This is a genomic window from Pseudomonas sp. GM_Psu_1 (genome assembly GCF_026544185.1).
GTDB classification, from domain to species: Bacteria; Pseudomonadota; Gammaproteobacteria; order Pseudomonadales; family Pseudomonadaceae; genus Chryseomonas; species Chryseomonas oryzihabitans.
On sequence record NZ_JALNUX010000008.1, the window covers coordinates 1 to 215308 of the forward strand.

The following is a 215308-nucleotide window of genomic DNA, read 5'->3' on the forward strand; positions in this document are numbered from 1 at the left end:
GACACCGCCACCGCCAAGCCCGCCCAGGCCGCTGGCCAGCAGGCGCCCGCCCAGACCGAGCGCCTGGATTCCGAGGGCGACGCCCTGGTCCATGATGCCCGCGCCCTGTCCGCCGACGATTCCGACGCCGTGGCCCGCGCCAAGGCCGCGTTGAACGAGCTGGACATCCAGGAAGGCCTGGACGACCTGGAAGGCTCCTCCGCGCGCGTGCACGTCGGCGACAAGCAGATGATCAACGCCCGCGCCGACCTCAACCAGCTCGTGCCCTTCAAGTACGACTGGGCCTGGCAGAAGTATCTGGATGGTTGCGCCAACCACTGGATGCCCCAGGAAGTGAACATGAACGCCGACATCGCGACCTGGAAGAGCGCAGACGGCCTCACCGAGGACGAGCGCCGCATCGTCAAGCGCAACCTCGGCTTCTTCTCCACCGCCGACTCCCTGGTCGCCAACAACCTGGTCCTGGCCGTCTACCGCCTGATCACCAACCCCGAATGCCGCCAGTACATCCTGCGCCAGGCCTTCGAAGAGGCGATCCACACCCACGCCTACCAGTACTGCATCGAATCGCTGGGCATGGATGAAGGCGAGATCTTCAACATGTACCACGAGATCCCGAGCGTCGCGAAAAAGGCGAGCTGGGGCCTGAAGTACACCCGCTCCATCTCCGACCCCGAGTTCAAGACCGGCACCCCGGAGACCGATCGCCAGTTCCTCAAGAACCTGATCGCCTACTACTGCGTGCTGGAAGGCATCTTCTTCTATTGCGGCTTCACCCAGATCCTCTCCATGGGTCGCCGCAACAAGATGACCGGCACCGCCGAGCAGTTCCAGTACATCCTGCGTGACGAGTCCATGCACCTGAACTTCGGCATCGACATGATCAACCAGATCAAGATCGAGAACCCGCAGCTGTGGGATGCCCAGATGAAGGACGAAGCCACCCAGATGATCCTCCAGGGCACCCAGCTGGAGATCGAATACGCCCGCGACACCATGCCCCGCGGCGTGCTGGGCATGAACGCGGCGATGATGGAGGACTACCTCAAGTTCATCGCCAACCGCCGCCTGACCCAGATCGGCCTCAAGGAAGAATACCCGGGCGCCACCAACCCCTTCCCCTGGATGAGCGAGATCATGGACCTGAAGAAGGAGAAGAACTTCTTCGAGACCCGCGTGATCGAGTATCAGACCGGTGGGGCGTTGAGCTGGGATTGATGCTCTGCTAGAACGTATGTAGATTGATCGCTTATAAAGTTCGGATCAACGACATAGACCCCGCCGAGTGCGGGGTTTTTTTAAGGAAAAAATAATGAAAGGAAATGTGCTAGGCGATATCCGGGCCGAAAACGACTCCAAGATGCTTGAATCATCTTTTTGGGAGACCTCAGACTACAAATCATTACTTGAATCGAACGATAGATCCATTGTAGTAGGTCGAAGAGGAACCGGAAAAAGTGCTCTCGTACATATGCTTTCAAAGCATTGGTCTCAAAAGCCTCAAACCCGTGTAATTGTCATATCACCTGAAGAAGAACAAGTAATTGGACTAAGAGACACGTTCGAAATGTTTGGCGAAAGGTATCTCCATATTAAGGCCGGCTGCAAAATGGCATGGCGGTACGGAGTGTACATGGAGATAATAACCGACCTACTAAACCATTATAAATTTAGTAAAAATCTAGACATAGCGGCGGTGAATCATCACATTCAGACGTGGGGCCCCAAACGACAAAGCATATCTACGAAGATACGCAAAAAACTAAAAGAAATATCAGAACTTCCAAACACCCCTCAATCGAGAATAGCTGAACTATCCGACTTATTAGAGCTTGAATTGATCGAAGAGGTTCTTTTAGAAGCCCTTGAAAAATCTAAAATTCAATATGTTGTTTTCGCAGACAAACTAGACGAAGGTTACAGCCCTGACAACTTGGGCGTAGCAATAGTAGATGGATTCATACAGACAGTAATAGACATCAAAAGCAGATTAAAAGAAACGGCGATAGCTTTTGCCTTTGTCCGCGACAACATATATAGATCCATTTCCAAATTAGACCCAGACTTTACCAGAAACATTGAGGGGCAAACTCTACGACTACACTGGGATGAATATAACCTTTTCAACCTAACCTGCAACAGAATTCGCGTAGCATACAACTGCGAAATAGAGAACAACACTAGAGTATGGAATCAATTCACAGCAGCCGGCCTAAAAGGTAAAGAGGGCTTCCGCACTGCTTTAAAGCTTACGCTCTACAGACCCCGAGACATATTAGTTCTCCTTAATGATGCATTTCTCCATGCCAACTCTAAAGATCGAACAGAAATAGTCCTCGAGGACATAGAAGCGACAGCTAAAACCATATCAACAAACAGAATAAATGACTTACACAAAGAGTACGAATCTATTTTTCCGGCTCTAGAAGAGTTCACCGCGGCTTTCGGTGGAAGCCAGTCCGAGCTCACTACCGAACAAGCATTTTCAAGAATAGACTCAGTTCTAGAAAACGATAGATTTGAAAGATCAAAACAGCAAGACATCCTGCTTTTTGAAAGCCCGCTACAAGTAATAAATCGATTGTATAGTGTAGGATTTATCGGCATTTATAACGAAAACTCTGCATCTTTCGTTTTTTGCCATGATGGAAAAGAGCCGGACATAAGCTTTGTAGCAAACTCAAGATTACTAATTCATCCCTGTTACTGGCTTGCTTTAGGAACCTCCCAATCAGAGATAAGTCTAGGCGAAGCTGAAGACATACACGACGAATATGATATAGAAGTCAGCTCTATCTCGACCGAACAGAGAAATCAAAGAATTGGCTCTTTACTTCAAGAACTGATAGATATCCCCGAGGGGCAAGCGGGTGCAAACGATTTTGAAGCATGGTGTTTAAAGGCTATTAAAATCGCCTTTGCAGGCTCGCTATGCAACATTGAAATACACCCAAACAAAAACGGACTACAACAGCGCGACATAATCGGAACCAACCTAGCCGAAACAAAATTTTGGAAAAGAATAATACAGGACTACAAAACAAGACAAGTCATATTCGAGATAAAAAACTTCAAGGAGCTAGGCGCCTCTGAATACAGGCAAGTAAACTCCTATCTCTGCAATGAGTATGGAAATATTGCATTTATCATAACCAGAGACCACAACAACAACCTAACAAAAGACCGAGAGCTGAACTGGGCAAAGGAGCTATACAACACCAACAGAAAAATTGTAATTAAATTATCTTCAAAATTTCTCGAAAAGCATCTAAGAAAGGCCAGAAGCCCTCAGCGTCACGACGCAATAGACAAAGAGCTAAACAGCTTGATAGACACCTATCTAAGACAATACCTCATAAATAAATCGCGCTAAAAGCCATGCCCATTACAGAAGCACCTAGAAGTCTTTAAAACAGATAAACCAATAAAATCCATTATCAGCATTAATTGATTCTGTGAAATCCGTACCACACTGAATATTTAAAAATTTTGCTGCCCAGCTGCTGTTACTCAAGGACGAAACAATGACCCGCTGGACCGACCAACCCGCCACCGACACGGATGCCGTCTTCGACTTCATCCTCGAGTTCTCCGGCACCTTCCTGCGGCGTCATGCTTCGCTGCTGGCCAAGGTGCTGCCGCCGACCCTGGGTTTCGGAATGTTCCTGGCTTATTTTGCCCGTAATCATTTCTATCCCAGCTTCGATCTCTTCCAGTTTTCGTCGCTGTTGCTGGCCGCTGCTTGCCTGGGTTTTCTGACCATAGGCGCCTTCGTTGCCGCACTCTTTCTGCCAGGTGCCTGGGTCTATTACCGCTTCATCAACACGGCGGCGATCAAGGAAGACATCACCTATGCCCTGCCCTATCGCGGCGAAGGGCGCTTTCGCAAGATCATGCTGTTGATGACGCTGGTGTTCTTCGTGCCCTATCTGCTGGCAGGCTTCAGCGATGCGGCCATCCTCTTAGTCGATCCTGAGCTGTTCCTCAGCGTTGCCTTTCTAGCGCCTATCGCCATCACGCTACTGGCAAGCATGGCCATACAGGGGCTGTTCGACTTGCGCCGCTTCAGCTTCCTGAAGTTCGTCTGGGAGGCTTACCTACCGACAATGGTCGTCGGCCTGTTCATCTTCTGGATGCTGGCGCAGGCTTATCCACTGGTTAGCGATTGGCAGCCGCTGCTCAAGTGGAGCGCTCTGGCCATCGCCCCCTTCATCATTGCCTTCGTCACGACCATGACCTCCATGCTGATCATCGCCGGCTGGAAGGCGGCGATGATGTTCTCCCTGTTCTTCGCTCTCTTTCTGGCCGGCTATAGCGGTGTGCTCACCACCCTCCCCGAGACCATGGTCAGGACGCTGGGCCTGGGTAACTACCAGGCCAGGGCCATCGTGCTCGATACCTCCTACTGTGCCAAGGAACAGGCCAGAGTGCTGCCTACCGATGACCAGTGCGTGCTCAAGGAGGTACAGGTGGTCTGGTCGCTGGGGGAGGCCTTCGTGCTGCGGCTGGCGGATGGCAGCACCGCGCGGTTGCCGGCCACGGCGATTCGAACGCTGGTGAAAACCCAGTAACGGGTGGGCCAACTGCCCCAGCCAAAGGTCAGGTTTGAATTAGCGTTATCTGCCCGTCATCATGGCGCGCAATCCTCTGCCTCAAGCCCGCGCCTGCCGTGTCGATAAGACTGCGGTGCGGCTCCGCTTTGGCGGGCGCTCGTCCCAGGCAGGGAGCGTCCTTCTCGTATTCAGACAGGTCCGATTCGCCCATGGCACTCGATGCCCCCACCATGCTGACCCTCACCATCGCCCTGGCGGCTGCCGCGGCGGGCTATCTGGCCATCGAGTGGCGGTCGGTGCGCGATTCGGCGCTGCTGTACTGGAGCACGGGCTTTGCCCTGATTTGCGTGGGTAGCACCCTGGCGCTGTTGCGCAGCCAGGGGCTGCTGCTGGTGGGTATCTGGTTCGCCAATGGGCTGCTGATCTTCGTACATGGACTCTTTCTGCTCGGCGTGGCGCGCTTTACCGGGCGGCGCCTGAATCTGGGCTGGTGGGCCATCGCCGCCCTCTGGCTGGGGTTGCTGCTGCTGCCCAACGAGGCCTGGTGGTCCAAGGTGATGCTGGTGGTGCAGTCGCTGCTGATTGGCGTCCTGGCGATACGGGCGAGCTTGCTGCTGCGCCGGCGCAATGCCGGGGAACGGCAGCTGCGCATGGTGCTGCTGATCCACGGCCTCTTCTACCTGACCAAGATGATTCCGCCGCTCACCCCCGGCACCCTGATCGATCTGGCGGTCTATCGCGGCGCCATCATCCAGATCTCCCTGGTGGAGGGGGTGATGGCGGTGATGCTGATCGCCCTGTCGATGACCGGCACGGTGCGCTATCGCCGCGAGCAGCATATCGAGCGCCTGGCCGGTAGCGATCCCCTGACCGGCCTGCATAACCGCCGGGCGCTGGAAGCCGAGGCACCGCGACTGTTCGGCCAGGCGACACCGGCTCGACCCGGCGCCCTGCTGCTGATCGATCTGGACAACTTCAAGCTGGTGAACGACCTCCATGGCCACGCGGCCGGTGACGGCCTGCTGATCGCCCTGAGCGACCTGCTGCGCACTACCTTGCCCCGCCAGGCGCTGGCCGCCCGGCTGGGAGGTGATGAATTCGTGGTGCTGCTGGGCGAGGCGGCGGATGCGGATGTCGTGCGTTTGGCAGACACTCTGCGCCAGCGCTTCAACCAACTGGCGGCGCAGCGCTTGCGGACGCCCGAGCCCGTCACCCTGAGCATCGGCGCCGTGCTGTTCGATCAACCGCCGGAAAGTCTGGCGGCCCTGCTGGAGCGCGGGGACGGTGCCCTCTACGCCGCCAAGCGCGGCGGGCGGGATGGATTGCGGATGAGCCTGGGATGAGGCCGCGCTAATGGCTTAGGCTTGGGCGATCGCCTGACCGGAGCCACCATGCCCATCGCCCTCGAATCCCCCGATCAACCCGAGGTCATCGCCCTGATCGCCGAACTGGATGCCTATCAGGACGGCCTCTATCCGCCCGAGAGTCGTCATGCCCTGGATCTGACGTCGCTCATGCAGCCGAACGTATTGTTTATGGTCGCCCGCGATGACAGCGGCACTGCCCAGGGCTGTGGGGCCATGGTGCTGCAGGACGGCTATGGCGAGATCAAGCGGATGTATGTGAGCCCCAGGGGTCGCGGGCAAGGGTTGGGCGGTCGCCTGTTGGCGGAGCTAGAGCGTGAAGCGACAGGTCGCGGGTGTGAGCTGGCGCGACTGGAGACGGGGCCTTATCAGCCGGAGGCCTTGAGGCTTTATGAGTCTGCGGGTTACCAGCGGCGTGGTCCTTTTGGGGCGTATCGGGAGGATCCGTTGAGCGTGTTTCTCGAAAAGCAATTACTAGGTCTACCTCAGCAAAATAGTGCGTAATGAAGGCACATATTTTCGGTGAAAAGAGCGAGCCGCCTCATTATCAAAATCACCACCAAAGTTCAAGGCTTATTTCAAAATATGAAAAAGCTGCGCTCGTCTATGCGAAAAAACACCACAGAAAGCTTTATTACTAGTTTCTAGCCTAGCGGGCGATAGGCCACATATGCAGAATGGGTCGTTTCTAATGATTAACACCGCCACTCAACCACTTGGCACATTGCCAGTATAGTTAAAGAACAGACAGTGGTAAGGCATTATCTTGTTGCAATCCTCTAGACAATAACTGTAAAAGGAGCACGACCTGTCCAACAAACTTGAAGGTAGCACGTCTTATGGAAATCTCAGACGCGATAGACTTTGTAAAAAGCAATACCACCTTAATACTAGCAATCGGAAACCTAATCGCACTAAGTGCAGCTTTTGTTTGGATCTGGACAAGAACAGGTACCGGCTATCTACTCAAAGACTACATATGGAAATTTGCAGGAGGAGCGCCTGAATTTACAACAGAAGAATTTAATATTTTAAAAAGGAGAGAAAGAGAAACTGAAAAATTTAAATACGAGACTGGACTGAAAATTGGAAATCTTGAAGAAAGCATAAACTTTGCAAGATGGATAAATAATAACAAAATAACTCTAAGAGAAATAAAGCTAGCTTTTACTTATTTAAATCTAAAAGAAAACGACAATATTCACATTAAAAGCTTAAACTACAAACTTAGGAAATGGCTGTGTGTGACATTCATAGTAGCAGGCTACTTCGCCATCATCCTCTTAGCAACGATAGCAGCGAGTCCCTATGTGATGGCGCACTTTCCTGATTCTCCAAGCTTTTTTGCTTCCAAAAAAGAATTTAAAATTTCAATTTTTGACCAATCCGGTATAACTGCGGAAAAATGTAAAGACGAAACCCTCTTAAAAAATTACAGTAATAAAAAAGAATTTCCTATAGCTCAAACAAATTCGATATGCAAAAGCTTATTTGATCGAGACGGGCAGGAATGGGTAGACAAAAATATAAAAGCTCAAAAAATACTTTCATCCACACTTATTGCTTGGATATTCATTTACTGCTTAGTATCGGCAAGGCTTATAGCGAAGATTTCAGCAGCTCAGAAAATTCTCCGCCGTGTTGGAGAACATACTCCTGAATTGGGATTGCCATTCAGATCAAACTACAGATAAGCCGCTGTAGTTTAGGTCGCAGCAGGGACACCAGGAAGCTTTTCCACGCTACGGGGTGAATTCCGTTAACAGGAATTCCACGAAGCTCCTCACCGTCACCGAGCGCCATCTCGTCTGGGGATAGAGCGCGGTCAGGGGGCGGGTGAGTTCCTGGCCCTGGAAGAGGCGGACCAGATTGCCGGCGGCGACGTCGTCCTGCAGCAGGAAGGCCGGCTGGAGGATGACGCCGAGGCCTTGCAGGGCGGCGAGGCGCAGGGCGGGGCCGTTGCTGAGGTGCAGGCGGCCGGGTGGCAGCGGGCCGAAGGGGGTGCCGGTCTGGGCGCGCCATTGGCTCAGGGCGCGAGGGTCCATGCCGAGGCAGTCGTGGGCTTCCAGATCGGCCAGTCGCTCGGGCGTGCCGCGCTGGGCGAGATAGCCGGGCGCGGCGCAGCACCACATCACATAGGGCGCCAGGGGTCGCGCCACCAGGGAGGAATCGGCCAATTCACCGATGCGGATGGCGATGTCGATACCCTCCTCCACCAGGTCCTGGACGCGGTCGCTCAGCACCAGATCGAGGGTGACCTGGGGCTGCCGCGCCAGATAGTCGCCCAGCCGAGGCGTGAGGCCGTAGGTACCGAAGGACACCGGCGCCGACACACGCAGGATGCCGGCGGGTGCCAGGCGTTGGGTTTCGGCCTGGCGGTCGGTGTCGGCGACCAGGGCGAGGATCTCGCGGCAGCGGGCGTAGTAGCCCTCGCCAAAGGCGGTCAGGCGCTGGCGCCGGGTGGTGCGCACCAGCAGTTGCAAGCCCAGGCGCTTTTCCAGGCTGCGCAGGTGATTGCCGGCCATGGTCGGCGAGATGCCCTGGGCCTGGGCCGCTGCGGCCAGGCTGCCGCGCTCCACCACGGCGACGAACACCTGCATGCTGTCGAGCAGATCCATTCCACACTCCTGCTAAGGAATCCTCGCACTGGGAGGGTGTTTATCTCATCAGGGTGGTGGTTGAGGCTAGTGGCGTGGGTGAGGTGGCGAAGTGTTGGGCTTCGCTGCACTCAGCCAAACCCGTGGAAAAGGCTGCGCCGTTTTCCACCCTACGACCCTGAAGTGGAGAATCGATCATGGATCTGCAACTGCACGACCGTACCGCCCTGGTGACCGGCGCCAGCATGGGTATAGGCACGGGTATCGCCCGCGTCCTGGCTGCCGAAGGCGTTCGACTGGCGATCACCGCGCGGCGGCGGGAGGCTCTGGAGGCCCTGGCAGAGGAGATCGTGGCGGCGGGTCATGCCCGGCCGCTGGTAATCGCAGCGGATATCACCGACGCCGCAGACGTCCAGCGCCTGGCACGGGAAGCCGAGGAAGGGCTGGGTCGGGTGGATATCCTGGTCAATAACGCCGGCGGCACACGACCGCTTTCGATAACGGCGGACGACGCGGCCTGGGACGAAGCCTGGAATCTCAACTTCACCGCGACCCGCCGCCTGACCCAGGCGCTGCTGGGTGGAATGCGCGAAAGACGCTGGGGACGCATCGTCAATTTCAGCGGCAGCATGGAGCCGCGGGACGTGAACGGCGCCGGGGCGGCCAAGGCGGCGATCCAGTTCTGGTCCAAGGGGCTGGCGAGTCAGCTGGCGGCCGAGGGCATCACGGTCAACACCATCGCCCCGGGGCGGATCAATTCCGAGCAGATCCTGCAGCGGCTGCACCCGACGCCCGAAGCGCGCCAAGCCTTTATCGCCCGGCACATTCCCATCGGCTATTTCGGCGAGCCGGAAGACGTGGGCCAGGTGGTGGCCTTTCTCGCCTCACCGCTGGCGCGCTACCTAACCGGTGATGTGATCGCGGTGGACGGCGGGATGCATGCCCATGCCCACTAACACCCTCTAGCGTTTGACGCAGACGAACAGCGCATTGCCCGCCTCGCCGGCCCAGGGTTCGATGCGCTGGTAGTCGTGCTCCAGCACCTGGACCTCGAAGTGTGGCTCCAGCAGGGCCAGCAGTTCGGGGAAGTCCACCGCCACCATGGGGTGTTCGTCCTGCCAGGTCTGCTGCTGGCCGGCGTGACGGCGTTCGATGCGCAGACGGAGTTGCTGGTGCTCGCCCTCGCCCGGGTAGTGCCAGGCGGAAGCGAAGCTGAAGTGGCCGTCGGCCCGCGCGACGCTGTGGCCGACGCTGGAGCCATTGTCGATGCGGCGCTTGTCGACGGCGTTGAAGCAGAACAGGCCGCCCGGGGTCAGGGCCGCCTGGACCCGCGCCAGGCACGCCTGGAGCCGTGCGAGGCTACCGCTGTAATGCAGCGAGTAGAGGAAGCAGGTGATGAGATCGACCGGCTGCTCCAGCTCGAAGGCGCACATGTCCTGGCAGGAGAACTGGGCCTCGGGGCAGCGCAGCGCGGCCTGGGCCAGCATCGGCGGATTGAGGTCCAGCCCGCTGCTCTGGAAGCCGGCATCGAGAAAATGCCGCACATGGGGACCGGTGCCGCAGGCGAGATCCAGGTGACGGCTGCCGCCGTTGCCAAACAGCCGCTGCAGGCGCAGCACCGCCTGGCTCTGGGCCTGGTAGTCGATGTCGGCGCAGAGCAGGTCGTAGTAGGCCGACAGGTCGGTGTAGAGGGCGGTGGCGGACATCGCAGGGGCTCGGGGCTGAAGATGCGGGCGCGCATCTTAGTCGGTTTTCGCGATGATGGACGCCTTATACTGGCGGTTTTCCCGAGAGTCCCTTGACGTGAGCAACAAGAGATACGCCTGCATCGGCCTGAGCAACCCCAAGTCGCCGTCCAACGTCGGGTCCATCATGAGGGCGGCGGGCTGCTACGGGGTGGCCTCGGTGTTCTATACCGGCACCCGCTACGACCGCGCCAAGGATTTCGTCACCGACACCAAGAAGGTCCACCAGGACATCCCGCTGATCAACATCGACGACCTGCGCCGCATCCTGCCGCTGGGTTGCGTGCCGGTGGCGGTGGAGCTGGTGGACGGCGCCCGGCCGCTGCCCGAGTACACCCATCCCGATCGCGCCCTCTACCTTTTCGGCGCCGAGGACGGCTCCCTGAGCCAGGAGTTGCGCGACTGGTGTGAGGACGTGGTGTACATCCCTACCCAGGGCTGCATGAATTTGGCGGCCACGGTCAACGTGGTGCTCTATGACCGCCTGGCGAAGGGTAATAACACCCGCTCCGGTCCGCTTTTTTAACCAAACCCCTGGGTCGGCCGGCGCAAGACCGGATCGAAGGGGTTGATGCGCGCGGCGATAACCCCGGCTTCGCGGCGGAGCAGTTCGATCACCGTGGGCAGGCGCTGGGCGTTGAGGCGTTCGCTGAGGGTGCCCACGCTCAGGGCCGCCACTGCCCGGCCGTTGCGGTCGAGGATGGGCACGGCGAGGCCCGCCATGCCTGCCAGCACCCCGGTGTTGCGCGCGGCGTAGCCCTGCTGGCGGACGTTGTCGATCTCGGCGCGCAGCAGCACCTCGTCGTAATGATGGGCGTCGCGCAGCCGCGGCAGGTTGTAGCGGATCACCTCTTCGCGCTCTTCCTCGGGCAGGAAGGCCAGGATCGCCAAGGCGCCCTGGCCACCGCCCAGGGGCACGCGACCGCCGATGTCGCCGGTGAAGGTGCGGATCGGATAGGGCCCCTCGCTGCGATCCAGGCACATGGCATCGAAGCCGCTGCGTGCCAGCAGGAACAGCGAATCGCCGAGGGACGCCGACAGTCGCAGCAGACTCGGCCGCGCCAGGTCGCGCAGGTTGCCGACCTGGCCGGCGCGAGCCGCCAGGGCGAAGAAGTCCAGGCTCAGGCGGTATCTCTTGCTGCGGGCGCACTGCTCGACCATGCCCTCTTCCACCAGGCCGCGCAGCAGCCGGTGGGTGGTGGGTTGCGACAGGCCCACGCGCTCGGCCAGGCGGGTGACCTTTTCCCCTTCGGGATCCCCCTCGCCCAGGGCGCGCACTACGGCAAATACCCGGCTAATGGCGCCGACGCCTGGCTCAGCTGCCGCTGCCTTTCTTTCAATGGAATCTTCCATCGGCACTACTCCAAAATATTTCACTGAATGAATAAATCCGAAAAAAGAGTTCATTCAGTGAAAAACCTGCTTGTCCTGCATCCTAGGTCGCCCTTACCTTCAGGTCCATAGGGCGATACTCACAATCACCGGACGCCGCCATTCGAGCGAGCGCCAACGTCCAGATCCAGGCTGTCTTTCGCCCTGCCAAAACCTTGCCCACCGTCCCCGTGGGCGCGACCGGAGGAGCATTGCGGCCATGGCTTTCCTGACTCTCGACAATCTCAGCAAGCGCTACGGCGACAGCTACGCGGTGGCCGGTTCGACCCTGGCCATCGAGCGCGGCGAATTCGTCTCCCTGCTCGGCCCCTCCGGCTGCGGCAAGACCACCACCCTGCAGATGATCGCCGGCTTCGTCGAGGTCAGCAGCGGGCGCATCCTGCTCGACGGCCAGGACATCACCCATGCCAAGCCGGCCAGTCGCGGCCTTGGGGTGGTCTTTCAGAGCTATGCGCTGTTCCCGCACATGACGGTGCGCGACAACGTCGCCTTCGGCCTGCGCATGCGCAAGGTGGCGGGCGCGGAACTGGCGCGCCGCGTCGAGGAAGCCCTGGGCCTGGTGCACCTGGGCCAGCACGCCGAGCGCTATCCCCGCGAACTCTCCGGTGGCCAGCGCCAGCGGGTGGCCCTGGCCAGGGCACTGGTGATAGCCCCGCCGGTGCTGCTGCTGGACGAGCCGCTGTCCAACCTGGACGCCCATCTGCGTGAAGAGATGCAGTTCGAGATCCGCCGCATTCAGCGCGAGGTGGGCATCACCACCCTGATGGTGACCCACGACCAGTCCGAGGCGCTGTCCATCAGCGACCGGGTGGTGGTGATGGAGGCCGGGCGCATCACCCAGGTGGACGCGCCCTATCGGCTCTACGAGCATCCGCGCAACAGATTCATCTCCGACTTCGTCGGCAAGGCCAACCTATTGCCGGGCAGCCTGGATGCCCAGGGCCGGCCGCAGATCGCTGCTGGGGGCGCTCTGGCGATCTCGCTGCGGCCGGAAAAGATCGAGCTGCGCCCCGCCGGCGAGGGTCGCCTGCAAGGACGGGTGCTGACCCGCTTCTTCCTTGGCAGCCAGTGGCTGTACCGCCTGGAGACGGCGCTGGGCGAGGTGTCGGTGCTGCGCAGCAACGACGGGCTGCCGCCACTGGACGAGGGCCAGCGCGTCGGGCTGCACTGGGACGACGGTCTGTTGCGCCGTCTGGAAGCCGCGGAGGCTGCCGCATGAGCACCCTGCTGCGCGGCACCGGCCGCGCCTATCTGCTCAGCGCCCCGGCGCTGGTGCTGTTTGCCGGACTGCTGCTGGCGCCCCTGGCGCTAACCCTGGCGCTGTCCTTCAACGTCTTCGACTACGAAACCGGGATCAAGGAAGGCAGCTACACCCTGGCGCACTACCTGAGCCTGCTGGGCGATCCCTATTTCTACGAGATCTTCCTGCGCACCTTCTGGATCAGCGCCCTGGTCACCCTGCTCTGCGTGCTGATCGGGGTACCGGAGGCCATCGTCCTCAGTCGCATGGGCGCGCCCTGGCGCTCGATCTTCCTGATCCTAGTGCTGACGCCGCTGCTGATCTCGGTGGTGGTGCGCGCCTTTGGCTGGAGTCTGCTGCTGGGCGCCGACGGCCTGGTCAACCAGGCCATCGTGGCCCTGGGCGGGCGCCCGCTGAAGCTGCTCTACACCCCCTTCGCGGTAGTCGTCGGCCTGGTCCACGTGATGCTGCCCTTCATGATCATCCCGGTGTGGACCTCGCTGCAGAAACTCGACCCTGCCGCCGAACAGGCCGCGCTGTCCCTGGGCGCCAGTCACCTGACGGTGCTGCGCCGCATCGTGCTGCCCCAGGTGATGCCCGGGGTGCTATCCGGAACGCTGATCGTCTTCGGCCTGGCCGCCAGTTCCTTCGCCATTCCCGGCCTGCTCGGCGGACGCCGGCTGAAGATGGTCGCCACCCTGATCTACGACCAGTACCTGGCCGAACTCAACTGGCCGATGGGCGCCACCCTGGCGGTGGCCCTGCTGCTGCTCAACCTGCTGGTGATGCTGGGCTGGAATCGCCTGGTGGAACGCCGCTACAAACGTGCTCTGGGAGTCTGACCTAATGACCCGCAACGGCCCGCTCGGGCTCGCCTTCCATACCCTGGTGATGGTCTTCATGCTGGCGCCGCTGGTGGTGGTCTGCCTGGTGGCCTTCACCCCGGAGAACACTCTCAGCCTGCCCACCGCCGGCTTCTCGCTGCGCTGGTTCGCCGCCGTCTTCGAGCGAGCGGACTTCCTCACCGCCTTCTACAACAGCCTGCAGCTGGCGGCGCTGTCGGCCACCCTGGCGACGCTGATCGCGGTGCCGGCGGGGCTGGCCATCACCCGCTACCGTTTTCCCGGCCAGGGCTTTCTCAACGGCCTGTTCCTCTCGCCGATCATCATCCCGCACCTGGTGCTGGGCGTGGCCATGCTGCGGCTGTTCGCCCTGCTGGGGGTGAACGGCAGCTTCAGCTGGCTGGTGCTGGCCCACGTGGTGGTGATCACCCCCTATGTGCTGCGCCTGGTGATCGCCGCCGCCATCGGCATCGACCGCAGCGCCGAGCAGGCCGCCGAGAGCCTGGGCGCCAGTCGCACCACGCTGTTCTGCCGCATCACCCTGCCGATGATCCTGCCAGGCGTGGCCGGCGGCTGGCTGCTGGCCTTCATCAACAGTTTCGACGAGGTGACCCTGTCGATCTTCGTCACCTCCCCGGCGACCCAGACCCTGCCGGTGCGGATGTACGTCTACGCCACCGAATCCATCGATCCGATGATGGCGGCGGTGTCGGCCCTGGTGATCGCCCTCACCGCGGCCACCATGATCCTGCTCGACCGCATCTATGGCCTGGATCGCGTGCTGGTGGGCAAACAATGAACAGCCGAGACCCCTCCATGGCACTGCTCAAGCGGGTGGCCGAACGCGACCGCCCGACCCTGGCCTTCACCCTCGACGGCCAGCCGGCCGAGGGCCTGCAGGGCGATACCCTGCTCACCGCCATCCTGACCCAGAGCGATCACCTGCGCGGTAGCGACTTCGGCGGCGAACCCCGTGCCGGTTTCTGCCTGATGGGCGCCTGCCAGGACTGCTGGGTGCGCCTGGCCGACGGCCGCCGGGTGCGCGCCTGCGCCACCTTTCTCGAAGCGGGCCAGCAGGTCAGCCGCGATCCGGGGCGGCCGCTGTGAGCGCCGTCGTGGTGGTGGGCGCCGGACCGGCGGGCATTCGCGCGGCCCAGACCCTGGTCGCCCATGGCCTCGAGCCGGTGCTGCTCGACGAAAGCGCCCGCGGCGGCGGCCAGATCTATCGCCAGCAACCGGGCAATTTCCGGCGGCCGAGCAAGGCGCTGTACGGCTTCGAAGCCGGCAAGGCCCAGGCGCTGCACGGCGCGCTGGAAGCCGTGCAGGCGCAGCTGGACTATCGACCCGACACCCTGGTGTGGAATGCCGAAGCGCGCGCCCTGGATACCCTGAGCCAGGGCCGCTATGTCGATCGCCTGGCCTTCGACCAGGTGATCGTCGCCACCGGCGCCACCGACCGCATCCTGCCGGTGCCGGGCTGGACGCTGCCCGGCGTCTACAGCCTGGGGGCCTCCCAGGTGGCGCTCAAGTTCCAGGGCTGCGCCATCGGCAGCCGCCCGGTGCTGGCCGGTACCGGCCCCTTGCTCTATCTGGTCGCCTATCAATACGCCAAGGCCGGGGCCAAGCCGCTGGCGGTGCTGGACAGCGCGCCCTTCCGCGACCAGGCTGCCGCTACCCCGGCCCTGCTCGGTCAACCGGCCACCTTCGCCAAGGGCCTCTACTACCGCAGCTGGCTGGCACTGCACGGCGTACCCGTGCACCAGGGTGCCGAGCTCCTGGCGGTCGAAGGCGAGCGTCGAGTAGACGCCGTGCGCTGGCGCGCCGCCGATGGTGAGGCGCACCGACTGGAGTGCGACGCCCTGGGCTTCGGCCAGACGCTGCGCAGCGAGACCCAGCTGGCCGACCTGCTGGGCTGCGACTTCGCCTGGAGCGCTCTCAATCGCGCCTGGTTGCCGGTGCGGGATCCGGGTGGGCGCAGCAGTCAGACCGGGGTCTACCTGGCCGGCGACGGCGCCGGTATCCAGGGCGCCGATGCCGCCGAGCTGGCGGGCGAACTGGCGGCCCTGAGTCTGCTGGACGATCGCGGCGTGCCGGTGGACAGGACGCGCATCCAGGCCCTGCAGGCACGCCTGGTGCGCTTCGAGGTGTTTCGCCAGGGCCTGGAGCGGGCCTTTCCCTTCCCCGCGGACTGGGCGGCCAAGGCGCCGGACGAAGTCACGGTCTGTCGCTGCGAACAGGTCAGCGCCGGCGAGATCCGCGCCGCCGTGGCCCAGGGCCATTGGGAAATCAACAGGGTCAAGGCCACCTGCCGGGTCGGCATGGGTCGCTGCCAGGGGCGCATCTGCGGCGCGGCGGCGGCCGAATTGATCGCCTGCGCCAGTGGTCGCCCGCTGGACCAGATCGGCCGGTTGCGCGCCCAGGCGCCGATCAAGCCGCTGCCCTTTGGCGTGGAGCTGGCGCCATGAGTCGGCTGGACGTGGATGTCCTGATCATCGGCGGCGGCATCGTCGGCAGCAGCGCGGCGCTGTTCCTGGCCCAGGGCGGCCAGCGCGTCGCCTTGCTGGAACGCAACTTCTGCGGCGCCCAGGCCAGTGGCGTCAACTACGGCGGGGTACGCCGCCAGGGCCGCCCGCTGGTGCAGTTGCCGCTGTCCAGCCGCGCCCATCAGATCTGGGGTGGTCTGCGGGACCTGCTGGGTACCGATGGCGAATACCTCAGATCCGGCCACCTCAAGCTGGCCCGCAGCGACACCGACTTCGCCTCCCTGCAGGCCTATGCCCAGGCCAGCCAGGGCTTCGACCTCGATCTGCAACTGCTCGACCAGGGCGAATTGCGCCGGCGCTTTCCCTGGGTCGGCGACATCGCCGTGGGCGCCTCCTTCTGCCCGGAGGACGGCCACGCCAATCCGCGCCTGGTCTCCCCGGCCTTCGCCCAGGCGGCTGCCCGCGCCGGCGCCCGCATCCTCGAACGGACCGCCGTGACCGCGGTCGAGCACGACGGCCAGCGCTTCCAGGTCCGCACCGACAGCGGCCTGATCCTGAGCGCGCCCTGGCTGCTCAATTGCGCGGGTGCCTGGGCGGCGGAGCTGGCCGCCCGCTTCGGCGAGCCGGTTCCTCTCACCGCGGCCCATCCGGCCATGCTGGTGACCGAACCGCTGCCGCCGTTCATGACCGCCAGCACCGGCGTAGAAGGCGGCGGCATCTATGCCCGCCAGGTGGCGCGGGGCAATTGCGTGCTGGGCGGCGGGCGCGGTTTCGCCCTCGACGCCGACCGCGCCCGCCCCGGCCAGCTGGCCATCCTCGACATCCTCAGAAACGCCGCCGAACTCTATCCGGCCCTCAGCGGTGCCCAGGCCATCCGTACCTGGAGCGGTGTCGAGGGCTATCTGCCGGATCACCAGCCGGTGCTCGGCCCCAGTCTCACCACCCCCGGCCTGCTGCACGGCTTCGGCTTTGCCGGCGCGGGCTTCCAGATCGGGCCGGCGGCTGGCGAAGCCCTGGCCGAGTGCATCCTGCAGGGCGCCCCCCGGCACAGCCTGCAGGCCTTTTCCGTCGCCCGTTTCCCTTCCCAGCCCAGGAGTTCCCAAACATGCGCCTGACCCCTGCCCTGCTCGTGGCCCTTGCCGGCCTGCCCCTGGCCGCCGTGGCCGAACCGACGCTCTACCTCGGCATGAATGGCGGCACCATGGAGCGCCTCTATGCCGATAGCGTGCTGCCCGCCTTCGAGAAGGCGCACAACGTCAAGGTGGTGATCGTGCCCGGCACCTCGGCGGACATCCTCGCCAAGGTCCAGGCCAGTCCGCAGAAGCCGCCGATCCATGTGATGTTTCTCGACGACGGCATCATGTACCGCGCCATCGGCATGAATCTGTGCAGCCCGCTCAAGCCCAGCGCGGCCCTGGCGCAGATCCCCGAAAAGGCCAAGATCAAGGACCAGGCAGCCGCCGTCAGCCTGGGCGTGACCGGTCTCGCCTACAACAGCCGGCTGTTCAAGGACAAGGGCTGGGCCGCGCCGACCTCCTGGGCGGACCTCGCCGATCCCAAGTACAAGGGCAAGGTGGTGTTCCAGTCGCTGTCCTCGTCCACCTTCGGGCTGCATGGTTTCCTGATGTTCAACCGGCTCAAGGGCGGCACCGAGCAGGACGTCGACCCCGGCTTCAAGGCCTGGTCCACCACCGTCGGCCCCAATGTGCTGGAGTACATCCCCAGCTCGGCCAAGCTCTCGGAGATGGTGCAGACCGACGAGGCGGCGCTGTTCCCGCTGACGCCCACCCAGGTCACCGCGCTCAAGCTCAAGGGCATCCCGGTGGAATACGCCCCGCCTAAGGAAGGCGCCGTGGTGCTCAACGTCGCCGAATGCGTGACCGCCAACAACGACCAGCCCGAGCTGGCCCAGCAACTGGCGGAATACCTGCTGACCCCCGAGGCCCAGGCGCCGGCGCTGGAACTGGGCGACCAGATCCCGTCCAACCCCAACACCCCCACCACCGACAAGACCCGTGGTCAGGTGGAAGCCATGCAGAACTACCTGAAGACCGCCGTGACCATCGACTGGGACGAAGTGAACAAGGTGCGGCCGCAGTGGAACGCCCGCTGGAATCGGCAGGTGGAGCGCTAGTCGCTCGGACAGCGCAAATGCACCGTTAGGTGTCGACCCTGGACAACCCAGCTTCGGGGCGACCCTTCACCCTTGGCGGCTTCCATCAACAGGAGAGCCGCCATGGCCAACCCGCCCATCACCGTTCTGCGCGACACCCAACCCCTGCCCGTGGTCGATGCCTGCAAATGGGAGCGCATCGAAGGCGAGCCCCATACCGTCAACCTCAATGCCTACACCTCCGATGACGGCAGCAAGATCATGGGCACCTGGATCTGCACCCCCGGCAAGTGGCGCGTCGACTACGTGAAGTGGGAGTACTGCCACTTCCAGGAGGGCTACTGCATCATCACCCCCGACGGCCAGGAGCCCATCCACCTGAAAGCCGGCGACATCTTCGTCGTCGAACCCGGCATGAAGGGCACCTGGGAAGTGGTCGAGACGGTGCGCAAGTATTTCGTGTTCGCCTGATCGGGTGAGCCCCCGGCACTGGCGTCGGGGGCCGGCTGTCACCGACCGTCGAAACCGCGGAAGAAGCGCTCGGCGTTGTCGCTCAGGGTTTCCAGGTCGTATCCCCCTTCCTGCACGATCACCGTGGGCAGCCCGAGGGCCTTGATCCTTTCGCCCAGCAGGCCGAATCCCGCCTGACTCACCGCCACCTTGGACTGCGGATCGTTTTCGTAGATGTCGAAGCCGAGGGACAGCACCAGCACGTCCGGCGCCCATTCACGCAGTGCCGTCTCCGCCTGATCCAGCCGGGCGAAGAAGTCCGCCTCGGAGGCGCCGTGAAGCATTGGCAGATTGAGGTTGCAGCCCTCGCCCCGCCCGCTGCCGCGTTCATCGGCGAAACCGGCCACCACCGGATAGAAGTTGGTCGGATCGCCATGGATCGACAGGTAGCAGACGTCATCCCGGTCGTAGAAGATTTCCTGGATGCCCTGGCCGTGGTGCATGTCGGTATCGAGGATGGCGACCCGGGCGAAGCGCGCGCGCAACTCCTGGGCCGCGATGGCGGCGCCATTCAGGTAGCAGAAGCCACCGGCCGCCTCGGCGCGGGCATGGTGCCCGGGTGGACGACAGAGGGCATAGGCGGCTGGCGCGCCGTCCCGTACGCAGCGCGCCGCGGCGACCGCGCTCTGGGCGGAGCCATAGACGGCGGCCCAGGTCTGGGCGCCGATCGGACAACTGCCGTCTGCCAGGTAGCGGGCGGTCTGGCCGAGGATGCCACGCAGCGGGTTGTTCTCGCGGATATAGATGTTCGACATCACCTCGTCACCCCAGTCCTCGGGTACCTGGTGCCAGTCGCGATAGGCATTCTCCAGGTAGGTCACATAGGCCTCGCCGTGCACGGCATGCAGCGGCGCGCGACCGTGATCCGCCGGCTGTTCGAGGGGATAGCCCAGTCGCTCCACCGCGGCCAGCAGGGCGTCGAGGCGGGCCGGTACCTCCTGGGGGGTGCGCATCTGGCCACGGGACAGGTAGCTGCGCGGATGGTGCAGGCGCTGATCGGGATGGAAAAAGGTCTTCATGTCATCTCTCCTGATGGCCCGCGCGGGCCAGCACGGCATTGAACAGGACGTCGGCGCCGCGGCGGACGTCGTCGAAGCTGGCCGATTCGGCCTCGTTGTGGCTCAAGCCGCCGGCACAGGGGATGAAGATCATCGCCGTGGGGCAGTGCTTGGCCAGGTGGATGGCATCGTGACCGGCGCCGCTGATGATGTCGCGGTGGGGATAGCCCAGCGCCTGGACCGCATTGCGCACGGCGGCGACGCAGTCGGTGGCGAAGGGGGTAGCAGGACTCAGCCAGTGCCGCCGGACGCCCAGCGACAAGCCGCGCTCGGCGGCCACGGCGGCCAGGCATTCCCGCGCGGCGGCTTCCAGCGCCGCCAGGGTCTGGTCCTGGGGATGACGCAGGTCCAGGGTGAAGTGCACCTCGCCGGCGATGGTGTTGCGCGAGGAGCGCGCCACGTCCAGTTGCCCCACGGTGACCAGTCCTTCGCCGAAGCGAGATGCGAGACCCTCCAGCGCGGCCAGCATCCGGCCGACGCCGAACAGGGCATCCCGGCGCCGGGCCATGGGGGTGGTCCCGGCGTGGGCCGCGGTGCCCTGGACGCACACGTCGAGCCAGCAGATCGCCTGGCCCCCGGTCACCACGCCCACGGCCAGGCCCTCGTCTTCGAGGACCGGACCCTGTTCGATATGGGCCTCGAAATAGGCGTCGAAGGTCCGCCCCAGTGGCTGGTCGCCGGCATAGCCGGTGCGCTCCAGGCTGGTAGCCACGGAGATGCCATCCCGGTCGCAGGTCGCCAGGGCCTCGGCCAGCGGCAGTTGCCCGGTGAAAACCGCGGAACCCAGCATGGCCGGGGTGAAGCGGGCGCCCTCCTCGTTGGTCCAGACGGCGACTTCCAGGGGGCGGTCGGTCTGGATGTCCGCATCGTTTAGACTGCGCATCACTTCGAGACCGGCCAGCACCCCATAGACGCCATCGAAGCGCCCACCCTTGGGTTGGGTGTCCAGATGACTGCCCATGACCACCGGCGCGGCCTGGTCATCACGGCCCGGACGACGGGCGAACAGGTTGCCGATGCGGTCCACCGTCAGACTGAGACCGGCGGCCGCGCACCACTGGCTGAACAGTGCCCGCCCCTGGCGATCCTCTTCGCTCAGGGCCAGCCGGCTGCTGCCGCCGGCTTCGCCAGGGCCAATCTCGGCCATGGCGGCAAGGCTCTGCCAGAGACGCTCGCCATCGATTCGATACATGGTGGATTCCTTGTGTTCAGGCGGGAGAGACATGGGCGGTCGCTTCCCGACGGCGCGCCAGAGCGGCCACGCACAGCAGCGACAGACCGGCCAGCAGGGAGTAGAAGACCGCCAGTGGCCACCACTCGCCCGTGAAGCGGTGAGCCAGCAAGGTGCCGATCATGGGTGTGAGGCCACCGGCGATGGCGCCACAGATCTGGTAGGCCATTGAGATGGCGGTGTAGCGCACCCGGGTAGCGAAGACGCCACTGACGAAGCCGGCAATCACCGCATAGAAGGACGCCATGCAGGCCGCCGCCAGGGCGATTCCCAGCACGATCAGCGGCGCCGAGCCGGTCTTGACCAGCACGAACATCGGATAGGGCGAGGCCATGGCCAGGGCTGCGATCAACAGCAGGAAACGGGCGCTGCCCAGGCGCTCGGCGGACAGTGCGGCCAGCGGCTGGACCAGGAACTGGATGAGGGCGACGAACAGCAGGCAATCGAGGATCAGCGAGCGCGACAACTCCAGCACCTGGGTGGTGTAGCTGAGCATGAAGGTGTTGGTGAAATAGACCCCGGCGATGCCCAGGGTATTGGCACCGATGCACAGCAGCAACGGACGCCAGGCGCTGCGCAGCACCTCGGCTGCCGGCGCCTTGACCGTTTCCTGGCGCTCCTTCATCTCGGCGAATTCGGGGGATTCATCCACGCCCAGGCGGATGGCCAGCCCGACCACCAGCAGCAGCGCGCTGGCCAGAAACGGCAGGCGCCAGCCCCAGCTGAGCAGGTCCTCTTCCGGCAGGCTGGTGACGCTACGAAAGGCAATGATCGACAGGATCAGGCCGGCCGGGCTGCCCCATTGGGCGAAGGAAGCGAAAAAGGTACGACGGCCCGCAGGTGCATGCTCGCCGGCCATCAGCACGGCGCCGCCCCATTCGCCCCCCACGGCAATGCCCTGCACCACCCGCAACAGGATCAGCAGGATCGGCGCCCAGACGCCAGCCTGGCTATAGGTGGGCAGAATGCCGATGAGCACGGTGACCACGCCCATCATCAGCAGGGTGACGATCAGGGATTTCTTGCGGCCGATGCGGTCGCCGATATGGCCGAAGACCAGGCCACCCAGAGGTCGGGCGAAGAAGCCTACGGCGAAGGTCCCGAAGGCAGCCAGGGTGCTCAGCAAGCGGTCTTCGGAAGGAAAGAACAACTGACCAAAGACCAGCGCGGCGGCCGTGGCGAAGATGTAGTAGTCGTACCACTCAATGGTGGTGCCCACGAAGGCAGCGGCGGCGGCGCGTCTGGGTTGGCGACGAGGAGAGGTGGACGGCATGCAGGGTGCTCCTATCGACTGCCGGAAAGAGAGGCGGCGCGGCGGATGGAAAGGCCGGACGCACGGAGAGCGATGGCAGAGGCGATCAGGGCGACATGGACGCAGCACTCCTGGGGGTATCGTTCTTGTTGGGCAGGAGAGGAAGAAGGATCGAGGACGCTCTAGGGCGCCTTGACGTCGTTATCCCTTGGCGGGCTAAGATTAGTCAATTTTCTAATTCTTATACTTATCTATAAGCATGGCTAATAATCAGGATAAGCCGCTCTCCCCCGCGCCCTTGCCCGAGGGCCGGCGTTTTCTCAACGATCGGCTGGACTGGAATCTCCTGCGCACCTATCTGGTGATCGTCCAGGAAGGCAGCGTGAGTCGTGCGGCCGCACGGCTGCACCTGACTCAGCCAGCCGTGAGCCAGGCCCTCAAGCGGCTGGAGGAACAACTCGATCGCGCGCTGATCATTCGCCGTGGGCCGCGCTTCGCCCTCACCGAGGCCGGCGAAGAGGTGGCCCGGATCGCCAGCGACCTCTATGGCAACGTCTCCCGCCTTGGCGCTGCCTTGGAGCGCTCGACGGAAACCGTGGTGGGCAAGGTGCGGATGCTCACCATCAGCCGCATCCAGTCGCGCTGCTACGACGACTTCCTCGCCGACTTCCACCGTCGCTTTCCACGGGTAGAACTGGAGATCGACGTGATGCGCAGCTCGGACATCATCAGCTCCCTGCTGCAGAAGACCGCGACCCTGGGCCTCGCCCTCTGCCGTATTCCTCAGCCCAAGCTGGAGCAGCGCGTGCTGTTGCAGCAGCGCTACGCCTTCTTCTGCGGACGCCGCCACCCCTTGTTCGGGCGCAGTGGCCTGTCGCTGGCCGATCTGCAGGGCGAAAACTTCGTCAGCTTCACCAGCGACCAGATTGGCGGCAGCCTCTCGCCGCTCACCATCTTTCGCGATCAGCAGGGCTTCACCGGACGTATCGTGGCCTCCTCGCCCAGCCTCGAAGAAATCCGCCGCCTGGTCGGCGCCGGTTACGGCATCGGCTGTCTGCCCCAGCATGTGGTGGCCGACGAGGTGGCCGCCGGCGAACTCTGGCGCCTGCCGCCCAGCGAGGGCGTGGCCGATGTCGACGTGCACCTGCTCTGGCACCGCGAACAGCGCATGACCCAGGCGGAAACCGCACTGCTGGAAGGCTTCCAGCATCTGCTGGCGACCACCGAGGTCGCCGCGCGGCTCTAGGCCTCAGGGCGTGGCATCGCTCGCATAGCAGGCCCAGGCCGGGCGGGTGGCCAGGCGTTCGAGATAGGCCATGATGGCCGGCGCGGCGATGCGCTCCATCGGGGTGCTGCGCCAGCGGTGCAGCGACAGGCCCAGGGCGATGTCGGCCAGGCTGAAGGACTCGCCGGCCACATAGGGACCGTGCTGCGCCAGGTGCGCCTCCAGAATGGCGATGCGCCCGTTCCAGGCGGCGATGCCTTGCGCCAGGCGTTGCGGATCGGGTTCCGGTGGCTGCTGCTTCACCAGCGCCAGATAGGCATAGCTCCAGGCCGGATTGAGTTCGCAGGCCTGCCAGTCGAGCCACTGATCGACCCGCGCCCGGGCGCGCGGAGCGGTGGGATAAAGCGCCTCGCCGCCATGGGCATTGGCCAGGTAGCGCAGGATGCTGTTGGACTCCCAGAGCACGAAGTCGCCGTCCAGCAGGACCGGGATCTGGCCGTTGGGATTCCACTGCAGGTACTCGGCGGATTGCGCCGAGCGAAAGCCGGCGCCCCAGTCCTCGCGCTCGTAGCCCAGGCCCAGTTCATCGAGGCACCAGAGCGCCTTGCGTACGTTGATCGAAGAGACGCGACCAAGAATCTTCAGCATGCCGAGGCGACCTCCCGGGATGGATGGCTGAGATAGGGCTCGATATTGCCGAGCGCGCGCTGCACATAGTCCTCCTTCTCGCCCACCGGTGCCACGTAATGCAGCACCTCGGCCGCCGCGTCGCGGCCCAGCAGCCTGGCGATGGCCCAGGCCGCCAGGTAGCTGGAAGCCAGGCAGCCGCCGGCGGTGGCCAGGTTGCCGCGGGCGAAGAAGGGCTGATTCAGCACCTCGATGCCGGCTTCCTGCACCCAGGGCTTGGTGGTGAGATCGGTGCAGCCGGGTACGCCGTCGAGCAGGCCGAGGCGCGCCAGCAACAGGGTGCCGGAGCACTGGGCGCCGATCAGCTGGCGCCCGGGATCGAGCACTGCCAGCTGTTCCAGCAGCGCGGCGTCTCGCGCCAGTTCCCGGGTACGGCTGCCACTGCCCACCAGCACGGCGGTGCAGTCCGTCAGTTCGTCGAAGCCGGCCTGACGTTCCAGGCGAACACCGTTCATGGAGGTCACGAAAGGCGTGGGCGCCATCAGCGAGACCCGCCAGTCCGGGCGCCTGATGCGATTGAGCAGGCCCAGGGCGATTAGGGAGTCCAGTTCGTTGAAGCCGTCGAAGGTGAGGATGGCGAGGTGCATGGGAGCTACCAAGGGCTTGCTGTCGATCCAAGGATTCTTGGCCGCGACTCTGCCGTTCGACCAGATACAGTGCCGCACCGGGCTGGCCATACAGTCATGCCAATCATCGGCAAACCGCTCTAAGCCGGGCAACGACGACGCTGGAGCACTGGAAGCCATGGCACTTAGCCATTACAGTGACACACCCTGGCCGAGCCACCGGCCGATTTGTCATCGCCCATCGGCCTTACCCCCTTTCGAGATGTCGATGGACAACGAGATTCGTTATGAACAGCACGTCCGGCGGGTGCTGCGCACGCCCCTGCTGGTGCTGCAGCCGCTGATGCTGGCGATGTGGCCGCTGACCCTGTGGTGCAATCCGCTGATCGGCAGTCCCTACAAGGGACGCTATTTCGCGCTGATGCTGCTGTTGCTGGCGATCAGCGCCCTGCTCAGCGTGGCGCGCAGCGCACGCATGATGAGTCTGACCTTTACCGGCAACATCTGGGCATTCGCCCTTGCCTTCCGCATCCAGATCCAGGATGGCGGCGCCGTGGGTCACTACTGGAATCTGCCCGTCGCTCTCATCATCATTCTGGGCACCTGCGGCCTGACCTACCGCCTCTCCCACTACCTCATCACCCTGGCCGGCGCCGGCTTCATCCTCTTCATCGGTCAGGACCGGTTGATACCCAGCGCGATGCCGGAGCAGTTGGTCGGGCTGCTGGTCAGTGTCTCCCTGGCAATCGGCATCGCCTACAACCACGCCAACAGCCAGTGGATGCGACGGACCTTCAGGCTCAAGGAGCGCTATCGGATTCTCGCGGAAACCGATGAACTCACCCGGATCGCCAACCGCCGCAAGCTCCTGCAACAGCTGGACGCGGCGCGGGGCGAGAGCGGACGGGAAGCCAGGCATTTCGTCATGCTCGACATCGACAACTTCAAGGAGATCAACGACCGGCACGGCCATCAGGTGGGCGATGAGGTGCTGGTCGCCACGGCGCGGGAACTCGATCGACTCGATCCGCGGCTGGAGGGCGGTCGCCTGGGCGGCGAGGAATTCGGCCTGCTGGCCCACGGTCTCGACGAGGCGCAGGTCAGCCATCTGCTGGAAACCCTGCGCAAGCGACTGGCGGACGCCGAACCCTTAGGTATCCGCTTCAGCGCCGGGGTGCTGCGCCTCGACCCGCAGGTGTCGCTCAACGAATCTCTGCGCCGAGCGGACGAAGGCCTCTATCAGGCCAAGCGCCAGGGCAAGGATCAGGTGGTCTGGCCGCGCTAAAGGCGCTACTCCAGCTTTTCCACCTTTACTGCGGTGGTGCCGTCGTCGACCATGTCCACCCGCCGGGCAGCGGCGCGGGAGAGATCGATGATGCGGCCGCGGATATAGGGCCCGCGGTCGTTGATCCGCACCACCACGGCGCGATCATTTTCCAGGTTGGTCACCTTGACCCGGGTGCCGAGCGGCAGGGTCTTGTGGGCGGCGACCAGTTCGTTGTTGTTGAAGGTCTCGCCACTGGCGGTTTCCTTGCCGTGGAACTTGCGCGAGTAGAAGGAGGCCTTGCCGCGCTGTTCGAAGCCGGCTTCCTTCTTGACCGGTGCCGCGACGGTCTTGGCGTCCTTTTCCTGGCAGGCGGTGCAGGCAAGTATCAGAAGCAACACGAGGGATCTGGGACGGATGAACACGTTTCACCTTCCTCTTTTTCTTGGTTTTCGGGAAAGCAACGCTCGGGGAGTGGATTCAGCTAGCTCTGAACCCGGGCGCCCCCGGGAGGTTCGCCAGGGATGGCCAGCGGCCATCCTATCTGTGACGAGCCCCTCAAGACCGCCCTAGGGCGCCGGCAGCACGTACCTGAGGATGGCCACGAAATGCAGGGCGCTGCCGGCCATGACGAAGCCGTGCCAGATGCCATGCCAGTGGCGGAAGCGATCGTCGAAGACGAAGAAGAGGATGCCGACGGTATAGAGCACCCCGCCGGCCGCCAGCCAGGCGAAGCCCTCGCCGCCCAGGCGATCCAGCAGTGGTCCCACCGCCACCAGCACGATCCAGCCCATGGTGGCGTAGATCACCAGCGACAGGATGCGCGCCTCCGAACGCGGCTTGAGCTCCTGCGCCATGCCGATCAGCGCCAGCCCCCAGACGATGCCGAACAGCGTCCAGCCCCAGGGACCGCGCAGGGTCACCAGGCAGAACGGCGTGTAGCTGCCGGCGATGAGCAGATAGATCGACAGGTGATCGAGCTTTTGCAGCAGGCGTTTCGCCCGCCCCTTCACGCTGTGGTAGAGGGTCGACACGCTGTAGAGGATCACCAGCGCGACCCCATAGATGGCCACGCTGACGATGCGCCAGGGATCGCCCTGCAGGCTGGCCAGTACCACCAGGGCAATGGCGCCGGCCAGGGCCAGCAGGGCACCGACCAGATGGGTCCAGGCATTGAGACGTTCGCCGTAGTACATGCGTCCTCCGGTGTAGGTCGCAAACGGGGTCAGGGTCTCGCCGAGCCCTCGCGACGGGCAGTGAGGCGCTCGTAGCGGTCGAGCAGCGGCTGGATGGAAATCCCGTGGACCGCGATGCTCAAGGCCACCACCGACAGGGTCAGGTCGACGATGGTCCCGGCCCAGTCGGCCGTGACCTGATGCGTGAGCGCGTAGCACAGATAATACAGGCTACCGATGCCACGGATGCCGAACCAGCCGATCAGCGCACCCTGGTGGCGATCAATGCGGGTGAAGGGCAGCATGCTCGCCACGCCCAGCGGGCGGATCACCACGAACAGCAAGGCGCCCAGCAGCAGCGCGCGGCTGTCCCAATGGGTGATCAGCACCACCCCGAGCAGGGTCACCAGCAGCACCTCGAAGGAGCGCTCCACCAGGCTGCCGAAGGCGAGCATGTCGCCCATCATCACCCCGGCGGCCATGCGCGGCTCCTCGATGTCCTCGGCGTTGGCCACCGTGGCACGCTCCGGCGCTCCGGTGAGGTGACCGATCACCGGTTGCGCCAGTTGCTCGGAAGGCGTTTCCGCATTACCAGAGGTCTGTACCTCGGCCTGGCGCAGGCCCAGGCCGGCGGCGAACACCGCGAGAAAGCCGAAGGCGCCGATCTCGTCGGCCAGCACATAGGACAGGGCGATCAGCGCCAGGGCGAGGAAATCGTTGGGCGAGATGGTGCTGTCGCCATGCCGCGTGCGCAGGAAGATCATCAGCCGCCCGACCCCCTTGCCCATGGCATAGCCCAGCAGCAGGCCCGCCGGTACGCCCCAGACCACATTCTTGAGAAACCACTCCAGGGTCCAGCCCCACTGGAGTTCGCCATGCTGCAGGAGCAGCAGACCGAGCAGCACGAAGGGAAAGGCGGTGCCGTCGTTGAGTCCCGCCTCGCCGGAGAGACCGAAGCGCACCCGGTCGAAATCCTGAGCGTGGTTGACCTGCACCAGCCCGGCCAGCACCGGGTCGGTGGGCGCGAGGATGGCGCCGATCAGCAGGGCCACGCCCCAGGGCAGACCGAGCAGGTAGTGGGCGACCAGGCAGACCCCGGCGATGCTGAAGATCATCACCGGCCCGGCCAGCAGATAGGCGCCATGCCAGGAAGAGCGATGAAAGGACAGGCGCAGCTTGAGGCCGCTGACGAACAGCGAAAAGAGCACCGCCACCTCGGTGAGGTGGCCGATCCAGGTTGCCGATTGCTGGAAGTCGACCTCGGCCAGGCCCAGGCCGATGGGGCTGATGAGCATGCCGAAGGCCAGGCAGACCACCGAGGTGGTGACCGGCAGCCAGCGCAGATAGGCGGAGGTCAGGGCGAGGATCATCAACAGCGATCCCAATACCCCGACCCAGACGAGAAAAGTCATGTGGGTAGCGTGATCCAGAACAGAGAAGGAAGAGCGGGTAGCAGACGTCACCCTTCTGATGGAGACTGCGCCGACGTAGCCACGTGCCCCCTATCTGCCGAATGGCGCGCCTCCGGGTGACCCCGTGGCCCTGGCCGGGGTCCCATGCCCTATAGTCCCAAGGAAAGCCCCTACCCGCATGAGCGATCACCGCCTCCGCAAGCAACGCCGCCTCGAACGCCTGCAGCGCTTCCTCGACTGGGCCGGCCGCACCCATCCCGACTTCGTCGCCAAGCAGCAGCACCAGGAACTCTGGTTCAAACCCTACTCGGGCTATCCCCTGCCGCACCTGGGTCGTATCGCCAAGGCCTTCTGGCTGGGTCTCGACGAAGCCACCGCGGTAGCCGTCGGCAGCGCGCCCGATCCCGACAGCCTGCTGGGCCAGACGCTGCTCAATGCCGGCAAGACCTTCGGCTATCCGGTGGATGTCTTCGGCAGCGAAAAGCTCTTTACCGGCGGCGCGGCGAGCGAATTGCTCGAACCCCACTGGGCGCTGAATCTGGCCGACAGCGCTTCGGCCGAGGCCTTTGCCGCCGCGGTCAGCGAGCGTCTGGGCAATGCCGTGCGCGAGCGGCTCGGCCTCCTGGCGGCGCCCTTCGCCGAAATGGCGGACGAGGATCGCCAGCGGGTGCTGGAGCGGGTGCCCCAGGCGTTGATCCGCCTGGACGACTTTTTGCCGCGGGCGGTGGAGGTGCTCAACGAAACGCGCCACGAATTGAGATTCAACGTGGTGCTGACCCACGAGGACATTCGCCTGGAGATCCCCCGGCGGCTGGCGGCCAACCAGGGCCGACTGCTGAGTGACGCCGATGTCGCCGCGCTAAGGGCCGAAGCCGAGGCGGACCTGCGCGAGCGTTTCGCCGTGCTGGTGGGCGAAGCCGATGCCCTGGACTTCGATCTGCACCAGCTGGGCACGCCGCGCCTGCAGGAGCTGATGCGCCTGGAAGCCGACAAGCTGCGCCGCGCGCTGCGCCACGCCGTGACCCAGCAGCGTGAGAAGATGGCCTTCGCGGTGCTGCTGGAAAACAATCCGCGCTTCGGCCAGTACCACCAGAATTATCCGGCCCGCCGCCTGACCCGCACCTGGACCGCCCTGCTTGGCCCTACCAACAGCGGCAAGACCCACAGGTCCATCGAGGCCATGGCGGCGGTGACCCATGCCATCTACCTCTCGCCGCTGCGCTTGATGGCCCTGGAAAATCAGGAGCGCCTGGAATCCCTTGGCGTACCCTGCTCGCTGGTCACCGGCGAGGAGGAGATCATCCGCCCGGGCGCCACCCACTTCTGCTGCACCGTGGAGGAATTCGCCCGCTTCCGCCGCCAGCAGTGGGAGGTGGTGGTGGTCGACGAGGTGCAGATGCTGGCCGATCCGCAGCGCGGCTGGGCCTGGGTCGATGCCCTGGTCAGCGCCCACACCAAGCGCCTGCTGATGACCGGCCCGGCGCTGATCGAACCCTCGCTGCGCACCCTCTGCGAGCTGTGCGAGGACCGCCTGGAGATCAAGCCCACCAAGCGCCTGTCGCCAGTCACGGTGGCGCGCCACGCCACCACCCTGGAGCGCCTGGAACCGGGTTCGCTGCTGGTGGCCTTCAGCCGCCGGGTGGTGCTGGAACTCAAGGGCCTGCTGGAGATGGCCGGCCGCCGGGTGTCGGTGGTCTATGGCGCCCTCTCGCCGGAGGTGCGGCGGGAACAGGCGCGGCGCTTCCGCGAAGGCGAGACCGAGATCATGGTCGCCACCGATGCCGTGGGCATGGGCCTCAACCTGCCGGCCCATACCCTGTGCTTCTACACCGACGAGAAATTCGACGGGGTGGAGAACCGGCCGTTGCGGGTGCAGGAGGTCAAGCAGATCGGTGGGCGTGCCGGGCGTTTCGGTCATCATGCCGAGGGCGAGATCACCGCGCTGGAGCCCCACGTACTGCGCAACATCAAGCGGCTGTTCCACAGCCCGGACGATCCGGTGGATTTGCACCAGTTCCAGGTGCGACCGAGCCTGGAACACCTGCGCGCGCTGTCCGAGTTCATGGAGGAGCCCAGCCTGCTGCGCACCTGGCTGACCTTCAATCGCAACATCAACTATGGCGACGCCTTCGTCTCGGTACTGCCCGACGAGCTGGCCGAGTGGATCAAGCTGATCGACCTGCCCGGTATCGACTTCCAGCTGCGCTGGATCTTCGCCTGCACGCCGATCCGTGGCGGCCTGGAAGGCCCGGCCAGCAGCCAGGCCCAGCGCTGGCTGCGCAGCGTCGCCCGCGGCGAGCCGGTGGATCTGCCGCGCATCCCCATGGGCACCGATCTCGCCGGACTGGAAAGCGCCCTGCACGTGGTGGAGACCTATCTGCACCTGTCGCGCAGCCTGCCCGAGCTGTTTCCGGCCCTGGAACGCGGCCAGGATCATCGCGACCTGCTCAACGACGCCATCACCCGGGAGTTGTCCCGCCGACGCCGGCCGCGTGGCCAGGAAAAGGGCCAGGGCAAGGGCGGCCGCCGCCAGGGTCGCGGCGAGCGGCGTGGTGGGCGCTTCGGGCGTTAAGCGGATCGGGAGTCGCCGAGGGTCATGCTACCGATCGCGGCCATGGGCCGCTCCTACAGGGAAATGATGCTCCTGTAGGAGCGGCCCATGGCCGCGATAGTCCAAGCCAGAACGGCCGCATCGGCGGACCGCCATGGCCGCGATAAAGAAAGACAGTCGCTCCTACCGGGACGTCCCCAGCGGCGCCCGCGCCTTGAAGCTCCAGGTGAAGAAGAATTCCGCCACCTGCTCACCGCTTTCGTCGGTGCCGACGCTGCGCAGCTCGACCTGCTGCGGCTCGCCGGTCTCCCGGGCGCGCACCAGCGCCGCGGCGATGGCCGCGCCCTGGTCGCAGCGAAAGACGATGGTGCCCACGGCCTTCTTGCTGAAGGTTGCGCTCATGGCCACGACCAGCATGGCGTAGCGGCTGCCGGAACGGCGGATGTGCCGGTCGGCGAGGATGCCGGTGGAAAATTCCGCCGCCATGCCCTCCACCGCCCAGAACATGCTCTTGAAGGGATTCTGGTTCAGCCAGCCATGGGTGACCTGCATCTGGCAGCCGGCATCGTCCAGGTGGCGCAGGCGCAGGCCGGCGATCTTGGCGATGGGCACCTTGGTCCAGACGAAGAGATTGAACAGCAGTCGATTCATGGCGAGCGCATCCGGCAGCCTGGCCGGAGCGCCAGGTGCCCGCAGCTTAGCGCTTCGCCCCGGGCCGCTCCATGGCTGGCGGACGCGGCCCGGTAGACAGTTCGCGACCCCCGGGTCGCGCGGCCGGGGCGCCTCGCCGAAGAGGCGCCCGCGGGCCTTATAGCGGATTGGCGTTGAGTTGCTCGGCGTAGCGCCGGGTCATGAACACCGCGAACAGCAGACCGGCCACCGCCAGGCTGCCGCCCACCAGGCCGACGTAGGGCATGCCGACATGGGTCCCCACCACGCTGCCGAGCAGGGCGCCGCCGCCGATGCCGACGTTGTAGATGCCGGAGAACAGCGCCATGGCGACGTCGGTGGCGTCCTTGGCCAGGGCCAGCACCTTGGATTGCAGCGCCAGGCCGAAACTCATGATGGCGATGCCCCAGATGACGCTCAGACCTTCCAGCATGAAGCTCTTCCAGGCGAACGGCAGCAGCAACAGCAGCGACAGGGCGATGCCGGCGATGGCCGCGATCAGGAAACCATTGGGGAATCTCAGGCTGTAGCGGCTGAACAGCAGCGAGCCGATGACGCCGGAGCCGCCGAACAGCAGCAGCAAGGCGGTGATCTGCATGCCACCCATGCCCGCCACCTCCACGGCAAAGGGCTCGATGTAGCTGTAGCCGGTGAAATGGGCGGTCACCACCAGGGTAGTGAGCAGGTAGATGCACAGCAGCGCCGGGCGCTTGAACAGCACCGGCAGGCTGGCCAGGGAACCGGAATTCTCGCTGGGCAGCAGCGGCAGGTTGCGCGCCAGCCAGAGCACCGTGCCCACCGCCAGCGCCGCGATGGCGACGAAGGTGTAGCGCCAGCCCAGCAATTCACCCAGCACCCGACCCAGCGGGATGCCCAGCACCATGGCCAGGCAGGTGCCGGTGGCCAGCAGGCCGAGCGCCTGGGTCTGCTTGCCGGCCGGGGCGATGCGCACCGCCAGCGAGGCGGTGATCGACCAAAACACCGCATGGGCGAAGGCGATGCCGATGCGGCTGGCCACCAGCACCTCGAAGCTCCAGGCCACCCCGGAGAGGCCGTGGCAGGCGATGAACACGATGAAGACGAACACCAGCAGCCGGCGCCGCTCGATGGAGCGGGTGGCGAGCATCATCGGCAGCGACATCAGGGCCACCACCCAGGCATAGATGGTCAGCATCAAGCCGACCTGCGAGGGGCGCATGTCGAAGCTGCGCCCGATGTCGCTGAGCAGCGCCACCGGAACGAATTCCGTGGTGTTGAAGATGAAGGCGGCCAGGGCCAGGGCGATGACACCGGACCAGCTGGGCTTCCGGGCTTCGGCGGTAGCATCCATGGGGGGTCTTCTACTCCAGAGCGAAAGGGTGGATGGCGACTCTCGGTCAGAAAGCCGACGACAAAAACCCACGAGCAAAGGCCTGGCCCGCCTGCGACGCCGGGTCGCGAGCGAGAAGTCTGCCGTAGGTAGGGATTGGAATTGAATGTAGTAAAAATTCTACGCTGTCGATTCGGACCATCACAACCTCCCGCAGTTGCGCCTGACAGCGGCAATCGCCTGGCCGAAGCGGCCAACCGCCTGATCGGTGGCGCTTTTTTACCCGGGAGCAGCACGCCGATCGCCTGGCGCTGCGACAAAACATCGCGAAACCTTTTGCCTGGACGAAGCTCCGAGCGAAACGCGCCGGACGATTGACCTTACCCCAGGGGCAAGCTCTAGCCTCGGCGTCACCAGCCCAGTCAGGAGCCTCCCCCATGCGTATCGTCCTCTCCTCCACCCTGCTCGCCCTCAGTCTGCTCGCCGGCGGCGTCGCCCAGGCCGCCGAGACCCAGCACCCGGCCCACCAGGACATGCAGAAGAGCATGGAGACCATGCACCAGGGCATGGAAGAAGGCCTCAAGGCCAAGGACCCGGACCTGGCCTTCGCCAAGGGCATGCTGGCCCATCACGAGGGCGCCGTCGACATGGCCCGCTATCAGCTGCAGCACGGCAAGGACCCAGAGATGCGCAAGCTGGCCGAGGACATCATCCAGGCCCAGCAGAAGGAAATCGACCAGCTCAATCGCTGGATCAAGGCCCACGGCAAGTAATGGCGCACCGCATCCGGGACTGGCACAGTGGGACGCCAGTCCCGACGCGGAGTCCACCATGCTGATCGACCATCTGGATCATCTGGTCCTGACCACCATCGACCTCGCCGCCTGCGAGGATTTCTACACCCGGGTGCTGGGTATGCGCCTGGAGACGTTTGGCGCGGGGCGCAAGGCGCTGCGCTATGGCAACCAGAAGATCAATCTGCACGAGCGGGGGCACGAATTCGAACCCAAGGCGCACCTGCCGGTGCCGGGCGCCCTCGACCTCTGCTTCATCGCCCGGGAGCCGCTGGACCAGGTGATCGCCCATCTGCAGCGCGAGGGCTGGCCGATCATCGAAGGCCCGGTGGCTCGCACCGGCGCCACCGGACCGATTCGCTCCGTCTATGTCCGCGATCCCGACCTCAATCTGATCGAGATCGCCGAGTACCCGACCTAGGCTCTGCGCGAAAGGTCGCCGAGCGAAGGTCAGGCGAGGCGAAAAGAAGCCTGAGGAAGCGGAGTTTACGAGTGGTAAATGAGCATTCCGAAGGCGTTTTCAACGACGCATCACCGAGTGCAGGCACTTTTCGTACAGAGCCTAGCGCGGCCGACCGAACACCTGGGTCCAGTAGAGGCTGTGGGTGCTCCGCGGATTCAGGGCATAGGCCGCGCCCATTTCGGTGAATTCCGGATTCATCAGATTGGCGCAGTGGCCCGGACTCGCCAGCCAGCCCTGCATGGCCTGGCTGACCGAACCGGCGCCCGCGGCGATGTTTTCACCGATGCGGGTCCAGCCGTAGCCCTGTTTGCCCACCCGCTCGGCCACGGTGCCGCCGCCGGGGGCGGTATGGGAGAAGTAGTCGCGACCGGCCATGTCCTGGCTGTGGGCCAGGGCGGCATTGGCCAGCGCCGGATTCCAGCGCAGCGGGGTGGTCGCGGCAAAACGGCGGGTGCCGCAGGTGCGCGCCTGGGCCCGGGCGCGATTGACCTCGGCCAGCACCGCCTTGCCAGCGCTCTGCCAGTCGCCCAGGCCGGCGCTCACCACCGGACGCGCCAGCACCAGCTGCCAGCGCGGACCCTGCTGACTCACCCCGATCTGCGCATAGTCGCTGCTGGCCAGCGGCCGGCAATACTGCTGGCGCAGTCCGGCCATGGCCGCCTGGGCGGTGGGGGCGCCCGCCAGCATGATCACCTGCACCGCCGATGCCTGATAACCCGCGGCGCGCAGATCGCCCTGCAGCCGATCGCGACCGGTCAGGCGCACTGCCGCCAGGCGATTGTCGGCGGCGAGCGGCGCCGCGGCGCGGGTACCCGGGCAGCCCTGGGGGGCGGCGCGATAGGCGTTGATCAGACTGACCAGACGCGCCTCCTCGGGCGTCGCGGCGAGGGCGGCCTGGGTCAGCAGGGTCGTGGTCAGCAACAGGGACAAGGCGGGGAAACGGGACATGCGCGAGCGGATCCGGAAAAGACGGAAGCGCTATGTACCCGGCCTGAATCCAGGGCGCAAGCCAGACCGGTGGCCAGCCGAGGAACGGATGGCAGTTTGCTTGCAAGGGTGATTGGAGTAGGCTCGCCGGCTCATTCAACAGGAGTCTCTCCCATGGCCAAAGCCTCTGCCCGCCACATCCTGGTTTCCAGCGAAGCCAAGTGCAACGAACTCAAAGCCGCCATCGAAGGGGGCGCCGATTTCGCCCAGGTGGCCAAGGACAACTCCAGCTGCCCCTCCAGCCGCCAGGGCGGTGACCTGGGCACCTTCCGTCCGGGCCAGATGGTCAAGGAATTCGACACCGTGGTGTTCAGCGCCCCGCTGCACCAAGTCCAGGGTCCGGTTAAGACCCAGTTCGGCTATCACCTGGTGGAAGTCACCAGCCGCGAAGATTGATCGCGCCAGTGCTCCCGCTCGCAGCGGGGGCACCTCCCTTCCCTGCGCCCAACCGGCTATCCTGCAGACCTCCTGTCTCACGAGGATAGTGCCATGTCCCTTCCCCTCGAACGTCACGGTCAGTGCCTGTGCGGCGCCGTCCAGCTGGATTGTCGCCTCGACAGCCTTGCCGTCTCGGCCTGTCATTGCCGGACCTGTCGCCGTTGGAGCGGTGGCCCGCTGCTGGCAGTGGACTGTGCTCAGCCACCAGTGATCGGCGGTGGCGATGCCCTGGCCGTCCATGCCTCGTCCGACTGGGCCGAGCGCGGCTTCTGTCGCCACTGCGGCACCCACCTGTTCTACCGCCTCAAGGCCGAGCCGTACTACGCCATTCCGGTGGGCCTGCTCGAGGGCAGCGACTGGTTGCTGGACAGCGAGATCTTCATCGAGGAAAAGCCGGCTTGGTACTGCTTCGCCAACCAGACCCGCCAGCTGACCGGCGCCGAGGCCATCGCCGAGCACGGCGAACAGGACTAGTCGCCTTCCGGCGTCAGCCATGACCACCGGTCGCCTCGCTGCGGGCGACCTCGGGGTCATGCGCACGCTCGTTATCACGCCAAGGCTCATGCCAGAGCCCCGGCCTCTGCCGCACCCCTGATCCGTTGCGCCCGGTCGCCTGCGGCCTGGGCGCACACCCCTATCAAGCCACCGGCAAACGCGCCGATGCCTGGGTGAGCTCCCTTTCCCAGCCTGCCAGACAAGAGGAACAATCATGGGGTTTCTGCAACGCTTCGGCGCGCGTGCCCGCCAGGGCGGTAGCGGCGTGTTCAGCCTGACCTGCTCCGCTCGCGAACTCGGCGACCGCCTCGGCGGCGTCGCCCTCAAGCCCACCTATATCGCCGGCTTCGTTTCGCCGCACCTGGACCTGAACGCCATCGCCCGGCAGCTGGCGGGGCGCTTTCCCGGCGCATCCATTAGCCTGTGCACCACCTCCGGCGAACTCTGCGGCAGCGAGCAGCGCCTGTATTGCGCCGCCGACGGCGCCTGGGACCGGCTGGTGCTGCAATTCTTCGACGCCTCGGTCATCGCCTCGGCCGAGGTGGTGCACGTGCCGCTGGACAGCGAGGACATCCGCCGTGGCGGACCGCGGCGCAGCATGAAGGAGCGCCTCGCCCGCCTGACCGAGTCGCTCAAGCGCCTGCAGGTGCGCACGCCCATCGATCACCGCGATACCCTGGCCTTCGTGCTGTTCGACGGCCTGTCCGCCTCGGAATCCTTCTTCATGGAGGCGCTGTACGAGTCCGGCCGCTTTCCCTGCCTGTTCGTCGGCGGCTCCGCCGGCGGCAAGGGCGACTTCCGCCAGACGCTGCTGCACGATGGCCGCAAGGCCTATGAAAACCATGCCCAGCTGGTCTTCCTGAAGATGGCCCGGAACACCCGCTTCGGGGTGTTCAAGAGCCAGAATTTCAGCGCCACGCCGCTCAGCCTCAGTGTCCTCACCGCCTCCCTGGAAGAGCGCTACATCAGCCAGGTGGTCGACAGCCGCGGCCAGATCAAGAGCATGGTGGCGGCCCTCTGCGAGGCCCTGAGCTGCGGCGCCGAGCAGCTGGCGCAGCGCCTGGCGGACTATTCCTTCGCCATCCGCGTGGGCGAGGAGCTGTTCGTCCGTTCCATCGCCCGCATCGACTACGAGCGCGAGCGCATCCACCTGTTCTGCGACGTGGCGCCCGGCGAAGAGCTGGTGATGGTCAAGCGCACCTCCCTGGTGGACGCCACCCGCGAGGACTTCGCCCGCTTCCTGCAGGGCAAGAGCGGCACCCCGCTGGTAGGCGTGCTCAACGACTGCATCCTGCGCCGCGCCAACAACGGCGCCGAGCTGCCGCGCATGGGCGAGGTGTTCGGCCAGACGCCGGTGGTGGGCTTTTCCACCTTTGGCGAGATCCTCGGCCTGAACCTCAACCAGACGCTCACCGCGGTGTTCTTTTTCCGTACCCCGGAGGGCGCGCCCTTCCGCGACGACTACGTCGACAACTTCGCCGCCCACTACGGCGAGTTCAAGGCCTTCTTCCTGCGCCGGCAGATCAAGAAGCTGGCCGGTCTGAGCCAGGTGGTGGTCAACCAGATCAACGAATTCAAGCGGCAGAACTTCACGGGTGTGGTGGATGCCCAGGGCCTCGACGACTCCATCCAGGCGGTGTTCGGCGGCCTCGCCGACCTTGGCCAGGTGCTGCGCCAGGCGCACCAGAGTCGCCAGGAGATCGGCGAGCAGTTGCGGCACTACTCCGGCGAATTGCACAGCAGCATGGACGATCTGGCGGGCAATATCCTGCAGCAGGGCGAGGTCACCCGCCAGGCCGACAGCACCGTGCAGCACCTCACCGAACAGGCCGAGGACGTGGTGCGCAGCGCCAACGAGCTGAGCCAGTCGAGTCTGCGCATCCAGTCCATCGTCCAGGTGATCCAGCAGATCGCCGGCCAGACCAACCTGCTGGCGCTCAACGCGGCCATCGAGGCGGCGCGCGCCGGCGAGAGCGGTCGCGGCTTCGCGGTGGTGGCCGACGAGGTGCGCAACCTGGCGGCCATCACCCACAAGAACGCCGCCGAGATCGGCGCCGACATCGACCAGTTGTCGCGCGCCATCAGCGAGGTCGGTGCCCATATCGCCGGCCAGGCCCAGGACGTGGGTTCGCTGCAGGAGCTGCTCGCCGTCCTGCGCGAGTCCGGTCGCCTCACCGCCCAGACCTCCCACCGCACCAAGGACATCGCCGATACCCTGACCGGTCTCACCGCCGCTACCTCGTCCTAAGGCAGGAGGGGACTTACCGTTCGTCGGCACTGACCGGCAAGTCCCGCCCTCTTCCCGCACCGCCGCCCCTCACCAGGAGGGGCGACCGGAGGCCGCCGGCTCACCCTTTGAGTGACCGCAGGGTCACGGCCAGCGCCGTGGCTTGCGGCCCTGTTTTGCCCTCATCGGCGACCCATGAGTCAGCAATAGACGCCCCAAACCCGCTCCCGGCCGCGTCTACGACTTTTGTAGTGACTATACGAAAGCACTACAAAACTGAGTTGACGACGCCCTTGTCTCCTGCAAATCTCTAGCTGCACCGGACGCGAACCCCCTATCCATGCGGGTCGCGCCTGGGCTCCGGGTGACCCTCGGGCCGTCTTGCGTAGTGATGCTCAAGAGGCACTACAAGAGAAGACGACTGAAATGCCGCGCTGCTCGAGGCAGCGTCGCCAGAGGTGACGTCCGGATCCATGCAGGAACGTACGGCGACATGACTCGACAGCTGGGCTGACCTTTCGCCTTCGCGACCGGTATCCGGGTGGCAACCGCCATCCCGCTGCCGGACGTTGGGAAAAGACTGGTACCCAAGCCAACCTCATCGAGAAGGATCGACTCATGTCCGCTTACGAGAACGACGTTCAGGCCATCGCCGCCCTCAAGAACAGCACCGGCAATCACTGGAGCGCCATCAATCCGGAGTACGCAGCGAGGATGCGCCTGCAGAATCGCTTCAGGACCGGTCTCGACATCGCCCGCCACTGCGCGGCCATCATGCGCCGGGACATGGCCGCCTACGACGCCGACAGCAGCGCCTACACCCAGTCGCTGGGCTGCTGGCACGGCTTCATCGGGCAGCAGAAGCTGATCGCCATCAAGAAGCACCTGGGCAGCACGAAAGGCCGCTACCTCTATCTGTCCGGCTGGATGATCGCCGCGCTGCGCTCGGAATTCGGCCCGCTGCCGGACCAGTCCATGCACGAGAAGACCAGCGTGCCGGCGCTGATCGAAGAGCTCTACACCTTTCTGCGCCAGGCCGACGCCCGCGAGCTGGGCATGCTGTTCCGCGAGCTGGACGGCGCCCGCGCCGCCGACGAGAACGCCAAGGCCGCCGCCATCCAGGCCAAGATCGACAACCATGAAACCCATGTGGTGCCGATCATCGCCGACATCGACGCCGGGTTCGGCAACGCCGAGGCCACCTACCTCCTGGCCAAGAAGATGATCGAGGCCGGCGCCTGCTGCATCCAGCTGGAAAACCAGGTCTCCGACGAGAAGCAGTGCGGCCACCAGGACGGCAAGGTCACGGTGCCCCACGAGGACTTCCTGGCCAAGATCAACGCCGTGCGCTACGCCTTCCTCGAACTGGGCGTGGACGAAGGCGTCATCGTCGCCCGCACCGACTCCCTGGGCGCCGGCCTGACCAAGCAGATCGCCGTGAGCAAGCAGCCGGGCGACCTGGGTGACCAGTACAACAGCTTCCTCGACTGCGATGAGGTGGACGCCAGCCAGCTGGGCAACGGCGATGTGCTGATCAGCCGCGGCGGCAAGCTGCTGCGGCCCAAGCGCCTGGCCAGCGGCCTGTTCCAGTTCCGTGCCGGCAGCGGTGTGGATCGCGTGGTGCTGGACTGCATCACCTCGCTGCAGAACGGTGCCGACCTGCTGTGGATCGAGACCGAGAAGCCCCACGTCGGCCAGATCAAGGCCATGGTCGACCGCATCCGCGAGGTCGTGCCCAATGCCAAGCTGGTCTACAACAACAGCCCCTCCTTCAACTGGACCCTGAGCTTCCGCCAGCAGGTGTTCGACGCCCTGCAGGCCGAGGGCAAGGACGTCTCCGCCTACGACCGCGCCAAGCTGATGAGCGTGGACTACGACGACACCGAACTGGGGCGCCTGGCCGATGCGCGGATTCAGAGCTTCCAGCGCGATGCGGCGCGCGAGGCAGGCATCTTCCACCACCTGATCACCCTGCCCACCTACCACACCGCGGCCCTGTCCACCGACAACTTGGCCAAGGGCTACTTCGCCGAGGAAGGCATGCTGGCCTACGTCAAGGGCGTGCAGCGCCAGGAGATCCGCCAGGGCATCGCCTGCGTCAAGCACCAGAACATGGCCGGCTCGGACATGGGCGACGACCACAAGGAATACTTTGCCGGGGAAGCCGCGCTCAAGGCGGCGGGCAAGGACAACACCATGAACCAGTTCCATTGATCACGGCCACTGCGGAGGACACGCTCATGAACCTGAACGACAACCCCAGCCTGGACGATCTCAAGCAACTCTTCGGCCGGCTCAAGGACAAGAACCACAACCACATCCTCTGGGTCTGCGAGAGCGGGGCGGTGCACGTCGACCGCCTGCCCGGCGGCGAGACGCCCGAGCAGTTCGAAGAGCGCCATCCCAGCCTGCGCATCCGCTTCAAGACCTACAACAAGGGCGGCGGCTACGTCGGCAAGTCGGCGGCGGCGGACGACAACTTCATCAGGAGCGTCCACACCGCCCTGCAGGAGCACTGGCGCCTGGCCGGTCGGCAGCAGCAGCCGGCCTATGTGGATCGCTACTACTGAAAGAAAAAGGGCGCGGCGGGTAGCTGATCACCCGCCGCGCCCTGCCCCACCTCTGAGGCGACTCGCCTGATCCTGGATGGCCCTCCCGGATCGAGCGAGTCGCCTCTTCCGTTTACAGCACGAACAGGTCCACGAAGCGATGCACCGGGGTGGCTTCCAATCCTGCTTGATCCTTGCACAGCGCGAAGATCTGGGCGCAGCGACCGGCCGGGAAGCGCGTGGCCAGGTTGCTCTGGAATTTGCGCTCCAGCAGCGGAATGCCCTCTTCGCGACGACGGCGATGGCCGATGGGATATTCCACGGCGATCTTCTCGGTGCTGCTGCCATCGGTGAAGAACACCTGCAGGGCATTGGCGATGGATCTCTTGTCGGCTTCCAGGTATTCGCGGCTGTAGCGCTCGTCCTCGACGATCTCCATCTTCTCGCGCAACTGGTCGATGCGCGGATGCGCCTGGTGGAAGGCGTCCTCGTAGTGCTCGGCGACCAGGTCGCCGAACAGCAGCGGCACGGCGATCATGTACTGCAGGCAGTGGTCGCGGTCGGCGGCGTTGGCCATGGGGCCCTGCTTGGAGATGATGCGAATGGCCGATTCGTGGGTGGTCACCACGATCTTCTCGATCTGGTCGACGCGGTCGCGCACCTGGGGGTGCAGGATCACCGCGGCTTCGGCGGCGGTCTGGGCATGGAATTCCGCCGGGAAGCTGATCTTAAACAACACGTTTTCCATCACGTAGCTGCCGAAGCCCTGGGGAAAGCTGAACTGACGCTGGTCCGCCGGCTTGGTGGCCAGATCCTTGTTGGTGTGGCTGAACAGCACGTCGTAGAAGCCCCACTGGGGCGCGCTGAGCACGCCCGGGATGCCCATCTCCCCACGCAGGGCGATGTCGGCCAGGCGCACCCCGCGGCTCGAGGCATCACCGGCGGCCCAGGACTTGCGGCTGCCGGCATTGGGTGCATGGCGATAGGTGCGCAGCGCCTGGCCATCGACGAAGGCGTGGGACAGCGCCGCCAGCAGTTGCTCGCGGTTGGCGCCCATCAGCTTGGCGCTGACCGCGGTGGAGGCCAGCTTGACCAGGAAGACGTGGTCCAGACCGACGCGGTTGAAGGAGTTCTCCAGGGCGAAGACGCCCTGGATCTCGTGGGCCATGACCATAGCCTCCAGCACCTCGCGCATCGTCAGGGGCGCTTCGCCCTGGGCCACGCGGCGCTGGGAGAGGTGGTCGGCCACCGCCAGGATGGCACCCAGGTTGTCGGAGGGATGGCCCCACTCGGCGGCCAGCCAGGTGTCGTTGTAGTCCAGCCAGCGAATGATGCAGCCGATGTCCCAGGCGGCCTTGACCGGGTCCAGGCGATAGCTGGTGCCCGGCACCCGCGCGCCCTGGGGCACCACGGTGCCCTCCACCTGGGGGCCGAGCAGCTTGGTGCACTCGGGGAAACGCAGGGACAGCAGGCCGCAGCCGAGGGTGTCCATCAGGCAGTTGCGGGCGGTGTCCAGGGCCTCGCGGGAGGTGACCTGGTAGGTCAGCACGTAATCGGCCAGGTCCTGGATGACCTGGTCGTAATCGGGTCGGTTGTTGAGATCGACGTTGGCGCTCATGGAGGTTCCTTTATATAGCGTCTTATCGCGGTCATGGCGGTCTGCCGATGCGGCCGCTGTACGGGGTTAGGTTCATCGCGGCCATGGGCCGCTCCTACAGGACGCTCCCGCCCTTGTAGGAGCGACCCATGGCCGCGATCAAACAATCAACGATTGGCGATGGGGGTGAACGGCCGCTGCTCGACACCGATGTAATCCGCGCTGGGGCGGATGATGCGGTTATCGGCGCGCTGCTCGAAGACGTGGGCGCACCAGCCGGCCGTCCGCGAGCAGACGAAGATCGGGGTGAACAGCGGCGTCGGAATGCCGAGGAAGTGGTAGGCCGAGGCGTGGTAGAAGTCGGCGTTGGGGAACAACCCCTTCTCTTCCTTCATGGTGCGATCGATGGCTTCCGAGACCGGGAACAGCACGCTGTCGCCCACCTCCGCCGCCAGTTGCCGGGCATAGTCCTTGATCACCTCGTTGCGCGGATCGCTGTCGCGGTAGATGGCGTGGCCGAAGCCCATCACCTTTTCCTTGCGTTCGAGCATCTGCTTGAGGCCGGTGACCGCCTCCTCGGGCGAGGCGAAGCGCTCGATCAACGCCATCGCCGCCTCGTTGGCGCCGCCATGCAGCGGGCCGCGCAGGGAGCCGATGGCGCCGGTGACGCAGGAATAGAGATCCGACAGCGTCGAGGCGCAGACCCGGGCGGTAAAGGTGGAGGCGTTGAATTCGTGCTCGGCATAGAGGATCAGCGAGACGTTCATCACCCGGGCATGCAACTCGCTGGGCGCCTTGCCGTGCAACAGGGTGAGGAAGTGGCTGGCGATGTCTGGGGCGTCGCTCGTGCAGTCGATGCGGGTGCCGCTCTGGCTGAAGTGGTGCCAGTAGAGCAGGATCGCCGGAAAGGCGCCGAGCAGGCGATCGGCCACCTGCTGCTGGTCGGCGAAGCTGTGCTCCGGCTCCAGGGTGCCCAGCAGGGAGGCGCCGGTACGCATCACGTCCATGGGGTGGGCGCTGGCGGGGATGCGCTCCAGGCCTTCCTTGAGCGGCTGCGGCAGGTCGCGCAGGGCCGCCAGGCGCTGGCGATAGGCGTCCAGTTGCGCTTGCGTCGGCAGCTCGCCATAGAGCAACAGGTGGGCGACTTCCTCGAAGTCGGCCCCGGCGGCCAACTCACGGATGTCGTAGCCCCGGTAGGTGAGGCCGGCGCCGGTCTTGCCGACGGTGCAAAGCGCGGTCCGGCCGGCGACCTGGCCACGCAGGCCGGCGCCGCCGAGGGTTTTACTGTCTGCCATCGTCTCGCTCCTCTTGGAGTTGTTGTGCGAAAAAGCGGGCGTTCAGGGTGGAGCGTCAGTGTTTCTGTTGTTGGAACAGGCGATCCAGCTGGTCCTCGTAGCGGTGATAGTCGATGCGGTCATAGAGTTCGGCGCGGGTCTGCATGGTGTCGACCACCGCCTGCTGGCTGCCGTCGCGGCGGATCGCCGTATAGACGTTTTCGGCGGCGCGATTGGCCGCGCGGAAGGCCGACAATGGATAGAGCACCAGGCCGACATCGGCCCCGGCCAGTTCTTCGGTGGTGAACAGCGGCGTGGCGCCGAATTCGGTGATGTTGGCCAGGATCGGAACCCCCACCGCCTGGGCGAACTGGCGGTACATGGGCAGCTCGGTAATGGCCTCGGGAAAGATCATGTCGGCGCCGGCCTCGACGCAGGCGCAGGCGCGGTCGATGGCGGCCTGCAGGCCTTCCACCGCCAGGGCGTCGGTGCGCGCCATGATGACGAAGTCCGCATCGGTGCGGGCATCCACCGCGGCCTTGATGCGGTCGACCATCTCCTGCTGGCTGACGATCTCCTTGCCCGGCCGATGACCGCAGCGCTTGGCGCCGACCTGATCCTCGATGTGCATGGCCGCCGCGCCGGCCTTGATCAGGGCACGGGTGGTGCGGGCCACGTTGAAGGCCGAGGCGCCGAAGCCGGTGTCGACGTCCACCAGCAGCGGTAGGTCGCAGACATCGGTGATGCGGCGGACGTCGATCAGCACGTCTTCCAGGCCGCTGATGCCCAGGTCCGGCAGCCCCAGGGAGCCGGCCGCGACCCCGCCGCCGGACAGGTAGATGGCCTGGAAGCCGGCGCGCTTGGCCAGCAGCGCATGATTGGCGTTGAGGGTGCCGACCACCTGCAGCGGGCGTTCGGCGGCGACGGCGGCGCGGAATTTCTGGCCGGGACTGACGGCAGGCATGGCGTTACCTCGACTGAGCTTGGACTAGGGGATGGTGCTGCAGATTGCGTTTGGAAGCGGCGATGTGGCGGCGCATCAGCAGCTCGGCCAGTTCGCCGTCGCCCTCGGCCAGGGCATCGAGGATGCGGTGGTGCTCGGCGAAGGCCTGGCGCGGACGATTGGGGGTGGCCGAGACCTTGAGTCGGTACATGCGCACCAGGTGATAGAGCTCGCCGCAGAGCAGCCGCACCAGCATGCCGTTGCCGCTGGCCTGGATGATGCGGTAGTGGAAGTCGTGGTCGCCTTCCTGCAGGTAGTAGCCGGTGCCGGCCTGGAACGCCGGATCGCGTTCGTGGGTATCCAGCAGCTGGCGCAATTCGTCGATGCCCTGGGGCGTGAGCCGCTCGGCCGCCAGGCGGCAGGCCATGCCTTCGAGGGATTCGCGGATTTCGTAGAGTTCGACCAGTTCGGCAAGGCTCAGGGCGGTGACCCGGGCGCCGGCATGGGGCACCCGCACCACCAGGCGCTGGCCTTCCAGACGATGGATGGCTTCGCGCAGCGGCCCACGGCTGATGCCATAGGTGCGCGCCAGCTCGGGCTCGGAAATCTTGCTGCCCGGCGCCACGTCACCGCGGACGATGGCCTCGCGGATCCGGCGGAACACCTGCTCGGAGAGGGTCCCACTGTCGGTCTCGGGCGCTTCGGCCTGGAGAGGGCTATCGATCATTGTCGACACCTTTTGTGTTTATGGCCTGAATAACTACGCCTGAACGCCTTTCCCGTCAATCTTTGTCGACAATCCAGCTGTGACAGCCTGTATCTCGCTCCGCCAGAGGCGGTTCGCTACACTAGCGCGCCGCCCTCCCTGCCGAACTCGCCATGCCCCTCTGCCACCTGCATCCCCTGCCCTATCACGCCGATCCCACGGCGCGTTTCGCTCTACTGCAGGGCGAGCCCGGCGCGGTGCTGCTGGATTCCGGGCGGCCGGTGGCCGAGCGGGGTCGCTACGACCTCATGGCGGCCTGGCCACTGCAGGTGCTGCAACCCGCTTCCGGCGAGACGGGGGGCGCCTTTTTCGCGCGGACGCGCGCCGCCCTGGCCAGTCTGGGGCGCGCCGACCTGCCTGAAGGCGCGGACCTGCCCTTTGCCGGTGGCCTGCTGGGCTATCTCGGCTACGACTTCGGCCGGCGCTTGGAACGGCTGCCAGACGGCGCCCACGCCGATCTGCAACTGCCCGATAGCCGCCTGGGCCTCTATGCCTGGGCGCTGATCAGCGATCACCAGGCGCGGACCAGCCAGCTGGTCTGCCATCCGGCACTGGACGCAGGGGAACGCCAACGACTGATCGCCCTGTTCGAAGCAGAGGAAACGCCCGAGACCTCTGACTTCAGCCTCACCGCACCCTTCACTGCCGATATAGACCGCGATACCTATCGCCAGCGCATCGAGGCCATCCAGGCCTATATCGCCGCCGGCGATTGCTACCAGGTCAACTTCGCCCAGCGCTTTCGCGCCCCCTTCCAGGGTTCGCCCTGGACCGCCTACCAGGCGCTGCGCGCGGCCTGCCCGACGCCCTTCTCCGGCTATCTGGCGCTGGAGCGCGGCGCCCTGCTCAGCCATTCACCGGAGCGCTTTCTGCGGGTCAGCCGCGGTCAGGTGGAAACCCGCCCGATCAAGGGTACCCGTCCGCGCCGCGCCGATCCGGCCGCCGATGCAGCCGAGGCCAACACCCTGCTGGCCAGCCCCAAGGATCGCGCCGAGAATCTGATGATCGTCGACCTGCTGCGCAACGACCTGGGGCGCAGCTGCCGGATCGGCTCGGTGCGGGTGCCCGAGTTGTTCGCCCTGGAGAGCTATCCCAACGTCCACCACCTGGTCAGCGCCGTCACCGGCGAACTGGCCGCAGGGCTGGACGCCCTGGATCTCCTGGCCGGCAGCTTTCCCGGTGGCTCCATCACCGGGGCGCCGAAGATCCGCGCCATGCAGATCATCGACGAGCTGGAAGAGACCCGCCGCGGTCCCTACTGTGGTTCGCTGCTCTATCTGGACGTGCGCGGCGAGAGCGACAGCTCCATCCTGATCCGCAGCCTGCTCGCCGAAGACGGCGTGCTCAGTTGCTGGGGCGGCGGCGGCATCGTCATGGACTCGCACTGGGCCGACGAATACGCCGAATCCCTGGCCAAGGTGCGAGTGCTGCTGGAGACGCTGGCAGCCCACAGCTGATCCGGCTTTGCTACCATGGCCTCACCCCTTACCCGGCTGGAGTCCGCCATGTCTCTCGATCTCGCCCGCATCAACGCCGACTTCGGCCGCGATCCCGAAAAGCTCGTCGCCTGGGCCCTGGGGCTGGGCAAGAGCGCCATCGTCACCACCAACTTCCGCCCCTTCGAGGCGGTGATCCTGCACCTGGTCAGCCAGGTCAAGCCGGACATCCCGGTGGTCTGGATGGACAGTGGCTACAACACCCCCGCCACCTACCGCTGCGCCGACGAGATCGTGCGCAAGCTGAATCTCAACCTGGTGACCTACCTGCCCAAGCGCTCGCGCGCCCACCGCGAGGCCATCGACGGCCCGGTACCGGGGCTGGACGATCCGCGCCACGCCGCCTTCACCGAAGAGGTCAAGCTGGAACCCTTCGCCCGCGCCCTGCGCGAGACGGCCCCGGAAGTCTGGTTCACCGCCCTGCGTGCCACCGACACCGCGGTGCGCGCCCAGATGGACCCGGTCAGCGTCAACCCGGACGGTCTGATCAAGGTCGCGCCGCTGCTGCACTGGACCTCCAAGGATCTCTACCAGTACCTCACCGCCCACGACCTGCCCAACGAGTTCGACTACTTCGATCCCACCAAGGGTGACGAGAACCGCGAGTGCGGCCTGCACCTCGCCCACTGAGTCCGTGCCTTTCGCGCGCCCGCTCCCGGGCGCGCCCTGCTCCTGCTGATAGCTCGCCCATGACCGCTTCCCGCCCTATCCACTCCCGCAAGGGCGTCTTTGCCGTGGTGCTCGGCAACGCCGTGGAGTTCTTCGACTTCGGCGTCTACGCCACCTTCGCCGTGCTCATCGGCCAGGTGTTCTTTCCCTCGCAGAACGCCTTCGCCAGCCTCATGGCCAGCGTCATCACCTTTGGCGTCGGCTTCGTCGTCCGCCCGCTGGGCGCCATCCTCATCGGCGCCTGGGCCGATCGGGTCGGGCGCAAGCCGGCGATGCTGCTGACCATGGTGCTGATGGCCCTGGGCACCGGCGGCATCGCCGTGCTGCCGGGCTACGAGCAGATCGGCATCGCCGCCCCCATCCTGCTGGTGCTGACGCGGCTGTTGCAGGGCCTGGCCTGGGGTGGCGAAGCCGGCCCGGCCACCACCTACATCCTGGAAGCGGCGCCGCTGCACAAGAGGGGCACCTACGCCTGCTGGCAGGTGGTGGCCCAGGGCCTGGCCGCGGTGGCGGCCGGCCTGATCGGCTATGGCCTGACCCTCTGGCTGACACCGGAGCAACTGCTGGCCTGGGGCTGGCGTCTGCCCTTCCTGCTCGGCCTGGCGATCCTGCCCATCGGTCTCTACATCCGTCGCGGCCTGGTGGATACCCACGTCGGTGAAACCCGGGGCACCGGCGCGGTGCTGGGCGAGGTGCTGGCCACCCAGCGGCGGCCACTGCTGCTGGGACTGCTGATCCTCTCCGGCAGCACCATCACCCAGTATTTCCTCAACTACATGACCACCTTCGCCCTGGTGGAGCTCAAGCTGCCGGCCGGGATCGCCATGCTCGCCACCCTGGTGATGGGCGCGGCCATGGCGGTCTGCTCGATCCTGGGCGGGGTGCTCAGCGATCGCTATGGCCGACGCATCGTGCTGATCCTGCCGCGGCTGCTGTTGCTGGTGTTGCTCTATCCGGCGCTGGAACTCATCACCCAGGCACCCGGCCCGGGCACCTTCCTGCTGACCCTGGCCGTGCTCTCCGGCCTGCACGGCATGAGCGGCGCGGCCCTGATCGTGCTCCTGGTGGAAAGCTTTCCGCAGCGGGTACGGGCCACCGGCTTCTCGGTGGTCTATGCGCTGGGGGTGGCGGCCTTCGGCGGCACCGCCCAGATCGTGGTGACCTGGCTGATCGGCGCCACCGGGGATCGCATGGCGCCGGCCGGCTATCTGCTGGTGGCCAATCTGGTCTGCCTCGGCGCCGCCTGGTTCGCCGCCGAGACCTGCCCGGGGCGTCAGCCGGCGGAACGCTCCGCGGCGTAACCCTCTTCCCGACGGTTCTTGCGCTCCAGGCGGGTGTAGACGATGCCGGTCAGCAGGAGGCCAAACACCAGCACCGCGGCCAGCAGATAGAGACCCGAGGCCAGGGTCCCGGTCGCCGCCTTGAGCGCGCCGATGCCATAGGGGCCGAGATAGCCGCCGAGGTTGCCTACCGAATTGATCAGGGCGATGCCGGCGGCGGCACTGGCCCCGGCGAAGAAGCGTCCGGGCAGGGTCCAGAACAGCGCGGTAAGGGAAAACAGGCAGAAGGCCACGACCGACAGCGCCGCCAGTTGCAGCACGGCGGTGCCGAACCAGGCGCTGCCGGCCATGGCCAGGGCGCCCACGGCATAGAGCACCGCCAGGTGACCGTAGCGATCGCCCAGGCGATCCGAACTGCGCGGCACGATGAGCAGGCCGAGAATGCCGAAGGCATAGGGGATCGCCGAGATGAAGCCGGTGGTGAGATCGCTGCCGCCGAACTGGTGGATCAGCGTCGGCAGCCACAGCCCCAGGCCATAGATGCTCAGGGTCACCGGCAGATAGTAGAGCGCCAGCAGCAGCACCCGGCGGTCCTTGAGCGCATGCAGGGGGTTGCCATGGCGGGTCTGGTCGAAGAGGTGCAGGTCCTTTTCCAGCTCCGTGGCCAGCCAGCGCTTTTCCTCGGCATTCAGCCAGGCGACCTGTTGCGGACCATCCGGCAGCCGGGTCAGGGTCGGCCAGGCCAGCAGCACCGCCGGCGCGCCGATGCAAAGGAACAGCCACTGCCAGCCGTGCAGGCCGAGCGCGCCATCCAGTTGCAGCAGCATGCCCGACAGCGGCCCCGTCACCAGCATGGCGATGGGTTGGGAGAGGATGAACAGCCCCATGATCTTGCCGCGGTGACGCACCGGGAACCACTGGGTGAGGTAGTAGAGCACCCCGGGAAAGAAGCCGGCCTCGGCCACCCCCAGCAGGAAGCGCATGACATAGAAACTGGTGGGACCCTGGACGAAGGCCATGCCCATGGTGATGGCGCCCCAGGTGATCAGGATGCGGGCGAACCAGCGCCGGGCACCGAAGCGCTCCAGCAGCAGATTGCTGGGTACTTCGAAGAGGAAGTAACCGATAAAGAACAGGCCGGCACCGAGGCCGTAGGCGGCGTCGCCGATGCCGACGTCGGCGCCCATGTGCAGCTTGGCGAAGCCCACGGCAGAGCGGTCGATGTAGGCGACCAGATAGAGCAGGACGAGAAAGGGAATCAGCTTGTGCGTGATCCGGCGAATGAGGACGGATTCGGGGTGCATGGCGTTCTCCGACTTGTTGTTTTTGTGCGGTTGAAGCGCAGATCGCCCTAAAGTCTAACGTAATATCATTGAGACGTTAAATAGCCATAAGCCGCCATTAATCGGCACTTAAGGTAAATTTGGTACTATTAAAACAATGTTACGAAGTAGGAAATCTTACCTCTTGCTTTCCGCTGATCCCCATTACAGAGCCGCCTGGCCCACGATAAGATCGGTTATCGCGCTGATGGTGTTATAGTGATGGCACGACGACTTCGGATGCCTTTCGATGAATTACAAGACACCGCTGCCGCGCAAAAGCAGACACGCTCGCATCGTTCATGAGCTCGGTACCCAGATCGTGTCTGGACACTTTCTGCCAGACCAGCGCCTGCCCCCCGAGGCGCAGCTGTGCGAAGAGTACCAAGTGAGCCGCCCTGTCCTGCGTGAGGCTACCCGGGTGCTCGTGGCCAAGGGCCTGGTCAGGTCCAAGCCCAAGGTCGGAACCGTGGTCAAACCACGCAACGAGTGGCATCTGCTCGATCCCGACGTCCTGCATTGGCTGCTGGAGAGCGATTCGCGGCACAGCTTCTACGAGACCCTGGTCAAGGTGCGCAACATCATCGAGCCGGAGGTCGCCGCCATGGCGGCTGCCAATGCCCAGCCCGAAGACGTGAAGGCCATCGAAGACGCCTACGAGCGGATGGAGCAGGCCGTGGACATCGCCAACATGGCCGAACCGGACATGGCCTTTCACCTGTCCATCGCCACGGCCACCCACAACGAATTGCTGACTCACCTCTACAGCATCATGTTGCTGCCGGTGCGGGACTACCTGGAACGCTCCTCGGCGCTGTTCGCCGCCGGCGACAGCCTCAACCTGCTGGTCTCCCGGCACAAGGCTATCCTCACCGCCATCCAGCACCGCGACCCGCTGACCGCTCGCCACGCCGCCATCGCCCAGCTGGCCGGTGTCAATGACATGGTCGCCGAGGCCTTCCGGCCGCAGCCCTTGTCTGAAGGTGAAATTTCGTATGATCATTGAGGGCAAGAACCCACTCGCGGTATGCCCTCATGTCCAGCAGCTACCATGCCTCTACCGTAGAACAACTCGGCCAGCGCCTCGCGGCCGGGCAATTTCCACCCGGTAGCGCCCTCAAGGTAGAGGCGGATCTCTGCCAGGAGCTGGGCGTCAGCCGCACCATCCTGCGCGAAGCGATCAAGACCCTGGCGGCCAAGGGCATGCTGGAAGTCGGCCCCAAGGTCGGTACCCGGGTCCTGCCGCTGAGTCGCTGGAATCTGTTCGATACCCAGGTGGTGGGCTGGCTGGCCACGGGCGGTCTGCCTGCCCATTTCGTCAAGGACTTGCTGGATCTGCGCCACGCCATCGAGCCCGCGGCGGTCCGCTGGGCCTGCGAAAGAGCCACCCCTGAGCAGGTGCAGGCGATCCAGGTCGCCTACCAGCATCTGGAAGCCTCCCTCGAGGGCGGCGACTACAACACCGCCGACCAGCGTTTCCACGAGTGCGTCCTGGCGGCCAGCCACAATCAGTTCATCGAGCAGATGGTGCCCGCCCTGGGCGCCCTGCTGGCGGCCTCCTTTACCCTGTCGTCGGCCGATCCCGCCGAATTGCGACGTACCCTCCCCCTGCACAAGACCCTCGCCGACGGCATCGCCTCGCGCGATGCGGCGCGCGCCGTCTGGGCCTGCATGATGCTGATCGACAGCGCGGCGGTGACCCTGGCGCGCTATACGGACTGACGTTTCGGTCGGCAACCTTGGCGTCGCTGCAGGTTCCCATGCCTGGACTTCCCGTACTGCCACAACAAGAGAGGTGAACGATGGATTGGCAGCTGCTGCTTCCCCAGCGCTTCAAACTGGCCGAGGGCCCCTTCTGGGACCAGGAGACCCAGGCGCTCTACTGGGTGGACATCGCCGGCTTCAAGGCCTGCCGCCTAAGCGGCGAGCACTATCAGGAATGGCAACTGGATCGGCCCTGTTCCGCCTTCGTGCCCACGGTGCGCGGCGACGCCCTGGTGACCCTGCCAGACGGCGTCTTCCGTCTTGACCTAGATTCGCCACCGGACCGTCCCGCCCTGGAACTCTTCTGCGTCGCCGATCCCGATCCGGGCAATCGCGGCAACGAAGCCCGCTGCGATGCCCAGGGGCGACTCTGGCTGGGCACCATGCAGAACAATCTCGATGCCCAGGGTGGCGACGTGGCCATCGACCGCCACTCGGGCGGGCTGTTCCGCATCGATCCGGACGGCAGTGTCAGTCGTCACGCCAGCGATCTCGGCATCGCCAACACCCTGGTGTGGAGCGCGGCGGACAACCACGTCATCAGCGCCGATACCCTCAAGGACACCCTCTATCGCTATCCGCTGGATGCCAATGGCAACCTGGGGACCCCCACCGTCTGGGCCGGCCCCCACGAGCGCGGCTCGCCGGACGGCTCGGCCATCGACAGCGAAGGCTGCGTATGGAATGCGCGCTGGGATGGCAACTGCCTGCTGCGCTTCTCGCCGGAGGGCGAGCTGCTGGAGATCGTCGAACTGCCCGTCCAGCGTCCCACCAGCTGCGTCTTCGGCGGACCGGATCTGCGCACCCTGTACGTCACCAGCGCCGCCGCCGATGGCGCCCTCGACGGCGCCCTGCTCAAGGCCACCGCACCGGTAGCCGGCATGCCCTGCCACAGGTTCGCTGGCTGATTCATCCTACCGACCCAGGCGCCCCTCTGCGGCGCCTTTCCGTTCCAGCCCCTATGTAACAGCTTGGTGACAGAGGTGACGAAAAATCTCGTCACCTTTTCCTTGCACCCGCACCCATCCAATCATAATATCAATGAAGAGCGGTGTCGTCTGACCTCCACGACGGCAGCCCGCCGCCTCGCATTGCCTGGCCACACCAATAAAAACAAGGAGTTCCAGCTATGTTCCGTGTTCCGGGAGTTCGTTCTCTGCTGCGTGCCGCCCTCGCCGCCGGTGCCGTCAGCCTGTCTCTCTCCGCTTTCGCTGCCGATCCGGTCAAGATCGGTTTCCTGGTCAAGCAACCCGAGGAACCCTGGTTCCAGACCGAATGGGCCTTCGCCGAGAAAGCCGCCAAGGACAAGGGCTTCACCCTGCTCAAGATTGCCGTGCCGGATGGCGAGAAGACCCTCGCCGCCATCGACAGCCTGGCCGCCAACGGCGCCAAGGGATTCGTGATCTGCCCGCCCGACGTCTCCCTCGGCCCGGCCATCGTGGCCAAGGCCAAGCTCAACGACCTCAAGGTCATGGCCGTGGACGACCGCTTCGTCGACGCCAAGGGCAAGTTCATGGAAGACGTGCCCTACCTGGGCATGGCCGCCTTCGAGGTCGGCCAGCAGCAGGGCGCCGCCATGGCCGCCGAAGCCGAGAAGCGTGGCTGGAAGTGGGATGACACCTATGCGGTGATCAACACCTACAACGAGCTGGACACCGGCAAGAAGCGCACCGACGGTTCGGTGGAAGCCCTGAAGAAGGCCGGTCTGCCCGCCGATCACATCATCTTCGCGCCGCAGAAGACCCTGGACGTGCCTGGCAGCATGGACTCCACCACCTCCGCGCTGGTCAAGCTGCCCTCGGGCGCCAAGCACCTGATCATCGGCGGCATGAACGACAACACCGTGCTGGGCGGCGTCCGCGCCACCGAAAGCGCCGGATTCAAGGCCGAGCAGGTGATCGGCATCGGCATCAACGGCACCGACGCCATCGGCGAACTGAAGAAACCCAACAGCGGCTTCTTCGGCTCCATGCTGCCCAGCCCCCACGAAGAGGGCTACCAGACCGCCAGCATGATGTACGAGTGGGTCACCACCGGTAAGGAACCACCAAAGTACACCGCGATGGACAAGGTCACCCTCATCACCCGCGCCAATTTCCAGCAAGAGCTGGAAAAGATCGGCCTCTGGAAGTGATGACCCCGGCGGCGCCTCGGCTGGCGCCGCCCTCCTCTTTCGTCTGACAGGAGTGCCCCATGGCAGCCCTGGAACAAACCACCGCCCAGAGCGCCGACAGCCTCGGTTTCGTCGGCATCGGCAAGACCTTTCCCGGCGTCAAGGCGCTCGCCGACATCTCCTTCAACGTGCGTCCCGGCTCGGTGCACGCCCTCATGGGCGAGAACGGTGCCGGCAAGTCGACCCTGCTGAAGATCCTCAGCGGCTACCACGCCCCCACCACCGGCCACCTCAACATCGACGGCCAGGAGCTGGTGTTCAAGAGCACCGCCGAAGCCATCCGCGCCGGCGTCGCCGTGATCCAGCAGGAGCTGCAGCTGGTGCCGGAAATGACTGTCGCCGAAAATCTCTTTCTCGGGCACCTGCCGGCGCGCTACGGCATCGTCAATCGCGGCCACCTGCGCCGCCAGGCCCTGGACCTGCTCAAGGGCCTGGCCGAAGAAATCGACCCCAATACCAAGGTCGGGCGCCTGTCGCTCGGTCAGCGCCAGCTGGTGGAGATCGCCAAGGCGCTCTCCCGGGGCGCCCGCGTCATCGCCTTCGACGAGCCGACCAGCTCGCTGTCCGCCCGCGAGACCGATCGGCTGATGACCATCATCGCCCGGCTGCGCGACGAAGGCCGGGTGGTGCTCTATGTCTCCCACCGCATGGAAGAAGTCTTCCGCATCTGCGACGCGGTGACGGTGTTCAAGGACGGCCGCCACGTGCGCACCATCGAGCGCCTGGCCGACATCACCCCCGACCAGCTGATCACCCTGATGGTCGGCCGCGATCTCGCCGACATCTACGACTACCGCCCGCGCGAGATCGGCGGTGGCTGCCTCAAGGTCGAGGGTCTGCTCGGCCAGGGCCTGCAGCAACCGGTGGGCTTCGAGGTCTGCCAGGGCGAGATCCTCGGCCTGTTCGGCCTGGTCGGTGCCGGTCGCACCGAGCTGTTGCGTCTGCTGGCGGGGCTGGAAAAGCACAAGGCCGGCAGCTTGAGTCTCAAGGGCGCCCCGGTCAGCCTGAAGTCGCCGCGTGACGCCATCGCCGCCGGCATCCTGCTGTGCCCGGAAGATCGCAAGAAGGAAGGCATCGTGCCCCTGGCCAGCGTGGCCGAGAACATCAACATCAGCGCCCGCGCCCACCACGCCAGCCTCGGCTGCCTGATCCAGGGTCGCTGGGAAAAGGCCAACGCCGAAAAGCAGATTCGCGCGCTGAACGTGAAGACGCCCCACGCCGGGCAGAAGATCAAGAATCTCTCCGGCGGCAACCAGCAGAAGGCCATCCTCGGGCGCTGGCTGTCGATGCCCATGCAGGTGCTCTTGCTCGACGAACCCACCCGCGGCATCGACGTGGGCGCCAAGTCGGAGATCTACGCCATCATCCATGACCTCGCCGCCCGCGGCATCGCCGTGGTGGTGGTGTCCAGCGACCTGATGGAAGTCATGGGCGTGGCCGATCGCATCCTGGTGATGAGCGAAGGCGCCATCACCGGCGAGGTGGCCCGCGCCGAGTTCAACGACGAGCGCCTGCTGCAGCTCGCCCTGCCCCGTACCCGGGCCTGATGAAAACAAGAAAAGAGGTCACGTCCATGTCCGCCCAACCCCACAGCCTGACCCCGCCGCGCCGCGGTTTCGACACCCGCCGCTTCCTCGACGACTGGGCCATGATGCTGGCCGCCGTCGTCATCTTCACCCTCTGCGCGCTGTTCGTGCAGAACTTCCTCTCGCCGCTGAACATGCGCGGTCTGGGTCTGGCGATCTCCACCGTGGGCATCGCCGCCTGCACCATGCTGTTCTGCCTGGCCTCCGGCCACTTCGACCTCTCGGTGGGGTCGGTCATCGCCTGTGCCGGGGTGGTCGCCGCGGTGGTGATGCGCGAATTCGACAGCGTCTTTCTCGGCGTCGCCGCCGCCCTGGCCATGGGCCTGGTGGTGGGTCTGATCAACGGCCTGGTGATCGCCAAGCTCAAGATCAACGCCCTGATCACCACGCTGGCGACCATGCAGATCGTGCGCGGCCTGGGCTACATCTTCTCCGACGGCAAGGCCGTGGGCGTCTCCCAGGAGCAGTTCTTCGTGTTCGGCAACGGCCAGCTGTTCGGCCTGCCGGTGCCCATCGTCATCACCCTGCTGTGCATCCTGTTCTTTGGCTGGCTGCTCAACTACACCACCTTCGGCCGCAACACCATGGCCATCGGCGGCAACGAGGAGGCCGCGCTGCTGGCCGGCGTCCACGTCGACCGCACCAAGATCATCATCTTCGCCATGCACGGGGTGATCGGCGCCCTGGCCGGCGTGGTGCTGGCCTCGCGCATGACCTCCGGCCAGCCGATGATCGGCCAGGGCTTCGAACTCACGGTGATCTCCGCCTGCGTGCTGGGCGGGGTTTCCCTGGCCGGCGGCATCGGCATGATCCGCCACGTGATCGCCGGCGTGCTGATCCTGGCGATCATCGAGAACGCCATGAACCTGAAGAACATCGACACCTTCTATCAGTATGTCATCCGCGGAACCATCCTGCTGCTGGCCGTGGTCATCGACCGCTTCAAGCAGCGCTAAACCCAGACTCTGCCCTCCCCCGCGGCGCCAGGCGCGCCGTGCCGGGGACCGCTTTGCCCGTGAAATGCCCGAGGACCAAACAATGACCACGCCCAAACGCCCGCTCCGCTCCGCCCAGTGGTTTGGCAGCAACGACAAGAACGGCTTCATGTACCGCAGCTGGATGAAGAACCAGGGCATCCCGGACCATGAATTCCAGGGCAAGCCCGTCATCGGCATCTGCAACACCTGGTCCGAGCTAACCCCCTGCAACGCCCACTTCCGCAAGATCGCCGAACACGTCAAGCGCGGCATCTACGAAGCCGGCGGCTTCCCGGTGGAATTCCCGGTGTTCTCCAACGGCGAATCCAACCTCAGACCCACCGCCATGCTGACCCGCAACCTGGCCAGCATGGACGTGGAAGAAGCCATTCGCGGCAACCCGGTGGACGCCGTGGTGCTGCTGACCGGCTGCGACAAGACCACGCCGGCGCTGCTGATGGGCGCCGCCAGCTGCGACGTGCCGGCCATCGTCGTCACCGGTGGCCCCATGCTCAACGGCAAGCACCACGGCCGCGACATCGGCGCCGGCACCATCGTCTGGCAGATGCACGAGGCCTACAAGGCGGGTGCCATCGACCTCAACGAATTCCTCTCCGCCGAAGCCGGGATGTCGCGTTCGGCCGGGACCTGCAACACCATGGGCACCGCCTCCACCATGGCCTGCATGGCCGAGGCCCTGGGCACCTCGCTGCCGCACAACGCCGCCATTCCGGCGGTGGATTCGCGGCGCTACGTGCTGGCCCACCTGTCCGGCATGCGCATCGTCGAAATGGTGGAAGAAGACCTGCGGCTGTCGAAGATCCTCACCAAGGAAGCCTTCGAGAACGCCATCCGCGTCAACGCCGCCATCGGCGGTTCCACCAACGCGGTGATCCACCTCAAGGCCATCGCCGGCCGCATCGGCGTGGACCTGGAGCTGGACGACTGGACCCGGGTCGGTCGCGGCACCCCCACCATCGTCGACCTGCAACCGTCCGGACGCTTCCTGATGGAGGAGTTCTATTATTCCGGCGGCCTGCCGGCGGTGATCCGCCGCATGGGTGAAGCCAATCTGCTGCCCCATCCCGAGGCCCTGACCGCCAACGGCAAGACAATCTGGGCGAACTGCGCCGAGGCCCCCATCTACGGCGACGACGAGGTCATCCGCGCCCTGGACAACCCCCTGCGCGCCGATGGCGGCATCTGCGTGCTGCGCGGCAACCTGGCGCCCAAGGGCGCGGTGCTCAAGCCCTCGGCCGCGACCCCGGCGCTCATGCAGCATCGCGGTCGCGCCGTGGTGTTCGAGAACCTCGAAGACTACAAGGCGCGCATCGTCGACCCGGATCTGGACATCGACGAGACCTGCGTGATGGTGCTGAAGAACTGCGGGCCCAAGGGTTACCCGGGCATGGCCGAGGTAGGCAACATGGGCCTGCCGCCCAAGCTGCTGGCCAAGGGCATCACCGACATGGTGCGCATCTCCGACGCCCGCATGAGCGGCACCGCCTACGGCACCGTGGTGCTGCACGTGGCGCCCGAGGCCTCGGCCGGCGGCCCGCTGGCGGTGGTGCGCGAAGGCGACATGATCGAACTGGACTGCGCCTCCGGGCGCCTGCACCTGGATATCCCCGACGAAGAACTGGCCGCGCGTCTGGCCGACTGGCAACCGCCGGCCGATCAGCTGCTGGCCGGCGGTTATCGCCGCCTCTACGTCAACCATGTGCTGCAGGCCGACGAAGGCTGCGACTTCGACTTCCTGGTCGGCTGCCGCGGCGCCGAGGTGCCCCGCCACTCCCATTGATCCGCTTCTACCCCCTCTCCCTTCGGGAGAGGGTTGGGGTGAGGAGGCTTTACCGCCCCTCCTCCGGCTTCCGGGTCGCCTGACCCACCCTTGCACAACAACAAACCGAAAAGGTGGTCGAGATGAAACGCACGTTAGCCCTCACCGGACTTGGACTGTCACTCATGATCAGCACCCTTACCGCCCAGGCGGCCGGCCTCAGCAGCCAGCAGTCGAGCTTTGGCAAGCTGCCCGATGGCACCCCCATCGAGAAGTTCGTCCTGACCAACAGCCACGGCATGCAGGCCACCGTCATCACCTACGGCGGCGTGCTGCAGGCGCTCAAGGTGCCCGACCGCAAGGGCCACAGCGAAGACGTGGTGTTGGGCTTCGATGACGTCCAGGGTTATCTCGACAACCCCACGGTATTCTTTGGCGCCACCATCGGCCGCTTCGGCAACCGCATCGCCGACGGTCGTTTCAGCCTCGACGGCAAGAGCTACCAGATCCCGCAGAACGACAAGACCAACGCCCTGCACGGCGGTCCCCAGGGCTTCAACACCAAGGTGTGGAAGGCCGAGCCGGCCAAGGGCGACGGCTGGGTCGGCGTGACCCTGAGCTATGTGTCTCCCGATGGCGAGATGGGCTTTCCCGGCACCCTGACCACCCAGGTGACCTACCAGCTGGACGAACACAACCAGCTGACCCTCAAGTACCGCGCCACCACCGACAAGCCGACGGTGCTCAACCTGACCAACCACAGCTACTTCAACCTGGCGGGCGCCGGCAGTGGCACCGTGCTCAAGCAGGTGGCGATGCTCAATGCCGACACATACACGCCGGTGACCGCCAAGCTGATTCCCACCGGCGAATTGCCGCCCGTGGCCGGCACGCCCCTGGACTTCCGCAAGCCGACCGCCATCGGCAAGCACATCGCCGACGACAACCAGCAGCTGAAGTACGCCGAACCCAAGCAGGGTGGCTATGACTTCAACTGGGTGCTCAACACCGCGGGCGATCTGCAGAAGGCCGCCGCCGTGGTGACCGATCCGGGCTCCGGCCGCACCCTGACCCTCTACACCACCGAACCGGGCGTGCAGTTCTATACCGGCAACTTCCTGGAGGGGAACATCAAGGGCAAGGCCGGCAAGACCTACGGCCACTGGGGTGCCTTCACCCTGGAAACCCAGCATTACCCGGACGCCCCCAACCAGCCGAACTTCCCCACCACCCGCCTGGATCCCGGCCAGACCTACACCCAGACGACCATCTTCAAGTTCGCCGCCAAGTAAGGCGATTGCCGCTGCACGCAAGGCCGCTCCCAGGAGCGGCCTTCTTCTTTGGGGACTGTGCATGCGGCTTCCCTCACCCCAACCCTCTCCCGGAGGGAGAGGGGGTTGTTCCGGCACGCGCTTGGCTCTTCAGTAGCGTGGAAAACGGCGCAGCCTTTTCCACTGTCCTGCCACCCCCCTTCCACCACCCAATAAAAAACCCGGCGTCTCGCGACGCCGGGTTCTCAACCACTCAGGACCGCGCGATCAGATCGCGGCCTTGGTATTCTCGCCGTTCACCAGGCGCTGGATGCCCAGCGGGTTGGCGTTCTGCAGGGCTTCCGGGAGGAAGGCGTCCGGATAGTTCTGGTAGCACACCGGGCGCAGGAAGCGGTCGATGGCCAGGGTGCCGACCGAGGTGCCACGAGCATCGGAGGTCGCCGGATAGGGACCGCCGTGGACCATGGCGTCACAGACTTCCACACCGGTGGGATAGCCGTTGAGCAACAGGCGCCCGGCTTTCTGCTCCAGCAGGCCGATGATGGCCTCGAAGCGTTGCAGATCGGCCGGCTCGGCCAGCAGGGTGGCGGTCAGCTGGCCATGCAGGCCTTGCAGCGCCTGCTGCAGCTGGGCCTCGTCGGCCACCTCGACCACCACGGTGGTGGGGCCGAAGACTTCTTCCTGCAGCAGTTCGTCGTTTTCCAGCAGCAGGCTCACATCCGCCTTGAACAGCTGCGGACGCGCCTGGTTGCCTTCCTGGCTGGCACCGGCCAGGTGTTTCACGCCGGAATGGGCCAACAGCGCCGCGACGCCCTTTTCGTAGCTCTTCAGGGTGCCCGGATTGAGCATGGTCTGGGGCGCCTGCTCGTTCATGGCACCGGCCAGGCGCTCGAGGAAGGCGCTGAATTCAGGCGAACGCAGGCCGATGACCAGGCCCGGATTGGTGCAGAACTGGCCGCAACCCAGAACCACGGAGGCCGCGAGTTCGCCGGTGATGGCGTCGCCACGGGCCTTGAGCGCCTCGGGCAGGACCACCACCGGGTTGATGCTGGACATCTCGGCGAACACCGGGATCGGCTGCGGACGGGCCGCGGCCATGTCGCACAGGGCGCGACCGCCGCGCAGGGAGCCGGTGAAGCCCACCGCCTGGATGGCCGGGTGCTTGACCAGCTGCTCGCCCACGCCACCGCCATAGATCATGTTGAACACGCCCTTGGGCATGCCGGTCTTCTCGGCAGCGCGAATGATGGCGTCGGCCACGTATTCGGCGGTGACCATGTGGCCGCTGTGGGCCTTGAACACCACCGGGCAACCGGCGGCCAGGGCCGCGGCGGTGTCGCCACCGGCGGTGGAGAAGGCCAGCGGGAAATTGCTGGCGCCGAACACGGCCACCGGCCCCAGGCCAATGCGGTACTGGCGCAGGTCGGGACGCGGCAGCGGCTTGCGCTCGGGCAGCGCGGTGTCGATGCGCACACCGTGGAAGTCACCGCGGCGCAGCACCTTGGCGAACAGACGCATCTGGCCGCTGGTACGGCCGCGCTCACCCTGGATGCGGCCAGCCGGCAGCGCGGTTTCCTGGCAGACCAGCTGGACGAAGTCGTCACCCAGGGCATCCAGTTCGTCGGCGATGGCGTCGAGGAAGGTGGCGCGCTTTTCGGCGCTCAGCTTGCGGTACAGGGGCGCGGCCTGCTCGGCGGCGCGGGCGGCGGCATCGACCTCGGCCGTGGACGCCTGGAAGAATTCGTAGGGCAGCTTCTCGCCGGTCGTGGCGTCGATGCTGTAGACCCGCACCTCGCCCTCGCCGCTACGAGCGCCACCGATGTAGTTCTTGCCTTGGATCTGCATTGTTCTCGACTCCTTATACCTAGGGGTTCAGGGAAGACCACCCGCTACGGGGAGGTCTTCGAAAGGGTGGCACGCTCGGTGTCCGAGCGGCCGGGCCAGCCTGTGCGATACCCACTCTAGCATTCGCATAGTCAGCAGTCATCATACAACCATCAGAGCTGACGGACCTGCCCGGGCTGGAAAGCTGCCGCGCCGGCCTTGACGCCATTGCTCAGCGGCTCGCCGAATTCCGGCACCGCGATCTCGAATCTGTCGCCCGGCTCGACCCGCACCCCATCGGCGAAGGACAGGGTTGCCGTGCCGAAGAAATGTACATGGACATCGCCCGGCCGCAGGAACTGCGCGTACTTGAAGTGGTGATACTCGAGGTTCTCCAGGCTGTGGCACATGTTGTCCTCGCCCGAGAGGAATTCCTTCTCCCAGATCACCTGCTCGCCGCGACGGATCCGGCTGGTGCCCGCCAGATGGCTCGGCAGTTCACCGGTGCGCAAGGCCGGACCGAAGCTGCAGTAGCGTAGTTTGGAATGGGCCAGGTAAAGATAGTTCTTGCGTTCCATCACGTGGTCGGAGAATTCGTTGCCCACCGCATAACCCAGGCGGTAGGGCTTGCCGTCGTCACCGATCACATAGAGACCGGTCAGCTCCGGCTCTTCCCCGGCGTCCTCGGCGAATTCCGGCAGCGGGATGTCGCCGCCCGGACGCACCAGGATGCCGCCGTCGCCCTTGTAGAACCATTCCGGCTGTGCACCGGCGCTCCCCGCCGCAGGCCGACCGCCCTCCACGCCCCATTTGAACATGCGCATGGAGTCGGTCAGCTTGGCCTCTTCCTGGCTGTTCTGCTGGTGCATCTTGTCGCGGGTAGCGGCGCTGCCCAGGTGGGTCAGACCGGTCCCGGTGACCAGGCAGTGCGCGGGATCCTCATGGTCCAGCGGCGGCAGCAGGCGACCGGCCTCGAGCAGCTCGGCATAGGCCGGGCCGGGCTCCAGGCCCAGGGTCTGCACCTGAGATTCCAGGGAAACGCCGGCACGGATGGCCTGCAGCGCCAGGGTCCGGGTGCTGGTCGCGCCGCGGACCTGCTGGACTTCACCGCGCTCGACCACGCCGACGCGGCGCTGGCCCTGTTGGTCTTCGAACTGAATCAGGTGCATGGCATTCTCCTTGTTGGTTATCGCCTGCAGGAGACTTTACTCGGCGCCATGGGGCCTGCCTAATGAGAGCTCCCTATCCCGCGATAACCAACGGTTATTCCCATGCTGCCATCCCTGGGCTCCATCGCCTCCCGTCTGCGCCTGCGGCAACTGCGCCTGCTGATCGCCCTCGACGAGGAAGGCTCGCTGCACAAGGCCGCCGAGCGCATCGCCATTTCCCAGCCCGGCGCCACCAAGGCCCTGCACGAGATCGAAAGCACCCTGGGCGCCACCCTCTTCCTGCGCACCCACCAGGGCCTGCAGCCCAATGACCTGGGCCGCTGCGTGATCCGCTATGCGCGGCTGATCGAAAGCGACCTGGCCCATCTGCGCGAAGAGATGCTCGGTATCCTGCAGGGCGAAGGCGGGCGGCTGGCGGTGGGAGTGATCATGGGCGCCGTGCCTCGGCTGATCGCCGCGGTGTCGCGCCTGGGTGCGGCGCAGCCCCAGCTGGGGATCGAGATCATCGAGGACACCAGCGTGCGCCTGCTCGACCTGCTCGACGCCGGTCGCATCGAAATGGCCATCTGCCGCAGCAGCGTCAGCCGCCGGCCGGATGCCTACGACTGCCTGGAGGTGCGCGAAGAGCGGCTGGAGATCGTCTGCCATCCCCGCCATCCGCTGGCGGAGTCCGAGACGCTGAGCCTGGCCGAGCTGGTCGACAGCCGCTGGATCGTCTATCCGGCCAACCTGCCCATGCGTCTGACCCTGGAACGGGAATTTCGCGCGGCGGAGCTGGAGTTTCCCCGCTATCCGGTGGAAACCTCCTCGACCTTCACTCTGCTCGGCCTGCTGCAGGAAGACGCCAACCAGGTGGCCATGCTGCCCAGCGATATCGCCCAGTTCGGCGAAGGACACGGCCTGCTGCGCCGCCTGCCGGTGGTCCAGCGTACCCGCAACGAACCCTATTCGATCCTGGTCCGCCAGGGCGCGGGATTGTCGGCGGCCGCGCAGCTGCTGCTGGAGCAGTGGCGGTTGGCGGGGTGAGGTAACGCATCGTGGCCATGGCGGTTCGCCGATGCGGCCGCTCCTACGGATGGAAGCACGACGGCTTGTTGCGATTTCGCCGAGGCTGACGTGACTGAACGCCTGCTCGGATAGCCCCCTCTCCCCTCGGGAGAGGGTTGGGGTGAGGGTGTCCCCTTCAGCGCAGTCTCCAGTGGAAAAGGCTACGCCGTTTTCCACGCTACGTGCTGCTGCGGCCGCGATGATTTCAGCGAGAGGAAAACCTCAATACGTCGGCAGCGTCACCCCGTGGAACAGGGTCTCCAGCTCCTGGCGCGACGGTGTCTGCATGGCCTCGGTGAGGACATCGCGGGTCAGGTGCGGCGCGAAGCGGCCGATGAAGTCGCACATGAAGCCGCGCAGAAAGGTGCCGCGGCGCAGGCCGATCTTGGTCACGCTGGCTTCGAAGAGGTGGCTGGCGTCCAGGCAGACCAGGTCGGCATCGGCTTTGTGATCCACCGCCATGTCGGCGACGATGCCCACGCCCAGGCCGAGGCGGACATAGGTCTTGATGACGTCGGCGTCCGCCGCGGTCAGCACCACGTTGGGCTCAAGACCCTGGCGGGCAAAGGCCTCGTCGAGCTTGGAGCGGCCGGTGAAGCCGAAGACGTAGGTCACCAGCGGCTGTTCCGCCAGATGTTCCAGGGTCAGGTGTTCCACCTTAGCCAGGGGGTGACCCTGGGGCACGATGACACAGCGGTTCCAGCGATAGCAGGGCATCATCACCAGATCGTTGAAGCGTTCCAGACCCTCGGTGGCGATGGCGAAGTCGACGGTGCCGTCGGCGGCCATCTCGGCGATCTGGGTCGGCGAGCCCTGGTGCATGTGCAGGGCCACGTCCGGATACTGCTTGATGAATTCGCTGATCACGTCCGGCAGCGCATAGCGCGCCTGGGTGTGGGTGGTGGCGATGGACAGGGTGCCCTTGCGCTCGTTGGAGAACTCCTGGGCGATCTGCTTGATGCTCTCGCACTTGCGCAGGATCTCGCCGGCGGTCTGGATGATGCGTTCGCCGGCCGGGGTCACCCGGGTCAGGTGCTTGCCGCTGCGGGCAAAGACCTCGACCCCCAATTCGTCCTCGAGCAGGCGGATCTGCTTGCTGATGCCAGGCTGCGAGGTATAGAGGCTCTGGGCGGTGGCGGAAACGTTCAGATCGTGGTGGGCGACTTCCCAGATATATCGCAACTGTTGCAGCTTCATGCCGGCTCCTCACTGACCCATGCGCAAGCATATAACAGTAAAGCAGGCCCTAAGGTTTTTCTAGACCGAAATCGAATTAAGTCGCGGAGGAGTAAGACTGACGCTTACGGATCAGCCCTGTCGCAGCGGCACCAGGTACACCGGAATGCGTGCGGTCTGCAGCAGACGGCTGGCGGTACGTCCCAGTGGGGCGACCTGGGCGTCGCCCTGGCTGCGACTGCCGATCACCAGCAGATCCGCGGCGAAGTCCTGGGCCTGCTTGAGAATGGCCGCCGGCGGATCGCCCTGCACCACCCGCACGGCCCGGATCAGACCCGCGGTGGCCGGGATCTCCAGCAGGTCCTCGCGCAGCGACTCGAACACCTGCTGCTCGATGGTCTCCAGCACCAGCTCCAGACCGCCATTGCGCAGGCGATCCAGGGATTCAACATTCGGATGCTGTTGCAGCAGCGTGGAGGCCAGCAGGCCGAGCGGCTCCACCACATGGACGACATACAGCCGGGCCTGATGGATGCGAGCGAGATTCAAGGCATGCTGAAAGACATAGGACGAACACAGGCCCAGGTCCGTGGCATAGAGCAGCGAGCGGATCACGATTCCTCCTGGCCAGATCAGGCGACCTGACCGGTGCAATGCGGGATAGCCCTTTCCAGCGTAGCAGGGGAAAGACATTTGCGCTGCGAAGCACGCGTTAGAGGCCTTTCAGGGTATTTCCTCGGGCTCCCGCGCCGCCGCGGCCTGGATCGCCGCCACCAGGGCCGGCTCGCGCAGGGGCGCCTGTACCGGGCCGAAGAAGTCGCCATCCTCGATCAGGAACAGCGCCGGTAGATGAAAGACCCCATAGCGCTGCACCAGACCGCCACTGCGCTCGGCATCCACCCAGTACAGCCGCTCGACCGGCAGCGCCGCCGTCGGCAGCACCTGGCGCGCCAGGCGGCAGGAGGCGCAACCGGCGCTGGTAAAGATCAGCAGGGAGCGCCCCGGCGCCGCCAGCAGGACGGCATCGGCCGTCCCATCGTCCAATTCCATGCTTTCCTCGTCGCGATCATCGCCAAAGCACGCCTTCGGGCGCGTCGATAGCGTCGTAGCCATTGTGAGCGGGCGGGACAAGCGTTAAGGTGCCCCACCCTCTCCATCGTATTTTGCCTGCACGGGCCCTGACCTGTCGCAGCGCCGTGACCGACGAGTAGCACCATGGCCGCACAGCCCCGCCTTAACGACCTCAACATCGAAGCCAACGAGCCGCTCATCACCCCCGAGCAGCTCAAGCAGGAGATCCCGCTGAGCGATCTCGCCGCCGACACCGTCGCCCAGGGCCGCCAGGTCATCCGCGACATCCTCGACGGCAAGGACCACCGCCTGTTCGTGGTGATCGGCCCCTGCTCCATCCATGACATCAAGGCCGCCCACGAATACGCCGAGCGCCTCAAGGCCCTGGCCGCCCAGGTCAGCGACAGCCTCTATCTGGTCATGCGCGTCTACTTCGAGAAGCCCCGCACCACCGTGGGCTGGAAGGGCCTGATCAACGATCCCTACCTGGACGACTCCTTCAAGATCCAGGACGGCCTGCACATCGGTCGCCAGCTGCTGCTGGACCTGGCGGAAAAGGGCCTGCCCACCGCCACCGAGGCGCTGGACCCCATCTCCCCCCAATACCTGCAGGACCTGATCAGCTGGTCGGCGATCGGTGCCCGCACCACCGAATCCCAGACCCACCGGGAAATGGCGTCGGGCCTCTCATCCGCGGTCGGCTTCAAGAACGGCACCGACGGCAGCCTGACCGTGGCCATCAACGCCCTGCAGTCGGTGTCCAGCCCGCACCGCTTCCTGGGTATCGACCAGCGCGGCCAGGTATCCGTGGTCATGACCAAGGGCAACGCCTATGGCCATGTGGTGCTGCGCGGCGGCAACGGCAAGCCCAACTACGATTCGGTCAGCGTCACCCTGTGCGAGCAGGCGCTGGTCAAGGCCAAGGTCAAGCCGAACATCATGGTCGACTGCAGCCACGCCAACTCCAACAAGGACGCCGCCCTGCAGCCGCTGGTGATGGACAACGTCGCCAACCAGATCGTCGAAGGCAACAACTCCATCGTCGGCCTGATGGTGGAAAGCCACCTGGGCTTTGGCAGCCAGCCGATTCCGGCGGATCTGTCGCAGCTGCAGTATGGCGTCTCGGTGACCGACGCCTGCATCGACTGGGCCATGACCGAGAAGAGCATTCTCGACATGCACCGCAAGCTCAAGGATGTGCTGCCGCGCCGCGCGCGCAGCTGATCCTGCAGCAGATACGAAAACGCCGGGCTCAGCCCGGCGTTTTTCTTGGCGTGGCCATTCAGGCCAGCGGCGTCACCTGGCCACGACGTTCCAGGTAGTGCTCCACATAGGAGCAGGAGGGAATGACGCTGTAGCCGCGGCTCTCGGCGTAGTTCAGCGCGTACTCAGTCAGCCGCGCTGCCAGGCCGCGCCCACGCAGGGCATCGGGGACGAAGGTGCGATAGAAATCCATGGTCTGCTTGCCCAGATCCATGTAGGCGAGATAGGCGCGCTGGCCGTCGACAGAAAGGTGGAATTGATGATTGGCCTCATCGTGTTCCACGTGCAGGGACTCGTTCATGACTACTCCTTGGCGGTTTGGCTCCGCCTTATCCATTGTTATCGATGATACCCGAAGACGAGAACGCACCCTTCCTGTGCGGGACTGAGCCACAGCGCGTCAGACCCCTCCGGAAGAAGCAGGTTCTGACCAGCCGTCGCACCGAGAAGACACACTATATCAGGGCCGCTTGCGCGGGAGCAGGCGCGGCTCAGCGCTTGACAACTTCCGCTCATCCTCTAACGTTTTGAAACGTTCGCGACTTTCAGCCATCCAAGCAGTTGCTGATACCGGGTGCGCAGGGATTCCGGGACGAACACGGGGAGCCGAGAAGGATTTTCCGCAAAAAATCCTTCTTCAACGGGTTCGCTCAGTTTACTTACGACCGGTAATGAGTAGTATGTAGCCGCAATTTTCCACCTGGGAAATTGATCTTAAAACAGGATGTCTACCTCAAGGGGTTTACGATGAACAACGCTCTGAAATTCGCCGCCCTGGCTCTGGCCGCTGCTCTGGCCACTGGTTGCAGCACCGCTAACAAGGAAAGCGAAGCTCGCCTGACCGCTACCGAAGACGCCGCTGCCCGTGCTCAGGCTCGTGCTGACGAAGCCTACCGTCACGCTGACGAGGCCCTGGCCGCCGCTCAGAAAGCTCAGCAGACCGCTGACGAAGCCAACGAGCGCGCCCTGCGTATGCTGGAAAAAGCCAGCCGCAAGTAAGCGCCTCGGCTGGAAAGGCGAGTGGCAACAGTCGCCTTTCCCGGAGCAAACAAAAAGCCCGCCATCTCAGATGGCGGGCTTTTTGTTTGTCTGGCCGGCCGAGCGCGCTCGGCCGGTCGCGATCACAGGGTCTTGGCAGGCGCCTTGGCCACCGCACCCGGCGTCATCCCGGCCGGCAGGTCGGCGATTTCCACTGGCAGGCCGTCCTGGCCCTGGACCACGTCACGCACCGTGTTCCAGTTCACCGCGCTATTGGCCTGCAGCAGGTCGTCACGCTTGATCAGCGCATTGACCACCGCGGCCTGACGGTCGATCTCGGTCGGATCGCCCTTCACGGTCACCGGCTGGTGGGCTTCCAGGTAGAGCTTGCCCTGGCTCACGCCGAACTTGTAGGGCTCGTCGATGATGCGCACCGGCGTGCCCACGGGCAGCATGCCGACCAGTTCGGTCACGTTGAAGTTGTACATGCGGAAGCAGCCATGGCTGACCTGCATGCCGATGCCGAATTTCTTGTCCGAGCCGTGGATGAGATAGCCCGGCAGGGTCAGGCGAATCTTGTAGGGCCCCAGGGGATTGTCCGGACCGGGCGGCACCACCTTGGGCAGCGGATCGCCTTCGGCGGCGTGCTCGGCGCGTACCGACTCCGGCGGATACCAGGACGGATCCTTGATCTTGTCCACCACCTTGGTCACGCCGATGGGCGAACCCCAGCCTTCGCGGCCGATGCCCAGCGGGTAGGTGAACACCGTGTGACCACCCTTGGGGTAGTAGTACATGCGGTATTCGGCGATGTTGATGACGATGCCTTCGCGCGGGCCGGGCGGCAGGATGAAGCGCGTGGGCAGCACGATCTCGGTGCCGGCACCCGGCAGCCAGGCATCGACGCCCGGGTTGGCGGCCACCATCTCGGTGTAGCCCAGATCGTACTTCTGGCCGAGATCGGCAAAGGTGTCTTCGTAGGCGGCCTTGATGACCTGAACCTCGCCGACCACGTCTTCACCGGGTGGCGGCAGCGGCAACTCCAGTGCCTGCGCCGTACCCGCGCTCAACAGACCAAACAGCGAGAGGGAACCGACCAGGGTCGAAACGCGCGCGGGCATGGGATGAATCCTTGCAAGGAGCAAAAAGGTGACGGCGCGAATTGTACACGCCTCGATCGGCGTCCGGCAGGGCCTCAAAAGACCTGTAACGGATTCGGCAAGCCCCGTTTGGCGCCTTGCAGCCGCTGCATGCAGGCCGGACAGAGGGTCTTGAGGCCGAGCGCCCGGCGATTCAGCGGATGCAGGCGGGGACGCGCCGGCAGTAGGGTACCGCACAGCGTCCGGTCGGTCGGCGAGCCCAGCTCCAGCTGCCGGGCGACGATATGGACTCGGCCCTCGCGGCAGGCGAACAGGTCGAGCTGGGCATCGGGCTGGATCAGCTGATAGCCGTGCATGGACCGGGAAAGGCGGGACATCGGGATACTCCAGGGGCGGTTCCGCCGGGCGGTCGATTGGCCGGACCGGCGGGGCGCGCAACCTTAGCGGAAAGCCCCGTCGGGGAAAAGTCCGGCGTTCAGTCGCGCAGCAGCGGCTGCAACTGGGGCCAGGCGTTGTCCAGCAGGCGCTGCTGGGCATTGGCCTGGGGGTGGATGCCATCCGGCTGCATATAGGCCGGATCGCCGCCTACCCCTTCCAGCAGGAAGGGCACCAGGGCCACCTGCTGGGCCTTGGCCACGTCCGTGTAGACCTGGGCGAAGCCATCGGTATAGCGCGGTCCGTAGTTGGGCGGCAGGCGCATGCCCAGCAGCAGGACGCGCGCGCCTCGGGCCTTGGCCTGTTCCACCAGGGCGGTGAGGTTGCGCTCGAACTGCGCCAGCGGCTGGCCGCGCAGGCCGTCGTTGCCGCCCAGCTCGATGGCCACCACGTCGGGTCGATGCTCAGCCAGCAGCCGTGGCAGGCGCGCCAGGCCGCCGGCGGTGGTGTCGCCGCTGATGGAGGCATTCACCACCTGGTAGTCGAGCCGCTGCGCCTGCAGGCGCTGCTCCAGCAGGCGTACCCAGCCCTGCCCTTCGGCGAGGCCGTAGCCGGCGCTGATGCTGTCGCCCACCACCAGCAGGGTGCGCGCCATGGCCAGGGGCGTGAGGGTCAGGCAGAGCAGCGCCAGCAGCCAGGCAATGCCTTGCCGCAAAGGCGCGCTGGACTTCGCCCGCTTTTTTGACTCTAACTCGCCACAGCCGCCCGCATGCGGGCCCTTCGAATACGGCATCGGATACCTCATGAGCGAAGTCATACTGCTGGCACGCGACCTTAGCAAGGTCGTCACGGGCGCGGAAGGCGCGCTGCCGATCCTCCAGGCGCTGGATCTGCAACTGCAGGCCGGCGACAGTTTGGCCATCGTCGGCAGCTCGGGTTCCGGCAAGTCCACCCTGCTCGGCCTCTTGGCCGGTCTCGACCTGCCCAGCGGCGGCGAGGTCCATCTTGCCGGTCAGCGCCTGGATACCCTCGACGAAGACGCCCGTGCCCGCCTGCGCGCCGAACGGGTGGGCTTCGTGTTCCAGTCCTTCCAGCTGCTGGACAGCCTCACGGCGCTGGAGAACGTCATGCTGCCGCTGGAACTGGAGGGCGTGCGCCAGGCCCGCGACCAGGCGGTGGCCCTGCTGGAACGGGTCGGCCTGGGCGAACGACTGCGCCACTATCCCCGGCAGCTCTCCGGCGGCGAGCAGCAGCGGGTCGCCCTGGCGCGCGCCTTCGCGCCGCGCCCGAGCATCCTCTTCGCCGACGAACCCACCGGCAACCTCGACAGCCGTACCGGTGCCCATATCAGCGATCTGCTGTTCGAACTCAATCGTGAGCGCGGCACGACGCTGGTACTGGTGACCCATGACGAGCGCCTGGCCGCGCGCTGCGCCCGCCAACTGCGCCTGGAAGGCGGCCGGCAGGTCGCGGCATGAGGCGTACCGGTCTGCCCTTCGCCCGGCTGTTCGGCCTGGCCTGGCGCCAGAGTCTGAGAGAGCTCCGCGCCGGCGAGATCCGCATGCTCTGCCTGGCGCTGGTGGTGGCCGTGGCCGCCAGCGTCGCCATCGGCTACTTCACCGCCCGCCTGGGCGCGGGCATGGAAAATCGCGCCAGCGAATTCCTCGCCGCCGACCTGGTGCTGCTGGGCAGCGAACCGCCACGTCCGGAACAGGTGGACGCCGGCCTGCAGCGGGGCCTCGAACACAGCCGCTCGCTCAATTTCAGCACCATGGCCGCAGGTGCCGAGGCCCTGCAGCTGGCCAGCGTCAAGGCGGTCCAGGCCAACTTTCCCCTGCGCGGCGAGGTGCGCAGCGCGGCGGCGCCGGACGCGCCCGACCAGCCGGGCGGCGCTCCGGCGCCCGGGGAGGCCTGGGTCGAGCCGCGCCTGCTGCTGGCCCTGGACGCCAAGGTTGGTGATCGCCTGGACATCGGGCGCAAGGCCCTTACCATCACCCGGGTGCTCACCTACGAACCGGATCGGGCGGGTGACTTCTACAGCCTGACGCCGCGGGTGCTGATCAATCTCGACGACGTGGCCGCCACCGGCGTCATCCAGCCCGGCAGTCGGGTGCGCTATCGCGAACTCTGGCGCGGCGAGCCCCAGGCTCTGGCCGCCTATCGCCAGGCGCTCACCCCGGCCCTGGCCGCCAACCAGCGCTTCGAAGGCCCGGGCGATGGCAATCGCCAGCTGGGCAATGCCCTGGAACGTGCCCAGCGCTATCTGGGGCTGGCCAGCCTGGTGGCGGTGGTGCTGGCCGGCGTGGCCGTGGCGCTGTCGGCCAATCGCTTCGCCGCGCGGCGCTTCGACGCCAGCGCCCTGCTGCGCTGCCTGGGTCTGACCCGCCGCGACGCCCTGGTGCTCTATGGCCTGCAACTGGGGTTGCTGGGGCTGGCGGCGAGTCTGCTCGGCGCCCTGCTCGGCTGGCTGGCGCAGCTGGTGCTGTTCGAGCTGCTGCATGGCCTCCTGCCAGCGCGCCTGCCGGCGGTCGGGATTGGCCCGGCGCTGGCCGGCATGGGCACCGGCCTGGTCGCCTTGGTCGGCTTCGCCCTGCCGCCGCTGGCCGCCCTGGGGCGGGTCCCGCCGCTGCGGGTGTTGCGCAGCGATCTGCAGCCCGTCCCCCTGCGCACCTGGCTGGTCTATGGCTGCGCCCTGCTCGCCCTCGGGCTGATCATGTGGCGCCTGTCGCTGGATCTGCGCCTGACCCTGGCGCTGCTGGTGGGTGGCCTGGTCGCGGGACTGCTGTTCGGCAGTCTGCTCTACCTGGCCCTGCGTGGCCTGCGCCGGGCCATGCAGGGTGCGCCCCTGGCCTGGCGGCTGGGTCTGGGTCAGCTGCTCCGGCATCCCCTGGCGGCGGTGGGCCAGACCCTGGCCTTCGGCCTGATCCTGCTGGCCATGAGTCTGGTGGTGCTGCTGCGGGGCGAGCTGCTGGAACGCTGGCAGGCGCAACTGCCGGCCGAGGCGCCCAACCACTTCGCCCTCAATGTGCTGCCGGACGAGCGCCAGGCCTTCGCCGCGGCGGTGGCCGGTCTCTCGCCCCACGCCAGTCCGCTCTATCCCATCGTGCAGGGCCGCCTGGTCAGCGTGAAGGGGCATCCGGCCCAGGAAGGCCTGGAAGACGACTCCCGCGGTGGCCGTGCCACCCGGCGCGATCTCAACCTGACCTGGTCGGCTGGGTTGCCGGACGGCAACCGCCTGGAAGGCGGTCAGTGGTGGGACGCGCTGCCCGCCGGCGACCTGCCCGGGGTGTCCCTGGAAAGCGAGCTGGCGCGCAGCCTCGGCGTCGGCCTGGGCGACACCCTGGGCTTCGTCATCGGCGATCGCCAGATCGAGGCGCGAGTCACCAGCCTGCGGCAGGTCAGCTGGGACAACTTCCAGCCGAACTTCTTCGTGATCTTCGCCCCGGGCGCCCTGCAGGACGTGCCCTTCACCTACCTGGGCAGCTTCTACCTGCCGCCCGGGCACGATCGCGAATTGCTGGCCCTGGCCCGGCAATTCCCGGCGGTGACCCTGTTGCCCATCGACGCCCTGCTCGATCAGCTGCGCAGCATCCTGCGCCAGGTCAGCGTGGCGGTGGAGTTCGTGCTGCTGTTCGTGCTGGCCGCCGGCATCGCCGTGCTGCTGGCCGGCCTGCAGGCGACCCTCGACGAACGCATCCGCCAGGGCGCCCTGCTGCGTGCCCTGGGTGCCCGGCGCGAGTTGCTGCAACGGGCGCGGCGCACCGAATTCATCCTGCTCGGCGGCGCCAGTGGCTTGCTCGCGGCGCTCGGTTGCGAGATCGTCAGCGCCCTGCTCTACCGGCTGGCCTTCGACCTGGACTGGCAACCCCATCCCTGGCTGCTGCTGTTGCCGGTGCTGGGCGCCCTGCTGGTCGGCGCGGCGGGCCTGCTGGGCACGCGGCGGGCCCTCACCGCCAGTCCGTTACTGATCCTGAGAGAAAGCTGATCCATGAGTCGTTACCGTCCGCCGCGCACCGCCGGCACGCCCCTGATCACCGCCGCCGGCGAAGCCCGGTTGCGCGCCGAACTGCACGAACTGTGGAACGTGCGCCGGCCCCAGGTCACCCAGGCGGTGAGCGAGGCGGCCGCGCTGGGCGATCGTTCGGAAAACGCCGAGTACATCTACGGCAAGAAGATGCTGCGGGAGATCGACAGCCGGGTGCGCTTCCTGCGCAAGCGGCTGGAGAATCTCAAGGTGATCCGCGAACGACCGGCCGATCCGACCAAGGTCTATTTCGGCGCCTGGGTCACCCTGGAAGACGACGAGGGCGCGGAAAAGCGCTATCGCATCGTCGGCCCGGACGAACTCGACCTCCGGCAGAATCTCATCAGCATCGACTCGCCCCTGGCGCGGGCGCTGGTCGGCAAGGCGCTGGACGCCGAGGTCCGCCTGCAGACGCCGGCCGGCGAACAGCGCTGGTACATCGTCGAGATCGCCTATCCCGAGGAATGACGGCTAGCGGCGACGGGTGATCACGCCCTGCCGCGCCACGCGGGTCAGTTCCCGCACCAGGGGTTCGAGACCGGCCTGGCCCGGCGACTGCACCACGGCGAAATCGAAGCTGTCGTCGCCGAAGGCGCGCAGCTGTTCGGCCCGGTCGGCGAAGCGGATCTGCAGGGTGCGGCTGTGCGGCCAGCGCTTGGGCCAGCCTTCGAGGTAACGCAACAGGGTGGGCTGGTCGGGACCGCCGAGGAGGATGGCGGGATGACTGGCGAGTTTGCCCTGGGTCAGGGGAGTCAGGCGTAGCGGGAGCGGTAGCATGGACGAAATTCCGCCTCGTAGATCCAGCTGGGCGGTAGTACGAGGCCTGTTCCGTCCAGCGCTTTAGCGGTATTTGGGAGCGCCCCGCAAGTTGCTGTTTAAATCGGCGCGGGATCATCCTAGGGAGGGCTCGACCGCCCTGTCAAGCGGGCTTCAACCGTCCCCGCGACCGTTCTCCCTGGCCCCAGTCGCCGCCACGGCCGGCGCTTCCAGCCGGGCCCGTTCGCGACTGAAGGCCACCCGGTACTTGTTGACGCTGGCCACGTAGTTGACCACCCCGACACCCACCTCCTCGGCAGCGATGCGCTCGACCTGGAAGAACCAGCGATCGCCGTCCAGCCCCTGCTTGCGCGCCTTGGCCCGGAGCGCCTGGACGCGCTCCGGGCCAAGGTTGTAGGCCGCCAGGGTAAAGGCGCGGCGCTCGCGCTCGGCGAGCCGCGGACTGGAGAAGAATTCGCGGCGCAGGCGCGCCAGATAGCGGGTGGCCGCCTTGACGTTGTCCTCGGCGGAATGCAGGTTGCGCACCCCGACGCTACGCGCCGCCCGCGGGGTGATCTGCAGCAGTCCCGCGGCGCGGCCGGCACCGCGGGCATGGGGATCGAGGCCGGATTCCTTGTAGGCCATGGCGGCCAGGGTCAGCCAGTCGAAGTCGTAGGCCTTGGCGTAGCGCTGCAGCAGCGGCCGCACCTGGGCCAGGCGCTTGCGGTCATGGGCCTGCAGTGGATCGCGCACCTGGTAGCGGCGCGCATAGGCCTGGCGAAAGGCCTGGTCGTCGTCGCGCGCCTGGGGTTGCCGGGCGAAGGTCCGGATCCGCTCGGCGAGCTGGTGCGCCGGGGCGCGCAGATACCAGAGCTGCGCCTGGTCATGGGCCACCACCAGCCGATCGGCCACCCGCAGGCGCGGCAGCACCCGCGCCCAGCGATGGGCCAGCCCGGACTCGACGACGCTGAGCGGATAGATGCCGGCCTGGGTCAGCTCCAGGACGTCTTCCACCGCCAGGGTCGGATCGGCCCACTCGACCTGCACCGGCCGCAGCCTGCGCTTCTCCAGCTGGGCGTTGAGCCGGGCCAGGGCCGGACCGGCCGCGCTGCCCTGGGGCAGCACCACCCGCCGCCCGGCCAATTGCTCCAGATGGCGGGGCAGGCGCTGGCCGCGCCCACCCACCACCACCAGACTGGTGGGCGCCGCCACCGACGCGGCGATCAGCGCCGAATGCGGCGGCGGTAGCAGGGTTTCGCCGGGCGCCACCAGATCGCCCTCGCCGCGCTGCAGCGCCGCCAGGAGGTCGTCCTTGGCCTTGGGCACGAAGACCAGGCGCAGCGGCCGGCCCCCGGGCTGGTGCTGCAGGTAGCGGGCGAAGGCCTGCAGGCGCCGATACTCGATGCCGAGCGCCTGGCCGTTCCATTCGCCGGAGCTGTGCCGACTCTGGTTGACCAGGACGCGCAACTCGCCGGCCCGCTCGATGGCGGTCAGGTCACGCGCCGCGACATGGCGTGGTGCTTCGGGTGGCAGGGCACCGAGCCGTGCCTGGGCGGAGCAGGCGAGCAGGCAGCCAACAAGGACCAGGGTGAATCGAAACGGCATCCAGGACTCCTGACCTGGCCGGGACAGCGCCGATAGCACCCGGACTACGGATAGAATGAAGGGACAAAATCTGTGGAAGGTCCGCACCATGCAATTGATCGACATCGGCGTCAACCTCACCCACCCCAGTCTGCTCAAGCAGGTGGACGCGGTGATCGAGCGGGCCCAGGCCGCCGGTGTGATGCAACTGGTGCTGACCGGCACCACCCTCGAAGACAGTGAGAACGCCCTCAATCTCTGCCTGCGCCTGGATGCGGGCGAGGCGCTGTTCAGCACCGCGGGCGTCCATCCCCACGAAGCCTCGACCTGGAACGCGGCCGCCGCCAGGACCCTGCGCGACCTGGCCAGCCAGCCCAAGGTACGGGCCCTGGGCGAATGCGGCCTGGACTTCAATCGCGACTTCACCCCGCGGCCGCAGCAGGAGCGCTGCTTCGAGGAACAGCTGGCCCTGGCCGCCGAATTGCGCCGCCCGGTGTTTCTCCACGAGCGCGACGCCAGCGAGCGCATGCTGGCGATCCTGCGCGACTATCGCGACCACCTGCCGGCCGCCGTGGTGCACTGCTTCACCGGCGAACGCAAGGCGCTCTATGGCTACCTGGATCTCGACCTGCACCTGGGCATTACCGGCTGGATCTGCGACGAGCGCCGCGGCCTGCACCTGCACGAGCTGGTCGGGCAGATCCCGGTCGGTCGGCTGATGCTGGAAACCGATGCCCCCTACCTGCTGCCGCGCACCCTCAGACCCAAGCCGCGCCATGGCCACAACGAACCGGCGTTCCTGCCGGAGATCCTGCGCACCGTGGCGCGCCTGCGCAACGAAACGCCCGAGCAGACCGCCCTGCACACCAGTGCCACCGCCCGCGCCTTCTTCGGGCTGCCGGAGATCGCCGTGCCAGAGCGGATCGAGGAATTCGACTAGGCAGGGTTGCCGTTTCGCTAAAGTCAGACCCGTGCAAGCCGTTAACCTTTGGGCTTATTCCACGGCGTCAGACGTCTTCTCGCAGGGCGTTGACGCCAGTCAAGATCCGGGTCGCGCCGGCCTGCCAGGCTGTGCGGCCCCGCCGACTGGATGCCCCCTATGTTTGCCTGGCTGCGCGATATTTCCCTCAAGTACAAATTCTGGGCGGTCAACGCCGTTGCCTTCGTCACCAGCCTCCTGCTGGTGCTGTTCGCCATGCAATTGGAGGTCTCCGGCCGCGCCGAGCAGCTCAAGGCGGTCAAGGCCGTCGTGGGTGAGGCGGCTGCCAGCCTGAGCGCCCCGACCTTTACCGACATCTTCCTGGCCCGGGCGCCAGAATACGCCCTGGCCGTGGGCGTGCTGATGCTGGTGCTGCTGGTGGCCTCGCAGCTGCTGATCCGCTTCATCCTCGGCAATCTGCAACGCCTCAAGGACACCATGCTGCGGGTGGAGCGCGACGGCGACCTCACCGCCCGGGTCGAGGTGCGCGGGCACGACGAGGTCGGGCAGATGACCCAGGCCTTCAACGCCATGCAGGACAGCTACACCCGCGTCGTCGGTACCGTGGCCGCCAGCGCCGCGCGCCTGGACGAAGGCGCCGGACGCCTGGCCAGCGGCATGCAGGGCGTGCGGGGCGGCATGCAGGATCAGCAGCACGAGACCGACCAGGCGGCCACCGCCATCAACGAGATGAGCGCCACCGTGCAGCAGATCGCCGAGCACGCCGCCGGCACCCGTGACCAGTCCCAGGAAGCCGACCGCCTGGCCGGCGCCGGCCAGCAGGCCGTGGAGCGCGTCAGCCAGTCCATCGCCGACCTCTCCCAGGGCGTGCAGCAGACCGCGGTGATGATCCAGGAGCTGGCCGAAAACAGCGAGCGCATCACCAGCGTGGTCAACGTCATCCACGGTATCGCCGAGCAGACCAACCTGCTGGCGCTCAACGCCGCCATCGAGGCGGCCCGCGCCGGTGAGGCCGGCCGCGGCTTCGCCGTGGTCGCCGACGAGGTGCGCAACCTGGCCAAGCGGGTGCAGGGTTCCACCGACGAGATCACCCGCATGGTCGACGGCCTCCAGGCCGGCACCCGCGATGCCGTGGAATTCATGCGCGAGAGTTCGCTCAAGGCCGATGACTGCGTGGTCCAGGCCGGCGCTGCCGGGCAGGCCCTGGCCGACATCACCGCCGCCGTGACCCTGATGCGCGACAGCAACACCCAGATCGCCGTGGCCGCCGAACAGCAGGCCCAGGTGGCGGAAGAGATGAGCAGGTCGGTGGTAGGCATCCGCGATGTCACGGAAAGGACCATGCTGCTGACGCAGGAGTCGGCCAGCACCAGCACTGAACTGGCCGCCCTCGCAGGAACCCTGAATCAGGCGATTCGCCAGTTGCGCCTATAGCCTCCATAGCGAGAGCGCATTCGCGCGGTTGCCCGACAGGCGGCAAGATGCCCGCACGTTTTTCGGAGAACCGTCATGCGCTCGGTCACCACCCTCACTTCCGCCGTGCTGTTGTTGCTGGGCCTGGGCTGCATCGCCCAGGCGCTCGGCAACCCCCATCCACAACCGCTGATCCTGGCGGCCGTCGTCTGCCTGGTGGCCTTCGCCCTGCAAGAGCCTGACGCCCTCCCCGTGCCTCAGTCGCTGCGCGCCTGACGGCCACGCAGCTGACGTTTCAATAGCTTCAGCGTCCTGGTCAGAGCCGCAGGATCCTGCGGCCGACCGGCATAGCGCTGCGCCTGGAATTCCTGGGAAAAGGCCGAAATCGCTGCGCGCGCCGCCGGCAGCTCGGCCATGGCGCGTCCGGCGAAGCTGCCCGCCGCCTCGCCGCTTCGACGCCTGACGCCTTGCCGCGCCAGCAGCCGCTCGAACTGGTCGAAACGCGTCAACAGGGGATCCCGCGTCCGCTGCCAGGGCTTGAGCACCAGCAGCGCCATCACCCCGAGCACGCCCAACACCACCAGCGCCAGCAGCAGCCCCAGGCGTTGCAGCGAACCCTCGCCGAGCAGCCGCTTGAAGAGTTCGCCCTGGGTATCCTCCTGGTAGTTGAGCACCCAGCGCTGCCAGCCGTAGTTGAGGCGGTCCCAGCCCAGACGCAGGTCATTGAGCCAGGCCAGGTTGCGATAGCGATTGGCGGCGAAGGGATTGTCGGCGAGGAATTCGTTGGCCGCGCCCTGGGCCGCCAGGGCCTCCTGCAGACCCCGCTCGATACGCTCGGGCGCCACCTGGGCGGTAGGGTCGACGCTGACCCAGCCGCGCCCCGGCAGCCAGTATTCCACCCAGGCATGGGCATCGAATTGCTGCACCAGCAGATAGCCGCCCGCGGCATTGAATTCACCGCCCTGGTAGCCCGCCACCACCCGCGCCGGAATGCCCGCCACCCGCAGGGCAAAGGTCATGGCGCCGGCATAGTGGGCGCAGAAGCCGCGATGGTTGTCGAAGAGAAAGGCGTCGATGGCATCGACGCCTGCCGTGGGCGGTTGCAGGGTGTAGACGAAGGGTTGCTGGCGGAAATAGGCCAGGATCGCCTGGGCCAGGGCCTCGGGCGTTGGCGCGCGAGCCTTGAGCCCGGCTACCCAGGCACGGGTGCGCGGCTCGCCGCCACTGGGCAGCTGCAGCGCGCGCCTCTGGCTGGAGGCGGACAGCCGCTCTGGCTCGCGAGTGGCCTGCGGCCAGCTGGATACCCGATAGAGCAGCGCCTGATCCACCGGGCGGCGGCGCTGCAGATGGAAGTCGCTGGCCAGGCGCACGTCGCGCTGATCGCTGCGCGCCACGTCCAGGCCGTAGAGCCAGGGCCGACCGCTCGGCTCCATGACTACCTGGTAGTCCAGTCGGGGGCCGCTCGGCGTCCAGGCCGGTTCCGGACTCCAGGCCGTGTCGGGATCCACCGACCAGCGCGCGCCGTCGAAGCGCTCGTAGGTGGTGGCCCGCCAGTAGAGATCACGCTGCGCCGGCCGGTCGCCGGCGAAACTGACGCGAAACACCCGCTCGGCGGATTGCGAGAGCTGGGCGATCTCCCCCGGCGCCATGCTGTCGCCCAGTCCGGTGCGCGCCTGGTCGCCCGGTTGTGGCAACGACCACAGCGGGCCGATACGGGGAAACACCAGGAACAGCAGCAGCATCAGCGGCACCGCCTGCAGCAGCAGGGTGCCGGCGACTTTCAGCGTCGCCAGCGGCCGACTGGCCAGGGCACTCTGCTGCAGGCCGATCAGCGCCGCCACCAGGGCGGTCACCGGCAGCAGGCTGTAGAGCGCGGCGAGCAGGCCATCCTCGAACAGGTAGGCGATCACCACCGCGAAGAACCCCAGATAGATCACCACCAGGGCATCGCGGCGGCTGTGCATCTCGATCAGCTTGAGGGCGAAGGTCACCAGCAACAGCACGGCGCCGGCATCCAGACCGATGAAGGAGCCACGCGACAGCCAGATGCCGCCCATGGTCAGCAGCAGCAGACCGCCCTTCTCGATCCGCGTCGGCGCCCGCACCCGCATGCGGAACAGCAGCACCCGCCAGCCGGCGCAAAAGGCCCAGAGCAGGCCGACCCAGGGCGGCAGATGGGTGAGGTGCGGCAGGATCACCAGCGCCTGGGCCACCAGCAGCCAGATCAGGGCGATGCGCGGAATGGCTTGCGGCACGGCGGTGTTCATGATGGCCGCCCGAACAGGGCCAGGGCCTGCAGCGCCGCGTCACGCTGGCTTTCGCCGCTGGCCGGCGCCAGCTCCACTCCGGGCACCCTGAGGCCGAAGCGCAGCTGGCGGGCGCTGCAATCCAGCACCGCCTGGCACAGCCAGGACAGCCGCGTTTCGGTGTCGCCATCGAGCACGCTGAAATCCAGCCAGAGTTCGCTGCCGGCCAGAGCGGTGAAGTCCTTGACCAGCAGGCCCTGCCCGCGGGAAAAGGCCTTCCAGTCCAGCCGCCGACGCGAGTCGCCCGGCTGATAGGACCGCAACCCCTGAAAGTCGTCGGCGCCCTGTCCCGTCTGGCGCTGGCCTTCCTCGTTGCCGGCATCCTGGCCGCTGCGCAGCGGCGTCGTGGTCGCCAGTGGCTGCGGATAGACCAGGGCGCGCACGTCCAGGTCCAGCCAGCTCCAGGCGACGAACAGGCCGAGGGGAAAACGGCTCTCCACCCGCAGCCGCCCGGGTCTGAGCCACCCGCGACTCGGCGCCGGGTGGAAGATCTGCAGGGCGACGCTCTCCCCCGCCGGCACGTCGCTGAGCAGCAGCGGCTCGTTACGCCAGCCCAGGGCGATGCCCTGGTGCGCGCGGCGCTCGCTCTCCAGGCGCAGGCGAAAGCCGGCGGCCTCGCCGGCGAACACCGGACTGGCGCCGCCGCCGACCAGTTGCAGACCGGCCAGGTTGCGATAGGTGTGCAGCATGGCCACCAGCGCCAGGGAAAACAGCAGGAAGGTCAGGCCATAGGCCAGGCTGTTCTGGTAGTTGATGCCGGCCAGCAGCATCAGCAGCAGGGCGATGGCGAAGGCGCCCCCCTGGCGGGTGGGCAGGATGAAGATGCGTCGCTGATCGAGGGTGATGCGATTGGCCGGGGGAATCCGCCGCGCCAGCCAGCCGTCTCGATAGCGCTGCCAGGCGCCGCCGGTCACAGCGCCGGGACTTCGCGCAGCAGCCATTGCACCAGGGCGCCGCCGCCATGCCCGGCGGGATCGGCGATGTCGCGCAGGCGATGCCCCGCCACCGCCGGCAGCACCGTCTGGACATCCTCGGGAAGCACATGGTCCCGCCCCGCCAGCAGCGCCCAGGCGCGCGCCGCGGCCAGCAGCGCCAGGCTGCCGCGCGGCGACAGGCCGAGGGCGAAGGACGTCTGGGTGCGGGTGGCCTCCACCAGGCGCAGCACGTAGTCCACCACCGCCTCGCTGGCATGGATGCGCGGCACCTCGGCCTGGATCAGCCGCAACTGGGCATGATCCAGCAGGGGCTCCAGGCGCGGCAATTGCTCGCGCCCGGAACCGCCAAGCAGCAGCGCGCGTTCGGCGGCGCGTCCGGGATAGCCGAGCGACAGGCGCATCAGGAAGCGGTCGAGCTGGGATTCCGGCAGGGCGAAGGTGCCGCCCTGGGAGATGGGATTCTGGGTGGCGATGACAAAGAAGGGATCGGGCAAGGGCCGGGTGGCACCCTCGATGGTCACCTGCCCCTCCTCCATGGCCTCGAGCAGCGCGCTCTGGCTCTTGGGCGTGGCGCGATTGATCTCGTCGGCCAGCAGCAACTCGGCGAACACCGGCCCGGGATGGAAGACGAACTGGCCGCTGTCGCGATCGAACACCGAGGTGCCGAGGATATCGCCGGGCAGGAGGTCGGAGGTGAACTGGATGCGCTGGAAGGACAGTCCCAGCACCCTGGCCAGGGCATGGCTGAGGGTGGTCTTGCCCATGCCGGGCAGGTCCTCGATCAGCAGGTGCCCCCGCGCCAGCAGGCAGGCCAGCGCCAGCCTGACCTGGGTTTCCTTGCCCAACAAAACGCCGTCTACCGCCTTGAGACAGGCGTTCAACCTATCGTGCATGCCCTGAGGTCTCTCGCCTTGCGCCGACATGAGAAGGCGCCGGCCTGCAAGACGAGAATAGCAGCACCTTTTGCCGGCGACCGCCGCCCCGGAGCTTTACCGCTTATTTCAGGGTGGCGAGGATCTCTTCCACGGCGCGGGCCGGATCGGCGGCGCGGGCGATGGGCCGGCCGATCACCAGGTAATCGGAGCCGGCGTCCAGGGCCTCGCGCGGGGTGAGGATGCGGCGCTGGTCATCCAGGGCGCTGCCGGCCGGCCGGATGCCGGGGGTGACCAGTTGCAGCGCCGGTTGCGCAGCCTTGAGCGCGGAGGCCTCCTGAGCCGAGCAGACCAGGCCGTCCAGCCCGGCGCGAGCGGCCAGACCGGCCAGGCGCAGTACCTGCTCCTGGGGATCCACGTCCAGGCCGATGTCCGCCAGGTCCTCGCGCTCCATGCTGGTCAGCACGGTGACACCGATCAGCAGCGGCTTGGGACCCTGGAAGGCCTCCAGAGTCTCGCGACAGGCGGTCATCATGCGCAGGCCGCCCGAGCAGTGGACATTGACCATCCAGACGCCCATCTCCGCCGCGGCCTTGACCGCCATGGCGGTGGTGTTGGGGATGTCGTGGAATTTCAGGTCGAGGAAGACTTCGAAGCCGCGCGTGCGCAGAGCCTCCACCACCCCGGCGGCGCTGGCAGTGAACAGCTCCTTGCCGACCTTGACCCGGCAGGTGGCGGGGTCGAGGCGGTCGGCCAGCGCCAGAGCGGCGGACGACGAGGGGAAATCCAGGGCGACGATGATGGGAGACTGGCAGGCGGACATGGGAGCTCTCGGCAAAACGGCAAAGGCCGGCATTTTCGCAGAAAAGCGCCGCGCCGGCACTTGGCCGTTCTCGTCCGTCAGCTCGGCCTGAGCAGGCGTTCGCGCAGCCAGTTGCCAGCCGGACCCAGCGGCCGTCGCCGTGACCAGACCACGTCCACCGCCACCCATTGCGGCCAGCCCGGTACGGCCAGCTCCACCAGCCGCCCCTGGCCAAAGGTCGTCACCAGCCACAGCGGCAGTTCGGCCCAGCCGAAGCCCTGCACCGCCATGTCCAGCAGCAGCAGGTAGTCGGGCGCCGACCAGCAGCGGCCGCGGGTGTCCGGCAGGCGGCTGACCTGGGGAGAGGCTTCGGTCACGGTGCTCAGGCGCAGCAGCCGATAGGGCGCCAGGTCGGCCGGTGTGACCCGCTCCAGCGCCGCCAGCGGATGATCGACGGCGACATAGAGACCGAAGGTGACCAGACCATCCAGGGTGGCCGCCTCGATGTCCGCCGGATAGGGCGGCTGACCGGCCAGCAGGCCCAGATCCGCGCGTCCCTGCACCAGGCTGAGCACATCTGCGTCCTCGGCGATCAGGCATTCGAACTCGAGATCCGGATAGCGCTGGTCCAGCTCCGTCAGCAGCGCCTCGTAACGGGTGGGCTGATAGGTATCGGAGATCACCAGGGTCAGGCGCGGCTCCACCCCGGCCGCCAGCTGGGTGGCGCGATTGGCCAGGCGGTCGTGGGCCGAGAGCACCGCGCGGGCGTGGTCGAGCAGTTGCTCGCCAGCGGCCGTCAGCAGCGGGTAGCGGCCCTGACGATCGAACAGCGACACCCCCAGGTCGTCCTCCAGCCGGGCGATGCTCTCGCTGATACTGGACTGCCGCTTGCCCAGCACCCGCGCCGCAGCACTGAAGGAGCCGGCCGCGGCCGCCTCGACGAAGGCCTCGAGGGCTTCGGCATTGGGATACATATCGGCTCAGCCTATGGGATCCACTTTGATCTCCCCAGCTTAACCGATGACACTGAGGCCCCGTCCATCGTGGAGTCACCTCATGTCCAGCCTCCTCACCCAGCGTCCCGCCAGTGCCCGCATCCTGCATGCCCTGCTGTTCGAGGGGCTCGCCGTGCTGCTCGCCACCCCGACCCTGGCCTGGCTGCTGGATCGCTCCCTGGGGCACATGGGTCTGCTCACCGCCGCCTTTTCGGCCATCGCCATGCTCTGGAATCTGGTGTTCAACCTGGGCTTCGATCGGCTGCAACAGCGCCTGGGCTTCACCCGTGGCCTGGGTGTCCGCCTGCTGCACGCCCTCGGCTTCGAAGGCGGACTGATCCTGGTGCTGGTGCCGTTGGCCGCCTGGTGGCTGTCCATCAGCCTGTGGCAGGCGCTGCTGCTGGACCTGGGACTGATCCTGTTCTTCCTGCCCTACACCCTGGCCTTCAACTGGCTCTACGACCTGGGTTACGCCGCCTGGCTCAGGCGCACGAATGCGACCTGCCGGGCGCACTGATAGCCTTGTCCGTGGTCGAAGCGATATAGCCACTCAAGGAGAAGACAGATGCCCTGGTATGCCTGGTTGATCCTGCTGGTTGCCATCGGCTCGGTGGTCGGCAGCCTGCTCATGCTCAAGGACACGGCGCGCAAGGTGCCCTTGACCGACGAACAGAAAACCAAGATCCGGCAGCGCAATGCCGAGATGGACGCCAAGGAGGCCCAGGACCACTGATCGCGCGCCTCGGGCGTCCAGGCAGAGCCCTGTCACCCTCTGGGTGGCAGGGCTCTGTAGCATCAGGACTCCAGCGGTGCCTTGGTATTGACGTACTCCGGCACCTCCGCCAGTGGCAGGCTGCGCACCTGCTCACGGGTCGGTCCCTGACGCTTGGGCAGCGGTTCCAGGGATTGCGGCTGACCGCTTTCCAGGGCGCACTCGATGGCCGCCAGCACACGCACGTCGCGCCAGCCCTCCTCCCCGTCCATTTCCGGCTGCCGATCCTGCAGGATGCAATCGGAGAAATAGGCCGTCTCGCCGCCGAAGTGATCCACCACCGGCGCCTTGAATTCTTCGGTCTCTCCGTCCACGGTCAGGCGATAGCCGATGGCGACGCCTTCACCGAAGCCAAAGCACGGCGAGGCCTCGATCTCGCCCTTGCGACCGATCAGCTGGAAACGCTCGGTGTTGGGGCCGCTGAAACTGACGGTAAAGCTCGCCAGCCGTTCTTCAGGAAAGCGCAGGGTCACGGTCACGGCATCCCAGGTGGTGACGTCGCGCCCGGGTGTCCTTATCCCCACGGCACTGACTTCGATGGGCTCGTCAGCAAAGAGCGCCCGCACGGCATTGAGCGGATAGGGCCCCATGTCGGTGACGGGACCGGCCCAGAAGCCGCTCTGGGCGCGGTGGTTGGCCGTGTCGACCGGCTGGGTGAAGGTCGAGGTGAACAGGCGCGGATCGCCGATCTCGCCATTGCGCACCCGCTCGATCATCTCCACCGTGCCCGGCTCGCAGTGCAGTCGATAGGCGATCATCAACTTGGCGCCGGAGCGCGCGGCCGCGGCGTTGATCGCCTGGCATTCTTCCTCGCTGATGGCCATGGGCTTTTCCAGCAGGACATGGATACCGGCCTCCAGCGCCGGTACCGCGAACTCCAGATGGCGGAAGTTCGGCGTGGCCAGGTAGATGGCATCGATCTCGCCCGACGTGAGCAAGCTGGGAAATTCTTCGTAGCTGTAGCTCTTGAGGCCGTACTTGGCGGCCAGATCCCGCGCCTTGATGGGATCGCCGGTGACCAGGGCGGTCATCTCGGAATTGCTGGTCTGGCCGACCCCGGGCATGAAGGCGCCCTGGGAAATCCAGCCACCTGCTACCACTGCATAACGAATCTTGCCTGTTGCGCTGGGCATGGAACGCTCCCGAATCCAGGCAGACGACGTGTCCGCCACCTGAACTGTCGGCAAGCGTTGCGGCCAGGAAGTTCCGGACAGCCGTTCGACGACGGCACGGCGCCCGCGTCAGGCTAGCGGCGAAAGCGCAACTCGACTTCCGCGCCTTCGAAATCGTCGCTGCGATCCCGGCTGATCACCCGCCCGCCCAATTCGAAACGCCCGGGATCGTCCGCCTTGCGAAACAGCTGCGGCAGCAGACCCGCCTCGGCGACGCTGCTGTCGGCCTTGCCTGCGCCTAGGTGACGCGTGCTCACCGCCTGGGGCGTGGCCGCCTCTCCGGGTACGCTGAGATCGAGGGGATGGGCTGCAGCCGGTGCCGGCTTGGGCACGGCGGGCTTCTTGACCTGGCTGTTCTTCGCCAGGTCCTGCTTTTTCGGGGGCGGGGCCGGCAACACGAAGGCCTTGCCGGGCAGTGGATCCAGGCGGAAGGCGCGCAGATCGGCGGCGCTGCCCTGGGGCTCGGCGGCCACCGGCGGCTTCGGTGCCTCTGGCACTGGCGCTGGTGCGGGAGGCGTCTTGGCCGTGGCGGGCGGTGACTCGTTATCGCAGCCCGCCAACAGCAGGGTCACGGCCAGCGCCGTCGTTGCCAGGTATCCACGCATGGGCTCACCACACTCAGGGCATCGCGCCCGGAGTGGAGCACCAGGTGCGACAGGGTCAGTCTCTACAACCGACTCCGCCGCCCCACGGCGGGTTCCAGGCCTGCCGCTAGGCGGCCAGGGTTTCCTGGCAGAGCTGACGGGCGAGCAGGCCCAGGGTCATCAGCGCCCGCTGGGCATCGCGTCCCCAGGGCAGACCGCAATTGAGGCGGATGCAGTGATTGAACTGGTCGGTGTTGCTGAAGATCATGCCGGGCGCGATGCTCACCCCCTGATCCAGGGCACGCTGGTGCAGCAACCGGGTATCCACCCGCACCGGCAAACTGACCCAGAGGATGAAGCCGCCATTGGGCCGGCTCATCTGGGTACCCTCGGGGAAATGCTCCTGGATCGCCAGCTGGAAGGCGGTCATGTTGCGCCGGTATTCCTGGCGGATGGCGCGCAGGTGGCGGTCGTAACCGCCGTTCTCCAGATAGGCCGAGACGCCCATCTGGGTCACGCTGCAGGCGGAATGGGTGGTGAAGGTCTGCAGGCGGCAGATGTCTTCCTGGTAGGGCCCGGCCACCACCCAGCCGATGCGGACGCCCGGCGAGATGGTCTTGGAAAAGCTCGAGCAGTAGATCACCCGCCCCTGCTTGTCGAGGGCCTTGAGCGCCTTGGAACCACTGTCGTAGGTCAGCTCGCCATAGATGTCGTCCTCGACGATGGCGATGTTGCGCTCGGCGGCCAGCCTGAGCAGCTGCTTCTGCCGCGCCTCCGGCATGCTGCCGCCCAGGGGATTGCTCAGGCGGGCGGCCACTACCAGGGCCTTGACCGGCCACTGGCTCGCGGCCAGCTGCAGTGCTTCCACGCTGAGCCCGGTATCCGGATCGCAGGGGATCTCGATCACCTTGAGGCCCAGCACCTCGGCCAGTTGCAGCAGCCCGTAGTAGGACGGCGATTCGGTGGCGATCAGGTCGCCCGGCTTGGTCAGCACCCGCAGCGACATCTGCAGCGCATCCACGCAGCCATGGGTGATCACCACCTCTTCCGGCCCCACCACCACCCCCGCATCGCGCAGGCGAATGGCGACCTGGCGGCGCAGGGGCTCGTAGCCCGGACTGTGCAGGTAGGAAAAGGCCGCGCGGGCCTGGAAACGGGTCACCTTTGAAAGCTGCTGGTGCAGGGCCCGCAGCGGCAGATAGTCGGGCTGGGGTACCGCCATGCCCAGGGGGACCACGCCTTCCCGCCGTGATTCCGCCAGCACCTGGTTGATGATGCCGGCACGGGTCACCAGACTGGGCCGCTCCACCGTGGCGATGTCCGGCGTCGGCGCGGTCAGCGCCGGGGTCTGGTGCACATAGAAGCCCGACTGCGGCCGGGCGCGGATCAGCCCCTGGTCTTCCAGGGTGGCATAGGCCTGCAGGACGCTGGCATGACTGACGCCCAGCTGCTGACTCAGCTTGCGCACCGAAGGCACCCGTTCGCCGGGCTTGTAGACCCCCGTGCGGATGTCGTTCGCCAGTTGCTGGGCGATGCGCTGATAGAGCAACAGATTGGTCATGGCGTCTTCCTGGACGAAAGCGGAACAGTAGCAGGCTACCCTGAAGGTATACCGGTACAGCTAGGCCTGACCTTAACCCTTCCCTTCCCGGGGCGGCAATGTCCAAAAACGACAAGGAACCGGCGCACCCCGCCTTGACGCCAGGGGCTCTGCCAGAGGGCTTGCCGCGCCCATGAAAAAGCCCGCCAAGGGGCGGGCTCTTGCACGGGGGTGGGCCTCAGACGGCCTTTTCCAGCTCGGGGATCAATTCGAACAGGTCACCCACCAGGCCGTAGTCGGCCACCTGGAAGATCGGCGCCTCCTCGTCCTTGTTGATGGCGACGATCACCTTGGAGTCCTTCATGCCCGCCAGGTGCTGGATGGCACCGGAGATGCCCACCGCGATGTAGAGCTGCGGCGCGACGATCTTGCCGGTCTGGCCGACCTGCATGTCGTTGGGCACGAAGCCGGCGTCCACCGCGGCGCGCGAGGCACCCACGGCAGCGCCCAGCTTGTCCGCCAGGGCGTAGAGGATCTTGAAGTTGTCGCCGTTCTGCAGACCGCGACCACCGGAGACCACCACCTTGGCGGCGCCCAGCTCCGGACGGTCGGACTTGGCCAGCTCTTCGCCGACGAAGCTGGAGATGCCGGCGTCCTTTACCAGGCTCACGGCTTCGATGGCAGCGGAACCGCCCTCGGCGGCGACCGGATCGAAACCGGTGGCGCGCACGGTGATCACCTTGATCGGCGCCGTGGAGCGCACGGTGGCGATGGCGTTGCCGGCGTAGATCGGACGCTTGAAGGTGTCGGCGGATTCGACGGCGATGATCTCGGAGATCTGGTCGACGTCGAGCAGTGCGGCGACGCGCGGCAGGAAGTTCTTGCCATTGGTGCTGGCAGCGGCCAGGACGTGGCTGTAGTTGGCGGCCAGCTCGACCACCAGCGGCGCGACGTTTTCCGGCAGCTGGTGAGCGTAGGCGGCGTTGTCGGCCAGGAGCACCTTGCTGACACCGGCGACCTTGGCGGCGGCGTCGGCGACCGGCTGGGCATTCTGGCCGGCGACCAGCACATGGATATCGCCACCGATGGCCTGGGCCGCGGCGACGGTGTTCAGGGTAGCGCCGAAGAGGTTGGCGTTGTCGTGGTCGGCAATGACGAGAATGGCCATCAGATCACCTTCGCTTCGTTCTTGAGTTTTTCGACCAGTTCGGCCACGGACTTGACCTTGATGCCCGCCTGACGACCGGCCGGGGCTTCCACCTTGACCACCTCGTAGGAGGCCTTCACCGCCACGCCGAGGGCGTCCGGGGTCAGGGTTTCCAGCGGCTTCTTCTTGGCCTTCATGATGTTGGGCAGCGAGGCGTAGCGCGGCTCGTTGAGGCGCAGGTCGGTGGTCACCACCGCCGGCAGCTTGAGCGCCACGGTCTGCAGACCGCCATCGATCTCGCGGGTCACGTTGAGGCCGTCACCGGCCTGCTCCACCTTGGAGGCGAAGGTGCCCTGGGCGAAGCCGGTCAGGGCCGCCAGCATCTGGCCGGTCTGGTTGTTGTCGCTGTCGATGGCCTGCTTGCCCAGGATCACCAGCTGGGGCTGTTCCTTGTCCACCACGGCCTTGAGCAGCTTGGCAGTGGTCAGCGACGACAGCTCGGCAGTGCCGGTGTCGATCAGCACGGCGCGATCGGCGCCCAGTGCCAGGGCGGTACGCAGTTGCTCCTGCGCCTGGGCGGGACCCGCGGTCACGACCACGATCTCGCTGGCGATACCCTTTTCCTTCAGGCGCACCGCTTCTTCCACGGCGATCTCGCAGAAGGGGTTCATGGACATCTTGACGTTGGCCAGGTCGACACCGGTCTGGTCGGCCTTGACGCGGACCTTGACGTTGTAGTCCACCACGCGTTTGACAGCTACGAGAACCTTCATGAATCCCTCGATTTATTCTGGTGAATAAACAGGACGCCAAGGCGGCCTTGCGTTGGACACGACCCCTGCCGCTCCAACCTTGTTGCAAATTCTTCTTATGTTGACCTCCACGGCAGCAGGGGTCAACGCGACAGTCCGTCAGGGGCCAGTAACTCCCGAGTCTAACAGGCTTGCAGAAAATTTAAACAAACGTTTGAATGGGTGCCAGGGAGCACGCGGGATATAATGAAGTCTTTTGTTGCACCCCTACATAAATAACCAGATCGTAAGCTTTGCCTGAGGAGAGTGAGCCGTGGAACGCGAATACATGGAATTCGACGTGGTGATCGTCGGGGCCGGCCCCGCGGGCCTGTCCGCGGCCTGTCGTCTCAAGCAGCAGGCGGCCGAGAAAGGCCAGGAGATCAGCGTCTGCGTGGTCGAGAAAGGCTCCGAGGTCGGCGCCCACATTCTCTCCGGTGCGGTCTTCGAACCGCGCGCCCTGGACGAGCTCTTTCCCAACTGGAAGGAACTGGGCGCGCCCCTGAACACCCCGGTCAAGCGCGACGACATCTACCTGCTCAAGGACGAGCGTCAGGCGACCAAGGTACCGAATTTCTTCGTGCCCAAGCCCATGCACAACCAGGGCAACTACATCATCTCCCTGGGCAACCTCTGCCGCTGGCTGGGCCAGCAGGCCGAAGCCCTGGGCGTGGAGATCTATCCGGGCTTTGCCGCCCAGGAGCCGCTGATCGATGAGCACGGCGTGGTGCGCGGCATCATCACCGGCGACCTGGGCGTGGATCGCGAAGGCCAGCCCAAGGAGGGGGTCTACACCCCCGGCATGGAACTGCGCGGCAAGTACACCCTGTTCGCCGAGGGCTGCCGTGGCCATCTGGGCAAGCAGCTGGGCCAGAGATTCAAGCTCGGCGAAGGCGCCGATCCGCAGCACTACGGCATCGGCATCAAGGAGCTGTGGGAGATCGACCCGGCCAAGCACGAGCAGGGCCTGGTGATCCACACCTCCGGCTGGCCGCTGGACAAGGAGAACCCGGGGGGTTCCTTCCTCTATCACCTGGAAGACAATCAGGTGGTGGTCGGGCTGATCGTCGATCTGGCCTACAGCAATCCGCACCTCTCGCCCTATGACGAGTTCCAGCGCTACAAGCACCACCCGGTGGTGGCCCAGTACCTGGAAGGCGGCAAGCGCGTCTCCTACGGCGCCCGCGCCCTGGTCAAGGGCGGCCTTAATTCCCTGCCGAAGATGGTCTTTCCCGGTGGCGCCCTGATCGGCTGCGACCTGGGCACCTTGAACCCGGCCAAGATCAAGGGCAGCCATACCGCCATGAAGTCCGGCATGCTCGCCGCCGACGCCATTGTCGCCGCGCTGGCGGCCGGTCGCGAAGGTGATGAACTTCAGGGCTACGTCGATGGCTTCAAGGGCAGCTGGCTGCAGGAGGAACTCCATGCCAGCCGCAACTTCGGTCCGGCCATGCACAAGTTCGGTCCGCTGCTCGGCCCGGCCTTCGCCTTCGTCGAGCACAACCTGCTGGGGGGCGCCCTGCCCTTCACCCTGCACGATCGGCGCATGGACCACACCTGCCTGAAGAAGGCCGACGAGGCGCCACGCATCAGCTATCCCAAGCCGGATGGCAAGCTGAGCTTCGACAAGCTGTCCTCGGTGTTCCTCTCCAACACCAACCACGAGGAAGACCAGCCGGTTCACCTGAAGCTCAGGGATCCCTCGATTCCCATCGCGCAGAACCTGCCGCTGTATGACGAACCCGCCCAGCGCTACTGCCCGGCCGGCGTCTACGAGGTGGTCCGCGATGGCGGCGAGCCGCGCTTCCAGATCAATGCCCAGAACTGCGTCCACTGCAAGACCTGCGACATCAAGGACCCGGCGCAGAACATCACCTGGGTGGCGCCGGAAGGCAGCGGGGGCCCCAACTACCCCAACATGTAAGCGTAAAAAAGGGCCCCGAGGGGCCCTTTCTTCATTCAGCGGGCGCTACGGGAAAGAAGCTGCCACGGCTCCAGAGACCGAGCCAGGAACGGCCCTCGTGGTCACTCTCCTCGACCCTCTCCATCAGCCGGTAGAACACCGCCCGATTGAGCCGCGCCTCCAGACCGCCACGCACCCGCACATAGGGTGCCGGCTGGTCATCCTGCTCCTCGAAGCGCAATGGATGTTCGGCATCGACGGCGACCCTGTCGCCCACGTTCGTAACCAGATCCAGGGTCTGCTCCTGGCCACTGCCACGCCATTCGACGTCCACGGCCAGAAAGGGTGCGTCTTCCACCTGGATGCCCACGCATTCCACTGGCGTCACCAGTACGAAGCGCTCGGGATCGCGGCGCAGGATGGTGGAAAACAGCCGCACCATGGCCGGTCGGGTGATGGGGGTGCCCTGGTGATACCAGGTGCCGTCCCGGGCGATGCGCATGTCGATGTCGCCGCAGAAGGGCGGATGCCAGAGCTCCACGGGCGGCAGCCGGCCCTCTTCCGCAGCTGGCAACTGCGCCAGCAGGTTGCGCGTCACATCGACCTGGCTCACGTCCTTCTCCTCTAGCGGCTGCCCAACCCCAGCAGGCGTTGAGCGTATTGGTTGAGCGCGGGTCCGAGCAGGTCTTCCGGACGCTCGTCATAGAACGTCAGGAAGCCGCCACGACTGCGGATCCGCGCCGTGTCCACCAGGCGGAAGGTGGCGACCTCCACCAGCATCATCTGCACGACGCTACGATCGCGCCCTACCCGGCCGATGTCGTCCTGGTCTTCCCACTCTTCCCAAGTCCCGATGCGATCGTCCGCACCGGCGAAGCGGGTGTAGAGCACATAGTGGGCCCCAAGCTGGCGGGCCTTGGCCATGGCCTCGTCGAAGCCCTCCGGCTTGTCCGCCCGACGCACCCGGGGGAAATACTCCACGAAGCCCTTGAAGGCCTCTTCCGCCACCACGTTCGGGCGGGCATAGGGATGGCCGAGGGGCACGAAGGCGCCCTGGGCTATGTAGATGTAGGAGTCGGCCTGCAGCCGAAAGTTGTTCAGCCGCTGGGTCTTGCTGTAGTCGAGCAGCCCCGCATCGCGCAGGTGGTACTCGACCCCGGACGCCATGTCGCTGACGTTCATGCAGCCACCCAGAGCGGCCAGCAGCACGGAAATGAACAGAAAACGCAGTGTGACCATGGAAAGCAGACCCCTGTCCGGCGCCAAGTTGCCGTCGATACAAGGGCCTTAGCAGCTTTCGCGCCAGCTTGGGGCGCAGCGGGTAGATCAGCCGCCGATGATCTTCATGACGGTCACGCCCCCCGAGAAGGCCACGTCCTGCTTGTCGCCCAGGGCCTTGACCAGCAGCCGCTGCAACGCCGGCAGCGCCAGGTGCCGCGGCTTGTCCAGCAGATCGCCGACATAGTGGCGGTTGCTCGACGACAGGCAGCCGTGCAGCCAGCCCGTGGACGACAGCCGCAGTCGCGAGCAGGTCCGGCAGAAGGGCACGCTTTCATTGGCGATGACGCCGAAATGCCCGCCCGACTCGACGCGATAGCGCAGCGCGGTGGAGTCCACCGGCGCATCGGCCTGCACATAGGCGTGGCGCGAGCCGATGATCTCCAGCAACTCGGCCAGGGAGACCAACTGGTTGTTGAACGCGACCGGATCCTTCGCCAGGTGGCCCATGCGCATCAGCTCGATGAATCTGAGTTCGAAGCCGCGCTCCAGGCAGTAGTCCAGCAACGGCAGCACCTGATCGAGATTCTGGCCACGCAGGGGCACCATGTTGAGCTTGATCTTGAGACCGGCCGCACGGGCCGCTTCGAGTCCGGCCAGCACCGTGGCCAGATCGCCCCCCCGCGCCAGACGCGGAAAGGCCTCGGCATCGAGGGTATCCAGGGAGACGTTGAGCCGGCGGATGCCGTGGTCGATGAGGAAATCCAGCTTGCGCGGCAGCAGCTGACCATTGGTGGTCAGGCTGATGTCCTTGAGACCGAGCTGGGAAACGCGGGCGAGAAAGGGTTCCAGCCGCGGCGTGACCAGGGGTTCGCCCCCGGTGATGCGCAGCCGTTCGATACCGGCGGCATCGATGAGGTATTCCACGCCCCGTGCCATGGTTTCGGCACTGAGTTCGTCCTGCGCAGCCACGAGCCGCTTGCCGTTGGGCACGCAGTACGTACAGGCATAGTTGCAGGCCGCCGTGAGGCTGATCCGCAAGTTGCGAAACGCCCTACCCTGGCGGTCAACGATCATCTTTGGGGTTACTCCAGTGGGACAAGAGAAAAGGGATGGCGCGGCATCCCTCGCCTCTATCGGACCCTAGGATCGGACAGGCGTTTCGACGTCTCGCTTGCGTCGGTTGCCCATGCGAACGCCGATCTCCATGAGGAACTGGAAGAAGCCTTCCTGATCCTCCAGCACGTCGCGCCAGAACGGCGAATGGTAAAGGGCCACGGCGCCGTGCACCAGCGCCCAGGCAGCACAGTAGTGGAAATAGGGCGGCACGTCCTCGAGCTTGCCTTCGTCGATGCGGCCTTCGATCAGGCTGGTCAGCCGCTGGAAGTTGGAGGTGCGGATGCTGTGCAGCTGCTCGACCAGTTCGGGCACCTGCCGCGTCTTGACCACCTTCTCCTCGAGGCGATCGAACAGGCGGTAGCGCTGCGGATCGCTCATGCGGAATTCGAAATAGGCGCGGGAGAGCGCTTCGCGGTCGCGGGCAACGTTGTCCGACTGGAACAGCTCGGCCAGGTCCCGTTCGTAATCCAGCATCAGCCGCAGATAGATCTCGGCCTTGGAATTGAAGTGCTTGTAGATGGTGCCTTTGCCGATACCGACCGCCTCGGCAATCATCTCGACGGTGACGCTGTCTTCTCCTTCGGAGAGAAACAGCTGCAGGGCGGTATCGAGGATTTCCTGTTCGCGGCGACGGAACTCGCGGACTTTGCGGGATTCTTTCTGCATGGCAGCCCACTTGTTGTTTTGAAAAGGGATAGGGCCTTCGAATCGCCAGTCACCCCTCGGCATACCGGCACTTCGTCACACCTTGGGCGAGCTGCACCGAAAGCATCGGTGAACCGCGCGGGCGCGCCCCTTATTATGCCCCATCACACCCAGATTGTACGGATCGAGTCAATGTCTTCCTGGAAGCACGAATTCCCTCAGGCCTACGCCATGAGATACCTCAACCACGCGGCCGTGGCCCCGTGGCCCAAGCGCGCCGCGCAGGCCGTCACCGAATTCGCCGCCGAAAACTGCCAGTACGGTGCGCGCAACTATCCGACCTGGCTGGTCATGGAACAGCGCCTGCGCGAGCGCCTGACCCGCCTGCTCAATGCGCCGTCCAGCAGCGACATCGCCCTGGTGAAGAATACCTCCGAGGCTCTCTCCTTCGTCGCCTTCGGCCTCGACTGGCAGAGCGGCGACCAGGTGGTGATCAGCGACGAGGAGTTCCCCTCCAACCGGGTGGTCTGGGAAGCCCTGGCGCGCTTTGGCGTCGAGGTGGTGGAAGTCGGCCTGGGTGACACCCCCGAGGCCAATCTGTTGGCCGCCTGCGGTCCGCGCACCCGCCTGATGGCCATCAGCGCCGTGCAGTACGCCAGCGGCCTGCGCCTGGACCTGCCCCAGCTGGGCCAGGGCTGCGACGCCAAGGGCGTGCTGCTGTGCGTCGATGCCATCCAGCAACTGGGCGCCCTGCCCTTCGATGCCCAGGCCTGCAACTGCGCCTTCGCCATGGCCGACGGCCACAAGTGGATGCTCGGCCCGGAAGGCCTGGGGGTGTTCTATTGCCGCGCCGATCTGCGCGAGCAGCTGAAGCTGCACGAATACGGCTGGCACATGCTGGACAACGCCGGCGACTACAGCCAGCGCGAATGGCAACCGGCCAAGACGGCGATGCGCTTCGAGTGCGGCAGCCCGAACATGCTTGGCGCGGTGGCCCTGGAGGCGAGTCTGTCGCTGCTGGAAGATGCCGGCATGGAACAGGTGGGCAAAGACCTGCTGGCACGGATCGAACTGCTCGACAGCCATATCCGCGGTCTCCCCGGTGCCGTCCTGCATTCACCGGTCACTGCCGAGCGCCGCTCGGGCATCCTCACCTTCTCGCTCGAGGGCTGGGACAATCGGCAGCTGTTCGAGCGACTCAAGACCGCCGACGTGGTCTGCGCCCAGCGCGGTCCGGGCATCCGCCTGTCGCCGCATTTCTATACCAGCGAGCACGTGCTGGAGCAGACGCTGGATCTGATCGGGGCGCTGGCACGCTTCTAAGGTAAGGGCCTGAAAGGCCCGAGATAGCCAGTGTCGGGGCAGCGCTATTCCAAAACTGTTTAAAAAACGTCCAATCCCGACTGGACCTTTCCGCGAGCTGGCCAATACTCAAGTGACTGGCCGCGTCGACCCCCGCGGCGCGGGCCAGGGAGGCGGCTCTCCGTCTGGGCGAACCGCTGGTCCGGCCCGGGTATCCCAGGATACCCGGGCCATTTTTTTGCCTACAGGGTGGCGCGGGGAAACAGCCGGCGAAAGTTGGCGGTGGTCTGCTCGGCGAGGGTTTCCAGGGTCACCCCGCGCACGTCGGCCAGGCACTGGGCGACCTCGACCACGAATTGCGGCAGGTTGGCCTTGCCGCGGTGGGGCACCGGCGCCAGATAGGGCGAATCGGTTTCCACCAGCAGGCGATCGGCCGGTACCTGGCGCGCGACGTCGCGCAGATCGGCGGCATTGCGAAAGGTCAGGATGCCGGAAAAGGAGATGTAGAAGCCCAGGTCCAGCGCCGCCTTGGCCGTTGCCCAGTCCTCGGTGAAGCAGTGCAGCACCCCGGCGCCCGGCAGGTCGGCGGCGCCCAGCATGGCCAGGGTGTCGGCGCGCGCCTCGCGGGTATGGATCACCAGCGGCAGCCCCGTGCGCCGCGCCGCCTCGAGGTGCAGGCCGAAGGAGCGCTGCTGGATCTCGGCGGTGTTGGGCTGGTAGTGATAGTCGAGGCCGGTCTCGCCGATGGCGGCGACGCGCGGATGGGCCAGCCGCGCCAGCAGCCAGTCGAGATCGATGGCGCTGCCCTGGGCGGCATCCAGCGGATGGATGCCCACGGCACAGTGGACGTCGGCATAGCGTTCGGCCAGGGCCTGCACCGTGGGGGCATTGCCGGCATCGACGCCGATGCAGAGGAACTGGCTGACACCCCGGGCGCGCGCGGCATCGAGCGCTGCATCCAGGGAGCCGTCATGAAGGGAAAGATCGAGTCGATCCAGGTGACAGTGGGAGTCGACGAAGTGCACGGGAAATAGCCTTGAATCAGCAGCGACGCCCCGCCCCGAGCGGGACGGCGCAGGCATCACATGGTATGGGTGGGACGGTCCGACTTCAGCGAGCCGGCCAGATAGGTTTCGATCTTGTTGCGCGCGGTGTTGTCGCCTTCGTTGAACTGCACGCCGACCCCGGCGGCTCTGTTGCCCTGGGCGCCCTTGGGCGTGATCCAGACCACCTTGCCAGCGACCGGGATCTTGTCCGGCTCGTCCATCAGGTTGAGCAGCATGAAGACCTCGTCGCCGAGCTTGTAGGTCTTGCCGGTCGGGATGAACAGGCCACCGTTGCGGATGAAGGGCATGTAGGCGGCGTAGAGCACTGACTTGTCCTTGATGGTGAGGGACAGGATGCCATTACGGGGGCCCAGGTTCTGCGGCAAACTCATGAGATTCTCTCGACACAGGCAAGACGGACGCGCGGATCGCTAGCGTCCGGGCACCAGACCGGCCCAGCGGATCAACAGCGATTCCAGCAACAATACGCGGTTGAGGTTGGCTTTGCCCAGCACCTTCTGCCGCTCGGCATGCAGCCATTCCTGTAGGGCCAGCACCTCGTGCGGCGCGCTCTTCTCCGCCAGATAACCCAGCACCTTGGCCATGTCCGGCGCAGCCTCGGCATCGGCGCCACCCCACTGCTGGCGCAGGACACCATGGGTCCATTCGCAGAACCAGTCGAGCAGCAGCGGCAGGGGCACGGCATTCCAGCTCTCGGCCAGCTGACTGGGCGCCGCCTGGCGCTTGAGCAGGCGCTTGACCCCCTCCACCACCAGGGCCCGGCGGGCCAGCACGTCCTCGCCATGCAGACGCAGGGCCGCCAGCGGCGAGCCGCCGGCCAGCACCAGCAACTGGGTACGGACCTCCGCCTCGAGGTTCGGCAGACGCTCGCCCAGCCAGGCGAGACTTTCGGCCCGCGAGGGCACCGGACAGGCCTGTTGCACGCAGCGACTGCGCACGGTGGGCAGCAGGCGGCTCGGCTGGTGGCTCACCAGCAGCAGCACGGTAGCGCCCGAGGGCTCTTCCAGGCTCTTGAGCAGGGCGTTGGCGGCATTGAGGTTCATCGCCTCGACCGGCTCCAGCAGGATCAGCTTGCGCCCGCCCAGCTGGGCGGTCTGGGAGACGAAGTCCACCAGGCCGCGGATCTGATCAACGCGAATGGGCTTTTCAGCCTCTTCCGGCTGGATCACGCAGTAATCGGGATGGGTCCCCGCCCTGAGCAGGGCGCAGGCCTTGCACTGGCCGCAGGCGGCAGCGCCCTGGGGCGCCTGGCACAGCAGCAGCGCGGCCAGGCGCTCGGCCAGGTCGCGCTTGCCGATGCCGCGCGGGCCATGCAGCAGATAGGCATGGGGATGCTGTCGCCGGGGCCAGATCCGCGCCCAGAGCTCCTCCTGCCAGGGATAGACGTCAGCCACCTGGCGTCGGCTCCAGGGTGGCGACCAGGGCGCGCAGCTCCGCCTGCACCTCGGCCAGACTGCGCGAGGCATCGATCAGGCGATAGCGCGCCGGCACGGCCTGGGCACGGTCCAGGTAGGTCTGGCGCACCGCCTCGAAGAAGGCGCGCTGCTCCTGTTCGAAACGATCCAGGGCGCCGCGTCGGGCTGCCCGCGCCAGGCCGATCTCCACCGGCAAGTCGAAGACCAGGGTCAGGTCGGGTTGCAGGTCGCCCAGCACGAAGGCTTCCAGGGTGGCGATGCGTTCCACGGGCACACCGCGGCCGCCGCCCTGATAGGCATAGGTCGCATCGACGAAACGATCGCAGAGCACCAGGGCACCGCGCGCCAGGGCGGGCCGGACGACCTGGGCCAGGTGCTGGGCGCGGGCGGCGAACATCAGCAGCAATTCGGTATCCACCGCCATGGGCTCGGCGGCCGGCGCCAGCAGGATCTCGCGGATGCGCTCGGCCAGTGGCGTGCCGCCCGGCTCACGGGTCAGCACCACCTCGCGCCCACCGCTGCCGAGGAGTTCGGCGAGATAGTCGCGGTTGGTGCTCTTGCCCGCGCCCTCGGGGCCTTCGAGGGTGATGAACAGGCCGTTTGCCGTCATGGGGTTTCCTTGCTGTCGGGCGTCTGCGGGGCGGGACTGGAGCGGTAGTCGGAGCGCCGCTTGAGCTGGAAGTCGCGGACCGCCTGGTTGTGCGCCTCCAGGTCCTTGGAAAAGACATGGCTGCCGTCGCCACGGGCGACGAAATACAGGCTGTCGCCGTCCTTGGGATGCAGCGCCGCATGGATGGCCTCGCGACCGGGCATGGCGATCGGCGTCGGCGGTAGTCCCGCGTTGAGATAGGTGTTGTAGGGCGAGGGCTCGCGCAGATCGGCGCGGGTGATGCGGCCGTTGTAACGCTCGCCCATGCCGTAGATCACCGTGGGATCGGTCTGCAGCAGCATGCCGGCCGCCAGGCGACGCACGAAGACCCCGGCGATCTCGTCGCGCTCCTCGGGCACGCCGGTCTCCTTCTCCACCAGCGAAGCCATGATCAGCGCCTGGTAGGCGTCCTTGTAGGGCACCGCGGGATCGCGTGCCTCCCACTCCTGATCGAGCACGGCCTGCAGGCGCTGGTTGGCCTGACGCAACAGATCGGATTCGCGCTGGCCCTTCACATAGCGATAGGTATCGGGAAAAAAACGCCCCTCGGGGTGCTGGCCGTCCAGGCCCAGGCGCTTCATCAGAGCGGCATCGTCCAGCTCGGCGGTGTCATGCTCGAGCTTGGGCTGCCGCGCCAGGGCGGCGCGTACCTGACGGACATTCCAGCCTTCCACCAGGGTGAGGCCGTACTGCACCACGTCGCCCTTGCGCCAGAGGCTGAACAACTGCTCCACCGTCATGCCGGGGGTCAGGCGGTATTCACCGCTGTGCAGCGTCTGCCCGGCCAGATTGAAGCGCCAGTAAAGGCGCAGCCAGAAGGCGCCGTCGAGCACGCCCTGCTCTTCCAGGCGCAGCAGGCTGCCGCCCGGGGTCGCGCCCTTGGGGATCTCGATCAGTTGCTCGCCGTCGACCTTCAGCGGCTGAGTCAGCGCCTGGTGCTGGCGCCAACCGGCCAGGACCAGCAGCAGGCCGCCAGCGGCCAGCAGCGCCGTAAGCAGAGCTCTCGCCTTGCGCATCGGCTATTCCAGAATCTCGTTTATCGAACCTTGCAGTTTACGGGTCACCGGCCCCACGGACCAGTTCGCGGCTGCGTACCGGCGCACGGGCCAGATACCGTACTGGCTGTTGCAGAGGAAAACTTCGTCGGCCGCCAGCAGATCGTCCAGCGCCAGCGGCAGGACCTCGGCCTGGATGCCTTCCCGGGCAGCGACATCGAGCAGCAGACCGCGCAGCACGCCGGCCACGCCACAGCCGTCCAGCGCGGGGGTCAGCAGCCGCCCGGCGCGGACCAGGAACAGATTGCTGAACACGCCCTCGATCGGCCTGCCGTCCTGATCCAGCATCAGGCCTTCGGCATAGCGGGGGTCATTCCACTCCCCCCGCGCCAGGACCTGTTCGAGTCGATTCAGGTGCTTGAGTCCGGCCAGCAACGGCTGGCGGGCCAGGCGGGTGGTGCAGGGATAGAGGTCGATGCCTTCGGTGGCGTGGGCCGCCGGATAGGCCGGGACGGGAGAGCCCAGCAACAGGCGCCGCACCTCGGGCTCGGCGGGCGGGGCATACCCGCGCAGGCCGTCACCGCGGGTGAGCAGCAGCTTGGCGACGCCCTCTCCCAGCAGCGCCGCATAGGCGCGGATCTCCGCGTCCAGCTGAGCGACATCGCAGGGAAGGCGCAGTCGCTGGCAACCGGTGACCAGCCGCTGCAGATGACGGTCCAGCAGACGTGGCTGGCCCCGGCGAACCGCGATGGTCTCGAACAGCCCATCGCCATAGGCCAGACCCCGGTCGCGTTGCAGACCGGGATCCAGCGGTTGGCCATTGAGCCAGTCCTGGATCAAGCGTCGAAGCGCCGGAACACCAGACTGCCGTTGGTGCCACCAAAGCCGAACGAATTGGACAGGGCCACTTCGATGGGCCGCTGCCGCGCCTCGTGGGGCACGAAGTCCAGATCGCAGCCGTCGCTGGGATTGTCCAGATTGATGGTGGGCGGCGCCACCTGATCGCGCAGGGCGAGCACCGTGAAGATGGCCTCCACCGCGCCGGCGGCACCCAGCAGGTGACCGGTCATGGACTTGGTCGAACTCACGCTCAGGCGCTTGGCCTGCTCGCCGAACACCTGCTTCAGGGCCGCCACTTCAGCCAGGTCGCCGGCCGGCGTGGAGGTGCCATGGGCATTGACGTAATCGACCGCTTCCGGCGCGATACCGGCGTCCTTGAGGGTCGCCTTCATGCAGCGCGCGGCACCCGCGCCGTCTTCCGGCGGGGCGGTCATGTGGAAGGCGTCAGCGCTCATCCCGAAACCGATCAGCTCGGCATAAATGCGGGCGCCCCGCGCCTTGGCGTGCTCGTACTCTTCCAGCACCAGGGCACCGGCCCCATCGGACAGCACGAAGCCGTCACGGTCGCGATCCCAGGGACGGCTGGCACGGGTCGGATCGTCATTGCGGGTCGACAGGGCACGCGCCGCGCCGAAGCCGCCCAGACCCAGACCCGAGGTCGCCATCTCCGAACCGCCGGCGACCATGGCATCGGCCTCACCGTAGGCGATGTTGCGCGCCGCCATGCCGATGCAGTGCGTCGCCGTGGTACAGGCGGTGGCGATGGCATAGTTGGGACCCTGCAGACCCAGATGGATCGACAGGAAGCCGGACACCATATTGATGATGGAGCCCGGTACGAAAAAGGGGGAAATACGGCGTGGACCCTGGGCGAGCAGCGACTGGCAATTCGCCTCGATATTGGTCAGTCCACCGATGCCGGAACCCATGGCGACACCCACGCGCTCGCGATTGCCATCGTTGATCTCGAGACCGCTGTCACGCATGGCCTGGAAGCTGGCAGCGAGACCGTATTGGATGAACAGATCCAGCTTGCGGGCTTCCTTCGCGGACAGGTACTGCTCCACGTCGAATCCCTTGACCGATCCGCCGATCCGCGTGCTGAAGGCAGAGACGTCCATATGCTCGATCGGCGCGATACCGCTGCGACCGGCCAGGATGCCTTCCCAGCTGCTCGCCACATCGGCGCCAAGCGGCGATACCATGCCCATACCCGTGATCACGACACGTCTACGCGACACACCCAACTCCTCTTGTCCTTCCGGGGCGGCCACCCCTCTTAAAAAAAGCCGATTCCATCAATCTTGACCTTGGACCTAAAGAAAAGCCGCACGCCCTACAGGACGTGCGGCTTCTTGTGTCCGAAACTGGCGACTACTTATTGCTGATGAGCAACGATGTAGTCGATAGCTTCCTGGACGGTGGTGATCTTCTCAGCCTGCTCGTCCGGGATTTCGGTCTCGAATTCCTCTTCCAGAGCCATCACCAGTTCGACGGTGTCAAGGGAGTCGGCGCCCAGATCCTCGACGAAGGAAGCGCTGTTGGTAACTTCCTCTTCCTTCACGCCGAGCTGCTCAGCGACGATCTTCTTAACGCGTTCTTCGATGGTGCTCATACCGTGTTCTCACTCCTAAAGGAAAAATCCGCACAACGGATTGCGCGTAAGTGTATAGAAAGGGATTTCCGTATTTCAAGCTGACGCGACATCAAGACGTATGCGCGGCCATTGCTGGTCCGACAGTTTACCAGCTTAGCGCAATAGCCGCGCGGGGGTAACGCCGGTCAGCTCATGTACATTCCGCCGTTGACGGGGATCGTGGCGCCGGTCACATAGGCCGCGCCATCGCCCGCCAGGAAGCCAACCACCTTGGCGATCTCGTCGGCCTGGCCGAGGCGACCGGCCGGGATCTGGGTCAGCAGCGCGGTGCGCTGGGCTTCCGGCAGTTCACGGGTCATGTCGGTGTCGATGAAACCCGGAGCCACGGCGTTGACGGTGATGTTGCGCGAACCCACCTCGCGGGCCAGTGCCCGGGTGAAGCCCTCGAGACCGGCCTTGGCGGCGGCATAGTTGGCCTGGCCGGCGTTGCCCATGGCACCCACCACCGAGCCGATGCTGACGATGCGACCCCAGCGGCCCTTGGTCATGCCCTTGAGCACGGCCTTGGACAGGCGGAACAGGCTGTTGAGGTTGGTATCGATCACGTCGAACCACTCATCGTCCTTCATCCGTAGCATCAGGTTGTCGCGGGTGATGCCGGCGTTGTTGACCAGGATCGACGGGGCGCCGAACTGGGTCTGGACCTGCTCGAGGGCGGCCGCGACGGAGGCGTTGTCGGAAACGTTGAGCACCAGGCCGGTGCCTTCGATGCCGTTGGCCTTGAGCGACTCGGCGATGCGCTGGGCGCCCGCCTCGCTGGTCGCGGTACCGATCACGGTGGCGCCCAGCCGGCCCAGTTCCAGGGCGATGGCTTGACCGATACCACGGGTAGCGCCCGTGACCAGGGCGACCTTACCTTGCAGACTCATCTCGTTTTCCTCGATTCAAAAAGCCGCGCGAGCGGCGGCGAAGGCGTCGGGGGTGTCCAGGGCCAGCGTTTCCACGCCCTTGACGCATCTCTTGTTCAGACCGGCCAGCACCTTCCCGGGGCCGCACTCCACCAGGTGGGTGACGCCCTGGGCCGCCAAGTACTGCACGGATTCGACCCAGCGCACCGGGCTGTACAGCTGGGCCAGCAGATCCTGCTGGAGACTGTCCAGGTCGGTGTTGACGCCGGCATTGACGTTCTGCACCACCGGAATCTGCGGCTGGCTCCAAGTGCAGCCACGCACGTCCTCGGCGAAGCGCTCGGCCGCCGGGCGCATCAGTTCGCAGTGGGAGGGCACGCTGACCGGCAGGGCCACGGCGCGCTTGGCGCCCAAGGCCTTGCAGGCCTCGATGGCGCGCTCCACCGCCGCGGCGGCACCGGCGATCACTACCTGACCGGGAGCATTGAAGTTGACTGCGCTGACGACCTCGCCCTGAGCGGCTTCGGCACAGGCGGCCAGCACCTGGGCGTCTTCCAGACCGAGGATGGCGGCCATGCCGCCCTGCCCGGCCGGCACCGCCTGCTGCATCAGCTCACCCCGGCGCGCCACCAGGCGTACCGCCTCGGCGAACGGCAGGCTGCCCGCGGCGACCAGTGCCGAGTATTCGCCCAGGCTGTGCCCGGCGACATAGGCCGGCTTGGCGCCGCCCTCGGCCAGCCACAGACGCCACAGCGCGATGGAGGCGGTCAGGATGGCGGGCTGGGTACGGTCGGTCTGGTTGAGCGACTCCTGCGGGCCCTGCTGGGTCAGCGCCCAGAGGTCGTAGCCGAGGACGGCGGAGGCCTCGGCGAAGGTTTCGCCGATCAGTGCGTGGTGCGTGGCCAGCTCACCCAGCATGCCCAGGGCCTGGGAGCCCTGACCGGGAAAGACGAAAGCGAGAGAGGCAGACATAGGCAGGTCTCTTGTAGGTCCATTGCTGGCGAAACCGCGGTTCCGCCACTGACAGACTGAGATGTCGGTGGCGACCGGTCGGTCACACCGCTTTCAGAGCCGCCAAGTTTAACCGGATCCGCCCGGGGAGATCAGTCTCCACGTCGCGCAGGGCGCGCTCGATGGCCTGAACGAGACCGACTTCGCCTGCCGCGCCATGGCTTTTCACCACCACCGCATTCAGGCCGAGAAAGCTCGCGCCGTTGCGCAGCTCCGGATCCCAGTGGCGGAAACGCCGGGCCAGCCAGGGCTGCAGCAACTGACGCTCGAGCCAGGAGGCCGTGCCGCTGCGCTCGACCAGCAGGCGCAGCAACGCCTCGCCGGACTTGAGCACCGCATTGCCGGTGAAGCCATCGCAGACCACCACGTCCGCGACGGCGGCATAGAGATCGCTGCCCTCGACGAAGCCGATGAAATCGAAGGCCTGACTCTGGGCGAGGCGCCGTGCCGCCTCCTGGATCACCGGCGTGCCCTTGCCCGGTTCGCGCCCGACATTGAGCAGCGCGACCCTTGGCCGCACCAGGCCACGCGCCTGGGCCGCACCCGCCCCCAGATAGGCGAATTGCACCAGCTGTTCGGCAGAGCTGTCGAGATTGGCGCCGAGATCGAGCAGCAGCGTCTGGTGCTCTCCCCGTCCAGGCAACGCCGACATCATCGCGGGTCGATCGATGTCCGGCAGCGTTCCCAGCAGCTGTCGCGCGAGCGCCATCCAGGCCCCGGTATTGCCGGCGCTCAGACAGCCCTGGGCACGCCCCTGTCGGACCGCGTCGAGCGCAGCATGCATGGACGTCCGGGTACGACTGCGCACCACGGCAGCGGGGCGTTCATCGGGCCCGACAAGGGCATCGACGTAGTCGAACTGCAGGCGATTGGCGAGAGAGGCAGGCGGTGACCAGGCCGACAGGGCGTCGCGCTGACCACAGAGGAGAAGATGTAGGGCGGGGAAACGCTCGAGAGCGTCGAATGAAGCAGGAACAATGCAGCGGGGACCGAAGTCCCCGCCCATTGCATCGATCGCGATGACGATTTCGATCGAGGATTACTCGTCGGAACCCTTGTCGATCACTTTGCGACCGCGGTAGAAACCGTCGGGCGACACGTGGTGGCGCAGGTGAACTTCACCGGTGCTCTTTTCCACGGACAGAGCGTTCGCTTCGAGGGCGTCGTGCGAACGACGCATGTCGCGAGCGGAACGGGATTTTTTGTTCTGCTGAACAGCCATGATTTAACTCCTAAACGTTTGGGTCACGCTTCAACTGCGCAAGTACACTGAACGGGTTGGGTCGCTTTTCCTCGTCCGCCGGCTCTTCGGGCGCCTCGAAACCTTCCGGATGCTGGCAATCCCCTTCCGGATGCACAGGGATGATCGGCAGAGCGAGCAACAGCTCTTCTTCGATCAGGCTATGCAGATCCAGCGGATCTTCGCCAACCTCCAGGGCATCGTAACCCTGTGGCAAGGCATCGGCCGACTGCCCCTCCCAGAGCACGGCGAAATCGAATTCGCTGTGGATGGGAAGCACTGCCGGCTCCAGACAACGCTGGCAGATCATCTCGACCGCGGTATCGAGGACACCGTGGATGACGAACTGCCGCTGTTGATCACGCCCGAAGTCGAGGACGACGGCTACCGCGCCTTCGGACTTCACGAGCTGCTCGCCGACACGCCGCATGTTCGCGAGAGGCAGCTCACCCTTGAGGGTTACGCCGCGATCCGCCAATTTGCGAGGATCGACCTGAGGTGGAATTGGCCCATTCAACATAAGCGCGCCATTATAGGGACGGCCTTACGGCTGTCAAAGGAAATTAACCCCGAAGCGACTCCGACCGACCTCTGGTCGATCTCGCCCGAGAACAAACTGATGCCTCTCATTCTACTCGCTTCCAGCTCGCCTTACCGCCGCCAATTGCTGGAAAGACTCCAGCTGCCCTTTGCTCATCGGTCGCCGGACATCGACGAAACGCCACGGCCTGGAGAAAGCCCGAGGGCGCTGGTGGAGCGCCTGGCCCGGGCCAAGGCCGCTGCCCTGGCCGACCAGCCGGAGCCGACCCTGATCATCGGCTCGGATCAGGCGACCGCCATCGACGGCGAGATTCTCGGCAAGCCCCTGACCCATGAGCGAGCCCGGCAGCAACTGGCCCGGGCCAGCGGTCGCACCCTGGTGTTCCATACCGGACTGGCCGTGCTGGACAGCCGCACCGGGGAGTGCCGCAGCGAGGTGGTGGATTTCCAGGTGCGCTTTCGCCCGCTCGAGGCTGCGACCATCGACCGCTACCTGCTTGCGGAACAGCCCTACGATTGCGCCGGCAGCTTCAAGGCCGAGGGCCTGGGCATCGCCTTGTTCGAGGCCATGCAGGGGGACGACCCGACCAGCCTGATCGGCCTCCCCCTCATCCGCCTCGCCGCACTGCTGCGGGAGGCTGGCCTGCAGGTCCCTTGAGACCTGCAGGCTGTCGCCCTAGCGCAGCGCCGGACCCTGCCAGCCCATGTAAAGCGCCAGGCGCTCGGCGACACTGGCGCCCAGGCGCTTGGCGAAACGGTCGAAGGGCGAGTCTTCCTGGGTGTAGTCGACCAGCCGCTCTTCCTTGACCACATCGCGCGCCACATAGCTGGCGCTGCCGAGGCCATCGATCAGCCCCAGGGACAGCGCCTGCTCGCCGGACCAGACCAGCCCGGAGAACAGCTCCGGATGACCCTCGACCTTGAGCCGGTCGCCACGCCCCTTCTTGACGCTGTCGATGAACTGCTGATGGGTGGTATCCAGCACCTGCTGCCAGAATCGGGTCTCTTCGGGCTTCTGCGGCTGGAAGGGATCGAGGAAGGCCTTGTGTTCGCCCGAGGTGTAGACCCGGCGTTCCACGCCCAGCTTTTCCATGGTGCCGACGAAACCGAAGGAAGCCGCCGTCACGCCGATGGAGCCGACCAGGCTGGCCTTGTCGGCATAGATGGCGTCGGCCGCGCTGGCCACATAGTAGGCGCCAGAGGCCCCGAGGTCGGTGATCACCGCATACAGCTTGATATCCGGATGCAGACCGCGCAGGCGCTTGATCTCGTCATAGATGTAGCCGGACTGCACCGGACTGCCGCCCGGACTGTTGATGCGCAGCACCACGCCACGGGTGTTGCTGTCGTCGAAGGCCTTGCGCAGGGCCGTGACCACATTGTCGGCACTGGCCTTCTCGTCGTCGGCGATCACGCCCTTGAGTTCGATGAGCGCGGTATGGGCGCCGGACTCGGTCACCCCACCCTTCTTGCCCAGCGACAGCAGGGGCGTGAACAGCACCAGCATGACGATCAGGTAGGCGAAGGTCAGCAGCTTGAAAAAGATGCCCCAGCGCCGCGCCCGCCGCTGCTCGCGCACGCTGGCGAGCATGGTCTTCTCGATCAGGGCCCAGGTCTTGTCGTCCGCCGGACGCGTACGTCCGCTGTCTTCCTTCCACTCGTCAGCCATGCCCAACCTCACTCCTGACCACAACGTTGTCACCCAGCCATAGCGCCAGGTCCGCGAAAGCTTCGATCACCAGGCGCGGCCCGAAATCCCTCAGCACCTCGGCCGGCTGGGCACCATAGGCCACCCCGACCGCAGCGACCCCGGCGCGACGGGCCATTTCCAGGTCGAACACCGCATCCCCGATCAGCAGGGCGCGCTCCGGCGCCACGCGGCAATGGGCGAGAATCTCCTCGACCATTTGCGGATCGGGCTTGCCGGCGGCCTCGTCGGCGCAACGGGTGATGTCGAAGAACTCGCTCAGGCCATGCTGCTGCAGCGAACGGGCCAGGCCGCGCCGGCTCTTACCCGTCGCCACGGCCAGCTGGTAACCCAGGGCGCGAAAGCGCTGCAGCCCGCTCAGCACCTCGGGAAACAGAGGCGACGCCTGCTGTTCGCGACGGACGAATTCGGCGCTGTAGGCATCGCGAAAGCCCTCGATCTGCGCCGGAGTGACCAGATGCGGATAGAGCGTCTGGATGGCCGCGACCAGCTCCAGGCCGATGATGCCCTTGACGGCCACGTCGCTGCGCGGTGGCAAGCCCAGCTGCTCGGCCGCCACGTGCATCACCTCGACGATCCGGCCGATGGAATCCGCCAGGGTGCCGTCCCAGTCGAAGATCAGCAGCTGGTAATCAGGCATCCAGACGCTCCAGCGTCTGACTCCAGGTGCTGTCGACCGGCGCCTCCAGGCGCAACTCGCCGCCTTCGGGCAGCGGAATAACCAGGCTCGCCGAGTGCAGGAACAGCCGCTTGCCGCCCAGCTCGCGAATCTCCTGGGAGAAGTCTTCGTCGCCGTATTTGGGATCGCCGGCGATGGCGTGCCCGGCGTGGCGGGCATGGACGCGGATCTGGTGGGTACGCCCGGTCACCGGCCGCGCCTCGACCAGGGTGGCGAATTCGCCATAGCGCCGCAGCACGCGGAATTCGGTGAGCGCCTCCTTGCCTTCGTCATTGACCTCGACCATGCGCTCACCGGATCTGAGGGTGTTCTTGAGCAGGGGCGCGCTGATCTTCTTCTTGGCCGCCGGCCAATGGCCGCGCACCAGGGCGTGATAGCGCTTATCGACGCCGTCGCCGCGCAGGGCCTCGTGCAGGAAGCGCAGCATGCTGCGCTTCTTGGCGATCATCAGCAGCCCGGAGGTATCCCGGTCGAGACGATGGACCAGCTCGATGTCGCGGGCGTCGGGACGCAGTTGGCGAAAGACCTCGATGACCCCACCGGACAGGCCACTACCGCCGTGCACGGCGATACCGGCCGGCTTGTTGATGACGATGAGGGCCTTGTCCTCGTGGACGATGGAATCCTCCAGGCGCTCGAGCAGACCCCTGGCCAGGGGTGCAGGTTCGTCGGGCTCGGACAGACGCAGCGGCGGTACGCGGATCTGGTCGCCGGCCTGCAGGCGGTAGTCGGGCTTGATGCGGCCCTTGTTCACCCGCACTTCGCCTTTGCGCAGAATGCGATAGATGAGGGTCTTGGGCGCACCCTTGAGGTGGGTACGCAGGAAGTTGTCGATGCGCTGGCCGGCATAGTCGGCAGGCACGTCGAGCAGTTGAACGCCGGTGCTGGGAGAAGGAGGCTTAGTCATCGGCAGATGATAGCAATTTTCCCTTATTTGAAGCACTTAAAGCTTGCTGCTATAGTCCGGAGGCGGTTATCAGTCCTGTCTGGATGGCACCGCTCGCGAGGCCGTAGATTCCGCCCGCGAATATAGGCTGCAAATGCAATAGTCACTGGACGTCTGGCCGTCCAGCAGAACGCCGACTCTGCCCAAGGGGGTGAGTGGCGATCTGCGATCCGCCTGGTAACCAAGGCAGCGGCACCCAGGGTGCCAGCTGTAAAACGACAACCGCTCCGGACCTTGCGGGCGGCACCTGATTCCTGAAGATTGTGTGCAGGATGGAGATGCACAACCAGCGTATCGCGTAGCCTGACAGTACGCCTGCAGCCCGCTTCGCGCCCAGCTTCGGCCAAGGTGACGATCGCAGGTGGAAGCCTCAAGGCCAACGGCCGATGCTCCAACCGAGCGACACCTGACACGAATCCCGCGACGACCCGGCTGCCCGAGCCTTTCGGCTGTCACGCCCGCACCATGCCTGGTTGATTCCTCCTCCTGTGGAGCTGCAACGGCAGTCGCTCAAGCGCCTGCAGGAGACGTAGTCGCGGCACGCCCCAGGGCCTGCTGCTGGACACGAAGGCCGGCTTTGCCCGGCTTCGATACGACCCCGTGCACCCTTCTCTTGAATCCTGTTGCCACCCTGCGGGCCGAGAGCCCGGAACGTAGTGGTATTACATGAAGAGAATGCTCATCAACGCGACCCAGCCCGAGGAATTGCGGGTTGCCCTGGTCGACGGTCAACGGCTGTTCGACCTGGACATCGAGTCCGGAGCCCGCGAACAGAAAAAGGCCAACATCTACAAAGGCCGCATCACCCGCATCGAACCCAGTCTGGAAGCCGCCTTCGTCGACTTCGGCGCTGATCGCCACGGCTTCCTCCCGCTGAAGGAAATCTCCCGGGAATACTTCAAGAAGAACCCGGAAGGCCGCGTCAACATCAAGGAAGTGCTCTCCGAAGGCCAGGAAGTAGTCGTCCAGGTCGAAAAGGAAGAGCGCGGCAACAAGGGCGCCGCCCTGACCACCTTCATCAGCCTCGCCGGTCGCTACCTGGTGCTGATGCCCAACAATCCCCGTGCCGGCGGCATCTCCCGTCGCATCGAGGGTGAAGAGCGCAACGAACTGCGCGAAGCCCTGAACGGCCTGAACGCCCCGGGCGACATGGGCCTGATCGTGCGCACCGCCGGCCTGGGCCGCAGCACCGAAGAACTGCAGTGGGACCTCGATTACCTGCTGCAACTCTGGTCCGCCATCACCGAAGCCTCGGGTGAGCGCAAGGGCCCCTTCCTGATCTATCAGGAAAGCAACGTCATCATCCGCGCCATCCGCGACTACCTGCGTCAGGACATCGGTGAAGTCCTGGTCGACAGCGTCGAAGCCCAGGAAGAAGCCCTGAGCTTCATCCGTCAGGTGATGCCGCAGTACGCCAGCAAGATCAAGCTCTATCAGGACAGTGTCCCGCTGTTCAATCGCTTCCAGATCGAAAGCCAGATCGAGACCGCCTTCCAGCGTGAAGTGAAGCTGCCGTCCGGCGGCTCCATCGTCATCGATCCCACCGAGGCCCTGGTGTCCATCGACATCAACTCGGCGCGCGCCACCAAGGGTGGCGACATCGAAGAAACCGCCCTGCAGACCAACCTGGAAGCGGCCGAGGAAATCGCCCGTCAGCTGCGTCTGCGCGACATCGGCGGCCTGATCGTCATCGACTTCATCGACATGACCCCGGTCAAGAACCAGCGCGCCGTGGAAGATCGCGTCCGCGAAGCCCTGGAAGCCGACCGCGCCCGCGTGCAGATCGGTCGCATCTCCCGCTTCGGTCTGCTGGAAATGTCCCGCCAGCGCCTGCGCCCTTCCCTGCGCGAAACCAGCGGCATCGTCTGCCCCCGTTGCAACGGCCAGGGCATCATCCGCGACGTGGAATCCCTGTCGCTGGCCATCCTGCGCCTGATCGAGGAAGAAGCCCTCAAGGATCGCACCGCCGAGGTGCGCGCCCACGTACCCATCCAGGTGGCGTCCTTCCTGCTCAACGAGAAGCGCAACAGCATCACCAAGATCGAGCTGCGCACCCGCGTGCGCATCATCATCCTGCCGGACGATCACATCGAGACCCCGCACTTCGAAGTGCAGCGTCTGCGTGACGACAATCCCGAGCTGCTGAACAGCCAGTCCAGCTACGAGATGGCCAACACCGAAGCCGAAGAGGTGCAGCCGGTCAGCTCCACCCGTACCCTGGTGCGCCAGGAAGCGGCCGTGAAGGTGGCGCCTGAGCGCGCACCGGCCCCCACCCCGGTCGCCGCCGAAGTGGTCGCTCCTGCTGCCCCTGCCGCCAAGACCACCGCCGAGCCGAACCTGTTCAAGGGTCTGGTGAAGTCCCTGGTCAGCCTGTTCGCCGGCAAGACCGAAGAGCAGCCCATGGTCGACAAGACCGCTGCCACTCCGGAAGCGCCCAAGAGCAGCGACGAGCAGCGTCGCCAGGACGAGCGCCGCAACGGTCGTCAGCAGAATCGCCGCCGTGAAGGCCGCCGTGACGACGAGCGCAAGCCGCGTGAAGAACGCCAGCCGCGCGCCGATCGTGGCGAACGCAGCGAACGCCCGGCCCGCGAAGAGCGCAAGCCGCGTGAAGAGCGTCAGACCCGTGAAGACCGCCCGGCTCGCGAGGAGCGCCAGCCCCGCGAAGAGCGCGCCAATCGCGAAGAGCGCCAACCGCGCGAAGAACGCCAGCCCCGCGAGGAGCGTCAACCGCGCGAGGAGCGTCAGCCCCGCGAGGAGCGTGCCACTCGCGAAGAGCGCCAGCCGCGTGAAGAGCGTCAGCCCCGCGAAGAGCGTCAACCTCGTGAGGAGCGTCAACCCCGCGAAGAGCGCGTGAGCGCTGAAGAGCGTCCGGCTCGCGAAGAGCGTCAGCCGCGTGAAGAGCGCAAGCCGCGTGAAGAGCGTCAGCCGCGCGAAGAACGCAAGGCCCGCGAAGAGCGCCAGGAAGCGGCCAGCGCCGAAGAGCTGAACGAAGAAGAGGTGCTGGAAGGCAACGAAGAGCTGGAAGAAGGCGAAGAGCGTCCGCGTCGCCGTTCCCGCGGCCAGCGTCGTCGCAGCAACCGTCGCGAGCGTCAGCGTGATGCCAACGGCAACTTCATCGAAGACGAAGAGCAAGGTACTGCAGCCACCGACACCCCTGTCGCGCCGGCCGCGGTCGCCCTGGGTACCGCCGTCGTGGTCAGCGAAAGCGTGACCGCCATTGCCACCCAGGAAGAGGTTCGTGACGTTCGCCAGCAGGAGTCGGCAGCCACCGCCGAAACTCCGGCCGCCACCGAAGCCACCCAGGAGGCTGCAATGGAGCAGCCCGCAGCGGACGCCCCTGCCCAGCCGGAGATCCTCACCCCCCAGGTGAGCCAGCTGCAGGACGAGCGTGCGCCGCACCAGGAAGTCGAGATCACCACTCCGGTGGTCGAGCAGACCGCTCCGGTAACGGCCACCGCGCCCATTCCCGCGGCACCGGTCGAGACCGAAGCTGCGGAATCGGCTGCCGGTCGCGCCTCCAACGATCCGCGTGAGCGCCGTCGTCGCGAGCGCCTGGCACGTGAAGCCGAAGCGGCACGCGCCAAGCAGGCCGAGCAGGACGCTCAGGCCCCTGCCCTGGGTGCCATTGCAGAAACCGAGGAAACCTTCGCCACCGCGGCGGTAGGTACCGTCGAGCCGCAACAGACGCCCGAAGCCCAGCCGGCCCCGATCGCTGAAGAGCTGCCTGCAGCCGAAGCCGAATCGGCGTTGATCGTGGTGGAAGAGCCCGTGGAAATCGTGCCCAGCCCTGCGCAGGAAGAAGCGGCTACCGTCGCCCTGACCGGCGAAGCCGACACCCCTGCAGAGGCTCCCAAGGCCGATGCGGTGAAAGAGGATGAAGCCACCCAGGCCGAACTCGATCGCAAGCTCAAGGAGTCGCGGGAAAATCATCCCGGCTGATCTCCGCCAGCCATGAAAAGGGGCGCCTAGGCGCCCCTTTTTTATGCCTCGAATTCGAGTGGGCATGGCGCACCGAGGGTGACGAGCCGGTCCCGATAGATCGATACAGGCTAGCCCTCTACGCACTGGAGCCCTGCCCGCGATAAAGGCCTGCCTGGTTGGGCTTCGGCGGTGGAGCTGCCGCAACCCAATCTACGGGCCCAGGGAATCGACGTAGGTTGGCGCCGAGCGTAGCGAAGCCCAACACGGGGAGATGGGCTGATTGTTGGGCTTCGCCGGTGGAGTTACCTCAACCCAACCTACGGTGCCCGAGGGAATCGACGTAGGTTGGCGCTGAGCGTGGCGAAGCTCAACAAAGGACAGGATGGCCTGACTGTTGGGCTTCGGCGGTGAAGCTGCCTCAACCCAACCTACGGACCCAAGGGAATCGACGCAGGTTAGCGCTGAGAGTAGCGAAGCCCAACACGGGGAGATGGGCTGATTGTTGGGCTTCGCCGGTGGAGTTGCCTCAACCCAACCTACGGTGCCCGAGGGAATCGACGTAGGTTGGCGCTGAGCGTGGCGAAGCCCAACGTTCGGCCGATACCGGACTGCCGACCTTTGGCGGCGAACCCACACCATTGGGGATGCGCACCCTTTGCCGAAAAATCCCAGGCATAAAAAAACCCAGCCGCTTGGCTGGGTTTTTCGAGCGTATCCCGAAGGATTAACGCTTGGAGTACTGCGGACGCTTACGCGCTTTGCGCAGACCGACTTTCTTACGCTCGACTTCACGGGCGTCACGAGTGACGTAACCGGCTTTGCGCAGGGAGCTGCGGTAGCCTTCGTCATACTCGATCAGCGCACGGGTGATGCCGTGACGGATAGCACCGGCCTGACCGCTCACACCACCGCCAGCGACGGTAACGTAGACGTCGAACTTCTCCAGGGTCTCGGTCAGCTCGAGGGGCTGACGCACGACCATGCGCGCGGTCTCGCGACCGAAGAAGGTGTCCAGAGCGCGATCGTTGATGGAGATCTTGCCAGTGCCCGGACGGAGGAAGACACGAGCGGTGGCAGTCTTACGACGGCCGGTACCGTAATTTTGAGTTGCCGACATGTTGTACTATCCCGATTAAAACTTGAGTTCTTGGGGCTGCTGAGCGGTGTGCGGATGGTTCGCACCCTTGTACACCTTGAGCTTGCGATACATGTCGCGGCCCAGCGGGTTCTTCGGCAGCATACCCTTGACGGCGGTCTCGATGACGCGCTCGGGAGCACGGGCGATCAGCTTTTCGAAGTTGATCGACTTGATGCCACCCGGGAAACCGGAGTGATGGTAGTACATCTTGTCGGTAGTCTTGGCACCGGTCACACGAACCTGCTCGGCGTTGATGACGACGATGTAGTCGCCGGTGTCAACGTGAGGGGTGTATTCGGGCTTGTGCTTGCCACGCAGGCGAGTGGCGATTTCAGTAGCCAGACGACCCAGAGTCTGGCCAGCAGCGTCGACGACGTACCAGTCGCGCTTAACGGTTTCCGGTTTTGCGGTGAAAGTTTTCATTCTCTATGGCCTCAGAGGCCGCCCTGGTAAAAAGACGGCAAATTCTACACAACAGTGCAACCCCAGACAAGTCGGGGGCAGCCGGAAACAGACGCTCTTCGGGGGCTCGGGTCGGCGTCCGCTACGGCGATCTCGGCAGGCTTAGGCATCCCCCGCCAAGAAAGCTGCGGCATGATACCCGTTCACGCCAGAAAAGCAACCGCAAGCTAGAAAGAAAATAGCGCCTGGGTCGCCTCCGAACCCTGGCGACGGGAGGCCAGGTGATCGGCCAGCCGCGTCGGTTCCGGCAGACGGTGACGCCTTACGCAGGCCATGACCAGCGCCGGTGCGCTGGCCAGGCTGACCCGGTGCCCGGGCGAGACGATCAGCGGCTTGACCCGGTCCTTGCTGCGCAGCACCGTGCCGATCACCCCGCCCTCGCGATCGCGCAAGTCGACCCGGCTGCCGCGCGTCTCGGCGAGTTCGCCGTGGTGACCGGTGAGAATCTTCTTGGCCACGCCGATCGTCGGCAGACCGGTGACTACCCCGAGATGGGCGGCGATACCGAGGCGGCGCGGATGGGCGATGCCATGGCCGTCGCAGAACACCAGCTCGGGCGTCTCCGGCAATTCCGCCAGGGCCTGGAGCAGCGCCGGCAATTCGCGAAAGGACAGCAGGCCCGGCACATAGGGCATCACGGTAGGGATGCGGGCGACGGCATGGGCCAGTGGCTGCAGTGTCTCGGCATCCAGCAGGACGGCGACCGCGCGGGTGATCTCGCCACCCTCCTCGAAGCCCACGTCGACCCCGGCGTAACGCCGCGGCGCGCCGAAGTCATCGTGCAAGAGGACCTGGGTGGCCAGTTGCTTCTGCAGGATGCGCGCCTGGGCGGGCGAGCCGTCCCACTCGGCGAAGGGATCGGAATTCACACGTACCTCCCGAAAACCTGGGTCAAAGGATTGATCCTTCAACCCGGGCAGGGTTCACGGCTTGTGCGGACGGGCCAGGTATTCGTGGGACTGCATTTCCAGCAGGCGGCTGAGGGTGCGCTGGAATTCGAACTCCAGGCGGCCACCGGAATAGAGGTCCTTGAGCTCCACTTCGGCCGACAGGATCAGCTTGACCTGGCGATCGTAGAATTCGTCGACCAGGTTGATGAAGCGCCGCGCCATGTCGTCCTTGAGCGCATCCATCTGCTCGACGTTGCTGACCAGCACCGTCTGGAAGATCTTGCCCAGCTCGATGTAGTCGTTCTGGCTGCGCGGACCGTCGCAAAGGGCGCGGAAATCGAACCAGGCGACGTCTTCGCAGGTGCGGCGCGCGCGGATCTCGCGATTCTCGATCATCAGCGGCACGTCTTCGCAGAGGTCGTTGCACTCGACGGTGAGCGAACGGAAGCTCTTGGCCATCGCCGCCTCGACCTCGTCGCTCAGCGGATAGTGAAACAGCTGCGCCTGCTCCAGGGCGCGCAGGCGATAGTCCACGCCGCTGTCGACGTTGACGATCTCGGTGTGCTCCTTGAGCAGCGCGATGGCCGGCAGGAAGCGCGCGCGCTGCAGACCGTCCTTGTAGAGGCCGTCAGGCACGATGTTCGAGGTGGCGACCAGACTGACGCCGTTCTTGAACAGCTCTTCCAGCAGGGTCGCCAGGATCATGGCGTCGGTGATGTCGGAGACGAAGAATTCGTCGAAGCAGATCACCCGCGCCTCGTCGGCGAAACGTCGGGCGATGATGGTCAGCGGATTCTTCTCGCCCTTGAGGGTGCGCAGCTCTTCGTGGACCCGCTTCATGAAGCGGTGGAAGTGGGTGCGCATCTTCTGCTTGAACGGCAGGGCGTCATAGAAGGTATCGACCAGATAGGTCTTGCCGCGCCCTACCCCACCCCAGAAATACAGCCCCTTGACCGGCGTGACCGTCTTGCGCCCGAGCAGCTTGCCGAACAGGCCACCCTTGGACGCGGGCTCGGCGAGCAATTCGTCATAGAGGCGTTGCAGATGGCGGACGGCCTCTTCCTGGGCAGCATCGTAGAAAAACTCCGGGCGCTTGAGGTCGGCCTGGTAACGCTCGAGGGGGGTCATGGCGGCTTCTGGTCGGGTGGGAAAAAAGGGTGGTCACTGTAATGGCGGTCCCTGGCGTTGACAACGCCGGGGACCGCGGGTGCCCTTTAGGCCTCGGCCAATTGCGCGAGTGCGGTGCGCGTCCGCTCGATCAGCGCATCGCGCGCGGCGGGGGAATCGCTGGCGACGCCCTCGGCCACCACCTGATCTGCCAGCAGCAGTTGGAAGCCGTTGCCCTCTCCCGCCACGACACTGGCCGGCGTGGTGACCAGCTGCTTGCTGGTGATGCCGGCGGTCTTGGCCTCAGCGAAGGGGATCGACAGGGCCAGTTCGGTGCCGTCGGCATCGAGCAGGCGGAAGCGGAAGCTGCCGTCGCTCTCGCGGAAGCTGACGAAGCGGGCGGTCTTGCTGGCCTTCTTCTTCGCGCCGCCGGTGGCGACCTGGGTCTTGAGCGAGCGCAGGCCCACGGCTTCGCGCAGCTCGCCGAGGAAGGGCGTGGCATAGCGGCGGGCCTTGGCGGCACCGGCCAGCAGGATGTCTTCCAGATCATCGGGACGGGCGATCAGCGCCGCATAGCGCTCGCGGGCCTCGCCCAGCTCGGCGTCGAGCAGCTCGAACAGCCGGCCCTTGGCCTCGCCCCAGGCCAGGCCGTCCAGCAGGGCCGCGCGGAAGGCCGCGCTCTGCTCGGGGGTGGCGAAGGCCTGGTAGAGGGTGAAGAGGTGGGCGCTGTCGGGATCCTTGGGCTCGCCGGGCAGGCGCGAGTCGGTGACGATGCGGGCGATGGCGTCCTTGAGCTGCTTGGCGCTGCCGAACAACGGGATGGTGTTGTCGTAGCTCTTCGACATCTTGCGACCATCGAGACCGGGCAAGGTGGAGACGCTTTCCTCGATGACCGCCTCGGGCAGGGCGAAGTAGTCGCGCCCATTGCCGAACAGATGGTTGAAGCGCTGACCGATGTCGCGGGCCATCTCCACGTGCTGGATCTGGTCGCGCCCGACCGGCACACGCAGGGCGTTGAACATCAGGATGTCCGCGGCCATCAGCACCGGATAGCTGTAGAGCCCCATGGTGACCCCGGCATCGGGATCCTCGCCCTGCTCCAGGTTGCGGTCGACCGCGGCCTTGTAGGCATGGGCGCGATTGAGCAGGCCCTTGCCGGCGACGCAGGTGAGCAGCCAGGTCAGCTCGGGGATCTCGGGGATGTCGGACTGGCGATAGAAGGTCACCCGCTCCGGATCCAGGCCGCTGGCCAGCCAGGTGGCGGCGATCTCCAGGCGCGAACGCTGGATGCGCGCCGGGTCGTCGCACTTGATCAAGGCATGGTAGTCGGCGAGGAAATAGAAGGAGTCGGCATCGTCGGCCAGGCTGGCGCGGATGGCGGGACGGATGGCCCCGGCATAGTTGCCCAGGTGCGGGGTACCGGTGGTGGTGATGCCAGTGAGGATGCGAGTGGTCATGGAGGCGCTGGAAATCCGAGAGACTAACGAGGGTCAGGCCTGCAGGCGGGGCAGGACCAGATCTTTGAGTTCGACGAGTTTGCCATGGAAGAAATGGCTGCAGTCGGCGACGCGGAGCAATTCGTGCGGCTGTTCGAGCGCCGCGGACCAGGCATAGACCCGCTCGGGGGTCACCACCTCGTCGGCCTCGGGCTGGATCACGGTGAGGCGCGCCCGCTGGGGCAGGCGGCCGTCGACCGCGAAACGCTCCACCGGCGGCGCCAGCATGAACAGCCGTTCCACCGCCACGCCCTCGCCTTCCAGGCGCCCGCCGAGGCAGGCGGCGACGCAGGAGCCGAAGGAGAAGCCGCAGAGGGTCAGGGGCAGGTCGGGATGGCGTTCACGCAACCAGGCCACGGCGGCCGCGGCATCGTCGATCTCGCCTTCGCCACCGGCATGCACGCCGGTGCTGGCACCAACGCCGCGAAAATTGAATCTGAGGGTGGCCTGGCCGGCATCCCGGGCGATGCGCTGCAGGGTGGCGACCACCTTGTTCTGCATGGCGCCGCCATGGAGCGGATGGGGATGACAGAGCAATACCGCGCCGGTGGGGGCATCCGGGCTCTGGTACAGCGCCTCCAGAGTGCCCGCGGGGCCCTCCAGCAGCAGGGGTTGTTCACGGGCTGACACGCTTGACTCCGTGATCCCGGACGAACAGTGCTCATCCAAGGAGTTGATTTTGATAGGGTCGATCCTGCGCGATGCCTGAGTGCGGGGTATGATGACGCCCAGCGAATGGCAGAAGACGCAACCCAGTGTACAGGCTCGCCGGTCTGCCGTTACCGTAAAGCAAAGCCGCTCATAGAGGAAGTTTCGTGGAACAGTCGCTCACTACCTGGTTGTTGCCCCTGGTCGCGCTGCTGATCGGGGTCGGGATAGGTTTTCTGCTGGCACGCCTGGTGCCGGGTGCCGCGCCGAGCCGGGTGCAGCGCCAGCTGGATGATCTGCAGAAGAAGTTCGACGACTACCAGCACGAGGTCACCAGCCACTTCAGCACCACCGCCGGCCTGGTGCGCAAGCTCACCCAGACCTACCAGGACATGCAGTCGCACCTGTCCGAAGGCGCCGAGCGCCTGGCCCAGGACGAACTGACCCGTCAGCACCTGCTGGCCTCGCTGCACAGCGCCGAGCAGCGTTACCCCTCCAGTCGCGAGCGCATCGACGGCCCGACCGAAGCGCCGCGGGACTACGCGCCCAAGGGTGACGGCACCCCCGGCACCCTCGACGAAACCTACGGCGTGAAAAGCCGCGGTTGATCGCCAAGGCCGGGGACTCCCCGGCCTTCTGCTTTCCGGCCTCCGCCCTCTGCACTCAGGGCGCGACGCCCGGCCCTTTTCCGGCCTGTCATGGCATAATCCGCGGTTGCAGTCTTTCGCAGGAGAACGCCATGCCCGCAGCGGCCAGTGGCCTGAGCCTTTACGGCATCAAGGCCTGTGACACCATGAAGAAGGCCCGCCTGTGGCTCGACGAGCACGGCCAGGCCTACCACTTCCATGACTACAAGCAGAGCGGCATCGACCGCGAGCGGCTGGCGGCCTGGTGCGCGGAGCATGGCTGGGACAAGGTGCTCAATCGCGCCGGCACCACCTTCCGCAAGCTCGACGACGCCCAGAAGGCCGACCTCGACACCGCCAGGGCCATCGACCTGATGCTGGCGCAGCCTTCGATGATCAAGCGACCCGTGCTCGATCTCGGCGACCGTACCCTGCTGGGCTTCAAGCCCGAGCTCTATGCCGCGGCCCTGAACTGATCCCGCGGCCACCGCCCCTACTACCGAACATCTCGCACCGACCGGATCGGTGCCTCTGCAAAGGAACAGTCTCATGTCGAATGCCCTCTTCAGTATCGCCTTCGGTGTCGGCACCCAGAATCGCCAGGACGCCTGGCTGGAAGTCTTCTATGCACAGCCCCTGCTGAATCCCCCGGCGGCGCTGGTCGAGGCGGTCGCGCCGCTGCTGGACTACCAGGGCGGCAACCAGGCCATCGCCTTCGCCCCGGCCCAGGCCCGCGGCCTGGCCGAAGCCCTCAAGGGCATCGATGCCGTGCAATCGGCGCTGCTGACCCGCCTGGCGGAAAGCACCAAGCCGCTGGTGGCCACCCTGCTGGCCGAAGACGCCGCGCCCGCCTCCACCCCCGAGGCCTACCTGAAGCTGCACCTGCTGTCCCATCGCCTGGTCAAACCCCACGGCCTGAACCTCAGCGGCATCTTCGCCCTGCTGCCCAACGTGGCCTGGACCAACCAGGGCGCCATCGACCTGGCCGAGCTGCCGGCCGAGCAGCTGGAAGCCCGTCTGCGCGGCAAGCTGCTGGAAGTCTTCTCGGTGGACAAATTCCCCAAGATGACCGACTACGTGGTGCCGGCCGGCGTGCGCATCGCCGATACCGCCCGCGTGCGCCTGGGTGCCTATGTGGGTGAAGGCACCACCGTGATGCACGAAGGCTTTGTCAACTTCAACGCCGGTACCGCCGGCCCCGGCATGATCGAAGGCCGCGTTTCCGCGGGCGTCTTCGTCGGCAAGGGCTCGGACCTGGGCGGCGGCTGCTCCACCATGGGCACCCTGTCTGGCGGCGGCAACATCATCATCAGCGTCGGCGAAGGCTGCCTGATCGGCGCCAACGCCGGCATTGGCATCCCGCTGGGCGATCGCTGCACCGTGGAATCCGGTCTCTATGTGACCGCGGGCACCAAGGTCGCCGTGCTGGATGACCAGAACCAGCTGGTACGGGTAGTCAAGGCGCGCGAGCTGGCCGGTCAGAGCGACCTGCTGCTGCGCCGCAATTCGGAAACCGGCGCGGTCGAGTGCAAGACCAACAAGACCGCCATCGAACTCAACGAAGCGCTGCACGCGCACAACTGAGTCCACAACCGGGCAGCCCGCCTCGCGCGGGCTACCCCGGAGCTGTCGCCATGTCGCTACCCTCCCCCTGGAGAGCCGAATTCCCGGCTTTCACCGCCTTCGCCGCCGACGGCATCACCTACCTCGACAGCGCCGCCACGGCGCAGAAGCCCCAGGTAGTGCTGGATGCCCTGCTGGCCAGCTACAGCCTGGGTGCGGCCAATGTGCACCGGGCCCAGCACTGGGCTGCCGAGCGCGCCACCGCCGCCTACGAAGGCGCCCGGGGGCGGATCGCCGCCTGGCTGGGCGCTGCCGCGCCGCCCGAGGTGGTGCTGACCCGCGGCGCGACCGAGGCGCTCAATCTGCTGGCCTATGGCCTGGAAGACGCCTTCGCAGCCGGGGACGAGATTCTCATCAGTGCCCTGGAGCACCACGCCAACCTGCTGCCCTGGCAGCAGCTGGCCCGGCGTCGCGGCCTCGAACTCAGGGTCATCCCGCTGACTCCGAGCGGTCATCTGGATCTGGCAGCCGCCGAGCGGTTGCTGGGGCCGCGCACCCGCGTGGTCGCGGTCAGCCAACTGTCCAACGTGCTCGGCACCTGGCAGCCGCTGGCGGAACTCGCGGCCCTGATCCGGGCACGCTCGCCGGCCTGGCTGGTGGTGGATGGCGCCCAGGGCGCGGTCCATGGGCGGCATCGCCCGGCCGACTTCGACGCCGATTTCTATGTGTTCTCCGGCCACAAGCTCTATGCCCCGGAGGCCATCGGCGTGCTCTGGGGCAAGGCCGAGTGCCTGGCGCAGCTCAAGCCCTGGCAATTCGGCGGCGAGATGGTGCAGCACACCACCTTCACCGACGCCCGCTTCCACGCCGCGCCCATGGGCTTCGAGGCGGGGACGCCGCCCATAGGCGCGGCCATCGCCCTGGGCGCGGCGGTCGACTGGCTGCAGGGCCAGGACGAGACGCTGATCCGCGGTCACGAGCAGGCCCTGAGCCTGAAGCTGCTGGCCGGGCTGGCTGCCCGCGACGGCGTGCGGGTGCTGGGTGAACCCCAGATCGCCCTGGCCAGCTTCCAGGTCGCGGGCGTGGACGTCGGCGATCTCTCCCATCTGCTGGGCGAACAGGGCATCGCGGTGCGCGCCGGTCAGCACTGCGCCATGCCGCTGTTCCAGACCCTGCAGACCCCCGGTGCGCTGCGGATTTCCCTGGGCCTGTACAACGATGCCGAGGACCTGCAGCGCTTTTTCACCGCCCTGGACAACGCCCTGGAGCTCTTGCGATGAATCTGCTTCCCGATGCGGCGGAAGCCCGCCGCGCCTTTGTCATCGCCAAGGGCTGGGAGGCGCGCTCGCGACTGCTGCTGCAGTGGGCCGAGCGCCTGCCGGCGGTGCTCGAGGAGCGTGACGAAGACCTGGTACAGGGCTGCGAGAGCCGGGTACGCCTGACCCATGAAGCCCAGGGCGAGCGTCATTTCTTTCGTGCCAGCAGCGAATCCCGGGTGCTCAAGGGCTTGCTCGCCGTGGTGCTGGTGCGCGCCAATGGCCTGACCCGCGAAGAGCTGGGCCGCCTCGACATTCACGGCTGGCTGGGCGAACTCGGCCTGGAACGGCAGTTGTCGCAATCGCGCAGCAACGGCCTGAATGCCGTGCTCACGCGGATGCGCGAACTGGCGGCCTAGCCTTCGCCGGCCGCGGGATTGCGCCGCGCGCGGAAGAAGTCGGTCAGCACCTGACCACAGGCCTCGGCCAGCACCCCACCCTCCACCAGCACCCGGTGGTTGAGGAAGTCCTGCTCGAAGAAGCGCCCGCGGCTCTGGGCCATGCCGGCGCGCGGCTCGCTGGCGCCATAGACCAGGCGCTGGATGCGACTGTGGACGATGAGGCCGGCGCACATGCTGCAGGGTTCGAGCGTCACATAGAGCGTCGCGCCAGGCAGCCGGTAGTTGGCCAGCCGCGCGGCGGCGTCGCGAATCGCCTGCATCTCGGCATGGGCGCTGGGATCGTGGGCACCGATGGGGCGATTGAAGCCGCGGCCGATGACCTCGCCGTCGAGCACCACCACGGCGCCGACCGGCACCTCGCCCTGGGCGGCGCCCTGTTCCGCCAGGGCCAGGGCTTCGCGCATGAACAGGTCATCCCGGCTGCGGTCGATGATGGGCAAGGGGCGGAAGCGGGCCATGACTGAACTCTGGACAAAGCGCCATGATACCGCCGTCAGCCCGCGAGACCAGTCGCGGGATCCGCCGCCAAAGATGAACCCTTCGGCAAAAAATGATCGCGATAATGGTTATCAGATAATGCCAATGCGAAAATGGTGCGGTGACTGCTGGCAGTGCGTGAACGGCATCACATTCACAGCCATTCGGTGCTAAAGCTTTAACAGGTCCGCCTCGTTGCGGTCCTATTCAAGAGTTCATCTGAGACAGTCGCATGATTGCTGCACCCTCCGGTCAGTCCCTGCAAAGCTGCGAAAGCGAGCCGATCCGCATTCCAGGCGCCATCCAGGCACACGGCTACCTTATCGCGTTCGATGAGGCGGAAGGGCTGATCAAGCATGCCAGCCGCAACCTCCCCGAGCTGTTCAGCAAGCCCCAGGTCGAGTTGCTGGATCGACCGCTGCAGCAGGTGCTGCCCCTCGAACTGTACGAACAGGTGCGGCAGGCGCTGACCCTGGAGCATCTGGAGGAGGCCAATCCGCTGAGCTGGACGCGTCCGGTCCGCGACATGGACGTGATCCTGCATCGCAATCATGGCCTGGTGTTCCTGGAATTCGAGCCGGACGACCATGGCGGTGTCGAACCCGCCGGGCTGGCCCGTGCCCTGGCCCGCCTGCAACAGGCCCGTACCCTGCCCGAGCTGTGCGAAGGCGCTGTGCGCGAGGTGCGCGCCCTGACCGGCTTCGATCGGGTGGTGGTCTATCGCTTCGATGATGGCGGCGATGGCCAGGTGGTGGCCGAGGATCGGGTCGACGACATCGACAGCTACCTGGGCATGCACTTTCCGGCGAGCGATATCCCCGCCCAGGCCCGGGCGCTCTATCACGAGAACTGGATCCGCAATATTCCCGACGCCCAGTACGAGGCGATCCCGCTGGTACCGGCCTTTCTCCATGGCACCGAGCGCGACCCCATCGATCTGACCCATGCGGTGCTGCGGAGCGTATCGCCCATCCACTGCCAGTACGTGCGCAACCAGGGTCTGCGCGCCTCCATGAGCGTGTCGCTGATCAGCGACGACAAGCTCTGGGGACTGATCAGCTGTGGCCACCGCGAACCCCTGTATCTGCCCTATCGCACGCGGATGGCCTGCCGCTCGGTCGGGGTGCTGGTATCGCTGATGATCCGCGCTCTGGAGAATCGCCAGGTGCAGCGTGAGATCGACGCCCGCGAGGCGCAGTTGGCAGCCCTGATCCAGGGCATGTGCGACAGCCGTGGCGAGGTGCTCAGCGGACTCTGCGAAAGACCCACCGACCTCCTGGAGCTGGTGGATGCCACCGGGGTCGCGGTGTTGGTGGAGGACGAGCTCTGCACCCTGGGAGAGTGCCCCGGCGCGGAGGACATTCGCGTCCTCGCCGCCTGGGTCACGGCCGAGATGGACACTTCGGGCATCTATGCGACTCGCTGCCTGGCCGACGAATTGCCCGACGCCCGCCGTTACAGCGCCAGCGCCAGTGGCGTGCTGGCCCTGACGTTGCCCAAGCCGGTGCGCAACCTGGTGCTCTGGTTCCGCCCCGAGATCGTTACCACGGTGGTCTGGAGCGGTAACCCGGCCAAGCTGGAAGCCACGGTGCCCATGCCGGGTCCAGGGCTCAACTATCCGCATCCGCGGCGTTCCTTCGATGCCTGGAAGGAGCTGGTACGGCTGCGTTCCGAACGCTGGCGCCAGGCCGATCTGTTCGCCGCCAAGGACCTGCGCCGCTCGGCCATCGAGCTGGATCTGGCACGCCAGGTCGAACGCGAGCGGCAGGCGGTGCGTCTACGCGACGAGATCGTGGCGGCGGTCTCCCATGACCTGCGCAGCCCCATCACCATCATCCTGATGAAGGTCGGAATGCTGCAGCGCCAGCTGGAAAAGCTGGCCCCGGGCGATGATCGCCTGCCCGGTTCGCTGGAGGTGATAGAGACCGCGGCCAATCGCATGAATGCCCTGATCAGCGACCTGCTGGACCTGTCCAAGATCGAATCGGATCGCCTGGCGCTGGATCTGAAGCCCGCGCGCCTGGCCGACGTCTGCGCGCAGCCCATCCTGCTGTCGCGCCCGCTGGCGGAGATCAAGAACATCAGTCTGGAATACGCGGCCGATCCGGAGCTCCAGGTCCTGGTGGAAGCCGAACGCATCTTCCAGGTACTGATGAATCTGCTGGGCAATGCCATCAAGTTCACCGCGCCGGGCGGTCTGGTACAGCTCAGCATGCGGCAGGTCGGCAACCTGGCGGAGATCAGCGTGACGGACAACGGTCGCGGCATGAACCAGGCGCAGCAGGCGCGGGTGTTCGAGCGGTTCTGGCATGTCCAGGAAGACAACCCTACCGGTCATGGGCTGGGGTTGTATATCGCCAAGGGCATCGTCGAAGCCCATGGCGGCGAGCTGAGCGTCACCAGCGCCCTGGGCGAAGGCAGTACCTTCCGCTTCACCCTGCCCATCGCGCCCTAGCGTACCCGGACGAGAGAAAAGAAAGCCCCGGTGGCCGACAGCGACGTTGAAACCACCGGGGGAGCGCTGGGCTCGCTGTAATGGACGTTAGCGAAACGCCGCGAATTCCCGCCTTTCGTCGGGCTGCAAGGGTCATTTTCTTCAATACCTCCAGAGGGCATCCCCGCTAGGTTCAGGTCTCCACAACTGTCGAGACCTCGCGATGACCCTGATCCTGTCCATGGCCGCCTTTGCCCTGGTGGCGTCCCTCTCTCCCGGCCCGGTCAATCTGGTGGGCTTCAACACCGGCCTCACCCACGGCTGGCGACCGGCCCTGTGGCATGTCGCCGGGGCCACCCTGGGCTTCGTCGTCCTGCTGCTGGCGGTCGGCCTCGGCCTGCACGAGGTGCTGGCCGCCTGGCCGGCACTGCTCTGGATCCTGCGCGTGGCGGGCGCCCTCTTCCTGCTGTACCTGGCCTGGAAACTGACACGGGCCTCGGGGGACCTGGGCAGCGGCGCAGTGGCGGCCTGCCCGGGCTTTCGCGACGGCGCCCTGCTGCAGTGGCTCAATCCCAAGGCCTGGCTCGCCGCTGCGGCCGGGGTGGCGCTGTTCGTGGGCGAGGATCGCGGCCGCCTGGCGCTGTTCGCCGGCCTCTACCTGGTGATCTGTTTCGCCTCCCTGGCCTGCTGGGCGGTGGCCGGTCAATGGCTGCGTGGCCGCGCCCTGACGCCAGGTCGCCTGCGCCTGCTCAATCGCGCCCTCGCCGCGTTGCTGGTGCTGTGCGCCGCTTCGCTGCTATGGGAGGGCTGACGCGGCGCGATACTGACCGGGGGTGGCCGCCACCAGGCGCTTGAAGGTGCGCTGCAGGTGGGCCTGGTCGGCGAAACCGGTGGCCAGGGCGACCTCGGCCAGCCCCTCGCCCTGACGCAGGCGCTGCCGCGCCAGGCGGATGCGTCGGTCGATCAGATAGGCGTGGGGCGTCAGGCCAAAGCGCCGGCGAAAGCTGCGAATCAGCTGGGTGGGCGAGAGATCCGCCACCTGGCTGAGTTGGTCCAGGCTGACCCCTTCGCCGCAATGGGCATCGAGAAATTCGGCGGCGCGCCTCAGCCGGCGATCCTCGCGCACCGGCGCCGCCGCGACCGGGGTGCGACCCAGGCGGGCCAGCACGGCCTCGAAATACAGCAGCGCCTGGCTCTGGCGCTGCAGGGTGAGAGTGTCGGGATCCACCAGGCAGGCATGCAGGGCTTCCAGGCCGGCATAGAGCTGGCTGTCCCGCGACAGCTGCGCCGCCAGGGGCTGGAAGTCGTCGCGCCCCGGACGCTGCAGCTCGGCCAGCCAGCCAGCATCCACGTGCAGCATGCGATAGCGCCAGGCAGCCTCGCCCTGGGGATTGCAGGCATGGACGTCACCGGGATTCATCAGCACCAGGGTCCCCGCCCCCACCAATTCGCGGGTCCGACCGTTGTGATAGCGACTGCGCCCACCCAGCACGGTGCCGATGGAAAAGGTCTCGTGGGAATGCGGGGCATAGCAGAGCGCGCGGCCGTCCTGGATGGAACGGGCTTCGAGAAAGGGCAGCGCGGGATCGCGCCAGAACTGAGGGACGGCGCCGGTAGCGGTCATGTGGCAGGGATTCCGGGACGACGGACCGGAGCAGTCTAGACGTCGTCCCGGAAGGGGGAAAGTCAGGCGTCAGCGGGTGGCGGCGTCTTCGGCTTCCTCCAGCAGGACGTCGGCGGTGATCAGGTAGTCGGCGTCCGGATGGAGTTCGGCGCCCAGCGCCAGTTGCTGCGCCGCGGCGGCCAGGGTCGGGGCGCCCTGGTAGGTGGCGTTGAGTTCGGCCAGCAGGAGGCCCATGTCCTTGTGCATCAGCGCCGCCGGGAATTGCGGGGCGAAGTCGCCGTCGCGCAGCGCCGCCAGCTTGCGCTGGTGATGGGGCGAGAGCACCGCCAGGTCGCCGAACACCTCGAACAGCACCTCGGCATCCAGGCCGGCGCGGGTGGCATAGGCCAGCGCCTCGGCCAGGGCGGCGAGTCCGGCGCCCATCAGGCCGTTGATGGCCAGCTTGATGGCGGCGCCCTGTCCGGTCGGACCGACGTGGTGCACGGTCTTGCCCAGGGTCTCGAGGATGGGACGGGCGCGCTCCACCGCCTCGGGTTCGCCACCGGCCAGGACCACCAGTTGCGCCTTTTCCGCCTCGGGCGTGCTGCCGGACACCGGGGCCTCGACCACGGCGATACCCCGGGCGCGACCGGCCGCCTCCAGGCGCAGCGCCAGCGCCGGCGAGTTGGTGCTGGTGTTGATCAGCAGGCGACCGCTCTCCAGCCGGGCGAGGACGCCGTCGGGGCCGAGCAGCACCTGTTCGAGGATGGCGTCGTTGGGCAGGGAGACGATCACCACCTCCGCCTGGGGCAAGAGGGTCGCCAGGGGCTCCATGGGCGTGCCGTGGCGCTCGCCGTCCTGCTGGTGCTCGGCATAGGCGCTGACCGCATAGCCGGCCTCGCGCAGGTTGGCGCCCATGCGCTGGGCCATGGCACCGAAGCCGATGAAACCGATCGAGGGATGGGCGGACATGGCGAGACTCCTGGGTAAAGGATGGGTGGTATCTCGACTGCCCCCGACGACGGGGGTTCCGCCGGCTAGATCCCGCTCAACGTCTCGCGAGCTAGAGACAGACAAGGCGCAACGACCTGCGGGAGTAACAGGCGCAGCCTGGCCCGAAGGGTGAGCGCTAGCGAATCAAAGACCTGAGGAAGCGGATCGGACCCGCGCTCGGGTTTACGAGTGGTAAATGAGCATTGCGACAGGGCCGCCTAGGCCGGGCTGGCGACCCAGGGTCTTTTCAACGCAGTTTGGCCGACGCGCAGCAGACGTTGAGTGGGATCTAGATCCCGCTGAACCAGTTGTAGCCCTGGTCCTCCCAATAGCCACCGGGATAGTCGTTGGTCACGAACAGCGCCTGGATGTGCTTGGGATTCTTGAAGCCGAGCTTGGTGGGTACCCGCAGGCGCAGCGGGTAGCCGTAGTCCGGCGGCAGGGCCACCTGGCCGAAGTCCAGCGCCAGCAGGGTCTGGGGATGCAGCGCCGAGGCCATGTCGATGCTGGAGTAGTAGCGATCGGCGCACTTGAAGCCGACGTACTTGGCCGTGGTGTCGGCACCGATGCGTTCGAGGAAGGTGCGCAGCGGCACCCCGCCCCACTGGCCGATGGCGCTCCAGCCTTCGATGCAGATGAAGCGGGTGATGTCGGCGCGCTGCGGCAGGCGGCGCAGGTCTTCCAGGGTCCAGGCCTGCTTATGGGCGACCAGGCCGGAGACCTCCAGGCGATAGTCGCTCAGGTCCACTTCCGGAACGTTGTATTCGGGGTAGAAGGCGTTGAAGGGAAAGGGGTTGGTGATCTGGCTGGCGGCATAGGTCGGCGCCAGGCGCTCGCGGCCGAATAGCCAGGCCTGCACCCGGTCGTTGAAGCGCGACATGGACCAGAGCACCTTGTCGACGCTGTCGCCGTCCTGCAGGTTGCAGCCGCTGAGCATGGCCAGGGCGCCCACCGTCAGGCCCTGCTTGAGCAGCAGGCGTCGTTGCAGATTTTCCACCTGCCGCTGTTGCGCCGGTTCCAGGCGCAGCCGTTCACGCCGACTCATCGTCAACCTCCTCGTGCGCCCGGCCGGTGATCATCGGCGGCAGGGTGCGGGGGACCAGGATGACCAGGGCCAGGTGCACGACGACGAAGGCGCCGATGCCGGCCATGGCGAAGAAATGCACGTAGCGGGCGGTGTCGAAGCCGCCCAGCAGCGCGACCAACCCTTGCAGCTGCACGGGTTTCCAGATGGCCAGTCCGGAGAGCACCACCAGCACCCCGAGGGCGAGCACACCCCAGTAGAGCAGGCGCTGCACGGCGTTGTAGGTGCCCAGCTGGTGGCCAAGCCGCAGACGTGCGGCGGCGATGAAATCGCGGCCGATGGCGCGTGGCGACAGGGGCAGGAAATCGCGCCGGAAGTGGCCGCTGAACAGGCCATAGAGCAGATAGACCAGGCCGTTCACCGCGAGCAGCCAGAACACCGCCAGGTGCCAGGCGATGGCGCCGCCCAGCCAGCCGCCGAGGGTCGACCAGGCGGGAAAGGTGAAGGAGAACAGCGGCGAGGCGTTGTAGATCGCCCAGCCGCTCATGAACATGCAGGGCATCGCCAGGGCGTTGAGCCAGTGGGTGAGGCGCACCGGCCAGCGGTGCACCAGGCGCCGTCGCGAGGTGGTCATGGGGTTCCCCTCCACGGAAAGTTGGACGCGGTCGCCCGGCGACCGCGCTGGGGTTTACATGGGCGGGGTGAAACCGTCCTTGCCTACGGCCACGCCCTTGGCGTGCTTGCCGTCTTCGGCAGGGAACAGCACCACCTTGGCACCCGGCTTGAGCAGGCTGCGGTCGCCCTTCTCGACATAGGCGATGGGCACGTCTTCCGGTACCACCAGCTGCTTCTCACCGCCCTTGTACTGCACGGTCAGGGTGCGGCCGTTGGCCTTCTTGAGTTCGCCCACGGTGCCGTTGGTCATGGTGCCGGTGCTGCCATCGGCATTTTCCCAGCCGTAGTGACCTTCGCCGGAGCCGCGCAGGCTGGCCTCGAACACCGTCACTTCCAGCGCCTTGAGGGTGCCGTCGGGCTGCGGTGTGGCGGCGGAGCCGATGAAGCTGTTGGCCTCGATGCGATCCAGGTTGGCCTTGGATACGGCGCGGTAGCTGGTCTTGTCATCCAGCATCAGGGTCTGGTGGGCGCCATTGCGGGTGGTGAAGGCCAGGGTGTCGCCCTGGACGCTGTCCACCGTGCCGCGCATGGGCTTGACGGTGGGCATGGGCGCGGCCTGGGCCAGCAGGGCACTGCCGGCGAGCAGCAGGGCGAGGGAACCGCGGAGCAGAGTCTGGGTACGCATGGAGCCTCCTAGGATAGGGAATCGCCCCGCCACAGTGCGACGCGTGGGGGGTCAGCAAGATGACCGGCGAATGACAAAAATGTCACCCAGCGCAGCGACCGGAAGCCCTACCATTACGTCATGCACATTCTCCTCATCGAAGACGACCAGAAGACCGGCGAGTACCTGAAGAAGGGCCTCGGCGAATCCGGCTACGCGGTCGACTGGACCCAGCACGGCGCCGACGGCCTGCACCTGGCCCTGGACGGCCGTTACGACCTGATCATCCTCGACGTCATGCTGCCCGGCATCGACGGCTGGCAGATCATGGAGGTGCTGCGCAAGAAGCTCGACGTGCCGGTGCTCTTTCTCACCGCCCGCGATGGCCTGCAGGATCGCATCCGCGGCCTGGAGCTGGGCGCCGACGACTACCTGGTCAAGCCCTTCTCCTTCGTCGAGCTGCTCTTGCGTATCCGCACCCTGCTGCGGCGTGGCGTGGTGCGCGAGCCCGAGCATTTCCACCTCGCCGACCTGCAGCTGGACCTCTTGCGCCGCCGGGTGACCCGCGGCGACGACCTCATCGTGCTGACCAACAAGGAATTCGCCCTGCTGCACCTGCTGCTGCGCCGCGAAGGCGAGGTGCTGTCGCGCACCCTGATCGCCGCCGAGGTCTGGGACATGAATTTCGACAGCGACACCAACGTGGTGGACGTGGCCATCAAGCGGCTGCGCGCCAAGGTCGACAACCCCTACCCGGTCAAACTGATCCATACCGTGCGCGGCATCGGCTATGTCTGCGAGGTCCGCCCTTGAGCGCCCGCTCACCCTCGCTGATCCTCCGTGCCACCCTGGGATTCGCCCTGGTGGCGCTGCTCGCCGTGGGCGGCGCCGGCCTGTTCCTCTACCACAGCCTGGAACGGACGGTGCTGGAGCGCGCCGACTATGCCCTGCTCGGTCGCCTGGCGCATTTTCGCAGCCTGCTCAGCGCCGACCTGTCGCTGGAGACCCTGGGGCGCAGTCCGCAGCTGTTCGCCAACATGCTGGGCAACGAGCAGGACGTCTTTCTCATCGGCGCGCCGGGCGCCAAGCCGGTGATCGCCTCCAATCCGCTGCAGATCGCCCTTCCCGAGCTGGCCGTCATCCCCCAGACCCGACGACCGACCCGGGCCGATCTGCGCGAAGGCCAGCTGGCCGACGGCACCCGCTGGCGCGCGGCGCGGGTCGCGGTGAACACCCCCGAAGGCCCGGTGGAACTGACCGCCGCCCATGTGCTGCGCAACGAGGACACCACCCTGGCCGATTTCCGGCTGGGCCTGATCGGCGCGGTGACCCTGGCCTTCCTGTGTACCGCCGGCCTCGGCTATCTACTGCTGCGGCGCGGCCTGGCACCGCTGCGGCGCATCGCCCGCCATGCCGGCGGCATCACCCCGACTCGTCTGGCCGCGCCCCTGGAGCTGGCCGATGCGCCGCGCGAGTTGCAGCCGCTGGTGGAAAACTACAACGCCATGCTGGCGCGCCTGGCCGACGGCTATGGCCGGCTGGTGCAATTTTCCGCCGACCTCGCCCACGAGATCCGCACCCCGATCAATGCCCTCATGGGCCATACCGAGGTCGCCCTGCGCCAGGTGCGCAGTGCCGAGGACTACCAGGCGCTGCTGGCGTCCAACCTGGAGGAGCTGGAGCGCATCTCGCGGCTGGTGGAAAGCATCCTCTTCCTCGCCCGCGCCGACGACGCCCAGGCGGTGCTGACCCCGCAGCCGTTGCAGCTGGACGAAGAGCTGGCGCGCATCGCCGACTATTTCGAAGGGCCGGCCGACGAGCGCGGCCTGCGGCTGGTGGTATCGGGCGGCGGCGAGGTGGTCGCCGATCCGCTGATGCTGCGCCGCGCCCTGAGCAACCTGGTAGCCAATGCCATCCGCTATGCCGAGCCGGACGGCGAGATCCTCCTGCAGGCGGGCGGCGGGCGCATCCGCGTCAGCAATGCCGGGCCGGCGCTGGCGCCGGAGCACCTGCGTCGGCTATTCGACCGCTTCTACCGCGCCGATCCCTCGCGCCACCAGCCCCATGATTCCAACGGCCTGGGCCTGGCCATCGTCGCCGCCATCATGCGCCTGCACGGCGGCCGCGCCGAGGTCGAGCAGGATGAGCGGGGCATCCATTTCAGCCTGGTCTTCCCGACCCCGGCGGCCTGAAGCGCGACCTATCCCTCAAACCACGCAACCGCCCGTCACCAAAGGACTTTTTCCGCTTGCCCAGGCCGGCTATGAGCTGCATCGACACTCCTACTACTGTACATTCATCTACCTTAGGCAATAAGCAAGGGTGGTAGGCGATGAGCGTGGATGTCGAACTGGTGCTGGCCGGCAAGATCGGTTTTGCGGCGCACCAGAACGCGGTGCCCGTGCTGCGCGAATTGCGCCTCACCCACAGCGGCCAGGAACCCCTGGTCGACGTCAGCCTGACGGTGATCGCCGAGCCGGCCTTCGTGGTCCCGCGCACCTGGCACCTGGAGCGCCTGGACCCCCAGGGCACCCTCTATCTCGACGATCGCGACCTCGAATTCGACGCCGCCCTGCTCGGCAGTCTGCAGGAAAGCCTGGTCGCCCAGCTGACCTTCACGGTGCGTCAGGGCGAAGAGATCCTGCAGACGCGGCGCTATCCGGTCGAGTTGCTGGCCCGCAACCAGTGGGGCGGCGTGGACAGCATGTCGGAACTGGCCGCGGCCTTCGTCATGCCCAACGATCCGGCGGTGGATCGCCTGCTGGGCGCGGCCGCCGAGGTCTTGCGCCGCGCCGGCAAGTCCACGGCGCTGGACGGGTACCAGAGCGGCTCGCGGCGACGCGTCTGGGAGTTGGGTTCGGCCCTGTGGTCGGCGCTCTGTGGTCTGCAGCTGACCTATGCGGTGCCGCCGGCCAGCTTCGAGCGCCAGGGCCAGAAGATCCGCACGCCGGGCGCCATCCTCGACGGCGGCCTGGCCACCTGCCTGGATCTCGCCCTGCTCGCCTGCGCGGCGCTGGAACAGGCCGGTCTCAATCCGCTGCTGGTCATTACCCGCGGCCATGCCTTCGCCGGGGTCTGGCTGCAGCCCCAGGAATTCGCTCAGCTGCTCACCGACGACGCCGAGCCGGTGCGCAAGCGGGTAGCGCTCAAGGACCTGCTGGTCTTCGAGACCACTCAGGCAACCGCCTCGCCACCGCCCTCCTTCAGCCAGGCCATGCAACTGGCCGAGCGGCAGCTGGACGACGAGTCCTTCGTGCTGGCGCTGGACGTTCGTCGTGCCCGCCTGCAACGCATTCGCCCGCTGGCGGTGCCCGGCCAGCCGGCCATCCATGCGGACGGCCTGCTGCTGCCCGGCGAAGCCCTGGAAGAAGCCCCACCGCTGCCGGCCTTCGACGTGGACGTCGAGGCGGCGCCGACCACCCCGGTCGGGCGCCTGGCGCTATGGCAGCGCAAACTGCTCGACCTCACCACCCGCAATCGCCTGCTGCATGTGCCGGACAACGCCCGCAGCGTGCCCCTGCTCTGCCCCGAGCCGGCGGCGCTGGAAGATCTCCTGGCCGAGGGCCGGGCACTGCGTCTGGTGCCGCTGCCAGATCTGGCGGTGAGCGGGCGCGACGCCGTGCTGCACGAAGCCCGCGAGCACGAGAATCTCGACGACGAATACGCCCGCGGCGCCCTGGCCCGCGGCGAGGTGGTCGCGCCCCTGGATGCGACCAAACTGGACGCGGCCCTGGTGGAGCTCTATCGCCGCGCCCGCAGCGATCTCGACGAAGGCGGCGCCAACACCCTCTACCTGGCGCTGGGCTTCCTGCGCTGGAAGAAGGCGGCCGACGATCCCAAGCACTACCGTGCGCCGCTGATCCTGCTGCCGGTGCGTCTGGAGCGACAGAGCGCCGCCAGCGGCATCACCCTGCACCTGTTCGAGGACGAGCCGCGCTTCAACCTGACCCTGCTGGAGCTCCTGCGCCACGACTTCGATCTGGACATTCCGGGTCTCGACGGCCCGCTGCCCGGCGATGGCAACGGCATCGACGTGGATGGCATCTGGACCAGGGTCCGCCGCGCGGTGCGCGACCTGCCCGGCTTCGAGGTCAGCAACGAATTGCTGCTCGGCCAGTTCTCCTTCGCCAAGTACCTGATGTGGAAGGACCTCACCGAGCGCAGCGACCAGCTGATGGAAAGCCCGCTGGTGCGGCACCTGCTGGAGCGCACCACGGAATCCGGCGCCTACCTGAGCGGGGGCAGCTTTCCCCGCGAGCGCGAGCTGGATCGCCAGGTCACCCCGGCCGAACTCTTCACCCCGCTGCCGGCGGATTCTTCGCAACTGGCGGCGGTATTGGCCTCGGCCGGTGGCCAGGACTTCGTGCTGGACGGCCCGCCCGGCACCGGCAAGTCCCAGACCATCGCCAACATGATCGCCCACAACCTGGCGCTCGGTCGGCGGGTGCTGTTCGTCGCCGAGAAGCGCGCGGCCCTGGACGTGGTCTATCGCCGCCTGGAGGCCCAGGGGCTGGGCGAATTCTGCCTGGAGCTGCATTCGAGCAAGGCGTCCAAGGCCGAGGTACTCAAGCAGCTGGAGCGCGCCTGGGATACCCGCGACGGCCTCGACGAAGAGGAATGGCTGGCCGAGGCCGCCGAGGTGGAACGCCTGCGCGATCGCCTCAATGCAGTGGTCGAGCGCCTGCACCGGCGCTGGCCCAATGGCCTGACCCTGCAGCAGAGCATTGGCCGCGTCCTGCGCGACGCCGCCCCCGATACCCCGCGCCTGGCCTGGCCCAATGCCGACGCCCACGACGCCGAGGCCCTGGCCGAGTTGCGCAACGCCGTGCGCCGCCTGGCCCTGCACGCCGAGACCGGCCGCAGCCTGGCGGCGGATTTCGCCCTCTTGCCGGCCCATCCCTGGTCCAACGCCTGGCAGGACGCCCTGGTCGGCGCCGCCGAACGGCTGCGCGACACCCAGCAGGCCCTGCAGCAGGCGCGGCAACGCCTGCGCGACGTCCTTGGCCTGCCGCTGGCGGATCAGGTGGCGCCCCGGCGCCTGCTGGAATTCGCCGAGCTGCTGCAGAACGCCGCCGGCCAGGACCTGGCCTTCGCCTTCGGGCCTGGCGCCGCCGAGCGTCAGCGCCAGCTGGGGCGCGCCCTGGAGTTGCTGCGGGACTACCAGACGCTGGAGCGCGAGCTGTCGGTGCCCTATGCCGCCGAAGCCTGTCGCCGCGTCGCCCTGACCCAGCTGGAAACCGCCTGGGACGCCGCCGGGCAGCGCTTCTGGATCTTCGCCAGCCGCGCCCAGCGCCAGGTCACCCAGGATCTCGCCCGCCAGGGCGAAACCCAGGGCCAGCCCGACGTGGCCGCCGACCTGCCACGCCTGCGGCGCCAGCGCACCCTGCTTACCGAACTGGACGAGTTGACGCCCAGCCTGGCCGCCATCAGCGGCTGGCAAGGCGTCACCAGCGACCTGGAGGCCCTGCTCGCGCGCCGCGCCCTCGCGGAAAGGCTGAGCACGGCGCTGCCGACCCTGGCAGAAACGCCCGAGCAGTTGCTGGCCCTGCGCCAGGCGGCGGCGCGCCGGTTGCAGCATCCCGAGGACCAGCCGGTGGACACTACCCTGGCACCGGCCAGCAGCGCCTTCTCCGCCGCCCTGGAGGCCGCCGAAGCCGCGCGCCAGAGCTTTTCCGACCAGGCAGGACTGCCGGCAGAAACCCCGGCCGCCGAGTTGGTACGCACCGCCGCCGCCCTGTTGCGCCAGCCCGGTCGCCTCAAGGCCTGGTGCGACTGGCAGCGGGTCCGCGAAGAAGCCGACGCCCTCGGCCTTGCGCCGCTGATCACCCGCGCCACGGCCACCTCGGTCGAGGACCTGGCGGCCCTGTTCGAAACCGCCTATGCCCGCTGGTTCGCCGCCACCGCCCTGGACGCCGAGCCGCTGCTGCGCGATTTCGTCCCGGCCGAGCACGAGAGCGATATCCAGGCATATCGCCGGTTGGACGATCGCCTGCAGACCCTCGCCGTGCGCCATATCCGCGCCCTGCTCTGCCACGGCCTGCCGCCGAAGAACGACGCGGCGCGCCAGGGTGGCGGCTTCGCCGTGCTCAAGCACGAATTGCAGAAGCAGCGCCGGCACAAGCCGCTGCGCCAGCTGGCGCTGGAAATGGGCGACGCCCTGGCGCGGCTGGCGCCTTGCATGCTGATGAGTCCGCTGTCCATCGCCCAGTACCTGCCGCCCGATGGCGGCCTGTTCGACTTGGTGATCTTCGACGAAGCCTCGCAGATCGCGCCCTGGGACGCGGTGGGCGCCATCGCCCGCGGCGTGCAGGTGGTGATCGCCGGCGACCCCCGGCAGATGCCGCCGACCCGTTTCTTCGACCGCGCCGCCGGCGAGGACGACACCGCCGAGGACCTGGAGAGCATCCTCGACGAATGCCTGGGCGCCGGCATCTACAGCCACAGCCTCAACTGGCACTACCGCAGTCGCCACGAGAGCCTGATCGCCTTTTCCAACCATCACTACTACGACGGCAAGCTCATCACCTTCCCCGCCCCGGAGATCCGTCCGAGCGCGGTGGAATGGCGGCGGGTGGACGGCGTCTACGCCAAGGGCAAGGGACGGCACAACGCCCTGGAAGCCCAGGCCATGGTCGCCGAGGCGGTCAAGCGCCTGCTCGATCCGGCCTTTGCCGGTCTCAGCCTGGGCATCATCACCCTCAACAGCGAACAGCAGCGCCTGGTCACCGATCTGCTCGACCGCGCGCGCCAGCAGCACCCGGAGATCGAGGCGCACTTCGCCGAAGACCTGGCCGAGCCGGTGGTGGTGAAGAACCTGGAAACGGTGCAGGGCGACGAGCGCGACCTGATCATGCTCGGCATCGGCTTCGGCCCCACCGAGCCGGGCGCCAATACGATGTCGATGAACTTCGGTCCCTTGAACAAGGACGGTGGCTGGCGACGCCTCAACGTCGCCGTGACCCGGGCGCGCCGGGAGATGCTGGTGTTCTCCTCCTTCGATCCGGGGCTGATCGACCTCAATCGCACCAATGCCCGCGCGGTACGGGATCTCAAGCTGTTCCTGGAATTCGCCCAGCGCGGCCCCCAGGCCCTGGCCGCCGCGGTCAAGGGTTCGCTGGGGGGACACGACTCGCCCTTCGAGGAAGCCGTGGCCCAGGCGCTGCAGGCCAAGGGCTGGCAGGTGGTGCCGCAGATCGGCGTGTCGCGTTTCCGCATCGACCTGGGTATCGTCCATCCCGATCGTCCGGGCGATTACCTGGTGGGCATCGAATGCGACGGCGCCACCTACCACAGCGCCGCCACCGCCCGCGACCGCGACAAGACCCGCAGCGCCATCCTCCAGGGCCTCGGCTGGACGCTGCTGCGCGTCTGGTCCACCGAATGGTGGATCGACCGGGTTGGCGCCACCGAGCGGCTGCATGGGGAGATCGAGCGGCTGCTGGAGGAATCGCGAGCGAAAGTCTGAAATGGGCTTCGCTGCGCTCAACCCAACCTACACGGCACTCGATCACACCGAACTGCCCCCTCTCCCCTTGGGAGAGGGTTGGGGTGAGGGTATTCCCGGACATGCCGATGGCCAAAGGTGGCAAGTAGCCAAGGTTGGCCTTAGCTAGGTTGAGGCTACTCCATCGCCGTAGCTCAACAAGCCGCGCTCGATCCTGGCACCGTTGGCGGGGGGGCAACCCTCACCCCAGCCCTCTCCCCGAGGGAGAGGGGGCGGTTGGGTCCGGCGCGGGTGGTAGCTTGTCCCCTGGTGTCGCGCTGCCAGGGTATCCGTAGCGTGGAAAACCGCGCCGCGTTTTCCACTGCCCTTTGCACCTGGGCGTGGATAAGGCTGCGCCGTTATCCACTCTACGCGGCTACCCCCTCTCCTCATGGGAGAGGGCTGGGGTAAGGGTATTCCCGGACATGCCGATGGCCAACGGACTGTTGGGCATCGCTGCGCTCAACCCAACCTACACGGTGCCCGATCACACCGAACTGCCCCCTCTCCCCTTGGGAGAGGGCTGGGGTGAGGGCACTCCCGGACATGCCAATGGCCAATGGACTGTTGGGCTTCGCGGCGCTCAACCCAACCCACCAGGCCCAGCCCTGTAGGTTGGGTTGAGGCGGCCTTATCGCCGAAGCCCAACAAGCCGCGCATGACCTCGGCACCGTTGGGCTTCGCTGCGCTCAACCCAACCTGCGGAGCGCCGTCAGTTACAGGATATTCAGCGGATACTCGGTGATCAGCCGCGTCTCGGCCACGGTGCCGCCGGTGCTCTGGCTGCCGGAATGCCAGGCCTGGCGCAGGCGGAAGCTCAAGTCCTTGGCCGGGCCGTTCTGCAGCACGTACTTGGCTTCCAGATCGGTCTCGTGTTCCTTGTCGCCGTCGCCATAGAGACCGGCATAGGCCGAGTCGGCGGCCAGGTGGGTGCCGTCGATGCCGTTGCCGCGGGTATGGCGGACCATCAGACTCAGGCCGGGCACGCCGTAGCTTTCCATGTTCAGGTCGTAGCGGGCCTGCCAGCTGCGCTCGCCCGGGCCGTTGAAGTCGGAGAACTGCATCGAGTTGCCGAGCAGGATGGAGTCACCGAAGGACCCCGGCACCGGTGCGCCGAAGACCGCATAGTCGAAGGGCTGGTCGCCATGGATACGCTGGTGGATCAGGGTGAAGGTGTGGGCGCCGCTCTGGAAGGCGGCGGCCAGCGAGCCGGCGGTATTGGCGATGCTGCCGGCCTTGGCGCTGCCGGCGTCCAGGGTGCGATAGAGGTTGGCGTCGAAGGTCAGACTCTGCTCGGCGGCCAGCGGCACCACATAGTTGAGGTTGCCGTAGTACTGGTCCCAGACGTCCTCGAAGTGCCCGGCATAGAGCGAGGCGCTGAGGTGATCGCTGAACTTGTAGACGCCCCCGGCATAGCTGGCCGAAGCCGCTTCGACGCCGGCGTAACCGGCGAAGATGCCGCCGTCCGAACCGGTGGTGCGCGGCGCCGTGGCGGCGGTGAAGTGACCGCCTTCAAGCATCAGGTGATCGACCTCCTGGCTCACCAGGCTCCAGCCCCGGGCGGTCTGGGGAAACAGCCAGTTGCCACCCGCCGCCAGCACCGGCGCCGTGGGTTGCTGGTCACCATACTTGAGCACGGTGTTGGAGACGCGCAGCTTGACCGCCGCTCCACCCTTGCTGAATTCGCTGCGCTGGCTGCCGTCGCCGTCCACCGGCATGTTCGGGGTGTTGGCGTGACCATCGCCGCCATCCAGCTTGAGACCCAGATAGCCATAGGCATCCACGCCCACACCCACGGTGCCCTGGGTGAAGCCCGAGGTGTAGTTGAGCAGGAAGGCCTGGGTCCAGCTGCGCGGATCGCGACTGTTGCGCGTTTCAGCGCCATGGCCGTCGCCTTCGTTCTGGCGCAGGTAGTAATAGTTGCGCAGCAGCAGGGTCAGGTCACCGTCTTCGACGAAGCCCTTGGCGTCGGACTGCTGACTGGCCAGGGCGGCGCCGGTGAGGAGCAGGCCGGGCACGCCGAGCAGCCAGGCGCGCTGGCGGGCAAAGGGGGAAAACAGCGATAGCTTCATGGGCGGTTCACTCAAGGGTTGGAATCGTTAGGTCGCGAACGAGTTTGCCAGCTAGCGCCGGTGCATACCACTTCGCTGACCGTCGTCATCGTCCGGTAACCTCCCTGTGCTGCGCTGGCGGTTCGCCCCTTTTCGCCAGAGCGCCGCCATGTCCAGCCCGCCCTTTGCCGTCGATTTCGCCTATCGTCCGCGCCTCGCCGACCTGCGTCCCCTGCTGCCGGCGCAACCCGCCGGTCTGAGAAGCGCCGAGCCGCGCATCACCCCCGCCGCCAGCCTGGCCGACCGCCAGGGTTACCAGGCCGATTTCCTTGGGGACTTCCAGGTCCCCTGGCCCCGTCCGAGCGCGGCCCTGGCCGGCGATGTCTATCCCCTGCCCGCCTCGGGCGACCGCCTGGACTACACCCACTTCTCAGTCAGCCTCTCGCGCAGTCGGCGGATGGCGCTCTGGGTCGGGGTCAATATCGACGGCAGCCAGCACCAGGAGGTGCTACGTAGCCGCGATGCCTGGGCCTGTGACGGGCGGGTGCCGCTGGAAGCCCAGCTCGGCGAGGCGCTCTATGCCGACAACCTGCTCGACCGGGGTCATCTGGTGCGGCGCCAGGATCCCAACTGGGGTCCCATGGCGGCCCAGGCCAATAAAGACACCTTCCACTTCACCAACTGCGCGCCGCAGATGGCCGCCTTCAACCAGAAGACCTGGTTGGAATTGGAGGACTACATTCTCGACAACACCCACCGCTGGCAGGCACGGGTCAGCGTCTTCAGCGGCCCGGTCCTGCGTGCGGATGACCGCGCCTATCGCGACGCCCGGATCCCCGAAGCCTTCTGGAAGGTGGTGGCCTTTCTCGGTGACGACGGCAAGCCCTCCGCCAGCGCCTACCTCATCGACCAGCGCCGCGAACTGGACGAGCTCTCCATCGCCTTCGGTCGCCTGCGCACCTACCAGTGCAGTGTCCTGCGCATCGAGCAGCTGACCGGCATAGACTTCGGCCCGCTGCGCGACCACGACGGCTTCTCCAATGAAGAGCGGATCACCGGCAGCCCCGTCGAGCGGGCCATTTTCGGTCCCGCCGACATCCTGCTCTAACCCGGCTGCACGCAGGCGCGCGGCAGGCTATTGCGCACCCCCAGCAGCGCCAGCAGGATCACCCCGACCAGATAGAGCTCGGCGGCGCCAGTCAGGCCCAGCCGTGGCACCAGGGCGCTGACCGCCAGGGCCGGCAGGCAGAACGCCAGGTAGCTGAGCACATAGAAGGCGGCCAGCAACCCGGCGCGCTGGGTCGCTTCCGCCAGCGGCAGCAGACTGCGGGTGGCGCCGAGAAAGCCGCTGCCGAAGCCGACGCCGGTCACCAGGGTGCCCAGAGCGAAGAGTCCCAGCTGACCGCTGGCCACCGCCAGCCAGAGCAGCGCCGGACCGGCCACCAGGGTGCTCGCCCCCAGCCGCAGCAGGCGCGCCGCCGGCCAGAGGCGCAAGCCATGCAGACAGGCCGCACCGGTGAGTGTAAGGCCGGCCACCACGCCGCCACCGACCAGGATCGACGTCGTACCGGTCGCCGCCTTGACCAGCGCCGGCATCAGCGACAGATAGAAGCCGCCCACGGCCCAGACCGCCAGCTCCAGCGGCAGGACCCGCCAGAGCATGGCGCGGGCCTGGGGCGGCACCGCCAGCTGGGGGCGCAAGGCGGCGAGCAGACCCGGTCGGCGCGGACCGCTATCGGGCAGGCGCAGCAGCGCCAGGCCCTGCAGCAGAAAGAGCGCCAGGAACAGCCGATAGACCAGTTGTAGCGGCGCCGGCGCGAATTCCACCAGCAGGCCGCAGCCCAGCGCGCCAATCGCCATGCCAAGCAGTGGCGTCAGGCTGTTCAACCAGGGACCGCGCTCGGCATCCACGTCGAGCAGCGCCGCACCCAGGGCACTGGTGGCGATCCCGGTCGCCAGGCCCTGCAGGGCGCGGGCGAGCACCAGGTCCGCCAGGTCATGCGCCTGGTGGAACAGCAGCATGGCACCCGCCTCCAGCAGCAGCGCCGCCAGGATCACCGGCCGCCGCCCCAGGTGATCGGACAGCCGCCCGCCCACCAGCAGGGCCGCCAGCAAGGCGAAGGCATAGACGGCGAACACCCAGGTCAGCCAGAAGGTGGAAAAGCCCCAGGCCTGCTGGTAGCTGGCATAGAGGGGGGTCGGCGCGCTGGACGCGGCCAGGAAGGTCAGCAGCACCGAACCCAGCAGCGTCAGGCGTGCAGAGGAAGAGCCGTTCAGCGAAGACATGTCCGCACCTTAAAGCTAAATAATTGCTTTAAAGCCTGAACACTTCCTGCAGCAAAAGCAATGCGTTTGCGTTAAGAGCCGGGTATCCTGTCACAATGACCAGCAAGCAAGCCCGTCCCGGCGGCCGCAGTGCCCGCGTTCAGCAAGCCATCCACGAGGCCGTCCTGGCGCTCCTGCAGGAGCAGCCCCGGGAAGCCCTCACCGTCCCCCTGATCGCCGCGCGCGCCGGGGTCACGCCCTCGACCCTCTATCGTCGCTGGGGCAATCTGCCCAGTCTCCTGGCCGACGTCGACCTGCAGCGGCTGCGCCCGGACCAGCCGCCCGAGGACACCGGCAGCCTGAGAGGCGATCTCGAACGCTGGCTGGAACACTATGTCGACGACCTCGCCTCCACCCCCGGCCAGGCCATGCTCAGGGACGCCCTGGCGGCCACCGATCCGGGCTGCGCGGTGCGCTGCACCGAGCCGACCCGGGAACGCCTGGAGCTGCTGCTCGAACGCGCCCACCGCCGTGGCGAACCGGCTCCGACCCTGGACGTCCTGCTCGATGGCCTGGTCGCCCCGCTGATCTATCGCACCCTGTTCGGCGCCGAGCGCCCAGACCTGGCGCTGTGCCGGCAGCTGCTCGCCCGGGTACTGCGGCCAGACCGTTAGGCGAGGCGTCATCCATGAACGACGAGGCCCGGACTGTCACCCGTCCGGGCCTCGTGCTTGGTCAGCGGATCCCGCGGGATACGCTGGATGCTGCGCTTAGGCGGCAACCACCTTGTTGGCCGGCTGGGTACGACGACCCAGAGCACCACCGATGGCACCGACGATGCCGCCGATCACCAGGCTGATCAGCAGGACCCAGCTGGCCTGGGAGACCTTGCGGGCAGCCACGTCAGCGGCCTCGCGAGCCTTCTGCTCGGCCTGGGCCTTGAGTTCCTGATACTTGGCATAGGCCTGCTGGTAGGTCTGCTGGGCCTTGTCGACGATGGCATTGGCCTCGGCGTCGCTCTTGCCGGTGCGGGCCTTGATCAGGTTGACCAGCGCCTGACGGTCGGCGGCGTTCCAAGCCTGGTCGCCACGCTGCTTCAGACGATCCAGCAGGGCACTCAGCTGGTCATCGGTCTGCTGCGGATTGTTGGCGCTGTTCTGGGCGGTGTTCTTGGCATCCTGTTCGGCGCCCTGAGCCTGCTGCTTCAGATTCTCCGGCTGCAGTTCGGTCTTGCCGGTCTGGCGCAGCGCGGTTTCCAGTTCGTTCTGCAGATCACCCAGGTCGAGCTGGATGCCCTGCTGACGCAGTTGGTCCTGAACCTGGTTGGTCAGCGCCGGTGCCGCCTGGGACAGGCCGCTGCCGATCATCGACAGACCGCTGCCCGCCACGTTCAGACCGGTACGCACCACGCCGCTCACGGCGCTGGACACCAGATAGACGCTGACCAGGGTCACGCTGGCCCAGACCAGGATGCCGTGCAGGGCGCCTTCGCGCTGGGCCAGGCGACCGGCGATCCAGGCACCGACGAAGACCGACACCACGGCGCTGACGCCGACCCAGATACCGGTGCCCTTGCCCAGGCCGTCCAGCGGATTGGCTTCCTGCTGCGGATCGATGGAAGCCGAGCCGATGGCGGTGCCGAGCAGGCTCAGCAGCAGCGACACGGTCAGGGCGATGACCACGCCGGCGATGATCGAACTCCAGGAAATACGCTTCAGCAGCGGTGCGGTAGCGGTGGCCGTGGTGGCCGCATAGGCTGGGGTGTGGCGGGCGTCGTAGGACATGGCAAGTGCTCCAGGGTGGTTATGGGAAGAACTTATTGTGGTAACGGATTGATACCGTCACGCTTTTAGAAGTTCCCAGACCAGCATTCCAGAGCCACCAAAGGTCGTCAGACCTCAGTTATCCGCTATCCCAGAAGGATATCGGCCAGCAGCTTCACATTGAGCACCACGATCAGCCCGGCGATCGCCCAGGCCAGCACCTGTGTGAGCCGACCGATCACGAAGCTACCCATCAGCTGGCGATCCGAGACGAAGCGCACCAGTGGGATCACCGCGAAGGGCAGCTGCATGGACAGCACCACCTGACTCAGCACCAGCAGCTTGGCCGTGCCGCTTTCCCCATAGAGACCGGTCACCACCACCACCGGGATCACGGCGATGCCGCGGGTGATCAGCCGCCGCGCCCAGTCGGGAATGCGCAGCGACAGGAAGCCTTCCATGACGATCTGGCCGGCCAGGGTCGCGGTGACCGTGGAATTGATGCCCGAGGCCAGCAGCGCCACCGCGAACAGCAGCGAGGCGATACCCACGCCCAGCATCGGCGACAGCAGATGGTAGGCGTCCTGGATCTCGGCCACATCGGTGCGCCCGGCGCTGTGGAACACCGCCGCGGCGGTGATCAGGATGGCCGCGTTGACGAACAGCGCCAGCATCAGCGCCAGGGTGCTGTCGGCCACCGCCCAGCGCAGGCCCATCCGGCGCCCCTCCTCGGTCCGCGGATAGGCGCGGGTCTGCACGATGGAGGAATGCAGATAGAGGTTATGGGGCATCACGGTGGCGCCGATGATGCCGATGGCCAGGTAGAGCGCGGCCGGATTGGTGACGATTTCCGCCTTGGGCAGAAAGCCGTCGGCGATCGCCGCGATGGACGGCTGGGCCAGCACCATCTGCACGCCGAAGCAGACGAAGATCAGCGTCAGCAGGGCGATGACGAAGGCCTCCAGCCAGCGAAAGCCGCGATTCATCAGCAGCAGGATGAGAAAGACGTCCAGCGCCGTGAGGATGGCGCCCCACATCAGCGGGATACCGAACAGCAGATTCAGCGCGATGGCGGTGCCGATCACCTCTGCCAGGTCGCAGGCGATGATGGCGATCTCGCAGGCGATCCACAGCAGCAGGCTCACCGGCCGCGAATAACGCGCGCGGCAGGCCTGGGCCAGGTCCAGCCCGGTGGCGATGCCCAGCCGTGCGGCCAGGGCCTGCAGCAGGATGGCCATGAGGTTGGAGAGCAGGATCACCGACAGCAGCAGGTAGCCGAATTGCGAGCCGCCGGCCAGGTCCGTGGCCCAGTTGCCCGGATCCATGTAGCCCACCGAGACCATGTAGCCGGGGCCGAGAAAGGCCAGCAGCCGCCGCAACCAGCTGCCGCCCTCGGGCACCGGCACGCTGGCATTCATCCGTCCCAGACTGGGCCGGGCGGACGGCGCAGGCTCCTGCCAGGCAGGCTCGACGTAGCTGGCGGATTCTTTCATGGCGGACTCGTGCGGCAAGGTAGGACTACCCTTTGGAGAATTTAGCCTAGGCTAAAATTCACACATCCAGCAATAAAAAATCTCTATCTCATCCGTCGATAACGCCCATTGGCGAAGGAATCTTTGGTATTCGCCCGCAACTCGGTCAAAATGGCGCCCGATCGCGTCCTCTCGACGCGCCTCAGGTCTTTGCGGAGAAGGTCATTCAGGTGGGCAACATGACAAAGGACGACGAACTGCTGAATCGGTTGGTCGATCCATCCATTCATATGGAAGGTTTTCAACAGGTCCGCGAGGCGCATCGTCAGGAGCTGATCGAAGACTATGTCGAGCTCATTTCCGACCTCATCCGGGACGGCGGTGAAGCCCGTCAGGTCGACATCGCCGCGCGCATCGGCGTGGCCCAGCCGACCGTGGCCAAGATGCTCAAGCGCCTGGCCGCCGCCGGCCTGATCGTGCAGCGCCCCTATCGCGGCGTCTTCCTCACCCCCGAAGGCGAAGCCCTGGCCGAAGCCAGCCGCGCCCGCCACCATGTGGTGGAGACCTTCCTGCTGACCCTGGGCGTGGACGCCGATACCGCACGGCGCGATGCCGAGGGCATGGAGCACCATGTCAGCGAGGCCACCCTGGAAGTCTTCCGGCGTTTCATCGCCAGTCGCCAGGCCTGACGGCTGCGGCTTTAGTCGAAAGTCGCTGCGCTCCCCTTAAGAAAATCCCGGCACCGTCGAAGTAGTGGAAGTCATACCTTCACTCCTCTCGGTGTCCTGCCATGTTCAATCGCCCTCTCAAGACCGAACTCGCCCAACTGCGCGCCGAGGTCGCCGAATTGCGTCAGCTGCACGCCGGTTTCGAAAGCCAGGCGCTAAGTCTTACCGTGGACGAGCGCGGCAACGTCGAGCGGGTCAACGAGCGTTTCTGTCGCGAGATGGGCTATCGCGCCGAGAACGTGGTGGGGCGTCCGCTGGATGCCTTCATTCCGGAATACGTCAAACAACTGCCCTGCTATCGCGACCTCAAGAGCGCGCTCAGCCAGGGCAACCAGACCAGCGGCATGTACCGCCTGCTGCGCGCCAACGGCCAGGAAGCCTGGCTCTATGCCACCTGGCAGCCGCTGCGCGACGCCGACGGCCGCATCCACAAGACCATCTGCTATGGCAACGACCGTACCGAACAGGTCGAAACCTCCACCGAGCACTCCGGGCTAATCAATGCCCTGCTGAGATCCACTGCGGTCATCGAATTCAACCTGGCCGGCGAGGTGCTCACCGCCAACGACCGCTTCCTGCAGGGCATGGGCTATTCGCTGCAGCAGATCCAGGGCAAGCACCACCGGCAGTTCTGCACCAGCGAAGAAGCCAATTCCGCCGAATACCAGGCGTTCTGGGCGCGGCTGAATCGCGGCGAATTCATCGCCAGTCGCTTCAAGCGCCTCGACAGCCATGGCCGTACCGTGTGGCTGGAGGCCTCCTACAACCCGGTGCTCAACACCCGTGGCGAGCTGTACAAGGTGGTTAAATTCGCCACCGTGATCACCGAGCAGGTGGAACAGGAACAGGCGGTGGCCGAGGCGGCCAAGGTCGCCTTCGACATCTCCCAGCAGACCGACGAAAGCGCCCGCCAGGGTGCCGAGGTGGTGCAGAACACCGTCTCGGTGATGCGCAAGATCGCCGAGGAGCTGCAAGTCGCCTCCAACGGCATCGAGGCCCTGGGCGAGCAGTCGCTGGTGATCAGCACCATCGTCAAGACCATCAGCGGCATCGCCGAACAGACCAACCTGCTGGCGCTCAACGCCGCCATCGAAGCGGCGCGGGCCGGTGAACAGGGCCGCGGCTTCGCCGTGGTGGCCGACGAGGTCCGCCAACTGGCCGGCCGTACCAGCAAGGCCACCGAGGAGATCGTCGGCGTGGTGCAGCAGAACCAGCAGCTGGCGCAGACCGCGGTCGCCAACATGGCGGCGAGCAAGCACCAGGCGGAACAGGGCCTGCAACTGGCCAACGCCGCCGGCACCCGCATCACCGAAATCCAGGACGGCGCCCAGCGCGTGGTGGGTGCGGTGGGTCAGTTCGCCCGCCGCCTCAACTAGCGCGCCCGTCTCAGGCCGGCGCCGGACGCCGCCGGCCGAGCAGCCCCAGCGCGACCAGGGTCACGCCCAGGCTGACCAGCAGGCACAGCCCGAGCAGACCGCGATCTCCCCAACTCTCCCGCGCCAGGGCATAGCACCAGGGCGCGGCCGCCGAGAGCAGAAAGCTCGGCGCCAGCAGCTTGCCGGTCAGGCGCGCATAGAGCGCCCGGTCGAACAACTCCAGCGGCAGGCTGGCCCTCAGCACCGCCACCAGGCCGTTGAGGGCGCCATAGAGAAAGACGAAGCCGGCGGTGAGGCCCAGGTGGCCTTCGCTCGCCAGCGCCAGGGCGAAACTCAGCGGCAGGCCCAGGCCCAGCAACATATTGAGCTGGCGCGCCGAGAGCCGCTGCCCGGAGGCCAATTCCGCCAGCCGCGCGCAGACCTGACCGATCCCCCACAGCGCCGCCACCCCCACCGGCACCCCACGCTCGGCCAGCAGCGCCGGCAGATGGGCCGACAGTCCCGCCGAAAGAAAGCCGATCAAGGCCATCCCGGTGGCGAACAGCACCCCGGCCAGGCGTGGCGAGCCGCCCGCCGCCGCAACGGGCACCTCGGCACTGGGCAGGCGCCCCCGCACATTGGGCAGCGGCAGAAGCAACAGGAGGCCGGCCAGGGCGATGCCGGCATAGACCACCAGCCCCAGGCGCCAGCCCAACAACTCCAGCAGCCAATGCCCCAGTGGCCAGAACACCGCCGAGGCCAGGCCGCCCAGCAGGGTGATGCGCACCATCACCGCCCGCGACCGCTCACCGGCCAGCCGCGCCAGGGTGGCGAAGGCGGCGTCGTACAGCGACAGGCGCATGCCCACGCCCAGGGTCACCCAGGCCAGGTAGAACAGCGGCGCCGACTGGGCCGCGGCCAGGCCCAGGCAGCCCAGGGCATCGAGCACCAGGCCGAGTTGCAGGGTGCGACAGCCACCCAGGCGTTCGATCACCGCGCCGCTGAAGGGCGAGACCAGGCCCATGGTCAGCATCGCCAGGGAAAAGCCGCCATAGACCCAGCGCGCGTCCCAGCCCAGCCCCGCGGCCATCGCCGGGCCATAGACCCCGGGCAGATAGAAGGCCAGGCCCCAGGCCAGCAACTGCATCAGCCCCAGTTGCCAGATGGCGCGATCGCTCGGCATCGGCGTCATCAGCGCGTACCCGGGGTCCGCTCGCCTTCACCCAGGCTGCGCTGCATCAGCACCGTGTCCACCCAGCGCCCGTGCTTGAAGCCCACCGCCTCGAAGGTGCCGACGGTGCGAAAGCCCAGCCGCTGATGCAGGGCGATGGAGCCCTGGTTGGCGCTGTCGCCGATCACCGCCACGAGCTGGCGAAAGCCCGCCGCCGTGCAGGCCGCGACGACCTCTTCCAGCAGGCGGCGGCCAATGCCCTGGCCGCCCAGGCCGTCGCGCACGTACACCGAGTCTTCCGCGGTGTGGCGATAGGCCGGGCGCGGGCGATAGAGCACCGCATAGGCATAGCCCACCACCTCGCCCTCCAGCTCGGCCACCCGGTAAGGCAGCCCGGCCTGGCGCACCGCGGCCAGGCGGCGTCCCAGCTCGGCGAGGTCCGGCGGTTCCAGCTCGAAGCTGGCGCAGCCATGCAAGACATGCGGGGCGTAGATGGCCTGGATGGCCGGCAGATCGGCGGGGGTGGCATCGCGCAACTGCAGAGCGGTGTTCACGGGAGAGGGCCATTCGCGGGGTCAATGGGGCGATCATGCCGGGACGGCCAGCCAAAGATAAAGCTATGCTCGGTTATCACTGGTATAAGCGAAACCTTGGCATGGCCGACCTCAACCTCACTCAGCTGGAGACCTTCGTCCAGGTCGTCGCCACCGGCAGCTTTTCCGCCGCGGCCGATCGCCTGGGGCTGAGCCAGCCGGCGGTCAGCCTGCAGATCCGCCAGTTGGAGCGCCGCCTGGCTCTCAAGCTGCTGGAGCGCCTGGGGCGCGGCCTCAAGCCCACCGCCGCGGGCCGTCTGCTGCTGGATCACGCCGAACGGATCCAGACCGCGGTGGACCAGGCCCTACAGGCCCTCTCCAGCCATGGCGAGACGGTCGCCGGCCGGGTCGCCATCGGCACCGGCGCCACCGCCTGCATCCACCTCCTGCCGCCGCTGCTGGGCCAGTTGCGCCAGCGCTTTCCGCAGCTGGATGTGCGGGTCAGCACCGGCAACACCCTGGACGTCCTGCGGGCGGTGGAAGACAACCGCCTCGACCTGGGCCTGGTCACCCTGCCCGCCAGCGGTCGCAACCTGCAGGTGGAACCCCTGCTGGAGGATGCCTTCGTCGCCCTGCTGCCCCCCGCCAGTCCCCTGCCAGCGCGCGCGCTGGCGCCAGCCGACCTGGCCGAGACGCCGCTGCTGGCCTTCGAGACCGGCAGCAGCACCCGGCTGCTGATCGACGACTGGTTTCGCCGCGCTGGCCAGGCCAGTCGACCGGTGATGGAGCTGGGCAGCATCGAAGCGCTCAAGGAACTGGTGGCCGCCGGCCTCGGCTACAGCCTGGTGCCCGGCATCGCCGTGGCCACCGAGCACCATCGCCACGGACTACAGGTTCAGCCGCTGGCACCGCCCCTGACCCGCACCCTGGCCCTGGTGCTGCGCCGCGACAAACCGCTGAGTCGCCCGCTGCAGCAGGTACTGGAAGCGTTGCGACAGCTGCGCCGCTGATAGGGGCTCGACCAGACGCCCACCACGCCCTATCATTCAATGATTCAACGATCCTTGTACTATTGAACCATGAATGAAGAGCTTGCCGTTTCCGCCCTCGCCGCCCTCGCCCACGCCCAGCGCCTGAAGGTCTTCCGCGCCCTGGTGGTCGCGGGCACGACCGGCCTTACCCCCAGCCAGTTGGCCGATCAGCTCGAGGTAGCCCGCAGCAACCTCTCCTTCCACCTCAAGGAACTGGCCAATGCCGGTCTGGTTTCGGTGGAACAGCAGGGCCGCAATCTCATCTATCGCGCGGCCTATGACCAGATGAATGCCCTGCTCGGCTACCTGACCGAGCACTGTTGCGCCGGCGATGATTGCGCGGTCAGCGCATCGCCGCGCTGCTCCTGCTGACCTCCGTCCCTCCACCGCCAACCACAAGACCAGGCCCGCCATGCACAGTCCCCCCGCCTGCCCCCCGGCAGCACCCGCCATGAACACCTTCGAGCGTTATCTCAGCCTCTGGGTCGCGCTCTGCATCCTCGCCGGCATCGCCCTCGGCCAGCTGGCTCCGGGCCTGTTCCGCGCTATCGGCCGGATCGAGGTGGCCCAAGTCAATCTGCCGGTCGGCCTGCTGATCTGGATCATGATCGTGCCGATGCTGCTGAAGGTGGATTTCAGCGCCCTCGGCCAGGTGCGCCAGCACTGGCGCGGGATCGGCGTCACCCTGTTCGTCAACTGGGCGGTCAAGCCCTTCTCCATGGCGCTGCTCGCCTGGCTGTTCATTCGCGAGCTCTTCGCGCCCTGGCTGCCGACGGAGCAACTGGACAGCTACATCGCCGGGCTCATCCTGCTGGCAGCGGCGCCCTGCACCGCCATGGTCTTCGTCTGGAGTCGACTCACCCAGGGCGATCCGCTGTTCACCCTGTCCCAGGTCGCGCTGAACGACACCCTCATGGTCTTCGCCTTCGCCCCCATCGTCGGCCTGTTGCTGGGCCTGTCGTCGATCACGGTGCCCTGGGCCACGCTGCTGCTTTCGGTGGTTCTCTACCTGGTGCTGCCGGTGATCCTCGCCCAGCTCTGGCGGCGGGCGCTGCTGCGCCAGGGTCAGGCCGCCTTCGACCGCACCCTGGCCCGTCTGGGCCCTCTCTCGATGGCCGCCCTGCTGGCAACCCTGGTGCTGCTGTTCGCCTTCCAGGGCGAGGCCATCCTGGCGCAGCCGCTGGTGATCGCCCTGCTGGCCGTGCCCATCCTGATCCAGGTGCTGTTCAATTCGGCCCTGGCCTACTGGCTGAATCGCCTGGTGGGCGAGAGCCACAGCGTGGCCTGTCCCTCGGCGCTGATCGGCGCCAGCAACTTCTTCGAACTGGCGGTGGCCGCCGCCATCAGCCTGTTCGGCTTCCACTCGGGCGCCGCCCTGGCTACCGTGGTGGGCGTCCTGATCGAGGTACCGCTGATGCTGCTGGTCGTGCGCCTGGTGAACGGCTCGCGTGGCTGGTACGAACGGGGTGCCCCTTCCCACCGTCGAGACCGTCCATGAACAGCGCCATCACGATCTACCACAACCCCGCCTGCGGCACCTCGCGCAACGTGCTGGGCCTGATTCGCAACAGCGGCGTCGAGCCGACGGTCATCCACTACCTGGAGACACCGCCCGACCGGGCGCAGCTGGAGCGGCTGATCGCCGACCTGGGCATGCCGGTGCGCGAGCTGCTGCGTCAGAAGGGTACGCCCTACGCCGAGCTGGGCCTGGACGATCCGCAGCTGGATGACGCGGCCCTGATCGCCGCCATGCTGCAGCATCCCCTGCTGATCAATCGACCCATCGTGGTGACCCCCCTGGGTACCCGCCTCTGCCGGCCCTCGGAACGGGTGCTGGAGATCCTGCCCGAGCCGCAGCGCGGTCCCTTCGTCAAGGAGGATGGCGAGGTGGTGGTTCCCTCTGCGGCGCCGCGCGGCTGATCGAGGCCCCCATGCGCGACATCGCCCGCGATAAGGACGGCGCCTGGCAGGTCTTCCTGATCTTCCTGCGCCTGGGCTGCACCAGCTTTGGCGGCCCCATCGCCCACCTCGGCTACTTCCGCCAGGCCTTCGTCACGCGGCGCCAGTGGCTGGACGAAGCCGCCTATGCCGAGCTGGTTGCCCTCTGCCAGCTGCTGCCCGGCCCGACCAGCAGCCAGGTCGGCATGGCCCTGGGCCTGGGGCGTGCCGGTGGCTGGGGTCTGCTGGCGGCCTGGCTGGGTTTCACACTGCCCTCCGCCCTGCTGCTGATCCTGTTCGCCCTGGGCCTCGCCCACTTTCCGGGATTGGCCGACTCGGGCGCGGTGCATGGGCTCAAGGTCTTTGCCGTGGCGGTGGTGGCCCAGGCGGTCTGGAGCATGGGCCGCAGCCTGTGCCCGGATACCTCGCGCCGCGTCCTGGCGCTGGTCGTCGCCGGCCTGGCGCTCTGGCTGCCCGGTTCGGCGGGCCAGCTGCTGGGCCTGGGTCTGGCCGCCCTGGTCGGGCGCCTGGCCCTGGCGCCCGCCGCCACGCCGCCGGCCCCGAGCCTGCAAACGGGACTCTCCCGACGCCTGGGTGTGATCGCACTGCTGCTGTTCCTGCTGCCGCTGCTGCTCTTACCCGTCTGGGACAACCTGGCCGCGGGTGTCTATCGCACCGGCGCCCTGGTGTTCGGCGGTGGCCACGTGGTGCTGCCGCTGCTGCAGGCGGTGGTGGTGCCCAGCGGCCTGGTCAGCGACAGCCAGGTCATGGCCGGCTACGGCCTGGCCCAGGCGGTGCCCGGCCCGCTGTTCACCTTTGCCGCCTACCTGGGGACCCTGGTACCCGCGGCCCTGCCCGCCTGGCTCAGTGGCCTGCTCTGGACCCTGCTGATCTTTCTGCCCGGCGCCCTGCTCCTGCTCGCGGCCCTGCCCTTCTGGCAGTCGCTGCGCCAGCACCCCGGCTGGCAACGCCTGCTGACCGGACTCAACGCCGGGGTGGTCGGTCTGCTGCTCGCGGCGCTCTACGATCCGGTGTGGACGGGGGCGATCCGCAGCCTGACGGATGTCGTCCTGGCCGCCCTGGCCCTGGCGCTGCTCCTGCGCACCCGCTGGTCACCGGTGCTGATCGCGCTGCTGGTCGCCTTAATCGTCTGCCTATTGAACTTTTAGCGCACTACCGTTTAGCGGCATCCCACTAGTGGCCCGATGAAATTGCGGCGTGGTTCGCTGTAGCTCCGTGGAAAGCTAGGCACTGTCGGCGTGACGTTCAGCTGTGTGAAACGTCTTGCCCTGCGCGAGAACGTGTCCAGCGAGCGCAAGGCCTGACCTGCATTAAGGATGACCGCAATGACCTACAAGAACCCCCTGGACACCCCCGCTCCCCTGTTCACCGCCGCCGCCACCACCAAGGCGCCGCTGACCGCCGCGCCCGCCAAGCCGGCCGGCATCTCTGACGGCGTCACCTACTACGCCTTCCAGAGCCAGCCGCGGCTGACCCTCGACATCAACGCCACCCCCGAATACGTCGGCTTCGCCAAGACCTTCGATGCCAAGGGCCCCCACTATGCGGCCGGCTCGACCCTGAACGAGCTGACCCTGACCGGGCATTGGGAAGGCCAGCTGACGCGCCTCGACGGCCATACCCGCGGCGCCACCGCCAGCGACGGCACCCTGGATTCGAGCATCACCAAGCTCACCGTCAGCCTCACCGACACCGCTGACAACCAGTTCCACGAAGGCGACATCATCACCCTCAACAACTTCGACGGCCTGCAGACCTTCGACGGCTCCAAGTCCACCGCCGGCCTGTCGATCGACTTCCTCAATGGCTACGAGCACGGCCTGGATCACCTCTATTCCAGCCAGAGCGCCTTCCTCAAGAGCGTGACCACCGGCAGCGGCAACGACCTGATTCAGGTCAGCACCATCGCCGCGCCGGAACTCGACAGCGTGGCCGCCCTGAGCAACTGCCGGGTCAAGACCCTTACCGTCGACAGCGGCGCCGGCAATGACCAGATCGGCGCCCATATTCAGCAGGCCGACATCGTCATCAAGGCTGGTGCCGGCAACGATTTCGTCGACCTGCTGTTCACCGAAGGGGTGGCTGCCCACAACGCCACGGTACGCGGCAACTATGGCCATGGCGCCACCGTCACCCTGGGTGAAGGCCGAGACACCCTCAGCCTGCTCACCTCCAGCCTGGTCAACTTCGACGGTTCCAGCAGCGCGGCCGCCAACCGCTCCCTGGCGGCCAATCACGTCACTGTGACCGACTACAACGCCAAGGACGACCAGATCGTCTTCGGCTCCTCGCTGTTCGTCGATGCGGCGGTCACCACCGTGGCGGACGCCACCCTCAAGGGCGCGACCAGCCTCTATGCCGCCCTGCAGCAGGTGGTCCAGACCACCACCGGCGACGTGCATGCCGCGGTCTTCCACTATGGCAAGGACACCTACGTCTTCCATGACGGCAGCGACCGCGGCCAGATCGATGCCTCGGACTCGCTGATCCAGCTGGTGGGTACGCACGACCTCACCGACGTGGCCTCCACCGTCGCCGCCGGCGAACGCGGCATCGGCAACTGGGGCTGATCCCCTACGCTGCCCTGCCCCTTCCACGGGCAGGGCAGCGAGCGCTGGCTCCCAGCCCTGACCTCTCAGGGGCACTAGCCGGACGCATCCAGGGTCTGTCTAACCACACCCACCCCGCGTGCAAGAGGAAACCGAGATGAAGATCCTGATGGTCCTGACCTCCCATGACCAGCTCGGCGACACCGGCAAGAAAACCGGCTTCTGGCTGGAGGAATTCGCTGCTCCCTACTACGTCTTCAAGGACGCCGGAGCCGAGATCACCCTGGCCTCCCCCGCCGGCGGCCAACCGCCGCTGGACCCCAAGAGCGACGCCGCCGACGCCCAGACCGAGTCCACCGAACGCTTCAAGAACGACCCCGAGGCGCAGCAGGCCCTGGCCAGCACCGTCAAGCTCGCCGAGGTGCAGGCCGAGGACTACGACAGCGTCTTCTATCCCGGCGGCCACGGCCCGCTCTGGGACCTCGCCGAATCCCGCGACTCCATCGCCCTGCTCGAAGCCTTCGCCCAGGCCAACAAGCCCTTCGGGCTGGTCTGCCACGCCCCCGGCGTGCTGCGTCACGTCAAGGCCGCCGATGGCACCCCGCTGGTCAAGGGCCGTACCGTCACCGGCTTCACCAACAGCGAAGAAGCCGGCGTGCAACTCACCGACGTGGTGCCCTTCCTGGTGGAAGACGAACTCAAGAAGCTCGGCGCCCGCTACGAGAAGGGCCCGGACTGGGGCGAGTTCGTGGTCGAGGACGGCAACCTGGTCACCGGCCAGAATCCGGCCAGCTCGGAAGCCGCGGCAGACGCCTTGCTGACCAAGCTGGGTTAGGAACTGCGCACCTGAAAAAGCCCGCCAACTGGCGGGCTTTTTACTGCGCCCCGCCAACGCCTGCGCACGGCAGTTTTCCGCGCGGCGCCCCCGCTCTGCTGCCCAGGTGCCACTAGTCGTAAAGATTGCAGAATTCCTGGCGCCAGCCGACAGCCTCTCATGAGCGTAGCCTTAGCCCTGCGCCGCCCAGGCTGGAAAGGATATTCCGTGCAAGCTATTACCTGGTCGTATTTTCAGAGCCCTGCCCGATGAAGAGACTCCTGCTCGGCGTGCGCGCCCTGATGTCCGTGCCCAAGGACAATCCTGGCCTGGTCAAGGCGCAATACCTTGCGCTGTCGCGCCAGCTGCCGATGATGTACTTCATCTTGCTGACCAACACCCTGATGCTGGCCGGCACCCACTATGCCGTGGCGCCACGCTGGCTGGTGCTCTACTGCCCGCTGGTCATGACACTGTTCGGCGTGATCCGCGCGGCCGAGTGGTTCCGCACACGCAACCAGCCGCGCAGTCCGACGCAGATGCTCACGGCCCTGAAGCGCACCAACCGGCTGGCGCCCTTCGTGGCCTCGGCCTTCACCGCCTGGGCGCTGGCGCTGTTTCCCTATGGCGACAGCTACACCCAGGCGCATGTGGGCTTCTACATGGCGATCACCGTGATCGGCTGCATCTTCTGCATGATGCACCTGCTGCCCGCGGCCCTGGCCACCACCGCCGTGGTCAACACCGCCTTCGTGGTGTTCTTCGCCTCCACCACCATCAGCACCTTCGTGGCCACGGCGATCGACGTCCTGCTGGTGTCCATCGCCATGCTGGTCATCCTCAAGGCGCAGTACGGCGACTTCACCCGCCTGGTGAACATGCAGGCGCAGACGGCGAAACTCAGCGAGGAAAATCTCAAGCTGGCCAACCAGGACAGCCTGACCGGCCTCGCCAATCGGCGGCAATTCTTCTCCCGCCTTGATACGCTGCTGGCCGACGCGCGCGCCCAGGGGACCCGCCTGGCCGTGGGCCTGATCGACCTGGACGGCTTCAAGCCGGTCAACGATCTCTATGGTCATAGCGTGGGCGACCGACTGCTCCATCAGGTCGGCCAGCGCCTGAGCGCGCTGCTGGGCGAAGACGTCCACCTGGCCCGCCTGGGCGGCGACGAATTCAGCCTGATCATCACCGGGGTCTTGAGCGATGAGCAGCTGCGGGCGTTTGGCGAAAGGGTCTGCGCCAGCCTGCGCGAGCCCTTCCTGCTGGTGGACCTGCCCATCCAGATCAGTGGCTCGCTGGGCCTTGCCACCTTTCCCGACCAGGCCTTTTCCGCCACGGACGTCTATGAATACGCCGACTACGCCCTGTACCAGAGCAAGCGCCACCGTCCCGGCACGGCCTGCCTGTTCAGCACCGCCCATCGCCAGCAACTCAATCGCGAAGGCCTGACCGAACAGGCCCTGCGCCGGGCCGACCTGGAGCGCGAGTTCTACATGGTCTTCCAGCCCATCGTGGACATCCGCAGCAAGCAAACCGTGGCCTTCGAGGCCCTCGCCCGCTGGGAAAGCCCTGAGCTGGGCAACGTTCCGCCGGGTGATTTCATCGCCACCGCCGAGCGCGTCGGCATGGTCAATAGACTTACCCTGCCGCTGCTGAACAAGGCCCTGAACGCGGCCGCGCGCTGGCCCGCCGGCATCCGCCTGGCCTTCAACCTCTCCGCCCACGACTGTGCCTCCGAGGAAGCCGCCCAGCAGATCGTCGAACTGATCAAGCACAGCCCGTTCGACCCGGCCTGCCTCGACCTGGAAATCACCGAAACCGCCGCCATCCAGGACCTACCCCAGACCCAGCGCGCCATCAGCCGCTTCCGCGAACTGGGCTGCGGCATCTCCCTCGACGACTTCGGCACCGGCTATTCCAGCCTGAGCCAGATCCACGCACTGCCGCTGACCAAACTCAAGGTGGACCGCACCTTCGTCACAGACCTCCACCTCGACCCGGCCAGCTTCAAGATCGTCAAATCCCTGATCGCCCTGTGCCAGGACATGCAGCTGGAATGCATCGTGGAAGGGGTGGAGACCGCTGCGGAACTGGGTGCGCTGAAGAATCTAGGCTGTACCAGGGCGCAGGGTTATCTGTTCGCCAAGCCTATGCGGGCGAGTGAGATTAGGAGTTGGTTGGAGGGGGAGCATTTGGGGGAGGTGTTGGAGGTTTGATTCGTAGGGAGTATTGGATGCGACGCGAGCTCATCTCCAAGCAGCGACCTCGGGTTCAGCCACGTCCGCTCACAACTGTAATCGCGCAACACCTTGCCCCGCTTGGGTTTACGTGGGCACTCATACCACTTCATTCAGAATCTTCGATAAGTTTAGGTTAGGCCGATGAGTATAGGCTTAACCCTGCAATCCGGTAGCCCGAGGAACGCAGCCAGCGACATACTTGCTTGCGCGGCACGCTCGGCCCGCCGGTCCAAGAAAATGAATACCGTGATGTGATCATTCCGTGACTGGTGGGGGCAAGAAGCGGACGTCGTCAAGCGATTGCTACTGACCCAAAGCTGCCGTTGCTGTAAGGCAGCTAGCGGCCAAGAGCAGTCATCGACCGTATAAATATTTAGGGCAATACACGCCGTATTTTCTCCAGTCAGTTTGCCGTTGCCACGGGTATCAGTTGACACCCAAGCTTTAGACCTTCTCGACTATTCCTCCCCCTAACTGGCCATGCTAAAGTCCAGCTATAGCCCTTTACCACGGATGGAAATATGCGCATCTCCTTTCAAAAAAATTCGACCCACTCTCTTTCTGGATGCCCGAATCATGACCATCTACGTTGACAACGTCAGAGTGAAATGGGCAGGCAGCGAATGGTGCCATTTGGTCGCCGATACATTAGATGAACTACATAGTTTTGCTTCACAAATAGGTCTTCGGCGCCAATGGTTTCAAAGCTCCGCCTCATATCCGCATTACGATATCAAGTTAGCAGTTCGTACGAAAGCGATACAGCTTGGAGCGGTGCCAGGAACGAGAAAGCAAATAATTGAGTGCGCAAAAAAGTTAAGGCTGGAATATCAGATGCTCAAAACTGATTCTGCGCAGCAGCTGAACCTTCTGTTTTAAAAAACGAATTTCCACCTGGAGCTATCAGTGTTTATAAAAGGCGACACTGTCGATGATATTTTAAAAAAAATATTTAAAGAAATTATTGACAGCGGCACAGAAGTCGAGCCAACAAAAGGCAAAACAAAAGAGTTATCCGGCGTACTACTGAAGTTAACAAATCCCCTGGGAAGGTTAAGCCGCACCGAAGGCAAAGGAAAGATCTTCAGTTGCTTGGGCGAACTTCTTTGGTATCTTTCTGGCTCAAATCAACTGAATCAGATTCAATATTATATTCAGGACTATCATAAGTACTCAGATGACGGCAAGACCATATTCGGAGCGTACGGACCAAAGTTATTCGGTGCTAACGGTCAACTTCCAGCGGTTATCGAGATTTTAAAGGACCGAAACTCTACTAGAAAAGCAGTGGTTCAGCTGTTTTCCAGCTCAGACATAAAAGCACCTCACAGCGATATCCCTTGCACCTGTACGCTTCAGTTTTTAATCCGAGAAGGCAAGCTTAACCTCTACACTTCCATGCGCTCCAATGATGCTTTCAAGGGACTCCCCCACGATATCTTTGCGTTCACAATGCTCCAAGAGTTGGCTGCCCGTAGATTAGGTATACCTATGGGAGAATATGGGCACTACGTTACTAGCCTGCATCTCTATATGGTTGATATGGAAAGAGTTGAACGTTTCCAGAATGAAGGCTGGCAGGAAAAAGTCTATATGCCCTCAATGCCAACTGGTGATCAGACTAGCAACGTCCTCAAGTTACTTAAACATGAAAGAGAACTGAGAAGATCAAATAAGATAGCTACTGAAAAGCACTCTGATGGTTACTGGAGAGACCTATCAATTCTTCTTGAGGTTTTTAACCTTGTAAAAATCAAGAGTTTCGCGCAACTGACATCAATTGCTCAGTCGATAGAGAACGATGAGCTAAGAAGTCTAGCTGCACGAAAAATAAAAACATCTCAAGGAAATGGAGTGTAAATTGCGAGCGCCCGATCATATCGAATCAACTTCTAATATTCAACTGGTCATTCTGAAAAAAATGATCAGCCTCATTTATGAGCAACCAATGCATACATTGGATGTCATCAACTGGGCAGCCCCAATTCCTTACTTTGGTGACCCATGCAAGGCGACAATCGCAACCGTCGGTTTGAACCCTAGTGACAGGGAATTCGTGTCGTCGGACGGAAAGGAGCTCAACGAATCATCTAGGCGGTTCCACACACTGACATCTCTTGGATTGGCTAGCTGGAATGAACTGGCGCTCAAACAACTAGAGTGCATACACACTTCCTGTACGGAGTATTTTTCCAGAAATCCTTATGATGCTTGGTTCAAACCTTTGGACCTTCTGCTAAGTGGAACTAATAATTCATTTTACAGCCCGCTATTTCATGCTTGCCATCTAGATCTTGTACCATATGCGACAGGCATAAAATGGGCTTTTCTTAAAACCTGGCAACGCGATTCGCTGCTAACCATATCCGCAGGTTTCTTAGGTCAGGTTTTAAAATACTCTCCCATTAATATACTGATTTTAAACGGAAAAACCGTGGTAGAAAATTTCGAACGAGCGTGCGGCGTGTCGTTCCATAAAGAGCCAATGGAGGCTTGGTGTCTGCCACGAAAGAACGGAAACCATATTATCGGCTTTAGCTATGAGGGAAAAATTTCGCAGATAGCAGATATCAATATTGGGAAAAATGTGTATATATTAGGTTACAACCATAATATCCAAAGTAGTTATGGAGTGACTTCTTCAGTGCGTACGTCCATTCAGGATTGGATCTCGCAGAAGGCCAAGGAGATTTTAAATTGATACAGTCTAGACAAGCCCTCAAGCAAACATTGAGCGCTAAACTCGATCAAGTCGCGAACGATGGTTTAATGCTCCCTGGGGTCGTAGCGTTAGAGAATAAATCTGCACTTCTGGAACAACTGGTAGAAAGCATTAGGCGAGTTAACTACGTTGCCGCTATTGCTTCAAGGTCCATTAGTCCGAATCGTGCGGATCCAGGAAGTGATTACTTCGATCCGATACGCGCTGCCGTCTTGAAAGCGCAAGCAGGAGAATTAGAAGAGGCGAGCTGGCTAATTTTCTTGGCAACGCACTTTGGTAAAGCCAATCGAACAGGTTGGCTCTTAATAAAAGATGTGTACGGTAATCTCGGCGCTGGGCACAACTGGACCTGGCCTTTAGTAAGCACTGACCCCGTGGCCATGAGCACCTGGATTGGTCGTAATCATGCTGTACTGAGGAGCGGTGGCCGAAAGTTTGGGAACCATCGTAAATATGAGTCTCTCGACCCAGCAAAGAGCAACTCAACAGGGGAGATTATTGAGAGCTATGTGAATTGGGTAATGCAGCATGGCTCCCATGTAGACCTGTTCACTAACGCGCTGACCCAATCTGGTAATAACCCCAGAGCTGCGTTCGGCATGCTTTATCGATCTATGGGAGATGTTAAGCGGTTTGGTCGAACCGGAAAGTTTGATTACCTTACCATGATTGCGAAGGTAGGAATTTCCACAATCGTGGCAGACTCGACATACATGGCAGAGGCAACTGGCCCTCTCAAAGGAGCCCGCTTACTCTTTGGCGGTACAACCACATCAAATCTGTCTGCTGTGATGCTGGAGCAAAAGATACAGCATTTGGACAGTTTCCTTAGAGTTGGCATGCAGGTCATCGAAGATGCCCTGTGCAACTGGCAAAAATCGCCAGGCAGATTCCTGCGATTCAGAGGTTGATCAGATCGTGGACCATGAATAGCGAACTTTCAATTTATTCATATGCCCTGACTTCAGTATTCTTTCATGCTGCATCTGTCCTACCACGATCCCGGGAGCAATGCCAACAGACTTGGAGAACTTTAGGATACTTCTGTAGTCTGCGGAATGAGCTCTCATACCATCCCGAAAGCCCGAGGGGATAAGTGTGAGAGCTGCAAACTCATTGGCTTCTTCCTCTTCTTTCGTACATTCGAATCCTTCACCTTCAACAAAGGTCGACTTACGCCCATGAAGAACCAAGTGCCCAATTTCGTGAAACAAGGAAAACCAAAAATGATCATCAGACAAGTAGCGAAAACTTAACATAATTAGCGCTTTATCATCTGAAACAAATTTAGCCATCCCACTCGCAGGGCAACCATCTGGAGTTTTAGATATAACCAGTATAACACCAGAGTCGTTTAAGATGCCTTGAAGCTCAGGGATAAACAATGCAGGCTCGGGAATATGCGTCAGAGATCTGATAGCTTCAAGACTGCTCAGAAGTTTATTTCTATTCCAAGGTTTGCATGAAATTCTTGAAGCTTTGCTTTCTCCAAATCTCACCCATGCCGCCGTCGCACCGACCTCCAGATCAAATGTCCGGCTCGTTCTGAAACGTGTTTCCTTGCTGAACTGTGCGCTGATATCCTTCCATGCACTAATGTCAGCTATGCCGAAATAATCAAGGCAATCGATAACTTTTTTTGACTTACTTTCCGAGTTTGAGATCCATCCAAAAGATTGCATACTTTTGATTGGCAGATCAGCAAGCCAGCTATCTTCCGCTTTGCTAGTCTTTCTATATATCCGAGATACGTCTTCGCGATATTGCTGTTCTCGTGTCAGCCAAAAATCAGCATCAGGGCCAATGGCCTCAGCTAATTTATGAGCTAGATATTCGTTTATTTCATGACTACCATTGAAGAGAGCTTTGATTCCATCCGAATCGTAACCTATGTTATCCGCCAACCATTCCGGACTTATCTCTCGATCAGAAAGAATGTCCAGAATTGTTTCGCCGGGAGGTGAGATCCAAGTTGGCTGAAACATTGAGTTACTCATCATTATCACTTCCAATCTGCAACAATTTTACATCCGTGACTGAGCCCCAGTTTACATTACCGGAGGATAATATTGGGACCTGTTGATGAGCGGCGCTGAATAGAAGATGGTGATTTTCATGGAGCTTAACCACCACCAATCCAGGTGGGGCGGCTTCAAGTTCGGCAGGTTTTCCGACGGGGAGGTAAAGAATGTTCGACGCCGCACGGATGTCCGCAAGCCTTCTGAACAGACTCTGGGCCACCAATGGGGGCAACTCCTGTAGGGCGATCACTTCGCTGGTGCAAAGGTCCCGAAGTGCCTCCGTCTCAAACGCCAATTTCAACGCCATTCTGTCCGATTCGTCCGTGATGTAAATGAAACAGTGGCGTAATGATACCCCTTCGGATAGGGGAAACACATCGCCTGTTGTGTATCGGTTCACAAAGAATGCGCCCCCATCATCCTGATCGTTGCGTTTACAATCCCTGACCGGTTTGTTCCTCACTGTCGGCCTTCGTAGCTCCATCACGCGTCCGGCTGAAGGTAGCCGTGCCCGGCATAGACTCCCATGGTATAGCAATCCATCAGGCTCTCCGCCAGTTTTAGGGTAGGATCAACGTTTGTACCTCCTAAGAGTTGCTCGTTGTGAACGTTAGCTTCTGGCCGGTAGCTGCCGACCGCCAACGGCAGCCTTAGGTCGTCAGCGGTAAGTCATGAATGACTGCTCTCGCCCATGAGCCATGTGTACGACCGGTCATGTCAGATGTAAACGGCTAGTCAGCATCCATGAAGATTGTTCCGGTAGAGGGCAATTCCTATCAAGCGACTAGCTGTATGAACGGCGACCACGCAACCTACTTAATAGGTTTCCCAGGTTTCCTGAGTGTCCTTTCATCAATCACACCGTCCCGATCCCGCCACGACCTTGTTATAAACGGTACGCACGCCCCCTCTCCGCTGGCGAGCTAGCTACTTCTCGATCCGATCAGAGTTGTAGCCCACCGCGTGTGAAAGCTGCTGGCCGTGCGGCGCAAGTCGTGGAGACTGCGAGGATTCACCGTTAGCCAAAAGCCAAAAGCCCGCAGTTACGCGGGCTTTTGGCTTTTTCTGCTAGACGTACCGGCCTAGGCCGGCCGCGGGATCACTCCCACTCAATCGTCGCCGGCGGCTTGCTCGAGACGTCGTAGGTGACGCGGGAGATGCCGTCGATTTCGTTGATGATGCGGTTGGAGACCTTTTCCAGCAGCTCGTAGGGCAGGTGGGCCCAGCGGGCGGTCATGAAGTCGATGGTTTCCACCGCGCGCAGGGCGACGACCCAGGCGTAGCGGCGGCCGTCGCCGACCACGCCGACGGATTTCACCGGCTGGAAGACGACGAAGGCCTGGCTGACCTTGTGGTACCAGTCGGCCTTGCGCAGTTCGGTGATGAAGATGTCGTCGGCCCGACGCAGCAGGTCGGCGTATTCCTTCTTCACTTCGCCGAGGATGCGCACGCCCAGGCCCGGACCCGGGAAGGGATGGCGGTAGACCATGTCGTAGGGCAGGCCCAGCTCCAGGCCGATCTTGCGCACCTCGTCCTTGAACAGTTCGCGCAGCGGCTCGACCAGTTTGAGGTTCATCTCCTCGGGCAGGCCGCCGACGTTGTGGTGGGACTTGATGACATGGGCCTTGCCGGTCTTGGCGCCGGCCGACTCGATGACGTCGGGGTAGATGGTGCCCTGGGCCAGGAACTTGATGTTGTCGAGCTTGCTGGCTTCGGCGTCGAAGACGTCGATGAAGGTGCGGCCGATGATCTTGCGCTTCTTCTCCGGGTCGGCTTCGCCTTCCAGGTTGGTCAGGAAGCGCTGCTCGGAATTGGAGCGGATCACCTTGACGCCCATGTTCTCGGCGAACATGGCCATCACCTGGTCACCCTCGTGCAGGCGCAACAGGCCGTTGTCGACGAAGACGCAGGTCAGCTGGTCGCCGATGGCCTTGTGCAGCAGGGCCGCGACCACGGAGGAGTCGACGCCGCCGGAGAGGCCCAGCAGCACATTGGCGCTGCCGACCTGGGCGCGCACCTGGGCGATGGCGTCCTCGACGATGTTGGCCGGGGTCCAGAGGGCTTCACAGCCGCAGATGTCCTTGAGGAAGCGCGAGAGGATGCGCCCGCCCTGCTTGGTGTGGGTCACCTCGGGGTGGAACTGCACGCCGTACCAGCCGCGCTCGTCGTCACCCATGGCGGCGATGGCGCAGCTGGGGGTGCTGGCGACGATGTGGAAGCCGTCCGGCAGCTTGCCGACCTTGTCGCCGTGGCTCATCCAGACGTCCAGGCCGAGCACGCCGTCGTCGTCGATGTGGTCTTCGATACCTTCGAGCAGGCGGCTCTTGCCGACCACGTCGACCTTGGCATAGCCGAATTCACGGATGTTGGAGCCTTCGACCTTGCCGCCGAGCTGCTCGGCCATGGTCTGCATGCCGTAGCAGATGCCGAACAGGGGCACGCCCAGGTCGAACACCGCCTTGGGTGCGCGCGGGCTGCCAGCCTCATGGACCGACTCGGGACCACCGGCGAGGATGATGCCGCGCGGAGCGAAGGCACGGATGTCGGCGTCGTCCATGTCGAAGGGGTGCAGCTCGCAATAAACGCCCAGTTCGCGCACGCGGCGGGCGATGAGCTGGGTGTACTGGGAGCCGAAGTCGAGGATGAGGATGCGGTGGGCGTGGATGTCTTGGGACATGGCCAGGTCTCGATAGCGCTAGGTTCAGACGATTCGGGGCTGTCTAGACAGCCCCGAATCGCAACGTAGAAACAAGGTTGGAAATCAGCCCACGCGGTAGTTGGGCGCTTCCTTGGTGATCTGCACGTCGTGGACGTGGGATTCGGCCATGCCGGCGCCGGTGATGCGCACGAACTGCGGCTTGGTGCGCATCTGCTCGACGGTGGCGCAACCGGTGTAGCCCATGGAGGCACGCAGGCCGCCCATCAGCTGGTGGATGATCGCCGCCAGCGGGCCCTTGTAGGGGACGCGGCCTTCGATGCCTTCGGGGACCAGCTTCTCGGCGCCGGAGGCGGAATCCTGGAAGTAGCGGTCGCTGGAGCCCTGGGTCTGGGACATGGCGCCCAGGGAGCCCATGCCGCGGTAGGACTTATAGGAGCGGCCCTGGAACAGCTCGACCTCGCCCGGGGCCTCTTCGGTACCGGCGAACATGGAGCCCATCATCACGCAGTAGCCACCGGCGACGATGGCCTTGGACAGGTCACCGGAGAAGCGGATACCGCCGTCGGCGATCAGCGGGACGCCGGTGCCTTCGAGGGCGGCGGCGACGTTGGCGATGGCGGAGATCTGCGGCACGCCGACACCGGCGACGATGCGGGTGGTGCAGATGGAGCCCGGGCCGATGCCGACCTTGACCGCGTCGGCGCCGGCGTCAGCCAGGGCCTTGGCGGCTTCGGCGGTGGCGATGTTGCCGCCGATGACCTGGACCTGCGGATAGGTCTCCTTGACCCAGCGCACGCGCTCGATCACGCCCTTGGAGTGACCGTGGGCGGTGTCGACCACGATGACGTCGACGCCGGCGGCGACCAGGGCGGCCACGCGCTCGGGGGTCTCGGCACCGGTACCGACGGCTGCGCCGACGCGCAGGCTACCGGCGTCGTCCTTGCTGGCGTTGGGGTAGGCCTTGGCCTTTTCGATGTCCTTGACGGTCATCATGCCCTTGAGGGCGAAGGCTTCGTCGACGATCAGCACCTTCTCGATGCGGTGCTTGTGCAGCAGCTCGCGGACTTCCTGCTTGTCGGCGCCTTCGCGCACGGTGACCAGGCGATCCTTGGGGGTCATTACTTCGCGCACCGGTACGTCAAGACGGGTCTCGAAGCGCACGTCGCGGGAGGTAACGATACCGACCAGGTCACGACCGGACAGCACAGGAACACCGGAGATGTTGTGCATGCGGGTCAGGTCGAACAGGTCGCGCACGCTGGCGTCGGCGTCGATGGTGATGGGGTCCTTCACCACGCCGGCCTCGAAGCGCTTGACCTTGCGGACTTCCGCGGCCTGCTGCTCGACGGTCATGTTCTTGTGGATGATGCCGATGCCGCCTTCCTGGGCCATGGCGATGGCCAGACGGGACTCGGTCACGGTGTCCATGGCGGCGGACACCAGGGGAATGTTCAGCTCGATGCCACGGGTCAGGCGGGTCTTGAGACTGACGTCTTTCGGCAGGACATCCGAATAGCCGGGGATGAGGAGAACGTCGTCGAACGTCAGGGCTTCTTGGCTGATGCGCAGCATGGCGGGCGCTCCCGGGCGGGAAAATTTAGGAGCGCGACATTATACCTGCGCTTGGGGATGGGCGGCAACGGACCTGGACACCAACGGTAAGAGGATTCGATTTACGTGAGAATGACTATCAACATAGAATCGCCGCCACTTTCCCCGCCCCTCTCGAGATCGCCCTTGAACACGCCGCCCAGAGCCCTTCGCCGTTTTGCGCCCTTCGCCTTCAGCACCCTGGCCCTGGCGACCAGTTCGAGCCTGCTGGCCGCGGAAAACGCCAGCCTCGCGCCCATGGACATTTCCGCCCCGGCTACGGAGGCCGACCAGGGCTATCGCGCGACCCGGGCCTCGACCGCGAGCAAGAGCGATGTGCCGATCAAGGAAGAGGCGCAGTCGGTGCAGACCGTGACCCCGCAGCTGATCCAGGACTACGAGGTGCGGACCCTGGACGACGCCTCGAAATTCGTCAGCGGCGTAACCCAGGGCAACACCCTGGCCGGGACCAAGGATGCCTTCGTCAAACGCGGCTTCGGCAGCAACAACGACGGCTCCATCTTTCGCGACGGGGTGCGCTCGAATCTGTCGCACAACTTCGACGCCACCGCCGAGCGCGTGGAAGTCCTGAAGGGCCCCGCCTCTCTGCTCTATGGCGCCCTCGAACCCGGCGGCCTGATCAACGTGGTCAGCAAGCAGCCGCAGTACCAACCGCTTACCACCCTGAGCGGCTCGGCCTACAGCGAAGGCGGCGGCAATCTCGGCGTCGACACCACCGGCCCCCTGGGTGACAGCGGCTTCGCCTATCGGCTGATCGCCGAGCGGCAGAGCGAGGACTACTGGCGCAACTACGGGGTGGATCAGCACACCCTGGTGGCGCCGTCGCTGTCCTGGACCGGCGAGCGCGCCAGCCTGACCCTGGCCTATTCCTACAACGATTACACCGGCCCGGTGGATCGGGGGACGGTGTTCGTCAATGGGCATCCGGCTGACATCGATTATGACAAGCGGTTGGACGAGAAATGGGCCTCTACGAGTGGTATCACCGAGACCGCCAGTGCGCGCTACGAGTATCAGCTCAGCGATGACTGGAAGACGCGTTTGACCTATGCCTGGAACAACGACCGCTATGGGCTTTCGTTCGCGCAGCCGCAAACGTCCAATCAACTGGCAACCACTGGCCAGCTGAATCGCCAGGCGAATGGCGGGCACTATGACTATGAGACCAAGTACGCCAGCTGGGACTTTGTCGGTCGCCAGAAGCTGTTCGGCCAACGGCACGATCTGCTGGTCGGTGTCGATCACGAAGACAACAACCAGGTGCGTGGCAAGACCTACCGCAACACGGGCGCCACACCGAGTTTCAACATCTTCAATCCCAGCTATGGTCGCCTGGCTGCGCCCAGCCGGGTCGATCCCGCAACCAGCGATCTGGTCAGCGAACTGGAATCCACCTCGCTCTACGTCAAGGACAACTGGCATCTGAACGATCGCTGGATCCTGGTACTGGGCGGTCGCTATCAGCACTTCGACCAGTACGGTCGCGTGGGCACCGGCAGCAGCCGTCGCGAAACCCTGGACCGCCAGGACAACGCCTTGCTGCCCCTGGCCGGTGTCGTGTTCCAGGCCACCGATACGCTGTCGCTCTACGGCAACTACAGCCGCTCCTTCGTCCCGAACACCCAGGACGGCTCCGGCAACACCTTCGATCCGGAGGAAGGCCGTAGCTACGAAGTGGGGGCCAAGTACGACCTCGCACCCGGACTCAATCTGAACGTGGCGCTCTATGACATTGAAAAGACCAATGTCGTGGTACCGACGGGTAGGCTCAATGTCAGCGAAGCGGCCGGCAAGGTCGGCTCTCGTGGCGTGGAAGTGGATCTCACCGGTCGCCTGGCCGAGCGCTGGGACGTCGTCGCCACCTATGCCTACGATCACACCGAGGTGCTCGACGATCCCAGCAACGAGGGCAATCGCCTGACGCAGGCGCCCAAGCACAGCGGCAGCCTCTACCTGACCCACCACCTGCTGGTGCCGTCCAACCTGGGTGGCTGGCACCTCGGCGGCGGCGCCCGCTACGTCGGCGAACGGGCCGGCGATGCGGCCAACAGCTTCTACATGAGCAGCTACACCGTGGCCGACGCCTTCCTGCGCTGGGACCTGCCGGTGACCGGCTACCAGACCCGCCTGCAGCTCAACGTCGACAACCTGTTCGACAAGCAGTACTACCCATCGAGCGCCAACAGCCCGCTGCAGGTCGCGGTGGGCGAGCCGCGGACGGCACGGTTGAGTGCCAGCGTGAGCTTTTGATCTAAAGGATACGCGTACCTCTTAGCCCTCAGCGTGCGAAAACCGGCCGAGGGCTGAAAGGTACGATCCCCTCTTCCGGCACCGTCCTTCAGCGCCAACGAATGAGGCATGGTTCACTGACGGAGCGTGGAAAGGCAGGCACTGTCCAGTCCACGTTCGTTTGTTCAAGTCGTTTGCTCCCCTGAGCAAGTTCAGCGAGCGCTCAACCTGACTTTCACCAAGGATGAACGCCATGACTGCCAAGCAACATCCGCTAGACGCTGACCAGACCCTCTCCAATCCATCCGCCACCTTTGCCAGGGCAGCCCAGGCCGCCGTACCCGCCACGCCGGCCGGTACCTTCGACGGCTTCAGCTACTACGCTTTCCAGAACCAGCCGCGCCTTACCCTCGACATCAATGCCGCCGCGGCCAAGGTCGGTTTCGCCAAGACCTTCGACGCCAACGGTCCGCACTACACGGCAGGCTCGACGTTGAATGAAGTGAGCCTCATCGGTCACTACGAAGAGCAACGAACGCTCCTGGATGGCCATACCCGCGGCACCACACCGGGAGACACCTCGCTGGATTCGAGCATTGCCAAGCTGACCGTCAGCCTCACCGATGTGCCCACCAATGACCTCAACCTGTGGTCTCACGTCGACCTGAGCAACTTCGACGGGCTGCAGACGTTCGACGGCTCCCAGTCCACCGTCGGCCTGTTCATCGACCTGACCAATGCCTACAGAACCGATGGCCCCGACGTCCGTAGCGAGAGCGCCTTTCTCAAGACGGTAACGACCGGTAGCGCGGGCGATTTTCTCTATGTCAGCACCATCGCCGCAGCGGAGTTGGACAGCGTCGCCGCGCTCGGCAATTCCAGGGTGAAGCCGTTGACGATAGACACGGGTGCCGGTGGGGACGATATCTCGGCCTACATCCAGCAGGCCGATATGGTCATCAACGCCGGTGCGGGTGGAGACTCCATCGACCTGTCCATCGAAAAGGGCGTCGCGGCGCACAATGCCACCGTAAGGGGCAACTACGGTCACGGCGCTACCATCACCCTGGGTGAAGGCCGGGACTACCTCATCGTCGACACCCTGGGCAACGGTACGTTGGCCAACTTCGATGGCAGCAGCAGCGCCGCCGCCAATCGCTCTCTGGCGGCCAACCACGTCACGATTACCGACTACCAGGCCAGTGAAGACCAGCTCATCTTCGGTTTTTCGATCCAGAAACCCGAGGCGGTCACCACGGTGGCGGATGCGGCCCTGAAGGGCGCCAACAGCCTGTACGGCGCACTGCAACAGGTGGCGCAATCCATGGCCTACAACGAGCGTGCCGCAGTCTTTCACTATGGCTCGGACACCTACGTTCTGCATAACGTGGGCGATACCGGTCAGATCGACGCCGCCGATTCGCTGATCCAACTGGTGGGCATCCAGGATCTGCAGGACGTGGCCGGTACGGTGTCCGCCGGTCCGCGCGGCATAGGCAGCTAGGGCCCGGTGCCTGGCCGCGGGGACCCTACCTGCCCGGACGTTGGGGTCCCGTGGCTTTCGCGCGATCTGGCGGCTCGGAACGATGGAGGCGACAGCACCGCCGAGAGCGGGCGAAGAAAATCGCCCTGAGCCAGAAAGAGGCAATGGACAGCGGATGTCAGCCAGGTGCTGATGCTCTATCCTAGCCGCCCCGCCACGGGGCCTCGGCCCGCCTGGCGGGCCTCTTTCCGTCTTCAGCCAGTCCCCCTCATGCTCGATCGTCGCGCCTTTCTCCAGCTCGCCACCGGTACCGTCCTGCTCGCCGGCCTGTCCGGTCGGGTGTTCGCGCGTGCAGCGGTCGTCGATGGCGAGTTCCCGCGGCAGGTGGAGCATGTGGTGGGCAGCACCCTGATCCCGCGCCAACCCCAGCGGGTGGCCGTGATCTCCACCGGCCAGCTGGACGCCGCCCTGAGCCTGGGCGTGATCCCGGCGGGCACCACCCGGGTGGACAATCGCGAACTGGCGCCCGGCTATTTGCGCACTGCCCTCGCCAATCGCGCGCCGGAGCTGGAGGCCATGGTCGATCTGGGCAGTCGTCAGGCACCGGATCTGGAAGCCCTGGCGCGCCTGGCGCCGGATCTGATCGTACTCAATCGCACCGTGCTCAAGGCCGGCGGGCTGGAGCTGTTCTCGCGCATCGCCCCCACGGTGGTGGCGCGCGGTACCGGCGGCAACTGGCGACCGGATTTCCTGCTGCTGGCCGATGCCCTGGGCCGCCGGCAGCAGGCCGAGCGCCTGCTGGCGGACCTGGATCTCGAGCTGGCCGGCCTGGCGCAGCGCTTCGGCGCCCAGCCGCCCTCCGCCTCCCTGCTGTTTTCCAGCGGCGCTAGACTGCGCCTGATGGGCGCGGATTCCTTTGCCGGCGGGCTGCTGCAGGCGATGGGCGTGACCCGTCCGGCGGCGCAGCGCTTCAAGGGCACCTCGCGGGATGTCAGCGCCGAGTTGCTGGACCTGGCCGACGCCGACTGGCTGTTCTATGCCGAGCAGGGCACCGCCCTGGCCAGCCTGGCGCGACAGCCGCTGTGGCCTCGACTCACTGCGGTGAGCCAGTCCCGAGCCATCCGCGTGGACACCGACGCCTTCTATCTCAACGCCGGCCCCCTCGCCGCGCGCCAGGTGATCAGCACGGTCGCCGGCGCCCTGGGGGTGACATGACCGCATCGGCCCGCCCCGCGCCTCTGGCGCAACGAGCATCCGCGGCCCGCGGTGGCCTGGTGCTGGTCCTGCTGCTGATCGTCCTGGCGCTGGCGGTGGTGGCGAGTCTGGGCATAGGGGCGCGGTCGCTGTCGGCGGCGCAGATCCTGCACCTGCTCGTCGCGCCCGATGACTCTACCGACGCCGTGGTGCTCTGGCAGCTGCGCCTGCCGCGCACCCTGCTCGGGTTGCTGGTGGGCGCCGCCCTGGGCCTGGCCGGTGCCCTGATGCAGGCGCTGACGCGCAATCCGCTGGCCGATCCCGGATTGCTGGGGATCAATGCCGGGGCGGCCTTCGCCGTGGTGGCCGGGTTGTCGCTGGTGGGGCTGGACGATGCCCCGACGCGCCTGGCCTGTGCCCTGCTGGGAGCGGCCCTGGCCGCCGGCCTGGTCTATCTGCTCGGTGGCAGTGCCCCGGCCCGTGGTCAGCCCATACGGTTGATCCTGGCCGGTATCGCCCTCAGCGCCAGCCTCAACGCCTGCACCGGCATCATCACCCTGTTCGACAGCGCGGTGTTCGACAGCTACCGCTTCTGGGCGGTGGGCGCCCTGAGCGGCCAGACGCCGGGCGGCGCCCTCGGCATCCTGCCGTTGCTGCTGATCGGCCTGGCGCTGGGTCTGCCCCTGGGCAGCCGTCTCAATGCCCTGGCCCTGGGCGACGACCTGGGTCGCGCCCTGGGCGCCCGACCGGGGCAACTGCGGCTGCTGGCCTTCGTCGCCATCGTGCTGCTGTGCGGCGCCGCCACCGCGGTGGCCGGACCCATCGGCTTTCTCGGCCTGGTGGTGCCCCATGCCCTGCGCCTGCTGGTGGGCGCCGACTGGCGCTGGATCCTGGCCCTGGCGCCCCTGGCCGGCGCCAATCTGCTGTTGCTGGCCGATACCCTGGGCCGCCGCGTGGCCCTGCCGGGCGAGCTGGAAGCCGGGATCGTCTGCGCCCTGCTCGGTACCCCGGTGCTGCTCGCGCTGATCATCCGTTCCGCCCGGCGGGTGCGCCCTTGAGTCGTCATCGCTTCGCTCCCCGCCGCTCGGCGCGCTTCAAGGCCTGCCTGTTGCTGCTTCTGCTGGCGGCCATCGGCATCTGCGCCCTGACCCTCACCGGTGGCGCCTTCGCCCCGGCGCCGCACCGGGTGGCGGTCACCCTGCTCGGTCGGGGCGATGCCCTGGCCAGTCTGATCCTGCTGGATCTGCGCCTGCCGCGGCTGCTGGCGGCCTTTGGCGTCGGCGCCGCCCTGGGCGCCAGCGGCGCCATCTTCCAGCGCCTGGCGCGCAATCCCCTGGCCAGTCCGGACCTGGTGGGCTTCACCGTCGGCTCGGCCAGTGGCGCCCTGATCACCCTGCTCTGGCTGCAACTGGGCGGCGCGGCGCTGATGCTGGGTGCCCTCGGCGGCGGGCTGCTGGCCGCGGTACTGGTAGCCGGCCTCGCGGCCCTGGCCGGGATCCGCGGCGAGCGGATGATCCTGCTGGGCATCGCCGTCAGCGCCCTGCTCGCCTCGCTCAACGAATACCTGCTGACCCGCGCCGAACTGGACGAAGCCCAGGAGGCTCGGCTCTGGCTGTTCGGCAGCCTGGACATGCTGACCTGGAGTCGCACCCTGACCCTGCTCGCCGGCTGCCTGCTGCTCCTGCCGCTGGCCGTCTGGCTGGCGCGGCGGTTGCGCCTGCTGGAGCTGGGCGACGACCTGGCCCGGGCCCTGGGCCTGGCCGTGCTGCCCAGCCAGAATCTGCTGCTGGCGGTCGCCGTGGCCCTGGCCGCCCTGGCCATCGCCACCGCCGGTCCCATCGGCTTCGTCGCCCTGGCGGCGCCCCAGCTGGCCCGGCGCCTGACCCGCAGCGCCGATCTCGGCATCCTCGCTCCCGCCCTGCTCGGCGCCTGTCTCACCGCCCTGGCCGACCTGCTGGCCCAGCGGCTGCTGGCGCCCTTCCAGATTCCGGTCGGCTTGCTGACCGGCGCCCTGGGCGGCCTCTATCTGATCTTTTTGCTGAGCCGCGAATGGCGGCGGACCTCATGAGCCAAGACGCCCCTTCCAGTCGCCTCGCCGCCCACGGTCTCACCGTCGGCTACGGCGGCCAGCCGATCTGCGCCGACCTCGATGTGCGGCTGCCCGATGGCCGCTTCACCGTCATCATCGGCCCCAACGGCTGTGGCAAGTCGACCCTGCTGCGCAGCCTGGCGCGGCTGATCCGTCCCAGTGCCGGCGAGGTACGCCTGGACGGTCGGCTGATCCAGGACCTGCCGACCCGCGAGGTGGCCCGCCGCATCGGCCTGCTGCCGCAGAGCGCGGTGGCGCCGGACGACATCCTGGTCAGCGACCTGGTGGCGCGCGGTCGGCACCCGCATCGCCAGGCCTTCGCCGGCTGGACCGATGCCGATGAGCGCGCGGTGCAGCACGCCCTGGAAGCCACCAACACCCTGGAGCTGGCCGAGCGGGCGGTGGACAGCCTGTCCGGCGGCCAGCGCCAGCGCGTCTGGATCGCCCTGGCACTGGCCCAGGAGACCCCGCTGCTGCTGCTCGACGAGCCCACCACCTTTCTCGACATCGCCCACCAGGTGGAGCTGATGGAGCTGCTCTGCCGCCTCAACCGCGAAGGCGGCCGCACCCTGGTGGCGGTGCTGCACGATCTCAACCAGGCCTGTCGCTACGCCGACCACATCATCGCCCTGCGCGCCGGCCGCATCCTCGCCGAGGGCCCGCCGGCGGAGATCGTCACCCCCGAGCTGATCGAGGCGCTGTACGGCCTCAAGTGCGCGGTGATCGAGAATCCCCTGGCGGGTACGCCGCTGGTGATTCCCTATTAGACGCAGGCCCCGGAAAACGCTGCGCGGTTTTCCAGGCTACGGGTAGGGTGGCCAACGGCGCAGTCTCGTCCACCGTTGCGCCCCATCTTGTCGGACGACCCCGCAGGTGCTCCACTGGCGATCCAGAACAACAACGGAGCTCGCCATGCATATCGTCATCCCGGACGACTACCAGCACGTCGTCGAAACCCTGGATTGCTATCCCCTGCTCCAGCGCGCCGGGCATCAGGTGACGCTCTATCACGACGCCGAACGCGATCCCAGGGTGCTGGTGGAGCGCTTCCGCGATGCCGATGCCCTGGTCTTGACCCGCGAGCGCACCCGTATCGACGCCGAGCTGCTGGCGCACCTGCCGCGACTCAAGCTGATCAGCCAGACCGGCAAGGCCACCGCCCACCTCGACGTGGCCGCCTGCACCCGCCAGGGCGTGGCGGTGTGCGAAGGCAGTGGCTCGCCGGTCTCCACCGCCGAGTTGACCTGGACCCTGATCCTCATGGCCCGCCGCAAGCTCAAGCCGGCCATCGATGCCCTCTATGCCGGGCGCTGGCAGGTCAATCTGGGCGAACGACTGGACGGGCAGATCCTCGGCATCTGGGGCTATGGCAAGATCGGCCAGCGCCTGGCGCGCTACGGCCAGGCCTTCGGCATGCCGGTGCTGGTCTGGGGCAGCGAGGCCTCGCGCGCCCGCGCCGAAGCCGACGGCCATCGCGCGGCGCCCAGCCAGGAGGCCTTTTTCGCCGAGGCCGATGTCATCAGCCTGCATCTGAGATACAGCGAGCGCAGCCGCGGCTGCGTGCGCGCCGAGGACCTGGCGCGGATGAAGAAGAGCGCCCTGCTGGTCAACACCGCCCGCGCCGGCCTGATCGAGCCCGGCGCCCTGCTCACGGCGCTGGAGCTGGGCCACCCTGGCCAGGCGGCGCTGGACGTCTTCGAGCAGGAACCGGTGGCGCCGGACGATCCCCTGCTCGCCCACCCCCAGGTGCTCTGCACCCCGCACCTGGGCTACGTGGAAAAGCACAGCTACGAGCTCTATTTCGGCGAGGCCTTCGCCAACCTGGTGGGCTTCTTCAGCGGCGAACCGACCGGCCTGGCCAATCCGGAGGTGCTGGGGCGGTAGGCTTGGGGGCGCGTGGATCGCGTGGATCGCGTGGATCGCGTGGATAAGGCTGCGCCGTTATCCACCCTACGTAGCGCTCTGTTGGGCGCAGCGAAATCCGACAACTGCACCCTCACCCCAGCCCTCTCCCAGAGGGAGAGGGGGAAAAGCGGCGCACTCCTCGTAGGTTGGGTTGAACGCAGCGAAGCCCGACAACCTGCTCCCTCACCCCAGCCCTCTCCCAGAGGGAGAGGGGGAAAAGCGGCGCACACCTCGTAGGTTGGGTTGAGCGCAGCGAAGTCCGACAACCTGCTCCCTCACCCCAGCCCTCTCCCAGAGGGAGTGGGGGAAAAGCGGCGCACGCCTCGTAGGTTGGGTTGAGCGTAGCGAAGCCCGACATTGTCCAGGCTTGAACGCTGTTGGGCTTCGACGATGAAGCTGTCTCAACCCAACCTACGGCAGGCGCTCCCTTACCGCGGCGGCGAAGGCGGCGGGGGCTTCCTGGGGGATGTTGTGGCCGCAGCCGGGCAGCACCTCGTAGCGGAAGGGTCCGCTGAAGTGCTGCGCTACCCCGGCTTCATCCTGCACCGCAGTGACCCCATCGTCGGCACCGGCCAATACCGTGGTGGGCACGCGGATGGGTGGCTGAGCGGCGAGTCGGCGCTCGGTCTCGGCATAGGCCGGATCGTCCGGGGCCAGACCGTAGCGGTGGCGATAGGAGTGGATCACGGTATCGACGAAATCGGGGTTGTCGAAGGCCGCGGCGGTAAGGGCGTAGGTGGCGTCGCTGAAGCGCCAGCTGGGTGACCACAGCGACCAGAGCAGTCGGCAGAATTCGCGGCGATGTTTCGCCAGTCCGGCGCGACCCCGTTCGCCATGGAAGTAGTACTGGTACCAATAGCGCAGCTCCGCCGCCGGTTCGGCAGGCTGGGTGGCAGCGGCTGCGATGTCCTGGATCGGATAGCCGTCGCCCAGCACCAGCCCGCTCACCCGTTCCGGCCAGAGGGCGGCGACGATACCGGCGGCGCGACCACCCCAGTCGTAACCGGCCAGGGTCGCCCGCTCCAGGCCCAGGGCGTCGAGCAGCGCCAGGACGTCATGGGCCAGGGCGGCCTGCTGGCCGGAACGCGGGGTGTCGGCGCTCAGGTAGCGGGTCGCGCCGTAACCGCGCAGAAAGGGCACATGGACGCGGCAGCCAGCGGCGGCCAGTTCATCGGCCACCTCGGCGTAGGCGTGGATGTCATAGGGAAAGCCATGCAGCAGCAGGACCGGATGGCCGGCGTCCGGGCCCTGGACCTGGTAGGCGACGTCAAGGACGCCGGCCTGGATGGAGGTGAGCATGGGGGATCTCCGCCACGGGTGTTGTAGAGCGGAGAGGTGGATCGGCTTGGGAGTTCCCGAGGTGGCAGCGTCGCGTGGAAAACGCTACGCGGTTTTCCACCCTACCAGGCTACGGCGTCTGAGAGCATCGCGGCCATGGGCCGCTCCTACGGAGTCACCGGTCACTGTAGGAGCGGTCGCTACGGCGCACCGGCATGGCCGCGATCATCACAACGCCAAACTCGATAGCGGACCACCGTAGGCTCGTTGGTTACCCCGCCAAATACCGCCCGATCAGGGTCACGCCCGACACCAGCACCAGCCAGGTCACCAGGCGGGTGAAGCGTTCTCGCGACAGGCGCCGTTGCAGGTGACGGCCGATCCAGCCGCCGAGCAGCATGGCGGGCAGCAGGCAGACCGCCAGGAGCAGCAGGCTGCCATCGCTGTAGGCGCCGGCGATCAGCAGCAGGACGATGCGGATGGAGGCACTGCAGCCGATGAGGAAACTCTGGGTGCCGCGGATGGCGTTCTTGTCTTCCAGGCGGCCGTTGAGATAGAGCGCATAGAGGAAACCGCCACTGCCGAACAAGGCGCCGCACAGGCCCCCTACCCCACCCGCCGGGATCGACCAGGCCGGCGCCAGTTGGCGAAAGCCCTTGGGACTGAGCAGGCTGTAGGTGGAATAGGCCACCACGAAGAGCCCCAGCCAGAGCATCAGCAACCGGGCATCGGTGCGCATCAGCAGGTAGGTGCCCAGGGCCGCGCCGAGCAGCAGCATGGGCAGCAGGCGCCTGAGTTCACGTCCGGCGATGGCGCGGCGATCCGGCAGCCAGTTGTGGAAGGAGGCGAGGAAATCCAGCATCACCAGCAGGGGCACGATGCGCGACAGCGGCATCCAGCTGGTGAGCAAGGGACCGGCGACCAGGGCGCTGCCGAAGCCGGCGACGCCAAAGATCAGATAGGCCAGGACCACGATGGCTTCGATGAACAGCCAGTCGAGCGGGCTGAAGGCGGAAATCAGGGCAAAGAGAGAGTCGAGCATGGGGGCGCATCCTGCGAGAAGAGCTCGCATTCTGCGCCCCGCGTGCAACCTCTGAAAACCGCCAGCCGCCCTCGTTCACGGGGACCGGCGGTCCAGAGCGGCTCAGGGAATCAGGCGCTGGGCCCGCAGCCGGGTGAAGAGGTCGAGAAAGCTCGCCCGGGTGTCGCGATAGCCGAAGAAGCCCAGGTCGCGGCTCTTGGTCATGTCGTTGAGGCACTCGATCTCGCGGCCCAGGTCGGCGTCGCTGTGCCACCAGGACGCCAGCTTGTCGACGTCGGCTTCCACCAGGTCGTGCTCCTCGGCGAGCTTGCGCCACTGCGCCGGGGCCACGTCCTTCATCCGCGCTTCCAGCGGCATGGGCTGCTCGGGATAGGGCGCCGGCTCCAGGTCGAAGAAGGCGGCGATCTCGCCCCACAGCCAACGCCAGCGGAAGACGTCGCCGTTGACGGTGTTGAACGCCTGGTTGCGCGCGGCCGGCGCCAGGGCGGCCCATTCCAGTTGCTCGGCGAGCAGGCCGGCGTCGGTGACGTCGGTGATGCCGTCCCACTGGGTACGGGAACCGGGGAAGACGAAGGGCTGGCCGGTGGCCTTGCACAGGGAGGCGTAGACCGCCAGGGTCAGGCCCATGTTCATGGCGTTGGTACCCTTGGCCTGGCCGATCATGCTGTGGGAGCGGTGCACGCTCCAGCCGAAGCCATGGCGCTCGGCGGCGGCGAAGAGGATGTCTTCCAGGGTGTAGTAGAAGTTGGCGCCGGCCTGGCGCGGCTCGCTTTCGCGGAAGGGCGTCTCGGCCTTGCCGCTGCCGTATTCCTCGAAGGAACCCAGGTAGTGCTTGGTGCCGGTCACCAGGGCCAGGTGCTCGAGCGGCGCGCCGTCCAGGGCCTGGCAGAGGTTGTCCATCATGGCGCCATTGGCCTCGACGTTTTCCTTCTCGGTAGCGCGACGGGTCCAGGTGCAGAAGAACACATGGCTGATCGGCAGGCCGGCCAGCGCCTGGCGGGTGGACTCGGCGTCGAGCAGGTCGGCGGCGACCGGGATGACGCCTTCCTGCGCCACCGGCTTGCGCGCCAGACCGTAGACGGTCCAGCCCGAGGCGACCAGGGTGTTGGCCAGGTTGTAGCCGGAAATGCCGGTCACGCCGACGATGAGAGCGGTGCCCTTGCGCATGAAACCTCCAGATAGGGATGGGAGACGGCCTGCGGCGGTCGCAGGCGCCGTAGATAAGGGAGTGCCTTGTCTCAGGGTTGATTCCAGCCTATTGGAGAATTAACGGCGTATCCTGGGTATAAATTCCTTTTTAACCGGAATCAGATTCCGCAATCGGGAGCCTGCCTTGTATTCCTCCGAACGCCTCAAGGGCCTCGACGTCTTCGTCACCGTGGCCGATCTCGGCAGCTTCACCGCGGCGGGCGAGCGCCTCAATCTCACCGGTTCGGCCGTCGGCAAGAGCGTGGCCCGGCTGGAAAGCCGGCTGGGCGTGCGGCTGTTCCAGCGCACCACCCGCCGGCTGAGCCTGACCGAAGCCGGCACCCGCTTCTATCGCACCTGCACCGGGGTGCTGGCCGAGCTGGAACAGGCCGAAGTGGGCCTGGCCGCCCAGGACGGCGAGCCCCACGGTCGGGTACGCATCGACCTGCCCGCCTCCTATGGCCGGCTGCATGTGCTGCCGCTGATCCTGGAGCTGCTGCACCGCTATCCGCTGTTGCAACCGGACCTGTCGCTGTCGGATCGCTTCGTCGATCCGGTCCACGAGGGCATCGACATCCTGGTGCGCATCGGCGGCTCCGACGCCTGGCCGGCCAGCCTGGGGCATCGCTTCCTCGGCACTCAGCGCCAGGTCTTTTGCGCCGCCCCGGCCTATCTCGCCCAGCATGGCCGCCCCCGGACCCCGGCCGAGCTGGTCGATCACCAGTGCATCGGCTTTCGCCAGGCCGATGGCCTGATCAGCCCCTGGCAGCTGCGCGGCGAACAGCCGGGCGACAGCGAACGCTGGATCTTCCAGCCGCGTCTGGTGGTGGGTGATGGCGAAGGCGAGGTGCTGGCCGCCCTGGCCGGGCATGGCATCGCCCAGTTGCCGACCTGGCTGATCGCCACGCACCTGGCCAGCGGCGCCCTGGTGGACGTGCTACCCGAGCACGGCGTCGAGGGCTCGCCGATCAACCTGGTGTGGCCGCGCAGTCGCGAGAGTCTGCCGCGGGTCCGGCTGCTGCTGGAGCACCTAGCCAGTCGCCTGCTGCCCACGGTGGCGCCGAAGCTTTCGCGCTAGCCACGACCGCTCGACCAGTGGCCCCGGCCGCCGCGCCACGGACGGGAACATCCGCTCGGACACCCCGGTCGTAAAACCTCGTACGCCCGCTCGCCCCTGAGTTCCATCGATGGGCGGCATGACGATTATCGAGACGATCGATTGGTGCCGTCGGCTCTGGCTCAGCAGGATCGACGGTTTGTCACCGGGCCAGGCCAACCTGGCCGCCCTGCTCCACCACTCAGTTCCACCACCTAGATGAGGTATCTCATGAGCCAAGCCCAAGGCTACGCTGCCCAGTCCGCCGACCAGCCCCTGGCGCCCTTCTCCTTCGAGCGGCGCGAACCCGGCGCCCACGACGTGCAGATCGACATCCTCTTCTGCGGCGTCTGCCATTCCGACCTGCACACTGCCCGCAACGAGTGGAACAACACCCTGTACCCGTCCGTGCCCGGTCACGAGATCGTCGGCAAGGTGACCGCGGTCGGTGCCCACGTGAAGAACTTCAAGGTCGGCGACACCGTCGGCGTCGGCTGCATGGTCGACAGCTGCCAGCACTGCGCCCCCTGTGACGCCGGTGAAGAGTCCTACTGCGAGAACGGCTTCACCGGCACCTACAACGGCAACCTCTACGGTGGCAGCGAAAACACCCAGGGCGGCTACTCCGACCACATCGTGGTCAACGAGAAGTTCGTGCTCAAGGTGAGCCACACCGAGAACCTGGCCGCCGTGGCGCCGCTGCTGTGCGCCGGCATCACCACCTACTCGCCGCTGGCCCACTGGAAGGTCGGCCCGGGCAAGAAGGTCGGCATCGTCGGCCTGGGTGGCCTCGGCCACATGGGCGTGAAGATCGCCCATGCCATGGGTGCCCACGTGGTGCTCTTCACCACCAGCGCCAACAAGAAGGACGACGCCCTGCGCCTGGGCGCCGACGAGGTGGTGGTGTCGAAGAACGAAGACGAGATGGCCGCGCACGCGAACAGCTTCGACTTCATCCTCAACACCGTGGCCGCGCCGCACAACCTGGACGCCTTCCTCACCCTGCTCAAGTGGGACGGCACCATGACCCTGGTCGGCGTTCCCGCCGAGCCGCACCCGGCGCCCAGCGTGTTCAACCTGGTGATGAAGCGCCGCCAGCTGGCCGGTTCGCTCATCGGTGGCATCCGCGAGACGCAGGAGATGCTGGACTTCTGCGCCAAGCACAACATCGTCTCGGACATCGAGCAGATCGCCATCCAGGACATCAACGACGCCTATGAGCGCATGCTCAAGAGCGATGTGAAGTACCGCTTCGTGATCGACATGCAGAGCCTCAAGCAGGGCCAGACCGCGGCCTGATCCCGCGCTCCGCTCCGCCGACAACGCCCGCGCCCGTCGCGGGCGTTGTCATTTCCGGTAACGCATTTTTGGCGCGCCCCGCGGTCCTAGCGATGACGACAATGACGAGGCGGCCGCCATGCAGTGGGACAAGGGACAACGTAGCGACAACGTGCAACAGGCCAGCGGTGGACGCGGCATGAAGATCGGCGGCGGCCTCGGCCTGGGTGGCGTGGCCCTGGTGGTGGTGTTCGGCCTGCTCAGCGGCCAGAGTCCGACGCAGATCCTCGGCAACCTGATCAGCCTCAGCGGCCAGAGCGCGCCGAGCCAGCAGGAGACCACCGCCCCGGCCGACAATCGCCAGGTGGACTTCGTCCGCGTGGTGCTGGGCGAGACCGAAAACACCTGGACGCGCATCTTCCAGGCCCATGGCGAGCAGTATCAGCCGCCCAAGCTGGTGCTGTTCAACGGCCAGGTGCAATCCGGTTGCGGCGGCGCCACCGCGGCCAGCGGTCCCTTCTATTGCCCGGTGGACAGCAAGGTCTACCTGGACCTGACCTTCTTCCAGGAACTGCAGCAGCGTTTCGGCGCCGACGGCGACTTCGCCCGTGCCTATGTGATCGCCCACGAGGTCGGCCACCATGTGCAGAACCTCAGCGGCACCACCAGCAAGATGGAAGGGGCGCGCCGCCGTGGCATTCCCACCGAGGGTGCCACCGGGTTGTCGGTACGCCTGGAACTGCAGGCCGACTGCTATGCCGGGGTCTGGGCCAACGACGCCCAGAAGCGGCTGAACTGGCTGGAGCCGGGGGACCTGGAGAAGGCGCTGAACGCCGCCAACGCCATTGGCGATGATCGCCTGCAACGCCAGTCCCAGGGCCGCGTGGTACCGGATTCCTTTACCCACGGCAGCTCCGCGCAGCGGGTCAAGTGGTTCCGCACCGGCTTCGACAGTGGCAAGGTGGAGAGCTGCGACACCTTTGCCGCCAAGGCGCTTTGACCTCTAGCGGGAGATCCCCGATGCGTCGCCTGCTTGTGCTGTGCCTGGCCCTGGCCTGGGGCTCCGCCCTGGCGGCGCCCCATGAGGGGGTCGCCCGTATCGTCAGCGACCGCATGCCAATCGGCCAGGCGCAGGCCGCGCTGCAGCTGTCCACCGACTGGGACCGGCCCCATCCGGAGATCCGCCGCGCCCTGGTCATCGTGCATGGCCGCCTGCGCAATGCCGCGACCTATTTTCGCTCCGGCCAGACGGCCACGGCAGCGGCCGGCGCCACGGCGGACACCCTGGTGATCGCCCCGCAATTCCTCAATGAAACGGACATCCAGCGTCATCGGCTGCCGGACACCCTGCTGCGCTGGCAGGGCAATGCCTGGATGGGCGGCGAGCCCGCCCTGGGTCCGCAGCCGCTGAGCAGCTTCGCGGTGTTCGATGCCCTGCTCGCCCGCCTGGCGGAGCGTCGGCTGCTGCCCAATCTGCAGGAGGTGGTGATCGCCGGACATTCCGGCGGTGGCCAGGTGGTGCAGCGCTACGCCGTGCTCGGCCAGGGCGAGCAGGCCCTCGCCGCCCAGGGCATTCGCCTGAGATACGTGGTGGCCAATCCCTCGTCCTACGCCTATTTCGATGCCCGTCGACCGGATGCCCAGGGCCAACCCGTGCCCTTCGCCGCGGCGGCCAGCTGCCCGGACTTCGATACCTGGAAATACGGCATGCAGGGCCTGCCGGCCTATGCCGCGGGTCGCATGGCCGCCAGCCTGGAAGAGCACTATGCGGGACTCGACCTCACCTATCTGCTGGGCGCCGAGGACACCAATCCCAACCATCCGGCGCTGGACAAGGGCTGCGCCGCCGAGGCCCAGGGCCCCTATCGCCTGGCCCGCGGGCTGAACTACTACCGCTATCTCCAGGGCCGCCATCCGGGGCTGCGCCAGGCGCTGATCGAGGTTCCCGGCGTGGGCCACAACGGTGACGCCATCTTTACCTCGCCCGCAGGCCGCCAGGCGCTGTTCGGTGCCGACGACCAGGCTTCAGCGCGCCAGGGCGGCGGGCGCGTCCAGTAGCTCCTGCACCTGGGCGACGAAGGCTTCCAGGGTGAAGGGCTTGCCCAGCACAGCCATGCGCTCGCCGACCAGCGGGACGGGCGGCTCGTTGCCCGCCGCATAGCCGGTGATGAAGAGGATCGGCAGGTGCGGTCTGAGGGTACGGGCCGCGCCGGCCAGCAAGCGGCCGTTCAGCCCCGGCAGGCCGACATCGGTGATCAGCAGGTCGAAGCCCTCGCCTTCGCGCAGGGCCGCCAGCGCCGACTCGGCATCCACGGCGTCGCGATACTCCCAGCCCAGGTCGACGAACACCTGCACCAGCAACTCGCGGATGACCGCATCGTCTTCCACCAGCAGCACCCGGACGCCGGGCAGGACGCAAGCGGTCGGGGCACTGGTGACCGGCTGGGGTGCCTGGGCGGCCAGGGCCGGATGACGCGGCAGCAGCAGGCTCACCCGACAGCCCTGCCCCGGCGCGCTGGTCACGCTCACCTGGCCGCGCGACTGGCGGACGAAGCCATAGATCATGGACAGTCCCAACCCCGAGCCCTGGCCCACCGGCTTCGTGGTGAAGAAGGGTTCGAAGACCCGCTCCAGCACCTCCGGCGCCATGCCCACGCCATCGTCGCCGACCTCGATCAGCAGGTAGTCGCCCGCCGGCAGACCCGGATCGGCGTCGGACTGCACCCAGTTGCGCGCGCGGATGGTCAGGGTGCCACCCGCCGGCATGGCATCGCGGCTGTTGATGGCCAGATTCAGCAGGGCATTTTCCAGCTGGTGCGGATCGACGTCGACCGGCCAGAGTCCGGCCTCCAGTTCGAGCTGGCAGCGGATCTGCGGTCCCAGGCTGTGCAGCAGCAATTCCTGGAAGTCGCCGATCAGCCGGGCGACGTCGACCGCCTGGGGATTGAGCGTCTGGCGGCGGGAAAAGGCCAGCAGTCGATGGGTGAGACTGGCGCCCCGTCCGACCGACTGGGTGGCGGTGTCGAGCAGACTGCCGACCCCGGCCAGGACCTCCGGCGCCAGGCGGCGGCGCAGGAGATCCAGGCTGGCCTGGATGCCGGCCAGCAGGTTGTTGAAATCGTGGGCGATGCCGCCGGTGAGCTGGCCCACGGCTTCCATCTTCTGCGCCTGGCGCAGCAGCTCCTCGGCCTGGGCGCGACTGTGCATCTCCTCGCGCAGCTGGCGATTGCTCTCCTCCAGTTCGGCGGTCCGCGCCTGCACCTGGACCTCCAGGGTGGCGCGCTCGCGGCGCAGGGCCTCTTCGGCCTCGCGGCGGTCATCGATGTCTTCGCTGGTGCCGTACCAGCGGATCACGGCGCCCGCTTCATCGCGCCGCGGATAGGCGCGGGTGCGCAGCCAGCAGTGGCTGCCATCCGCCACCCGTACCCGGTGCTCCTGGTCGTAGGCTCGACCGGCGCGGCGCGCCGCGTCCCAGGCCTGCCGGGTCGCCTGGCGGTCGTCCGGATGCAGCAGCGTCCAGAAGGTATCGGCGTGCAGCGCCGGCTGGCCGGTCAGTTGCTGCCAGCGCGGCGAAAAGACCATCCGCCCGCCGTCGGGATCGCAGGTCCAGGTGTACTGGGGATTGAGTTCCACCAGATGCCGATAGTGGTCTTCGCTTTCGCGCAGCTGCAGATCCGCCTGGTGGCGCTCGATGGCCAGGGCGGCGGTCTCGGTGACCAGGCGAAAGGCGTCGCGCTCGGCGACCAGGGGGCGCCGTGGCTCCAGATAGTAGTTGGCGAAGGTGCCCAGCAGCCGGCCATCCAGGGCCAGCAGCGGCATCGACCAGCAGGCCCGCAGGCCGTAGCGCAGCGCCAGGTCACGGGCGCCCGCCCACAGCGGATCGCAGGCGATGTCCTCGACATAGACGGCTTCGCGCCGGTAGGCGGCGGTGCCACAGGAGCCCGCCAGCGGGCCGATCTCCAGCCGACCGAGATCGCGGCTGTAGGCTTCCGGCAGACTGGGCGCGATGCCGTCCTGCAGATAGCGGCCATCCTCGCTGAGCAACAGGATGCAGGCATGCAGGCGAACCTGGGCCAGGGCCTCCACCCGCTGCAGCAGCGCGTGCAGCACGCTGGTCAGAGGCAGCCCGGTGGCAAGGCTTTCCAGCGTCTGGCGCTCGTACTGACGCAGATCGCTGGAGGACGGCTGGTCGCTGGATGGGGCGTGGAGGCTCATAGGGCTGGCCTGAGATGGATCCGAAGCCGGCATCTTAGCCAGCGGCCCGGCAAACAACAGACTATTTGCGCCTGACGGGCAATTTCCTGGCGTCAGAGCGCCGCCAGGATCTCGGTGCAGGTCTCGAAGCGCTGGTCCCGCGCCGCCGGCCAGGGATCGCCCGGCTGATTGACCTGCAGCGTCCGGCAGCCCACGGCCCGCCCGCACTCCAGGTCGTAGCGGTGATCGCCGATCATCACCAGGCTGTCAGGCGCCACCTGCCAGAGTTCGGCCAGCCGCAGCAGGCCGCCCGGATCAGGCTTGGGCGGCGCCTCGTCGCGCCCCAGCACCGCGGCGGGCGCGAAGCAGTCTTCCAGACCGATGGCGGCCAGGGTCAGCAGCGCCAGATCGCGGGCATTGCGGGTGAGGATGCCCAGCGCGCGACCGTCCTCGTGCAGGCGCCGGATGAGGGCGACCGCACCCGGTGCCGGGCGGGCAGCGACGGCCAGTTCGCGCTCGTGCTCGAACAGCCAGGCGTGCTTGGCCTCGCGCTCGGTGGCCGGCAACTCGGCCAGGTGGTGGAGGATGTCGGCCTGTTCGGGGATGCCCAGATGCCGGCGAATGGCGGCGAAGTCGTGTACCGCCAGGGTCAGGGTGCCGTCCAGGTCGAACACCCAGTGGCTGAGGTGACGCAGTGTCATGCAGGGATCCTTTGGCGAGAGGTGACCTTCGGGCACTCCGGGGGAACCCCCGTCACCCGTGCTCCGTCTGGTGGAGACAACCTTCTGCAGGAGTCTACCCATGACGACGACCGTCCGGGCGCTACTTTTCGATGTCTTCGGCACCGTGGTGGACTGGCGTGGCAGCCTGGTCGAGGGCTTGCAGGGGCTGTCGGCCAAGCATGGCGTCCAGGGCGACTGGGAGCGGCTGGCCGATGCCTGGCGCGCCGAAGCCTACGAGGCCATCCTGCCGCAGATCGAGGCCCGCAGCCTGCCCTGGCTGCCCCTCGACGAGGTGCATCGGCTGGCGCTGGACGAATTGCTGCCCCGTTACGGCCTGGTCGGCCTGACCACCGCCGAGGTGGCCTGGATCAATAGACTCTGGCATCAGCTGACCCCCTGGCCCGACGCCGTGCCGGGTCTCACGCGGCTGCGCCAGGGCTATCCGGTCTGTGCCCTGTCCAATGGCAACGTCAGTCTGCTGCTGGACATGGCCCGCCATGCCGGGCTGCCCTGGGACATGCTCTTTGGCGCCGATCTCTTCCAGCGCTACAAGCCGGCCGCGGAGGTCTACCTGGGTGCCTGCACCCTGCTCGACCTGGAACCGGAACAGGTGATGCTCTGCGCCGCCCACAATGGCGACCTGCAGGCGGCCAAGGAGTTGGGCCTGGCCACCGCCTTCATCCAGCGCCCACGGGAAAAGGGCCCGGCCGGTGGCGAAGTCTCCGCAGGCGGCTGGGATCTGGAAGCGAGCGACCTCCAGGATCTCGCCGACCAGCTCGGCCTGCCAGCGATGGAGGGCGAGCGGGCCGAGCCCGGCGATTGAGCGCGGCCCGGGCGCTTCTGTATCCTGCCGGATACTTTTCGCCAGGGCACCGCCATGGGTTTTCTCGACAAGCTGCGCAAGAAACGTGAACGCCAGGCCCTGGCCGCCCTGCCCCGCCTGCACCAGCGCACGGCGCGCCTGCGCCGCGAACTGCCCGACTACGAGATCGGCGCCGGCACCTATGGCGCGCCCAGGGTGTTCGATCTCAAGGAAGGCGCCACCCTGCGCCTGGGGCGCTACACCTCCATCGCCGAAGGGGTGCGCATTCTGCTTGGCGGCCTGCACCGGCTGGACTGGGTGACCACCTATCCCTTTCCCGCCTTCGTCGACGACCTGGCCCACATCAAGGACTACGGCGGCACCCGTGGCGACGTGGTGATCGGCAGCGACTGCTGGATCTGCACCGATGCGCTGATCCTCTCCGGCGTCACCATCGGCCATGGCGCCGTGGTGGCCGCCGGCGCCGTGGTCACCCGCGACGTGCCGCCCTATGCGGTGGTGGGCGGCAATCCGGCACGCTTCATCAAGTGGCGGTTTCCCGAAGCCACCTGCCAGGCGCTGCTCGACATCGCCTGGTGGGACTGGCCCGAGGCGGAGATCCTCGCCGCCGGCGAATACCTGTGCAGCGCCGATATCGACGGCTTCATCGCCTACGCCCGGGCGCGCCATCCGGCGTCCTGAATCCAGCGTCTGGAACTCGAGGCGCCTCCCAAGGCTCACCTTCATTAGTCAATCTTTTGAAGGTTTTCCATGGAAGCGCTCGATCTGCTGCAATGGCCGGCCATGGCCATCACCCTGCTCGCCGCCTGGCTGGTGGCCTCCCAGCGCCAGGGCCGGCGCAGCCTCGGCTTCTGGGTATTCCTGCTCAGCAATGCCCTGTGGATCGCCTGGGGCCTGCAGGCCGAGGCCTATGCCCTGATCGTGCTGCAGCTGGGCCTGGCGGCGATGAATCTGCGCGGCGTGCGCCGCAACGCCGACGAGGCGCCCGCCGCCGCCGAGGTCTCGGGCAGGGCATAATGACCGGCCCTGCGTCAGACGGCCCCGCCCCCATGCAGCACAGCGTCACCCCCATCGGCCACGTCCGCTCCTGCTTCAAGGAGAAATTCGCCATTCCCCGGCAGCCCGCCCTGGCGCCGGCCGCCCGCGGCGTGCTGGAACTGCTGCCGCCCTTCGATCGGCCCGAGGCGGTCGAAGGGCTGGAAGGCGTCAGCCATGTCTGGCTGCTGTTTCTCTTCCACCAGGCGCTGGAGAGCCAGCCGCGCCTGCGGGTACGGCCGCCGCGCCTGGGCGGCAATCGCTACCTGGGGGTGTTCGCCACCCGCGCCACCCACAGACCCAACGGCATCGGCCAGTCGGTGGTCCGGCTAGACGGTCTCGAACCGGGACGGCTGCTGCTCTCGGGCATCGACCTGCTCGACGGCACCCCGGTGCTGGACATCAAGCCCTATGTGCCCTACGCCGACAGCCCGCTGGGCGCCCACAACGCCATCGCCGAGGCGCCGCCACCGGCGCTGGTGGTGAGTTGGGCGGACGCGGCGCGCGTCCAGGCCGAGGCCCATGGCCAGCGCCTGGGCGAACCCCTGGCCGAGCTGATCGAGCAGTGCCTGGCCCAGGATCCGCGCCCGGCCTACCAGGCGCCCACGCCCGAGCGACGCTATGGCGTGCGCCTCTGGGACGTCGAGGTGCACTGGCACTATCCGACCGCGGAACAGATCCGGGTACTGGACGTGACCGCGGCGTCCTGATGCCGCCCGGTTTGCATTCCGGCGGCCAAGGCCCCAACAATGACATTGCCGGATCGCATGAGGCGGTCCGCACCCGGCTACGGCCGCCGTTCGGCCGTATCACCGATAGGGAAGCATCTATGGCTCCAAGCAGACAGGTCATCAACGCTCAGGTCAGCCCCAAGGGCAGCCTGGAGACCCTTTCCCAGCGCGAGGTCCAGCAGCTCAGTGCCGCCGGCTCGGGCAACCTCTACCAGCTCTTTCGCCAGTGCGCCCTGGCCATCCTCAACACGGGCGCCCACAGCGACAACGCCAAGACCATCCTCGAGGCCTACCAGGACTTCGAGATACTCATCCACCAGCAGGACCGCGGCGTGCGCCTGGAACTGATCAATGCCCCGGCCGACGCCTTCGTCGACGGCGAGATGATCGCCAGCACCCGCGAGATGCTGTTCAGCGCCCTGCGCGACATCGTCTACACCGAGAGCGAACAGAGCAGTCTGCGCATCGATCTGGAAAGCTCCGAGGGCATCACTGACTACGTCTTCCACCTGCTGCGCAACGCCCGCACCCTGCGCGCCGGCATGGAGCCGAAGATGGTGGTCTGCTGGGGCGGTCACTCCATCAGCACCGAGGAATACAAGTACACCAAGAAGGTCGGTCACGAACTCGGCCTGCGCAGCCTGGACATCTGCACCGGCTGCGGCCCGGGCGTGATGAAGGGCCCGATGAAGGGCGCCACCATCGCCCACGCCAAGCAGCGCATTCAGGGCGGCCGCTACCTGGGCCTCACCGAGCCGGGCATCATCGCCGCCGAGGCGCCCAATCCCATCGTCAACGAACTGGTGATCCTGCCCGACATCGAGAAGCGCCTGGAGGCCTTCGTCCGCGTTGGCCACGGCATCATCATCTTCCCGGGTGGCGCCGGCACGGCGGAGGAATTTCTCTATCTGCTGGGCATCCTCATGCACCCGGACAACCGGGACATCCCCTTCCCGGTGGTGCTCACCGGGCCGCAGAGCGCCGCGCCCTACCTCGAGCAGCTGCATGCCTTCATCGGCGCCACCCTGGGCGAAGCCGCCCAGCGCCACTACCAGATCGTGGTCAACGATCCGGTCGAGGTGGCCCGGCAGATGGCCCAGGGCCTCAAGGCGGTCAAGCAGTTCCGCCGCGAGCGCCACGACGCCTTCCACTTCAACTGGCTACTGCGCATCGAGGAAGGCTTCCAGCGCCCCTTCGATCCCACCCACGAGAACATGGCCGCCCTGCAGCTGACCCATGCCGTGCCGCCGCACGAGCTGGCCGCCAACCTGCGCCGCGCCTTTTCCGGCATCGTCGCCGGCAACGTCAAGGCCAAAGGCATCCAGCTGATCGAGGAACGGGGGCCCTACGAAATCCATGGCGATCCCGACATCATGCGGCCGCTGGATCGGCTGCTGCAGGCCTTCGTCGAACAGCACCGGATGAAGCTGCCCGGCGGTGCGGCCTACGAGCCCTGCTATCGCGTGGTCAGCTGAATCCTTTCACGTTGGCCTTTTTGGCCGATTTCCTCCCGTCATGACCGTTCGTCCACATCCTGTTCGACGAACGGTCATGATGCTGGCCAGGTGATATCAAAAAGTCGCTAGCCAGCTATCCAGAGCGCTTCGCTGATTCGCGTCCGGAGGGTGATGGAAGTCACTTTGCCGCGCTGAAAAAACCTTGCGCGCTAACTGCATGGCTCCGCGTTAAAGCCCCTCTTCACCACGCCGATAGGGCAAGGCAAGCTAATCTCAGAGCGCAGGTTGCCGTAGTGAAATCTACCCGGGCGGAGATCCCGCCGGGCCGTCTTCCTCCAGCCGCGCCAGACTTCCTGCCGAGGCCACGGAATGAACAACTGGCTGGGACTCGACTTCCTCGTCGCCCCTCTCGCCCAAGAGCAGGTGCACCTGCACGGCCAGCACAATGGCTGGCTGGTCGCCCTCGCCTATCTGGTGGCGGTCAGCGCCTGCTATGTCACCCTGGTGTTCGCCGAGCGCATCGGCCAGACCCGCACCCTGGCCCGGCGCCGCGCCTGGAGCCTGATGGGCGCCCTGAGCTTCGGCTTTGGCGTCTGGGGCATGCACTTCATCGCCATGCTGGCCTTTACCGTGCCCACCCGGGTGCACTACGACCTCTTCATCACCCTGGCCTCGCTGCTGATCGTGGTGCTGGCCGGACTCATGGCCATGCCCGCCCTCAGCCAGCCCGACCTCACCCTGGGCCAGCGGCTCAAGGCCGGCACGGTGCTGAGCGTGGGCATCGTGCTCATGCACTACACCGGCATGGCTGCGGTGCACACCGAGGCCATGGTGCTCTATCGCCCGCTGCCCTTCCTGCTGTCGATCGGCATCGCCGTAGGGGCGAGCTTCGCCGCCCTGCAGCTGATCCAGATCTTTCGTCGCCACTACACCGGCATCTATCGCTGGCTGCGCATCGCCACCGCCCTGGTGATGGGCCTGGCGATCGCCGCCATGCACTTCACTGGCATGTGGTCCATGGTGCTGGTCGCCCCGGCCGAGACCGCAGACGCCCTGCAGGGCGCCAGCAATTCCTGGCAGCTGGGGGTGGGCATCGCCATCATCGCCCTGCTGCTGGTGGTAGGTGGCCTGGGCGCGGCCTGGGCCGATCGCCAGCTGCAGCGCAAGGAAAACGACCTGGAGCGGGTCAATTCCCTGGTCGGCCAGCTCGACGAGGCGCGCGCCTCGCTGCAACAGGCCGCGCACTACGATCCCCTCACCGACCTGCACAATCGCCGCGCCTTCAACCAGGCCTTCGCCGAGATCCTCGAGCGCCATGCCCAGCAGGGGCGCAGCCTGGGGGTGATGTTTCTCGACATCGATCACTTCAAGCGCATCAACGACAGCCTCGGCCACGACGCCGGCGACCAGTTGCTGGTGGCCATGGCCAAGATCATTCGCGAGGCGGTGCGTGACGGCGACCTGGTGGCTCGCTTCGGTGGCGACGAGTTCTGCATCCTGGCCAGCCTCGCCGGACCCGAAGAGGCCCGGCACCTGGCCCAGCGCATCCTGGAGCGCCTGCGCAATCCCGTCACCATCGGCAACCGCACCCTGGTGATGACCACCAGCATCGGCATCAGCCTCTATCCTCGCGACGGCGGCTGCTGCGAAGAGCTGCTCAAGAGCGCGGATCTCGCGCTCTACCTGTCCAAGGGCAATGGCCGCAACACCTTCAGCTTCTTCGACGAGACCCTCCGCGAGAAGATCTCGCTGCAACTGGAGCTGGAGGCCGAACTACGCGAAGCCCTGGTCGAGGAGCGCGGCCTGCAGCTCTACTACCAGCCGATCCTCGACGTCGCCAGCGGTCAGCTGGACAAGGCCGAGGCCCTGATCCGCTGGGACCATCCCCGCCTCGGCATGCTGGCGCCCAACCACTTTCTCGGCGTGGCCGAGGCCAACGGCTTCGTCGAAGAGCTGGACGCCTGGGTGCTCCGGCGGGCCTGCAAGGACCTGGCCGAGCTGACCGCCGCTGGCCTCACGGAGCTGCGCATCGCAGTCAACTGCTCGGCGCTGAGCCTGAGCAACGACGCCCTCCCCGGGCAGATCGCCTGGCGGCTGGACGACCACCAACTGTCGCCGCGGCGCCTGGAACTGGAGGTGACCGAAAATGCCCTGGTCAAGAACGTGCAGCCCACCGCCGAGCTGTTGCAGCGCATTCGCGACCTGGGCGTGACGGTGTCCATCGACGACTTCGGCACCGGTTACTCCTCGCTCGCCTACCTCAAGCGCCTGCCGATCGACACCGTGAAGATCGACCGCTCCTTCGTCACCGGGCTGGCCGAGGGCAACGCCGATCACCAGATCGTCCAGGCCATCATCGGCATGGCCCGGCCGCTTAAGCTCAAGGTCACCGCCGAGGGCGTCGAGCATCTGGAGCAGCTGCGGCTGCTGTGCGCCCTGGGCTGCGACTTCATCCAGGGCTATCACATCAGCCGACCGGTCCCCCTGGCCCAGGTGCCCGAGGTGATCGCCCGCTATGCCAGCGGGGTCTGCCCACTGCAGGCCCAGGCGGAGGTGGATGCCGACGCCCTGGCGCTGGCCAGGGCGCTCGGCTAGCCGCGCCGATAGCGCAGCCAGACGCTGCCGTCGTCCTGGGCTTCGGCCGTATCCAGCTTGAGGTACAGCGGCTGCTGCCAGGCCTGCTCGGCGATCTCGAAGGAGGCCGGATGGGCGCCACGGCCGTCCACCAACGGGATGATCAGCACACTGATCTCGTCCACCAGGCCGGCGGCGACAAAGGAGCCGCTGACGTGGGGACCGCCCTCCACCACCAGCCGCTCGATGCCCAGTTCTGCGTTGAGCAATTCCAGCACCGCTGCCAGATCCAGTTCGTCCTTGCCACCGAAGACGTAGGAGGCACCGATGTTCTGCAGGTGCGTCAGGTAGTCGTCGCTGACGCCTTCGGTCAGCACCGCCACCACGTGGGAATCCAGGGCCTCGTTCTTTTTCCAGGCCACCTTGCCGTGGGGATCGATGGCGATGGCGTACTTGGCGGCATCGCGCTTGGCGAAATGGTGAGTGCGCGGGATGGGCGCCTGGGCGACGCCGGTGGGATAGCCCTCGCCGTGGGCGATCTCTTCCATGGTCACCCGGCCGCAGGCCCAGGCATCGAAGGCGAAGCGCTCGGCCAGGCGCTCGTAGGTGGTATCGGCCTGTTTCTTGACGGCGCGATCCCAGCCATCGGTGAGGGCGTGACCGTCGACCGACGACATCATATGGCAGATCACATAGGGCTTCATGGGGGCTCCCGGCAATGGCGTGTCGCCATGACACGCCCTGCAGCAACCGACCGGTCCGCCGCCGGGGGAGTTCAGCCCGTCGGGCCGCGGAAACGAAAAACCCGCCGGAGGGCGGGTTTTCGGGGAGCCGGGTCGCGTTACTTCTCGACGAAGGCGCGCTCGATCAGGTAGTCGCCCGGATCGCCCATGCGCGGCGAGATGGTCAGGCCGAATTCGTTCAGCACGGCGCTGGTCTCGTCCAGCATGCTCGGGCTGCCGCAGATCATGGCGCGGTCGTCCTGCGGATTGATCGGCGGCAGGCCGATGTCCGCAAACAGCTTGCCACTGCGCATCAGGTCGGTCTGACGACCCTGGTTGCGGAATTCCTCGCGGGTGACCAGGGGGTAGTAGATCAGCTTCTCGCGGACCAGGTCGCCGATGAACTCGTGCTCGGGCAGGGTCTTGGTGATGAAGTCGGCATAGGCCAGCTCGTTCACGTAGCGCACACCATGGACCAGGATCACCTTCTCGAAGCGCTCGTAGGTTTCCGGATCCTGGATGGTGCTCAGGAAGGGCGCCATGCCGGTGCCGGTGCTCAGCAGATAGAGGTGCTTGGCGGGCTTGAGGTCGCTGAGGATCAGGGTGCCGGTGGGCTTGCGGCTGACCATCAGGTTGTCGCCTTCCTTGAGGTGCTGCAGGCGCGAGGTCAGGGGGCCGTCCGGCACCTTGATGCTGAAGAACTCCAGGTGCTCTTCGTAGTTGGGGCTGGCGATGCTGTAGGCGCGCATCAGCGGACGACCGCCTTCGGTTTCCAGGCCGATCATCACGAACTGACCGTTCTCGAAACGCAGGCCCGCGTTGCGGGTGGTCTTGAAGCTGAACAGGGTGTCGTTCCAGTGATGAACGCTCAGGACGCGCTCGGTGTACAGGTTGCTCATCGATGACTCCAGGAAAAATCGGTACAGCCCGGGGCTGGATAGAAATTGCGCGACAGTTTATAGAGGGGGAAAATATCCGTGAAATGAATAATTCGAATATAGGTTATCCAAAAGGCAGATATGAGATTCACGTTGCGTCAACTCGAGGTCTTCGTCGCCGTGGCGCGCCAGGAAAGCGTTTCCCGGGCGGCCGAGGCGCTCAGTCTGTCGCAGTCGGCCACCAGCACCGCCCTGGGCGAACTGGAGCGGCAATTCGACTGCCGGGTATTCGACCGCGCGGGCAAGCGTTTGACGCTCAACGCCCTGGGCCGGCAGTTGCTGCCCAAGGCGGTGGCCCTGCTCGACCGCAGCGCCGAGGTGGAAAATCTGCTGCGCGGCAAGACCGGCTTCGGCTCCCTGGAGGTCGGCGCCACCCTCACCATCGGCAACTACCTGGCGACCCTGCTGCTGGGCGACTTCATGCAGCGCCATCCCGACTGCCGGGTGCGACTGCACGTGCACAACACCGCCAGCGTGGTGCAACGCATCGCCAACCATGACATCGACCTCGGCCTGATCGAAGGCGATTGCCAGCATCCGGATCTGGAGGTGCAGCCCTGGATCGAGGATGAGCTGGTGGTGTTCTGCGCGCCCGGACACGTCCTGGCAGGCAGGGAGGCCACCCAGGCCGAACTGGAAGCCCAGGCCTGGATCCTGCGCGAACAGGGTTCCGGCACCCGCCTGACCTTCGACCAGGCCATGCGCCATCACGCCCAGCCGCTGGACGTGCGGCTGGAGCTGGAACACACCGAGGCCATCCTGCGCGCGGTGGAATCGGGACTGGGCATCGGCTGCCTGTCGCGGCTGGCGCTGAGAGACGCCTTCGCCCGCGGCACCCTGGTGCCCATCGCGACCCCGACCCTGGATCTGCGCCGCCAGTTTTGCTTCATCTGGCACAAGCAGAAGTACCAGACCGGGGCCATGGTCGAATTTCTCGACCTCTGTCGCCAGCTGACCCTGGGCCTCGCCCGCAGCGATCAAATCGACACCGCGCGGCCCCGGCCAGGGCGCTAGTCACTGGCCCTGGTAGATCCGGCGATTCTCCAGCTCCCGCTGCTCGTGGCGGCGGTGCGCGCGCAACGCCAGCAGCGCCAGGACGCCGATCACCAGGCGATAACCCTGGGAATAGAGATCCAGCTCGGCGGTGGCCGATTCGCCCAGTACGCCGCTGATCAGGCGCACCACGAACAGCGTCAGCTGCACGAAGGCCACCAGCAGCAGGCCGGCCGACAGCCACTCCGCCCGCCGGAAGGCCAGGACCGCGAACAGCGCCAGGGCGAATTGCATGCCGCCGTACCAGACCCGCGCCTCGGCCACCGAGGCCGAATCCATCAGCACCATGCCGCGGGCATTGGCCATCTCATAGGGATAGAACCAATGCGCCAGGGCGAGTCCAAACCAGACCAGGGCCTGCAGACCCAACACCAGACGTGCGAAGCGAAGCTCGGACATTCCCCGTTTCTCCTTGGGGCCAGAGGTGAATGACAGCCGCTCCAGTGTAGCCAGCGCCGGGAGCGATCTGCACTGCCGATGCAGACCGCCACAGGCGGGTTAGGGTTCGCCGGAAGCGCTGGGGTAAGCTGCAGGCCTCCACCTTTCCGGCTCCTGACCCCGAGCCCGCCGCCCGAGAGATCGCCATGCCCGCCGCCCTGCCCGCCCAGCCGCCGCTGGTGCTGTCCATCCAGTCCCATGTCGCCTACGGCCACGTCGGCAACGCTGCCGCTACCCTGCCGCTGCAACTGCTCGGCCTGCAGCCGGTGGTGGTCAACACGGTGCAATTCTCCAATCACACCGGCTACGGCGAATTCAAGGGCCAGGTCTTTCCGCCCGAACACATCCACGACGTGCTCGACGGCCTGCGCGCCCGCGGGGTGCTGGAGCGCTGCGTGGCGGTGCTCTCCGGCTACCTGGGCGACGCCGCCATCGGCGAGGTGATCCTCGGCGTGGTGCAGGAGATCCGCCGTCAGCGCGGCGACCTGCAGTATCTCTGCGATCCGGTGATGGGCGACGTCGGCCGCGGCATCTTCGTGCGCCCCGGCATTCCCGACTTCCTGCGCCGCCGCGCCATCGAACAGGCCAGCCTGATCACCCCCAACCAGTACGAATTCGAGTTGCTGCACGGCCAGCCACTGGCCGACACCGCCGACGCCGTGGCCGCTGCCCGCTTGCTGCTCGGCCGCCCTGGTCAACCGGGGCCCAAGACCATCGTCATCACCAGCCTGCGCACCCCGGATCTGCCGATCGACGTCCTCAGCACCCTGGTGGTGGAGGCCGCGGACGCCTGGCTGGTGCAGACGCCCTACCTGGATCTGCAGCCGCTGCCCAACGGCATGGGCGATGTCTTTTCCGCGGTGCTGCTGGGCCAGTTGCTCAACGGCCAGTCCACGCCCGCCGCGGCGTCCCATGCGGTCAGCGCCCTCTACGCCCTGGTCGCCCGCACCGCCCCCGGCAGCCGTGACCTGCCGCTGATCGCCGCCCGCGAGCAGATCGTGCGACCGGGCGAGTTGTTCGAGGCGCAGCGGTTGCCGTAGGTGGGGTTGAGCGTAGCGAAGCCCATGGGTGCCGGGCGCTGTTGGGCTTCGACGGTGCAGCCGTCTCAACCCAACCTACGGGTCCGCTTTGCCCCCTCTCCCCCAGGGAGAGGGTTGGGGTGAGGGAAGCCCTTCACGTCTGAGCCCTTGAACGCGTGGAAAACGCTGCGCGGTTTTCCACCCTACGTCCCATGCAGGGTCCTCCGCCGCTCCATACCGCCCCCTCTCCCCCCGGGAGAGGGTTGGGGTGAGGGCAACCCTTCACGCCTGAGCCTTTGAACGCGCGGAAAACGCTGCGCGGTCTGCCACCCTACGCCCCTTGCAGGATCCTCCGCCGCTCCATACCGCCCCCTCTCCACCTGGGAGAGGGTTGGGGTGAGGGAAGCCCTTCACGCCTGAGCCCTTGAACGCGTGGAAAACGCTGCGCGGTTTTCCACCCTACCCCCCATGCAGGGTCCTCCGCCGCGCCATACCGCCCCCTCTCCCCCTGGGAGAGGGTTGGGGTGAGGGCAACCCTTCACACCTGAGCCCTTGAACGCGTGGAAAACGCTGCGCGGTTTTCCACCCTACGCCCCTTGTAGGGTCCTCCGCCGCTCCCTACCGCCCCCTCTCCCCCAGGGAGAGGGTTGGGGTGAGGGAAGCCCAACCGCGAATCCCTCACGACGACTGCAGATGCCGCTCCCGCTGTTCCTGGCGCTCCTTGGCTTCCACGCTGAGGGTCGCGGTGGGTCTCAGCAGCAGCCGCGCGAGGCCGATAGGCTCGCCGGTCTCCTGGCACCAGCCGTAGTCGTCGCGGGCCAGGCGCTCCAGGGCGGCGTCGATCTTGTCCAGCAGCTTCTTTTCCCGTTCCAGCTGGCGCAGTTGCCACTGGCGTTCCTGCTCGGCATTGCCGATGTCAGCCGGATCGCCGTGGGTGTCCAGGCCGCGCAGGTCTTCCACCTGCTCGTCGATCAGGCGCTGCAGATCGCCACGCTGGGTCAGCAGCAACTGGTGAAAGAATGCGCGCTGGACCTCGTTCATGTAGTCCGCGGCAGGTAGCGCCAGCAGTTCTTCAGCGGTCATCGACCAGCCCTCCATCCGTAAATGTTATATTATAACACTTAATAGCCGCTCTAGCCCGCCCCTGCCAGCCGTAGAATCCATCACAAAAATTCCGTAGTGCCTCAGCCCAAACCACTACACAAAGGCAAAAGCCTGTGCGAAAGTAGCGCCACAACCTGTATGACAACCTTACAACCACATAAGCAGGTCTCCATGTTCGCCAAGGTTCCCGCCAATGTCCTGAGCGACAATGTCGCTCAGCAGCTGCTGGACAAGATCGAAGCCGGCGTCTTCGCCCCCGGCAGCAAGATCCCCAGCGAAGCCCTGCTCTCCGAAGCCTTCGGCGTCAGCCGTACCGTGGTGCGCGAGGCCATCTCCCGCCTGAAGAACGAAGGCGTGCTGCAGCCCCAGCAGGGTCGCGGCATCTTCGTCACCGCTCACGCCAGCATCCGTCCGCTGCGTATCGACGCCGACGAAGCCAGCCTGCCCGGCAGCGTCTTCCACCTGCTGGACCTGCGTCGTGCCATCGAGGCCGAAATCGCCTCCGAAGCCGCCATCAACCGCAGCGAGACCGATCTGGTCGCCATCGACGAGGCCCTGGCCGCCATCGACGAAGAGGTCGCCGACGGCCATGACGGCGTACGCGCCGACGTGGCCTTCCATCGCACCATCGCCCAGGCCACCGGCAATCCCTACTTCATCAGGACCCTGGAATTCGTCAGCCAGTACCTCGAGACGGCCACCCGCATCACCCGCACCAACGAGGCGCGGCGCGAGGACTTCTCCCGTCAGGTGCACGAAGAACACCAGGCCATCGTCGCCGCCATTCGCCTCGGCGATCCCCTGGCCGCCGCCAACGCCGCCCGCCAGCACATCTACAACGCCGCCCGCCGCCTGCGGCAGGCCGGCTTCGCCTGACCTTTTACGGAGAACAACAAGATGCAAGACAACGTCGGTGTCATCGGCCTCGGGGCCATGGGTCTGGGCGTCGCCCGTTCGCTGCTGCGGGCCGGCTTCGCCGTGCATGCCTGCGACGTGCGCGCCAGCGTGCTGGAAGCCTTCGCCAGCGAAGGCGGCGTGGCCTGTACCTCGCCGGCGGCCCTGGCCGACAGCTGCGACATCCTCATCACCGTGGTGGTCAACGCCGAGCAGACCGAAGCCGTGCTGTTCGGTGAGCAGGGCGCGGTTGCCGCCCTGCGTCCGGGCAGCCTGGTGATCGCCTGCGCCACCGTGGCTCCGGCCTACGCCGTGGAGCTGGGCGAGCGCCTGGCCGAGCGCGGCATCCTGCTCCTGGACGCCCCGCTGTCCGGGGGCGCCGCCAAGGCCGCCAGTGGCGAGATGACCATGATGACCTCCGGCACCGCGGAAGCCTATGCCAAGGGCGAAGCGGTCCTGGCCGCCATGGCCGGCAAGGTCTATCGCCTGGGCGACGCGCCCGGCCAGGGTTCCAAGGTCAAGATCATCAACCAGCTCCTGGCCGGGGTGCACATCGCCGCCTCCGCCGAGGCCATGGCCCTGGGCCTGCGTGAAGGCGTCGATCCGGAGGCCCTCTACGAGGTCATCACCCACAGCGCCGGCAACTCCTGGATGTTCGAGAATCGCGTGCCGCACATCCTCAAGGCCGACTATACCCCGCTGTCCGCCGTGGACATCTTCGTCAAGGACCTGGGCCTGGTGCTGGATACCGCGCGCACCTCGAAATTCCCGCTGCCGCTGTCGGCCACCGCCCACCAGATGTTCATGCAGGCCTCCACTGCCGGCTACGGGCGTGAAGACGACTCGGCGGTGATCAAGATCTTCCCGGGCATCGAGTTGCCCAAGGCCGCGGAGTGATCCCGATGAGCGCGACCGAGACCCGCCCGCTGCTGGGCTGCATCGCCGACGACTTCACCGGCGCCACCGATCTCGCCAACATGCTGGTGCGCGGCGGCATGCGCACCGTGCAGGTGATCGGCGTGCCCGCTGCCGACGCCGAACTGGAAGCCGCCGACGCCGTGGTAGTGGCGCTGAAATCCCGCACCACACCAGCGGCCGAGGCGGTGAGCGAATCCCTGGCCGCCCTCGCCTGGCTGCGCCAGCGTGGCTGCCGGCAGTTCTTCTTCAAGTACTGCTCGACCTTCGACTCCACCGCGGAAGGCAACATCGGCCCGGTGGCCGAGGCCCTGCAGGAGGCGCTGGACTGCGACTTCACCCTGGCCTGCCCGGCCTTCCCGGAGACCGGCCGCACCTTGTTTCGCGGCCACCTGTTCGTACAGGACCAGCTGCTCAGCGAATCCGGCATGCAGCACCACCCGCTGACGCCCATGAGCGATGCCAACCTGGTGCGGGTGCTGCAGGCCCAGAGTCGCGGCAAGGTAGGGCTGCTGCGCTACGACCAGGTCGCCAAGGGCCCCGAGGCCGTGCGCGCGGCCATCGCCGAGCTCCGGACTTCGGGTCATCGTCTGGCCATCGCCGATGCCCTGTCCGACGCCGATCTGCACACCCTGGGCGCGGCCTGTGCCGAGCTGCCCCTGGTGACTGGCGGTTCGGGCATCGCCCAGGGCCTGCCGGAGAATTTCCGCCGCGCCGGTCTACTGCAGGCGCACGACGCCGCCGCCCTGGAGTTGCCCACCGGTGGCGAAGCCGTGCTGGCCGGCAGTGCGTCCCAGGCCACCAATGGCCAGGTCGCTGCCTGGCTGGAAGCCGGTCGCCCGGCCCTGCGCCTGGATCCGCTGGCGCTGGCCCAGGGCGACGAGTCCATCGACGCCGCCCTCGCCTGGGCGCGCGAGCAGGACCAGGCCGTGCTGATCTATGCCACCAGCCCCGCCGACGAGGTCAAGGCCATCCAGCGCGAGCTGGGCGTGGCGCGCGCCGGTGAACTGGTGGAGCGTGCCCTGGGCCAGATCGCCCGCGGCCTGTTCGACCGTGGCGTACGCCGTCTGGTGGTGGCCGGTGGCGAGACCTCCGGCGCCGTGGTCCAGGCCCTGGGCGTACAAGCCCTGCGCATCGGCGCCCAGATCGATCCGGGCGTGCCGGCCACCCTCGGCCAGGTGCAGGGCGAACCCCTGGCCTTGGCGCTCAAGTCCGGCAATTTCGGCAGTCGCGACTTCTTCGCCAAGGCCCTGCGCCAGCTGGCGGGAGAACAGCCATGAGCGCCGAAGCCCGGCTACGCGAAGAGATCTGCACCGTCGGCGCCAGCCTCTATGCCCGCGGCTACACCGTGGGCAGCGCCGGCAACATCAGCGCCCGCCTGGAAGACGGCTGGCTGATCACCCCCACCGATGCCTGCCTGGGTCGCCTCGATCCGGCGGCCATCGCCAAGGTCGGCCTGAACGGCGACTGGGTCTCCGGCGACAAGCCGTCCAAGACCCTGGCCCTGCATCGCCAGGTCTATGACCGCAATCCCGGCGTGGGCGGCGTGGTGCATACCCACTCCACCCACCTGGTGGCCCTGACCCTGGCCGGCGTCTGGCGCCCGGACGACATCCTGCCGCCCATCACCCCCTACCAGGTGATGAAGGTCGGTCATATCCCGCTGATCCCCTACGCCCGCCCCGGCGCCGCCAGCGTCGCCGAGCAGGTGGCGCAACTGGCCAACCGGGTCCGCGGTGTGATGCTCGAACGCCTCGGTCCGGTGGTCTGGGAAAGCAGCGTGAGCAAGGCCAGCTTCGCCCTGGAGGAGCTGGAAGAAACCGCGCGGCTGTGGCTGCTGACCGAGCCGCGCCCGGCGCCGCTGGATGCCGCCGCGCTGGCCGAACTGGCGGAGACCTTCGGCGCCGTCTGGTGACCTGAAGCCCGCGCTACCGCAATACCCCCACGATGGCCCTAGTTGGCCGTCGCGGGATCGGCTTGCCCTGGAAAAACAACAATAGCGAGGAAAGTGCCATGTCCCACGTCGTCAGCCCCACCCGCCCGGAGTCCCGTTCATGAGTCCGTTGCTGCTGGTCCTCATCGCCGCGGCGGGCATCGCCCTGCTGCTGTTCCTGGTTCTCAAGTACAAGTTCCAGCCCTTCGTGGCGCTGATGCTGGTGAGCATCCTGGTGGCCCTGGCCGCCGGGGTCGAGCCGTCCAAGCTGGTGGCCACCATCGAAGGCGGCATGGGCAAGATCCTAGGCCACATCGCCATCATCATCGCCCTGGGCGCCATGATCGGTCGCATCATCGAACTCTCCGGTGGCGCCGAGGCCCTGGCCAAGACGCTGATCGAGCGCTTCGGCAACCGACGCACGCCGCTGGCGCTGACCCTGGCCGGCTTTCTGGTCGGTATCCCGGTGTTCTTCGAGGTCGGCGTGATCGTGCTGATGCCGCTGGCCTATGGCATCGCCCGCACTGCGCGCAAGCCGCTGATCGTCTTCGCCCTGCCGATGTGCGCCACCATGCTCACCGTGCACGCCATGCTGCCGCCCCACCCGGGCGCCGTGGCCGCCGCCGGCCAGCTGGGCGCGGATCTCGGTCGGGTGCTGCTGTTCGGCCTGCCGATCACCGCCGTGCTGGCCCTGATCGGCTGGTGGGTGGCCGGGCGCATGACCCGTCGTCACTACCCCATGACCGACGACATCCGTAGCGACGTCTATGGTCCGCAGATCACCGACACCCACCTGCAGCAGTGGGGCCGCGGCCAGGACATGGCGCCCGGCCTGCCCAGCCTCGGCGCCGCCGCGGTCAAGGTCGACGAGACCCCGGCCGGCCTCGCCGCCGGTCTGCCGCCCGCCCCGGCCCCCGGCTTCGGTCTGGTGGTGACGCTGATCCTGCTGCCCATCGTGCTGATCCTGCTGGGTACCCTTGCCACCAGCTGGCTGCCCGCCGGCAACCTGCTGCGCGACATCCTCACCGTGGTCGGCGCGCCCCTGGTGGCCCTGCTGATCGACACCCTGCTGTGCGCCTATGTGCTGGGCTTCCGCCGCGGCTGGTCGCGCGAGCAGGTCTCGGACGTCATCGGCTCGGCGCTGCCCGGCGTAGCCATGGTCATCCTCATCGCCGGTGCCGGCGGCGTCTTCGGCAAGGTGCTGGTGGACACCGGCATCGGCGCGGTGGTCTCGGAGCTGCTGCGCGCCACCGGCCTGCCGGTGCTGGCGCTGGGCTTCGTGCTGACCCTGCTGCTGCGCGCGGTCCAGGGCTCCACCACCGTGGCCCTGGTCACCACCGCCGGCATCCTCGGCCCGCTGATCGCCACCCTGGACCTCTCGGCCAACCACATGGCCCTGCTGTGCCTGGCCATGGGCGCCGGCGGCCTGGCCGTGTCGCACATCAACGACGCCGGCTACTGGATCTTCACCAAGCTGGTCGGCCTGAGCGTCGCCGACGGCTTGCGTACCTGGACTGTCCTGACCACCCTGCTGGGGTGCCTGGGCTTCGCCATCACCCTGCTGCTCTGGCCCTTCGTCTGATCTGGGAGACAAGCCATGCCCCGCTTCGCCGCCAACCTCAGCATGCTCTACCCCGAGCATGCCTTCCTCGACCGCTTCGCCGCCGCCGCGGCGGATGGTTTCCAGGCCGTGGAATACCTCTTTCCCTATGAGCACACCGCCGCCGAGATCAAGGCCCGGCTGGACTCCGCCGGCCTGACCCAGGTGCTGTTCAATGCCCCACCCGGTGACTGGGCCGCTGGCGAGCGCGGCCTGGCCGCCCTGCCCGGTCGCGAGGCCGAGTGCCGCGCCGGCATCGACCGCGCCCTGGACTACGCCGCCGTGCTGGGCAATCGCCTGGTGCACGTGATGGCTGGGCTGCTGCCCACCGGGGTCGACCGGGCCCGCGCCCGCGACACCTACCTGGGCAACCTCGCCCATGCCGCCGAGCAGGCGGCCAAGGCCGGGGTGACGATCCTCATCGAGCCGATCAACCCGCGCGACATGCCCGGCTATTTCCTCAATCGCCAGGACGACGCCCAGGCCATCCGCCAGGCCATAGGCGCTGACAATCTGAAGGTGCAGTTCGACTGCTACCACTGCCAGATCGTCGAGGGCGACGTCAGCAAGACCTTCGAGCGCGACTTCGCCGGTATCGGCCACGTGCAGATCGCCGGCGTCCCTGACCGCCACGAACCGGACCTGGGCGAGCTGTACTATCCCTACCTGTTCGAACGCTTCGACGCCCTCGGCTACGACGGCTGGATCGGCTGCGAGTACCGCCCGCGCGGTGATACCTCGGCGGGGCTGGAGTGGTTGCGCAGGTTGCAGGCATAAGAGACGTAGGTTGGGTTGAGCGCAGCGAAGCCCAACATCCCACACATCCAGCCGCGCGTGCCTGTTGGGCTTCGACGAAAAAGCCATCTCAACCCAACCTACCATCAAACACCGTGCCCGGTGGAAAACGCTACGCGGTTTTCCACGCTACGGATCTATCGCTCTATCGCGGCCATGGGCCGCTCCTACAGATGAATCGGAGCCTGTAGGAGCGGCCCATGGCCGCGATAGATATCTAAAAACCCTTAGACCTCAACCACCGCCAACGGCTGCCCCAGCCTTCTCCGGAATTCCTCCAGGAAGGCCGGAGCGAAGGCCCGTGCCGGCCAGTGGTTGAAGATGAAGCCCAGGTCGGAAAAGGCGCAGGGCTGGGGGAAGTCGAAGCCGTTGATGTCGTCTTCGTGATCGCATTCCGGGCAGGCGAAGTTGTCGCTTTCCGCCGGCATCCACACCTCCAGGTGCTCGAACAGCGCCTCGCCGATCTCACGGCGGCAGGCAGGGCAACGCGCCCGCCCCTCGAAGCCGTCCAGCGGGGTGAAGATGCAGCGCTCGGTGACGATCTCCAGACCGCCATCGGCATAGTCGCGCGGATCGTCCATGCCCGGCGCCAGGCGCAGCACCTCGGTCAGTCGCGGACCCGGCGCATGGCCCCGCCGGCCGCGGCTGGGCAGGCAGGGCGAGGCCTCGGCCCGGACCACGCCGCTGGCGGCGAGCCAGCCAAGGATCTCCACGGCGGTGCGCTCCACCCGTGGATGGCTGGAAATGCGGGGAGCGAGGATGGTCTGGCGCAGGGTCATGGAGCGCGGGTCTCGAAGAATGGGGCGCGCAGCTTAATCCGCTGCTCGCCGCGCGCCCATAGCTGCTAAGGTGAGGCCGACGAAAGCCATAGAAAGCGCCCCATGTTCAAGGACCCCTTCGCCCGCCTCGGTCTCGACCGCGAGGTGCTCAGCGTCAGCCAGCTCAACAGCCGCGCCCGGGTGCTGCTGGAGGACGTCTTCGCCCAGGTCTGGGTCGAGGGCGAGATCTCCAACCTGGCCAAGCCGGCGTCCGGCCATCTCTATTTCACCCTCAAGGACGGCCAGGCCCAGGTGCGTTGCGCGCTGTTCCGCCAGCACGCCAGCCGGGTGCGCCAGACGCTGCGCGACGGCCTGGCGGTCAAGGTGCGCGGCAAGGTCTCGCTGTTCGAAGGCCGCGGCGACTACCAGCTGATCCTCGACAGCGTCGAACCGGCCGGCGACGGCGCCCTGCGCCTGGCCTTCGAGGCGCTCAAGGAGCGGCTGGCCGCCGAAGGCCTGTTCGCCGCCGAACGCAAGCGCCCGCTGCCCGCCCATCCGCAGCGCATCGGCATCGTTTCCTCGCCGACCGGCGCGGTGATCCGCGATATCGTCAGCGTCTTCAAGAGACGCGCGCCCCAGGTGGAGCTGACCCTGATCCCCACCGCGGTGCAGGGTCGCGAGGCCACCGCCCAGATCGTCCGCGCCCTGCAACTGGCCGACCGCCAGGGCTTCGATGCGCTGATCCTGGCCCGGGGCGGTGGCTCTCTGGAAGACCTCTGGTGTTTCAACGAAGAACCCGTGGCCCGCGCCCTGGCCGCCTGCCAGACCCCGGTGGTGAGCGCCGTCGGCCACGAGACCGATGTCTCCATCGCCGACTTCGTCGCCGATGTCCGTGCCCCTACCCCGTCGGCGGCCGCGGAATTGCTCGCGCCCCATAGCGCCGACCTGCGCCTGCGCCTGGACGGCCTGCATCGCCAGCTGCTCCTGCGCATGCGCGAACGCCTGGCCCGGGAACGCCTGCGCCTGGAGGCCTGCAGCCGCCGCCTGCGCCATCCCGGCGAACGACTGCGCCAGCAGGCCCAGCGGCTGGACGACCTGGATCTGCGCCTGAGACGCGCCTATGTCATCGCCCAGAATCGCCGACGCGATCGCCTGGCGCACCTGGACACCCGCCTGGCCGGCCAGCATCCCGGGCGCCAGTTGGCTATGTTGCGCCAGCGCCTGGAGCAACTGGCCGAGCGGCTGCCCCGGGTCATGCAGCGCCAGCTGAAGGAGCGCCAGCAACGCCTGGCCGGCACCGTGCAGACGCTGCAGATCGTCAGCCCCCTGGCGACCCTGGGTCGCGGCTACAGCATCCTGCTCGACGAGCGGGGCCATGCCGTGCGGTCCGCCGCCGAGGTCGCCAATGGGCAAAAGCTCATTGCCCGCCTCGCCGAGGGCGAACTGGCGGTGCGGGTACTGGACAATCACCAAGAACCCACCACTCTGTCTCTGTTGGACTAATCGGTCCAACCCGGACCGATGGTGGCATGTATCTTGAACCCTCGGTCAGGATTTCCCCCTACCGAGGCCCTCCATGCATTCCCTTCTGCGCGCTTCCCTGTTTCCCCTCACCACCGCCCTGCTGGCCGGCGCGGCCCAGGCCGCGACCCCGCCCGCCGCGCCGCTGCAACCCAAGGTCATGCTCGTGGCGATGTTCGCCCCCGAGGCCCAGACCTGGATCGATCGCCTCAAGCTCACCCATAAGGTCGCCGTCGACGGCCTGTCCGCCGACTATCCAAATGTGCTCTGCAATGAGGCACGGGTGTGCCTGATGACCACTGGAATGGGGCACGCCAATGCCGCCGCCTCGACCCTGGCGCTGACTCTATCGCCCAAGTTCGACCTCAAACACACCTACTTCCTGATCGCCGGCATCGCCGGGATCAGTCCCAAGGAAGGCACCCTGGGCACCACCGCCTGGGCGCGCTACCTGGTGGACTTCGGCATCCAGTGGGAGCTCGATCCCCGCGACGTGCCCAAGGACTGGCCCACCGGCTACCTGGGCATCAACACCCGGGGGCCGGGCGAGAAACCGCCGCTGGACTACAAGACCGAGGTGTTCGAACTCAATGTGCGGCTGAGGGACAAGGCCTATGCCCTGTCCCGCCAGGCCGAGCTGACGGAAAGCGCGGAATCCAAGGCCTGGCGCCAACGCTACGATTACGCCCCGGCCAACCAGCCGCCGGTGGTGACCCGCTGCGACACCCTGGCCGGCGACACCTGGTATTCCGGCACCCGCCTCTCCGAACGTGCCGAGGAGTGGACCCGCCTGCTCACCAACGGCCAGGGCCGCTACTGCACCACCCAGCAGGAGGACAACGCCACCTACGAGGCCATGCTGCGCGCCAGCCGCCTGGGCAAGGTCGACCTGCAGCGCCTGGCGGTGGTCCGTGCCGGCTCGGACTTCGACCGCCCGGCCAAGGGCGCCTCCGAGGTCGACAACCTGCTCGACTACGCCAAGCAGGGCGGTTTCGCCCCGGCGCTGGAAAATCTCTATCGCACCGGCAATCCGCTGGTGCAGGAGATCGTCGAACACTGGGATGTCTGGCAGCAAGGCGTGCCGGCGAGCTGAGCCCTACTGGCGGGGCTGCTCCACGGTTCGCTCGGGTGACTGGGTAGCCGGATCGCTGCCCGGCGCGCTCTTTTGCACCACCTCGCTGCGCTGGGGTGGTGGCGTTTCCGGCGACTTGTCGCAACCGGCGAGCAGAGCGCCGAGGGTCAGCAGGGCCAGGCTGCTGGTGATGAGACGAGGCATGGTCTTCTCCCTTGGGATTTGAAGGAGGACCCCGGGATTTCCACGGACGTTCCCGCCGGGGCCAGGGCCGGCCGGCCGTCGGCCCCGGCGATCTTCCAGGCGGCTGGCGCAGTCGTACCTGCAGGACCGGCCCTTCCGGTCACCCATCAGGAATCCGCCATGCCCAGACCCGCCCTCTCCCGCCTCGCCCTGGCCACCCTGCTGACCGCCCTGCCCCTGGCACCGGTCGCCCTGGCCGCCGAATCCAGCGCCAAACTGGAAAAGGTCGCCAGCTTCGATCACCAGGTCACCGGCGTCACCGTCAGCGAGAGCGGACGGATCTTCGTCAACTTCCCCCGCTGGACCGAAGACAGCGAGGTCTCGGTCGCTGAACTCAAGCCCGATGGCAGCCTGGTGCCTTATCCGGACCCGGCCTGGAACGGCTGGCGCAATGCCAAGCGCGACGAGCTGACTCCGGGCAACCACTGGGTCTGCGTGCAATCCGTGGTGGCCGACGGTCGCGGCAGTCTCTGGGTGATCGATCCGGGCGCTCCGGCCCAGGCGCTGGTGGTGCCCGGCGCACCCAAGCTGGTCAGGATCGACCTGGCCAGCAACCAGGTGAGCAAGGTCTATGCGCTGGACGAAAGCGTGGCGCCCCAGGGCAGCTACCTCAACGACGTGAGATTCAGCCCGGACGGTCGCCACGCCTATATCACCGATTCCGGTGCCCGCGGCGCCCTGGTAGTCCTGGATCTGGAGAGCGGCAAGGCGCGGCGCGCCCTGGATGGCGATCCGAGCACCCAGGCCGAGAAGGGCGTCAAGGTCAAGGCCGATGGCGAGCCGCTGATGCGTCCGGATGGCCGCGGCGTGGAATTCTCCGCCGACGGCATCGCCCTCTCCCCGGCAGGCGACTACCTCTACTGGCAGGCGGTCAAGGGCAATACCCTCTACCGCATCGCCACCGCGGCGCTGCAGGGCGACGACCTCGCCAGCCTGCCGGCCAAGGTGGAAAAGGTCGGCGAGAACGGGCCGGCCGATGGCCTGCTGATGGACCCGCAAGGGCGCCTCTATGTCAGCGCGGTGGAAGACCATGCGGTGAAGATCCGCGAGAACGGCCAGCTCACCACCCTGGTGCAGGACAAGAAACTGATCTGGCCGGACACCTTCGGTCGCGGACCGGATGGCACCGTCTATGTCACGGATTCGCGCATCCCCGAGATGAGCTTCTTCGATCCCAAGCAGAAGCCGGCCCTGGAAACCGTGCTCTACAAGATCGTGCCCAACTGACGAAGCGGGCTGCGGGCACCTTGCCCTGCGGCCCTCGCCTGCTCCAGCATGGGCGTTTTCGCCGTTGGAAAACCCCATGTCCCGCCTGCTGCCCCTGCTCTGCTGCCTGTTCCTCGCCCTGCCCGCACATGCCGGTACCTACCTGCAACGCCTGCTGGACAAACCCGTGCCGGGCGGCGTCGCCGTGGTGCCGATCCCCGGCGACGCGGCGCCGCGGGTGCGCTACCAGGGCAAGCCGGTGCTGGTGGTCAAGGACGGCAACGGCTGGGTGGCCATCGTCGGCATCCCCCTGGGCACCGCCGCGGGTCGCCAGCCGCTGGAGGTCGCCGGCGCAGCACCCCAGGCCTTCACGGTCGGTAGCCGCCACTATGCTGAGCAGCGCATCACCCTGAAGAACCAGCGCCAGGTCACGCCCAATCCCGAGGACCTCAAGCGCTTCGAGCGCGAACTGGCCGAACAGCAAGCCGCCTACCGGCTATTCTCGCCGAACCAGCCCAGCAATCTGCTCCTCGACAAGCCGGTGGACGGCCCGCTCTCCAGCCCCTTCGGCCTGCGTCGCTTCTTCAATGGCCAGGAGCGCAATCCGCATTCCGGCCTGGACTTCGCGGTGCCCGCCGGCACCCCGGTCAAGGCGCCCGCGGCCGGCAAGGTGGTGCTGGTGGGCGACTACTTCTTCAACGGCAAGACGGTGTTCGTCGACCACGGCCAGGGGCTGATCAGCATGTTCTGCCATCTCTCCCGCGTCGACGTCCAGGTCGGCCAGGAGGTGCCCCGTGGCGGGGTGGTCGGTCGCGTCGGCAGCACCGGGCGCGCGACCGGCCCGCACCTGCACTGGAACGTCAGCCTCAATGACGTGCGCGTCGATCCGAGCATCTTCATCGGCGCCTTCAAGCCCTGAACAGTGGCAAACAATTGGTAGCAGTCGCAGGCATTGCCAGACAGCCGGCTTCGGCTTAAAAGGAACGCCCTTTCTTTCCTGCGGCCGCCCGGGCCTGGAGCCGACGCCATGACTGAGAAACCCCGCTTCGGCAGTGCCCTCGGCAGCATCCTGCTGGTCGCAGCGGCCTGCTACCTGCTGGTCGGCTTCTCCCAGGGGTTCGTGCTGTCGGCCTGGTCCTGGCGCACCTGGGTGGTATACGCCGTGCTGGTCAGTGTCTATCCCATCGGCCTCTATGCCGGCTGGTGGAAGAAGCGCGAGCCGGTCGAGCGCTAAATTCGCTTTTCTTTCCTAGCCCCAGCCATGGCGCGCATAGGCCTGCTGCAGCCGCTCCTCTCGCGAGCTGAACAGATCGCCATCCGCCAGCCCAGTCGCGGCCAGTAGCCGGTCCTCCAGCTCGGCCTGGGATTCCAGCCGACCGTCCGCATGGATATGGGTCACTGCCAGGCCCCACCGCACCAGGCAGGGCGCCACCAGCAGGCCACGATGACAGGTCAGGGGATCGCGCTCGGCGCAGAGCAGGGCGATGCGCCAGCGGGCCTGGCCCTGCTCCAGCCGCAGCAATCCCTGCTGGAACGGCGCGCTGGCGGCCAGGCGGTCATAGCGCAGCTGTCCGTCCTCGTAATGCGCTGGGTCCGGGCTGCGCGCGCCCAGCTCCCGGCCCAGGAACACATAGGCGATCCCCGCCGCGGCCAGACCGTCGCGCAGGGCCTCGCGGCGATACTGGGGCACATGGCGGCTATAGGGTTGGGAGCGCACATCGGCCACCGCCGTCACCCCCTGCGCCTGCAGCAGCTCGACATAGCGCGCCAGCGGATGATTGGAATGACCGAGGGTCAGGATCATGGGATTTCAGCGCCAGGGATCGAGGCGATACAGCCCGCCGATGGGGCACTCCATACGGTTGCCCCGGGCATCGGTGGAGACGAGGACGTCACCCGGGCGCAGGCCGGCAGCCCGCGAGCGATAGCCGAGGCGATTGCCAGCGGCCAGATTGCGGCAGGGCACGGCGAAGTCCACCAGGTAGGCGCGGCCCAACCCGGTGCCCAGCGCCAGGTGCCGGGTGTCCAGGTAGTGCCAGCCGGACAGATCGAAGCCCAGGATGGTGTCCAAGGCCGCGCTCTGCCGATAGCCGAGGTCGGCCAGGCGATCGTCCAGGGTCGGCGGTCCGAAGGGACGCCCGGCGCAACCGGCGAGCAGCAGCACGGCGACGAGGGTGAAAAAGGCAGGGAGAACGCGCATGGAAATTTTCCTGGAAGGGCTGAACCTTGGACCGACCACGGGCGCCGAATACGGCATGCTGGGCGCAGCTTTGCTAACGTGGCGCCCGTAGTATCCCGTCAAGAGACCCCCTATGCCCACGGCCCTGACCAACCTGATCGACGACCTCGAAAAACACCCGCAACTGCTCACCCTGGTCGCCTGCCTCGGCCTGCTGCTGGCGGCCTGGGTGCTCAACTGGATCGTCAAGCGCATCCTGGTGCGCGGCTTCTATCGCCTGCTGCGCAGCACCTCCTTCGGTCAGGACCAGGAGCTCAATCACCACCGCGTCATCGGCCGGCTGGCCAACATAGTCCCGGCCCTGGTGCTGTCGATCGGCATCGAACTGGTGCCCGGGCGCCCCGAGGCCCTGGTCACCGTGGTGCAGAACGTCTGCAGCGCCTTCATCGTGCTGACCATCGCCCTGGCCCTGGGCAGCGCCCTGAACGTGGTCAACGTGCTCTATTCGCGCCGGCCCTCGGCGCGGCTCAAGCCGATCAAGGGCTATGTCCAGGTCAGCAAGATCGTCATCTACGCCATCGCGGTCATCCTGATGATCGCCACCCTGATCGACCGCTCGCCGCTGATCCTGCTCTCCGGCCTCGGCGCCATGGCCGCGGTGCTGCTGCTGATCTTCCAGGACACCCTGCTCTCCCTGGTGGCCAGCGTGCAGATCTCCAGCAACGACATCATCCGCGTCGGCGACTGGATCGAGATGCCCCAGCTCAACGCCGACGGCGACGTCATCGACATCGCCCTGCACACGGTCAAGGTGCAGAACTTCGACAAGACCATCACCACCATCCCCACCAAGAGATTCATCACCGACTCCTTCCGCAACTACCGCGGCATGCAGGAAGCCGGTGGCCGACGGATCAAGCGCGCGCTCAACATCGACCAGAACAGCGTGCACTTCCTCAGCGACGCCGAGCGCGAGCACCTGCACCGCTTCAACCTGCTGGACGACTACCTCACCGCCAAGGAACAGGAACTGGCGGACTGGAATCGCAAGCTGGAAAAACGCGGCCAGGAGCCGGTCAACACCCGCCGGGTCACCAACCTGGGGACCTTTCGCGCCTATGTGGAACGCTATCTGCGCGCCCATCCCGGAGTGCACCAGGGCATGACCCTGCTGGTGCGCCAGATGCCGCTCTCCAGCGAGGGTCTGCCGGTGGAGATCTACTGCTTCACCAACACCACGGTGTGGGCGCAATATGAGGGCATCCAGGGGGACATCTTCGACCACCTGCTCTCCATCCTCCCGGAATTCGGCCTCCATGTGTTCCAGCACCCGAGCGGACGCGATTTCCGCATGCGGCTGGAGCCAACCGAGGCCATGACCTCCCTCGGCGAACCGGGCACCCCGGCGCCCTGACCCGCCCGCTCCAGGCCTAAGGAAAGACCATGATCGTCGTCCACCACCTGAACAACTCCCGCTCCCAGCGGGTGCTCTGGCTGCTCGAAGAGCTCGGTATCGAATATCGGGTGCAACGCTACGAGCGAGCAGCGGGCGGCCTGTTCGCCCCGCCGGGGTTGCGCAAGGTGCATCCGCTGGGCAAGTCGCCGGTGATCGTCGACGGCGACCTGACCCTGGCCGAATCCGGCGCCATCGTCGACTACCTGGCGCGGCGCTACGGCCCGCAATTACTGCCCGCCCAGGACAGCCCGGAGTTCGTGCGCTACACCTACTGGCTGCACTATGCCGAAGGCTCGGCCATGACCCCGCTGCTGCTCAAGCTGGTGTTCGACCGCATCGCTAGCTCGCCCATGCCCTTCTTTGCCAAACCCATCGCCAAGGGCATCGCCGCCAAGGCCACGGCCAGCTTCATCCAGCCCCAGCTCGACCTGCACCTGGACTACCTGGAAAGCCAGCTGGGCGAAAGCGGCTGGTTCGTCGGCGATAGCTTCACCGCGGCCGACATCCAGCTCAGCTTCCCCCTGGAAGCCGCCGCCAGCCGCGCCGGTCTGGACAATGGCAAGCGCCCCAAGCTGGTGGACTTCCTCAAGCGCATCCATGCACGTCCGGCTTATCAGCGGGCATTAGAGCAGGGTGGGCCCTACGTCTACGCCTGAAGGCTGGGCTCGTTGGGCTTCGCTAGACGCTCAACCCAACCTACAGTGCCTGTACCTTTCTCCCCCTGGAGAGGGCTGGAATGAGGGAAAACCCCAGCCCGTAGCGTGGAAAACCGCGCCAGCGTTTTCCACTGACGGCACAGCACCTTACCCGCGTGGACAAGGCAGCGCCGTTG

General features: G+C 66.1%; 204 protein-coding genes. 110 read left to right on the forward strand and 94 right to left on the reverse strand.

Features of this window, described 5'->3' with window-relative positions; genetic code table 11:
- Nucleotides 1–63 precede the first annotated feature (63 nt).
- The 6 genes from OXS31_RS14755 to OXS31_RS14780 all read left to right on the forward strand — a co-directional run bounded on the left by OXS31_RS14755 (nucleotide 64) and on the right by OXS31_RS14780 (nucleotide 7611).
- Nucleotides 64–1218 carry a ribonucleotide-diphosphate reductase subunit beta gene (locus OXS31_RS14755; RefSeq protein WP_256594398.1) on the forward strand — a complete coding sequence of 385 codons (1155 nt, stop codon included), beginning with the start codon at nucleotides 64–66 and terminating at the stop codon, nucleotides 1216–1218.
- Nucleotides 1219–1312: 94 nt separating this feature from the next.
- The gene (locus OXS31_RS14760; protein ID WP_267399940.1) at nucleotides 1313–3373 is read left to right on the forward strand and encodes an ATP-binding protein; all 2061 of its coding nucleotides are present in this window, start codon (nucleotides 1313–1315) and stop codon (nucleotides 3371–3373) included.
- A gap of 151 nt (nucleotides 3374–3524) precedes the next feature.
- On the forward strand, nucleotides 3525–4571 hold the full coding sequence (locus OXS31_RS14765) for a hypothetical protein (RefSeq protein ID WP_267399943.1): 1047 nt from the start codon (nucleotides 3525–3527) through the stop codon (nucleotides 4569–4571).
- Nucleotides 4572–4762: 191 nt separating this feature from the next.
- Nucleotides 4763–5896 carry a GGDEF domain-containing protein gene (locus tag OXS31_RS14770; RefSeq protein WP_267399945.1) on the forward strand — a complete coding sequence of 378 codons (1134 nt, stop codon included), beginning with the start codon at nucleotides 4763–4765 and terminating at the stop codon, nucleotides 5894–5896.
- A 48-nt stretch (nucleotides 5897–5944) separates the two neighbouring features.
- Complete coding sequence (locus OXS31_RS14775; protein WP_267399947.1) at nucleotides 5945–6421, forward strand: GNAT family N-acetyltransferase; 477 nt, start codon at nucleotides 5945–5947, stop codon at nucleotides 6419–6421.
- A gap of 335 nt (nucleotides 6422–6756) precedes the next feature.
- Entirely contained in the window at nucleotides 6757–7611 is an 855-nt protein-coding gene (locus OXS31_RS14780; RefSeq protein ID WP_267399949.1) for a DUF6216 family protein, read from the forward strand.
- Nucleotides 7612–7659: 48 nt separating this feature from the next.
- Here the strand turns inward: OXS31_RS14780 and OXS31_RS14785 are convergent, their stop codons facing one another.
- Nucleotides 7660–8535: a LysR family transcriptional regulator gene (locus OXS31_RS14785; protein ID WP_267399951.1), complete on the reverse strand. Its 876-nt coding sequence runs from the start codon at nucleotides 8533–8535 to the stop codon at nucleotides 7660–7662.
- 176 nt (nucleotides 8536–8711) lie between these two features.
- Here OXS31_RS14785 and OXS31_RS14790 point away from each other — a divergent pair, with 176 nt between their 5' ends.
- Complete coding sequence (locus OXS31_RS14790; RefSeq protein ID WP_267399953.1) at nucleotides 8712–9470, forward strand: SDR family oxidoreductase; 759 nt, start codon at nucleotides 8712–8714, stop codon at nucleotides 9468–9470.
- A 6-nt stretch (nucleotides 9471–9476) separates the two neighbouring features.
- Here the strand turns inward: OXS31_RS14790 and OXS31_RS14795 are convergent, their stop codons facing one another.
- Nucleotides 9477–10220 (reverse strand): class I SAM-dependent methyltransferase, encoded by a 744-nt coding sequence (locus OXS31_RS14795; protein WP_267399955.1) that lies wholly within the window; start codon nucleotides 10218–10220, stop codon nucleotides 9477–9479.
- Between the two features lie 97 nt (nucleotides 10221–10317).
- Between OXS31_RS14795 and OXS31_RS14800 the strand changes: the two genes are divergently transcribed.
- Entirely contained in the window at nucleotides 10318–10785 is a 468-nt protein-coding gene (locus tag OXS31_RS14800; protein WP_007160503.1) for an RNA methyltransferase, read from the forward strand.
- Here the strand turns inward: OXS31_RS14800 and OXS31_RS14805 are convergent.
- Nucleotides 10782–11612, reverse strand: coding sequence for an IclR family transcriptional regulator (locus tag OXS31_RS14805; RefSeq protein ID WP_115946501.1), 831 nt, complete (start codon nucleotides 11610–11612; stop codon nucleotides 10782–10784). The genes OXS31_RS14800 and OXS31_RS14805 overlap by 4 nt on opposite strands.
- A gap of 238 nt (nucleotides 11613–11850) precedes the next feature.
- Here OXS31_RS14805 and OXS31_RS14810 point away from each other — a divergent pair, with 238 nt between their 5' ends.
- The 8 genes from OXS31_RS14810 (at nucleotide 11851) to OXS31_RS14845 (ending at nucleotide 18800) form a co-directional block, all read left to right on the forward strand.
- Nucleotides 11851–12870: an ABC transporter ATP-binding protein gene (locus tag OXS31_RS14810; protein WP_027601612.1), complete on the forward strand. Its 1020-nt coding sequence runs from the start codon at nucleotides 11851–11853 to the stop codon at nucleotides 12868–12870.
- Nucleotides 12867–13733: an ABC transporter permease gene (locus OXS31_RS14815; protein ID WP_027598974.1), complete on the forward strand. Its 867-nt coding sequence runs from the start codon at nucleotides 12867–12869 to the stop codon at nucleotides 13731–13733. The genes OXS31_RS14810 and OXS31_RS14815 overlap by 4 nt, the downstream gene beginning before the upstream one ends.
- A gap of 4 nt (nucleotides 13734–13737) precedes the next feature.
- Nucleotides 13738–14532, forward strand: a complete 795-nt coding sequence (locus OXS31_RS14820) for an ABC transporter permease (protein ID WP_027598975.1) — start codon at nucleotides 13738–13740, stop codon at nucleotides 14530–14532.
- A gap of 17 nt (nucleotides 14533–14549) precedes the next feature.
- A complete protein-coding gene (locus OXS31_RS14825) occupies nucleotides 14550–14840 on the forward strand; it encodes a (2Fe-2S)-binding protein (protein ID WP_007160508.1) in 291 nt (96 codons plus the stop codon).
- Nucleotides 14837–16198, forward strand: coding sequence for an FAD/NAD(P)-binding oxidoreductase (locus OXS31_RS14830; RefSeq protein ID WP_267399966.1), 1362 nt, complete (start codon nucleotides 14837–14839; stop codon nucleotides 16196–16198). The genes OXS31_RS14825 and OXS31_RS14830 overlap by 4 nt, the downstream gene beginning before the upstream one ends.
- Nucleotides 16195–17331, forward strand: a complete 1137-nt coding sequence (locus OXS31_RS14835) for an FAD-binding oxidoreductase (protein WP_267399967.1) — start codon at nucleotides 16195–16197, stop codon at nucleotides 17329–17331. The genes OXS31_RS14830 and OXS31_RS14835 overlap by 4 nt, the downstream gene beginning before the upstream one ends.
- Nucleotides 17322–18350, forward strand: coding sequence for an ABC transporter substrate-binding protein (locus OXS31_RS14840; protein ID WP_074584654.1), 1029 nt, complete (start codon nucleotides 17322–17324; stop codon nucleotides 18348–18350). The genes OXS31_RS14835 and OXS31_RS14840 overlap by 10 nt, the downstream gene beginning before the upstream one ends.
- Nucleotides 18351–18452: 102 nt before the next feature.
- Nucleotides 18453–18800, forward strand: coding sequence for a cupin domain-containing protein (locus OXS31_RS14845; RefSeq protein ID WP_007160512.1), 348 nt, complete (start codon nucleotides 18453–18455; stop codon nucleotides 18798–18800).
- A gap of 38 nt (nucleotides 18801–18838) precedes the next feature.
- Here the strand turns inward: OXS31_RS14845 and OXS31_RS14850 are convergent, their stop codons facing one another.
- From OXS31_RS14850 to OXS31_RS14860, 3 genes are read right to left on the reverse strand one after another with little or no spacing between them, the layout of a single operon-like run.
- Nucleotides 18839–19858, reverse strand: coding sequence for a histone deacetylase family protein (locus tag OXS31_RS14850; RefSeq protein WP_267399969.1), 1020 nt, complete (start codon nucleotides 19856–19858; stop codon nucleotides 18839–18841).
- 1 nt (nucleotide 19859) lies between these two features.
- Nucleotides 19860–21089, reverse strand: a complete 1230-nt coding sequence (locus OXS31_RS14855) for a Zn-dependent hydrolase (RefSeq protein ID WP_267399971.1) — start codon at nucleotides 21087–21089, stop codon at nucleotides 19860–19862.
- Nucleotides 21090–21105: 16 nt separating this feature from the next.
- Nucleotides 21106–22401: an MFS transporter gene (locus tag OXS31_RS14860; RefSeq protein WP_074584651.1), complete on the reverse strand. Its 1296-nt coding sequence runs from the start codon at nucleotides 22399–22401 to the stop codon at nucleotides 21106–21108.
- Nucleotides 22402–22639: 238 nt separating this feature from the next.
- On the opposite strand from OXS31_RS14860, the gene OXS31_RS14865 reads away from it, so the two are divergent.
- A complete protein-coding gene (locus OXS31_RS14865) occupies nucleotides 22640–23626 on the forward strand; it encodes a LysR family transcriptional regulator (protein ID WP_267399974.1) in 987 nt (328 codons plus the stop codon).
- Nucleotides 23627–23629: 3 nt separating this feature from the next.
- Here OXS31_RS14865 and OXS31_RS14870 read toward each other — a convergent pair whose 3' ends face one another.
- Both OXS31_RS14870 and OXS31_RS14875 read right to left on the reverse strand, forming a co-directional pair.
- A complete protein-coding gene (locus tag OXS31_RS14870) occupies nucleotides 23630–24253 on the reverse strand; it encodes a glutathione S-transferase family protein (RefSeq protein WP_181085296.1) in 624 nt (207 codons plus the stop codon).
- Nucleotides 24247–24879, reverse strand: a complete 633-nt coding sequence (locus OXS31_RS14875; protein WP_267399980.1) for a DJ-1/PfpI family protein — start codon at nucleotides 24877–24879, stop codon at nucleotides 24247–24249. The genes OXS31_RS14870 and OXS31_RS14875 overlap by 7 nt, the downstream gene beginning before the upstream one ends.
- Nucleotides 24880–25126: 247 nt before the next feature.
- Between OXS31_RS14875 and OXS31_RS14880 the strand changes: the two genes are divergently transcribed.
- Nucleotides 25127–26143 carry a GGDEF domain-containing protein gene (locus OXS31_RS14880; protein WP_267399981.1) on the forward strand — a complete coding sequence of 339 codons (1017 nt, stop codon included), beginning with the start codon at nucleotides 25127–25129 and terminating at the stop codon, nucleotides 26141–26143.
- Between the two features lie 5 nt (nucleotides 26144–26148).
- Here the strand turns inward: OXS31_RS14880 and OXS31_RS14885 are convergent, their stop codons facing one another.
- From OXS31_RS14885 to OXS31_RS14895, 3 genes are all read right to left on the reverse strand, one after another.
- Nucleotides 26149–26523: a septal ring lytic transglycosylase RlpA family protein gene (locus OXS31_RS14885; RefSeq protein WP_223855457.1), complete on the reverse strand. Its 375-nt coding sequence runs from the start codon at nucleotides 26521–26523 to the stop codon at nucleotides 26149–26151.
- Nucleotides 26524–26691: 168 nt separating this feature from the next.
- Nucleotides 26692–27318 (reverse strand): hemolysin III family protein, encoded by a 627-nt coding sequence (locus OXS31_RS14890; protein ID WP_007160523.1) that lies wholly within the window; start codon nucleotides 27316–27318, stop codon nucleotides 26692–26694.
- Nucleotides 27319–27347: 29 nt separating this feature from the next.
- Nucleotides 27348–28709, reverse strand: a complete 1362-nt coding sequence (locus tag OXS31_RS14895; protein ID WP_027598983.1) for a cation:proton antiporter — start codon at nucleotides 28707–28709, stop codon at nucleotides 27348–27350.
- Nucleotides 28710–28887: 178 nt separating this feature from the next.
- On the opposite strand from OXS31_RS14895, the gene OXS31_RS14900 reads away from it, so the two are divergent.
- Nucleotides 28888–31281 (forward strand): DEAD/DEAH box helicase, encoded by a 2394-nt coding sequence (locus OXS31_RS14900; protein WP_267399984.1) that lies wholly within the window; start codon nucleotides 28888–28890, stop codon nucleotides 31279–31281.
- Between the two features lie 162 nt (nucleotides 31282–31443).
- Here the strand turns inward: OXS31_RS14900 and OXS31_RS14905 are convergent, their stop codons facing one another.
- Both OXS31_RS14905 and OXS31_RS14910 read right to left on the reverse strand, forming a co-directional pair.
- Complete coding sequence (locus OXS31_RS14905; RefSeq protein ID WP_077172360.1) at nucleotides 31444–31911, reverse strand: DUF4442 domain-containing protein; 468 nt, start codon at nucleotides 31909–31911, stop codon at nucleotides 31444–31446.
- A gap of 157 nt (nucleotides 31912–32068) precedes the next feature.
- Nucleotides 32069–33259, reverse strand: coding sequence for a sugar transporter (locus tag OXS31_RS14910; protein ID WP_007160527.1), 1191 nt, complete (start codon nucleotides 33257–33259; stop codon nucleotides 32069–32071).
- Between the two features lie 416 nt (nucleotides 33260–33675).
- On the opposite strand from OXS31_RS14910, the gene OXS31_RS14915 reads away from it, so the two are divergent.
- On the forward strand, nucleotides 33676–34011 hold the full coding sequence (locus OXS31_RS14915) for a DUF305 domain-containing protein (RefSeq protein ID WP_027598986.1): 336 nt from the start codon (nucleotides 33676–33678) through the stop codon (nucleotides 34009–34011).
- 61 nt (nucleotides 34012–34072) lie between these two features.
- Entirely contained in the window at nucleotides 34073–34453 is a 381-nt protein-coding gene (locus tag OXS31_RS14920; protein ID WP_171991250.1) for a VOC family protein, read from the forward strand.
- Nucleotides 34454–34594: 141 nt separating this feature from the next.
- Here the strand turns inward: OXS31_RS14920 and OXS31_RS14925 are convergent, their stop codons facing one another.
- Entirely contained in the window at nucleotides 34595–35443 is an 849-nt protein-coding gene (locus tag OXS31_RS14925) for a CAP domain-containing protein (RefSeq protein WP_027601597.1), read from the reverse strand.
- A 153-nt stretch (nucleotides 35444–35596) separates the two neighbouring features.
- Between OXS31_RS14925 and OXS31_RS14930 the strand changes: the two genes are divergently transcribed.
- From OXS31_RS14930 to OXS31_RS14955, 5 genes are all read left to right on the forward strand, one after another.
- Nucleotides 35597–35878 carry a peptidylprolyl isomerase gene (locus tag OXS31_RS14930; protein WP_007160531.1) on the forward strand — a complete coding sequence of 94 codons (282 nt, stop codon included), beginning with the start codon at nucleotides 35597–35599 and terminating at the stop codon, nucleotides 35876–35878.
- Between the two features lie 93 nt (nucleotides 35879–35971).
- A complete protein-coding gene (locus OXS31_RS14935; RefSeq protein WP_027598988.1) occupies nucleotides 35972–36394 on the forward strand; it encodes a GFA family protein in 423 nt (140 codons plus the stop codon).
- A gap of 235 nt (nucleotides 36395–36629) precedes the next feature.
- Nucleotides 36630–38663: a methyl-accepting chemotaxis protein gene (locus OXS31_RS23400; RefSeq protein ID WP_276591404.1), complete on the forward strand. Its 2034-nt coding sequence runs from the start codon at nucleotides 36630–36632 to the stop codon at nucleotides 38661–38663.
- A 597-nt stretch (nucleotides 38664–39260) separates the two neighbouring features.
- The gene (locus OXS31_RS14950; RefSeq protein WP_267399996.1) at nucleotides 39261–40856 is read left to right on the forward strand and encodes an isocitrate lyase; all 1596 of its coding nucleotides are present in this window, start codon (nucleotides 39261–39263) and stop codon (nucleotides 40854–40856) included.
- A 26-nt stretch (nucleotides 40857–40882) separates the two neighbouring features.
- On the forward strand, nucleotides 40883–41212 hold the full coding sequence (locus OXS31_RS14955) for a hypothetical protein (protein WP_027601593.1): 330 nt from the start codon (nucleotides 40883–40885) through the stop codon (nucleotides 41210–41212).
- Nucleotides 41213–41324: 112 nt separating this feature from the next.
- On the opposite strand, the gene prpD is transcribed toward OXS31_RS14955, so the two are convergent.
- The 4 genes from prpD to OXS31_RS14975 form a co-directional block, all read right to left on the reverse strand.
- Nucleotides 41325–42809 carry a 2-methylcitrate dehydratase gene (prpD, locus tag OXS31_RS14960; protein ID WP_042138018.1) on the reverse strand — a complete coding sequence of 495 codons (1485 nt, stop codon included), beginning with the start codon at nucleotides 42807–42809 and terminating at the stop codon, nucleotides 41325–41327.
- Between the two features lie 146 nt (nucleotides 42810–42955).
- A complete protein-coding gene (gene prpC / locus OXS31_RS14965) occupies nucleotides 42956–44083 on the reverse strand; it encodes a 2-methylcitrate synthase (RefSeq protein WP_042138016.1) in 1128 nt (375 codons plus the stop codon).
- A 55-nt stretch (nucleotides 44084–44138) separates the two neighbouring features.
- Complete coding sequence (gene prpB, locus OXS31_RS14970) at nucleotides 44139–45026, reverse strand: methylisocitrate lyase (protein ID WP_042138014.1); 888 nt, start codon at nucleotides 45024–45026, stop codon at nucleotides 44139–44141.
- Between the two features lie 4 nt (nucleotides 45027–45030).
- Nucleotides 45031–45732 (reverse strand): GntR family transcriptional regulator, encoded by a 702-nt coding sequence (locus OXS31_RS14975; protein WP_267400010.1) that lies wholly within the window; start codon nucleotides 45730–45732, stop codon nucleotides 45031–45033.
- A gap of 152 nt (nucleotides 45733–45884) precedes the next feature.
- Here OXS31_RS14975 and pabB point away from each other — a divergent pair, with 152 nt between their 5' ends.
- Genes pabB through OXS31_RS14990 form a run of 3 tightly spaced genes read left to right on the forward strand, consistent with a single transcriptional unit; the run spans nucleotide 45885 to nucleotide 49237 of the window.
- Entirely contained in the window at nucleotides 45885–47228 is a 1344-nt protein-coding gene (gene pabB / locus OXS31_RS14980; protein ID WP_267400011.1) for an aminodeoxychorismate synthase component I, read from the forward strand.
- A gap of 48 nt (nucleotides 47229–47276) precedes the next feature.
- A complete protein-coding gene (locus OXS31_RS14985) occupies nucleotides 47277–47897 on the forward strand; it encodes a phosphoadenosine phosphosulfate reductase family protein (protein ID WP_108582324.1) in 621 nt (206 codons plus the stop codon).
- 59 nt (nucleotides 47898–47956) lie between these two features.
- Nucleotides 47957–49237, forward strand: coding sequence for an MFS transporter (locus OXS31_RS14990; protein ID WP_077172355.1), 1281 nt, complete (start codon nucleotides 47957–47959; stop codon nucleotides 49235–49237).
- On the opposite strand, the gene OXS31_RS14995 is transcribed toward OXS31_RS14990, so the two are convergent.
- Nucleotides 49210–50520: an MFS transporter gene (locus tag OXS31_RS14995; RefSeq protein WP_042138006.1), complete on the reverse strand. Its 1311-nt coding sequence runs from the start codon at nucleotides 50518–50520 to the stop codon at nucleotides 49210–49212. The two genes, OXS31_RS14990 and OXS31_RS14995, sit on opposite strands and share 28 nt — an antisense overlap.
- A gap of 268 nt (nucleotides 50521–50788) precedes the next feature.
- Between OXS31_RS14995 and OXS31_RS15000 the strand changes: the two genes are divergently transcribed.
- The 8 genes from OXS31_RS15000 to OXS31_RS15035 all read left to right on the forward strand — a co-directional run bounded on the left by OXS31_RS15000 (nucleotide 50789) and on the right by OXS31_RS15035 (nucleotide 60110).
- Complete coding sequence (locus OXS31_RS15000) at nucleotides 50789–51544, forward strand: FadR/GntR family transcriptional regulator (protein WP_007160544.1); 756 nt, start codon at nucleotides 50789–50791, stop codon at nucleotides 51542–51544.
- Between the two features lie 29 nt (nucleotides 51545–51573).
- Entirely contained in the window at nucleotides 51574–52260 is a 687-nt protein-coding gene (locus OXS31_RS15005) for a FadR/GntR family transcriptional regulator (protein WP_007160545.1), read from the forward strand.
- A gap of 80 nt (nucleotides 52261–52340) precedes the next feature.
- Nucleotides 52341–53210, forward strand: a complete 870-nt coding sequence (locus OXS31_RS15010; protein ID WP_027601584.1) for an SMP-30/gluconolactonase/LRE family protein — start codon at nucleotides 52341–52343, stop codon at nucleotides 53208–53210.
- Between the two features lie 221 nt (nucleotides 53211–53431).
- Complete coding sequence (locus tag OXS31_RS15015; protein WP_007160547.1) at nucleotides 53432–54436, forward strand: substrate-binding domain-containing protein; 1005 nt, start codon at nucleotides 53432–53434, stop codon at nucleotides 54434–54436.
- Between the two features lie 59 nt (nucleotides 54437–54495).
- Nucleotides 54496–56022, forward strand: a complete 1527-nt coding sequence (gene araG, locus OXS31_RS15020) for an L-arabinose ABC transporter ATP-binding protein AraG (protein ID WP_007160548.1) — start codon at nucleotides 54496–54498, stop codon at nucleotides 56020–56022.
- A gap of 26 nt (nucleotides 56023–56048) precedes the next feature.
- Nucleotides 56049–57017: an L-arabinose ABC transporter permease AraH gene (araH, locus tag OXS31_RS15025; protein ID WP_027598999.1), complete on the forward strand. Its 969-nt coding sequence runs from the start codon at nucleotides 56049–56051 to the stop codon at nucleotides 57015–57017.
- Between the two features lie 82 nt (nucleotides 57018–57099).
- Nucleotides 57100–58839, forward strand: a complete 1740-nt coding sequence (locus tag OXS31_RS15030; protein WP_007160550.1) for an IlvD/Edd family dehydratase — start codon at nucleotides 57100–57102, stop codon at nucleotides 58837–58839.
- Nucleotides 58840–58961: 122 nt separating this feature from the next.
- Nucleotides 58962–60110, forward strand: coding sequence for an aldose epimerase family protein (locus tag OXS31_RS15035; RefSeq protein WP_027599000.1), 1149 nt, complete (start codon nucleotides 58962–58964; stop codon nucleotides 60108–60110).
- A 246-nt stretch (nucleotides 60111–60356) separates the two neighbouring features.
- Here OXS31_RS15035 and OXS31_RS15040 read toward each other — a convergent pair whose 3' ends face one another.
- The gene (locus OXS31_RS15040; protein ID WP_074584635.1) at nucleotides 60357–61934 is read right to left on the reverse strand and encodes an aldehyde dehydrogenase (NADP(+)); all 1578 of its coding nucleotides are present in this window, start codon (nucleotides 61932–61934) and stop codon (nucleotides 60357–60359) included.
- A gap of 152 nt (nucleotides 61935–62086) precedes the next feature.
- Complete coding sequence (gene araD1, locus OXS31_RS15045) at nucleotides 62087–63082, reverse strand: AraD1 family protein (RefSeq protein ID WP_241809779.1); 996 nt, start codon at nucleotides 63080–63082, stop codon at nucleotides 62087–62089.
- 102 nt (nucleotides 63083–63184) lie between these two features.
- Between araD1 and OXS31_RS15050 the strand changes: the two genes are divergently transcribed.
- Complete coding sequence (locus tag OXS31_RS15050; protein WP_267400024.1) at nucleotides 63185–64108, forward strand: LysR family transcriptional regulator; 924 nt, start codon at nucleotides 63185–63187, stop codon at nucleotides 64106–64108.
- 243 nt (nucleotides 64109–64351) lie between these two features.
- Here the strand turns inward: OXS31_RS15050 and cysB are convergent, their stop codons facing one another.
- From cysB to OXS31_RS15065, 3 genes are all read right to left on the reverse strand, one after another.
- Nucleotides 64352–65326 (reverse strand): HTH-type transcriptional regulator CysB, encoded by a 975-nt coding sequence (gene cysB / locus OXS31_RS15055; RefSeq protein ID WP_007160555.1) that lies wholly within the window; start codon nucleotides 65324–65326, stop codon nucleotides 64352–64354.
- Nucleotides 65327–65437: 111 nt separating this feature from the next.
- Complete coding sequence (locus tag OXS31_RS15060; RefSeq protein ID WP_044341740.1) at nucleotides 65438–65920, reverse strand: universal stress protein; 483 nt, start codon at nucleotides 65918–65920, stop codon at nucleotides 65438–65440.
- Between the two features lie 108 nt (nucleotides 65921–66028).
- Nucleotides 66029–66355 (reverse strand): thioredoxin family protein, encoded by a 327-nt coding sequence (locus OXS31_RS15065; protein ID WP_074584632.1) that lies wholly within the window; start codon nucleotides 66353–66355, stop codon nucleotides 66029–66031.
- 165 nt (nucleotides 66356–66520) lie between these two features.
- On the opposite strand from OXS31_RS15065, the gene OXS31_RS15070 reads away from it, so the two are divergent.
- Nucleotides 66521–67600 (forward strand): 3-deoxy-7-phosphoheptulonate synthase, encoded by a 1080-nt coding sequence (locus OXS31_RS15070; RefSeq protein WP_007160558.1) that lies wholly within the window; start codon nucleotides 66521–66523, stop codon nucleotides 67598–67600.
- Between the two features lie 58 nt (nucleotides 67601–67658).
- On the opposite strand, the gene OXS31_RS15075 is transcribed toward OXS31_RS15070, so the two are convergent.
- A complete protein-coding gene (locus OXS31_RS15075) occupies nucleotides 67659–67940 on the reverse strand; it encodes a GNAT family N-acetyltransferase (RefSeq protein ID WP_007160559.1) in 282 nt (93 codons plus the stop codon).
- Between the two features lie 446 nt (nucleotides 67941–68386).
- Here OXS31_RS15075 and OXS31_RS15080 point away from each other — a divergent pair, with 446 nt between their 5' ends.
- Complete coding sequence (locus OXS31_RS15080; RefSeq protein ID WP_007160560.1) at nucleotides 68387–68638, forward strand: Lpp/OprI family alanine-zipper lipoprotein; 252 nt, start codon at nucleotides 68387–68389, stop codon at nucleotides 68636–68638.
- A gap of 122 nt (nucleotides 68639–68760) precedes the next feature.
- Here OXS31_RS15080 and OXS31_RS15085 read toward each other — a convergent pair whose 3' ends face one another.
- The 3 genes from OXS31_RS15085 to OXS31_RS15095 form a co-directional block, all read right to left on the reverse strand.
- Nucleotides 68761–69738, reverse strand: a complete 978-nt coding sequence (locus OXS31_RS15085; protein WP_027599003.1) for a L,D-transpeptidase family protein — start codon at nucleotides 69736–69738, stop codon at nucleotides 68761–68763.
- 74 nt (nucleotides 69739–69812) lie between these two features.
- The gene (locus OXS31_RS15090) at nucleotides 69813–70094 is read right to left on the reverse strand and encodes a hypothetical protein (RefSeq protein WP_007160562.1); all 282 of its coding nucleotides are present in this window, start codon (nucleotides 70092–70094) and stop codon (nucleotides 69813–69815) included.
- Nucleotides 70095–70192: 98 nt separating this feature from the next.
- Entirely contained in the window at nucleotides 70193–70747 is a 555-nt protein-coding gene (locus OXS31_RS15095; RefSeq protein WP_219860342.1) for an arylesterase, read from the reverse strand.
- A 148-nt stretch (nucleotides 70748–70895) separates the two neighbouring features.
- On the opposite strand from OXS31_RS15095, the gene OXS31_RS15100 reads away from it, so the two are divergent.
- The 3 genes from OXS31_RS15100 to greB are packed head-to-tail and all read left to right on the forward strand — an operon-like array spanning nucleotide 70896 to nucleotide 74584.
- Nucleotides 70896–71570, forward strand: a complete 675-nt coding sequence (locus tag OXS31_RS15100) for an ABC transporter ATP-binding protein (protein WP_108582317.1) — start codon at nucleotides 70896–70898, stop codon at nucleotides 71568–71570.
- On the forward strand, nucleotides 71567–74077 hold the full coding sequence (locus OXS31_RS15105) for an FtsX-like permease family protein (protein ID WP_267400027.1): 2511 nt from the start codon (nucleotides 71567–71569) through the stop codon (nucleotides 74075–74077). Before OXS31_RS15100 ends, OXS31_RS15105 begins: the two co-directional genes overlap by 4 nt.
- Before the next feature lie 3 nt (nucleotides 74078–74080).
- On the forward strand, nucleotides 74081–74584 hold the full coding sequence (gene greB, locus OXS31_RS15110; protein ID WP_027599006.1) for a transcription elongation factor GreB: 504 nt from the start codon (nucleotides 74081–74083) through the stop codon (nucleotides 74582–74584).
- 3 nt (nucleotides 74585–74587) lie between these two features.
- Here the strand turns inward: greB and OXS31_RS15115 are convergent, their stop codons facing one another.
- Both OXS31_RS15115 and OXS31_RS15120 read right to left on the reverse strand, forming a co-directional pair.
- Entirely contained in the window at nucleotides 74588–74893 is a 306-nt protein-coding gene (locus OXS31_RS15115) for a hypothetical protein (RefSeq protein WP_027599007.1), read from the reverse strand.
- Between the two features lie 153 nt (nucleotides 74894–75046).
- Nucleotides 75047–76477: a transglycosylase SLT domain-containing protein gene (locus tag OXS31_RS15120; RefSeq protein WP_267400031.1), complete on the reverse strand. Its 1431-nt coding sequence runs from the start codon at nucleotides 76475–76477 to the stop codon at nucleotides 75047–75049.
- A gap of 88 nt (nucleotides 76478–76565) precedes the next feature.
- Between OXS31_RS15120 and OXS31_RS15125 the strand changes: the two genes are divergently transcribed.
- The 3 genes from OXS31_RS15125 (at nucleotide 76566) to OXS31_RS15135 (ending at nucleotide 79085) form a co-directional block, all read left to right on the forward strand.
- Nucleotides 76566–77396, forward strand: a complete 831-nt coding sequence (locus OXS31_RS15125; RefSeq protein WP_027601574.1) for a TatD family hydrolase — start codon at nucleotides 76566–76568, stop codon at nucleotides 77394–77396.
- A gap of 159 nt (nucleotides 77397–77555) precedes the next feature.
- Nucleotides 77556–78830 (forward strand): methyl-accepting chemotaxis protein, encoded by a 1275-nt coding sequence (locus OXS31_RS15130; RefSeq protein WP_267400035.1) that lies wholly within the window; start codon nucleotides 77556–77558, stop codon nucleotides 78828–78830.
- A gap of 75 nt (nucleotides 78831–78905) precedes the next feature.
- Nucleotides 78906–79085 (forward strand): hypothetical protein, encoded by a 180-nt coding sequence (locus OXS31_RS15135; RefSeq protein ID WP_007160571.1) that lies wholly within the window; start codon nucleotides 78906–78908, stop codon nucleotides 79083–79085.
- Here OXS31_RS15135 and OXS31_RS15140 read toward each other — a convergent pair.
- The 5 genes from OXS31_RS15140 to OXS31_RS15160 form a co-directional block, all read right to left on the reverse strand.
- Nucleotides 79067–81076, reverse strand: coding sequence for a DUF3488 and transglutaminase-like domain-containing protein (locus OXS31_RS15140; RefSeq protein WP_267400037.1), 2010 nt, complete (start codon nucleotides 81074–81076; stop codon nucleotides 79067–79069). The two genes, OXS31_RS15135 and OXS31_RS15140, sit on opposite strands and share 19 nt — an antisense overlap.
- A complete protein-coding gene (locus OXS31_RS15145) occupies nucleotides 81073–82056 on the reverse strand; it encodes a DUF58 domain-containing protein (protein WP_256594393.1) in 984 nt (327 codons plus the stop codon). The genes OXS31_RS15140 and OXS31_RS15145 overlap by 4 nt, the downstream gene beginning before the upstream one ends.
- Entirely contained in the window at nucleotides 82026–82943 is a 918-nt protein-coding gene (locus tag OXS31_RS15150; protein WP_027601572.1) for an AAA family ATPase, read from the reverse strand. Before OXS31_RS15150 ends, OXS31_RS15145 begins: the two co-directional genes overlap by 31 nt.
- A 103-nt stretch (nucleotides 82944–83046) precedes the next feature.
- On the reverse strand, nucleotides 83047–83745 hold the full coding sequence (pyrF, locus tag OXS31_RS15155; protein ID WP_027599014.1) for an orotidine-5'-phosphate decarboxylase: 699 nt from the start codon (nucleotides 83743–83745) through the stop codon (nucleotides 83047–83049).
- A 77-nt stretch (nucleotides 83746–83822) separates the two neighbouring features.
- Nucleotides 83823–84698 carry a LysR family transcriptional regulator gene (locus tag OXS31_RS15160; RefSeq protein ID WP_267400047.1) on the reverse strand — a complete coding sequence of 292 codons (876 nt, stop codon included), beginning with the start codon at nucleotides 84696–84698 and terminating at the stop codon, nucleotides 83823–83825.
- 82 nt (nucleotides 84699–84780) lie between these two features.
- Here OXS31_RS15160 and OXS31_RS15165 point away from each other — a divergent pair, with 82 nt between their 5' ends.
- Together OXS31_RS15165 and OXS31_RS15170 are read left to right on the forward strand one after the other, a co-directional pair.
- Nucleotides 84781–85236 (forward strand): multidrug/biocide efflux PACE transporter, encoded by a 456-nt coding sequence (locus OXS31_RS15165; RefSeq protein ID WP_267400048.1) that lies wholly within the window; start codon nucleotides 84781–84783, stop codon nucleotides 85234–85236.
- 48 nt (nucleotides 85237–85284) lie between these two features.
- Entirely contained in the window at nucleotides 85285–85452 is a 168-nt protein-coding gene (locus OXS31_RS15170) for a DUF2897 family protein (protein WP_267400049.1), read from the forward strand.
- Between the two features lie 62 nt (nucleotides 85453–85514).
- Here OXS31_RS15170 and OXS31_RS15175 read toward each other — a convergent pair whose 3' ends face one another.
- The 5 genes from OXS31_RS15175 to OXS31_RS15195 all read right to left on the reverse strand — a co-directional run bounded on the left by OXS31_RS15175 (nucleotide 85515) and on the right by OXS31_RS15195 (nucleotide 90707).
- Nucleotides 85515–86624: a Gfo/Idh/MocA family oxidoreductase gene (locus OXS31_RS15175; protein WP_267400050.1), complete on the reverse strand. Its 1110-nt coding sequence runs from the start codon at nucleotides 86622–86624 to the stop codon at nucleotides 85515–85517.
- A gap of 113 nt (nucleotides 86625–86737) precedes the next feature.
- Entirely contained in the window at nucleotides 86738–87268 is a 531-nt protein-coding gene (locus OXS31_RS15180; RefSeq protein ID WP_232104454.1) for a hypothetical protein, read from the reverse strand.
- Nucleotides 87269–87374: 106 nt separating this feature from the next.
- Complete coding sequence (locus OXS31_RS15185; protein WP_027601567.1) at nucleotides 87375–88808, reverse strand: PLP-dependent aminotransferase family protein; 1434 nt, start codon at nucleotides 88806–88808, stop codon at nucleotides 87375–87377.
- A 217-nt stretch (nucleotides 88809–89025) separates the two neighbouring features.
- A complete protein-coding gene (locus OXS31_RS15190; RefSeq protein ID WP_044341732.1) occupies nucleotides 89026–89955 on the reverse strand; it encodes an FAD-binding protein in 930 nt (309 codons plus the stop codon).
- Nucleotides 89955–90707: an electron transfer flavoprotein subunit beta/FixA family protein gene (locus OXS31_RS15195; RefSeq protein ID WP_027599021.1), complete on the reverse strand. Its 753-nt coding sequence runs from the start codon at nucleotides 90705–90707 to the stop codon at nucleotides 89955–89957. Before OXS31_RS15195 ends, OXS31_RS15190 begins: the two co-directional genes overlap by 1 nt.
- 292 nt (nucleotides 90708–90999) lie before the next feature.
- On the opposite strand from OXS31_RS15195, the gene OXS31_RS15200 reads away from it, so the two are divergent.
- Nucleotides 91000–92649 carry an electron transfer flavoprotein-ubiquinone oxidoreductase gene (locus OXS31_RS15200; protein ID WP_181085274.1) on the forward strand — a complete coding sequence of 550 codons (1650 nt, stop codon included), beginning with the start codon at nucleotides 91000–91002 and terminating at the stop codon, nucleotides 92647–92649.
- A 31-nt stretch (nucleotides 92650–92680) separates the two neighbouring features.
- Here OXS31_RS15200 and OXS31_RS15205 read toward each other — a convergent pair whose 3' ends face one another.
- From OXS31_RS15205 to OXS31_RS15220, 4 genes are all read right to left on the reverse strand, one after another.
- Nucleotides 92681–93241 carry a DUF1285 domain-containing protein gene (locus OXS31_RS15205; RefSeq protein WP_027599023.1) on the reverse strand — a complete coding sequence of 187 codons (561 nt, stop codon included), beginning with the start codon at nucleotides 93239–93241 and terminating at the stop codon, nucleotides 92681–92683.
- An 11-nt stretch (nucleotides 93242–93252) separates the two neighbouring features.
- The gene (locus tag OXS31_RS15210; protein ID WP_115946467.1) at nucleotides 93253–93867 is read right to left on the reverse strand and encodes a DUF4823 domain-containing protein; all 615 of its coding nucleotides are present in this window, start codon (nucleotides 93865–93867) and stop codon (nucleotides 93253–93255) included.
- Between the two features lie 87 nt (nucleotides 93868–93954).
- Complete coding sequence (locus OXS31_RS15215) at nucleotides 93955–94923, reverse strand: radical SAM protein (protein ID WP_027599025.1); 969 nt, start codon at nucleotides 94921–94923, stop codon at nucleotides 93955–93957.
- A gap of 66 nt (nucleotides 94924–94989) precedes the next feature.
- Nucleotides 94990–95631 (reverse strand): TetR/AcrR family transcriptional regulator, encoded by a 642-nt coding sequence (locus OXS31_RS15220; protein ID WP_007160588.1) that lies wholly within the window; start codon nucleotides 95629–95631, stop codon nucleotides 94990–94992.
- Between the two features lie 171 nt (nucleotides 95632–95802).
- Here OXS31_RS15220 and OXS31_RS15225 point away from each other — a divergent pair, with 171 nt between their 5' ends.
- A complete protein-coding gene (locus OXS31_RS15225; RefSeq protein WP_074584622.1) occupies nucleotides 95803–96933 on the forward strand; it encodes an aminotransferase class V-fold PLP-dependent enzyme in 1131 nt (376 codons plus the stop codon).
- Nucleotides 96934–97154: 221 nt separating this feature from the next.
- Here OXS31_RS15225 and OXS31_RS15230 read toward each other — a convergent pair whose 3' ends face one another.
- From OXS31_RS15230 to OXS31_RS15290, 13 genes are all read right to left on the reverse strand, one after another.
- A complete protein-coding gene (locus OXS31_RS15230; RefSeq protein WP_267400073.1) occupies nucleotides 97155–97937 on the reverse strand; it encodes a TatD family hydrolase in 783 nt (260 codons plus the stop codon).
- Between the two features lie 56 nt (nucleotides 97938–97993).
- A complete protein-coding gene (locus OXS31_RS15235) occupies nucleotides 97994–98350 on the reverse strand; it encodes a PilZ domain-containing protein (RefSeq protein WP_017641886.1) in 357 nt (118 codons plus the stop codon).
- A gap of 39 nt (nucleotides 98351–98389) precedes the next feature.
- On the reverse strand, nucleotides 98390–99373 hold the full coding sequence (locus tag OXS31_RS15240) for a DNA polymerase III subunit delta' (protein WP_267400077.1): 984 nt from the start codon (nucleotides 99371–99373) through the stop codon (nucleotides 98390–98392).
- On the reverse strand, nucleotides 99366–100004 hold the full coding sequence (gene tmk, locus OXS31_RS15245; protein WP_027599029.1) for a dTMP kinase: 639 nt from the start codon (nucleotides 100002–100004) through the stop codon (nucleotides 99366–99368). The genes OXS31_RS15240 and tmk overlap by 8 nt, the downstream gene beginning before the upstream one ends.
- Nucleotides 100001–101059, reverse strand: a complete 1059-nt coding sequence (gene mltG / locus OXS31_RS15250) for an endolytic transglycosylase MltG (protein ID WP_027601561.1) — start codon at nucleotides 101057–101059, stop codon at nucleotides 100001–100003. The genes tmk and mltG overlap by 4 nt, the downstream gene beginning before the upstream one ends.
- Nucleotides 101060–101062: 3 nt before the next feature.
- Nucleotides 101063–101875: an aminodeoxychorismate lyase gene (gene pabC / locus OXS31_RS15255; RefSeq protein WP_267400282.1), complete on the reverse strand. Its 813-nt coding sequence runs from the start codon at nucleotides 101873–101875 to the stop codon at nucleotides 101063–101065.
- The gene (fabF, locus tag OXS31_RS15260) at nucleotides 101875–103119 is read right to left on the reverse strand and encodes a beta-ketoacyl-ACP synthase II (protein WP_007160596.1); all 1245 of its coding nucleotides are present in this window, start codon (nucleotides 103117–103119) and stop codon (nucleotides 101875–101877) included. The genes pabC and fabF overlap by 1 nt, the downstream gene beginning before the upstream one ends.
- A 137-nt stretch (nucleotides 103120–103256) precedes the next feature.
- The gene (gene acpP, locus OXS31_RS15265; RefSeq protein ID WP_007160597.1) at nucleotides 103257–103493 is read right to left on the reverse strand and encodes an acyl carrier protein; all 237 of its coding nucleotides are present in this window, start codon (nucleotides 103491–103493) and stop codon (nucleotides 103257–103259) included.
- Between the two features lie 167 nt (nucleotides 103494–103660).
- Nucleotides 103661–104404: a 3-oxoacyl-ACP reductase FabG gene (gene fabG / locus OXS31_RS15270; protein WP_267400106.1), complete on the reverse strand. Its 744-nt coding sequence runs from the start codon at nucleotides 104402–104404 to the stop codon at nucleotides 103661–103663.
- 15 nt (nucleotides 104405–104419) lie between these two features.
- Complete coding sequence (gene fabD, locus OXS31_RS15275) at nucleotides 104420–105355, reverse strand: ACP S-malonyltransferase (RefSeq protein ID WP_007160599.1); 936 nt, start codon at nucleotides 105353–105355, stop codon at nucleotides 104420–104422.
- Nucleotides 105356–105437: 82 nt separating this feature from the next.
- Entirely contained in the window at nucleotides 105438–106427 is a 990-nt protein-coding gene (gene plsX / locus OXS31_RS15280; RefSeq protein WP_342354965.1) for a phosphate acyltransferase PlsX, read from the reverse strand.
- A 6-nt stretch (nucleotides 106428–106433) separates the two neighbouring features.
- Entirely contained in the window at nucleotides 106434–106616 is a 183-nt protein-coding gene (gene rpmF, locus OXS31_RS15285; RefSeq protein ID WP_007160601.1) for a 50S ribosomal protein L32, read from the reverse strand.
- A 10-nt stretch (nucleotides 106617–106626) separates the two neighbouring features.
- Nucleotides 106627–107154, reverse strand: coding sequence for a YceD family protein (locus OXS31_RS15290; RefSeq protein ID WP_027599034.1), 528 nt, complete (start codon nucleotides 107152–107154; stop codon nucleotides 106627–106629).
- Between the two features lie 99 nt (nucleotides 107155–107253).
- Here OXS31_RS15290 and OXS31_RS15295 point away from each other — a divergent pair, with 99 nt between their 5' ends.
- A complete protein-coding gene (locus OXS31_RS15295; RefSeq protein WP_044341765.1) occupies nucleotides 107254–107832 on the forward strand; it encodes a Maf family nucleotide pyrophosphatase in 579 nt (192 codons plus the stop codon).
- Nucleotides 107833–107850: 18 nt separating this feature from the next.
- Here OXS31_RS15295 and sppA read toward each other — a convergent pair whose 3' ends face one another.
- Genes sppA through rluC form a run of 3 tightly spaced genes read right to left on the reverse strand, consistent with a single transcriptional unit; the run spans nucleotide 107851 to nucleotide 110468 of the window.
- Nucleotides 107851–108843 (reverse strand): signal peptide peptidase SppA, encoded by a 993-nt coding sequence (gene sppA, locus OXS31_RS15300; RefSeq protein ID WP_007160604.1) that lies wholly within the window; start codon nucleotides 108841–108843, stop codon nucleotides 107851–107853.
- Complete coding sequence (locus tag OXS31_RS15305; RefSeq protein ID WP_007160605.1) at nucleotides 108836–109522, reverse strand: HAD-IIIA family hydrolase; 687 nt, start codon at nucleotides 109520–109522, stop codon at nucleotides 108836–108838. The genes sppA and OXS31_RS15305 overlap by 8 nt, the downstream gene beginning before the upstream one ends.
- Nucleotides 109515–110468: a 23S rRNA pseudouridine(955/2504/2580) synthase RluC gene (gene rluC, locus OXS31_RS15310; protein WP_007160606.1), complete on the reverse strand. Its 954-nt coding sequence runs from the start codon at nucleotides 110466–110468 to the stop codon at nucleotides 109515–109517. Before rluC ends, OXS31_RS15305 begins: the two co-directional genes overlap by 8 nt.
- Nucleotides 110469–111173: 705 nt before the next feature.
- Here rluC and rne point away from each other — a divergent pair.
- The gene (gene rne / locus OXS31_RS15315) at nucleotides 111174–114446 is read left to right on the forward strand and encodes a ribonuclease E (protein ID WP_267400149.1); all 3273 of its coding nucleotides are present in this window, start codon (nucleotides 111174–111176) and stop codon (nucleotides 114444–114446) included.
- Nucleotides 114447–115152: 706 nt separating this feature from the next.
- Here the strand turns inward: rne and rpsI are convergent.
- From rpsI to OXS31_RS15345, 6 genes are all read right to left on the reverse strand, one after another.
- Nucleotides 115153–115545 carry a 30S ribosomal protein S9 gene (gene rpsI / locus OXS31_RS15320; protein WP_007160608.1) on the reverse strand — a complete coding sequence of 131 codons (393 nt, stop codon included), beginning with the start codon at nucleotides 115543–115545 and terminating at the stop codon, nucleotides 115153–115155.
- A gap of 15 nt (nucleotides 115546–115560) precedes the next feature.
- A complete protein-coding gene (rplM, locus tag OXS31_RS15325) occupies nucleotides 115561–115989 on the reverse strand; it encodes a 50S ribosomal protein L13 (protein WP_007160609.1) in 429 nt (142 codons plus the stop codon).
- Nucleotides 115990–116195: 206 nt separating this feature from the next.
- Nucleotides 116196–116897 carry a deoxyribonuclease V gene (nfi, locus tag OXS31_RS15330; protein WP_267400157.1) on the reverse strand — a complete coding sequence of 234 codons (702 nt, stop codon included), beginning with the start codon at nucleotides 116895–116897 and terminating at the stop codon, nucleotides 116196–116198.
- 54 nt (nucleotides 116898–116951) lie between these two features.
- Complete coding sequence (gene zapE / locus OXS31_RS15335; protein WP_007160611.1) at nucleotides 116952–118046, reverse strand: cell division protein ZapE; 1095 nt, start codon at nucleotides 118044–118046, stop codon at nucleotides 116952–116954.
- 86 nt (nucleotides 118047–118132) lie between these two features.
- Nucleotides 118133–119482: a tryptophan--tRNA ligase gene (locus tag OXS31_RS15340; RefSeq protein ID WP_267400159.1), complete on the reverse strand. Its 1350-nt coding sequence runs from the start codon at nucleotides 119480–119482 to the stop codon at nucleotides 118133–118135.
- 33 nt (nucleotides 119483–119515) lie between these two features.
- On the reverse strand, nucleotides 119516–120151 hold the full coding sequence (locus OXS31_RS15345; RefSeq protein WP_027598261.1) for an alpha/beta fold hydrolase: 636 nt from the start codon (nucleotides 120149–120151) through the stop codon (nucleotides 119516–119518).
- A 185-nt stretch (nucleotides 120152–120336) separates the two neighbouring features.
- Here OXS31_RS15345 and OXS31_RS15350 point away from each other — a divergent pair, with 185 nt between their 5' ends.
- The 5 genes from OXS31_RS15350 (at nucleotide 120337) to OXS31_RS15370 (ending at nucleotide 124033) form a co-directional block, all read left to right on the forward strand.
- Nucleotides 120337–120777, forward strand: a complete 441-nt coding sequence (locus OXS31_RS15350; RefSeq protein WP_007160614.1) for a DUF1043 family protein — start codon at nucleotides 120337–120339, stop codon at nucleotides 120775–120777.
- 131 nt (nucleotides 120778–120908) lie between these two features.
- Nucleotides 120909–121271, forward strand: coding sequence for an ArsC family reductase (locus OXS31_RS15355; RefSeq protein ID WP_042137937.1), 363 nt, complete (start codon nucleotides 120909–120911; stop codon nucleotides 121269–121271).
- Between the two features lie 73 nt (nucleotides 121272–121344).
- On the forward strand, nucleotides 121345–122379 hold the full coding sequence (dapD, locus tag OXS31_RS15360; RefSeq protein ID WP_007160616.1) for a 2,3,4,5-tetrahydropyridine-2,6-dicarboxylate N-succinyltransferase: 1035 nt from the start codon (nucleotides 121345–121347) through the stop codon (nucleotides 122377–122379).
- 50 nt (nucleotides 122380–122429) lie between these two features.
- Entirely contained in the window at nucleotides 122430–123638 is a 1209-nt protein-coding gene (locus OXS31_RS15365; protein WP_267400162.1) for a cysteine desulfurase, read from the forward strand.
- Nucleotides 123635–124033 (forward strand): SufE family protein, encoded by a 399-nt coding sequence (locus OXS31_RS15370; RefSeq protein ID WP_027598263.1) that lies wholly within the window; start codon nucleotides 123635–123637, stop codon nucleotides 124031–124033. The genes OXS31_RS15365 and OXS31_RS15370 overlap by 4 nt, the downstream gene beginning before the upstream one ends.
- Here the strand turns inward: OXS31_RS15370 and tadA are convergent.
- The gene (tadA, locus tag OXS31_RS15375) at nucleotides 124030–124533 is read right to left on the reverse strand and encodes a tRNA adenosine(34) deaminase TadA (RefSeq protein ID WP_144948364.1); all 504 of its coding nucleotides are present in this window, start codon (nucleotides 124531–124533) and stop codon (nucleotides 124030–124032) included. The two genes, OXS31_RS15370 and tadA, sit on opposite strands and share 4 nt — an antisense overlap.
- 251 nt (nucleotides 124534–124784) lie before the next feature.
- On the opposite strand from tadA, the gene OXS31_RS15380 reads away from it, so the two are divergent.
- The gene (locus OXS31_RS15380; protein ID WP_267400164.1) at nucleotides 124785–127007 is read left to right on the forward strand and encodes an ATP-binding protein; all 2223 of its coding nucleotides are present in this window, start codon (nucleotides 124785–124787) and stop codon (nucleotides 127005–127007) included.
- A 202-nt stretch (nucleotides 127008–127209) separates the two neighbouring features.
- Nucleotides 127210–127797: a LysE family translocator gene (locus tag OXS31_RS15385; protein WP_267400165.1), complete on the forward strand. Its 588-nt coding sequence runs from the start codon at nucleotides 127210–127212 to the stop codon at nucleotides 127795–127797.
- Here OXS31_RS15385 and OXS31_RS15390 read toward each other — a convergent pair.
- The 5 genes from OXS31_RS15390 to OXS31_RS15410 form a co-directional block, all read right to left on the reverse strand.
- Entirely contained in the window at nucleotides 127783–128610 is an 828-nt protein-coding gene (locus OXS31_RS15390) for an AraC family transcriptional regulator (RefSeq protein ID WP_074584607.1), read from the reverse strand. The genes OXS31_RS15385 and OXS31_RS15390 overlap by 15 nt on opposite strands.
- Nucleotides 128611–128679: 69 nt before the next feature.
- Nucleotides 128680–129561 (reverse strand): NAD(P)-dependent oxidoreductase, encoded by an 882-nt coding sequence (locus tag OXS31_RS15395; RefSeq protein WP_007160623.1) that lies wholly within the window; start codon nucleotides 129559–129561, stop codon nucleotides 128680–128682.
- Between the two features lie 310 nt (nucleotides 129562–129871).
- Nucleotides 129872–130627: a molybdopterin-dependent oxidoreductase gene (locus OXS31_RS15400; protein ID WP_007160624.1), complete on the reverse strand. Its 756-nt coding sequence runs from the start codon at nucleotides 130625–130627 to the stop codon at nucleotides 129872–129874.
- Nucleotides 130614–131240: a cytochrome b/b6 domain-containing protein gene (locus tag OXS31_RS15405; protein ID WP_007160625.1), complete on the reverse strand. Its 627-nt coding sequence runs from the start codon at nucleotides 131238–131240 to the stop codon at nucleotides 130614–130616. Before OXS31_RS15405 ends, OXS31_RS15400 begins: the two co-directional genes overlap by 14 nt.
- Before the next feature lie 54 nt (nucleotides 131241–131294).
- Complete coding sequence (locus OXS31_RS15410) at nucleotides 131295–131906, reverse strand: hypothetical protein (protein ID WP_007160626.1); 612 nt, start codon at nucleotides 131904–131906, stop codon at nucleotides 131295–131297.
- Between the two features lie 120 nt (nucleotides 131907–132026).
- Between OXS31_RS15410 and OXS31_RS15415 the strand changes: the two genes are divergently transcribed.
- The 3 genes from OXS31_RS15415 (at nucleotide 132027) to OXS31_RS15425 (ending at nucleotide 139350) form a co-directional block, all read left to right on the forward strand.
- The gene (locus OXS31_RS15415) at nucleotides 132027–132698 is read left to right on the forward strand and encodes a heavy metal response regulator transcription factor (protein WP_027598269.1); all 672 of its coding nucleotides are present in this window, start codon (nucleotides 132027–132029) and stop codon (nucleotides 132696–132698) included.
- A complete protein-coding gene (locus OXS31_RS15420) occupies nucleotides 132695–134077 on the forward strand; it encodes a heavy metal sensor histidine kinase (protein WP_267400172.1) in 1383 nt (460 codons plus the stop codon). The genes OXS31_RS15415 and OXS31_RS15420 overlap by 4 nt, the downstream gene beginning before the upstream one ends.
- A gap of 140 nt (nucleotides 134078–134217) precedes the next feature.
- Nucleotides 134218–139350 (forward strand): DUF4011 domain-containing protein, encoded by a 5133-nt coding sequence (locus OXS31_RS15425; RefSeq protein WP_267400173.1) that lies wholly within the window; start codon nucleotides 134218–134220, stop codon nucleotides 139348–139350.
- Between the two features lie 734 nt (nucleotides 139351–140084).
- Here OXS31_RS15425 and OXS31_RS15430 read toward each other — a convergent pair.
- On the reverse strand, nucleotides 140085–141440 hold the full coding sequence (locus OXS31_RS15430; protein ID WP_346659868.1) for an OprD family porin: 1356 nt from the start codon (nucleotides 141438–141440) through the stop codon (nucleotides 140085–140087).
- A gap of 148 nt (nucleotides 141441–141588) precedes the next feature.
- Here OXS31_RS15430 and OXS31_RS15435 point away from each other — a divergent pair, with 148 nt between their 5' ends.
- Nucleotides 141589–142527, forward strand: coding sequence for a DNA/RNA non-specific endonuclease (locus OXS31_RS15435; RefSeq protein ID WP_267400175.1), 939 nt, complete (start codon nucleotides 141589–141591; stop codon nucleotides 142525–142527).
- On the opposite strand, the gene OXS31_RS15440 is transcribed toward OXS31_RS15435, so the two are convergent.
- Nucleotides 142524–143705: an MFS transporter gene (locus tag OXS31_RS15440; protein WP_027601540.1), complete on the reverse strand. Its 1182-nt coding sequence runs from the start codon at nucleotides 143703–143705 to the stop codon at nucleotides 142524–142526. The genes OXS31_RS15435 and OXS31_RS15440 overlap by 4 nt on opposite strands.
- A 95-nt stretch (nucleotides 143706–143800) precedes the next feature.
- On the opposite strand from OXS31_RS15440, the gene OXS31_RS15445 reads away from it, so the two are divergent.
- Nucleotides 143801–144358, forward strand: coding sequence for a TetR/AcrR family transcriptional regulator (locus tag OXS31_RS15445; RefSeq protein ID WP_074584601.1), 558 nt, complete (start codon nucleotides 143801–143803; stop codon nucleotides 144356–144358).
- 96 nt (nucleotides 144359–144454) lie between these two features.
- Here the strand turns inward: OXS31_RS15445 and OXS31_RS15450 are convergent, their stop codons facing one another.
- Nucleotides 144455–145468 carry a hypothetical protein gene (locus OXS31_RS15450; protein ID WP_115946444.1) on the reverse strand — a complete coding sequence of 338 codons (1014 nt, stop codon included), beginning with the start codon at nucleotides 145466–145468 and terminating at the stop codon, nucleotides 144455–144457.
- Nucleotides 145469–145593: 125 nt separating this feature from the next.
- Entirely contained in the window at nucleotides 145594–146940 is a 1347-nt protein-coding gene (locus tag OXS31_RS15455) for an Nramp family divalent metal transporter (protein WP_027598277.1), read from the reverse strand.
- A gap of 218 nt (nucleotides 146941–147158) precedes the next feature.
- Here OXS31_RS15455 and mntR point away from each other — a divergent pair, with 218 nt between their 5' ends.
- The gene (gene mntR, locus OXS31_RS15460; protein ID WP_027598278.1) at nucleotides 147159–147608 is read left to right on the forward strand and encodes a manganese-binding transcriptional regulator MntR; all 450 of its coding nucleotides are present in this window, start codon (nucleotides 147159–147161) and stop codon (nucleotides 147606–147608) included.
- A 101-nt stretch (nucleotides 147609–147709) separates the two neighbouring features.
- Entirely contained in the window at nucleotides 147710–149023 is a 1314-nt protein-coding gene (locus OXS31_RS15465; RefSeq protein ID WP_027598279.1) for a PAS domain-containing methyl-accepting chemotaxis protein, read from the forward strand.
- Nucleotides 149024–149033: 10 nt separating this feature from the next.
- Here the strand turns inward: OXS31_RS15465 and OXS31_RS15470 are convergent, their stop codons facing one another.
- The gene (locus OXS31_RS15470; RefSeq protein WP_267400183.1) at nucleotides 149034–150194 is read right to left on the reverse strand and encodes an MFS transporter; all 1161 of its coding nucleotides are present in this window, start codon (nucleotides 150192–150194) and stop codon (nucleotides 149034–149036) included.
- Complete coding sequence (locus OXS31_RS15475) at nucleotides 150194–150727, reverse strand: GNAT family N-acetyltransferase (RefSeq protein ID WP_267400185.1); 534 nt, start codon at nucleotides 150725–150727, stop codon at nucleotides 150194–150196. The genes OXS31_RS15470 and OXS31_RS15475 overlap by 1 nt, the downstream gene beginning before the upstream one ends.
- A gap of 65 nt (nucleotides 150728–150792) precedes the next feature.
- On the opposite strand from OXS31_RS15475, the gene OXS31_RS15480 reads away from it, so the two are divergent.
- From OXS31_RS15480 to OXS31_RS15535, 12 genes are all read left to right on the forward strand, one after another.
- Nucleotides 150793–151716 carry a LysR family transcriptional regulator gene (locus OXS31_RS15480; RefSeq protein WP_267400187.1) on the forward strand — a complete coding sequence of 308 codons (924 nt, stop codon included), beginning with the start codon at nucleotides 150793–150795 and terminating at the stop codon, nucleotides 151714–151716.
- A 69-nt stretch (nucleotides 151717–151785) separates the two neighbouring features.
- A complete protein-coding gene (locus tag OXS31_RS15485) occupies nucleotides 151786–152109 on the forward strand; it encodes a metalloregulator ArsR/SmtB family transcription factor (protein ID WP_267400189.1) in 324 nt (107 codons plus the stop codon).
- Nucleotides 152110–152149: 40 nt separating this feature from the next.
- Nucleotides 152150–153235 carry an ACR3 family arsenite efflux transporter gene (gene arsB, locus OXS31_RS15490; RefSeq protein ID WP_260984991.1) on the forward strand — a complete coding sequence of 362 codons (1086 nt, stop codon included), beginning with the start codon at nucleotides 152150–152152 and terminating at the stop codon, nucleotides 153233–153235.
- A complete protein-coding gene (gene arsC, locus OXS31_RS15495) occupies nucleotides 153232–153657 on the forward strand; it encodes an arsenate reductase (glutaredoxin) (RefSeq protein WP_077172315.1) in 426 nt (141 codons plus the stop codon). The genes arsB and arsC overlap by 4 nt, the downstream gene beginning before the upstream one ends.
- Before the next feature lie 11 nt (nucleotides 153658–153668).
- Nucleotides 153669–154844, forward strand: a complete 1176-nt coding sequence (chrA, locus tag OXS31_RS15500) for a chromate efflux transporter (protein WP_267400192.1) — start codon at nucleotides 153669–153671, stop codon at nucleotides 154842–154844.
- Between the two features lie 177 nt (nucleotides 154845–155021).
- The gene (locus OXS31_RS15505; protein ID WP_267400194.1) at nucleotides 155022–156266 is read left to right on the forward strand and encodes a hypothetical protein; all 1245 of its coding nucleotides are present in this window, start codon (nucleotides 155022–155024) and stop codon (nucleotides 156264–156266) included.
- Between the two features lie 136 nt (nucleotides 156267–156402).
- Complete coding sequence (locus tag OXS31_RS15510; protein WP_077172314.1) at nucleotides 156403–157080, forward strand: type 1 glutamine amidotransferase domain-containing protein; 678 nt, start codon at nucleotides 156403–156405, stop codon at nucleotides 157078–157080.
- A 248-nt stretch (nucleotides 157081–157328) separates the two neighbouring features.
- Nucleotides 157329–159275 (forward strand): EAL domain-containing protein, encoded by a 1947-nt coding sequence (locus OXS31_RS15515; RefSeq protein ID WP_267400197.1) that lies wholly within the window; start codon nucleotides 157329–157331, stop codon nucleotides 159273–159275.
- 600 nt (nucleotides 159276–159875) lie between these two features.
- Nucleotides 159876–160178 carry a DUF4031 domain-containing protein gene (locus tag OXS31_RS15520; RefSeq protein ID WP_267400199.1) on the forward strand — a complete coding sequence of 101 codons (303 nt, stop codon included), beginning with the start codon at nucleotides 159876–159878 and terminating at the stop codon, nucleotides 160176–160178.
- Nucleotides 160179–160205: 27 nt separating this feature from the next.
- Entirely contained in the window at nucleotides 160206–161159 is a 954-nt protein-coding gene (locus OXS31_RS15525) for a thymidylate synthase (protein WP_267400201.1), read from the forward strand.
- Between the two features lies 1 nt (nucleotide 161160).
- A complete protein-coding gene (locus OXS31_RS15530) occupies nucleotides 161161–162000 on the forward strand; it encodes a hypothetical protein (protein ID WP_267400202.1) in 840 nt (279 codons plus the stop codon).
- The gene (locus OXS31_RS15535; protein WP_267400203.1) at nucleotides 161997–162932 is read left to right on the forward strand and encodes a hypothetical protein; all 936 of its coding nucleotides are present in this window, start codon (nucleotides 161997–161999) and stop codon (nucleotides 162930–162932) included. Before OXS31_RS15530 ends, OXS31_RS15535 begins: the two co-directional genes overlap by 4 nt.
- Here OXS31_RS15535 and OXS31_RS15540 read toward each other — a convergent pair whose 3' ends face one another.
- From OXS31_RS15540 to guaB, 3 genes are all read right to left on the reverse strand, one after another.
- Nucleotides 162933–164021 carry an ImmA/IrrE family metallo-endopeptidase gene (locus OXS31_RS15540; protein ID WP_267400204.1) on the reverse strand — a complete coding sequence of 363 codons (1089 nt, stop codon included), beginning with the start codon at nucleotides 164019–164021 and terminating at the stop codon, nucleotides 162933–162935. It abuts the gene before it with no gap.
- 1120 nt (nucleotides 164022–165141) lie between these two features.
- Entirely contained in the window at nucleotides 165142–166719 is a 1578-nt protein-coding gene (gene guaA / locus OXS31_RS15545; protein WP_027598294.1) for a glutamine-hydrolyzing GMP synthase, read from the reverse strand.
- 84 nt (nucleotides 166720–166803) lie between these two features.
- A complete protein-coding gene (gene guaB / locus OXS31_RS15550) occupies nucleotides 166804–168273 on the reverse strand; it encodes an IMP dehydrogenase (protein ID WP_007160653.1) in 1470 nt (489 codons plus the stop codon).
- 165 nt (nucleotides 168274–168438) lie between these two features.
- Here guaB and OXS31_RS15555 point away from each other — a divergent pair, with 165 nt between their 5' ends.
- The 7 genes from OXS31_RS15555 to OXS31_RS15585 all read left to right on the forward strand — a co-directional run bounded on the left by OXS31_RS15555 (nucleotide 168439) and on the right by OXS31_RS15585 (nucleotide 177191).
- Entirely contained in the window at nucleotides 168439–170562 is a 2124-nt protein-coding gene (locus tag OXS31_RS15555) for a TonB-dependent siderophore receptor (RefSeq protein WP_267400208.1), read from the forward strand.
- Nucleotides 170563–170794: 232 nt separating this feature from the next.
- The gene (locus OXS31_RS15560) at nucleotides 170795–172045 is read left to right on the forward strand and encodes a hypothetical protein (RefSeq protein ID WP_267400210.1); all 1251 of its coding nucleotides are present in this window, start codon (nucleotides 170795–170797) and stop codon (nucleotides 172043–172045) included.
- 249 nt (nucleotides 172046–172294) lie between these two features.
- Nucleotides 172295–173239, forward strand: coding sequence for an iron-siderophore ABC transporter substrate-binding protein (locus OXS31_RS15565; RefSeq protein ID WP_267400212.1), 945 nt, complete (start codon nucleotides 172295–172297; stop codon nucleotides 173237–173239).
- Nucleotides 173236–174276, forward strand: a complete 1041-nt coding sequence (locus OXS31_RS15570; RefSeq protein WP_255211844.1) for an iron chelate uptake ABC transporter family permease subunit — start codon at nucleotides 173236–173238, stop codon at nucleotides 174274–174276. The genes OXS31_RS15565 and OXS31_RS15570 overlap by 4 nt, the downstream gene beginning before the upstream one ends.
- A complete protein-coding gene (locus OXS31_RS15575) occupies nucleotides 174273–175286 on the forward strand; it encodes an iron chelate uptake ABC transporter family permease subunit (RefSeq protein WP_267400215.1) in 1014 nt (337 codons plus the stop codon). The genes OXS31_RS15570 and OXS31_RS15575 overlap by 4 nt, the downstream gene beginning before the upstream one ends.
- A complete protein-coding gene (locus OXS31_RS15580) occupies nucleotides 175268–176074 on the forward strand; it encodes an ABC transporter ATP-binding protein (protein WP_144959847.1) in 807 nt (268 codons plus the stop codon). Before OXS31_RS15575 ends, OXS31_RS15580 begins: the two co-directional genes overlap by 19 nt.
- A 145-nt stretch (nucleotides 176075–176219) precedes the next feature.
- Nucleotides 176220–177191, forward strand: a complete 972-nt coding sequence (locus OXS31_RS15585; protein ID WP_027601515.1) for a D-2-hydroxyacid dehydrogenase family protein — start codon at nucleotides 176220–176222, stop codon at nucleotides 177189–177191.
- Between the two features lie 432 nt (nucleotides 177192–177623).
- Here OXS31_RS15585 and OXS31_RS15590 read toward each other — a convergent pair whose 3' ends face one another.
- From OXS31_RS15590 to OXS31_RS15600, 3 genes are all read right to left on the reverse strand, one after another.
- A complete protein-coding gene (locus OXS31_RS15590; protein ID WP_027598302.1) occupies nucleotides 177624–178511 on the reverse strand; it encodes an alpha/beta hydrolase in 888 nt (295 codons plus the stop codon).
- Nucleotides 178512–178761: 250 nt separating this feature from the next.
- A complete protein-coding gene (locus OXS31_RS15595; RefSeq protein WP_267400219.1) occupies nucleotides 178762–179532 on the reverse strand; it encodes a sulfite exporter TauE/SafE family protein in 771 nt (256 codons plus the stop codon).
- Nucleotides 179533–179634: 102 nt separating this feature from the next.
- Nucleotides 179635–180699 carry an SDR family oxidoreductase gene (locus OXS31_RS15600; protein WP_115946423.1) on the reverse strand — a complete coding sequence of 355 codons (1065 nt, stop codon included), beginning with the start codon at nucleotides 180697–180699 and terminating at the stop codon, nucleotides 179635–179637.
- A 166-nt stretch (nucleotides 180700–180865) separates the two neighbouring features.
- On the opposite strand from OXS31_RS15600, the gene OXS31_RS15605 reads away from it, so the two are divergent.
- The 4 genes from OXS31_RS15605 (at nucleotide 180866) to OXS31_RS15620 (ending at nucleotide 185152) form a co-directional block, all read left to right on the forward strand.
- Nucleotides 180866–181798 carry a LysR family transcriptional regulator gene (locus tag OXS31_RS15605; protein ID WP_027598304.1) on the forward strand — a complete coding sequence of 311 codons (933 nt, stop codon included), beginning with the start codon at nucleotides 180866–180868 and terminating at the stop codon, nucleotides 181796–181798.
- Nucleotides 181799–182047: 249 nt separating this feature from the next.
- Nucleotides 182048–183115, forward strand: coding sequence for an NAD(P)-dependent alcohol dehydrogenase (locus OXS31_RS15610; RefSeq protein WP_267400223.1), 1068 nt, complete (start codon nucleotides 182048–182050; stop codon nucleotides 183113–183115).
- A gap of 118 nt (nucleotides 183116–183233) precedes the next feature.
- A complete protein-coding gene (locus OXS31_RS15615; protein WP_074585391.1) occupies nucleotides 183234–184094 on the forward strand; it encodes a neutral zinc metallopeptidase in 861 nt (286 codons plus the stop codon).
- A 20-nt stretch (nucleotides 184095–184114) separates the two neighbouring features.
- A complete protein-coding gene (locus OXS31_RS15620; protein ID WP_267400228.1) occupies nucleotides 184115–185152 on the forward strand; it encodes an alpha/beta hydrolase in 1038 nt (345 codons plus the stop codon).
- On the opposite strand, the gene OXS31_RS15625 is transcribed toward OXS31_RS15620, so the two are convergent.
- Entirely contained in the window at nucleotides 185120–187309 is a 2190-nt protein-coding gene (locus OXS31_RS15625; protein WP_267400231.1) for an ATP-binding protein, read from the reverse strand. The genes OXS31_RS15620 and OXS31_RS15625 overlap by 33 nt on opposite strands.
- A gap of 92 nt (nucleotides 187310–187401) precedes the next feature.
- Entirely contained in the window at nucleotides 187402–187989 is a 588-nt protein-coding gene (locus OXS31_RS15630) for an HAD family hydrolase (protein WP_044341685.1), read from the reverse strand.
- Between the two features lie 100 nt (nucleotides 187990–188089).
- On the opposite strand from OXS31_RS15630, the gene OXS31_RS15635 reads away from it, so the two are divergent.
- From OXS31_RS15635 to OXS31_RS15660, 6 genes are all read left to right on the forward strand, one after another.
- Nucleotides 188090–188833 (forward strand): haloacid dehalogenase type II, encoded by a 744-nt coding sequence (locus tag OXS31_RS15635; protein WP_267400236.1) that lies wholly within the window; start codon nucleotides 188090–188092, stop codon nucleotides 188831–188833.
- Nucleotides 188834–188887: 54 nt separating this feature from the next.
- Nucleotides 188888–189514 (forward strand): CatB-related O-acetyltransferase, encoded by a 627-nt coding sequence (locus tag OXS31_RS15640; protein ID WP_027598311.1) that lies wholly within the window; start codon nucleotides 188888–188890, stop codon nucleotides 189512–189514.
- A 69-nt stretch (nucleotides 189515–189583) separates the two neighbouring features.
- Nucleotides 189584–189850, forward strand: a complete 267-nt coding sequence (locus OXS31_RS15645; protein ID WP_007160672.1) for a hypothetical protein — start codon at nucleotides 189584–189586, stop codon at nucleotides 189848–189850.
- Nucleotides 189851–189882: 32 nt separating this feature from the next.
- Nucleotides 189883–190578, forward strand: a complete 696-nt coding sequence (tsaA, locus tag OXS31_RS15650) for a tRNA (N6-threonylcarbamoyladenosine(37)-N6)-methyltransferase TrmO (RefSeq protein ID WP_044341682.1) — start codon at nucleotides 189883–189885, stop codon at nucleotides 190576–190578.
- A 119-nt stretch (nucleotides 190579–190697) separates the two neighbouring features.
- Complete coding sequence (gene ppnN / locus OXS31_RS15655) at nucleotides 190698–192074, forward strand: nucleotide 5'-monophosphate nucleosidase PpnN (RefSeq protein WP_007160674.1); 1377 nt, start codon at nucleotides 190698–190700, stop codon at nucleotides 192072–192074.
- A gap of 351 nt (nucleotides 192075–192425) precedes the next feature.
- Nucleotides 192426–194651 (forward strand): bifunctional diguanylate cyclase/phosphodiesterase, encoded by a 2226-nt coding sequence (locus OXS31_RS15660; protein ID WP_144957562.1) that lies wholly within the window; start codon nucleotides 192426–192428, stop codon nucleotides 194649–194651.
- Here OXS31_RS15660 and OXS31_RS15665 read toward each other — a convergent pair.
- Nucleotides 194648–195334 carry a dihydrofolate reductase family protein gene (locus OXS31_RS15665; protein WP_181085204.1) on the reverse strand — a complete coding sequence of 229 codons (687 nt, stop codon included), beginning with the start codon at nucleotides 195332–195334 and terminating at the stop codon, nucleotides 194648–194650. The two genes, OXS31_RS15660 and OXS31_RS15665, sit on opposite strands and share 4 nt — an antisense overlap.
- A gap of 137 nt (nucleotides 195335–195471) precedes the next feature.
- Nucleotides 195472–196251, reverse strand: a complete 780-nt coding sequence (gene fpr, locus OXS31_RS15670; RefSeq protein WP_007160677.1) for a ferredoxin-NADP reductase — start codon at nucleotides 196249–196251, stop codon at nucleotides 195472–195474.
- A gap of 120 nt (nucleotides 196252–196371) precedes the next feature.
- On the opposite strand from fpr, the gene OXS31_RS15675 reads away from it, so the two are divergent.
- A complete protein-coding gene (locus tag OXS31_RS15675; protein WP_027601504.1) occupies nucleotides 196372–197304 on the forward strand; it encodes a LysR family transcriptional regulator in 933 nt (310 codons plus the stop codon).
- Here the strand turns inward: OXS31_RS15675 and OXS31_RS15680 are convergent, their stop codons facing one another.
- Nucleotides 197305–197742: a DUF4345 family protein gene (locus OXS31_RS15680; protein WP_017638634.1), complete on the reverse strand. Its 438-nt coding sequence runs from the start codon at nucleotides 197740–197742 to the stop codon at nucleotides 197305–197307.
- A gap of 185 nt (nucleotides 197743–197927) precedes the next feature.
- Between OXS31_RS15680 and pdxY the strand changes: the two genes are divergently transcribed.
- The gene (gene pdxY / locus OXS31_RS15685) at nucleotides 197928–198821 is read left to right on the forward strand and encodes a pyridoxal kinase PdxY (protein WP_267400248.1); all 894 of its coding nucleotides are present in this window, start codon (nucleotides 197928–197930) and stop codon (nucleotides 198819–198821) included.
- Between the two features lie 657 nt (nucleotides 198822–199478).
- Here the strand turns inward: pdxY and dksA are convergent.
- Entirely contained in the window at nucleotides 199479–199883 is a 405-nt protein-coding gene (gene dksA / locus OXS31_RS15690; protein WP_007163086.1) for an RNA polymerase-binding protein DksA, read from the reverse strand.
- A gap of 192 nt (nucleotides 199884–200075) precedes the next feature.
- Between dksA and OXS31_RS15695 the strand changes: the two genes are divergently transcribed.
- The 6 genes from OXS31_RS15695 (at nucleotide 200076) to otnI (ending at nucleotide 206023) form a co-directional block, all read left to right on the forward strand.
- Nucleotides 200076–200780 carry a FadR/GntR family transcriptional regulator gene (locus tag OXS31_RS15695; RefSeq protein WP_007163085.1) on the forward strand — a complete coding sequence of 235 codons (705 nt, stop codon included), beginning with the start codon at nucleotides 200076–200078 and terminating at the stop codon, nucleotides 200778–200780.
- A 21-nt stretch (nucleotides 200781–200801) separates the two neighbouring features.
- Nucleotides 200802–201695 (forward strand): L-threonate dehydrogenase, encoded by an 894-nt coding sequence (gene ltnD / locus OXS31_RS15700; protein ID WP_027601501.1) that lies wholly within the window; start codon nucleotides 200802–200804, stop codon nucleotides 201693–201695.
- Between the two features lie 5 nt (nucleotides 201696–201700).
- On the forward strand, nucleotides 201701–202993 hold the full coding sequence (otnK, locus tag OXS31_RS15705; RefSeq protein ID WP_267400252.1) for a 3-oxo-tetronate kinase: 1293 nt from the start codon (nucleotides 201701–201703) through the stop codon (nucleotides 202991–202993).
- Entirely contained in the window at nucleotides 202990–203628 is a 639-nt protein-coding gene (locus OXS31_RS15710; RefSeq protein WP_144948281.1) for an aldolase, read from the forward strand. Before otnK ends, OXS31_RS15710 begins: the two co-directional genes overlap by 4 nt.
- A gap of 139 nt (nucleotides 203629–203767) precedes the next feature.
- Entirely contained in the window at nucleotides 203768–205228 is a 1461-nt protein-coding gene (locus tag OXS31_RS15715) for an SLC13 family permease (protein WP_027601498.1), read from the forward strand.
- A gap of 15 nt (nucleotides 205229–205243) precedes the next feature.
- Nucleotides 205244–206023, forward strand: a complete 780-nt coding sequence (gene otnI, locus OXS31_RS15720; RefSeq protein ID WP_267400255.1) for a 2-oxo-tetronate isomerase — start codon at nucleotides 205244–205246, stop codon at nucleotides 206021–206023.
- Between the two features lie 245 nt (nucleotides 206024–206268).
- On the opposite strand, the gene OXS31_RS15725 is transcribed toward otnI, so the two are convergent.
- A complete protein-coding gene (locus OXS31_RS15725; RefSeq protein ID WP_027601495.1) occupies nucleotides 206269–206820 on the reverse strand; it encodes a hypothetical protein in 552 nt (183 codons plus the stop codon).
- A gap of 102 nt (nucleotides 206821–206922) precedes the next feature.
- Between OXS31_RS15725 and xseA the strand changes: the two genes are divergently transcribed.
- Nucleotides 206923–208302, forward strand: a complete 1380-nt coding sequence (gene xseA / locus OXS31_RS15730; protein ID WP_267400259.1) for an exodeoxyribonuclease VII large subunit — start codon at nucleotides 206923–206925, stop codon at nucleotides 208300–208302.
- A 73-nt stretch (nucleotides 208303–208375) separates the two neighbouring features.
- A complete protein-coding gene (locus OXS31_RS15735) occupies nucleotides 208376–209413 on the forward strand; it encodes a purine nucleoside permease (protein WP_267400261.1) in 1038 nt (345 codons plus the stop codon).
- 3 nt (nucleotides 209414–209416) lie between these two features.
- Here the strand turns inward: OXS31_RS15735 and OXS31_RS15740 are convergent, their stop codons facing one another.
- Nucleotides 209417–209596: a hypothetical protein gene (locus tag OXS31_RS15740; RefSeq protein ID WP_027598327.1), complete on the reverse strand. Its 180-nt coding sequence runs from the start codon at nucleotides 209594–209596 to the stop codon at nucleotides 209417–209419.
- 159 nt (nucleotides 209597–209755) lie between these two features.
- Here OXS31_RS15740 and OXS31_RS15745 point away from each other — a divergent pair, with 159 nt between their 5' ends.
- From OXS31_RS15745 to OXS31_RS15755, 3 genes are all read left to right on the forward strand, one after another.
- Entirely contained in the window at nucleotides 209756–210862 is a 1107-nt protein-coding gene (locus OXS31_RS15745) for an L-dopachrome tautomerase-related protein (RefSeq protein ID WP_108583038.1), read from the forward strand.
- A gap of 76 nt (nucleotides 210863–210938) precedes the next feature.
- Nucleotides 210939–211760: a peptidoglycan DD-metalloendopeptidase family protein gene (locus OXS31_RS15750; RefSeq protein WP_132831775.1), complete on the forward strand. Its 822-nt coding sequence runs from the start codon at nucleotides 210939–210941 to the stop codon at nucleotides 211758–211760.
- 108 nt (nucleotides 211761–211868) lie between these two features.
- Nucleotides 211869–212075 (forward strand): hypothetical protein, encoded by a 207-nt coding sequence (locus OXS31_RS15755; RefSeq protein WP_042138558.1) that lies wholly within the window; start codon nucleotides 211869–211871, stop codon nucleotides 212073–212075.
- A gap of 15 nt (nucleotides 212076–212090) precedes the next feature.
- Here OXS31_RS15755 and OXS31_RS15760 read toward each other — a convergent pair whose 3' ends face one another.
- Nucleotides 212091–212645 carry a DUF488 domain-containing protein gene (locus OXS31_RS15760; protein ID WP_267400271.1) on the reverse strand — a complete coding sequence of 185 codons (555 nt, stop codon included), beginning with the start codon at nucleotides 212643–212645 and terminating at the stop codon, nucleotides 212091–212093.
- 6 nt (nucleotides 212646–212651) lie between these two features.
- Nucleotides 212652–213041, reverse strand: coding sequence for a DUF6491 family protein (locus OXS31_RS15765; protein WP_267400272.1), 390 nt, complete (start codon nucleotides 213039–213041; stop codon nucleotides 212652–212654).
- 112 nt (nucleotides 213042–213153) lie between these two features.
- On the opposite strand from OXS31_RS15765, the gene OXS31_RS15770 reads away from it, so the two are divergent.
- Together OXS31_RS15770 and OXS31_RS15775 are read left to right on the forward strand one after the other, a co-directional pair.
- Nucleotides 213154–214434 (forward strand): mechanosensitive ion channel family protein, encoded by a 1281-nt coding sequence (locus tag OXS31_RS15770; protein ID WP_027598333.1) that lies wholly within the window; start codon nucleotides 213154–213156, stop codon nucleotides 214432–214434.
- 29 nt (nucleotides 214435–214463) lie between these two features.
- Nucleotides 214464–215132: a glutathione S-transferase gene (locus tag OXS31_RS15775; protein WP_267400274.1), complete on the forward strand. Its 669-nt coding sequence runs from the start codon at nucleotides 214464–214466 to the stop codon at nucleotides 215130–215132.
- Nucleotides 215133–215308: the final 176 nt, after the last annotated feature.

Excerpts from the sequence above, each read along its gene's own strand:
- cysB (WP_007160555.1), bottom strand. The coding sequence starts at position 65,326 with ATGAAGCTGCAACAGTTGCGATATATCTGGGAAGTCGCCCACCACGAT.
- OXS31_RS14820 (WP_027598975.1), top strand. The coding sequence starts at position 13,738 with ATGACCCGCAACGGCCCGCTCGGGCTCGCCTTCCATACCCTGGTGATG.
- dksA (WP_007163086.1), bottom strand. The coding sequence starts at position 199,883 with ATGACCGCTGAAGAACTGCTGGCGCTACCTGCCGCGGACTACATGAAC.
- OXS31_RS15290 (WP_027599034.1), bottom strand. The coding sequence starts at position 107,154 with ATGTTGAATGGGCCAATTCCACCTCAGGTCGATCCTCGCAAATTGGCG.
- OXS31_RS15600 (WP_115946423.1), bottom strand. The coding sequence starts at position 180,699 with ATGCGCAAGGGCACCGCTCTCATCGTCGGCGTGACCGGCATTTCCGGC.
- OXS31_RS15215 (WP_027599025.1), bottom strand. The coding sequence starts at position 94,923 with ATGATCGTTGACCGCCAGGGTAGGGCGTTTCGCAACTTGCGGATCAGC.
- OXS31_RS14985 (WP_108582324.1), top strand. The coding sequence starts at position 47,277 with ATGTCTCTCGATCTCGCCCGCATCAACGCCGACTTCGGCCGCGATCCC.
- OXS31_RS14770 (WP_267399945.1), top strand. The coding sequence starts at position 4,763 with ATGGCACTCGATGCCCCCACCATGCTGACCCTCACCATCGCCCTGGCG.
- ltnD (WP_027601501.1), top strand. The coding sequence starts at position 200,802 with ATGCAAGACAACGTCGGTGTCATCGGCCTCGGGGCCATGGGTCTGGGC.
- OXS31_RS15590 (WP_027598302.1), bottom strand. The coding sequence starts at position 178,511 with ATGCTCACCTCCATCCAGGCCGGCGTCCTTGACGTCGCCTACCAGGTC.
- OXS31_RS15610 (WP_267400223.1), top strand. The coding sequence starts at position 182,048 with ATGAGCCAAGCCCAAGGCTACGCTGCCCAGTCCGCCGACCAGCCCCTG.
- tadA (WP_144948364.1), bottom strand. The coding sequence starts at position 124,533 with ATGGCCCGCTTCCGCCCCTTGCCCATCATCGACCGCAGCCGGGATGAC.
- pyrF (WP_027599014.1), bottom strand. The coding sequence starts at position 83,745 with ATGTCCGCCTGCCAGTCTCCCATCATCGTCGCCCTGGATTTCCCCTCG.
- pdxY (WP_267400248.1), top strand. The coding sequence starts at position 197,928 with ATGCCCGCCGCCCTGCCCGCCCAGCCGCCGCTGGTGCTGTCCATCCAG.
- OXS31_RS14950 (WP_267399996.1), top strand. The coding sequence starts at position 39,261 with ATGTCCGCTTACGAGAACGACGTTCAGGCCATCGCCGCCCTCAAGAAC.
- OXS31_RS14795 (WP_267399955.1), bottom strand. The coding sequence starts at position 10,220 with ATGTCCGCCACCGCCCTCTACACCGACCTGTCGGCCTACTACGACCTG.
- OXS31_RS15755 (WP_042138558.1), top strand. The coding sequence starts at position 211,869 with ATGACTGAGAAACCCCGCTTCGGCAGTGCCCTCGGCAGCATCCTGCTG.
- OXS31_RS14815 (WP_027598974.1), top strand. The coding sequence starts at position 12,867 with ATGAGCACCCTGCTGCGCGGCACCGGCCGCGCCTATCTGCTCAGCGCC.
- OXS31_RS15125 (WP_027601574.1), top strand. The coding sequence starts at position 76,566 with ATGCAATTGATCGACATCGGCGTCAACCTCACCCACCCCAGTCTGCTC.
- OXS31_RS15105 (WP_267400027.1), top strand. The coding sequence starts at position 71,567 with ATGAGGCGTACCGGTCTGCCCTTCGCCCGGCTGTTCGGCCTGGCCTGG.
- OXS31_RS14760 (WP_267399940.1), top strand. The coding sequence starts at position 1,313 with ATGAAAGGAAATGTGCTAGGCGATATCCGGGCCGAAAACGACTCCAAG.
- OXS31_RS15630 (WP_044341685.1), bottom strand. The coding sequence starts at position 187,989 with ATGACACTGCGTCACCTCAGCCACTGGGTGTTCGACCTGGACGGCACC.
- OXS31_RS15120 (WP_267400031.1), bottom strand. The coding sequence starts at position 76,477 with ATGCCGTTTCGATTCACCCTGGTCCTTGTTGGCTGCCTGCTCGCCTGC.
- OXS31_RS15715 (WP_027601498.1), top strand. The coding sequence starts at position 203,768 with ATGAGTCCGTTGCTGCTGGTCCTCATCGCCGCGGCGGGCATCGCCCTG.
- OXS31_RS15150 (WP_027601572.1), bottom strand. The coding sequence starts at position 82,943 with ATGCACGATAGGTTGAACGCCTGTCTCAAGGCGGTAGACGGCGTTTTG.
- OXS31_RS14880 (WP_267399981.1), top strand. The coding sequence starts at position 25,127 with ATGGACAACGAGATTCGTTATGAACAGCACGTCCGGCGGGTGCTGCGC.
- OXS31_RS15675 (WP_027601504.1), top strand. The coding sequence starts at position 196,372 with ATGAGATTCACGTTGCGTCAACTCGAGGTCTTCGTCGCCGTGGCGCGC.
- OXS31_RS15170 (WP_267400049.1), top strand. The coding sequence starts at position 85,285 with ATGCCCTGGTATGCCTGGTTGATCCTGCTGGTTGCCATCGGCTCGGTG.
- OXS31_RS23400 (WP_276591404.1), top strand. The coding sequence starts at position 36,630 with ATGGGGTTTCTGCAACGCTTCGGCGCGCGTGCCCGCCAGGGCGGTAGC.
- OXS31_RS15380 (WP_267400164.1), top strand. The coding sequence starts at position 124,785 with ATGATTGCTGCACCCTCCGGTCAGTCCCTGCAAAGCTGCGAAAGCGAG.
- OXS31_RS15640 (WP_027598311.1), top strand. The coding sequence starts at position 188,888 with ATGGGTTTTCTCGACAAGCTGCGCAAGAAACGTGAACGCCAGGCCCTG.
- OXS31_RS15195 (WP_027599021.1), bottom strand. The coding sequence starts at position 90,707 with ATGAAGGTTCTCGTAGCTGTCAAACGCGTGGTGGACTACAACGTCAAG.
- OXS31_RS14930 (WP_007160531.1), top strand. The coding sequence starts at position 35,597 with ATGGCCAAAGCCTCTGCCCGCCACATCCTGGTTTCCAGCGAAGCCAAG.
- rne (WP_267400149.1), top strand. The coding sequence starts at position 111,174 with ATGAAGAGAATGCTCATCAACGCGACCCAGCCCGAGGAATTGCGGGTT.
- OXS31_RS15040 (WP_074584635.1), bottom strand. The coding sequence starts at position 61,934 with ATGCAGATCCAAGGCAAGAACTACATCGGTGGCGCTCGTAGCGGCGAG.
- tmk (WP_027599029.1), bottom strand. The coding sequence starts at position 100,004 with ATGACGGCAAACGGCCTGTTCATCACCCTCGAAGGCCCCGAGGGCGCG.
- OXS31_RS14780 (WP_267399949.1), top strand. The coding sequence starts at position 6,757 with ATGGAAATCTCAGACGCGATAGACTTTGTAAAAAGCAATACCACCTTA.
- araH (WP_027598999.1), top strand. The coding sequence starts at position 56,049 with ATGTCCGCCCAACCCCACAGCCTGACCCCGCCGCGCCGCGGTTTCGAC.
- dapD (WP_007160616.1), top strand. The coding sequence starts at position 121,345 with ATGTCGAATGCCCTCTTCAGTATCGCCTTCGGTGTCGGCACCCAGAAT.
- OXS31_RS14840 (WP_074584654.1), top strand. The coding sequence starts at position 17,322 with ATGCGCCTGACCCCTGCCCTGCTCGTGGCCCTTGCCGGCCTGCCCCTG.
- OXS31_RS15385 (WP_267400165.1), top strand. The coding sequence starts at position 127,210 with ATGACCCTGATCCTGTCCATGGCCGCCTTTGCCCTGGTGGCGTCCCTC.
- arsB (WP_260984991.1), top strand. The coding sequence starts at position 152,150 with ATGCACAGTCCCCCCGCCTGCCCCCCGGCAGCACCCGCCATGAACACC.
- OXS31_RS14855 (WP_267399971.1), bottom strand. The coding sequence starts at position 21,089 with ATGTATCGAATCGATGGCGAGCGTCTCTGGCAGAGCCTTGCCGCCATG.
- OXS31_RS15000 (WP_007160544.1), top strand. The coding sequence starts at position 50,789 with ATGAATTACAAGACACCGCTGCCGCGCAAAAGCAGACACGCTCGCATC.
- OXS31_RS15510 (WP_077172314.1), top strand. The coding sequence starts at position 156,403 with ATGAAGATCCTGATGGTCCTGACCTCCCATGACCAGCTCGGCGACACC.
- OXS31_RS15035 (WP_027599000.1), top strand. The coding sequence starts at position 58,962 with ATGAAACGCACGTTAGCCCTCACCGGACTTGGACTGTCACTCATGATC.
- rluC (WP_007160606.1), bottom strand. The coding sequence starts at position 110,468 with ATGACTAAGCCTCCTTCTCCCAGCACCGGCGTTCAACTGCTCGACGTG.
- arsC (WP_077172315.1), top strand. The coding sequence starts at position 153,232 with ATGAACAGCGCCATCACGATCTACCACAACCCCGCCTGCGGCACCTCG.
- OXS31_RS15070 (WP_007160558.1), top strand. The coding sequence starts at position 66,521 with ATGGCCGCACAGCCCCGCCTTAACGACCTCAACATCGAAGCCAACGAG.
- OXS31_RS15090 (WP_007160562.1), bottom strand. The coding sequence starts at position 70,094 with ATGTCCCGCCTTTCCCGGTCCATGCACGGCTATCAGCTGATCCAGCCC.
- pabB (WP_267400011.1), top strand. The coding sequence starts at position 45,885 with ATGCCCCTCTGCCACCTGCATCCCCTGCCCTATCACGCCGATCCCACG.
- OXS31_RS15305 (WP_007160605.1), bottom strand. The coding sequence starts at position 109,522 with ATGCCTGATTACCAGCTGCTGATCTTCGACTGGGACGGCACCCTGGCG.
- OXS31_RS14935 (WP_027598988.1), top strand. The coding sequence starts at position 35,972 with ATGTCCCTTCCCCTCGAACGTCACGGTCAGTGCCTGTGCGGCGCCGTC.
- OXS31_RS15765 (WP_267400272.1), bottom strand. The coding sequence starts at position 213,041 with ATGCGCGTTCTCCCTGCCTTTTTCACCCTCGTCGCCGTGCTGCTGCTC.
- OXS31_RS15710 (WP_144948281.1), top strand. The coding sequence starts at position 202,990 with ATGAGCGCCGAAGCCCGGCTACGCGAAGAGATCTGCACCGTCGGCGCC.
- OXS31_RS14765 (WP_267399943.1), top strand. The coding sequence starts at position 3,525 with ATGACCCGCTGGACCGACCAACCCGCCACCGACACGGATGCCGTCTTC.
- OXS31_RS15085 (WP_027599003.1), bottom strand. The coding sequence starts at position 69,738 with ATGCCCGCGCGCGTTTCGACCCTGGTCGGTTCCCTCTCGCTGTTTGGT.
- OXS31_RS15390 (WP_074584607.1), bottom strand. The coding sequence starts at position 128,610 with ATGACCGCTACCGGCGCCGTCCCTCAGTTCTGGCGCGATCCCGCGCTG.
- OXS31_RS14890 (WP_007160523.1), bottom strand. The coding sequence starts at position 27,318 with ATGTACTACGGCGAACGTCTCAATGCCTGGACCCATCTGGTCGGTGCC.
- OXS31_RS15050 (WP_267400024.1), top strand. The coding sequence starts at position 63,185 with ATGCTGCCATCCCTGGGCTCCATCGCCTCCCGTCTGCGCCTGCGGCAA.
- OXS31_RS14895 (WP_027598983.1), bottom strand. The coding sequence starts at position 28,709 with ATGACTTTTCTCGTCTGGGTCGGGGTATTGGGATCGCTGTTGATGATC.
- xseA (WP_267400259.1), top strand. The coding sequence starts at position 206,923 with ATGTTCAAGGACCCCTTCGCCCGCCTCGGTCTCGACCGCGAGGTGCTC.
- OXS31_RS15130 (WP_267400035.1), top strand. The coding sequence starts at position 77,556 with ATGTTTGCCTGGCTGCGCGATATTTCCCTCAAGTACAAATTCTGGGCG.
- OXS31_RS15395 (WP_007160623.1), bottom strand. The coding sequence starts at position 129,561 with ATGTCCGCCCATCCCTCGATCGGTTTCATCGGCTTCGGTGCCATGGCC.
- OXS31_RS15440 (WP_027601540.1), bottom strand. The coding sequence starts at position 143,705 with ATGTCTTCGCTGAACGGCTCTTCCTCTGCACGCCTGACGCTGCTGGGT.
- OXS31_RS15065 (WP_074584632.1), bottom strand. The coding sequence starts at position 66,355 with ATGGAATTGGACGATGGGACGGCCGATGCCGTCCTGCTGGCGGCGCCG.
- OXS31_RS15740 (WP_027598327.1), bottom strand. The coding sequence starts at position 209,596 with ATGCCTCGTCTCATCACCAGCAGCCTGGCCCTGCTGACCCTCGGCGCT.
- OXS31_RS15135 (WP_007160571.1), top strand. The coding sequence starts at position 78,906 with ATGCGCTCGGTCACCACCCTCACTTCCGCCGTGCTGTTGTTGCTGGGC.
- guaB (WP_007160653.1), bottom strand. The coding sequence starts at position 168,273 with ATGCTGCGCATCAGCCAAGAAGCCCTGACGTTCGACGACGTTCTCCTC.
- tsaA (WP_044341682.1), top strand. The coding sequence starts at position 189,883 with ATGCAGCACAGCGTCACCCCCATCGGCCACGTCCGCTCCTGCTTCAAG.
- rplM (WP_007160609.1), bottom strand. The coding sequence starts at position 115,989 with ATGAAAACTTTCACCGCAAAACCGGAAACCGTTAAGCGCGACTGGTAC.
- sppA (WP_007160604.1), bottom strand. The coding sequence starts at position 108,843 with ATGGCTGACGAGTGGAAGGAAGACAGCGGACGTACGCGTCCGGCGGAC.
- OXS31_RS15185 (WP_027601567.1), bottom strand. The coding sequence starts at position 88,808 with ATGACCAATCTGTTGCTCTATCAGCGCATCGCCCAGCAACTGGCGAAC.
- OXS31_RS15405 (WP_007160625.1), bottom strand. The coding sequence starts at position 131,240 with ATGACCACCTCGCGACGGCGCCTGGTGCACCGCTGGCCGGTGCGCCTC.
- OXS31_RS15180 (WP_232104454.1), bottom strand. The coding sequence starts at position 87,268 with ATGCGTGGATACCTGGCAACGACGGCGCTGGCCGTGACCCTGCTGTTG.
- prpC (WP_042138016.1), bottom strand. The coding sequence starts at position 44,083 with ATGGCAGACAGTAAAACCCTCGGCGGCGCCGGCCTGCGTGGCCAGGTC.
- OXS31_RS15100 (WP_108582317.1), top strand. The coding sequence starts at position 70,896 with ATGAGCGAAGTCATACTGCTGGCACGCGACCTTAGCAAGGTCGTCACG.
- OXS31_RS15410 (WP_007160626.1), bottom strand. The coding sequence starts at position 131,906 with ATGCGTACCCAGACTCTGCTCCGCGGTTCCCTCGCCCTGCTGCTCGCC.
- OXS31_RS15560 (WP_267400210.1), top strand. The coding sequence starts at position 170,795 with ATGACTGCCAAGCAACATCCGCTAGACGCTGACCAGACCCTCTCCAAT.
- OXS31_RS14915 (WP_027598986.1), top strand. The coding sequence starts at position 33,676 with ATGCGTATCGTCCTCTCCTCCACCCTGCTCGCCCTCAGTCTGCTCGCC.
- OXS31_RS14850 (WP_267399969.1), bottom strand. The coding sequence starts at position 19,858 with ATGAAGACCTTTTTCCATCCCGATCAGCGCCTGCACCATCCGCGCAGC.
- OXS31_RS15620 (WP_267400228.1), top strand. The coding sequence starts at position 184,115 with ATGCGTCGCCTGCTTGTGCTGTGCCTGGCCCTGGCCTGGGGCTCCGCC.
- guaA (WP_027598294.1), bottom strand. The coding sequence starts at position 166,719 with ATGTCCCAAGACATCCACGCCCACCGCATCCTCATCCTCGACTTCGGC.
- OXS31_RS15430 (WP_346659868.1), bottom strand. The coding sequence starts at position 141,440 with ATGAAGCTATCGCTGTTTTCCCCCTTTGCCCGCCAGCGCGCCTGGCTG.
- OXS31_RS14925 (WP_027601597.1), bottom strand. The coding sequence starts at position 35,443 with ATGTCCCGTTTCCCCGCCTTGTCCCTGTTGCTGACCACGACCCTGCTG.
- OXS31_RS15190 (WP_044341732.1), bottom strand. The coding sequence starts at position 89,955 with ATGGCCATTCTCGTCATTGCCGACCACGACAACGCCAACCTCTTCGGC.
- OXS31_RS15775 (WP_267400274.1), top strand. The coding sequence starts at position 214,464 with ATGATCGTCGTCCACCACCTGAACAACTCCCGCTCCCAGCGGGTGCTC.
- OXS31_RS15075 (WP_007160559.1), bottom strand. The coding sequence starts at position 67,940 with ATGAACGAGTCCCTGCACGTGGAACACGATGAGGCCAATCATCAATTC.
- OXS31_RS15145 (WP_256594393.1), bottom strand. The coding sequence starts at position 82,056 with ATGGCTGCTGCGCGAAGTCCCGGCGCTGTGACCGGCGGCGCCTGGCAG.
- OXS31_RS15415 (WP_027598269.1), top strand. The coding sequence starts at position 132,027 with ATGCACATTCTCCTCATCGAAGACGACCAGAAGACCGGCGAGTACCTG.
- OXS31_RS15235 (WP_017641886.1), bottom strand. The coding sequence starts at position 98,350 with ATGAGTTTGCCGCAGAACCTGGGCCCCCGTAATGGCATCCTGTCCCTC.
- mltG (WP_027601561.1), bottom strand. The coding sequence starts at position 101,059 with ATGCGCAAGGCGAGAGCTCTGCTTACGGCGCTGCTGGCCGCTGGCGGC.
- ppnN (WP_007160674.1), top strand. The coding sequence starts at position 190,698 with ATGGCTCCAAGCAGACAGGTCATCAACGCTCAGGTCAGCCCCAAGGGC.
- OXS31_RS15435 (WP_267400175.1), top strand. The coding sequence starts at position 141,589 with ATGTCCAGCCCGCCCTTTGCCGTCGATTTCGCCTATCGTCCGCGCCTC.
- OXS31_RS14900 (WP_267399984.1), top strand. The coding sequence starts at position 28,888 with ATGAGCGATCACCGCCTCCGCAAGCAACGCCGCCTCGAACGCCTGCAG.
- OXS31_RS14805 (WP_115946501.1), bottom strand. The coding sequence starts at position 11,612 with ATGGAAGATTCCATTGAAAGAAAGGCAGCGGCAGCTGAGCCAGGCGTC.
- OXS31_RS15485 (WP_267400189.1), top strand. The coding sequence starts at position 151,786 with ATGAATGAAGAGCTTGCCGTTTCCGCCCTCGCCGCCCTCGCCCACGCC.
- rpsI (WP_007160608.1), bottom strand. The coding sequence starts at position 115,545 with ATGTCGGCAACTCAAAATTACGGTACCGGCCGTCGTAAGACTGCCACC.
- acpP (WP_007160597.1), bottom strand. The coding sequence starts at position 103,493 with ATGAGCACCATCGAAGAACGCGTTAAGAAGATCGTCGCTGAGCAGCTC.
- OXS31_RS15760 (WP_267400271.1), bottom strand. The coding sequence starts at position 212,645 with ATGATCCTGACCCTCGGTCATTCCAATCATCCGCTGGCGCGCTATGTC.
- OXS31_RS15140 (WP_267400037.1), bottom strand. The coding sequence starts at position 81,076 with ATGAACACCGCCGTGCCGCAAGCCATTCCGCGCATCGCCCTGATCTGG.
- OXS31_RS14845 (WP_007160512.1), top strand. The coding sequence starts at position 18,453 with ATGGCCAACCCGCCCATCACCGTTCTGCGCGACACCCAACCCCTGCCC.
- OXS31_RS15750 (WP_132831775.1), top strand. The coding sequence starts at position 210,939 with ATGTCCCGCCTGCTGCCCCTGCTCTGCTGCCTGTTCCTCGCCCTGCCC.
- OXS31_RS15425 (WP_267400173.1), top strand. The coding sequence starts at position 134,218 with ATGAGCGTGGATGTCGAACTGGTGCTGGCCGGCAAGATCGGTTTTGCG.
- rpmF (WP_007160601.1), bottom strand. The coding sequence starts at position 106,616 with ATGGCTGTTCAGCAGAACAAAAAATCCCGTTCCGCTCGCGACATGCGT.
- OXS31_RS15735 (WP_267400261.1), top strand. The coding sequence starts at position 208,376 with ATGCATTCCCTTCTGCGCGCTTCCCTGTTTCCCCTCACCACCGCCCTG.
- OXS31_RS14860 (WP_074584651.1), bottom strand. The coding sequence starts at position 22,401 with ATGCCGTCCACCTCTCCTCGTCGCCAACCCAGACGCGCCGCCGCCGCT.
- OXS31_RS15625 (WP_267400231.1), bottom strand. The coding sequence starts at position 187,309 with ATGAGCCTCCACGCCCCATCCAGCGACCAGCCGTCCTCCAGCGATCTG.
- OXS31_RS14785 (WP_267399951.1), bottom strand. The coding sequence starts at position 8,535 with ATGGATCTGCTCGACAGCATGCAGGTGTTCGTCGCCGTGGTGGAGCGC.
- OXS31_RS15160 (WP_267400047.1), bottom strand. The coding sequence starts at position 84,698 with ATGTATCCCAATGCCGAAGCCCTCGAGGCCTTCGTCGAGGCGGCCGCG.
- OXS31_RS15520 (WP_267400199.1), top strand. The coding sequence starts at position 159,876 with ATGACCATCTACGTTGACAACGTCAGAGTGAAATGGGCAGGCAGCGAA.
- OXS31_RS14975 (WP_267400010.1), bottom strand. The coding sequence starts at position 45,732 with ATGATCGATAGCCCTCTCCAGGCCGAAGCGCCCGAGACCGACAGTGGG.
- mntR (WP_027598278.1), top strand. The coding sequence starts at position 147,159 with ATGACAAAGGACGACGAACTGCTGAATCGGTTGGTCGATCCATCCATT.
- OXS31_RS14910 (WP_007160527.1), bottom strand. The coding sequence starts at position 33,259 with ATGGATGCTACCGCCGAAGCCCGGAAGCCCAGCTGGTCCGGTGTCATC.
- prpD (WP_042138018.1), bottom strand. The coding sequence starts at position 42,809 with ATGAGCGCCAACGTCGATCTCAACAACCGACCCGATTACGACCAGGTC.
- OXS31_RS15595 (WP_267400219.1), bottom strand. The coding sequence starts at position 179,532 with ATGCTCGACTCTCTCTTTGCCCTGATTTCCGCCTTCAGCCCGCTCGAC.
- OXS31_RS15095 (WP_219860342.1), bottom strand. The coding sequence starts at position 70,747 with ATGGCGCGCACCCTGCTGGTGGTGGGCGACAGCATCAGCGCCGGCTAC.
- OXS31_RS15220 (WP_007160588.1), bottom strand. The coding sequence starts at position 95,631 with ATGCAGAAAGAATCCCGCAAAGTCCGCGAGTTCCGTCGCCGCGAACAG.
- OXS31_RS14825 (WP_007160508.1), top strand. The coding sequence starts at position 14,550 with ATGGCACTGCTCAAGCGGGTGGCCGAACGCGACCGCCCGACCCTGGCC.
- OXS31_RS15585 (WP_027601515.1), top strand. The coding sequence starts at position 176,220 with ATGCATATCGTCATCCCGGACGACTACCAGCACGTCGTCGAAACCCTG.
- OXS31_RS15455 (WP_027598277.1), bottom strand. The coding sequence starts at position 146,940 with ATGAAAGAATCCGCCAGCTACGTCGAGCCTGCCTGGCAGGAGCCTGCG.
- OXS31_RS15445 (WP_074584601.1), top strand. The coding sequence starts at position 143,801 with ATGACCAGCAAGCAAGCCCGTCCCGGCGGCCGCAGTGCCCGCGTTCAG.
- OXS31_RS15010 (WP_027601584.1), top strand. The coding sequence starts at position 52,341 with ATGGATTGGCAGCTGCTGCTTCCCCAGCGCTTCAAACTGGCCGAGGGC.
- OXS31_RS15665 (WP_181085204.1), bottom strand. The coding sequence starts at position 195,334 with ATGAAGCCCTATGTGATCTGCCATATGATGTCGTCGGTCGACGGTCAC.
- araD1 (WP_241809779.1), bottom strand. The coding sequence starts at position 63,082 with ATGCACCTGATTCAGTTCGAAGACCAACAGGGCCAGCGCCGCGTCGGC.
- OXS31_RS15115 (WP_027599007.1), bottom strand. The coding sequence starts at position 74,893 with ATGCTACCGCTCCCGCTACGCCTGACTCCCCTGACCCAGGGCAAACTC.
- OXS31_RS15355 (WP_042137937.1), top strand. The coding sequence starts at position 120,909 with ATGCCCGCAGCGGCCAGTGGCCTGAGCCTTTACGGCATCAAGGCCTGT.
- OXS31_RS15450 (WP_115946444.1), bottom strand. The coding sequence starts at position 145,468 with ATGTCCTACGACGCCCGCCACACCCCAGCCTATGCGGCCACCACGGCC.
- OXS31_RS15565 (WP_267400212.1), top strand. The coding sequence starts at position 172,295 with ATGCTCGATCGTCGCGCCTTTCTCCAGCTCGCCACCGGTACCGTCCTG.
- zapE (WP_007160611.1), bottom strand. The coding sequence starts at position 118,046 with ATGACCCCCCTCGAGCGTTACCAGGCCGACCTCAAGCGCCCGGAGTTT.
- OXS31_RS15570 (WP_255211844.1), top strand. The coding sequence starts at position 173,236 with ATGACCGCATCGGCCCGCCCCGCGCCTCTGGCGCAACGAGCATCCGCG.
- OXS31_RS15540 (WP_267400204.1), bottom strand. The coding sequence starts at position 164,021 with ATGATGAGTAACTCAATGTTTCAGCCAACTTGGATCTCACCTCCCGGC.
- OXS31_RS15745 (WP_108583038.1), top strand. The coding sequence starts at position 209,756 with ATGCCCAGACCCGCCCTCTCCCGCCTCGCCCTGGCCACCCTGCTGACC.
- OXS31_RS15210 (WP_115946467.1), bottom strand. The coding sequence starts at position 93,867 with ATGGTCACACTGCGTTTTCTGTTCATTTCCGTGCTGCTGGCCGCTCTG.
- OXS31_RS15030 (WP_007160550.1), top strand. The coding sequence starts at position 57,100 with ATGACCACGCCCAAACGCCCGCTCCGCTCCGCCCAGTGGTTTGGCAGC.
- OXS31_RS15465 (WP_027598279.1), top strand. The coding sequence starts at position 147,710 with ATGTTCAATCGCCCTCTCAAGACCGAACTCGCCCAACTGCGCGCCGAG.
- otnK (WP_267400252.1), top strand. The coding sequence starts at position 201,701 with ATGAGCGCGACCGAGACCCGCCCGCTGCTGGGCTGCATCGCCGACGAC.
- OXS31_RS15370 (WP_027598263.1), top strand. The coding sequence starts at position 123,635 with ATGAATCTGCTTCCCGATGCGGCGGAAGCCCGCCGCGCCTTTGTCATC.
- OXS31_RS15695 (WP_007163085.1), top strand. The coding sequence starts at position 200,076 with ATGTTCGCCAAGGTTCCCGCCAATGTCCTGAGCGACAATGTCGCTCAG.
- OXS31_RS15615 (WP_074585391.1), top strand. The coding sequence starts at position 183,234 with ATGCAGTGGGACAAGGGACAACGTAGCGACAACGTGCAACAGGCCAGC.
- OXS31_RS15165 (WP_267400048.1), top strand. The coding sequence starts at position 84,781 with ATGTCCAGCCTCCTCACCCAGCGTCCCGCCAGTGCCCGCATCCTGCAT.
- chrA (WP_267400192.1), top strand. The coding sequence starts at position 153,669 with ATGCGCGACATCGCCCGCGATAAGGACGGCGCCTGGCAGGTCTTCCTG.
- OXS31_RS14835 (WP_267399967.1), top strand. The coding sequence starts at position 16,195 with ATGAGTCGGCTGGACGTGGATGTCCTGATCATCGGCGGCGGCATCGTC.
- greB (WP_027599006.1), top strand. The coding sequence starts at position 74,081 with ATGAGTCGTTACCGTCCGCCGCGCACCGCCGGCACGCCCCTGATCACC.
- otnI (WP_267400255.1), top strand. The coding sequence starts at position 205,244 with ATGCCCCGCTTCGCCGCCAACCTCAGCATGCTCTACCCCGAGCATGCC.
- OXS31_RS14775 (WP_267399947.1), top strand. The coding sequence starts at position 5,945 with ATGCCCATCGCCCTCGAATCCCCCGATCAACCCGAGGTCATCGCCCTG.
- OXS31_RS14865 (WP_267399974.1), top strand. The coding sequence starts at position 22,640 with ATGGCTAATAATCAGGATAAGCCGCTCTCCCCCGCGCCCTTGCCCGAG.
- OXS31_RS15680 (WP_017638634.1), bottom strand. The coding sequence starts at position 197,742 with ATGTCCGAGCTTCGCTTCGCACGTCTGGTGTTGGGTCTGCAGGCCCTG.
- fabG (WP_267400106.1), bottom strand. The coding sequence starts at position 104,404 with ATGAGTCTGCAAGGTAAGGTCGCCCTGGTCACGGGCGCTACCCGTGGT.
- OXS31_RS15175 (WP_267400050.1), bottom strand. The coding sequence starts at position 86,624 with ATGCCCAGCGCAACAGGCAAGATTCGTTATGCAGTGGTAGCAGGTGGC.
- fabD (WP_007160599.1), bottom strand. The coding sequence starts at position 105,355 with ATGTCTGCCTCTCTCGCTTTCGTCTTTCCCGGTCAGGGCTCCCAGGCC.
- OXS31_RS15480 (WP_267400187.1), top strand. The coding sequence starts at position 150,793 with ATGCTCGGTTATCACTGGTATAAGCGAAACCTTGGCATGGCCGACCTC.
- OXS31_RS14790 (WP_267399953.1), top strand. The coding sequence starts at position 8,712 with ATGGATCTGCAACTGCACGACCGTACCGCCCTGGTGACCGGCGCCAGC.
- OXS31_RS14905 (WP_077172360.1), bottom strand. The coding sequence starts at position 31,911 with ATGAATCGACTGCTGTTCAATCTCTTCGTCTGGACCAAGGTGCCCATC.
- OXS31_RS14995 (WP_042138006.1), bottom strand. The coding sequence starts at position 50,520 with ATGCACCCCGAATCCGTCCTCATTCGCCGGATCACGCACAAGCTGATT.
- OXS31_RS15340 (WP_267400159.1), bottom strand. The coding sequence starts at position 119,482 with ATGACCACTCGCATCCTCACTGGCATCACCACCACCGGTACCCCGCAC.
- OXS31_RS15580 (WP_144959847.1), top strand. The coding sequence starts at position 175,268 with ATGGCGGCGGACCTCATGAGCCAAGACGCCCCTTCCAGTCGCCTCGCC.
- OXS31_RS15645 (WP_007160672.1), top strand. The coding sequence starts at position 189,584 with ATGGAAGCGCTCGATCTGCTGCAATGGCCGGCCATGGCCATCACCCTG.
- OXS31_RS15295 (WP_044341765.1), top strand. The coding sequence starts at position 107,254 with ATGCCTCTCATTCTACTCGCTTCCAGCTCGCCTTACCGCCGCCAATTG.
- OXS31_RS15015 (WP_007160547.1), top strand. The coding sequence starts at position 53,432 with ATGTTCCGTGTTCCGGGAGTTCGTTCTCTGCTGCGTGCCGCCCTCGCC.
- OXS31_RS15365 (WP_267400162.1), top strand. The coding sequence starts at position 122,430 with ATGTCGCTACCCTCCCCCTGGAGAGCCGAATTCCCGGCTTTCACCGCC.
- prpB (WP_042138014.1), bottom strand. The coding sequence starts at position 45,026 with ATGCCTGCCGTCAGTCCCGGCCAGAAATTCCGCGCCGCCGTCGCCGCC.
- OXS31_RS15635 (WP_267400236.1), top strand. The coding sequence starts at position 188,090 with ATGACGACGACCGTCCGGGCGCTACTTTTCGATGTCTTCGGCACCGTG.
- OXS31_RS15660 (WP_144957562.1), top strand. The coding sequence starts at position 192,426 with ATGAACAACTGGCTGGGACTCGACTTCCTCGTCGCCCCTCTCGCCCAA.
- fpr (WP_007160677.1), bottom strand. The coding sequence starts at position 196,251 with ATGAGCAACCTGTACACCGAGCGCGTCCTGAGCGTTCATCACTGGAAC.
- araG (WP_007160548.1), top strand. The coding sequence starts at position 54,496 with ATGGCAGCCCTGGAACAAACCACCGCCCAGAGCGCCGACAGCCTCGGT.
- OXS31_RS15725 (WP_027601495.1), bottom strand. The coding sequence starts at position 206,820 with ATGACCCTGCGCCAGACCATCCTCGCTCCCCGCATTTCCAGCCATCCA.
- OXS31_RS14955 (WP_027601593.1), top strand. The coding sequence starts at position 40,883 with ATGAACCTGAACGACAACCCCAGCCTGGACGATCTCAAGCAACTCTTC.
- OXS31_RS15080 (WP_007160560.1), top strand. The coding sequence starts at position 68,387 with ATGAACAACGCTCTGAAATTCGCCGCCCTGGCTCTGGCCGCTGCTCTG.
- OXS31_RS14870 (WP_181085296.1), bottom strand. The coding sequence starts at position 24,253 with ATGCTGAAGATTCTTGGTCGCGTCTCTTCGATCAACGTACGCAAGGCG.
- OXS31_RS15400 (WP_007160624.1), bottom strand. The coding sequence starts at position 130,627 with ATGAGTCGGCGTGAACGGCTGCGCCTGGAACCGGCGCAACAGCGGCAG.
- OXS31_RS14810 (WP_027601612.1), top strand. The coding sequence starts at position 11,851 with ATGGCTTTCCTGACTCTCGACAATCTCAGCAAGCGCTACGGCGACAGC.
- OXS31_RS15225 (WP_074584622.1), top strand. The coding sequence starts at position 95,803 with ATGTCTTCCTGGAAGCACGAATTCCCTCAGGCCTACGCCATGAGATAC.
- OXS31_RS14990 (WP_077172355.1), top strand. The coding sequence starts at position 47,957 with ATGACCGCTTCCCGCCCTATCCACTCCCGCAAGGGCGTCTTTGCCGTG.
- OXS31_RS14875 (WP_267399980.1), bottom strand. The coding sequence starts at position 24,879 with ATGCACCTCGCCATCCTCACCTTCGACGGCTTCAACGAACTGGACTCC.
- OXS31_RS15770 (WP_027598333.1), top strand. The coding sequence starts at position 213,154 with ATGCCCACGGCCCTGACCAACCTGATCGACGACCTCGAAAAACACCCG.
- OXS31_RS15505 (WP_267400194.1), top strand. The coding sequence starts at position 155,022 with ATGACCTACAAGAACCCCCTGGACACCCCCGCTCCCCTGTTCACCGCC.
- OXS31_RS15470 (WP_267400183.1), bottom strand. The coding sequence starts at position 150,194 with ATGACGCCGATGCCGAGCGATCGCGCCATCTGGCAACTGGGGCTGATG.
- OXS31_RS15005 (WP_007160545.1), top strand. The coding sequence starts at position 51,574 with ATGTCCAGCAGCTACCATGCCTCTACCGTAGAACAACTCGGCCAGCGC.
- OXS31_RS15515 (WP_267400197.1), top strand. The coding sequence starts at position 157,329 with ATGAAGAGACTCCTGCTCGGCGTGCGCGCCCTGATGTCCGTGCCCAAG.